The sequence below is a fragment of the Duganella hordei genome (assembly GCF_040369125.1).
Classification (GTDB): Bacteria; Pseudomonadota; Gammaproteobacteria; order Burkholderiales; family Burkholderiaceae_D; genus Rugamonas; species Rugamonas hordei.
The window spans coordinates 337,210-499,942 of sequence record NZ_BPWI01000005.1 but is presented as its reverse complement, the minus strand read 5'-3'; the positions used below and the strand labels follow the sequence as shown (position 1 = coordinate 499,942).

Below are 162,733 nucleotides of genomic sequence, written 5' to 3'. Positions count from 1 at the left end.
GGCTGGCCCTGGGGCTGCTGGCCGCGCGCCGCCTGCTGGCGCCGCCGTCGCCGTCGAGCGCGCCATGGGCCGCGCCGTCCGCCCCGCCATCGCCGCACGCCAGGTGGCGGCACTGGATGGCGGGCTGGCGGCCGACCCCGCTGCAGCGGCGCTACCTGATCAAGCACCGCGCGTTCTGGCATTTTTCATTGCCGGCCAATCTGCTCAATGCCGCCGTCGGCCAGCTGCCGCTGCTGATCATCGGCGCGCGCCACGGCGCGCTGGCCGCCGGCCTGTACGCGCTGACGCTGCGCGTGCTGGCGGCGCCGATCTCGCTGCTGGCCGCCTCGGTGCTGGAAGTGTTCAAGCGCGAATCGGTGCGCCAGTTCCAGAACGACGGCAATTGCCGCCCGGCCTACCTGCACGCGCTGCGCGTGCTGCTGCTGCTGGGCTGCCTGCCGTCGCTGGTGCTGTTGCTGGCCTCGCCGGCGCTGTTCAGCTTTGTCTTCGGCCCGGCCTGGCGCGGCGCCGGCGAACTGGCGCAGATCCTGGCGCCGCTGTATTTCCTCAACTTTATCGCCAGCCCGCTCAGCTACGTGTTCTTCGTCGCCGGCCGGCAAAAGATCGAGCTGGTCTGGCAGGTCGCCCTGTTCGCCATGACCATCGCCGCGTTTGCCGCGCCGCTGACGCTCAAGCAAAGCGTGCTGGCCTACACGGTCGGCTACTCGCTGCTGTACCTGCTGTACCTGCAGATGTCCTACCGCTACGCGCTGAACCGCGATGTCCCGGGGAGGAGGCTCCATGCGGCAGGCTGAATCGCCGGCGGCAGGCTTCCCCGCGCGGGGGCGGCAGCGCGGCCCGGCTCGCGCCCCTGCCCCGGCACGCGCGCCGGCGCGCGCCGGCCTGCTCGGTCCCGGCTATGCGGAACTGGCCTTCTTCCTGCTGTTCCCCGGCTTCTTCTTCTACCAGACGCTGCTGGGGCTGGGCCTGATACGCGCCTACCTGGGCGGCTATTTCGCCGTCATCTCGCTGCTGATGCTGCCGCCGCTGCTGCTGTCCTATCTGCGCCGGCTGCAGGTGCGGCACTACCAGCTGCCCCGCGTGGACGCCGCCTTCCTCGCCTTCCTCGCCTACTTCGCCGCCATCGTCGCCTGCAACGCCGCCGGCGCCAACCCGGTCATCACCAGCCATCACGTGCTGGCCCTGGTCTACCTGTTCAACCTGTTCGTCATCTTCATCTCGCTCGATTTCGACAGCCGCCGCTTCCGCTGGACCCAGCTCGCCAGCCTGGCCGGCATGTCCTTCATCGTGTTCGCGTACTCGGTCGACGGCGCGTTCTACCTGGCCGCGCTGGGCGCCGCCCGCGATCCGGACAGCGTCGCCACCTACCAGGGTTTCTCCCGCTCCTACCTGCTGCCGCTGGCCGTGATGCTGGCCTGCACGCCGCAGCGCAGCCTGCGCTGGGCGCTGTACGCGCTGGGCCTGCCCACGCTCTACATCAACACCGCCCGCAGCGAGTTCGGCGCGCTGCTGTTCCTGATCCCGCTGATCGAGCTGCACACGGCGCGCCACCGCCTGCTGATGCTGGCCGCCTTCATCGGCGCCGCCGCGCTGATCCAGTTCAACCTGCGGGACATCCTGGCCGTCGTGCCCAGCAACCGCACGCTGGAGCTGCTGGACCTGTCGCAGTCGAGCTCGGCCAGCATGCGCCACGAGCTGACGCTGCAGGCGCTGGCCACCATCGCCCGGCATCCTCTGCTGGGCGACTACGCCAGCTACCAGGTCGGGCTGTATGCGCACAACGTGCTGTCGGCCTGGGTCGACCTCGGCCTGCTGGGTTTTGTCGCGCTGCTGCTGCTGCTGATCTACCCGCTGTGCCAGATGGCGCTGCACGCCTATGCGCTGGGCGAGCGCGCCAACCGCCGCCCGCCGTTCGTGCTGGCCTGGAGCCTGCTGGCGATGACCCTGATGCTGCTGTGCCTGTCGCACTTCTTCAGCGACATGCAGATCGGCGCCGCGCTGGGCGCCTACGCCCGCTACCGCCGTGGAGAAGGCCATGCTTAGCATCGCCCACCTGACCTCGGCCCATCCGCGCTACGACAGCCGCATCTTCGGCAAGCAATGCCGCACCCTGGCCGAGCACGGCCACCAGGTCGCGCTGGTGGTGGCCGACGGCCACGGCAACGACTACCGCCACGGCGTGCGCATCCTCGACGCCGGCGCCACCAGCGGCCGGCTCGACCGCATGCTGTCGGGCACGCACCGCGTCTACCGCCTGGCGCTGCGGCTGCGCGCCGACATCGTCCAGCTGCACGATCCGGAACTGCTGCCGGCCGCGCTGCTGCTCAAGCTGCGCGGCCACAAGGTCATCTTCGACGCCCACGAGGACGTGCCGCTGCAGCTGCTGGGCAAGCCCTACCTGGGGCCGTCGTCGCGGCGGCTGCTGGCCGCCGCCTACGCCCGCTTCGAGCACCATGCCTGCCGCCTGCTCGACGGCGTGATCGCCGCCACGCCCACCATCCGCGACAAGTTTTCGCTGATCAACCGCAGCACGATAGACATCAACAACTTCCCGCTGTCCGACGAGTTCAGCGCCGATCCCGGCTGGGAGCACAAGCCGCTGCAGGTGTGCTACGTCGGCGGGCTGAGCGCGATCCGCGGCATCGCCGAGCTGGTGCGCGCCTGCGAGCTGCTGCGCACGCCGGTGCGGGTGCGCCTGGCCGGCAGTTTCGGCGAACCGGCGCTGGCCGCGCGGATGCGGGCCCTGCCGGGATGGGGCCGCATCGACGCGGTCGGCCTGCTCGACCGCGCCGGCGTCGGCGCCATGCTGGCCGCCTCGCGCGCCGGCCTGGTCACGTTGCACCCCACGCCCAACCACCTGGACGCGCAGCCGGTCAAGATGTTCGAGTACATGGCGGCCGGCATCCCGGTGATCGCCTCCGATTTCCCCCTGTGGCGCGGCATCGTCGAGGGCAATGGCTGCGGCGTGTGCGTCGATCCGCACGACCCGGCCGCGATCGCCGCCGCCATCGACTACCTGGCCGGCCATCCGGACGTCGCCCGCCGCATGGGCGAGAACGGCCGCGCGGCGGTGCGGACGCGCTACAACTGGGGCAGCGAATCGATCAAGCTGCTGCGCTTCTATGAATCTCTTTGACCATCTGCGCCTGATCGGCGACATCGCCCGCCTGCCGCGCGCCCGGCTGCGCTTCGACGCCGCGCTCAATCCGGCTCTGATACAACGCACCCACGCGCTGTTCACCATGCAGCATCCGCGCTACCGGCTGGTGCGGCACAAGACGCTGGGCATCGCGCTGATCGACCTGCGCGCCTACGCCAGCGGCGCCGACTACCTGCACGCGCTGCGCCATAAGGACAATGCCGGCTACCAGAGCCGGCGCGCGCGCCGGCGCGGCTACAGCGTCGAGGAAATCGACCGCAACGACTACGTCGACGACATCCACCGCATCAACACCTCGCTGGCCGAGCGCCAGGGCCGGCCGATGGATCCGGCGTACGCCGACAAGATAGAGCGCTATTTCGCCGTCGACAGCTTCCGCTACTTCGGCGTGCTCGACCGTGACCGCCGGCTTGCCGCTTATTGCGACGTCGGCATTTATGGCGACTTTGCCGCCACCGACCGCCTGCTGGGCTACAAGAACAGCAGCGGCGTCATGTATCTGCTGCTGGCGGACATCGCCTGCCGCCTGATCGACGACGGCCGCTACAACTACTTCATGTACGACACCTACCTGGGGGCCAAGCCCGGCTTGCGGGAATTTAAAAAGAAGCTGGGCTTCCAGCCCTATGTCATTCACTACTCCATCCATTGAGGGGCTTACATGTTAACCACGCTCACCCGCCATTGCCAGTTGATCCTGGACGTAGCCAGACTGCCCGTGGCCAGCCTTTGTTTCGACACCAGTCTCAATCCGGAAGACGTCAGGGAAACCCATCGCAACTTCACCCGTCCGCATCCCAGGTACAAGGTGTTTGGCCACAAGCAGCTCGGCGTCGCGCTGATCGACTTGCGCCGCCACGCCTGCCCGACCGCCTACCTGGACAGCCTGACCGGCCAGCACGGCGGCGCCGGCTACGCCAGCAAGGCCAGGCGGCGCGGCTACAGGCTGGCCGAGATCGACCGCAACGCGCACATCGACGAGATCCACGACATCAACACCAGCCTGAGCACCCGCCAGGGCCGGCCGATGGACGCCAACTACCGCGAAAAGAAGCTGCACTACGACACGCAGTGCAATTTCCGCTACTACGGCGTGTTCAACAAGTTCGGCAAGCTGATGGCCTACAGCAATGTCGGCCGCTACGGCAATTTCGCCGCCTTTTCCCAGCTGATGGGCTACCGCAACAACGACGGCGTCATGCACCTGATGGTGACCGACATCGTCGCCCTGCTGCTGCTCGAGCGGCAGGCCGGCGGCGGGCCGGACTACCTGATGTACGACACCTTCTTCGGCGCCCAGGCCGGGATGCGCCACTTCAAGACCATGCTCGGCTTCGTCCCCTACCGCGCGCGCTACAGCCTGCTATGAAGAGCGCCATCAAGACCATCGCCCGCCGCATCTACAGCGACTACCTGATGCCGTCGCGGCTGCATCACTACGAGGCGCTGCTGCGGCAGGCGCGGCGGGCCGGCTACCGGCAGACGTCGGTGCGCTCGTGGCTGGAAACGCTGCGCCAGGGGGAAGCCGGCGGCGACCGTCCGGTGCTGGTGCACCGCCACGACATCGACACCGACCTGGCCACCGCCCGCCGCATGTTCGCGCTCGAGCGCAAGCACGGCGTGCGCGCCAGCTATTACTTCCGGTTGTCGACGCTGGACTTCGAGCTGATGCGCGAGATCGAGCGCTACGGCAGCGAGGCCAGCTACCACTACGAGGAGATCGCCACCTACGCCAAGCGCGCCCACCTGAAGGCGCCGGCGACGGTGCGTGCGCGCATGGCCGACATCCGCCGCGAGTTCGAGGGCAATTTCCACCGCATCGAGCAACAGCTGGGCAGCAAGCTGCTGACGGTCGCCAGCCACGGCGATTTCGCCAACCGCCGCCTCGGCATGAGCAACTGCGAACTGCTGGACGACCCGGCGCTGCGCCGGCGCTGCGGCATCGCCGCCGAATGCTACGACGCCGCGCTGATGGACAGCTTCGACCTCTACATCAGCGACCGGCCGCACCCGCAATATTTCCATCCGATGCCCCCGCAGCAGGCGCTGGGCCGCCATCGCCGCATCTGCCTGCTGACCCACCCGGTGCAATGGCGCACCAACTGGGCCGCCAGCAGCGGCCACAACCTGCGGCGCGTGCTCGAAGCCTGGCGCTGGTGACCCGATGAACATCCTGCTCATCAACCACTACGCCGGCTCGGTGCGCCACGGCATGGAATACCGGCCCTACTACCTGGCCCGCGAATGGGTGCGCGCCGGGCACAGCGTGCGCATCGTCGCCTCGGCCACCTCGCATCTGCGCGCCCGCGCGCCGGTGCTGGGCGGGCGCGCCGTGCTGGACGAGATCATCGACGGCATCCACTACCGCTGGCATGCGACACCCGGCTACCACGGCAACGGCCTGGGCCGGGCGGCCAATATGGCGGCCTTCGTCGCCGCGCTGTACCGCGGCGCGCGGCCGCTGGCGCGGGACTTCCGGCCCGACCTGGTGATCGCCTCCAGCACCTACCCGGCCGACATCTGGCCGGCGCACCGCATCGCCGCGCTGGCCGGCGCGCGGCTGGCGTTCGAGGTGCACGACCTGTGGCCGCTGTCGCCGATGGAGCTGGGCGGCATGCCGCGCTGGCACCCGTTCATCCTGCTGATGCAGGCGGCCGAGGACTACGCCTACCGCCACGCCGACGCCGTGATCTCGATCCTGCCCAAGGTCGCCTCGCACATGGCCGCGCGCGGCATGGCGCCGCACAAGCTGCACGTGGTGCCGAACGGCGTCGCGCTGGCCGAGTGGGAGGCCAACGCCGCGCCGCTGCCGGCGCCGGCCGCCGCGCTGCTGGACGGCCTGCGCGCGCGCGGCCGGCTGGTGGTCGGCTATGCCGGCAGCCACGGCCTGGCCAACGCGCTCGGCACGCTGCTCGACGCGGCCGCGCTGCTGCGCGGACGGCCGCTGTCCTTCGTGCTGGCGGGCGCCGGCCCGGACAAGGAAGCGCTGCGGCGCCAGGCCGCGGCCGCCGGCCTGCGCGAGGTGCATTTCCTGGCGCCGCTGGCCAAGCAGCACATGCCGGCGCTGCTGGCCCGCTTCGACATCGCCTACCTCGGCTGGCGACGCCAGCCGCTGTACCGCTACGGCATCGCGCCCAACAAGCTGGGCGACTACATGATGGCGGCGCGGCCGGTGGTCCATGCGGTCGAGGCCGGCAACGACCCGGTCGCCGAGGCCGGCTGCGGCCTCAGCGTGCCGCCCGAAGATCCGGCCGCGCTGGCCGCCGCCATCGCCCGGCTGGCCGCCATGACCGGCTCGGAGCGCGCGCTGCTGGGCCGGCGTGGCGCCGAGCACGCGCGCACCCACCTCAACTATGCGCTGCTGGCCGACCGCTTCCTGTCCGCCTGCGGCGCGCACAGCGACCAAACCCGCCAGCCCTCCAGGAGACCGCCATGAAACCGTCCCATCCGCAGCAACCCGCCCCGGCCGCGCCGGCGCGCGACTTCCTGCCCTTCGCGCTGCCGGACCTGGGCCAGGAAGAGGCCGACGCCGTGCTCGATTGCCTGCGTTCCGGCTGGATCACCAGCGGCCCCGTCAGCAGGCAGTTCGAGCAGGACTTCGCCGCCTGGCTGGGCGGCGGGGTCAGCGCCATCGCCGTCAACTCCGCCACCGCCGGCCTGCACTTGGCGCTGGAGGCGCTCGGCATCGGCCCCGGCGACGAGGTCATCGTGCCCACCATGACCTTCACCGCCACCGCCGAGGTGGTGCGCTACCTGGGCGCCGAGCCGGTCTGCGTCGACGTCGACGACGCCACGCTGTGCATCAGCCCGCCCGCGATCGCCGCCGCCGTCACGCCGCGCACGCGCGCCATCATCCCGGTCCACTACGGCGGCCTGGCCTGCGACATGGATGCCATCCTGGCGCTGGCGCGGCGCCATGGCCTGCGCGTGGTCGAGGACGCCGCGCACGCCTTCCCCACCATCCACCGCGGGCGCCTGGTCGGCACGCTCGACAGCGACGCCGCCGTGTTCAGCTTCTACGCCAACAAGACCATGACCACCGGCGAGGGCGGCATGGTGGTCAGCCGCGACCCGGCGCTGTGCCGCCGCGTCAAGGTCATGCGCCTGCACGGCATCAGCGAGGATGCGTTCGACCGCTACACGTCGCCGCGCCCGGCCTGGTTCTACCAGGTGGTCGCGCCCGGTTACAAATACAACCTGACCGACATCGCCGCCGCCATCGGCCGCGAGCAGCTGCGCAAGATCGAGCGTTTCCTGCAGCGGCGCCAGGCGCTGGCGCGCGGCTACGCCGAGGGCTTGCGCGGGCTGCCGCTGCGGCTGCCGCCGGACGCCGGCCCCGGCTGCCAGCACGCCTGGCATCTGTACCCGGTGCGCCTGACGGCCGCCGCGCCGCTGGCGCGCGACCGCCTGATCGAGCTGCTGGCCGAACGCGGCATCGGCACCAGCGTGCACTACATTCCGCTGCACCGCCAGCCCTACTGGCGCGAGCGCTACGCCCTGCGTCCCGAACAGTTCCCGCAGGCCGACGCCAGCTACCAGTCGCTGCTGACGCTGCCGCTGTACACCCGCATGCGCGACGCCGACCAGAGCCGCGTGATCGCCGCGCTGAAGGAGCTGCTATGCTAGCCAAACGCCTGTTCGATATCGCCGCCGCGCTGGCCGGGCTGCTGCTGCTGGCCCCGCTGCTGCTGCTGCTGGCGGCCTGGATCAAGTGGGACACGCCCGGCCCGGTGCTGTTCCGCCAGCGCCGCGTCGGCCGCCACGGCGTGCCGTTCAACATCTATAAATTCCGTACGATGCAGGCGGCGGCCGAGGATGTGGGGCAGCTGTCGCTGGCCGACGATCCCCGCGCCACCCGCGCCGGCGCGCTGCTGCGGCGGCACAAGCTGGACGAGCTGCCGCAGCTGGTCAACGTGCTGCTGGGCCAGATGAGCCTGGTAGGACCGCGGCCCGAGGTGCCGCGCTACGTGGCCCACTACCCGCCGCAGGCGCGCGAGATCGTGTTGTCGGTCGCGCCCGGCATCACCGACTGGGCCGCGTTGCACTTCCGCGACGAGGGCGAGATCCTGCGCCGCGCCGCGGATCCGGAACAGACCTATCTGCTGCAGATCCTGCCGGCCAAGCTGGACTATTATGTGCGCTACGTCCAGCAGCGCAGCTTCCGCAGCGACCTGCGCATCCTGTTCTGCACGCTGAGGACGCTGCTGCTCGGGCGCGCGCAGGAGGCGGACGCCGCCGTCCAGCCACGCCTGCGCTGGCTGGAGCAAAGCCGGCTGGCGCCGCAGGACCGGCAGTCGCTGCTGATCGCGCTGCTGCGCGGGCTGGCGGCGCTGCAGGTGGCCGCCGCCCACCTGCGCGCGCAGGTGTTCCCGGGCCTGAGCACGCTGGAAGCGCCTTCGTGGTGGTACCAGGCGCTGGCCTTCGCCACCGGCTTCGCCCACCAGGCGGTGGTGGTGTTCTTCGTCATCAGCGGCTGGCTGGTCGGCGGCAGCCTGCTCGACCGCATCGGACAGCCGCATGCGTTGCGCGACTACGCGGTCGACCGCATGACCCGGCTGTGGATCGTGCTGCTGCCAGGCATGCTGCTGATGTTGCTGCTTGCGCTGGGCAGCGGCGCGCTGGACCCGGCCGCGCCCAGCCTGTCGGCCGCCAACCCGTGGTCGCTCACCAGCCTGCTCGGCAACCTGGCCGGGCTGCAGACCATGGCCGTGCCCTCGTTCGGCGGCAACTTCCCGCTGTGGAGCCTGGCCTTTGAAACCTGGTACTACGTGCTGTTTCCGCTGCTGGTGCTGAGCCTGCGGGGCGCGAACACCACCCGCCAGCTGGGCGCGGCCGCGCTGGCGCTGTCGATCGCGGCCTGCCTGCGCACCGACATCCTGCTGTATTTCACCGTCTGGCTGATGGGGGTGGCCGCCTCGCGCGTGCGGCTGGAGGCCAGCCGCACGCAGCGCTGGCTGTTCGCGCTGACGCTGCTGCTGGTGGCGCTGTTCTTGCGCCTGCTGGGCCAGAATGGCGACCTGGACCGGAATTCCTGGCTGCAGGATATGTTCTACAGCCTGCTGTTGCTGCTGTGCCTGTGCAGCGCCGGCCGCCGGGACGCGACGCCGGCCAGGCGCCGGCTGGCGTCGTTCAGCAACTTCATCGCCGGCTTCTCGTTCACCTTGTATGTGCTGCATGTGCCGCTGTTGCGGATGCTGTGGGACTATCGGGGCGGCGCCCTGCTGTCGCCCAACGAACCGGCCAGCATCGCGGTGTATGCCGCCATGCTGGCCGTATGCGTGCTGCTGTCCTACCTGTTCCACCTGCCGTTCGAGGCGCAGACCGCGCGGCTGCGCCGGCGCATCAAGCTGGCGCTGGCGGAGCGGGCCGGCCAGCCAATGGCCGGCCCGGCCGCGCCGGCGCCGCGCGACGCCGCCTGAGCGGCGGCGTCTCGCCGCCTTACTGGTAGGCGCCTATGCTCACCGGCGAGCGCGGCGTGCCCTCGATGTCGACCGACGGCGCGTAGGTGGTGGTGCCGGCGCCCTTGGCAGGCGAGCTGCTACGCAGGTGGAAGTCCGGCGTGCCGCTGCGGCTGTAGGCGACGAACTGCGGATCGGCGCTCACCGATGCCGCCGCCGTCAAGCCGTTGCGCAGGCTCACGTTGTAGCTGCTGTTCTGGTACACCAGGTTATTGTTGTAGGTGTTGTGGGTACCGGTCGAGCCCTGCTCGGAGATGCCGTAGGTATTGTCGTAGACGATGTTGTTGACCACGTGGGTGTAATCGTCCGGCGAGGTGCGGAAGTAGAAATCGCCGCCGCCGACAATGATGCCGGTATGGGAGTTGCTCACCGTATTGTTGGCGATGATGACGTTGTTGGCGTCATGCCACAAGTGGATGGCCGCTTCCGCTACACGGTAGACGACATTGTTGACCACGCTGCCCGAGGTGCTGAGGTAGATACCCTGCACAAACGTGCAACCCGCAGGGCCGATATCGTGCACGACATTGCCTGTCACGTCGCCCGCCACGCCGTGATAGTAGGAGTCGACGCCGATCGCCGAGCCACCGTTGCTGTTGCAGCCGCTGAGCGCGATGTGGTGCACGTGGTTGTTGCGGATGGCATCGTAGGAACCGCCGTTGTAGATGCCGTGCTTCCACGCGGTGCTGGAGCTGCCGTCGACCTCGAAGCCGTTGATGTCGACGTAGTTGCCGCGGTTGTCCCAGCCCGTGTCGCTGCTGGAACCGGCCACCGGCACGATGCGCGCGCCCCATTTCGTCGTCGAGACGAAATAGATGCGTCCGCTTGCGGTGCCGCTGACGGTGGTCGTGAAACCGCCCGGGTAGGTGCCGGCCGCGACGTGCACGGTGGTGTCCGGACGCGCCAGCGCGGCCGCGCGGGCGATCGTCTTCAGCGGCGAGCCCTGGACGCCGGAGTTGCTGTCCGAACCGGTGGTGGCCACGTACAGGTGGTTGGCGGTGGCCGGGACTGGCGATGGCGTCGGCGTCGGCGTTGGAGTCGGGGTCGGCGTTGGGGTTGGAGTCGGCGTTGGGGTTGGAGTCGGCGTCGGCGTCGGCGTCGGCGTCGGAGTTGGCGTCGGCGTGGTGCCGACATACTCATACGCGCCGATATCGCCGGCGCCGCCGGACGGACGCGCCATGCCGTCCAGATCGGTCGGCGGCAGATCGGTCGCCAGCGCCCTGTTGATCGCCGGCGACGTCGACTGCAGATGATAATTTCCACCGCCGGTGCGCACGTAATTGACGAACTGCGGCGGCGCCGCCACCGTCGCCACCGCGAAACTCTTGCTGAGCAAGAAAGCATAAGCAGTCTGCAAGTACATCAGATTATTGCTGTAGGTGTTGTGCGCGCCAAGGTTGCCCAGCTCTATCACGCCGTAGACGGTGTCGTACACGATGTTGTTGGAAACGCGGGAGTAATCGCCGGCCGTCGTGGCATGGTAGTAATCGCCGCTCCCCACCACGATACCGGTATAGGAGGCGAAGATCGTGTTATTCGTCACATTGACGCGCGATGCGTCATGCCACAGATTGACGGCCGCGTTCGACACGCCGTAGATCAGGTTGTTCTTGACGTCGCTGTCGGCGGTATTGACGTAGACCCCGTACATGGTCTTGCAGCCGCTGGCGCCGATGTCGTGCACGACATTGGCCAGCACGTCGTTGCTGGCGCCGCTGTAATAGCTGTCGGAACCGATGCCGCCGCCGGAGGCGCAGGCGCCCTGCCCGATGTGGTGCACATGGTTGCCCTGCAGCGCGGCAAACGAGCCGCCCGTGTAGAGCCCGGTGCTCCAGCGCGTGCCGGCCTGCACCGCGCTGCCGTCGACTTCGAAGCCGACGATGTCGACGTAGCTGCCGCGGTTGTCCCAGCCGAACGCCGACGACGAACTGGCCGGCGGCACGATCTTCGCGCCCCACTTGGTATCCGACACATAGCGTATCCGCGCCGTCGCCGTGCCGCTGGCGCGGGTGACGATGCCGCCCGCATAGCGGCCCGCCGAGACGTGCACCACGGTGCCGGCCGTGGCGGATTGGGCAGCTCTGGCGATCGTCAGGAATGGCGCCGCCTGCGTGCCCGGATTGCTGTCCGAGCCGGTCGTGGACACGTATAAGGCAGAGGTCGCCACAGCGTCGTTGTAGCTGACGCTGGCGGCAAGCTGAGCCGGTGGTGACACCGTGGAGGTGGCGGCCAATTCGCCGCTCCCGCCGCCGCACGCGGCAAGCAGGACGGCGCATGCGCCGTAACCCACGATGTTGACATGTCCCTGCGACAGGTAGTTGACAGAATTTTTCATCAAACGTTCCTCGTTCATGAAGTGAATGAGGTAGGTTTGATTCAAATCAAATTCTATAGTTCAATGCTTTTAGAAAAAAATTCTGACAAGATTTATTTACGGCAGGAATAGCTGCCATCAGGCATCGCAAAGGCATCGCACCTAAGCGTCATTGAACACCACGCCATGGGGCGCGATGCCGGCCCGGTTGAGGCGCTGCACCGACTCGCTGAGCTCGGCTTCGGTGGTGACGCCGGCGCGCGCCACCAGGAACACGGCGCCGGCCTGCGCGCCGATGAGCAAGGCGTCGGCGGCGGCCAGCACCGGCGGCGCCGTCATCAGCACCACGTCGTAGCGCGCGTCCAGCGCGGCCAGCAGCAGCGCCAGGCGGCGTGGCTGCAACAGCTCGGTTTGCTGTGGCGCGGCGCTGCCGGCCGGGATGAAATCGAGCCAGGGGGCGACGTTGTGGCGCACCGCCTGGTGCGGCTGCAGCGTGCCGGCCAGGCATTCGGCCAGGCCGCCGGCGCGGTCGACGCCGAACTTGTCGTGCAGGCGGCCGTCGCGCAGGTCGGCGTCGATCAGCAGCGTGCGCTTGCCGCCGGCCGCCAGCAGCAGCGCCAGGTTGACCGACACGAACGACGCGCCCACCCGCGCGGTCGGCCCCACGCAGCTGACGATGTTGTTGCGGCTGTGCGGCAACACGAACAGCAAGGTGGCGCGGAAGGCGCGCAGGCTCTCGGCGGCGGCGTCGTCGGGCGCCGCCTGCGCCAGCAACAGCGGCGCCTGCTTGCGCGCCTGGCGCCGCAGCTTGTCCTGGCTGCGGCTGTGCGGGATCGTCGCATGCACCGTGTGCGTGCCCAGCATCGCCTCGATGCGCTGCGGATCGTCGATGCCGCCGCGCACGGCCCGGCTGGCAAAGGCCAGCAGGGCCCCGGCGAACACCCCCGTCACCAGCCCCAGCAGCACGATCAGCGGCCGGTTCGGCTTCAGCGCGCGCTCCGGCGCCACCGGCATGTCGACCAGCCGCACGTTGCTGATGCGCCCGACCGCCATCACCCGCAGCTGCTGCGCCGTGTTCAACAGCGCCGTGTACAGGTCGCTGGTGACCTTGACGTCGCGCACCAGCCGCGACTGCTCCTGCTCCAGCAGCGGCAGCTTCTTGATGCGCACCTCCAGCTCGGTGAGCTCGCGGTTCGATTCGCGCAGCTGCTGGTTCAGCGCCTGCAGCACCGGATGCTCGTCGGTGTAGCGCCCCAGCAGCTCGGTGCGCTTCTGGACCAGCGCGCTGCGGCGCGCCTGCGCGGCGGTCTTGCTGTCGAGCGCGATGCGCACCTCCTGCTCCATGTTGATCGTCTCCTGGGCGCTGCGGAAGCCGTTGTAGCGGGCCTCGGCGGTCTCCAGCTGTTCGCGCAGCGCCGGCAGCTGGTGGTCGAGGAAGGCCAGCGTCTTCTCGGCCTCCTCGGTGCGGCGCGCCAGATTCTGCCGCATGTATTCGCTGCCGATCTGGCTCAGCGTCGCATACACCTGCTGCGCATCGGGCCCCTGCAGCCGCACCTCGATCACGCCGGACTGCTTGCCCTGCTCGGCGATCTGCAGCGCCCGCTGCACCTGCTCCAGCGCCGCCAGCCGCGTGGTGCGGCGCAGGATGAAGCGCACGCCGGGATTGCCGCGCAGCCGCGTCACCAGCAGCTCGACCACGCCGCCGTCACCATTCGCCCGCGCCAGCGTGCCCACCCTGCCCTCGATCAGCACCCGCCCGCCGCCGTCGCTCAAACGGTAGCGTTCGCCGCCCAGCGCGGTGACGGTGTAATCGCGGTTATACATGCCGTCGGGCACCTCGAAGCGCGCGACCTCCAGCTTTTCCGCGCCCCACGCGTAGCCGCCGTAGCCGAACAGCCCCGGCTCCGACAGCCGGCCACCGCCGCGCGCGGCGATCCATTCGCCGCCCAGCGGAAAATAACGCGGCGTGGCCTGGATGTACAGCCGCAGCGTGTCGACCGCCCGCGTCACCACCATGCGCGAGTGCAGCAACTCCATTTCCGCGATCGCCGCCTTCTTGGTCTCGAACAGCGACGACACGTCGTTGAGGATGTTCTTGGACGCGTTCGGGTTGTCCTCCTCCACGTGCAGCAGCATGTTGGCCTCGTACACCGGCCGCGCCGCCAGCGCGTACAGCAGCGCCGACAGCGTGCACAGCAGCGCCACCGACACGATCAGCCAGCGGCAACTGTACAGCACCCGGAAATACGCGCGCCACGGCAGCGCGCCCGGCTCCGGTTCCGGCGGCGGCGCCACCCGCTCGATCAGCTGGGCCGGCGCGGCCACGCCGCGCAGCGGACGCAGCAGCGAGGAAGACGAGGAGTCGTGGGGATCGTTCATGGCGCGCTCACGGACGGGTTGCGCCGACGGCCGACGACAGCTCGCCCGGGAACAGCTGGCTGATGGCGCGGTGCCAGTTGGCCAGGCCCGACGAGGCCACGTACACGACGTCGCGCGGCTGCAGCTCGAAGCGCTCGGCCAGCGCCAGCGCCTGCGCCGGCCGCGCGTCCAGCCGGTACACGCGCGGCCCCTGCGGGCTCTGCCGCACCACATAGACCTGGCCGGAATCGGCGCTCTGCGGATTGAGGCCGCCGGCCTCGCCCAGCGCCTCGTTCAGGGTCAGGCGGCCGTCGTGCATGGTCAGCGCGCGCGGCGTCAGCACCTCGCCGGCGACAAACACCTTGCTCTCGTCGCGCGGCGGCACCCGCACGATGTCGCCGTCGGCCAGCATCAGCACGGCCGGATGGCGGCCGCCGGCCAGGGTGCGCAGCAGGTCGATGCGGTGGCGCTGGCCGCCGCGCTCGACCGTGATGCGGCTCTGGTCGGCGCTCGGCAGCAGGCCGCCGGCGCGGTTCAGCGCCTCCAGCAGCGTCATCGGGATATCGTTGATGGCCTGCAGGCCCGGCGCCTTGACCTCGCCGTCGATATACACGCGCTGACTGCGGTAGGCCTGCACGCTGAGCGTGACGCGCGGATCGCGGAAGTAGCGCGCCAGCCGCGTGGCCAGCAGCGCGCGCGCCTGCTCGCGCGTCAGCCCGGCCAGCGTGATGGTGCCGGCGAACGGGAAGTTCAGCTGGCCTTGCTGGTCGACCACGAAGTTGGCGGCCGGCGGCCCCTGCACGTAGGCGTCGGCGCTCAGGTCGCGGGCGACGGCGCCGGTCAGCTCGGGATGGTCCCAGACGGTGATCGCCAGCACGTCGCCGGGGCCGATGTGGTAGGCGCCGTCGGTCGAGGTCCCCGCCGGCGCCGGCACGTCCGGCACCGGCGGCGCGCTGGCGCGCTGGCGTTCGGCGTCGAGCAGCTGCGGCGTGATCGCGATGACGGCCGCTTCGTCCGTCGCCGACGCGCTGTGCAGGTCGCCCGCGCAGCCGGACAGCACGCACAGGCAGAACAGCAGCAAAAAAAAGATACGGCACAAACCGGACAAACGGAAAGTAGACATGGCGGCCACCGTGGCTCGGAACTAGGTTCAGAGTAGATGGGCGCCCGGCAGGCGGCCTTGTTGCAGATCAAACGCGCGGCTAAGCGAGCAGGCAGGCGTCGCGCGGCGGCACAGGCTGCGTCTGCTGCTTGAGCAGCAGCTGGCGCAGCTGCTCGGCCGGCAGCGGACGGCTGAACAGATAGCCCTGCATCTCGTCGCAGCCGTTCTCGCGCAGGAAGCTGCGCTGCTGCTCGGTCTCCACGCCCTCGGCGATCACGCGCAGCTTGAGCCGGTGCGCCAGGCCGATGATGGAGCTGGCGATGGCTTCGTCGCCCTCGCTGCAGCCCAGGTCGCGCACGAAGGACTTGTCGATCTTCAGCGTGCTGATCGGGAACGACTTCAGCGCCGACAGGCTGGAGTAGCCGGTGCCGAAGTCGTCGATCGACAGCGACACGCCCATCGCCCGCACCGCCGCCATCTTGTCCACCGCCTGCTGCAGGTCGCGCATGATGACGCCCTCGGTCACCTCCAGCTCCAGCCATTCCGGCGCCAGGCCGCTCTGCGACAGCGCCAGCGCCACCCGCTCGACCAGCCGCTGCTCCTCGAACTGGCGCGGCGACACGTTGACCGAGATCCGCAGCGGCGCCAGCCCGGCGTCCTGCCACGCGCGGTTCTGGCGGCAGGCCGTCTGCAGCACCCACTCGCCCAGCGCGACGATCATGCCGCTCTCCTCGGCCAGCGGAATGAAGCGGTCCGGCCCGATGAAGCCGTGCTCCGGATGTTCCCAGCGCACCAGCGCCTCGACGCCGAACACGCGGCCGGTGCGCAGGTCCACCTTGGGCTGGTAGACCAGGCGGAACTGGTCGTCGTCCAGCGCGCCGCGCAAGCCCTCCAGCAGCACCAGCTTTTCCTCGATGCTGGCGTTCATGCCGCGGGTGTAGAACTGGCAGTTGTTCTTGCCCAGTTCCTTGGCGCGGTACATGGCGGTGTCGGCGTGCATCAGCAGCGTGCCGGCGTCGGCGCCGTCGTCCGGATAGACCGCCACGCCGATGCTGCAGCTGACCTGCACTTCCTGCCCGCCCAGCATGATCGACTCGAGCACCGCCTCGCGCACCCGCTCCAGCACCGACGCGGCGGCCGCGCCGTCGTCGGGCTCGGTCAGCACCAGCACGAACTCATCGCCGCCGAAGCGGCCGACGGTGTCGCCGGCGCGCAGGCAGCCGCTCATGCGCTCGGCCACCACCTTCAGCAATTCGTCGCCGGCGTTGTGGCCCAGGCCGTCGTTGACCAGCTTGAAGCCGTCCAGGTCGATGAACGCCACCGCCACCGCGCCGCCGCTGCGCTGCGCCTGGGCGATCGTCATGTCGAGGCGGTCGCCGATCAGGCTGCGGTTCGGCAGGCCGGTCAGCGTGTCGTGGTGGGCCAGGTGCAGCATGCGCTCCTCGGCCAGCTTGCGCTCGCTGATGTCGCGCACGATGGCGACGATGCCGCCTTCGACCGGCACCACCTGCTGGTGCAGCCAGCGCGCGCGCAGCTGCGGTATCGTGCTTTCCCATTCCTGCTCGTGCACGCCGCCGACCCGCGTCACATGCACCAGGTGGGCGAACAGGCCGGTCTCGCGCGCCTGCGGCATCAAGCCGCACAGCGTCATCTCGCACAGCCGGCTCTTGCTGAAGCCGGTCATTTTCTCGGCCCGCGAATTGGCGTCGACGAACGTGAAATCGATGATCTCGCCGCCCACGTCGCGCACCTCGCGCATGACGAAGAAGGCGTCCAGGCTGGCCGCCGACGCCGCCGCATAGGTTTCCTGCGCGCGCCGCACGCGGGCGCGGTTGCGCGCGCCCTGCCACGACCACAGCCACAGCAAGGCGGTGCTGGCCAGCAGCACCGCGCTGACCACCGCCGCCTGGATCAGCTTTTCGCGGCGCTGGCGCTCGAAGCCGGCCATCAATTCGCCCTCCGCCAGGCCGACCACCACGTTCAGCCCCACGCCGTGCAGCTCGCGCATGCCCATGTAGCGGCGCATGCCTTCAAAGCTCGCGATCACCCCGGCCGGCTTGTCCATGCGCTGGCCGAACGACAGCTTGTCGCCGATGCGCAGCGAGCGCACCACGCCGTCGCCGCCGACCAGGCCCAGCATGCCGTACTCGCCGAGCCGGCTGCGTTCGTAGCTGCTGGTGAAATAGGCCGGATCGGTTTCGACGATGACGATGCCGGCGAAATTGCCGGCATCGTCGTCGAGCCGGCGGGTGAAGTGCAGATGCCATTCGGTGTTGGCGGCGTCGCGCGTGGCCTGGCTGACGTAGGTGCCGCCGCTGTCGCGCTCCTGGTGGAACTTGAAGTACGCCTGGTCGGCCACCGAGATCGGCAGCGCCTGCGGATTGCTGGCCACCGTCATGCCGCTGCGGTCGACGATGCTGACCACGAACACCACGCCCGGCGGCAGCAGGCCCTCGCGCCCCAGCTCCGGCAGCGCGCCCAGCGCGCCCTTGCGCTCGACGGCGTACTTGAGCACGCGCAGCGTCTGGTCGATGCCGTCCAGGCTGCGCGCCACCTGCGCCTCGTAGGTGCCCAGCATGTCGCGCAGCGAATCGGCCGCCGCCTCGCGCGCGTGGATGCGCTCGACGGCGATCTCCTGGTACGCCACCACCCAGATCGCCACCAGCAGCAGCAAGGCGAACAGCGGCAGCGAGAAGTGCGTGTCCAGCCCGCGCCGCAGCCAGCGCGCGCGCAGCGTGTCGGTTTTATGGGTGGCGTCGGTAGCGGTATTCAAGGGGTCACCAGCACGGCCTTGACGCTGGCGTCCAGCGCGCTGCGGTCGATGTAGCCTATCATCGACGGATTGTCGGCCACCATCCTGCGCACGGCGGCGCTGCTGGCCAGTTCGCGCGGCGGCTGGCCGCGTCCGGTGAACACCATCTTGGTCCAGTAAGCCTTCATCAGCGCCGGCGACCTGGCCGCCACCCTGCTATAGAACTCGTCGCGCAGCGGGCTGCCCAGCGGCAGGTCGAGCGCCACCGCCTCGTCGCCGCCGGGGAAGCGCCCGGTCTGCGCCAGGAAGATGTCGACGACCTGTTCCGGGCGCAGCACCGACAACGGATTGCGCGCCGAGACGATGACCACCAGTTCGGCCGGACGCGCGGCGCCGGCCGCCGACAGCAGAAGCAGCGGCAGCAGCGACAGCGCCAGCAGCCGTCGGAGTGTCAGTGGAAGAGCGTGCATGGCAGCCCCCTCAGAACACGAAGTCCAGCGCGGCGCTGAACACGCCGACCGGGCGCCCCGAGCGGAAGCCCGGCAGCACGTTGATGAAGGTGCCGTTCGAGCCCTGCCGCGGCGTCAGGCGGTCGTACTGCAGCTTGAGCGCGTAGTTGGCGCGCCAGTCCCAGCGCGCGCCGACGGTCACGCTGCGCTGGCGCGGGATGGTCGCCAGCAGCTCGTTCAGGCCCGCGTTCAGTTGCGCGCCGGCGGCCGCCAGCGGCGGCGGCAGCTGGCCCAGACTGAGCCCGGCGCTGCCGGTCTCCGTGTTCGCGTGCGAGACGGCGTAGCCCACGTACGGCGTGATGTCGCCGTAGCGGTAGCCGGCGCTCAGGTAGGCGACGGTCTTGTCGCCGAGGTAGGAACGGGCGTTCATGCGGCCGATCTCGCCCATCAGGAACCAGGTGCCGGGATCGTAGTTGAAGCCGATGGTGACCACGTCCGCGCGCTTGGCCCGGAGGTCATAGCGCTCCGTCAGCGCCACACCCTGGGGCCCGAACAGCGCCATGCCGTCGAACAGCTCGCGCGCAATGTCCACCGACAGCTCGGTCGTCATCGCGCTGGCGCGCACCGTCAGGTTGCCGCAGGTGGTGGTGTCGGACAGGCCGATCAGCGCGCGCGCCTTCGCCTTCGCCTGCGCCGTGATGTCGATGGTGGTGCCGCCGAAAAAGACCTGGGTGACATGGTTGACGTCGCCGGTGCTCCAGCGGTAGCTGGCGTCGACGCCGTCGCTGTTGCTGATCGGGATGCTGCCGTACACCTCCACCGGCGGCCGCACCCACGGCAGCGCATAGCCGGCCTTGCGGTAGTCGCCGGCCAGGAACAGCGGCAGCGCGATGCGGCCCAGCCGCACGCTCAGGTCCGGCGTGGCCTGGTATTTGACGTTGGCCCACTCCACCGCCGGCGTGTAGCCGTTCTCCAGCGTGCGTTCGGACACCAGCTGCAGCACCGCCGACCATGAGCTGTTCAGGTTCAGGCCCAGCTGCATGCCGATGCGGCTGTCGACGTTGGCGCTCCACTCGCGGCTGCGGCCGGCGGTGCCCGGATTGAGTACGTTGGCCGTGAAGTCCGCCTGGTTGTCGTTGCTGCGGACCACGCCCAGCGTGCCGTAGCCGCCGAAGGTCCACAACGGCGCGCCGTCGGCCGCCGCTCCGGGCGCGGCATCGCCTGCCCGGGCGATACAGCAGCCCAGCATGAGGATGGCCGCCATGGCGGCGCGCGTCGGGGAAAAATCAGCGGTCATTCGTGGTCCTGTCTATCGTGTTCACACGGCGGCCCGCCAGATACTGCATGTCGAGCAGGCGCACAGGCGCCATCGCGCACCGCTGCGGCGGGCGTCCGGTCTCGACTAGGTGGGAGGGTCTTGGCTAGGTGCCGTTCCGAAGAACTGCATCGGATACAACCACTTTATACTTCCTTAAAGCAACTGTCGATGGATTAGAGCAAGATACCAAGAATTCTATCTAAAAACCACAATTCTTAATAATCAAATGACAAATCAGCTGTCATTTAATCATCGAATATATTGCACGGCTGGCTACGTTATGCGGGTATCAACGCCCGCCTGCAGGCTGGAAAACAACGTTTCCACAAAGTCCACAAACACCTTGATTTTGGCCGCGCGCTGCTGCCGCTGCGGATACAGCACCGACACGTCCGGCCCGGCCGCCTGCCATGGTTCCAGCAGCGGCACCAGCGCGCCGCTGCGCAGCGGTTCGATCAGCGACACCGACAGGTGCTGGACGATGCCGCCGCCCTGCACCGCCATCTCGATCAGCGATTCCACGTGATCCATCGCCACCGCGCCGCGCGGCGTGGTGGTGAACGGCTGGCCGTCCTGCTGGAACGCCCACGGCCGCAGCTGGCGTGCCTTCGGATAGACGAAATTCAGGCAGGGAAAATCATTGAGCTCGTCCGGATGCCCGGGACGGCCGTGGCGGGCGATGAAGTCCGGCGCGGCGCAGCAGATGTAGCGGTTCTTGTAGATACCGCGCCCGACCAGCCCCGAATCGGACAGCTCGCCGATGCGCAGCATGACGTCCACGCCCTCGTCCACCATGTCGATCAGCCGGTCGCTGGCCGTCAGGCGCACGCTCAGTTCCGGAAAGGCGGCCAGGAAGCGCGGCAGCGCCGGCGCCACGATCTGGCGCGCCAGGATGCCCGGCATGTCGACCCGCAGGCTGCCGCGCGGCGCCTGCAGGGCGTCGCTCATGCCGCTTTCCAGATCCGCCATGTCGTCGAGCAGGCGGCGCGCCTGTTCGACGCAACGCCGGCCCTCGTCGGTCAGCGACATGCTGCGGGTGGTGCGGTTCAGCAGCTTGACGCCGAAATGCGCCTCCAGCGCTCCGACCTGGTGGGTCACCGAGGACGTCGAAATCCCCAGCCTGGCGGCGGCCCGGCTAAAGCCGCCGGCATCGACCACGGCACAAAACACCTTCAACGCATCCAGCCTGTCCATCCCGCTCCCCGTGCTCCCCATGTGTGCAGCGATTCTAGCCGGATTACGGATTATTCGCGATTCGGGGATTCTGCATGCCGGCCGGCCCGCTTTTTCCGCAAGCCGTGCCGGGCCAGAATGGCTGCATCAACCAACCACCCGGAGTCCCGCCATGAAAACCATGCAAGCCGTCGTACTCAATGCCGCCGCCGCCCCGCTGACCAACCAGCAGATCGCCCGCCCCATCGCCGCCGCCGGCCAGGTGCTGGTGCGCGTGATCGCCAGCGGCGTCAATCCGCTGGACACCAAGATCGCCGCAGGCAAGGCCGATCACGCCCAGGTGCGACTGCCCGCGGTGCTGGGCATCGACATCGCCGGCATCGTCGACAGCGTCGGCGACGGCGTCGAAGGCTTTACCGCCGGAGACCGCGTCTACGGCATGACCGGCGGCATCGGCGGTGTGCAAGGCTCGCTGGCGCAGTACGCGGCGGTGGACGCCAGCCTGCTGGCCAGGGTGCCCTCGAACCTGTCGATGCGCGAAGCGGCCGCGCTGCCGCTGATCTTCGTCACCGCCTGGGAAGGCCTGGTCGACCGCGCCCGCGTCGGCGCCGGCATGAAGGTGCTGGTGCACGGCGGCGCCGGCGGCGTCGGCCACATGGCGGTGCAGCTGGCTGTGTCGCGCGGCGCCGTCGTCTACGCCACCGGCAGCGCGGAACAGCGCGGGGCGATCGAGAAAATGGGCGCCACCTTCATCGACTACCGCGGCGCCACGGTCGAGGAGTACGTCCGGCAGCACACCGATGGCGAAGGCTTCGACGTGGTCTACGACACCGTCGGCGGCGCCACGCTGGACGCCTCGTTCCGCGCCGCGCGCCAGCACCACGGCCACGTGGTCAGCTGCCTGGGCTGGGGCACGCACGCGCTGGCGCCGCTGTCGTTCCGCGCCGCCACCTACTCGGGCGTGTTCACGCTGCTGCCGCTGCTGTCCGGCAAAGGCCGCGCGCACCACGGCGAGATCATGAGGGAAGCGAGCGCGCTGGCCGCCGCCGGCAAATTGAAAGTGATGCTGGACCCGACGCCCTACACGCTGGATGCGCTCAGCGTCGGCGCCGCCCATGCCGCGCTGGCCGGGGGCACGGCGCGCGGCAAGGTGGTGGTGCAGGTGAGCCTGGATTAAGGCGTCAGCGTATCGGCCTCGCCGAACGAGGCCGGCGGCGCGAAGCGCATGCCCGGATTGGCGAACATCTTCACCGGCTTGGTCGTATCGTCCTTGATGAAGCCGAACTGGCCCGGGTCGTACTGGTAGGCGCCGGAGCGGTTGACGATGGAGATGCCGCCGCTGCTGACATGCACGTGCAGGCCGGGATCGAGTCCGGTGGAAGCATCGACGTCGCCCTTGCCGGTCAGGTATTCGAGGAAGAAGGTGGTGCCGCGTATGCCGATGGTGGCGCTCGGCGTCTTGACCGCGAACTTCTCCTTGTTGCGTTTGCCCAGGATGCCGGTCAGCGAACGCAGGCCGCCCTTGACCAGCGTGAACGCCGCGCTGTCGGCCTCCGGCCTGGCGCCGTCGAAGGAAAATGTGTCGATGACGAGCGTGGTGCCGGGCTTCATCGTCAACTCGCTGTTGTCGATGAAGCGCACCATGGCCCAGGCGCCGGCGGTGGTCACCAGCGTGTCGCCGCTCTCCACTTCCGACTGCGCCTTGAGCGGCTTGACCACGCCGGCCGCCGAGCGCGCGCTCATCGCGCCGCTCACCTGCACCACCACGCCGGCCACCTGCGCCGCAACAGCAGCTGCGGCGGCGCTCCACAGCAGCAGCGCCGCCAGCCACGCCGCCAGCCATTTATGTATCCGCATGCTCCACCGTCCAAAAATTTAATCCGGTGTTTATACCACGGATACAGCCTCTTCGTGGTCACGCCGGCGGCGCCGTAAACAGTGCTACATTGGCAGGATTCAATCCATTTGATCACTTCATGCCGGCACGCGTCCGGCCTAAAATCGATGCATTGATCATCAAACGGAATCGACTACATCATGAGAACCAGACTGCTGCCCGCATCCTTCTTCGCGCTCACGCTGGGGCTGGCCGAAACCGGCAACGCCTGGCGCTTCGCCCATAAGCTGTGGTCGCTGCCGCCGCTGGCCGGCGAGGTGCTGCAGGCGCTGGCCGTGCTGTCCTTTGCCGTTTTCATCTGCCTGTACGTCCACAAATGGGTGGCGCACCGCGCCGCCGCCGTGGCCGAGACGCGCGACCCGGTGCAATCGGCCTTCCTGGCGCTGATACCGGAATCGGTGATCCTGATCGCATTGGCGTTGCAGCCCTACTGGCCGGACGCCGCCAGGCTGGCGTTCTGGCTCGGCTCCGCCGCCAACCTGCTGTACGGCGCCTGGCGCCTGGCCGCGCACTGGAGCAGCCAGCGCGACGCCGCCCACATCGTGCCACCGCTGTTCCTGCCCTACACCGCCAGTGTGCTGGTCAACGCGCTGGCGGCCGGTGTGTTCGGCTACGTCGATTACGGCTGGATGCTGTTCGGCGTCGGCGCCATCTCGTGGATCGTGCTCGATTCGGCCATCACACACCAGCTGATGACGGGCGGCCTGGCCGACAAGAGCCGCAACTTCATGGGCATCTACAGCGCACCGCCGGTGGTGGCGCTGGTGGCTTATCAAGTGCTGGCGGGCGCCGATGCCCACAGCGCCGTCACGTTCGCGCTGGCCGGCTATGCGCTGTTCGTCTTCGCCGGAATGGCCTTCGCCTCCCGCTGGCTGGCGCGGCAGGACTTCGCCCCCGGCTACTGGGCCTATACCTTCGGCCTCGCCACGCTGGGCCAGGGCTTGATGCTGATGGCCGGCCATGGCCGCCTGCTGGAGGCCGTCGCGGCGATCGTCTTCGCCGCCACGCTGCTGCTGGTGCTGTATGTGGCGGCCCGGTCGCTGCTCCTGCTGTCGCGCGGCAGCTACTTCCCTCCCGCTCCGGCTCCAGCAACGACGGCGATGGGCGGCGCATCTTGAAGACCGTCGCGCTGCTGCTGTTCCCCGGGGTGCAGTCGCTGGATGTCTCCGGTCCGATGGACGTCTTCGCCGAAGCGAACAGCTTCCTCGCGCCGGACCAAGGCTACCGGCTGGTCACCGTCGGCACGGCGCCCTACCCGATCCGCGCCTCCAACGGCCAGCGGCTGGGCGCCGACCATGGCCTCGACGATGCCGCCACCTGCTTCGCGGATTTCGATACGGTGCTGGTGGCCGGCGGCCCCGAACTGGCGCTGCAGGCGGACAACCCACAGCTGTCGGCCTGGCTGCGCAAGATGGCGCAGGGCGTGTCGCGCTACGGTTCGATCTGCACCGGCGCCTTCCTGCTGGGCCGCGCCGGTCTGCTGGACGGCAAGCGCGTCACCACGCACTGGAGCGACGCCGCGCGGCTAGCGGCGCAATTCCCGCTGGCGCAGGTCGAGCATGACCGCATCCACGTGCGCGACGGCGCGCTGGTCACCTCGGCCGGCGTCACCGCTGGTATCGACCTGGCGTTGGCGCTGGTGGCCGAGGATCATGGTCCCGCCGTGGCGCTGGCCGCCGCCAAGCGCCTGCTGGTGCTGGCGCAGCGCCAGGGCGGACAATCGCAGTTCAGTCCCTACCTGAGCGACGCGCAGGCACCGGACGCGCTGGCGACGCTGATCCAGCGCTATGTGATGGAACACCTGGCCGAGTCGTTGTCGGTCGAGCACCTGGCCAACGTGGCAGGCATGAGCGCGCGCAATTTCGCCCGTCAGTTCGTCAGGGAGATGGCCGTCACGCCGGCGGAATTCGTGCAGCGCGCACGTATCGACGCCGCCCGCAACCTGCTGGAAGGCAGCGAACTGGCGCTGAAAACGGTCGCCTGGCGTTGCGGCTTCGGCAGCGCGGCGCGCATGCGCTTGGTGTTCTCGCAACGCTTCGGCATCACGCCGGCTCAATACCGCGACAGCTTCCGGCTATGCCATAATTGATTTCCGCGCCGTCGTCCCTATCTAGTGGTACATGACCAAGCTGCCCACCGTCGATTTGTGGCAAGATTTTCACCCCGCCGTGGCGGCATGGTTCCGCTCGGCCTTCCCCAGCGCAACGGAAGCGCAGCGGCGCGCCTGGCCGCTGATCCGTAGCGGCCGCCCGGCGCTGATCGCCGCGCCGACCGGCTCGGGCAAGACGCTGACCGCCTTCCTGGCCGCGATCGACGCGTTGGTGGCCGAAAGCGGTTCCGCTCCGCTGCCCGACGAAACCCGGGTGCTGTACGTGTCGCCGTTGAAGGCGCTGTCGAACGACATCCGCCTCAACCTGCTGGCGCCGCTGGAAGGCATCAGCCGCGAACTGGCCGCCCTCGGCCTGCCGGACCACGGCATCCGCAGCGCGGTGCGCACCGGCGATACCACGCAGACAGAACGCAACGCCATGCGCCGCCGCGCGCCGCACATCCTGGTGTCGACACCGGAATCGCTGTACGTGCTGCTGGGATCAGACAGCGGACGCGCCATGCTGTCCACCGTGCGCACGGTGATCATCGACGAAATCCACGCGGTCGCCAATAGCAAGCGTGGCAGCCACCTGGCGCTCAGCCTCGAACGGCTCGACGCGCTGTGCGCAAAGGCGCCGGTGCGGGTCGGCCTGTCGGCCACGCAAAGGCCGTTGTCGGCGGTGGCGGAATTCCTGGTCGGCGCCGGCGCCGATTGCGCGGTGGTCGATGTCGGCCACGTTCGGGCGCGCGATCTCGGCCTCGAGCTGCCGCCGGTGCCGCTGGAGGCGGTGATGCCAAACGAGGTATGGGAACGCGTCTACGACCGGCTGGCGGAACTGTCGGTGCTGCACAAGACCACGCTGGTGTTCGTCAACACGCGGCGCATGGCCGAGCGGATGGCGCGCCATCTGGGCGAACGGCTGGGCGCCGAACTGGTGGCGGCGCACCACGGCAGCCTGGCCAAGGAATACCGCCTCGATGCCGAGCAACGCCTCAAGGGTGGCGAGCTGCGGGTGCTGATCGCCACCGCGTCGCTGGAGCTGGGCATCGACATCGGCGACGTGGACCTGGTGTGCCAGATAGCGTCGCCGCGCGGCATCGCCTCGTTCCTGCAGCGGGTCGGCCGCTCCGGCCACCAGGTCGGCGGCCTGCCCAAGGGACGATTGTTCCCGACCTCGCGCGACGACCTGATCGAATGCGCCGCGCTGCTCGATTGCGTGCGTCGCGATGAACTCGACCTGCTGCACATTCCATCGGCGCCGCTGGACGTGCTGGCGCAGCAGATCGTGGCCGAGGTGGCGTGCCGCGAGTGGGGCGAAGAGGAACTGTTCGCCATGGTGCGCCGCGCCTCGCCGTATGCGCAGCTGAAGCGCGAGCAATACGACGCGGTGATCCGCATGCTGGCCGACGGCTACACGGGCCGCAACGGCGTGCGCGGCTCCTACCTGCACCGCGACACGGTGGCCGGCGCGTTGCGCGGGCGGCGCGGCGGCAAGCTGACCGCAGTCACCTCGGGCGGCACCATTCCCGACAACGCCGACTACTCGGTGGTGCTGGAACCGCAAGGCCAGATGGTCGGCACGGTGCATGAGGACTTCGCCGTCGAGAGCCTGGCCGGCGATGTTTTCCAGCTGGGGAATACGTCCTACCGCATCCAGCGCGTCGAGGCGGGCAAGGTGCGGGTCGAGGATGCGCACGGCGCGGCGCCGAACATTCCGTTCTGGCTGGGCGAGGCGCCGGGCCGCAGCGATGAATTGTCGATGGGCGTGGCGCGCCTGCGCGGCGAGATCGACCGGCTGCTGGACGGCGGCGGCGAGGCAGCCATCGAACGCGCGGTGGACTGGCTGTTCGAGCATCTCGGCTTGGCCGACGATGCCGCCCGCCAGATCGCCGAATACATGGCCCGCTCGCGCGCCGCACTGGGCGCGCTGCCGACCCGCGACACGCTGGTCATGGAGCGCTTCTTTGACGAATCGGGCGGCATGCAGCTGGTGATCCACACGCCGTACGGCAGCCGCATCAACCGCGCCTGGGGACTGGCGCTGCGCAAGCGCTTCTGCCGCAGCTTCAATTTCGAGCTGCAGGCGGCGGCCACCGAGGACGCCATCGTGCTGTCATTGTCGACCGCGCACAGCTTCCCGCTGGACGAGGTGTGGCGCTACCTGCGCTCGACCACCGCCGAGCACATACTGATACAGGCCCTGCTCGATGCGCCGCTGTTCAACGTGCGGTGGCGCTGGAACGCCACCACCGCCCTGGCGCTGCCGCGCTACGCGGGCGGACGCAAGGTGGCGCCGCAGCTGCAGCGCATGAAGAGCGACGACCTGCTGGCCTCCGTGTTCCCCGACCAGGCGGCGTGCCTGGAAAATATCGTCGGCGAGCGCGAGCTGCCCAGCCACCCGCTGGTCGACCAGACGCTGGACGATTGCCTGCACGAGGCGATGGACTGCGAGGGCTGGCTGGCACTGCTGCGCCGCATGGAAGCGGGCGAAGTGACGCTGCTGGCGCGCGACCTGCCGGCGCCGTCGCCGCTGGCGATGGAAATCCTGAACGCCCGTCCCTACGCCTTCCTTGACGACGCGCCGTTGGAAGAGCGCCGCACGCAGGCGGTCATCAACCGGCGCTGGACCGATCCGGCATCGACCGACGACCTGGGCGCGCTGGACGCGGGCGCGATCGCCAGCGTGGCGGAAGAGGCCTGGCCGAATGTGCGCAACGCCGACGAGATGCATGAGGCCTTGATGTCGCTGGCCTGCATTACGCATGCGGAAGCGTCTTCAAATGACGGCTGGACGACGTGGCTGGATGCGCTGGCCGCCGGCGGACGCGCGACGCGCATGCGCGGCGCCGGCGTCGACTTCTGGGTGCCGCTGGAGCGCCTGGCCTGCGTGCAGGCCGCGTATCCGCAGGCGCAGGCCACGCCGCCGCTGGTGCCGCCCGTCGACAACGACTGGACCGCCGATACGGCGCTGGTCGAAATCCTGCGCGCGCGCCTGAGCGGCTTCGGCCCCCAGACGGTAGCCGCCATCGCCGGCGCGCTTGGCCTGACGGCCGGCGCCGCCACCATCGCGCTGACGCAGCTGGAAAGCGAAGGTTATGTGATGCGCGGCCGCTTCACGCCCGGCGCCAAAATCGAGGAATGGTGCGAACGCCACCTGCTGGCGCGCATCCACCGCTACACGATCAAGAGCCTGCGCCGCGAAATCGAGCCGGTGGAGCGCCAGGACTTCATGCGCTTCCTGTTCGACTGGCAGCACCTGTCGCCGGACACCCAGCTGCACGGCGAAGATTCGCTGCCGCTGTTGCTGTCGCAGATGGAAGGCTACGAGGCGGCGGCCGGCGCGTGGGAAAGCGACCTGCTGGCGCTGCGGCTGCAGGATTATTCCAAATCGTGGCTCGATGACCTGTGCCGCGCGGGCAAACTGGTATGGACGCGCATCGGTGCGCCGTCCAGCGCGGCCGGCGGTCCGGTGCGCGGCACGCCGCTGGTGCTGCTGCCGCGCCGCCAGCTGGGGCTGTGGCATGCGCTGCCGGTGGTGGCCGGGGAGATCGAGGTTTCGGCGCGCGCCGCGCGGGTGCTGGAGGCGTTGCGGCGCGACGGCGCCATGTTCTTCGACGAACTGGCGAACGATGCGCGCCTGCTGCCGGTGGAGCTGGAAAACACTCTGGGCGAGTTGGTGAATACGGGCCTGGTCAACGCCGACAGCTATGCCGGCCTGCGCGCGATGCTGCTGCCGGCGAACAAGCGCGCCAGCAACGACAAGCGCCGCCACCGGGGCGCCGCGCCAACGATGGAGGAAGCCGGCCGCTGGGCGCTGGTCAGGCGCGGCGACGGCGTCACTATCCGCGAGCGCGTCAGCGAGATAGCCGCGGGTCCGGCAACAGCAGTACCAGCAGCAGCTACAGTAACTGCAGCAGCCACCGACGCCAAACCCGCTCTCGCCCGCCCGGCCACGCCCACGCGCAAGCCGCGTACCGATCCGCAGACACTGGAGCACATCGCCATGACGCTGCTGCGTCGCTACGGTGTGATGTTCTGGCGGCTGCTGGAACGCGAGGCCGCGTGGATGCCGAGCTGGCGCGAGCTGCTGCCGGTCTACCATCGCCTCGAAGCGCGCGGAGAAATTCGTGGCGGCCGCTTCATCGCCGGCCTCTCCGGCGAACAGTTCGCGCTGCCCGAGGCCATTCCACTGCTGCGCGAGATGCGCCGCCGCAAGCACGACGCCAGCCTGGTGTGCATCTCCGCCATCGATCCGCTCAACCTGTGCGGCACGCTGCTGCCCGGCGACAAGGTCCCTGCCCTGGCCGGCAACCGCCTGCTGTTCCGGGACGGCGCGCCGGTCGCCACCATGGTCGCCGGAAAATTCAATTATCTGAACGGCGACGCCGACCGCGAACTACTGCACGCCCATCTGGTGGGCCGTCCGCCAGCCGGCTGATTTGACTCCACGGTGGCGTAGCGCACATAAACTCAATCGTGCGCGGCGTAGCATCGGCTTATGAAAAGATCGCGCCCCCTTACCGTGCTGTATGTCACGCTGGCAACGCTGTTCGTGCTGCTGGCGGCGCTTGTCGTTTTCGTCCTGACGTTCAACTGGAACCGCGCCCGGCCTTACATCAACCACAAGGTATCGGAAACGATAGGCCGCGAGTTCGCCATCAACGGCGACCTCGATGTGCACTTCCAGCAGGGAGACGCTTCCGAACCGGGCTGGCGGCGCTACGTGCCGCGTCCGCGCATCAGCGCCGCCGGCGTCACCATCGCCAATCCGGATTGGACCAGCACCGGTTCGCGCCTCGCCAGCGTCGGCAACATCGTGGTGACCATCCATCCGTTGCCGTTGCTGCACAAGGAAGTGCTGATCACCGACCTGTCGCTGGACAAGCTGGCGGTGGCGGCCGAACGCCGCGCCGACGGCAACAACACCTGGACCTTCAAGGACAACGGACCGTCGCAGTGGGACGTCAACATCCAGCGGCTGGCGTTCCGCGACGGCGAGCTGCGCTACCTGGACGACGGCATCAAACTCGACCTGCGAGCAAGGGCCACCACGATGACCGGCGCACAATCGCAGAACGGCGCGCCGCAATACGGCGTGAAGTTCGACCTCGGCGGCACCTACCACGGCGCCCCGATCACCGGCGGCGGCAAGAGCGGCGCGGTGCTGGCACTGGAAGACGCGCACGGCAGCTTTCCGCTGCAGGCCAACGCCACGCTGGGCCACAACAAGATCGGCATCGAAGGCACGGTCACCGATCCCCGTTCGCCGGCGGGGCTGGACCTGAAACTGTCGCTTGCCGGCGCCAGCATGGCCGACCTGTATCCGCTGACCGGCGTACTGCTGCCGGAAACGCCGCCTTATGCCACAACGGGCCGCTTGATCGGCAAGAAATCCGGCGACATCTGGAACTGGACCTACCGCAATTTCACCGGCACGGTGGGTAGCAGCGACCTCGAAGGCACGCTGGCATACAGCCCGCGCAAGCCGCGCCCGATATTGACCGGTACCCTGACCTCGCGCCAGTTGCGGCTGGACGACCTGGGGCCGACCATCGGCGCCGAAAGCGACGCCAGCCGCGCAGCGCGCGACAAGCCCAAGTTGCAACCGAAAGACAAGGCGCTGCCGGTGGAGCAGTTCAACACCGCCAAATGGGATGCGCTGGACGCCGACGTCAAGTTCACCGGCAAGAAGCTGGTGCGCACGCACGACATTCCGCTGCAGGACATCGAAACGCGCATCCAGATGAAGAACAAGGTGCTGACGCTGACGCCGCTCAATTTCGGCATGGCCGGCGGCGACATCACCTCCGACATCAAGCTGGATGGCACCAAAAAACAGATCAACGCGCAGATCAGGATGGCGGCGCGCCATCTGAAGATCCGCGAGCTGTTCCCCAAGTTGCAGTCGATGCAGGCCAGCCTCGGCGAAGTCAACGGCGACGCCGCGCTGGTCGGCACCGGCAATTCGGTGTCCGCCATGCTGGCCACGTCCAGCGGAGAGCTGGGCACCACTGTCAGCGAAGGTTCGGTCAGCAAATTCATCCTGGAGGCGGCCGGACTGAATATCGCCAACGTGGTGTTCGTCAAGCTGTTCGGCGACCGGCAGGTGCAGTTGAATTGCCTGGCCGGCGATTTCGTGGTCGAACACGGGCTGGCGCAAGCGCGCCGCTTCGTGGTCGACACCAAGGAAGCGGTGATCGACATCAGCGGCAGCGTCGACCTGGCCAAGGAGCGGCTCGACCTGGATGTGCGGCCGAAGACCAAGGGCGCGCGCGTCATCACGCTGCGCACGCCGCTGTACGCCAAGGGCACGTTCACCAATCCGGACGTCGGCCCGCACAAGGGACCGCTGGCGCTCAAGGCCGGTGCCGCAGTGGCCTTGGCCACGGTGGTCAATCCGGCGGCGGCGATACTGCCGCTGGTGAACGTCGGCAAGGTCGAGCCGGTGGATTGCGCCGCCGTGCTGGCGCAGGCCAACACAACGCGCCACGAGAGCAGGACCGAGCCGCTCAAAAAACCTTGATACCATTGATACCAACGGCAGATATCGTGCGCCCGGCCTCTTGTGTCATCATGGACGCATGAGCGATATCCTCCGACAACCATGAACACCGCGGTCCAACCCGGTTGCGACCAGGCGATCGCGCTGGCCGCCCCGCCCTGCGCCGACAGCTCCGCCGTCGCGCATCCGCGCATGGTGCTGGCCACCACCATCCTCGCTTCCAGCCTGGCTTTCATCGACGGCTCCGTGGTCAACGTCGGCCTGCCGGCCATCGGCCGCAGCCTGGGCGCGGACGGCGCCGGCCTGTCGTGGGTGGTGAATGGCTATCTGCTGTCGCTCAGCGCCCTGCTGCTGTTGGGCGGCGCCGCCGGCGACCGCTTCGGCAAGCGCCGCGTACTGCTGCTCGGCGTGCTGTTGTTCGCGCTGGCTTCGCTGCTGTGCGCCTTCGCGCCCACGCTGCCGCTGCTGGTCAATGGCCGCATCCTGCAAGGCATAGGCGCGGCGCTGTTGATGCCCAACAGCCTGGCCGTCCTCGGCACGCATTTTGAGGGCGAGGCGCGCGGCCGGGCCATCGGCATCTGGGCCGCCGTCGGCGCGGCGGCGGGCGCGCTCGGCCCCCTGCTTGGCGGCTGGTTGATCGACGTGGTCGGCTGGCGCGCGATCTTCTTCATCAACCTGCCGCTGGCGGCGGCCGCGCTGTACCTGGGCGCGCGCTACCTGCGCGAAGAGGCGGCCATGGCGGCGCAACCCGGGGCCAGGCTGGATCTGTCCGGCGCGGCATTGGCCAGCGTCGGCCTGGCCTGTCTCACCTGGGGATTGACGGTGGCCTCCAGCGGCGCCGGCTTCAGCTGGCCGCCGCTGCTGGCGATCGCATCCGGCGCCGTTGCGCTGCTGGCCTTCCTGCGGGTCGAACAACGCGCCGGCGAGCACGCCATGCTGCCGCTGTCGCTGTTCGGCTCGCGCAGTTTCAGCGGCTTGAACCTGATGACCTTCCTGCTGTACGGCGCGCTGGGCGCCTTGCTGTTGCTGGTGCCGTTCGTGCTGATCGAAGTCGACCACTATTCGGCCAGCGGCGCCGGCGCCGCGCTGCTGCCGCTGCCGGTGGTGATCGCGCTGGCGTCGTCGACGATGGGCCGCATCGCCGGCAAGATAGGCGCGCGACTGCCGCTGACGGTCGGTCCGGTGGTGGTGGCCGCCGGATTCCTGCTGACCATGCGCATCGGCGACGGCAGCTACTGGACCACCACGCTGCCCTCCATGCTGGTGATCGCCGTCGGCATGGCGATCGCGGTGGCGCCGCTGACGACGGCCGTGCTGTCGTCGGTGGATGCGGGCCACAGCGGCGTCGCCTCCGGCTTCAACAGCGCGGTGGCGCGTGCCGGTGGCTTGTTCACCACCGCGTTGCTGGGCGTGGTGCTGGCGTCGCACGGCGACGCGCTGCTGCATTCCTTCCATATCGCCGCCCTGGCCTGCGCCGTCACCGCGCTGGCCAGCGCCGCCTGCGCCTTCATCTGGATCGCCGATCCCGCAAAGACCTAAGCAAGACATGGTGCGGCAACGCACAGCGCCGGCGGCGGGTCCGGCCTACCCTGTAGGCTGACCATACAACCATCAAGGAACCGCCATGCGCCTGCCGCTGATTGCCCCGCAAGACCTGACACCCGAACAAAAGCCGCTGTACGACAATATGCGCAAAGGGATCACCAGCAATTTCAACGACTTCATCGCCGTGCGCGAAGACGGCGCGTTGATGGGCCCCTGGAATCCATGGCTGCACGAGCCGGCCGTCGGCAAGGCCATCTGGGACCTGACGCTGGCGATGACCGCCAACGCCACCTTGGCCGACAATGTGCGCCAGATCGCCATCCTGACGGTGGGCGCCAGCTACAACGCCGCCTACGAAATCTACGCCCATATCGCCGTCGCCGAGCGCGAAGGCATGTCGGCCGCGCGCCTGGCCACGCTGGTGGCGGACCTCAAGCCGGCCGACCTGGCCCCGGACGAAAGCGTGGCCTACGACATGGCCTACGCGCTGAGCCGCGGCGGCACGCTGCCGGAGCCTTTGTACCGCCTGGCCGTCGACACCTTCGGCCAGCATGGCGCCAACGAACTGATTTACCTGGTCGGCCTGTATGCGCTGGTGTCGGTGACGCTGAACGGCTTCAACGTACCGGTGCCGGAGCGCGACTAAGTCTTATAGCCGTCCGGCGTCAGGCTGTACTTCTGCATCTTGTAGTAGAGCGTTTGCTTGGGCACGCCAAGGGCCGCACTGACCTCGCTGACGCTGCCGCCGGCCTTGCGCAATTCCTGTTCGATGACGGCGCGTTCGAAGCAGCCGACCTGCTCGGCCAGCGGCAGCGGCGCCATGCTGCGCGCCGACAGCAGCCCGTCGGCGCCGCTCGACAGGCCGAGCACGAAGCGCTCGGCGATGTTGCGCAGCTCGCGCACATTGCCCGGCCAGTCATGCGCCATCAGCGACTGCATCAGCGGTCCCGGCACCGGCGGCGCGGCGCGTTTGTAGCGCGCCGCCGCCCCCAGCAGGAAGTGCTCGAACAGCAGCGGGATGTCCTCGCGCCGTTCGCGCAGCGGCGGCAGGTTCAGCACGATCAGGTTCAGGCGGTAGTACAAATCGCTGCGGAATTTCTGCTGGTCCGACCACTCCTTCAGATCGACCTTGGCGGCGGCGATCACGCGCACGTCCACCGGCACCGGGCTGTTGGAGCCGAGCCGCTCGACGTAGCGCTCCTGCAGCACGCGCAACAGCTTGACCTGCAGCGCCATCGGCAGGCTCTCGATCTCGTCGAGGAACAGCGAGCCGCCGTCGGCATGCTCGATCTTGCCGATCTGGCGCTTGCCGGCGCCGGTGAAGGCGCCCGGCTCGTGGCCGAACACTTCGCTCTCGAAGATGGTCTCAGGGATGGCGCCGCAATTCAGGGCGACGAAATGGCGCTTGTGGCGGCGGCTGAACTGGTGCAGGCAGCGCGCCACCATTTCCTTGCCGGTGCCCGTTTCGCCGTAGATCAGCACATCGGCCGGCTCGTCGGCCAGGTCGAGGATCAGGCGGCGCAGGTCGCGCATCGGGGCCGAATCGCCCAGCAGCGTGGCCTCGATGCCGACGCCGTGCTCGATGCGGTGGCGCAGCGCGGCCACCTCCAGCATCAGCCGGCGCGTTTCCACGGCGCGCTGCACCACCTCCGCCAGCTGCTCGGACGAATACGGCTTGGCGATGAAGTCGTAGGCGCCGTCGCGCATGGCGCCGACCGCCATCGTGATGTCGCCGTGACCGGTCACCAGCACCACCGGCAGCTGGGCGTCGATGGCGCGCGCCGCCGCCATGAATTCCAGCCCGCTCATGCCGGGCAGGCGCACGTCGCTGACCACCACGCCGGCGAAACCGGGCGTGATGCGCGCCAGCGCCGGTTCGGCGGCGTGGAAGGCTTCCACCTCGAACCCGGCCAGGTCCAGCGCCTGCGCGCTGCCGGCGCGCACGGTGGCGTCGTCTTCAATCAATAATACTTTCATGCTGTCTCCTGTGCCGCGAGCGGCAATTCTATGATGAACCGGGCGCCGCCGGCGGCGGTGGTTTCCACGCGCAGCACGCCGCCCGATTCGCGCACGATCTGCTCCGAGATCGCCAATCCCAGTCCCAGGCCCTTGCCCTGCGCCTTGGTGGTGAAAAACGGTTCGAACAAATGGGCGCGGATGTCTTCCGGTATCCCCGGTCCGGTATCGGCCACCGCGATCAGCGTCCGGGTAAAGGTGGCATCGACGGTGACGGTCAGCTGGCGCGTCTCGCTGTCGGCCATGGCGTCCAGCGCGTTGTTGAACAGGTTGACCAGCACCTGCTCCAGCCGGTTGCTGTCGCATAGCGCCCGCACGTCCGGGCTCAGCATCGACATGCGGAAATTGACCCGCTCCTGCTCCACCCGCCGCTCGACCAGGAACAGCGCGGCGGTGACGGCGGCGGCCACCGGCGCCGGCGTCGGACTGGCGTCGGCCTTGCGGGCGAACTGGCGCAGCTGGCCGGTCAGCGCGCCCATGCGGCCGACCAGCTGCGAAATGGTCACCAGGTTGGACCTGGCCTCGTCCAGCCGCCCGCGCTCGATCAGCACCTGCGCGTTGTCGGACATGGTGCGCAGCGCCGTCAGCGGCTGGTTCAGCTCATGCGTGATGCCGGCCGACATCTGGCCCAGCACCGCCATCTTGCCGGCCTGTACCAGCTCGCTCTGCGCCTGCCGCAGCTTTTGCTCGGCCTGGCGGCGCACGGCGTTTTCCTCGCTGAGGTTGTGCGTCATTTTCTGCAGGCTGGAGGTGCGCTCGGCCACCATGGTTTCCAGGTGATCGTAGGCGCGCTGCAAATCCTCGCGCGCGCGCAGCCGCTGGCGACCGAGGCGGCGCCGCTGCCGCAGGTACAGCACCAGCAGCAGCACCAGCGCCTGCACCAGCAAGGCGACCACGAAGGCGTTGCGGGCGCTGGCCTGCGCCGGCCCCAGGTCGGACAGGTAGACGAAATGCCAGTTGCGCGGCGCCAGCGAACGGCCCTGGCTCAGCATGCGGGCGGACCCGGACGGCGTCGGCGGAGGCGCGGCCACGATGGCGGCGCCGCCGTCGAGCGGGCGCAGTTCGCGCATGCCCAGCGGCGTCAGCGCGTGCGAAAAATACTGGCGCGAGGTTTCCAGTTCCCGCAGCACTTCCGGCGTCAGCGGCGCCAGCGTGCGGTACTTCCATTCCGGCACCGAGCTGAGAAACACCACGCCATGCGCGTCGGCCAGCAGCACCTTGTCGGCGCCCTGCTCCCAGCCCTTTTCCAGCGACTCGATATTGACCTTGACGGTGGCCACGCCCAGCATGCGGCCGTTGTGATAAATCCCGTGGGCGAAAAAATAGCCCGGTTCGCCGCGCGTGGTGCCGACGCCGTAAAAGCCGCCGGGGGCGCGCCGCAGCGCGTCGCGCACGTAGGGCCGGAACGCGACGTTGTCGCCGACAAAGCTGTCCGCCTCGCGCCAGTTGCTGGCCGCCTGCGTCACGCCCTGCAGGTTGACGATGTAGATGGTGGTCGACTTGGACCGGCGGTTGAGCTGCTCAAGGTAGGCGTTGACCTCGGCCCGCAAGGCCTCGTCGCCGGGCTCGCGCAGCAGCGCGATCACGTCCTTGTTGAGCTCCAGCGTGCCGGGCAGGAAATCGTACTTCGACAGCAGGTTCTCCAGGCTGACCGCGTAGCCGTCGAGCCGCTGGGCGCCGGCCACGCGCAGCTTGTCGATGGCCACGTTCTCCATCCAGCGCCACGCCAGCCCTGCCAGCGCCAGGCCGCAGGCCAGCAGCACCGCCCACCGCGCCAGGCGCAGCAGCCGGCGGCCTGGCCGCGACGGCGCGGCGGTGTGCGATGCTGCCATAGTCTTCCTTGCATTCTCTGTCATCCGAAGTTGACATTAAAACACATGACGTACACCCAGGTTCATTCCGGTGGTACCGGAACCGGTGTCGATGGCGGTGCCGACCCGGAAAGCGGCGCCGTTGCGGTTGATGATGTGACCGTAGGCCGCATACAGGTCGGTGCGGCGCGACAGCGGGTGGCTGTAGCCCAGCGCCGCCTGCCGCGCGTGCTGGTTCAGCGCCGAACCATCATGATGGTCGATCAGCGAGGCGATCACTTTGTCGCCGCCCAGCGCCGCGGTGAAACCCAGCAGCGTATCGCGGCTGTCGTTGCCCAGCAGGTCGCGGTTGTGCGCGTGCGCCACGTGGCCGGTCACTTCGCCGAAGCGGTAGCGCCCCACCAGCATGGTGTTGCGGCTGTGCGCGGTGGCGCCGCTGTTGTCGCGCCGCTGGTGCGCGATCACCACGCTCAGCGGGCCGTTTTCGTAGCTGCCGCTGGCGCCGAGGTAGCGGTTGCCGGCGCTGTCGCCGGCCGTCTCGCCGAAGCCGTACTGCACGTCGGCCGCGAAGCCGCCGGTGCGCGGCGTGATGTACTCGACCGTGTTGTCGGCCCGCGAGTTATTGGCGAACAGGTTTTGCGCATTGCCCGCCATGCCGGTGACGAAGGGGTCGGCCACATTGTTGAGCGCTTTGTAGAACGGCGTGTACTGGCGGCCGATGCTCAGCGCCCCGGCCCGGCCGGTCAGGCACAGCAAGGCCTGGCGGCCGAACAGCAGGCCGCCCTGCCCGGCGGCGCCGGTATCGAGGGCGTAGCCGTTTTCCAGGATGAAGGTCAGCGTCAGGCCGTCGCCCAGGTCTTCCTTGCCCCGGAAGCCGATGCGCGAGCCGGAGGCCACGCCGCTGCTGACCTTCTCCACCGAACCGGCGCTGCCGCCCCGTTCCAGCACCAGGCCGGCGTCGGCCACGCCATACACGGTGACCGACGATTGCGCCTGCGCGCCCAGCGTAACCAGCCCCAGCGCCATGGCGCTCAAGATGTACTTTTGAATCAATTCAATCTCCTCTTTTATATTTTTATTCAAGCCGCGCGCATTTCGGCGACGGTCGATGCCTGAGGCTCCGGGTCCAGCGCGCCTTCCCACTTGGCGACGACGGCGGTGGCGACCGCGTTGCCGACCGCATTGGTGGCCGAGCGGCCCATGTCGAGGAACTGGTCGATGCCCATCAACAGCAGCAGGCCGGCTTCCGGAATATGGAACTGGTTCAGCGTGGCGGCGATCACCACCAGCGACGCGCGCGGCACGCCGGCGATGCCTTTCGAGGTCACCATCAGCAACAGCAGCATGGTGATCTGGGTGCCGAGCGAGAGCTCGATGCCGTAGGCCTGGGTGATGAACAGCACGGCGAAGGTGCAGTACATCATCGAGCCGTCCAGGTTGAAGGAATAGCCCATCGGCAGCACGAAGCTGGAGATCTTGCGCTGCACGCCGAAGCGGTCCAGCGCCAGCAGCAGCTTGGGATAGGCCGCCTCGGAACTGGCGGTGGAAAACGCCAGCAGGAAGGGTTCGCGTATCAGCCCGATCAGGCGGAACACGCGCTTGCCGAGGAACAGGAAGCCGCCCAGCACCAGCAAGGCCCACAGGCACGCCAGGCCGAGGTAGAAGCCGCCCATGAATTTGGCGAAGGTGGCCAGGATGCCGAGGCCGTTGGTGGTGATGACCGAGGCCATCGCCGCGAACACCGCCAGCGGCGCCAGGTTCATGATGGCGCCGGTAATGCGCAGCATCACTTGCGCCAGCTGGTCGATCACGGCGGTCAGCTTGGCGCCCGCCTCGCCCAGCGCGCCCAGCGCGCTGCCGAAGAAGACGGCGAACACCAGCACCTGCAGGATCTCATTGTTGGCCATCGCCTCGATCGGCGACTTCGGCACCATGTGGGCGACAAATTCCTTGAGCGTGAAGGCCGAGGTTTTAAGACCCGTGGCGGCGTCGACCGGCGGCAGCGGCAGGCCCAGATGGGCGCCCAGCTGCATCAGGTTAGACAGCAGCATGCCCAGCGTCAGCGACGCCAGCGAGGCGATCACGAACCAGCCCATGGCCTTGATGCCGACGCGGCCGGCAGCCTTGGCGTCGCCCATGTGGGCGATGCCGACCGCCAGGGTCGAGAACACCAGCAGCGAGATGATCATCTTGATCAGACGCAGGAACACGTCGGTGACGATGGAGATGTGGCTGGCGATGTCGGCGCTGAGCTTTTTGTCGGGGAAGGTTTCGTGGCAGGCGTAGCCGACCAGCACACCTAGGATCATCGCGACCAGGATGTAGAGCGTTAATGGGCGTTTCTTTTTCACTTGGCTTCTCCAGTTTCTTGTTGTCGTGGGCCCCGGCGGCTGCCGCGGGTGCGACATAGATAGCAATGGCTGTGCCAGCCGCCTGCGCACCAAAAATCCGCAGCAAGCCCTTGATTACTAAAGAAATTCTTTATGGAAATAGCAATGCGGGATCAGCCGCCATCCAGGAATCTGGATGGCCGGCGGGTCGTTTGTATGGAAAGTTGGAAAGTGCCCGGCGGAGCTTAGCAACGCTGGCCGGAGGCGGAAGCGTCGCAGGCCAGGCCGTGGTGGTGGCTCCATTCGAACCAGCCGCCGTCGTAGACGCTGATTTGCGGCCAGTCCATCAGCCAGGCATAGAAGAACGCCATCGACGCGCGCCAGCCGGTGCCGCAGTAGAAGGCGATCGGCCGGCCGGGCACGATGCCGCTGGCGGCCCATTGCGCGGCGATGGCGGCCGCCGGCTTCATGCTGCCGTCGGCCAGCTGGTAGGCGCTCATGCTGTTGACGTCGCCGTCCTCGCCGGCCCGGCCCCAGCGCGCGCCCGGAATGTCGCCCCGCGCCACGATGTAGCTGTAGCCGGAGACCTTGCCGGTGAACTCGGCCTCCGTGCGGATGCTGGCCAGCACGCCGTCTTGCCGGCGCAGCAAGGCCCGCACCTGCGCGGTGTCCACCATGTATTCGGGATGGGCCGGGAACGCGGCGCCGAAATCGGCCGCCGGGACCATGCCGCCCGGTGCGCCCGGCCCCCGTTCGCACGGATGGCCGCCGGCCAGCCACAGCGCGTAGCCGCCGTCCAGCAGGCGCACGTCGGCCACGCCCGCGTACAGCAGCAGGTGGGCGGCGCGGGCGGCGGCGAGATTGTTGCGGCCGTAGAGTATCACCGTGGTGTCGTGGCGCAGGCCGCGCGCCAGCAGCAGCGCCAGCAAGGCGTCGTCCGCCACCTTGTTCCACAGCGGCTGCTGTTCGATGTCGCAGGTGTCGAGGTAGCCGGCGCCGGGAATGTGGCCCTGCTCGAACAGCGCGGCGCCGCCGCAGCCGACTTCGATCAGCCGCCAGCCGGCCGCCGGCGCCCCGTGCACCCGCGCGCCGGACGCCAGCGCCGCCAGCCACGCGGACGTGACCAGCTGGCGCCCACGGATCAGGTCCGGGCGAAAGTCGGCGGCGGCAATATTGTCGGGATGGTCAGGGCTCATGGGCAAACGGCGGACAGGGCACGGTATTTTACGCGATGGCGCGGTGCGGTCCCGCTGTTGCTCCTCGACTACATGGATTTTATTTCCCAACAGAAATTTCTCCAAGGTCTATAATGAGCTGGTAAGCGGCCCCTTCCCAAGTCCCGAGGCGACCGCGTATCCGGCCCCTACCATCGGCCGGACATAATTGATGCGCGACACGATCGCGCGTACGGGGGAGACATCGTGGGGCCATTTCTCCGCGTGCTGCACAGCTTCAAATTCAAGGTGACCGCCACGGTCACGTTGATGGTGTTGATCGCCGCCACAGGCGTGGGCGGCGTGTCGCTGCTGATTTCCGAGGCCGAGATGCGGCCGGTGCTGGCGGCACAGGAACTGTCGCTGCTGAACAGTGCCGCCGCCTACATCGACAACGACCTGCAAAACAAGCAGAAGCTGCTCAAGTCGGCCATCGAAACGCGCCGCGGCCACGATCTGAAACTCGACGACATCCAGGAAATGCTGGAAGCGCACAACACGCTGCGCGACGAGTTCTTCAACGTCTCCGCGTTCGACATGAACGGCACCATCATCGCCAACCTGAACGACCGCCGCCGCAAGGGCTCGATCAACGCCTCGACGCGCAAGTACTTCCAGGACACCGTGCGGCTCAGGGAAGGCCTGGTCTCCGAACCGTTCCGCAGCGCCATGACCAACAAGGCGGTGGTGGTCGTCACCCAGCCGCTGGAAAATGAACAGGGCGAGATCATCGCGGTGCTGGTCGGCTCGGTCGATCTGCTGCGGCCATCGTTTTCGGGCCAGATGGACGCCCTCAGCCAGGCCGGCGGCGGCTACCTGTTCATCGTCACCGCCGACGGCGTCGTGGTGCACCATCCGAACAAGGACTTCCTGCTGCGCCAGCAACCGGGCGGCACCGAAGTGCTGATCGACGCGGTGCTGAGCTCGCCCGAGGGCTGGCAGGACGATCTGCTGGACGAAGGCGTGCCGACGCTGCTGGTGCACAAACGGCTGAGCCGCGTCGACTGGACGGTGGCGCTGGCGCGGCCGCTGCGCAGCGTGTTTGCGCCGCTGCTCAGCATCCGCCTGCGGGCGCTGGCCGCCATTTCGATGATCACGCTGTGCGCGGCGTTCTTCGGCTGGGTCATCATCAAGGGGCTGCTGCGGCCGCTCGGCACGCTGCGCCTGCATGTCGAGCGGATCGACAGCGATCCCACCGACGTGGTCGCGCTGGAGACCGACCGGCTGGACGAGTTCGGCCTGCTGAGCCGCGCCTTCCAGAACCTGACGCGGCGCCGCGAGCAGGTGGAAAAGGACTTGCAGCTGCTGGCCACCACCGACGCCCTGACCGGCGTGCACAACCGGCGCATGTTCGACGCCTTCCTGCCGACCGCGCTGGCGCGGGGCGACCGCGCCGGCCAGCCGGTGGGCCTGGCCATGCTGGACGTCGACAAGTTCAAGCTGATCAACGACACCCACGGCCATGCCGCCGGCGACGCCGTGCTGATCGAGTTCGCGCGCCGCCTGTCGGGGGCCGTGCGCGCCACCGATACCGTGGCGCGGCTGGCCGGCGATGAATTCGTCGTGGTGTTCGAGCAGCTGTCGTCGCCGTCGGAGATCAACGTGCTGGGCCAGCGCATCATCAGCGCGATGGCCCAGCCGTTCGATATCGGCGGGCTGAAGCTGTCGGTGACCGCCAGCGTCGGCATCGCCGTCACCAGCGCGCCCCACACCCAGCCGGACGAGGTGCTGAAGTCGGCCGACGAGGCGCTGTACGGCGTCAAGGCTGCCGGCCGCAACGGCTACGCCGTCAACATGGTCGGCGCCGAGCGGGTGCTGCGCGTGCGGACGGTCGGCAAGGTCGGCTGAACCCGGCCTTCGGTACTTCAGTCGTGGAAGGCGTCGACGACGCTGCGCTTGCCCAGCATGAAGGCGTCGGCCACGTGGCGCAGCGGCGCCACATCGACGTCCGGGCGCCCTGCCCGGACCAGTTCGGCGAAGCGGCGGTACAGCGACGGATATTCCGCCTCCTTGGCCAGCGGCTGCTCGACGCCGGCGATCCACAGCCGCGCGCCGCCGTCACTGAGCTTGAGCTCGCCCGCCGCCGTGCCGACGATGATGTCCCAGCTTTGCTTGCCGGTCTGGCGCCAGTCGAACTCGGCGTGCACCGGCATGCCGGCGGCATCCTGGAAGTGCAGCTGCGCGGCGATGGGCGCGTCGCGGTTTTCCGGGAATTCCAGCGTGGCCCGGTTGAGGAAGATCAGCGATGGCAGGATTTCGGTGACGATGGACAGCGCGTTGATGCCCGGATCGAACACGCCCAGGCCGCCGGCCTGCCAGATCCATTCCTGGTTCGGATGCCAGTGGCGCACGTCTTCCTTCCACACCACGTGCATGCTGGTGGGCGCATGCTGGGCCAGATAGGCCTTGGCCGGCTGGACCGCCGGCGCATAGCGCGAATGCCAGCTGGTGAACAAGGTCAGTCCCTTGGACGCCGCCAGCGCCTCGAGGTCGGCCACTTCCGACAGCGTGGCGCCGGGAGGCTTTTCCAGGAACACGTGCTTGCCGGCCGACAGCGCCGCATGCGCGGCCGCGTAGCGGTACTGCGGCGGCATGCACAGCGACACGGCGTCGATATCGGGCACGGCGGCCAGCATTTCTTCGATCGAGCGGAAGCCCGGCAGGCCCTCGACCGTATTGTTGCGGCTGGCCGAGGCAACCAGCTGGAAATCGGCATTGGCGGCGACGGCCGGCAGGTGCTGGTCGTGGACGATCTTGCCGACGCCGACGATCGCGAGCTTGATAGCTGAGGCTGACTGGATTGCTGACATCATGGTTCTTTCATAAGCTGAGGGGGTAGCATGGCCGCCATGCTACGGCGCCGCTTGCAGCTTAACCAATGATTTTTATGAAGGCAAATATACTAATTTGACATGGAAGCAAGGTGGGAGGCGAAGTTGCAGGGTTTATGGCGGCTGTCCAGCTGTTCGGCCAGGATGCCGTCCCAGGCCAGCGCGCAGGCGCCGGTCGATCCCGGCAGGCAGAAGATCAGCTTGCCGTTGGCGAAGCCGGCCAGCGTCCTGGCCTGCATGGCGGACGTGCCGACGTCGGCGTAGGACAGCTGGCGCATCAATTCGCCGAAGCCCGGCACTTCGCGGTCCAGCAGCGGCAGCACCGCTTCCGGCACCACGTTGTTGGCGGCGTAGCCGGTGCCGCCGTTCATCAGCACCACCTGCACCTCGCTGTCGGCGATGCAGTCGCTCAACACGCGGCGGATCTGGTAGAGATTGTCGGTGACGATGGCGCGCCGCAGCAGCCGGTGGCCGGCGGCCTGCAGGCGTTGCGCCAGCAGGTCGCCGGACGTGTCGTCGGCGGCGGTGCGGCTGCCGCTGACGGTGAGCACGACGCAGCGCAGGGAAATGCTGTCGGCCATGGCGCGATCTAGGTCAGCGTGGACGCCGGAGCCGCCGCCGCTTCCAGCTGCGCCAGACGGACGCGCAACTGGCGTTCCTCGGCCCAGCGCACGGTTTCGTCGCGGACCACGGCCACGATGGCCGTCACTTTGCGCGCGTCGTCGTACAGCATCGCCACCGTGAACGCGATCGACAGGGTGCGGCCATCCTTGTGCAGGGCCGGCACGCGCAGCACGTCGCTGCCGTAGCGGGTCTGGCCGGTGGCCATGGACTTGTTGTAGCCGTCCCAGTGGCGCCCCCGCTGGCGTTCCGGAATGATCAGGTCGAGCGACTTGCCCAGCGCGTCGTCGCGCGTGAAGCCGAACATGCGCACCGCGGCGTCGTTCCACACGATGATCGCGCCGGCGGCGTCGCACACCACCACCGCGTCGCCGATGGCCTCGACCAGCTGCTGGTAATCTGTTGTCTGCATGGCTGTCTCCAAAAATGAACGAGGGCGGAACCAGGTCCGCCCTTCTCTTCCTGCTAGATATCTATCATACCGCCGACGCGGCGTGCAGCGCGGCGATTTCCTTGGAACTGTAGCCCAGCGTTTCCAGCACTTCGTTGGTGTGCTCGCCCAGCAGCGGCGAACCGGTGATTTCCACCTTCAGGTCGGAGAACTTGATCGGGCTGCCCACGGTCAGGTACTTGCCGCGCTCCTTGTGGTCGACCTCGGTGATCGTGCCGCTCTCGCGCAGCGACGGATCGTTGGCCAGTTCCTTCATCGTCATCACCGGCGCGCAAGGAATGTCGAACTTGCGCAGCACGTTGACCGCCTCGAACTTGGTCTTGTCCGCCAGCCAGGCTTCGATGGTGCCGAAGATGTCGAAGATCTTGTCCTGGCGTGCCGCGGCGGTCATGTAGGCGGGATCCTCGATCCACTCCGGCTTGCCGATGGCGCGGCAGATCGGCGCCCAGGCGTGGCCCTGGATGGTGAAGTAGATGTAGGCGTTCTTGTCGGTCTCCCAGCCCTTGCACTTGAGCACCCAGCCCGGCTGGCCGCCACCGCCGGCGTTGCCGCCGCGCGGCACCACGTCGGTGAAGCTGCCGTGCGGGTACTGTGGATATTCTTCCAGGTAGCCGATGCGGTCCAGGCGCTGCTGGTCGCGCAGCTTGACGCGGCACAGGTTCAACACGCTGTCCTGCATCGACACGGCCACCTTCTGGCCCTTGCCGCCGTTGCGGTTGCGGGCGTGCAGCGCGGTCAGGATGCCGATGGCCAGGTGCATGCCGGTGTTGCTGTCGCCCAGCGCGGCGGCGCTGACGGTCGGCGGGCCGTCGTCGAAGCCGGTGGTCGAGGCGGCGCCGCCGGCGCACTGCGCCACGTTTTCATACACCTTCAAGTCTTCGTAGTGGTGGCCGTCGCTGAAGCCCTTGACCGACGCGACGATCATGCCCGGGTTCAGTTCGCGGATGTGTTCCCAGGTGAAGCCCATGCGGTCCAGCGCGCCGGGGCCGAAGTTTTCCACCAGCACGTCGGACTGCTTGATCAAGCGGGTCAGCACTTCCTTGCCTTCCGGGGTCTTGGTGTCCAGGGTCAGCGACTTCTTATTGCTGTTCAACATGGTGAAGTACAGGGCGTCGACGCCGGGAATGTCGCGCAATTGCGAGCGGGTGACGTCACCTGCGCCCGGGCGCTCGACCTTGATCACATCGGCGCCATACCAAGCCAGCAGCTGGGTGCAGGCCGGGCCGGCTTGCACGTGGGTGAAATCGATGATCTTGATGCCTTCTAACGGTTTAGTCATGATGTCTAGTCTCCTGGTGTAATTAGACTTACTTCTTGCCTGCAGTGCTGGGATTCAGGTTGGTCAGGCGGCCGCTCTCGGTGCCTGCGGTTTCGTCGATGACGGCGTTGATCAGCGTCGGCTTGCCCGATGCGATCGCTTCCGTCAGCGCCTTGGTCATTTCCTCCGGGTTGGTGACGTGGTAGCCGACGCCGCCGAAGGCCTCGATCATCTTGTCGTAGCGGGCGTTCTTGACGAACACGGTCGGCGCCACATCCTTGCCGCCGGTCGGGTTGACGTCGGTGCCGCGGTACACGCCGTTGTTGTTGAAGACGATGGTGACCACCGGCAGTTCATAGCGGCAGATGGTTTCCAGCTCCATGCCGGAGAAGCCGAACGCGCTGTCGCCCTCGATCGCCACCACCGGCTTGCCGCTGGTGACGGCGGCGCCGATCGCGTAGCCCATGCCGATGCCCATGATGCCCCAGGTGCCGGAGTCGAAACGCTTGCGCGGCTCGTACATGTCGATGATGCTGCGGGCGAAGTCCAGCGTGTTGGCGCCTTCGTTGACGACGTTGATGTCGGGCCGCGTCTTGAGCACGTCGCGGATGGCCCGCAGCGCGCTGTGGAAGTTCATCGGCGACGGATTCTGGTTCAACAGCGAAGCCATCTTGGTGAGATTTTTATCCTTGCGCTCGGCGATGGCGCCGGTCCAGGCCGCGTCAGGCTTGCCGTGGCCGCCGCTGCGGATACCGGTCAGCAGCGCCGACACGCAGGAGCCGATGTCGCCGATCAGCGGCGCGGCGATCGCCACGTTGCTGTCGATTTCGGTCGGCGAGATGTCGATCTGGATGAACTGCTTGGGCACGCCCCAGGTCTTGCCCTTGCCGTGCGCCAGCAGCCAGTTCAGGCGGGCGCCGACCAGCACCACCACGTCGGCTTCGGCCAGCACGTAGGAACGGGCGGCCGAGGCCGACTGCTCGTGGGTGTCGGGCAGCAGGCCCTTGGCCATCGACATCGGCAGGTAGGGAATGCCGGACTCTTCAACCAGCGCGCGGATGTCGGCGTCGGCCTGGGCGTAGGCGGCGCCCTTGCCCAGCAGGATCAGCGGCTTTTTCGCGCCCTTCAGCAAGGCCAGCGCGCGCTGCACCGAGTCCGGCGCAGGGATCTGGCGCGGCACCGGATCGACCACCTTGACCAGCGACTTGCGGCCGTGCTCGGCATCGATGACTTGCGCCAGCAGCTGCGCCGGCAAGTCCAGGTAGACGCCGCCGGGACGGCCCGAGACGGCGGCGCGGATCGCGCGCGCCACGCCGATGCCGATGTCCTCGGCCTTGTTGATGCGGTACGATGCCTTGGCGTACGGCTTGGCGGCGTTCAGCTGGTCCATCTCTTCGTAGTCGCCCTGCTGCAGGTCGACGATTTCACGCTCGCTCGAACCGCTGATCAGTATCATCGGGAAGCAGTTGGTGGTGGCGTTGGCCAGCGCGGTCAGGCCGTTGAGGAAGCCAGGCGCCGACACGGTCAGGCAGATGCCGGGCTTCTGCGTCATGTAGCCGGCGATGGCGGCGGCGTTGCCCGCGTGCTGCTCATGACGGAAGCCGATGAAGCGCATGCCTTCAGCCTGCGCCAGGCGCGCCAGGTCGGTGATCGGAATGCCCACCAGGCCGAAGATGGTGTCGATGTCGTTGTGTTTCAGTGCATCGATTACCAGATGAAAGCCGTCGGTCTGTTCGGATGACTGTGTGTTATTTGTCATGATGAGTGTCTCTTATATTGGTTTAATGAAGGTCCTGCCACGCGACTCCCCGGTTACACGGTCCGGGCTAGTTGTTGGGGCCATCATAGCGAGCGCACTTGTTTTCTCTCATTGACCGCGGTCAATTTTCATCGGAAGATGTCCAACATTTCAAAATAAGTATCGAACAATCTATGACGCTGTTGGCTAGCCATCCTGAACGCAACATCATCCGTGTCCAACTTCGGCAGAACCTGGTCCTGAAGGAGCTGCGCGACAGCGAGATGGCGTCGCTCGAACCCTTCCTCACCATCGTCGACTACCAGAAAGGCGACCTGCTGCTGAACCAGGGCGTGCACGAGATGGAGCAGTACTTCATCCTCGACGGCGTGCTCAAGCGCGTGGTGACCAACCAGGAAGCCAAGGAAATGATCTTGCGCTTTGCGGCCGAGCGCGACATCGAGACCAGCTACGCGGCCTGGCGCCTGAAAACGCCGACGCCGTACAGCATCGTCGGCGTGACCAAGGTGCGCGTGGCCAAGCTGCCGATGCCGCAGTGGGTGGCGTTTTTGGAAAGCCACACGCAGATCAAGCACAATTTCGAGTTCGAGGTGATGCGGCTGATGAGCGAGATCATGGGCCATACCATCACCCTGCATCTGCTCGACGCGCCCGGGCGGGTGCACCGTTTCGTGCGCAAGCACCCGGAATTGTTCGAGCGCTTGCCGAAGAAACAACTGGCGTCGTACCTGAACCTGTCGCCGGAGACGCTCAGCCGTCTGAAAAATCAAGGTAAAATCTGACACAACGCCAGTGAAAACTTGACCGCGGTCAAGTTTCCCGAAATTAGAAATATCAGGCTAAAGCGCATTTCTCATAGATATTATTCAGAAATGGCATATCTGATATAGGGGCTCGCAATTAGCGGTGGGCAGCCGGCCTGCCTATACTCGTTTCATACCCAACGCGTTGGCACCGATTTTTATCTTAAAGGAAACTACCATGACCACCATTACCAACAAACAAACCATTCCAGGCACCGCACCGGCGGCCCCGTTCAGCCTGATCGGCTTCATCGAGACCCTGCTGGCCGTGCGCCTGCGCGAGCAGCTGGACGCCGACACCAAGGGCGACAAGTCGGACGCCGCCTTCCACTGGGGCATGTAATATTCGCTAAAAAGCCGCCTGCCCGCGACACGGACAGGCGGCTTTTTTACGTTCAGGCCACCTTCAGCAGCCGCACCTGGCCGCTTTCCTCGGCCATGGTGCGCTCCAGCAGCTTGACCAGCGCGTAGACCGAATCGATATGCGGCGTCGGCGTGCCGGTCAACCTACCCAGCTCCACCACCGAGCCTACCAGCGCGTCGATCTCCGGCCCCCTGCCCGCCTCGATATCCATCAGCATCGAGGTCTTGTGCTGGCCCACCTTTTCCGCGCCGGCGATGCGTTTTTCCAGGGTCACGCGGAAGCTGATGCCCAGCTTGGCCGCGATGGCCTGCGCCTCGCGCATCATGTCGGCCGCCAGCTCGCGCGCCAGCGGGAACTGGCAGATGTCGACCAAGGTCGAGTGCGACAGCGCGCTGATCGGGTTGAAGGTCAGGTTGCCCCACAGCTTGAGCCAGATCTCGGCGCGGATGTCCTCCAGCACCGGCGCCTTGAAGCCGGCGCGCGTCAGGCACTCCGACACCATGTGCACCCGGTCGCTGTTCGAGCCGTCCAGCTCGCCCACCGGGAAGCGCTCGCCCTCGACGTGGCGCACCACGCCCGGCGCCACCAGTTCCGACGCCGGGTAGACCACGCAGCCGATCACCCGTTCCGGCGGGATCAGCGTGCTCAGGTCGCCGTCCGGATCGACGCTGCGCACATGGCGTCCCGCCAGCTCGCCGCCGTGGCGGTGGAAATACCAGTACGGGATGCCGTTCTGCATGGTCACCACGCAGGTGTCCGGGCCGAACAGCTTGTGCAGCTGTCCCGCCACCGCCGCCACCTGGTGCGCCTTCAGCGCCAGGATGACGATGTCCTGCGGCCCGGCGGCCGCATAGTCGTCGGTGGCCTTCACGTTGGTGGCGACCCGCTCCACGCCGTCATGGGCGATCAGCTTGATGCCGTTGCCGCGTATCGCCGCCAGGTTGGCGCCGCGGACCAGGAACGTCACGTCCTCCCCCGCCAGCGCCAGCATCGCTCCCACATACCCCCCTATCGCTCCCGCGCCTACTATTGCGATCTTCATGTTGCTGCTCCTTGGTTTTACTCGAAACGGTTGCTGAGCTTGCCAATGCCGTCGATCTCAACCTCGATGATGCTGCCCGGCCGCATCGAACCGACGCCGACCGAGGTGCCGCACAGCAGGATGTCGCCCGGATCCAGCGTCATGTCGCGTGAAATCCGGCTGACCAGCTGGGCCACCGAAAACACCATGTCGTTGATCGGGTAGTCCTGCCGCACTTCGCTGTTGAGGAAGGTGCGCACCACCAGCATGGCCGGGTCCAGCCCGGTGGCGATCACCGGGCCGAACGGGCAGAAGGTATCGAAGCCCTTGGCCCGCACCCACTGCGGGAAGGTCGGATCGCGCTTGATGATGTCGTTGACGGTCACATCATTGGCACAGGTATAGCCAAATACGTATTGCATCGCGTCTTCTTCGGCGACGTTGAAGCAGGTCTGGCCGATGACGATGGCCAGCTCGCCTTCGAACGCCACCTTGGCGTCGCACAGCGGCTGGCGGATCGTGCCACCGGGCGCCAGGTAGGAATTCGGGGTCTTCAGCAGGTACAGCGGCTCGGGCGGCGGTTCCAGCCCCAGCTTTTGGCCCAGCGCGTGGAAGTTGTTCCACATCGCCAGCACCTTGCCCGGCACCACGGGCGTCAGCAGCGTCACATCGTCGATGTGCAGGCAGTGCGGGGTCATGGTCGGATAGTCGAACATGTCGCCCTGGTAGACCCGGATCTTGTTGCCTTCCAGGGTACCGAAGCGCACCGTGTCAAGGTGCTGGAAACGCAGCCAGCGTTGTATCATTTTGGATTCTCCTTGGAGCGCTACGGGAGCGCGGCGACAGGCCGCGCGAGGGAGGGACGGCGGGCGGCGAGGTTCGCGGCGCGCCTTCCGGCACCGGACCGGCGTGGGCGGATGGCCCGGCCGGTCGGTGCAATGGCAGCCGGGTCAGCTTGCCTGCTTGCTGGCCAGCGGAACGCCGTCCATGTTGCGGCCGTGATAGCCGGTCGTGACCACCTTGTTCTCGTCGTCGTGGATGGCGTTGGCGTTTTCGATGAAGCGCTTGCGGGCCGGTGCCAGGATGAACTTGGCGGCGCAGGCGGCCAGTATCGTGATGCTGGCCGCGGCGATGAACACCCGGTCCCAGTTGCCGCCGGCCGACAGCACCGAGGCCAGCGGCACCAGCAGCGAAGCCGTGCCCTTGGCGGTGTACAGCGTACCGGCGTTGCCGGCGGCGAACTTGACGCCGTAGGTGTCGGCGCAGATGGCCGGGAAGATCGAGAAGATCTCGCCCCAGAACAGGAACAGCAGCGCGGCGAACACCATGAAGGCGACCGGATCGTGGCCGAACTTCATCAGCCCGAGGATCGACAGGCCCTCGCCCAGGAACACCACGAACATGGTGTTCTCGCGGCCCAGACGGTCGGAGATGAAGCCGCACAGCGGACGGGTGAAGCCGTTGCACAGGTTGTCGATCGACAGCGTCATCGTCAGCAGCGGCAGCGTGATGCCGAACAGCGTGATCGGCAGCTTGGCCAAGCCGTAGTCCTTGGCGATCGGGCCGATCTGCGCGGTGGCCATCAGGCCGCCGGCGGCGACGGCGACGAACATCGCATAGATCAGCCAGAACAGCGGCTGGCGTATCATCTTGCCGGTCGGGTAGTCGACCTTGGTGGTGACGATGCGCGGCGCCACCTGCACGCCACGCGGCGCCTTCGGCCGCACCATGAACATCGCCAGGATCAGGATCAGCACGCCCTGCAGGATGCCGAAGAACATGAACGCATGCTGGTAGCCCGAGTCCTGGATCATGTTACCGATGGGGATGACGGTGACCGCGGCGCCGGCGCCGAAGCCGGCGGCCGTCAAGCCGGCGGCCAGGCCGCGCTTGTCCGGGAACCACTTGAGCGCGTTGCCGACGCAGGTGCCGTAGACGCAGCCGGCGCCGATGCCGGCGATGACTGCCGCGATATACAGCTCGGTCAGCGTGGTGGCGCGGGAATCGATGATCCAGCCGGCCGCCGCGAACACGGCGCCGATGGCCACCACCGGACGCGGGCCGAACTTGTCGACCAGCCAGCCTTCGACCGGCACCAGCCAGGTTTCAACCAGGATAAAAATGGAAAACGATAATTGAATGGCCGACAGGCCCCAGTGGTTCTGGGCCTCCATCGGCGTGACGAACAAAGTCCATGCGTACTGCAGGTTGGCGACCAACCCCATGCAAATGATGCCGAATACCAGCTGGACCCAGCGGTTGCTGGTTTTCCTGCTGTAGGCATCATGGTCAGTCAGATGCACTTGACTTGGATGGCTCATGACTTGTCTCCTTCTGGATCGCTGTGCGAATCTCTTGGTGTTATTGAATTACGTTATACAGGCTGGCCAGCATTGCCGCCAGACATGTTCCCTTTTTACCGAATCGTGGAAGCTCAACTCTGTCGGCCCCGCCTGTTTCGCTTCAAGGCCGCCGGAGAATGAGCCGATTGTGGAAGATGCGTCCCGCGAAATCCTTGACCGCGGTTAAGAATCAGAAACTTGTATTTATTTCAAATTAGCAACTGACTTTTGATTGGCTTTGGAATGACTTCGGGCCGGACTCAAAAGCCGATGTCGCCGTGCTGGAACACCGCCCAGTTGGTCATGGCGGCGGACGGGTCGGCGCCGGCGCCGGTGCTTTTTTCCAGGCAGCGCGCCATCGTCACCTGGATCGCGTTGACCAGGAAGTCGGCGTCGTACACGCGCAGCATGTGCGGGTGGCGGCTCTCCAGGTAGCGGCGCAGGTGCGCGCGCTGGCTCTCCACGCACATCTGGCAATCGTAGTCGGCGCTGTCCCAATGCCAGCGCAGGCCCAGTTCGTAAAAGGCCGCGTTGTAGGCCTGGCGCTGCGCGTCGGCCAGGTCGGTGATATCGGCTTGCAAATAGCTCAGTGTGCTCATGTCTGCTCCTCCGTGTTTTTGAATTTGTCTGTTGACCAATGCATCGTAGGGCGTAACAATGATTAGGTATAGTTAAAGCTTTTTGGCATTTCCATTCACGATCATGTATACATAGGCAGAACCATGAAACACGCGACGCTGCGCCAGTTGAAAGTGTTTGAAGCGGTGGCGCGCCACCTGAGTTTTTCGCGCGCGGCCGCTGAACTGCACCTGACGCAGCCGGCGGTGTCGACCCAGATCAAGACGCTGGAAGGCCACGCCGGCCTGGTGCTGTTCGAACAGCTGGGCAAGAAGGTGTACCTGACGCCCGGCGGCGCCGAGCTGCTGTACCACAGCCGCGCCATCATCCAGCAGTTCCAGGAGGCCGAGGACGCGCTGACGCAGTTCCGCGGCATCGCCGGCGGCAAGCTGAACGTGGCCGTCATCAGCGCCGGCGACTATTTCTTCCCGCGCCTGATGGTGGAGTTCGCGCGGCGCCATCCGGGCGTCAAGCTCAACCTGACGGTGCACAACCGCGCCGAGCTGCTGGAGCAGCTGGTCAGCAACCAGACCGACCTGGCGGTGATGGTGCGCCCGCCGCAGCAGGCCGACGCCGCGCACGCGGCCTTCGCGCCCCACCCGTACGTGATCGTGGCGCCGCCCCAGCACCCGCTGGCGGGCCAGCGCCGCATCGCCATCGAGCGCATCGTCAGCGAGCCGTTCGTGGTGCGCGAGCGCGGATCGGATACGTGGAATTCGATGGAGGACGGCTTCGGCGCGCACCTGGAGCGGCTGAACGTGGCGATGGAGATCCGCAGCACCGAGACCATCAAGCAGGCCGTCATCGCCGGCATGGGCGTGGCCTTCCTGTCGGCGCACACCATCAGCCAGGAGCTGAAGGCCGGCAGCCTGGTGGTGCTGGAGGTCGAGGGGTTTCCGGTGATGCTGAACTGGTATGTGGTGCACCGCAAGAACAAGCGCCTGCCGCCGGTCGCGCTGGCGTTCAAGCAGTTCCTGCTCAGCGACGGCGCGGCGCTGATCGAGCAGTACCTGGCGCCGGCAGCGTGAAAGGGGAAGGCTTGGGTCTGGGCTGCCGGCATGAGCGCTTCGAAATTCAGCGTGTTTCGCCTGATGTGCGCAGACTTTGCAGGTCTTCCCCTGTGTGGCGACAAGCCGGGGCGCATTGGTGCCCGCCGATTTTTGCCAGGGCGCGGGCATGCCGCATTACTTCGGGCACCTCCAGCGGGCCTCCATGCCCCATGTGAAACCGTTTTCCACCGGCCTCCACCATACGCATCAGTTCGCGCGACACGATGGCGGGATCGTCTTCAAACGGGGGGCGGATGGCGCGGCCTTTGAACATCATGCCGCCGATCAGTATCCCTGATGCGATCAGGTCGCCAACCATCATGTCCTCGGACGCAAGCTCCACCGCGATCGATCCTGGCGTATGGCCGCCGGTATGGCGGACGATGCCCTCGACCCCGAAGTCGAGCAGGTTGACGGTCTCGCCATCCTTCATCATCAGGTCGGGAACGAAGCCCTCATAGGGTTCATGCGGGACGGGTGTCTTCAGGAACAGCTTGGCCACCCAACCCGTGGTGCAATAAGTCATCGGGGTCTTGCGGCTATAGAAGTCCGCATCGTCCCGATGCGCCAGGATCGGCGCTCCCGACAAGGCCCGGACCCGCGCCGCGCTTCCGGCATGATCGGTATGGGCATGGGTCACGACAATCAGCTTGATGTCGCGGAACGACAGGCGGTGCCGGGCCAGCGCCTTGCCGATCTTGTGTTCCGAGCCCGGGATGCCGGCGTCGATCAGGATGCAACCGGTCTCCGTGCTGATGATATGGGCATTGACCATCCCGAAAGGCAGGATCGGAACGGTGATGATATCGGTCTTGAACATGGCGATTTCCTTTAATGGGAGGGGATTCGGCGGGGTTGCGCCAGCGTGGCGAAATCGCGGATCAGCTCGGCCAGGTCGCCCGCCGCCTCGAGGGGAGACAGATGGCCGACACCGGGCAGGACGTGCAGCCTTGCCTGCGCAATGCGGGGCATCAGTTCCTCGCGAAGAACCGCGGGCGGATCGACCCGGTCATCTTCGCCCGCGATGACAAGCGTGGGCACGCGGATCGCGGTGACTTGCGCGGTGATGTCCTCCTGGCTTGTGTACTGCGGCCAAGCCGCCTTCGCCAGGGGCGAACCACTCAGGCTGTCGGCGATAACCTGCTCGCGATCCTCGGCGCTCAGCGCCCTTGCCGTCAACACGTGATCGAGCGTCATTTCGACCGCCTGGCGGCTGGAATAGGCGTGGGCCATGCGCTCCCGTGCCTCCACCGGCATGGCCATGGGCGAAGGCGGCGAAGGGGCGACCAGCACCAGGCCGGCCAAGCCCGCGGGCTGACGCGAGGCCAGCAATTGCGCCACCTTGCCGCCCATCGAGTGCCCCACCAGGACGTAGGACTTCAGGTCCAGCGCCTCGATAACGCCCAGGGCGTCGGCGGCCAGATCCTCCAAGCCGTAGCCGCTCATCGGCGCATCCGACTGCCCCCAGCCGCGATGGTCGACCGCGACGGTCCGATAGGACGAGGCCAGCGCCGCGGTCACATGCCGCCAGGTCCGCGAGGAGCCGCCCCAATAATGCAGGAACACCAGCGACAGCTCGCCCTGGCCCTGCTCTTCAACATGGATGCGAATGCCGTTCGAGGCGATATTCATCAGGATCTCCTTCTCTGTATAGGGCCCCACTGACTGTGGGAATGAGGGAAGTATAGATAGAATACCAGGAGGCGATAATCAGCTGCGTGTTATCATCAATCGATAACAATACGATTGAATTGGACGCGAAATGGATCGTTTGACCAGCATGGCGGTATTCGTCGCGGCGGCGGAGGACGGCAGCCTGAGCAGCGCGGCCCGGCGCTTCGGCCTCTCGGCGTCGATGGCCGGCAAGCATGTCTCGTCGATCGAGGCGGATCTGGGCGTCCGGTTGATGCAGCGCAGCACCCGGAAGCTTCACCTCACCGAGGTGGGCCGGGGCTATTACGCCCGCTGCAAGCGGATACTGGAGGAGTACGAGGACGCGAAGCGCGAGGCCGGAGACGCCCAGCAGTCGGTCCAGGGCACGTTGCGGGTTGCGGCCCCGATCACCTTCGGTGCCATGCACATGGGCGAGGTCGTGGCCAGTTATATGGACCAGCATCCGCGCGTCGGCGTGGAGATCATGCTCAACGACCGCTATGTCGACCTGCTGGCGGAGGGCGTCGATATGGCCATCCGCATCGGCCGCCTGGCCGATTCAGACTTGGTGGCGCGTCGCCTCGCACCGTGCCGCATGGTGATCTGCGCCGCGCCGGGCTTTCTCGATCGCCACGGCGTTCCCAGGACCATCGAAGACCTGCGCCGCGCGCCGCGACTGGCCTTCAGTGAGGCGATTTCGTCTGGAGACTGGACGCTCACCGATGCCGACGGCCGGACGCACGTGATCGACGGGCCAATCCGGATGGCCGCCAACAACACCCAGATGCTGCTTGCCGCCGCGCTGGCGGGTGGCGGCGTGACATACGGCCCGAGCTTCGTCTTCGGACAGGCCATTGCCCGAGGTGACCTTGTGGCGCTCATGCCTGACCACCAGACGGCGCAGCTGACGATCCACGCAGTCTATCCGAGCAAGCGTCACGTTTCGCTGAAGCTGCGCAGTTTCGTCGAGCACCTGATCGCCCGTTTTGGTGGAACGCCGCCTTGGGACCGGCATGGCTGCTGATCCAATGAACGGTCAGCGTTCGGAGGTCATCAGCGCGCGCACGTGGGCGGCGGTGCCGCCGGCCAGTCCTGAGACGCTGTAGCCGCCTTCGAGGATGGAGACGATGCGGCCCTGCGCGGTGTCGGCGGCGATCGCCATCAGCTCCTGCGTGATCCAGTGGAAGTCGGCGTCGACCAGCTGCAGGCCGGCCAGCGGATCGTCGCGGTGGGCGTCGAAGCCGGCCGAGATCACCAGCAGCTGCGGGGCCCAGGCGCGCAGCGCCGGCAGCATGTCGAGCCGCACGCGGTCGCGGAACATGGCCGAATCGCAGCCCGGCGGCAACGGCACGTTGAGGATGTTGTTGCGGCTGCCGGTTTCGCTGCGCAGGCCGGTGCCCGGATACAGCGGCGACTGGTGGCACGACGCGTAGAACAGTCCCGGCAGCGGCGCGAACGCCGCCTGCGTGCCGTTGCCGTGGTGGACATCGAAATCGATCACCGCCACCCGCTCCAGCTGGTAGCTGCGGCTGGCGTGGGCGGCGGCGATGGCGGCCTGGTTGAAGATGCAAAAGCCCATCGCCCGGTCCGGCTCGGCATGGTGGCCGCACGGCCGGGTCGCGCAGAACACGTTGGCCGCCTCGCCCAGCATGACGTCGTCGATGCCGGCGCAGGCCGCGCCGATGCAGCGCATGACCGCCTGCCAGGAGCCGGGCGACAGCATGGTGTCGCCGCCGTCCAGCGGCACCGTGCCCCGCAGCGGCACCGCCTCGGAGACGGCGTCGTAATAATCGGCGTCGTGTATCAGTTCGGTCTGGGCGCGGGTGCCCAGCGGCGCCTCCTGCCAGTCCAGCGCGGCGAACTCGGGCGTCTTGAGCGCCTCCAGCACCACCGCCAGCCGCCGCGGCGATTCCGGGTGGCCCTCGCCCGGCTGGTGGTCGTAGCAATCGACGTGGGTGTAGATGCGGGTGTGCGGTTTCATGGATGGTCGCCCTGGTCGGGCAGGAACAGGTTGTCCGAGCCGGTGTCGCGGATGATGTCTAGCGCCTGGCCGCCGCCGGTGATGAAATAGCCCGGCTCGTTGGCCACGCCGAGCGCGTCGCGCAGCGCGATCTGCAGGGCGATGCCGTGCGGCTTGAGCAGCCCGGCGGCGTAGCGCAGATTGTCCACCAGCGTCAGCCGCGCCAGTTCCGGCGTGACGTCCGCCGGCTGCAGCCCGGCCAGGCAGCGCAGCTGGCGCACGCCCAGCGGCCGGGCGTAGCGGATCGCCTCTTCGACGCCGTAGCGGAACTCGCCGGTGCGCGAAGGATGGCAGGCGATGCCGCGCTCGCCGCCGCCCCAGTCGCCGGCCGGCAGGCAGTAGCGCACCAGCTGCAGGCCGTGGCTGCACAGCCGGTGCGCGATCTGCTCGACCGGATACGAGTACGGGAACAGGAATTCCACGCCCTCGAAGCCGGCCTGCGCGGCCGCTTCGAACCGGTCCAGGAAACCCAGCTCGCCGAACAGGATGTTCAGGTTGGCCGCGTGACCGGGCATGGCGCGCAGCTGCCTAGATGACACGTTCTTCACGCAGCGCGGCGATCTGCTGGGCGTTGTAGCCGAGTTCACGCAAGACCTCTTCGGTGTGCTCGCCCAGCAGCGGCGAGCGGGTGACCTCGGTGGCGCTGTCGGACAGCTTGATCGGATTGCCCACCGTCAGGTACTTGCCGCGCTCCGGATGATCGACCTCGACGATGGTGCCGCTGGCGCGCAGCGACGGTTCCTCGGCGATTTCCTTCATCGACAGGATGGGGCCGCAGGGAATGTCGAACTTGTTGAGGATGTCCATCACCTCGAACTTGGTGTGCTCGCGCGTCCACTCCTCGACCGTGGCGAAGATAGCCATCAGCCGCGGCAGGCGCGCGCGCGCGGTGGCGTAGTCGGGGTCGGTGATCCAGCCTTCGCGCCCGATCACCTGGCAGATCGCCGGCCACACCGGCGCCTGGGCGATGAAGTAGATGTAGGCGTTGGGATCGGTCTCCCAGCCTTTGCACTTGAGGATCCAGCCCGGCTGGCCGCCGCCGGAGGCGTTGCCGGCGCGCGGCACCGAGTCGCCGAAGGTGCCGTTGGCGAACTGCGGATATTCCTCCATCGTGCCGGTGCGTTCCAGCCGCTGCTGGTCGCGCAGCTTGACGCGGCACAGGTTCAGCACCGCGTCCTGCATGGCGGTGTCGACCTTCTGCCCGCGGCCGCTGGCGTTGCGCTGGTACAGCGCGGTGACGATGCCGAGCGCCAGGTGCAGGCCGCTGCCGCTGTCGCCGATCTGCGCGCCGCTGACCACCGGCGGGCCGTCGTCGAAACCGGTGGTGGCCGCCGCGCCGCCGGCGCACTGGGCGACGTTCTCGTAGACCTTGCAATTCTGGTAGGGGCCGGGACCGAAGCCCTTGACCGAGGCCACGATCATGCGCGGGTTCAGTTCCTGGATGCGTTCCCAGCTGAAGCCCATGCGGTCCAGCGCGCCCGGGGCGAAGTTCTCGACCAGCACGTCGCAGTCCTTGATCAGGGTCTCCAGCACCTGCTTGCCCATGGCCTTCTTGGTGTCGAGCGTGATCGAGCGCTTGTTGTGGTTCAGCATGGTGAAATACAGGCTGTCGACGCCGGGAATGTCGCGCAGCTGGCCGCGCGTGGCGTCGCCCTCCCCGGCCCGTTCCACCTTGATCACGTCGGCGCCGAACCAGGCGAGTAATTGGGTGCAGGTCGGTCCCGACTGCACATGGGTGAAGTCCAGGACGCGCACCCCGTCTAATGCTTTGCTCATGTTACTGTCTCCAAACATTTATAATTTTTTCGTTAGTATGCGCCGCGCGGGCGCACACTTGGCTAACTTAATTTTGCTGCGGCGCGGGATGGAGCGAATACGGGAATGCGCCAGATTTGAACCCATCATAGGCAAGGCATGTGTAAATGCTCATTGACCGCGGTCAAGATTCGCCAGATGGCCGCAACGCCGTCCGTCTTGCGGAAAATTGACTGCGGTCATGGTGATTTTTCCGGGCCCGCGCCTACCATCGGCTATCCACAAAAACACAAGAGGAAGCCATGCGTGCCATTGAAATCACCCACCCGGGAGAACCCGAAGTCCTGCAACTGTGCGAGCGCCAGCGCCCGTCGCTGCTGCCGGGGCAGGTGCTGATCAAAGTCCACGCGGCCGGCATCAACCGGCCCGACCTGCTGCAGCGCGCCGGCAAATATCCGGTGCCGCCCGGCGCCTCCGATTTGCCGGGCCTGGAAGTGGCGGGCGAGATCGTCGCCGGCCATGTCGGCGACAGCGGCTTTCACATCGGCGACATGGTCTGCGCGCTGGTCCAGGGCGGCGGCTACGCGCAGTACTGCCCGGCGCAGATCGAGCTGTGCCTGCCGATCCCCAGGGGTTTGTCCCTGCTGGAGGCGGCGTCGCTGCCGGAGACCTTCTTCACCGTGTGGAGCAATGTGTTCGACCGCGCCGCGCTGGCGCCGGCCGAAACGCTGCTGGTGCAAGGCGGCACCTCGGGCATCGGCGTGACGGCGATCCAGCTGGCCAAGGCCATGGGCCACCGCGTGTTCGCCACCGCCGGCTCGGATGAAAAATGCCGCGCCTGCGTCGAGCTGGGCGCCGACCGGGCGATCAATTACCGGACCGAGGATTTCGTCGAAGTGGTCAAGGCGGCCACCGGCGGCAGGGGCGCCGACGTGATCCTGGACATGGTGGGCGGCTCCTACGTGCCGCGCGAGATCAACTGCCTGGCCGACGACGGGCGGCTGGTGTTCATCGCGCTGCTGGGCGGGTCGCGCGCCGAGGTTCCGCTCGGGCAGATCCTGCTGCGGCGATTGAGCGTGACCGGTTCCACGCTGCGTCCGCGCCCGGTGGAGTTCAAGGCCGCCATCGCCCGCCAGCTGCGCGCGCGAGCGTGGCCGCTGATCGAGGACGGCTTGATCAAGCCGGTGATCTACCGCACCTACCCGTTGGAGCAGGCCGCCGAAGCACACGCGCTGATGGAAACCAGCGCACACATCGGCAAGGTGATGCTGCAGGTGATCAAGGAGTAACCTCCACGATCATTTGCCGGCCTCCTCTCACCTTGCTCACCTTGGGATATGGCGTATTGCCTTCGAACTGGGGATCGTCTTCGTCCATGCTGCCCCGCTTCAGCGCGGCCGCCGTTGAAGGACTGGCCACCACCGCCGCTCCCGTCAGGCGTTGCAGTTCGGCGATGCCGCCGGCGTGATCCCAGTGATCATGCGAGCTCAGTATCAGTTTGACATCTCGCAGCCGGAAGCCCAGCTTGCGGATGCCGGCGGCGATCAGCGGCGCCGAATCGGGAAACCCGCCGTCGATCAGGATATGGCCCTGCGGCGACGTCACCAGCACGGAGCTGAGGCCGGCCATGCCGACGTAATAGCTGTTGCCGTAGATCTGAAATGGGTCGACCGGTTTGTTCCAGTCGTCGAAAGTGTCCGACACCAACAATCTGCTGAGCGGGCGCCGCCGCGCGCAAACGGGTGCTGGCGGCCAAGACCAGCAGCACGCCCGAGCAGATCAAACAGGCCATCATCGAAATGGACGACGTGACGCAGCAGAACACGCAGACGCCTAGTCCTCCGCGTGCGCCGTCAGCCTGAGCGGCGGCGGCGTCAGGCGCTTGATGTTGGCCTGGATCGACGCCAGCACGGCAGGGTCCAGGCCTTCGCCCTGATGCTCGGCGACGTGCGCCAGCAGCTTGTGGCGCATCAGCGGCGCCCAGAAGCGCTGCAGATGGTTGGCGATCTCGGTGCTGGCCTCCTCCTTGTCCGGATAGGACGCGAAGAAGGAGCCGATCTGGTTGGCCATGGTGACCAGGTGATGTATGTTCATAGTCGTCTCTCCTCATGCCGGCTGGGCCGTCGCGGCATCCTTGAGCGCCATCTGCTCTTCGTGGAAGCGCGCAAATTCCTGCTGCCAGTCGGACTGCTGCTGCACCGGCATCACCTGCACCGCCGTGACCTTGTATTCCGGGCAGTTGGTGGCCCAGTCCGAATTCTCGGTGGTGATCACGTTGGCGCCCGATTCCGGGAAGTGGAAGGTGGTGTAGACCACGCCCGGCTGCATGCGCTCCGTCACCAGCGCGCGCAGCACGGTCTCGCCGGCGCGGCTCTGGATGCCAACCCACTGGTCGTCCTTGATGCCCCGTTCCTCGGCGTCGTGCGGATGGATCTCCAGCCGGTCCTCGGCATGCCACTTGACGTTCTCGGTGCGGCGCGTTTGCGCGCCGACGTTGTACTGCGACAGGATGCGGCCGGTGGTCAGGATCAGCGGATACATGCGCGTGACCTTCTCGTCGGTCGGCACGTACTGCGTGATGATGAAGCGCCCCTTGCCGCGCACGAAATGGTCGATGTGCATGGTCGGCGTGCCTTCCGGCGCGGCGTCGTTGCACGGCCACTGGATGCTGCCCAGCTTTTCCAGCTTGGCGTAGCTGACGCCGCTGAAGGTCGGCGTCAGGCGCGCGATTTCGTCCATGATCTCCGACGGGTGCTTGTAGTTCATCGGATAGCCCAGGCGGTTCGACAGCTGCACCGTCACTTCCCAGTCGGCGTAGCCAGCCTTCGGCGCCATCACCTTGCGCACGCGCGAGATGCGGCGCTCGGCGTTGGTGAAGGTGCCGTCCTTTTCCAGGAACGAGGAACCCGGCAGCAGCACGTGAGCGTACTTGGCGGTCTCGTTGAGGAAGATGTCCTGCACCACGATGCACTCCATCGCCTCCATCGCCGAGATCACGTGCTGGGTGTTCGGGTCCGACTGCACGATGTCCTCGCCCTGGCAATACAGGCCCTTGAAGCTGCCGTCCAGCGCCGCTTCGAACATGTTCGGGATGCGCAGGCCGGGTTCGGCCTGCAGCTCGACGCCCCATGCGGCCTCGAACTGCATGCGCACGGTGGTGTCGGAGACGTGGCGGTAGCCCGGCAGCTCGTGCGGGAAGGAGCCGATGTCGCACGAACCCTGCACGTTGTTCTGGCCGCGCAGCGGATTGACGCCGACGCCTTCGCGGCCGACGTTACCGGTGGCCATGGCCAGGTTGGCGATGCCCATCACGGTGGTCGAACCTTGCGCATGCTCGGTCACGCCCAGGCCGTAGAAGATGGCGCCGTTGCCGCCGGTGGCGAACAGCCGAGCGGCGCCGCGCACCTGCTCGGCCGGCACGCCGGTCACCGATTCCATCGCTTCCGGCGAATTCGATTCCTGCGCCACGAAGTCGCGCCACTGGTTGAACGCGCGGTCTTCGCAGCGCTCGGCGATGAACTGCTCGGCCAGCAGGCCCTCGGTGACGATCACGTGGGCCAGCGAGCTGACCATCGCGACGTTGGTGCCGGGACGCAGCTGCAGGTGGTATTGCGAGCGGATGTGCGGCGACTTGACCAGGTCGATGCGGCGCGGATCGATGACGATCAGCTTCGCGCCCTGGCGGATGCGGCGCTTCATGCGCGAGGCGAACACCGGGTGGCCGTCGGTCGGATTGGCGCCGATCACCATGATGACGTCGGACTTGGCCACCGAGGCGAAGGTCTGCGTGCCGGCCGATTCGCCCAGCGTCTGTTTCAGGCCGTAGCCGGTCGGCGAGTGGCACACGCGGGCGCAGGTGTCGACGTTGTTGTTGCCGAACGCCGCGCGCACCAGCTTCTGTACCAGGTAGCCTTCCTCGTTGGTGCAGCGCGAGGAAACGATGCCGCCGATCGAATCCTGGCCATACTTGGCCTGGATGCGCTTGAATTCGGACGCCGCGTAGTCGAGCGCCTCGTCCCACGACACTTCCTTCCACGGGTCGGTGATCTTCGAACGTATCATCGGTTTCAGGATGCGGTCCTTGTGGGTCGCATAGCCCCAGGCGAAGCGGCCCTTGACGCAGGCGTGGCCTTCGTTGGCCTTGCCGTTTTTGGTCGGCACCATGCGCACCACCTCGCTGCCCTTCATCTCGGCATCGAGCGAGCAACCGACGCCGCAATAGGCGCAAGTGGTGGTGACCTTGTGTTCGGCCTGGCCCATCCAGATCACCGATTTTTCCTGCAGGGTGGCGGTCGGGCAGGCCTCGACGCAGGCGCCGCAGGAAACGCATTCCGATTCCATGAACGATTCGTTCTGACCTGCCGAGACGCGCGACTCGAAGCCGCGGCCGGAAATAGTCAGCGCGAACGTGCCCTGGGTTTCCTCGCAGGCGCGCACGCAGCGGTTGCAGACGATGCACTTGGACGAGTCGAAGGTGAAGTAGGGATTCGATTCATCCTTCTTCAGCTTCAGGTGGTTGGCGCCTTCGTAACCGTAGCGCACTTCGCGCAGGCCGGTCACGCCGGCCATGTCCTGCAGTTCGCAATTGCCGTTGGCCGGGCAGGTCAGGCAGTCCAGCGGGTGGTCTGAGATGTACAGCTCCATCACGCCCTTGCGCAGTTCCTGCAGCTTGGACGTCTGCGTGCGCACCACCATGCCCTCCTCCACCGGCGTGGTGCAGGAGGCCGGATAGCCGCGACGGCCCTCGATCTCGACCAGGCACAGACGGCAGGAGCCGAACGGCTCCAGGCTGTCGGTGGCGCACAGCTTGGGGATGTTGGTGCCGCTTTCGGCGGCCGCGCGCATCACCGAGGTGCCGGCGGCGACCGTCACGCGCTCACCATCGATGGTCAGCGTGACGAACTCCATGTTCGGGTTCAGCGGCGGCGGGGTGCCCAGGTCGCGGGCGATGATGGTTTCGATCATTCTAATTCTCCTAGGCGGCGCGCTGGTCGTCAGCGACCTGGCCGAAATCTTGCGGGAAGTGGTTCAGGGCCGACAGCACGGGGTACGGCGTCATGCCGCCCATCGCGCACAGCGAGCCATGCAGCATGGTGTCGCACAGTTCGCGCAGCAGGATGACCTGGCGCGGACGTTCGCCGTCGACGTTGGCGGTGATCTTGTCGATCACTTCGACGCCGCGGGTGGAGCCGATGCGGCACGGCGTGCATTTGCCGCACGATTCGACCGCGCAGAATTCCATCGCATAGCGCGCCAGCTTGCTCATGTCGGCGCTGTCGTCGTGCACCACGATGCCGCCGTGGCCCAGCACCGCCCACAGCGAGGCAAACGCCTCGTAGTCGAGCGGCGTGTCCCACTGCGATTCGGGCAGGTACGCGCCCAGCGGCCCACCGACCTGCACCGCCTTGATCGGCCGGCCGGAGGCGCTGCCGCCGCCGTATTCGTACAGTATGTCGCGCAGGGTGACGCCGAAGGCCAGTTCGATCAGACCGCCCTGCTTGATGTTACCGGCCAGCTGCACCGGCAAGGTGCCGCGCGAGCGGCCCATGCCGTAGTTCTGGTAATAGGCCGCGCCCTTGTCGAGGATCAGCGGCACGGCCGCCAGCGACAGCACGTTGTTGATCACGGTCGGCAGGCCGAACAGGCCGGACAGCGCTGGCAGCGGCGGCTTGGCGCGCACCACGCCGCGCTTGCCCTCGATGGATTCGAGCAGCGCGGTTTCCTCGCCGCAGATGTAGGCGCCGGCGCCCTTGCGCACTTCCAGGTCGAAGCCGCGCCCCGAGCCGAGGATGTTCGCGCCCAGGAAGCCGGCCTTGACGGCGCTGGCGATGGCGCGGTTCAGGTTGGCGATCGCGTGCGGGTATTCGCTGCGCACGTAGATGTAGCCTTTGTTGGCGCCCACCGCCAGGCCGGCGATGGTCATGCCTTCGATCAGCATGAAGGGATCGCCTTCCATCACGATGCGGTCGGCGAAGGTGCCGGAGTCGCCTTCGTCGGCGTTGCAGACGATGTACTTCTGGCTGCCGGCCGCTTTCAGCACGGTGTTCCACTTGATCCCGGTCGGGAAGGCGGCGCCGCCGCGGCCGCGCAGGCCGGACGCGGTCACGGCGGCGACGATGGCGGACGGCTCCATCGCCAGCGCGTTGCGCAAGCCTTTGTAGCCGTCATGCGCTTCGTAGTCGGCCAGCGACAGCGGATCGGTGACGCCGGCGCGGGCGAAGGTCAGGCGGCTTTGCTTGGCCAGGTAGGGAATCTGTTCGACCAGGCCCAGTGCCAGCGGATGGCTGCTTTGACCGAGATGGAAGCCGGCGTCGAACAGCGCGACGACATCGGCCGCGTCGACCGGGCCGTAGCCGATGCGGCCGGCCACCGTGTCGACTTCCACCAGCGGCTCCAGCCACAGCAGGCCGCGCGTGCCGTTGCGCACGATGTCGAGCTCGACGCCGCGCCGCGCCGCTTCGGCGGCGATGGCGGCCGCCACGTCGTCGGCGCCCAGCGCCAGCGCGGTCGAGTCGCCTGGAATGTAGATGCGGATGCTCATGCTGCCTCCTTGACCTTGGCCAGCAGTGCATCGAAGCGGGCCGGCGTGACGCGCGCGTGCAGGGCTTCGTTGATCATCAGCGACGGCGCGGTGGCGCACTGCCCCAGGCAGTAGACCGGCTCCAGCGCGAATTGGCCGTCATGGCTGTGCGCGTGCAGCTTGCAGCCCAGCGCCTGCTCGGCATGGGCCAGCAGCGCGTCGCCGCCCATGCTCTGGCACGCCTCGGCGCGGCAGATCTGCACCACCTGCCGCGCCGGCGGCGAAGTGCGGAAATAATGGTAGAAGGTGATCACGCCATGCACTTCGGCGCGCGACAGGTTGAACGCCGACGCGATGTCGACCACCCTGTCGGGCGGGATATAGCCGATCGCATCCTGGATCGCGTGCAAGACCGGCAGCAGCTGGTCTTGCGCGCCGCTGCTGGCCGCGAGGATGGCGTTTGCCTGGGCGACCTCGTCGGCCTGGGGTGTACGCTGCTGCATGGTGCTCTCCGTTCTTTTTAATGTTTGCCGTCCGCCGATATATGTTCTGCATAACATATATCTCGGTTAATATTCATGCATGACGCTAGGCTAGCACTGTAAAAACAACGGCGCAATATGAAGGATTTTGCATAATGTTCAAAGTCGAGATACAGCCGGACTGGATCCTGCGGCAGCCCGATGGCCGCACGGTGGCGCTGCCGGTGCTGCTTAATTTACTGGCGTCGGTGCGCAACCTGGGCAGCATCAGCCAGGCCGCGACGGCATGCGGCATTTCCTACCGCCATGCGTGGGGGCTGCTGCGCGAATTCAACGAACAATTCGGCGCCGAACTGGTGGTCAAGTCGCGCGGGCAAGGCACGGTGCTGTCGCCGCTGGCGGACAAGCTGATCTGGGCCGACAAACGCATCAGCGCGCGCCTGACGCCCCTGCTGGACAGCCTGGCGTCGGAACTGCAGCAGGAGCTGGCCAGCCTGCTGGCCGAGCGTCCGCCGACATTGCGCCTGACCGCCTCGCACGGCTTTGCGGTGGCGGCGCTGGTCAAGCAGCTGGAGCAGCAAGGGGTGATGGTCGACCTGCAATATCGCAGCAGCACCGAGGCGGTGGCGGCGCTGGCGCGCGGCGAATGCGACCTGGCCGGCTTCCACCTGCCGGTCGGCGAGCTGGAGACGGCGGCGGCGGCCAAGTATCTGCCTTGGCTCGATCCCGGGCGCCACATGCTGATCCACCTGGCCTATCGCATGCAGGGCATCTTCGCCGCGCGGGGCAATCCCAAGGATATCCGCGCGCTGGACGATCTGGCCCGTCCCGACATCCGCTTCGTCAATCGCCAGCGCGGCTCCGGCACCCGGCTGCTGCTGGAACTGCTGCTGGCCGGCAAGGGGATCACGCCGGAAGCCATCCACGGTTTCGACAGCGCCGAGTTCACGCACGCCGCCGTGGCCGCCTACGTCGCCAGCAACATGGCCGACGCCAGCTTCGGCGTGGAAACCGCCGCGCGCCGCTTCGACCTCGATTTCGTGCCGGTGATACGGGAGCGCTACTTCTTCGCCTGCGCGCGCGAGGCGCCGGCCGAACCGCTGATGGCGGCCGCGCTGGCGGTGATGGAAAGCGCGGAGTTCAAGAGCACGCTGGCCGGACTGCCCGGCTATGACGGCGCGCTGAGCGGCCAGCGGCTGGAGTTGCAGTCATTGTTCTGAGAGCAACGAATCCGCGATAAACCAAAAAAAAGCCGCTGCGCCTTGCGGCGAGCGGCGAACGGCCTGGGGAGGCCGGGAGAACTACACAGTTCAAATCCGCGTCGAGTACAGCGCGTGATGTGTCAGGATGAACAGCGTGCGACGGTCCGGACCGCCGAAGATCAGCTGCAGCGGACGCGCAGGCACGTCGATCCGCCCGCTCTGCTTGCCGTCCGCGCCATAGATGAAGACCTGGCCGTTGGCCACGTACACCTTGCCGTCCGGCCCCACCGCCACGCTTTCGCCGCCGCGATCGGCAACTTGCTTGAGGTCGGTGATCGCGCCGCCCTCGCCCACCAGGCCGCTGAACGTGAGGTTGCGCGAGCTGTTGGCGAACACCACGCGCTGGCCAGGCTGCGCGTAGACGAAGCCGTGGGTGTCGAGCGTGTCCGACCAGCGGTAACCGAGGTGGTCGAGCGAACCATGGCGGGTGACCCGGAACGCCGGCAGCACCAGGCTGCCGTCGGGCGACACGTATTCGCGCGTCTTCGCCACCGCCGCGTCACGGGCGAACATTTCGGCCAGCGTGGTGAACTCGTAGGTGTCGAGGTTCAGCTGGTCCTGGAATTCGCCGTTGGACCAGTAGTTGACCGGCAGCGCGACGCGGGTGTTGGCGTGGACAGCGCGCGGCGTGGGCTTGATGAACGAGACCGGCGCGCCCGGCACGCCAGGCTTGAGCATGTACACGCTGCCCTCCTTGCCGCTGGAGGACAGCACCATCAGGTTGTCGCTGCCGTCCACCGCCAGGTTGACCGGATCGAGCGGGAAGTCGCTCACCGTCTTCAGCCCTTCGCCCCGGGCGTAGCTGAAGATGCGCTGGAAGTGGCGGTCGATGAAGTACAGCCTGCCCTTCGAATCCACGGCGGCGCCGGCGATCGAGTAGAAGCCGTCTTCCAGCTTGTCCACTTTGGCCGCCGACGGCGCGGCGGGCGCGGTGCCCGGCTTGCCGCTGTAGTCGAGCACCGCGAACATGCGTTCGCGAACTTCGAGCCGGTTGGTCACGTCCGTGATCGCGTTTTCGTACGGGTACTTGGAGGCGCGCACGTCGGCGATGCAGCCCTGCTCGTCGCAGGTGGGGAAGCCGCTCTCGCCGTTGACGGCGAGGTTGCGGAAACGGATGTCGCTCGAATTGGTCAGCTTGACGGCGGTCGGCGCCGGCTTCATCGAACGGGTCACGCGGTAGGCGTGGTAGTTGGCCAGCAGGATGTGCTTCGAGTTGCGGATGTCGAGCGACACCGAGTCGGCGCCGTCGCGCACCTCTTCCTCGGTCTGCGGTGCGTAGAAGGACCAGTTCTCGACGCCGTCCAGCACTATCTCATTGCGGACGTGGTGTTCGGCCGAGAGCTCGTACACGCGGCCCGGCGTCTTGGTGTTGGTCACATGGAAAGCGGCCTGCGCATGGCCGGCCGGCGACCAGACGCCGGTGAAGGTGCCGCCACCGCCGTCCGTCACCCAGATGCTCGGGTACTGGCGATCCCACCAGGTCGAGGTGTCGAACCGGTCGTTCTTCTTGTACGGATCGGCCGGCGAGCCATAGCCCCACTGGATGCGGATGTCGTCCACCAGCGAGTGCTCGCCGGCGCGCCACAGCAGCGCCACCGCGCGTGGATTGACTTCGCCGGTCGCCAGGCCAAGCCCGGTCACGACGGCGTCGCCGCCGCGCGCGCTCTCGAGCAGCGCCTTGGGCGTGTCGGCGCCCTGGTACAGCGGCGAACCGTTCGGCAGCACCAGCCGGGTCAGCCCCGGATGCAGGGCGATCAGCACCGTGTCCGGCTTCAGGCGGATGGTGTCGTTGACCGCGTATAAGCCCAGCGGCAGGTAGACCACGCGGCGGCTGTCGATCGCCTTCTGGATCGCGGCCGTGTCGTCGGTGACGCTGTCGCCCTTGGCGCCGAAGCTGCGCACGCTGGCCCAGTCGCCGGTCGGCGGCAGCGCGCGCAGCACCCGGGCGGTGTCGCCGTTCGTCGCGCTGCCGGCTGGCAGCGCCGCCGTGCGGTAGTTGGTGTCGAACTGGCCGGGTTCGCCCAGGCCCGGCAGCTTCAGGCCGTGGTTGAATTCGGCGACCTGGTAGTCGCGCCCCTTCCCTTCGAGCTGCTTGCCGCTGTCGCGGAAACGCGCGAAGACCGGCACATTGCGCGCGCTGACCCGCTCGAAGCCGACCTGGGTATAGACATTGTTCTCGTTGCTGATGACGAGGGCCGCCTTGGACACGTTCTCGAAGCGCACGTCATGGCCCCACAGCCAGTCGCCGTAGCCGCGGTCGATCTCGATGCCGACCGGCGTGTTGCGGATCTCGGTGTTGGCCAGCGTCAGCCCGGCTTCGTGTTCGCGGATGGCGGCGTCGCGCTGGCCGTCGAAGGTCGAGTCCAGCAAGGTGAACTGCCAGGCCGGCGAGGTCTTCTCGGCCAGGATGCCGTAGCGGCCGCCGAAGAAGCGCAGGTTGTAGGCGATATTGCCGACCTGGTAGACGCCGGCCAGGCCCGAGCCCATGTGGAAGTCGATGTGCGACAGGTTCGAGTGCTGGGCCGTGTGCATGCGCACGCCGCTGGCGGCGGGATTGCCGTCGCCGACCTCGAAGTCGACGTTCGACAGCACCGAATAGAAGGTCGAGGAGTTGGCGTCGCGCACGGCCTTCCCCGGCTCCGTGCTGAACGGCACCGCGCTCGGCACCGGCATCGCCACCGCGCCGATATTGTAGGTGTCGGTGCCGGTGAAGATCACCATGTTGGCCACGCCCTTCTGGAAGCCCGGCGTGTTCGCGCCCAGCACCAGCACCGGCCGGGTCTTGCCGACGCCGTAGACGCGCACCGCGATCGGAATCAGGATGCTGCGGCTGACGCGGTAGCGGCCCGGCGGCAGGAACACCACGCCGCCCGCGCCCTTGTTGGCCGCGCTGTCGATCGCCTGCTGCAGGGCGTCGCTGTCGTCGGCGACGCCGTCGCCCTTGGCGTGCACCACCACGGCGCGCGGGTCGTCCGGCATGCTCTGGTAGGCGGAAATGGAAGCCGGCGCGGCCGCAGCGTGGGCAGCATGGGCAGCCAGCATCAGCGCCGATACTAGGATGGATCGGTGTGTCAAATGAGTCTCCTTGATTGTTCTAAACGAACAGTGACAACAGCAGGACGAAAACGATGCCGAAGCTGCCGACCAGCGTTTCCATCATCGTCCATGAGCGGAAGGTGTCCTTCAACGACAGGCCGAAATATTCCTTGAACATCCAGAAGGCGGAATCGTTCACGTGGCTGAACATCAGGCTGCCGGCGCCGACGGCCAGCACCATCAGGTTGGGATTGACGCCCGACGATTCCACCAGCGGCCCGACCACGCCGGCAGCGGTCACGCCGGCGACGGTGGCCGAACCGAGGCAGACGCGGATCAGCGTCGCCACCGCCCAGCCCAGCAGCAGCGGCGGCACCGGCAGGCTGGCCAGCTGGGCGCCGAGCTGGGCGCTGACGCCGGACTCGGTCATCACCTGCTTCAGGCCGCCCGCGCCGGCGATGATCAGCAGGATGGGCGCGATCTCGCGCAGCGCTTCCTGGGCCGAGCCCATCACCTGCGGCAGCGTCTGGCCACGGCCGAGACCGAGCGTGTAGATGGCCACCGCGTACGACGCCAGCATCACCACCGTGGGGTTGGAGAAGAACGCCAGCGGCTGGGTCAGTTCGGGACGCAGCAAGGTGGTCAGGGTCAGCGCCCCCAGCAACGCCACCGGCAGCAGCGCCGTGAAGAAGCTGGCGAAGGTGCCCGGCAGTTCGTGATCGGGCTTCGGTTCGGCGTTGAAAATCGCCGCCGGCTGGGCACGGATGTTCTTCAGCGTCATGGCGAAGACCGGGCCGGCGATGATCAGCGTCGGAATCGCCACCAGCAAGCCGTACAGCAGCGTCTTGCCCATGTCCGCGTGCACCGCCGCCACCAGCGCGGTGGGCGACGGGTGCGGCGGCAGGAAGCCGTGGGCGATCGACAGGCCGGCCAGCAAGGGCATGCCGAGCGCCACCGCCGGCCGGCCCGACTGGAACACCAGCGAGAAGATCAGCGGGACCATCAGCACGAAGCCGACGTTGTAGTACAGCGGCATGCCGACCACGAAGCCGGTGACGGTCATGGCGACCGGCATCCGGTGCGGGCCCAGCGTGTCGATCAGGCTGACGGCGATGCGCCGGGCGGCGCCGCTGTCGGCAATCAGCTTGCCGAACACGGCGCCCAGGCAGATGACCACCACCAGCGAACCGAGCAAATCGCCGATGCCCTTCTCGATGGCGCCGGGGATCTTCGCCAGCGGCATGCCCAGCATCAGGGCGGCGACCATGGCTGCCACCACGAACGCCAGGAGCGGTTGAACCTTGCCCCAGGCGATCATGATGGTCAGCAGGCCGACCGCCAGCAGTACGGAAAATAAACTCCACACGGCTGGCGCCCCCTTAGAAGTTCATGCGGACACCGACGCGGTAGGTACGGCCGACCGAGTCATAGACCGCAGGATTGAGGCCGAGGCTCAGATTGGTCTGCGGCACCATCACCGGCGCGCGGTCCGCCAGGTTGTCGACCTTGAAGTAGCCCGTCACCTGTTTCGAGAAGCTGTAGTTGCCGCCAAGGTCGACATAGACCGCGCCCGGCATGTGGTTGTCGAAGATGGTCGGATGCGCCGCGGTCGGCAGCGGGCAATTGGTCCGGCACTCGATGTATTCATTGTTGAATACGCCGGCGCCTATCCAGCGTTCGCTCAGGGTCAGGCCCAGCTTGCCGGCCATCAGCCCATCCCACGACTGCGACACCAGCCCCTTCCACTTCGGCGTGGGGCCGGTCATCGCGCCCGCGCCTTCGATCGGCGTCGTGCCCGGCACGCCAGGATCGGAGATCGAGTGGATCATCCGCGACGCCAGGCCGCGCAGCGTGACGGTGCCGGGCAGGCCGAAGTCGCCCATGTTCTTGCGGTAAGCCATCTCGAAGTCGACGCCGCGCGTATGCAGCGACGCGAAGTTGAAGCTCTGCGCCAGCACATAGTTGGTGCCCGCCGGCCCGTTGATCGAGACCGCCGAGCAGACCGCCTGGTTGCCGCCGTAGCACAGGTCGACCTCCTGCTGCGGATTCAGCGAGCTGATCACGTTCTGCACCTTGATGTCGTAGTAGTCGACCGAGAAGTTGAAGTTGCGCGCCCAGCTCGGCTGGCTCAGCACCAGGCCGAAGGAATTGTTGCGCGCGTCTTCGGTCTTGAGCGCCGGGTTGCCGACGTTGCGCTGCTGGATCTGGACCGACGAACCCTGGCTGTTGTTGACCGCCTGGTTGGTGACCGTCATCGCGGCGTACAGCTCCGACAGGTTGGGCGCGCGCACGTCCTTCGAGCTGACCGCGCGCAGGCGCAGGCCGTCGACCGGGGTCTGCCAGGTGGCGCCCAGCTTCCAGGCGCGGGCCTTGCCGGCCGTGCTGTATTTCTCCTCGCGGTCGGCGATGTTCAGGTTGGCCTCGCCCAGGGTGGCCGACTTCAGGAACGGGATGTTGAATTCGACATAGGCTTCCTTGACGTTGAACGCGCCCTTGCCGTTGTGGTAGTTGCCCGCGAACCAGTTGTCGCCGGTGACGGACAAGGTCGGATCGGCCGGATAGCTGGGGCTGTAAGGCGACTCGACCGCCACGCCGGCGCCGTAAGGGTCGCCGAACACCGAGTAGTCCTCGCGGCGCCATTCGGCGCCGAACGCCACCGAGATCGGGCCGGCCCAACCCTGTGCCAGCTCGCCATTGATGTTAGCGCTAACAACATTTTGCGTCGAATCCGTGTGCTGCATTGGGCCGTTGACCGGTGCGATGTAATTCCATCCCGCCATGTTGATCGGGACATTGCCGAAGATGTTGATCGGCTGGCAGCCGGCGGCGCGGGCGGTGGCGCTGCGGCAGACGATCTGGCCGGTGGCCGGGTCCTTGACCGCGTCGATGGCGAAGTTGTAGCGCGGATTGAGCGTGATGTCCTTCACCTGGATCACGGTCTTGTTCTCGCCGTGCTCGGCATACGCATCGTACGACCATTCCTTGCCGAACATCGTAAACTTGCCGTCGGCGCCGACGACCACGCGGCGCTGGGTGCGCGTCGGATGCACGTTGATGTTGGACGGGAACTCGGCGTTCGCGGTGCCGACCGACATGGCGCCGGTGGGGTAGCCGGAAGCGCAACCGGCGGCGACCGAAGCCGGCAGGTAGGCGTTGTCGCAGCGGATGGACAGGTTGCCCTGCTTGGCCGCGCCCGGATTCGGCGAGAACACGGAGGTGACCTGCGCCCAGTTGCCGGTGACGTAGATTTCATTGTCCGCATCGAGGTCCCACGACACGCGGCTGTAAGCGACTTCGCGCTTGAAGTTCATCGCCAGGTTGGTGCCGGCGCCGACGCTGCCGTCACGGTCGCCGCCGATGCAGAAGTTGCCGACGCAATCGGTGCCGTACTGGAACGCGTAGGGCGTGCCGCCGGGGCCGAACGCCGTGCCTTTCAACGGGCCGTTGGTGATCAGGCCGTATTTGGCGTACTGGATGTGCTGGGCGTTGATGATGCTCTTGAAGCGCGGCGCGCCGGCGGCCTGCATATCCTTGGTCGATTCCTGCAGGGCGGGATTGTTGTACCAGTCGCGGCCGCCCGCGCCCACCTGGCCGAAGCCTGGCGAATCGATGCCATTTTGCTTGGTGAATTCGCCGCTGACGGTCACGTGCAGGCGGTCGTCCATGAAGCCCTTGCCCCAGGCGGCCTGCAGCGTGCCGCTCTTGTCGTCGTGGTACTGGGTCTCGCCGCCGGCCACGTTGGCCTTGAAGCCGTTGAATTTCTTGTCGGTGATGAAGTTGACCACGCCGCCGATCGCATCCGAACCGTAGGACGCCGAGGCGCCGCCGGTGACCACGTCGACGCGCTTGACCAGCAGTTGCGGGAATTGGCTGACGTCGGTCACGCCGGTGACGTTGGCGCCGACCACGCGCTGGCCGTCCAGCAGGGTCAGGGTGCGCAGCGTGCCCAGGCCGCGCAGGCTCAGCGAGCTCAGGCCCTGGATGCCGCTGGAGGTGCTGAAGGTGTTCGTGGTGCGGCCGGTGCTGCCCTGCAGCGCCGGCAGTTCGATCAGCGATTCGAAAATATTCGGTTTGGCCGCCTTGTCGAGGTCGGCGGACGACAGGCTCGTGGTGGGCGTCGGCTGCGAGAAGCCGCGCGCGGCGATGCGCGAACCGGACACGACGACGGTTTTCACCTCCTCGGGTTCCGGCGCGGCCGGGGTGGCGCCTGCTGGTTTAACCGCGTCGGCCGGTACTTGCTGGGCGTGGCCGGGCATCGACAGGATGCCGCAGGCGCTAGCCACTGCAAGGTTGATCATGGTGCGCTGAAATGGTGTTTTCATGGTTATCTCCTCTTATTTTAATGAGCGGCTTCGTCCTGTGTGAGCCGGTGCGACTGTGCTTCGGAACTGCTTTTTTTTGTGTGAATTCCCTCCGTGACAATGTTAGCGTTACCAAATCATCTCACCGAATTGCATTTTTAAGGTTGCCGTTTAGCCACAGGTGGCTATTTTGATCGAGAATTACGGTGCTGTCGCTCTGCTAGCGCTAACAGTTTTAATTGAGATAGTCACCGACATCCGCTAGCGCTTGGGCTGGAGGTAGCCGTGCATGCCCAGCCAGCGCACATAGCCGTCGAACCATCCGGTGCTGGTGGTGGTCTTGGGATACATGCCGAAACCGTGGCCGCCCTGCTCGAACAGGTGGAACTCCACCGGGCGTTTGGCGCCGCGCCAGCTGTCGATCAGGCCGTAGCCGCCGTTGCCGAAAAACGGATCGTCCGCCGCCAGCGCGACAAACAACGGCGGCGCGTCCGCCGGCACGGTCACCGCCGACAGCGGACCGTAGATGTTGCCGATGAAGGCCGGCTTGGCATCCTGTCCGTACAGCGCGGTCGACATGGTCAGCATGGCGCCGGCCGAGAAGCCGAGCATGCCGACGCGGTCGGCGTCGACATGCCACTCCTTGGCGCGGGCGCGGACCAGGGCAAAGGCGGCGCGGGCGTCGGCGACCTGCGGCGCATAGGCGGTGGCTGGATCCTGCGGCGCGGGCGGCCGCTTCGCCGTTGCGGAGAACATTTCCGCCATCGAGCGTTCGAAGCCGGCCATGTCCTGCGGGGTCTGGTTCAAACGGTATTTCAGCACGAAGGCCGCCACGCCCTTCCCGGCCAGCGCCTGGGCCACCTGCCATCCTTCGTTTTCCATCGACAGCGTGCGGAAACCGCCGCCCGGCGCAACGATCACCGCGGCGCCGGTGGCCTTGGCGGCGGACGGCAGGAACGGCGTCAGCGTGGCGACCGTGACGTTGCGGGCGAACACGCTGTTGTATTGACGGTGCCAGGCTTCCGGCGCGGTCGCGCCGGGCAGTGTTCCCGTGTCCAGCGTGATCGCGGCCGGTTGCGCCGGCGTGGCGATCGGCGTCATCTTGTCGTTCTGCGCCAGCGCGGATCCGGCGCCCATGTGCATCAGCGACAGCGCAAGCGCCGCAAGGCCAAATTTCTTCATCGTGTCTCCTGGTTTTTTAGTGTCTGTGTGCCCCGGTTTCAGGGTCGTATTTTTTTAATGTTAGTCACAATGGTAGAGAGCAACAAAATGGTTGCGGTAACATTTTTGGCTGACCATCGAAATGTACTGCTTAAATTTCCGACAAGCTAATAACTTTTTTCTTGACTTCGATATCGAAACCGATATCAGACCAAGATCGCATGCCGGTTCCGATTAACCGAGTTGAGGCCTCTTTATGCTGTAGACGCCGTGCATAACTCACCATAGCTTGCTATTGCTTATTGAGTGCCTGGTTCCGCCCCAACTGCTGGCGCCGACTGTGTACCCAGAATTTGAATATCACTGTACATTGTTCTTTCAGACATTCAAAAACTGTCCAATTGTCACGATTTTAAAATGTATCAAAGTGTGATGTGCACCCTACATTACGTTACAAAAATTCAAATAAAAATTTCATTAATCGGTGCTATTCTAAAAGTGCTTTTTTAGTAATGTTTTTATTTTGATTTTTTGCACATTAATAGTTTATTCGCTTATTAATTTTGGAGAATATATGCCAGGGTTTACTGACTATTTTAATGAAAATATGTCTTCGCTCGGTGTGCCAACACCGGCGGGTCTTTACGGATCGGTGGCGACCGCATTAAGTTCGGCGGGAACGATCGCCGGCGCGATCAAGCTATTCGGTCCCGATGTGACGGTACGCGAATTGATTGGCGCAGGAACCCTTACCGAGGAATTCGCCTACGCCGGTGCGTTGCAGGCCTCGTTTTACTTGGGCGCTGTAGTGGGCAGTATTGCTGTTGCCACTGGCCGGGTGCTGGGTGGCGGGGCCAGAATTGCCGATCTGTTCAGTGCTGTGGATGCGGCACCGCTGGAGGTCATATCCGAATACTGGCCTGCCCAGTACGCCGCAGAGTATTCCGCAGCGGTCTCATACTCGGCGGAAGGCACGGGCGGTAGCAGCGGCGGAGATTTCGGTGGCGATGGCGGCTATGGCGGCGGCGACCCAGGCGGTGGCGAAGAACCAGGTGGCGGTGATCCAGGCGGAGGTGGGGGCGGAGGTGGAGGTGGATTCCCAACCCATCCGGAAGAAGATGCGGTGACGCCAAGAAGTCCAGGCATCCAAGTTTCCGAAGCCGCGCCCGACAGGTTGGTGCAATCCATGGCGAGCTTTGCCGTACCTGGTGCCGGCGCCATAGCCAGCCATCCAGCCCTGGAAACGACAAAGCCCATGCTAGCGCACGTTCATTAATCGTGAAGTGCAGATGTTTTAAAGCATCTGCAATTTCCAATTGGAAAGTTGAAAATGAGAATCTCGGAAAAAATTAAAGATGAAATTTATTTGCTGCTGGCCGGATTATTCTGCGCATTTTTGGCGGCAAAATTCTGGGGCTTTTTTCAATCAACGGGATTTGATATTATTTATATTGCGGCAATTGTCGGCCTGATCGTACAGAATACCCGTCTAAAAAAGAAAATCGAGGCCTTGCAAAAAAACCCCGTTGATAAAGCATGAAATAAGGGCGCGAGAGCATAATGGATTTGAACGATGCATATATTGCCTCCTCGGCGCGGCGTGCCGGCGGCTGCGGCCTACACGCACTGGTCATTATGGCCAACCTGCACGGCATTTCGGCGGAGCCGGATCAGCTTACGCACGAGTTCGGAACAGATGATTTCACCAGCACCACCATTCTGCTCGCAGCCAAGCGCTTGGGCTTGGCCGCGAAAGTGGTACGTCAGGATAGCGCCAGGATCTTCTTCACTCCGTTGCCGGCCATCGCCGCCGACAAACACGGTAATTATTTCATCGTCGCCAAGTTCGACGGCCCTGGCAAAACCGCTGGCAGAATCTTGATCCAGTACCCTCAGGACGTGCCCTTGATCGTCTCGCTCGCCGAGTTCCTCGACGCGTGGAATGGTGAATTCATCCTGTTCACCAGCAAAGCCAGTTTTTCCGGCGAGGCGGCGCAATTCGATTTCACTTGGTTTGTTCCGGTCATCATCAAATACCGGAAAATGCTGTTCGAAGTCCTCTGTATCTCGCTGGTACTCCAGATCATCGGATTGGTGACGCCGATGTTTTTCCAAGTCGTCATGGATAAGGTGCTAGTCAACCAGGCGATAAAAACACTGAATGTGATCTCGATCGGTTTGGTCTGCGCGACATTTTTTGACGTCGTGCTGTCCGGCATCCGCAGCTACTCCTTCTCGCATACCAGTAGCAAAATCGACGTGGAGTTGGGTGCACGCCTGTTCAGGCATCTGCTGAATTTGCCGATCGCATATTTTGAAGCGCGCCGGGTCGGGGACTCGGTTGCCCGTATCAAGGAGCTGGAAAACATCCGCTCCTTTTTGACGGGCAACGCCATGACGCTTGTGCTGGACGTCCTATTTTCGTTCATCTACTTCAGCGTCATGCTCTGGTATAGCGTTGCGCTGACCATGATCGTCCTGGCCTCGATTCCGCTGTACTTCATACTATCGGCGGTATTTACGCCGCTATTGCGTAATCGCCTCAATGAAAAGTTCAATCGCAATTCGGAAAACCAGTCTTTCCTGGTTGAAACTGTCAGCGGCATCCAGACCGTCAAGTCGATGGCGCTGGAGCCGAGGTGGCGCGACAAGTGGGAACAGCAATTGGCCAGCTACGTGGCTGCCGGCTTATCTGCGTCCAACACATCGATCCTGGCCAACAGCGGTGTGACCATTATCAGCAAGCTGGTCACTGCCAGCATCATGTGGATGGGCGCCAGTCTGGTCATCGAGGGAAAGATGACCGTCGGCGAGCTGATCGCGTTTAACATGCTATCCAACCAAATTTCCTCGCCCATTCTGCGGCTGGCGCAGTTGTGGAACGATTTCCAGCAAGTCGGCATTTCCATGAGCCGACTTGGCGATATCCTCAATTCGCGCCCCGAACTAAGCCGCGACGCGGGACAGACCTTCGAGGTCAAGGGCGCCATCGTGTTTGACGACGTGGCGTTCCGCTATCGGCCAGATGCGCGCAACGCCATCGACGGGGTCAGCTTGGCCATCGGGTGCGGCGAAGTCATCGGTGTGGTCGGCCGTTCCGGCTCCGGGAAAAGCACCCTTACCAAGCTGGTTCAACGCTTGTACGTGCCGGAACGCGGACGGGTGACCATCGACGGGCTGGACATCGCGGTCATCGACGCGGCCTCTTTGCGCAAGCAGATCGGCGTTGTACTACAGGAAAACGTGCTGTTTGCGCGCTCCATCCGCGACAACATTGCGGTCGCCTGTCCGTCCGCTCCGCTGGAAAAAATCATCGAAGTGTCGAAGCTGGCCGGCGCCCATGAATTCATCTGCGAGCTGACGGACGGCTACGACACGCTGGTCGGGGAACATGGCGTGGGGCTGTCGGGAGGTCAGCGGCAACGGATCGCGATCGCGCGGGCGCTGATTTCCGATCCGCGCATTTTGATTTTCGACGAAGCCACCAGCGCGCTGGACTATGAGTCCGAGAAAATCATCCAGAACAATATGCGCAGTATCTGCGCCGGCCGCACGGTGCTGATTATCGCGCATCGTTTATCAGCAGTACGCGACGCCACGTGCATCGTCGTCATGGATCAGGGGCGGGTGGCAGAGATCGGCGACCATAGGCAATTGCTGCGCATTCCCGACGGTATTTATGCTGGCTTGCACCGCCTGCAGGCCGGCCACGGTGACCTATCCCAGGACAGCGGTCCGGCATGGCCGGCGGCAGAGTTCCTATCGTCGGCCTTGGAGGCGGATAGCGTATGACGCTCAAATATCGCTGGATGGCCTACCGCGACTTGTGGGCGCGCTATCACGCCGTATTCCGCTTCTTCTGGCAAACTCGGCAGGCGTCGCATGCGCTGCTGGAGCACGAGGCGGAGTTTTTGCCTGCCGCACTCGCCATTCAGGAGCGGCCCGCGTCCACTACCGCCCGCCTGACTGGCCGGGTGCTGATGCTACTGACCGCGACGCTGCTGATCTGGTCAGTCTGCGGGAAAATCGACATTGTCGTTAACGTCAAGGGCAAGACCATCCCACGCGCGCACACCAAGGCGATCGCAGCGATCGAGATGGCGGCCGTGCGCGTGATCCACGTGGCCGACGGCCAGTTCGTGCATGCCGGCGACACCCTGCTCGAACTGGACGCAAGCGCGGCCGAGGCGGAACACAACAAGGCCGTTTCCGACATGGACATTGCGCGGTTGAAAATGCAGAGCGCCAAAGCCTTGCTGGACGCCATCACCACCGGTCGCAGGCCGACGCTCCCCCCCGCTGCGGCCAGCCCGCCGCCGGAGTCTTGGCTGCGCGCCGAACGGGCGCTGATCGACCAATATGAGGACTTCAAGGCCAAGAAGGAGCGCATCGATACCGACATCATGCACTTCGAGCAGTCTCTGCCGATAGTCACCCGGCGCGCGACCGACTACCAGGCGATGCGCCTGACCCACGATGTGTCCGAGCATGCATGGCTGGAAAAGGAACAAGCCAGGATCGATTTACAGGGACAACTGGACGACGCCAGAAGGCAACGCGACATGGTGGTGGCCAGCGCGCGCAAAGAGGCGCGCGACGCGATCATTGAGAGCGAGCGCATCGCCGCAGAAAGCGAGCAAGACGCCAACAGATCGGAGCAGCACGCGCGACTGCTGCGCCTGACGGCGCCGGTGGACGGGACGGTGCAGCAGTTGAGTGTGCATACGGTGGGCGGCGTGGTATCGCCGGCCCAGCCGCTGATGCTGATCGTGCCGAAGGGGAACCAGGTCGAAATCGAGGCGCTGATGGAAAGCCGGGACGCCGGCTTCGTTAAGGAAGGACAGTCGGCCTCAGTGAAGGTCAGCACCTTCGAATACACGAAATACGGCACCATTCCTGCCCACGTGCTGCAGGTTTCCCACGATTCCATCGAGGATGAAAAAAAGGGCTTGCTGTACCCGATCAAGATCGTTTTCGATCGGTCGAGCATTCTGGTCGACGGCCAGACACTGGCCCTGACGTCGGGCCTATCGACCGACGTCGAGATCAAAACGGGAAGTCGCCGCATCATCGAGTATTTCCTTTCGCCTTTGCTGCAACATCAACATGAGACACTTCGTGAACGCTGATCGATTCCCCGGTTTGCTGTGCCACTTACTGTGTCTTCTTTGCGTTGCCCTCGCCGGCTCGGCGCCGGCGGCGGATCTACGCATCGCGTCTCTCGACGGCTATGCGGTCGTCCCCGCCGGCATCGAAAGCGCCGGCCCCGCCGATGCAGCGAGTGTCGTATGCGCCAGCCAGCACTTCCGCCTGCAACAGCTGACGCTGGTCGAGGCTGTTAATTTGGCGCTCTGCAACAATCCGCAAATCCGCGGTGCTTGGGCCGCCGTCCAGGTCCAGTCCAACTCGGTGGGGGAGGCCCGCGCCGCCTACTACCCGTCGGTGTCCGCCGGCCTGACGCGGCTGAGTGATCGCACCCAGCTGGAAGGCTATTCGGAAGGATCGACCAAACTGGAGGGGACGGCGAAAAATCTCGGAGTCAACTGGCGTTTGTTTGACTTCGGGGAACGCGACGCCAACCGTCAAGCGGCGACGGCCATGCTGGGCGCGGCTATCGCGTCGCATGAAGCGGTGCAGCAAAGGATACTGGCAAATATTATTTCCAGCTATTTCGATGCGCAGACGCAAATGGCCACCGTCGAAGGCAAGCAGAAAAACACGGCGCTAGCCGCGCAGATACTGGCGTCAGCGGAACGCCGTGAGGCACGAGGCGCGGGCGACCGTTCGGATACCTTACAGGCGAAGTCGGCCTTGGCCAAGGCGTCACTGGAGCAGGTCCGGGCAGACGGCGCCTACAGGAAATCGATGGCCACACTGGTGTACGCACTGGGGATCGCCTCCAATGCGCCGGTGTCGATCATGCACGACGTGCCGGTGGCCGGTCAAGAAGCGCGACGGGAGTTGGAGGACTGGATGTCCATTGCACGGAGGCAACATCCAGCGTTGCGGGCTGCGCGTGCCGGCGTGGAGGCTGCCAAGCAAAAGCTGCGGGCGCAGGCCTCGCAGGCGCGGCCGACGCTGGATTTCTCCGGCAATTTCTACCAGAATGGCCGCCCCAACCAGGGCTTGCCACCCATCACTTCGAAGGAAACGATCGTTGCGGTTACGCTGAACATTCCGATTTTCGATGGTTTTGCCCAGCGTTACAGGGTGCGGGGCGCCATGGCCCAGGTCGAGCAGCGGGCGGCGGAACTTGAGGACGCCGAGCACCAGATTCTGTCTGAAATCGTCAAAGCCTACGCCGACGCCGGCGCGTCGCTAGAAAACCTGGGCGCGTCGCAGCAACTGCTCGAGGCCGCGCAAGCCGCGCTCGACAGCGTGCAGCTCAAGTTCGAGGGTGGAGCGGCTAATATCGTTGACGTGCTGAATGCCGAAATCGGCCTGTCGGAAGCGCGCCAGGAGCGTATCCGCTGCCTGGCGGAGTGGCGTTCAGCGCGATTGATCTTGATGGCCAACACCGGCACGCTGGTCCCGCATGAACTGGCGCCATAGCTATCGGCAAGGGCAGCCATGCCTGCCGACTGCGTTGCGCGCCCACGGCGCGCGGGGCTGGCGCGTTGCGCCAGCAGTTGGGCGATTCGGATAGCCTCGCGCCCTTTAGGGCGCTACGTCTTCGAATCCCACCGTCTCCGTCCGAACAAAAAAAATGGACTCCCGCAGGGGAGTCCATTTTTCTTTGTTCTGGCGGAGACGGTGTCCGCATATTTAGCATTCAACGATGTCCAACAATAGCTTTAAATTCCTTACAAAACAATTAGTTAGCACAACACATTGTTCAACTAGATTCTTTACTGTTTGCCAAAATCCGGCTATCATTTGATAGTCATTTTGATAGTCTAGGAGTTCGAATGCGACGCCAACAACAACGACTCACCGCATTACAAGTAAGCAAGCTTTCCAAGCCAGGACTGTACGGCGACGGCGGAGGCTTAACCTTACAAATCACATCTGGCGGCGCAAAGTCATGGCTCTTACGTTACATGATCGCCGGTAAGGCATACGGAATGGGATTAGGACCGACGCATACAGTAAGCCTGGCTGAAGCGCGCCAGAAAGCACTCTCTGCGCGAAAGCTAATAATCGACGGCATCAACCCATTGGCCGCCAAGAAGCAGGACCAGGTCGCGGCAGCACTGGCAAATGCCAAAATGATGACGTTTGACCAGTGCGCCGCCGCCTACATTCTGGCGCACAAGGCCGGTTGGAAGAACGCCAAGCACATCGATCAATGGACAAACACTTTGAACACTTATGCCAGCCCTGTGTTCGGCCATTTACCAGTGGCCGATGTAGACACTGGCCTGGTAGTGAAATGCCTCTCACCGATTTGGGAAGCTAAGACTGAAACGGCTAGCCGTCTTCGAGGACGCATCGAGTCGGTATTGGGATGGGCCACTACCAGTGGATACCGTACAGGCGAAAATCCAGCGCGATGGAAGGGCCATTTAGACAATCTACTCGCCACCATCAGCAAGACCAGTCGAACAAAGCACCACCCTTCTCTGCCCTGGCAAAATATCGGCGCATTTATGTCGGCGCTCAGAGCACGCGATGGCGCGTCCGCTCGTGCTGTCGAATTTGCGATCCTTACCGCTTGCCGATCTGGCGAGGTACGCGGCGCTCGATGGACAGAATTCGATATAGAGAACAAGGTATGGACAATACCCGCCGAGCGCATGAAAGCTAAACGCCAACATGAGGTGCCGTTAAGCGATTCAGCACTGGCCCTACTGAAATCAATCCCTATGGGCGGAGATTTTGTATTTGCTGGCACGAAAGCGCAGCAATTATCGGATATGTCGTTGACGGCAGTAATTCGGCGGATGAATAGCGGGGAACAGCCGACTTGGATTGATTCGAACGGCGAAGGTATTACCGTTCATGGTTTTCGCAGCAGTTTCCGAATGTGGGCAGCCGAGGCAACCAGTTATCCGCGTGAGGTTGCCGAACACGCGTTGGCGCATCAATTACCAGATGCCGTCGAACGCGCATATCAACGGGGTTCTCAATTTGCAAAACGTGCCGCATTGATGTCTGATTGGACGATATATTGCAATACGGCGCGGAACGCTTCAAATACCCCCTAATTCGATGCACAGTATAATAATTCCAACATCCTGAAGGACCGTTATCGCCTCATTGCGGCCACTCGCGACGTTCAACATCAAGAAGAATATAGCGTACAAATAAAGATAAAGACGGCCTTCCATTCATAGCGCTTGCTGTAATACTATGCAGATGGGGCAAATGCGTTGAGTGCGAAAAAAAATACAGTTCCGCATACGATAATCGCCAAGCTCTTAAGCGCATCCCTCGTAATATCATTTTCAGTGTAGGTGTAAATAGATAAAACGGAAAGAGGTATGAAAAACCCTGCTCCAGTAAATCCAAAAATAAAAAAAACTATAGCCCTAAGCCTTATTGATGGCGAAGAAAAATTGTAATCACGAAATGCTCGTGCCTTTTCCAAATTCTCTGTTCTTATGTAAGAGCCTGCGCAGATGAATGACAAAGTCCAGAAATCGGCTAGCGCAGTGGGTATGTGAAAATTAAAAATCTCTAACGGCCAACCAAATATAGCACAGGCAATCTTCCGATAATAGCCAATATAGGTTACGGCAACTTTTACCAAACCCACATCGAATAGCTTTTGAACTAGACTTATCAGGCTAATGATTGAAACAATCAAAGTCAAGACCTTTATAGTCTTGTTTGCCGTATCCGTTTTTCGTTTATCAAGTCCAAGCACGAGCTGCTCTCCAAGATTTGACTATTTAAATTTAAAGGAAAATTTTTTTGTTCTTAATGACAGAATACTTCTGGCCGTTTGAAAAGGTCAACGACTGGGAAATGTCACTGTGCCCTGTTTTCTAATGAAGACGTCATTCGCTACAGGCGCATCAGCAATGCCAAGCCTAGTAAACTCTTGCTCTAACTGTCCTTCGAGATGTTTGACTCTGCGTTCTATGTGCGGTCGAATCTCCGAAAGATTTGCCTCATATCCTCCAGCGGTCAAGCAAATTCGGCTTGTAGGCCAGTCAAATGTAGCAGCTAAGGGGCCATTCCCAAGCTCAGGTACTGCCCGCAGGGTCCCTGGCCGCAGCATACACAAATGCGCATTAAACGGTTCAATCTGAAAACAGGTAACCCAGGTCAAGACACCCAATGCGGCCCCGTCCCCTTTAGATACAATGAACTCAGCACGCTGGGCGATATGGTCCGCGACATTTCTTAATAAACGAAATGGCTCGCATGCTTCTTTTAGCGTAAGAACACCCGGAGCCGGTGCGCCGAACGAAATTCCCGGCATTTGCTGATAGAGCATCCGAAATCGGTCAATCGAATCAACCATTGCCCATGCATCTAAGAATGCAGCCGTGGACACGGAACGTAATTTTTCAGAATCAGGAGGATTCAACGCAAGCTCGGTGAGTACGGTGTTTAGCCGCTCATATGCGAACTCAATAATTTCAACGGCATGCCGAATCCCATCGATAAACATTGCTGTTTTCGGTTCGATAACTACTGGAATGCGCCTAAGAATCGAATTTTCGGACAGCATAAACAATACCCCCGGAAAAGTATTTTGAATAACTATCTGGCTGCTTTGGACCGAAATCAGTCTGTGCGCATTGGATTGGGCACATATCTAGTTGTCGATTAGCACCATACATTCGCATCGCCAAAATCTTTCATCCAGAATAATGCATCTGGTCCGCCTATATCTGCGTACTCGAAAACTTTTGTTCCCACTTGGCTTAGGTCGATTCGAATGCCACCAAATTCATAGACCCTCGCATATCTCGGGTTACTAATATTCCAACGGGGCTCAGAAATATCATGTGCAAATGCATTTCTAATTTGATATACGACTGACGAAAAATTATCAATCTCCGTTTGAATTGGATCAGTCAACTTCACGCCAGCTTCCTCTCTGCAGCGGTTGAGCGTAATTGCTGCCGCACCAAAAGCGACACTAAGGTTGTTTTCGAAAGCCAAGATAAGATCATCCGGCCCGTTAAATATCTTGTCAGGCAAAGCGAAGACCATTTCCCCTTCCTGAAACGTAATTGGACGATCAAGTTCATCGAGGTTGATTCGGCCTTCCAGAGCATAATTATATAACTTCCATGCAAAAGCTAGTTGACTGAATGCTGTATCGATGTACTTCATAGAGTTTAAGGTTCGAGCGTTTGGTTGTGGCCGAAATCGGCCGACGGCGTTCAGGACAACAGCTTGTTCATCTGTAAAACTTGCAAATTCCCACACAGGCCGAAGCCGCCGCTAAGCGGTCGGCCCCGCCCAAATTTAAGGAACGAAATAGGCCACAACTGTTCCTGCTCCACCTTCAAAAAGATCAATAAGTAGGACCGAAGCTTTTCTCACTTCGGCTTTTTTCTTGGGCTCCGTTAGCCAAATCAAGAAATGGTAGCCACAAGCTACGAATCACATCGTCCTTGAAAATATTACTATGCTGGAGCAACCCGCTTCTTACCTGGGAAAATTTAGGGTGATTGCAGTTGAACCCCTCACGTCCCGCATCGCCATACAGCGGGTCCTTTACCAAGGTACGCCCACCTTCAGGCATATATTTAACCCATTGATCCTCTTCTGAAATAGTATTCAGAACTCTACCGACATTTTTATCCAAGTACGAGGACCAGTCGAATTCCTTCGATAGAATAGAACCACATAAGATAATTGAATCAAATTTCGCGCTGAGATCACCTGCTTCGGACAGATATTTCGCAATAACGTATGTTCCGAATGAGTGAGCAAGGATGGAAATTGGGCCATCATAATTAGATCGAACGGTGGTTAACCAGTCTCGGAAGCCCTCAACAACTCTTGTTCTATCGCTGGCATTCGACAACAACGTTGGCATTCTCTTTCCATACACATACGGTGCTACAGCCCAACCCGAAGTGCTCAACATTAGTGATATATGAGGCACCCATTCAGCATCGCTAAGTATGCCGTGAATTGGTACGACAACCCCTTTCAGCTGTCTTAAAGACGTAATCTTGCGCCCCTGATAAATGGCCAAAGCTACATTGAAGAGTTCGTTCTTATGATGAGGAGTGTCGTGAGTTCTTACTTGGCTGTCGAATTTTATTTGAACAACACCCCGAGACGTGTTTCGGCGCGACGTAGCAAGCACTTTTATAAATGCATCGCATATCTGCGGCTGGTCTTCGGATAGGAGCTGAATATCGCATCGGACCCCATCATACTCCAATAGTTCAATGTTACGAGGAATGTCTTGCGCCAAGCGGAAGAAGATAATTATATCTATATCGTTGGGGTAGGGCTTGCCTGTCACGAAGGAGCCGCCAACTACAATTGACGTCGCCTCATTTCTATCGGCCCAATCGCATATTTCGGAGAATGCCTGTCCAAATCCGTAGCGTACTGGCGAAACGATATTAACGTCTTTTGGGTAGCTGCAGAATGCCTCAAGGAATTGTTCCTTTGTGACCTCATGGGTTCCGGGGCTGAGATTCCCGTCAGAGTCTAAGTGCAATTTAGATGAAGTCATAAGTTTAACCGATGGATACATAGTTACAGAATTTTGAATACGCCACGGGCACTTACCGGTCGCTTAATTGGGATATCTGGACTGACTGCTATTGGCTGAACGTGGCCGACGGCGTTCAGGATAGCAGCTTGCTCATCTGCAAAAGTCACGAATTCCCACACCAGACCAAAAGTGCCCTAAAGCGAACCCAGGACTTAGGATCGCAACTGGGCATGGTTTCGCTGGCCCTAGCTTGATCGTAGCTGGACCTGAGACGCCTTACCAGATCCTCTTAAAATGTTGTGACAAATAGTTTCCCGTGGGATACAATCAATGACGATTTTGGTATTCACAAAGGAAAGGGAGAACAAGTTGCATCCAGTTATTCAAAAAACTTTCGGCGGGTTGAAGCCAAGTTATTATTTTCGCCATTTATTCTTTGGCATTCTATTAATGGCCTTTTATTGTTTTATGCTTAGTAGAGGTAAGGAGCCTACTCCTCTAGGAATATATCTATTTTTCCTTGTTTCGACTTTGCTGTATCCATACTCTCGATTTGTTTATGAATCCATTGTTGGGTTTATTATGGGTGAAAATATATTCTTCGTGAATGCCATCGTTATGATGATGGCGAAAATCTTCACAATGGTAATGTGCTGGGCGGCGGCTATTATAATAGCGCCTATCGGTTTGTTATATCTATATATTCATCATAGCAAAAACGAAGCAGCCTGAATTTCGAGGTCTGAATAAAAAAGCTAGCCATCTAGACTAGCTTTTTATTGGTTATCACGCTTTAATGGGGTTAAGGGCGGCTGCATTGCGTGGCTGTTCCATTTGAAGATGCCTCCGCTCCAACTTCGATTGACTGCTATTGGCCGCTACCGGCTTAGTGCATCATCTGGGCGTAGAGTTCTGCGACCCGCTCGACCGTGATCCCCATTCTTTGTTCAATTGCAAGTGGATGGTCAGTAGATTGCAGCTCGATGAATGGTCGAATGCCGTCGTCCCGTAGATGGACGTTGGTCTTCAAGCTAATTGTATCTGGGTAAGGCTTTATCCAGGCGTTAAGCCAACCAAAAAAAGGGCCGATATGTGAACGTTTCTCCGACTCATAGCACTTTACCCATTCGAGGTAATTAGCCTGGCTGAGCGACACCCAAACACCCCAACTGAACGGCTCAACTTCACCAATGACGGGAATTTCTAAACATCCCCGAACGAAGAAAAACTCCTCGTCAATTACGCAGTCGTCAGTTCCCAGATGGCACCGATTCTCCCGCCCCTCGGTCGGTACTTCATAGTAGCTCAGCGGAGCGTGCGCACCAAAGCTAGGCATGCCTTCATGAACTTCGCCACAGGAGCTACACTTAAAAGAGAACATTATGATTCAGATTCCTCACAAAACAATGGAGCTTGAGAACATGAGCGTCGGCTAGTAGCCGAAAAGAGTCGGATAAGCCATCTTTAGACTGATTACGCCCGGTGTCGCCATACCGATTTGTGTCTTACATACTTGATGCTTGAGGGAACCATCCTCTCTAACTTATCTAAGCCATTTTCGAATTTTATTTTCGTAACCACAGAGCGTCGCTCGCCAGTTGCTAATCTCACGCTTAACTTAAGCGTACACTTCTCATCACTGACGATGGATGAGTCTGGCATTACTAGCGCAAAAAAAATCAGACCTGCAGCAGAGTTTTGCCCATCAATGTCACGAAGCGACAATGACGAATCGTATCCTTCAAAGGTAGTAAGCCAGATTGGAACAACTTTGATCGCGTCGTTGGGCATGGGTGTTCTTGGCATTGTCGGGAAGCCGATAGCGGTTATGGGGGAGGTCCACCGCTTCCACAATCCCCTCCGTCGAATTTCTAATTCAAAGGTTTGCACGCCTACTTTTGACGTAGTTGGATTCATAACTACAGCATCAAGCACAAAAGCAAACAACGTGACGTCACTATAAGTATCAAGTTCAGCATGCTGCTCGGTGAAACAATGGCTGTATGTTTCAGTTATTGAGATTGATGGCCGTAATGCCCAGGCTCGAATAGCTCTGAAAACGCCTAGAAGCCACGCCGCGAGGCCAGCTACAATCCATTTAAATAGATCAACAGTGTGCTCGTGGGCCTCTATCCAACCTATGCTCGCAGTGAAAAAATCTGTGATCGTCAAGGAAATCTGCCTTAGTTGATGATGCGTATCATACCTACTGCTTTAGCGAGGCCGACTAGCCTCTGCCAATTTATCAGTTGCCAAGTCGTGACGGTCGGCTTCTGGCCGTACCCGGCCAAATGAGTAGGATACCATCTTGCTCAAATGAAAAGCTCACAGATTTCCACATCGCCATACGCCTCCACCTTTAGCGGTAGTGGCGCCTGGAGCAATTTGGGAGTGTAAGAATATCCCAGCACCTGCTACGTTCCCAACAGGACAATCACTGGTTGCCGTAAATGCGCCGGTTACAGCGGTTACAGCGGTTACAACGGTTACAGGCATCCTAGGTACTTGGCCTTGAGAACATCTGCACCTTGAAAAATCAATGCCTATGCTTAGATTGCCTACGCCTAGGCATACGTCTAGGCACGTGTCATAGGCATGTGTTCGCCTAGGCATACGTCTAGGCACGTGTCATAGGCATGTGTTCGCCTAGGCATACGTCTAGGCACGTGTCATAGGCATGTGTTCGCCTAGGCATACGTCTAGGCACGTGACATAGGCATGTGTTCACCTAGGCTTACGTCTAGGCACGTGCCATAGACATGTGTTCGCCCAGGCATACCTAGGCACGTGCCATGGGTATGTGTTCGCCCAGGCATACGTCTAGGCACGTGCCTTAGGCATGTGTTTACCTAGGCATACGTCTGGGCACGTGCCTAAAGGCATGTCTTCAGCTAGGTATGTGTCTAGGGAAATGCCTACAGGAATGCCTAGGTGGGGACCTAGGCATTCCTGTAGGTGTATTTCCAGACCAAGCCTGCGTGGATAGCCAAGAGAACTTAAGAACACCCGCCTAACCATTGCGATCAAAGCAGCGGGCGTATCCACTGGAACTGCTGTAACCGTCGTAACCGCTGTAACCGCTGTAACCGTCGCAACCGTCGCCACCGTCTTCGCCATGCAAAACGACTACTCGCCGTTGTAGCGGAAAATGTAGACCTTAGTAGACCCTAGATCATGAACCCGTACATTTGTCGTCGGCTTCCCATCCTTGCCCGGTACGAGCATACCGGCATCAATCAATACAGTTTTGACCGTCCGCTCGTTAAAGCCGTCACAAATTTCAGAACGGAACGCCTCCCCTAAGACCCAGAATTCTCGGGAGCCATCTTCCCGGATCGAAATGAACCCGGCACGGTTATAGACGCGTTGATCGTCCGTTGCATGCATATATTCAAAACGACTCGCACCATGCTTTTCGAAAAACGCCCGCACATGCTCAAGAATGGCGCGTCCCTCGCGATTTCCATTACCGCCGAATGCTTCAAGCCAAGCGCTAAAGCACTCACGTGCACCGCGCATTGCCTCACCCTGCGGCCATCCAGTCAATCCGTAATGGGTAGCCAATTCACCCGCTACAGCCGCCAGCGCAAAGCGCCGCGTCACTCGCCCGACCTGGCTTGCTGCGTTAGGAGGAACAATATCCATAACGAATTGATCGATCGATTCGATGAGCGTGGCAGCAAGTTGCTGGCGGTTCCTGGCTACACTCTCCAACCAAGCAAGACCAACCGCACCATAATTTTTATCAGATGCAGCTTTAATCGCACCGGCAATGGCAGCGGCATTTTGATGGCCGTGGATATTTTCAAAAATCCCCTTCCCCGCACCGGCATCGGCCTCAATATCGGCAAGGCGGATTTCCTGTCCAGCGCTCGTTCGCTTGCCTGCACGTGCCATGATCGGCGAAAGCGATTCCTCACCTGCACTGAGGAAGAACAACCGCCAACGCTGTGGCGGCCGCGCCATGCCGTTACGCTGCGCCCTGACCTTACCCTGACCATTTGCAAGCATGTAGGCCGCGTCACCAGCGGCACCTGGATCAATCTGGCTGATCTCATCAAGAATAAGCAATCCGTCGTTGTGCATCACCGCCATGCCCTCTAAACCGTTCACCGTTCCACGCCATAGCCGGACGTATTGGGAGGGATTGCCCCATACCGAAGCCGCAACCCGAAGTGACGTTGACTTGCCGGAGGACGATGCTCCGCGAAAGTGGAATCCACCAGAGTCCTCGCCTGTTATATCTGCAAGTGCGCCAGCGAAGGCAACCGAAATCGCAAAGGTAAGGCGCGAATTCCCTTCAGCGAGACCTGCGACATTTTCACGCCACTCAGCGACAGAACCCGCTACCGAATATGCGGGTTCAACCGCATTTGAATTCTGGAAGACCTTCAATTCTTTGGACTCGCCTACAGCGCCAGAAGGCAAAACAAATACGCCATCGTGCCACCCCAAACGCTCAACGCAACGTGCTCGCGCCTCGACTGGTGAAACTTTGATGTAGGCGGCGAGCAAGCTCCGCTCCGATTGATTTGACGAGATTTGAAGGCCGAGGCGAGCTAGTTCGCGCCGGACGTCGGTACCATCGCCCTCCAGCATCTCAAGCGGCATGGCCCAGCGATGCAGTTTTCCGTCATCATCACGCCACTCAAGCAGACGCCCCCATTCGCCATTGCGTTCGTCTCGGGTCTTGGCAACGACTTGTAGCGGCGAGCAGACCCACTTTGCTGGACGGTCGTTACCCTCTCCATCTTTGCTGATGTAGAAAACGCCTTTGGCGTTGGTCAGGAAGTGACCTGTGCCGTAGTTGCAGGTGGTCACAGGAACGGGGGCGAACCCATGCTCAGACGCAGCAGTCAGACTATTCATCAAATCCCCCTTAGGCAGCAAGGGAGCAGGATTTGCGCGCCAATTCGAGCCGAACTACCAGGGCGCGAATCTCGTCGTCAGGCATACCAGCAATCCGCGCAGCATTGATAGCGGCAACTTCACTGGAAGGCCAACCAATCGAGCGAGGGCCAAGCTTAACAGGCTTAGGCCATAAACCTTGTTGGATGCGCAGGTAAATAGTGGAACGGGAAGAGCCGGATTCGGCCTTTACTGCTGGAAGACGTAGGATTTTATTGACCATGTTTGTGCCTCTTTAGGCGTTGTTGAACATGGACGGATTACACCTTTTCGCGCCGTCAGCGAATAGGCGCAGAGGACTGCGGGAACTAGGTCAAAATTTGGAAGGAAGGCCCGCCAGTACTGGGCTTCTAAGGGCGCGGACAATTACTTGCGCGGCCCCGTTGCGAGACCGTCAGCGCGAAGGATTGATGCCATGACTTCGGCAACGCGCTTTGATACACCCTGCTCAACAAGCCATTTGCACACGTCCTCGTTGATCGGTGCAGTAGTTGCATCGGTAGGATCGTAGTTTCGCCAAAACCGATTTGCAGCGGCAGCCAAATGGCGAAGCGAATCCGTTTCGTATGTTCCCCAAGGCCATTGTCGGCTAAGTGGGCGCACAGCTTCATCCTGCCAAGGGAATTCGGCGGGCAGCGGATATTTCAGCTCTTTCGCCCAAGCGCCAAAATCTGCCGGAACGACTTCACTTTCTTCGACGCCATCAACGCTGAATTTCGTTAGTTTGAGGATGCCACCAGACCCAAGACTAGTCTTAGCAATCGCCAGCAGCTCTTCAAACTGACCTGGCAGTCGGCTAAATACTCTATCCAGTTTCGCAACGCCGAATGCTGTGAACTGGTAGGGATCAAGATCGCATGCCAAGGCGACGGCATGCCATAGCCTGATGCTCTTGACTGGCTTCCAAGTAGACCAATCAGGACGATGCAAGGCGTAGAGATTTTGGAGAGGTTCAGGACCGGCGTCTTGCATTTATATTTCCCTAACGCATTAGAACGAGGAAACTTACGCGATGGCACATCGAAATGCAAGCTAGGATTGATTGTGCGACGGTGCGAACTGCGGAGCGGTATGAATTGCGTACCAACAAGCAAAACAAAATTTGATAGTCGGATTGATAGTTTGATCCGCAGAAAAAGAAAAAGCCCTTGAAAATCAAGGGCTTATTCAAAATACTGGCGGAGACGGTGGGATTCGAACCCACGATACAGGTATAAGCCGTATGCATCCTTAGCAGGGATGTGCCTTCGGCCACTCGGCCACGTCTCCTAGTCGATCGCTCAACTATGTCTTTTCTACCAAACTGCGCTAGAGCAGACGACCGTCATAGTATAGACCGTGACCACATTGGTCAAGGCTAGCCGACGATTTTTTTCGAAAAAATTACGCCTTCTCCAACTCGAACGCCTTGTGCAGCGCGCGCACGGCCAGTTCCATGTATTTTTCATCGATCAGCACCGAAATCTTGATCTCCGAGGTGGAGATCATCATGATGTTGATGCCCTCTTCCGACAGGGTGCGGAACATCTGCGAGGCCACGCCCACGTGCGAGCGCATGCCCACGCCGACCACCGAGATCTTCGAGACCTTGGCGTCGCCGGTGATGCTGGCGGCGCCCAGTTCGGCCTTGGTGCTGTTCAGCACGTCGATGGCGCGCTGGTAGTCGTTGCGCGACACGGTGAAGGTGAAGTCCGTTTTACCGTCGACCGACTGATTCTGTATGATCATGTCGACTTCGATGTTGGCGTCGGCCACCGGGCCGAGGATGTGGTAGGCCACGCCTGGACGGTCGGGCACGCCCAGCACGGTGATTTTGGCCTCATCGCGGTTAAACGCGATACCGGAGATGACTGCTTGTTCCATGTGTGTATCTTCCTCAAACGAAATCAGGGTGCCCGAGTTGGCTTCTTCTTCCAGGTCCAGCATAGGGTCGGTCAGCGACGACAGTACGCGGGTCGGCACGCGGTAGTTGCCGGCGAATTCCACCGAACGGGTCTGCAGCACTTTCGAGCCCAGCGACGCCAGTTCCAGCATTTCCTCGAAGGTGATCGCCTTGAGCCGGCGCGCTTCGGAAACGACGCGCGGATCGGTCGTGTACACGCCGTCTACGTCGGTGAAGATCAGGCATTCGTCGGCCTTCATCGCGGCGGCGATCGCCACGGCGGAAGTGTCCGAACCGCCGCGGCCAAGGGTCGAGATGTTGCCGCCCTCGTCCACGCCCTGGAAGCCGGTGATGATGACGATCTTGCCGTCGTCGAGGTCGCGGTTGACTTTTTCGTTGTCGATCGACTGGATACGAGCTTTGGTGAACGCGGAATCGGTTTTAATCGCGACTTGCCAGCCGGCGTAGGAGACGGCTTTCTTGCCGATCGCCAGCAGCGCCATCGACAGCAGGCCGACCGACACTTGCTCGCCGGTCGAGGCGATCATGTCCAGCTCGCGTGGGTCCGGCTGGGCCTGGATTTCCTTGGCCAGGGCGATCAGGCGATTGGTTTCGCCGGACATTGCCGAGGGGACGACGACGATGCGGTGCCCGGCGTCATGCCACTTGGCGACACGCCGCGCCACGTTCTTGATACGGTCCGTCGAACCCATCGACGTACCGCCGTATTTGTGCACGATTAAAGCCATAACAGTGAGTTTTCCGCTCAAATAAAGGTAAATGGAACCCTTAACTCTACATGCCGCACTGCAAAATAACAAGTCAAAAAGCTCATAAAGTCATACCGTATAGGCATATCTACATACAAAATTCGGCAAATCGGCCCAATTGTCTATACCGCTTGCCAACGCAGACGCATGCGCCCCGCCCCGCCGGCCAGCTGCGTGCAGTCCATGCCGATGCCGGCGGCGAACAGCAGCTGCTTCGGCGTGCTGACCACCGGCAGCCGGCCGCGTTCCCAGGCGGGAATGTCCAGCGCCTGGTAATGATACTTGAGTCCGCGTGTCGGGCGGTTGTGCGCGGGCTTGAGCCGCTCGCCGCCCTTGCGGAACTCGATCATCAACTGCTGGGCGCGCAGCCAGTCGGGATCCAGGCCGTCCTCGCCCTCGCCTGCGGGGTCGAAGTGCAGCACGCCGCCGTAGGCCGGAAACGCCATCTCGGCCTCGCCATTCCACTGGAACGAGGTGCCGGGGGATTTGTCGAACTCGTCTTCGCGCGTGCCTTCCAGGTCTGCCAGCTTCGGCGTCAGGTGCAGGCGGTCGCGGTGGCGGCGGACGTGGCAGTCCGGGTGCGTGACCAGCAGCTGGGCGTCGTAGCGGGCCTCCAGCAGCTGGACCTGCATCTCGGCCAGCCAGGCCGCGCTCGGCATGCGCAGGTTGCGGGTGCCGAACCAGTAGCGCAGCAGGTTGGCGCTGCGGTCCGTGCTGAGCGTGCGCAGCTTGCCGATGTCGAGACAGTCGCCGTCCAGGCACAGGGCCAGGTCCTGCCGGGCCAGCTCGGTCAGCAGGCGCTGGGCGGACTGGGCGTGCTGGGCGCTGCGGGCGAAGCGTTCCTGGAAGCCGGGAAAGGCGTCGGCCAGCACCGGCATCACCTTGTGGCGCAGCGCGTTGCGGGCGAAGCGCGAATCGTCGTTGGATTCGTCGTGGATGTGGCTGATGCCGTGCTCGGCAACGTAGGCGTCGAGCTGCTTGCGCGAGACCGGCAGCAGCGGGCGCGCCATCACCAGGGCCGGGTTGGCCAGCAGCTCGGGCGCGGCGTTGGCGGCATCCATGCCGGACAGGCCGGCCGTGCCGGAGCCGCGCAGCAGTTGCAGCAGCACGGTCTCAGCCTGGTCGTCGAGGTGGTGCGCGGTCAGCAGCAGCTTGACGCCGTGTTCGGCGCACAGCGCGCCCAGCGCGGCGTAGCGGGCCTTGCGGGCGGCCGCCTCGGTGCCGGACTTTTGCTTGTCCGCCAGCTGGACGCGGCGCGCTTCGAAGGTGACGCCCAGCGCGGCGCAGGCCTGCTCGCAGTGCGCCAGCCAGGCGTCGGCGTTCGGGCTGATGCCGTGGTGGATGTGGAAGGCGTACAAGGCCACGCCATGCGCTTGCGCGTAGGCATGCGCCAGGTGCAGCAGCGCCGACGAGTCGAGGCCGCCGCTGAGGGCCACGGCCATGCGCGGCGCGGTTGCGCCCGGCGACAACGCCGCGGCGACGGCCTGCTCAAAGGTCGAGGACAAGGTCGGAATCTGTTGCTTCTTCAATTGCTGCTCCAAAATGCAAACCGGGGGCAAGCGCCCCCGGTCGGTGTACACGCGCGGCGGGATTACTCCTGCGGCGTGGTTTCTTTGAACTTACCGTAGCTCATCAGCTTCTCGTGACGGGCTTCCAGCAAGTCCTTGGTCTTCATGCCGTGGAACTGGCGCAGCGAATCGGCCAGCGCGCGCTTCAGCAGCGTGGCCATCTGTTTCGGATCGCGGTGGGCGCCGCCCAGCGGCTCGGTGACGATCTTGTCGATCAGGCCCATGGCCTTCAGGCGGTGCGCGGTCAGGCCCAGCGCTTCGGCCGCGTCGGCGGCGCGCTCGGAAGTCTTCCACAGGATCGATGCGCAGCCTTCCGGCGAGATCACCGAATAGGTCGAGTATTGCAGCATCAGCACCGCGTCGCCGACGGCGATCGCCAGCGCGCCGCCGGAGCCGCCTTCGCCGATGATGGTGGCGATCAGCGGCACTTTCAGTTCCGCCATCACGTACAGGTTGTGGCCGATCGCTTCCGACTGGCCGCGCTCTTCCGCGTCGATGCCCGGGAACGCGCCCGGCGTGTCGACGAAGGTGAACACCGGAATGCCGAACTTCTCGGCCAGCTTCATCAGGCGCATGGCCTTGCGATAGCCTTCAGGCTTCGGCATGCCGAAGTTGCGCATCGCGCGTTCCTTGGTGTCGCGGCCCTTTTGGTGGCCGATCACCATGCAAGCCTGGCCGTTGAAGCGGGCCAGGCCGCCGACCACCGACAGGTCGTCCGCGTAGGTGCGGTCGCCGTGCAGTTCGTGGAAGTCGGTGAAGATTTCGTTCACATAGTCCATCGTGTATGGACGCTGCGGGTGGCGCGCGATCTGCGCGACCTGCCAGGGGGTCAGCTTGGCGTAGATGTCCTTGGTCAGCTGCTGGCTCTTCTTGGCCAGGCGGTCGATCTCCTCAGAGATGTCGACAGCCGAATCGTCCTGGACGAAACGCAGTTCTTCGATTTTGCCGTCGAGTTCAGCAATGGGTTGCTCAAAATTGAGGAAAGTCGTTTTGGTCATTGTACCTCCGTGTTTATTCTCAGCCGAGCGGACAAAATGCGGACACAAAAATGCCTCGCACAGCGATTAGAGCATCTATTCTACAGCAACCGGGTCCAGGCTACGCCATAAGTACCATGTCGCCACCGTGCGCCAGGGCTCCCAGTTGGCCGAAACCTCGCGCGCATCGCTGCGGGAGACCGGTTCGCCGGAAAAATAATTCTGGCTGATGCCCTGGATCAGGCCGGGGTCGTCGAGCGGCAGTACATTGGGACGCAACAGATTAAATATCAAAAACATCTCGGCTGTCCAGCGGCCGATGCCGCGGATCTGCACCAGTTCGGCGATGACGGCTTCGTCATCCATCTGGTCCCACTGGCTGGTGTGGACGCGCTTGTTCTTGAAGTGGTCGGCCAGGTCGAGGATGTACTCGGTCTTGCGCTTGGACAGGCCGCAGGCCGCCAGTTGCTCGGCGCCGGCCTTGATGATCTGGGCCGGCGTGCATTTCGGGCTGACCAGCAGCAGCTTCTTCCAGGCGGCGTCGGCCACCTTGGTGGTCACCTGCTGGCCGACGATGGAACGCGCCAAGGTGGTAAACGGGTCGTCATGGCCGACCAGGTGCAGGTCGCCAAATTGCGGGATCAGCTTTTTCATGATGCGGTCCCGCTTCATGAGCTCGATCTTGGCCTCTTCCCAGTACGGCGGAACGGCCGATAGCGGGCCGCCTGCGCCCTCGTTATCCTTGGCGGTGACCATTATGCGCGGCGCCAGTTCGTGGTGCCGTCAGGCTTGTCTTCGAGGATCACGCCGGCCGCCAGCAGGTCGGCGCGGATCTTGTCCGATTCGGCGAAGTTGCGCGCCTTCTTGGCTTCGATGCGCCTGGCGATCTGCTGCGCGATGGCGGCGTCGCCGGCGGCATCGGCCTCGCCGACGGCGGCCTGCAGGAATTGCTGCGGCGTGCGCCCCAGCAGGCCGATGACGTCGGCCAGGCCCTTGAGCTGGCGCGCCACGGCCGGCGCTTTCGATTTGTTCAGCTCGCTCACCAGGTCGAACAGCACGGCCAGCGCGACCGGCGTGTTGAAGTCGTCGTCCATCGCCTCGGCAAAGCGCACCGCGTGGGCTTCTTTCCAGTCCAGCGCGGCGCCGTCGCCCTCCACGCCGTCCAGTGCGGTGTACAGGCGGGTCAGCGCGACGCGGGCGTCGTCCAGGTGCATGTCCGAGTAGTTCAGCGGGCTGCGGTAGTGGGCGCGCATGATGAAGAAGCGGATCACCTCGGCATCGTATTTCTTCAGCACGTCGCGGATGGTGAAGAAGTTGCCCAGCGATTTGGACATCTTTTCGTTATCGACGCGCACGAAGCCGTTGTGCACCCAGTAGTTGACCATCGTATGGCCGAACGCGCCTTCGGACTGCGCGATCTCGTTTTCGTGGTGAGGGAACTGCAGGTCCGCGCCGCCGCCGTGGATGTCGAAGTGTTCGCCCAGCAGCGCCGAGCACATCGCGGAGCACTCGATGTGCCAGCCCGGACGGCCCTTGCCCCACTTGGAATCCCACTTCACCTCGTCCGGCTCCGATTCCTTGGACGCCTTCCACAGCACGAAGTCCAGCGGATCGCGCTTGCCGGTGTTGACGTCGACGCGCTCGCCGGCGCGCAGGTCGTCCAGCGACTTGCCCGACAGCTTGCCATAGTTGGGGAAGTTGCGCACCGCGTAGTTGACGTCGCCGTCCTCGCCCTGGTAGGCCAGTTCCTTGGACTCCAGCGTCTCGATCAGCGCCAGCATCTGCGGCACGTATTCGGTGGCGCGCGGCACCAGCGTGGCCGGCAGGATGCCCAGCGCGCCGGTGTCCTCGTCCATATACCTGGTGAAGCGGGTGGTCAGCTGCGAGATGGTCTCGCCGTTTTCCACCGCGCGCTTGATGATCTTGTCGTCGATGTCGGTGATGTTGCGGGCATATGTGACCTGGTAACCGGAGGCCATCAGCCAGCGGTACATGACGTCGAACGCCATCATCATGCGGGCGTGGCCGATGTGGCAGTAGTCGTAGATGGTCATGCCGCAGACGTACATGCGGACTTTGCCGGCTTCGATCGGTACGAATGTCTGCTTGTCACGCGCCAGCGTGTTGTAAATCTTTAAATTGCTCATCGGACTCTTGCGTGTTTTTTATAAGCGGGTGCCCCGTCCCGGGCAATACAAGAACCGGGCGCGGCATTGTTGGGGCGCACCTGGCTTAGACTCGTATCACGTGGGGTCCGGCTGACACTCGGTAGTATTTCTTTCCACCCTCTAAGGGGTAGAATGAACAAGTATAGCATTGATAAAAACAGCATAGTCCCAATCTGAACGGGGATTTTGAGAAGTCGAACTGATCAACACTTATAAACGAGGAAGCAACAATGCAACAAACCCAGCCATCGCTGTTCGCCAAACTGATGACCATGTTCGCCGGCGTCGCCCTGTCCGGCGCCGTGCTGGCCGCGGCGCCGGCCGCGCCCGCCGCCACGCCGCAAGTCGAGATCAAGACCACGATGGGCGACATCGTTGTCGAGCTGGACCACGACAAGGCGCCCAAGTCGGTCGACAATTTCCTCGCCTACGTCAAGGCCGGCTTCTACAAGGGCACCATCTTCCACCGCGTGATCGACGGCTTCATGATCCAGGGCGGCGGCTTCGACGAAAAGCTCAAGCAGAAGAAAACCAACAAGCCGGTGCCGATCGAATCGCAGAACGGCCTGACCAACAGCAAGTACTCGCTGGCGATGGCGCGCTCCGGCGATCCCAACTCGGCCACCTCGCAATTCTTCATCAACGTGGAAGACAACGACGCCCTGAACTACCCCGGCCGCGACGGCTTCGGCTACACGGTGTTCGGCAAGGTGGTCAAGGGCCAGGAAGTGGTCGACAAGATCAAGGGCGTGCTGGTCGACGACAAGGGCAGCTTCCAGAACATCCCGGTGATTCCGGTCGTGGTCAAGTCCGCGACGATTTTGAAGACGCCAGTCCAGCCAAAAATGTAAAATAGCGGCCTTGCCGCATCTTTTAACTACTCGGGATAACAATATGACCAACGTAATCATCACCACCAACATGGGCAACATGACCGTCGAACTGAACGACGAGAAGGCGCCTAAATCGGTAGCCAACTTCCTGAAATACATGGAAGCCGGCCACTACGCCAACACCATCTTCCACCGCGTGATCGACGGCTTCATGGTCCAGGGCGGCGGTTTCGAGCCAGGCATGAAACAGAAGCCAGCCGACGACACGGTGGAAAACGAAGCCAAGAACGGCCTGAAAAACGAGCCGTACACGCTGGCCATGGCCCGCACCTCGGCGCCGCACTCGGCATCGGCCCAGTTCTTCATCAACGTGAAGAACAACTCCTTCCTCGACTACCCGGGCCAGGACGGCTGGGGCTACGCCGTGTTCGGTAAAGTCATCGAAGGCACCGACGTGGTCGACGCCATCAAGAAAGTCAAAACCACCCGCAGCGGCATGTTCGCCGACGTGCCGGCGGAAGACGTGATCATCGAGAAGATCGAACTGGCTGCTTAATGGGCAATACCGGCATGCGCGCGGCCGATGTCCGCGCGCTGTTCATCTCCGATCTGCATTTGCAGCCCGCGCATCCGGCCACCAGCGCAGCGTTCTACGACTTCCTGGACCGGCATGCGCGGCACGCGCGACAGCTGTATCTGCTTGGCGACCTGTTTGAATACTGGGCCGGCGACGACGATCTCAGCGATCCGTTTCACCAGCAAGTCATTGCCGCGCTGCGCCGCGTCAGCGATGCGGGCGTATCCGTCTACTGGATCGCCGGCAACCGCGATTTCCTGGTCGGCCAGCAGTTCGCCGCGGCGGCGGGCCTGACCCTGCTGCCGGAAATCCACGTGGCCGAGATCGGCGGCCAGCGCCTGGCGCTGCTGCACGGCGACGCCCAGTGCACCGAGGACGTCAAGTACATAGAGTTCCGCGCGATGGTGCGGCAACCCGGCTGGCAGCAGCAGTTCACCGCGATGCCGCTGGCGCAGCGCAAGGCGATCATCGCCGGCATGCGCGAGAACAGCCGCAAGGACCAGGGCAGCAAATCCTACGAGATCATGGACGTGACGCCGCAGGCGATCAGCGAGGTGTACGCGCAAACCGGCACCGACGTCATGATCCACGGCCACACGCACCGCCCCGCCCTGCACACGGTCGACGGCAAGCGCCGCTACGTGCTGCCGGACTGGGAGCCGGACGCCACGCCGCCGCGCGGCGGCTGGATCGCCATCGACGGCCGCGGCGCCATCACGCGCCACGATCTTGGCGGCCACATCATAACAGCGTGACATCGTTTGCCGCGCTGCCTATAATCGGCCACATGGGCACCCACTTACACCGAGGCATAGTTGCCGCCGCAGTACTGTCAAGCGGCGCGGCTTGGGGCGCGCCCCAGGAACTGACGGTCGCCTGGCGCGACAAGCCGCCCTACCATTACGTCGAAAACGGCCAGCCCAAGGGCTTCCTGCTGAAGCGCGTGCACGAGATTTTCGACGTCGCCGGGCTGAAGGCGCGTTTCGTCAACGAACCGCAAAAGCGCATCTGGGCCAACTTCACCCACGGCGCCACCAACTACTGCTCGATCAGCTGGTACCGCCTGCCCGAACGCGAGGCGGTGGCGCAGTTCACCTCGCCGATCCACGAAGACTTGCCGCACACGGTGCTGATTTCGCCGAAAGCGGTCGACCGCGTCAAGGCGCATCCGACGCTGGCCTCGCTGCTGGCCGATCCCACGCTGTCGCTGGGCAAGGTGGATGGCGTTTCCTACGGGCCGGTGCTGGACCAGATGATCAAGGGCAGCAAGAACCAGATCATGAGCCGTACGGTGGAAACCACGCTGATGATGCGCATGCTGAGCGCCGGCCGCGCTTCCTACATGTTCGTCGACCGCGAGGACTGGGAATTTTTCCGCAACAAGGAAAAGGCGGTGCAAGCGTCGGTGCGCCACGATTTCCCGGACATGCCGCCCGGCATGCGCCGCCACATCGCCTGCAGCAAGGACGTGCCGGCGGAAACCATGGCCAAGCTGAACCAGGCCATCGCCGCGACCGGCGGCATCAACAATCCCGGCCACTCGGTCAAGCCGAAGTAAATCAGCGCCGGATCGACGCTATCGCCGCGTTCAGCCGCCGTATCAATTCCTGGTTGATGTCGCGCGTGTGGCGCGCCCAGCGCTCCATGGTGCGCTGCAGTTCCGCGTGCAGCTGGTTGGCCCGCTGCGCGTCGCCGGCGCCGGCCGCCCAGATCGCAAATTCGGCCTGGGCCGCGAAGCTGTTGTAGCGGCCCAGCGCGAATTCGAACTCCGCCTTCGCCTCGTCCTGGCGCCCCGCCGCCGCCAAAGCCTGCGCCAGCAACAGCGAGACTTGCTCGCCGCGGAAATTGGCGTCGCTGTTGCGGATGGTTTGCAGGTGCGTCACCGCCGCCGCCGCATTGCCGCTGGCCAGCGTGGCGCGCGCGGCGCCGTAGCGGATTTCCAGGTCGCCGGAGAACGGCCCCTGCAGGCAGGCCTCGTAGGTGGCGGCCGCCTCGTCGGCGTTGCCCGCCTCCAGCAGCGCGGTGGCCAGGCGCATCTGGTTTTGCGCGGTCGGCGTGTAGGCGTAGGCGTCGCGCGCCTCGCGCAGTTCGCGGCCGGGGTCGAGCGACTTGGCCGCCGCCGTCACCATCTTGCGGGCGCCGTGGTTCAGCCTGGAATCCGGCAGGTAGATCGCGAAGAAATACACGATGCTGCCCAGGCCGGGGAACATGAACAAAATCATCAGCCAATACATCTGCTGTCCGCTGCGGATCACGTGGATGGCGAAGAATATCGCCACCAGCACGTGCAATCCAATACCAAAAATCGTCATGGAGCTGCTCCAACTCGTTCATCAATGTCGCGAATTGTAGAAGCTCTTGACGTGTATCACAAGGAAAGTTGCCAATTACTCAAGCGCCAGCCGTGGCCGGCTGCTGCAGCCAGGCCGCCACGCAGCGCGCCATGCGGCCGGCGAACACGCCGCTGAACAGGCCGTACAGCGTGGTGACGCTCAGCGCGAACATCCATTGCCGCGGCGCTTCGGGATGCATGGCCGAAAACACCGCCACCATGTATTTGGTGCCGAAGATGGCCATCATCAGCACCAGCGGCGTCCAGCTGCCGCGCTGGAACAGCGTGCCGGCGGCGCGGTTGACCACGATGTCGGCGCCTTGCTGGATCTTCCACGTGATCGCCGCGCCGGCCAGCAGGCCCGCCGCCCAGACGCCCCAGACGCCGGCGCCCAGCACGCCGTGGCCGTCCAGGCCCGACAGCGACAGGCCCATCATCACCAGCGGCACGATGGACAGCCTCAGCAGCGTGATCTCGCGGTCGCGGCTGGCGAGAAAGCCGCGATAGATCAGGAAGGCCAGCAAGGCCCAAACGTACACGGGGGTGTGGGAAATAATTTGCTGAATCATCATCGGCTCCGTAGGGCTGGTTAAGGTGTGACGCCACTATGCCGCTGCCGGCCGCCGTGCGCGGCGGCATGCGACGAAATGCACGCCGGCGGCGCGAAATGCAGCCGAACGGTGCGAGTTGCGGCCACTTGTTGCGCAAAAACGTTTGCTTACAAAGTTCCGGTGGCAAGTCAGGCGGACTCGGCATAAATTACTGAAAAGCAATGCTGACATCCGATCCTGGACGGAGACCTTCCCGATGACGCAAGCACCCACAGCGGCAGCAGCCGCCCGCTTCCTGGCGCAAGCCTCCCTGGGCGCCAGCCGCGCCGGCATCGCCCAGGTGCAAGCGCAGGGCTATGCCGGCTGGATCGACGCCCAGCTGGCCGCGCCCCGCTCCGGCACCCGCTGGGACTGGCTGGTATCCAAGGGCTACAACGATCTGAGCCACCGCAACTCCCAGGCCGGCTTCGACGCCTGCGCCTGGCGCAAGCTGATCAGCGCGCCGGACACCTTGCGCCAGCGCGTGACGCTGGCGCTGTCGGAGATCTGCGTGGTTTCCATCGACGGCCTGGTCGGCGGCGGCTGGCGCAGTTTTTCGGCGGCGGCCTACCTGGACCTGCTGGAAGACCACGCCTTCGGCAACTACCGCACGCTGCTGGGCGCCATCTCGACCAGCCCGGCCATGGGCCAGTACCTGACCTTCCGCGGCAACGTCAAGCAGAACCCGGCCACCGGCGCCCTGCCCGACGAAAACTATGCGCGCGAATTGATGCAGCTGTTCACCATCGGCCTGCTGCGCCTGAACGACGACGGCACGCCGGTGCTGGTCGACGGCGCGCCCCGGGAAACCTACGGCCTGGGCGACATCACCGGACTGGCGCGCGTGTTCACCGGCTGGGATTTCGACATGGCCGGCCAGACCGCCACCGTGCCCGACTTCATGCGCCGGCCGATGATACAGATCGCCAAACGCCACGAGACCGGCGCCTCCACCTTCCTCGGCAGCACCGTGCCGGCCGGGCTGCCCGGCGCCGACGCGCTGAAGAGCGCGCTCGACATCATCTACGCCCATGCCAACGTCGCGCCCTTCATCAGCCGCCAGCTGATCCAGAAACTGGTGACCAGCAACCCGTCGCCAGCCTACGTCGGGCGCATCGCGGCCGTGTTCAACAACGACGGGCGCGGCGTCAAGGGCAATCTGGCGGCGGTGATCAAGGCGCTGCTGCTCGATCCCGAGGCGCGCGCCAGCACGTATATCGGCCCCAACTACGGCAAGCTGCGCGAACCGATGCTGCGCTTCATCGGCTGGGCGCGCGCCTACAACGCGGGCTCCAGCACCGACGCCTGGAACATCGGCAACACCAGCGACGCCTCCACCCGGCTGGGCCAGAGCCCGTTGCGCTCGCCGTCGGTGTTCAATTTCTACCGGCCCGGCTACGTGCCGCCGAACAGCGCGGTGTCGAAGGCGGGACTGGTGGCGCCGGAATTCCAGCTGACCAATGAATCGTCGGTGGTCGGCTACGTCAACTACATGCAGCGCGCGGTCAGCAAGGGCGTGGCCGACGTGCTGCCCGACTACGCCACGCTGCTGCCGCTGGCCGCCAACGGCCAGGCGCTGGTCGACGAGATCAACCTGGTGCTGGCCGGCGGGCAACTGGGCAGCGCCACGATCGGCCTGATACGCGGCGCCATCGACACCATGTCCGCCAAGACCGAGGCCGCGCTGTACAACCGCATCTACGCCGCGCTGACGATGGTGCTGGCCGCGCCCGAATATCTCATTCAACAATAGAGGCCGCCATGACCGCCGATTCCTCCCGCCGCGCCTTCCTGCAACGCGCCTCGATGCTGGCCCTCAGCGGCGTGGCGACGCCGCTGGCCGTCAACCTGGCGGCGATGGCCGAAGCCTCGGCCGCCACCGCCAGCGACTACAAGGCCATCGTCTGCGTGTTCCTGTACGGCGGCAACGACTACGCCAACACGCTGGTGCCCTACGACGCCGCCAGCTACAACGCCTACTACGGCCTGCGGCCGACCTTGGCCTACCAGCACAGCGCGCTGTCGGCCACGCTGCTCAACCCGGCGGCGGCGCCGGTCGACGTCAACGGCATGGCGCACCAGTACGCGCTGGCGCCGGAACTGGCGCCGCTGCTGCCGATCTTCAACGCCGGCAAGATGGGCGTGCTGCTGAACGTCGGCACGCTGATCCAGCCGACCAGCAAGCTGCAGTACACCACCCGGTCGGCGCCGCTGCCGTCCAAGCTGTTCTCGCACAACGACCAGCAATCGGAATGGCAGTCGTCGCTGCCGGAAGGCGCGTCGTCCGGCTGGGGCGGGCGCATGGGCGACCTGTTCCAGTCGGGCAACGGCAACGCCACCTTCACCTGCGTCAACGTGTCCGGCAATGCGGTGTTCCTGGCCGGCAAACAGGCGGTGCAGTACCAGGTGTCGCCCAACGGCTCGGTGCCGTTCAATGCGCTGCAAAAACCGCTGTTCGGCTCGGCCAGCTGCAGCAGCGCGCTGCAGACGCTGATCACCCAGCAATACGCTCATGCGATGCGTTCCGACTATGCGCAGGTGACGCAGCGCGCCATCTCGGCCAACGACGTGCTGACGGCGGCGCTGGCCGGCGGGCCGGCGATCAACACGCCCTTCCCCGATGCCAACGGCCTGGCCAGCCAGCTGAAAATGGTGGCGCGCATGATCGCCAGCGCCCCGGCGATCGGCGCCAGGCGGCAGGTGTTCTTTGTCTCGATGGGTGGGTTCGACACGCACGATGGCTTGCTCGGCGTGCATCCCGGCCTGCTGAAAAGCGTGGCCGATGCGATGGCGGCGTTCTACGCGGCCACGGTGGAGCTGGGCGTATCGAATCAGGTGACGGCGTTCACCGCGTCCGACTTCGGCCGCACGCTGAGCGGCAACAACGACGGTTCGGACCACGGCTGGGGCAGCATGCATTTCATGCTGGGCGGCGCGGTCAATGGCGGCCGCTTCTACGGGCGCGCGCCGGTGGTGGCCAGCGACGGGCCGGACGACGTCGGCCAGGGCCGCCTGCTGCCGACCACGTCGATCGAGCAATACGCCGCCACCTTGGGCGGCTGGATGGGCGTGTCGAACAGCGATCTGCTGAGCATGCTGCCCAGCCTGGTCAACTACAATGCCGGCGCGCGCAAGCTCGGCTTCGTCTAGCTGGCGGCACTACTGCGCCGGCTGCAAGTTGGCGACCAGCATGCCCGGACGGGTGCTGATGCCGGTCAGCACGAACTGCACGCCGGCATAGCGCAGGTCTTCCGGCCTGAAGGTGTGCACCGGCACATCCTTGAGCGCGTTCTCGCCCAGCAGGTTGGCCACGCTGGCAATCTGGTTCTGCTTGCCTTCATCCATGCCGTCGATGACGAAGCGGTCGACGTGCGCGTCGGTGATGTAGACCGTGTTGCGCATGCTGTCGACTTTCAGCCGGCCGGAAATGGCCATGCTGCCGCTCCACGACTGGCGCGCCAGCAGCGGCGCCACGTTGACGTCCAGGGTCAGCGCCACGCGGTCGTTCTCGGCCAGCACCGCCAGTTGCGGATGGCTCAACTCCACCTCGAACACACCCAGCATGCGGTGATGCACGGGGAATTTGCGCTCCAGGCTTTGCTGCATGCGCTCCTGCGGCAATTCCACCTGGCGCGGGCCGATCAGGCCGGCGCAGGCGGCCAGGAAACACAACAGCATCGCGGGCGCGGCCAATTTTACGTAGCGTTTAAGATCGGTCATTTGGTCTTTCTGAAGAAGGCGGGACGCCCGTATTATGAACCACACTCGCATCGGCTGCGCTGGCTGGAGTATCGGCAAGGAATGGGCGCCGAGTTTTCCTTTCGACGGCAGCCATCTGCAGCGCTACGCGCAGGTGCTGAACGCGGTGGAAATCAATTCCTCGTTCTACCGTCCGCACCAGAGCTCCACCTACCAGCGCTGGGCCGACAGCGTGCCGGACGATTTCCGCTTCTCGGTCAAGCTGCCGCGCTCGATCACGCACGACAACCGGCTGGCCGGCATCGCCGCGCCGCTGGCGCGCTTTGCCGGCGAGGCCGGCGCGCTGGGCGCCAAGCTCGGTTGCGTGCTGGTGCAGTTGCCGCCCAGCCTGAAATTCGAGCAGGCCGTGGCCGACGATTTCTTCCACCGCCTGCGCGACACCTTCAACTGCATGCTCGCCTGCGAAGCGCGCCACCACAGCTGGTTTGCCGATGACGGCAGCGCGCTGCTGCAGCGCCACGGCGTCACCCGCGTGATCGCCGACCCGCCAGCCGGCCAGCCGGGACCGCACGTGCCGACGGCGGAAGCGGCCTACGTGCGGCTGCACGGCAGCCCCCGCATCTATTATTCCGCCTACGAGGAGGCGTATCTGGACCAGGTGGCCGCCTACCTGAAAGAACGCGAAGGCTGGTGCATCTTCGACAACACCGCCTCCGGCGCCGCGCTGGGCAACGCGCTGTCGCTGATCAATAAAACAACATAAAGCAAAAACGCTTGTTTTTTTGAATCTTAGTGTTATAGTTCACTACAACACCACTTCATTAACACACATCAAGGGGTACCCATGTATGTCCACGATAGGCTGGAATGACAATGCGCCGATTTATCGGCAACTGAAGGACAAGGTCGTCGGCATGATGCTGGACGGCCTGCTGAAGCCGGGCGACGCCCTGCCCTCGGTGCGGCAGGTGGCTGCGGATTACCAACTCAACCCGATAACCGTATCGCGTGCCTACCAGGAACTGGTAGACGAAACGCTCGTAGAAAAAAGAAGGGGATTAGGCATGTACGTTACCGACGGCGCCCGCGACAAACTGCTGGCCACTGAACGCGAGCGCTTCCTGCGCGAAGAATGGCCGGCGATGCTCGAACGCATACGCCGCCTCGGCCTGGAGCTGGAAATGCTGCTCAAGCCGCTCAACCCCGGAGGTGCGGCATGAGCGCCATCATCACCGCGTCCAAGCTCAGCAAGTTATACGGCAAGCAAGCCGCGCTGAACGGCGCCAGTTTCACGGTCGAGGCAGGCCGAATTGTCGGCCTGATCGGCCCCAACGGATCGGGCAAGACCACCACCCTCAAGGCCATCCTGGGCCTGACCCAGTTCGACGGCGAGCTGACGGTGCTGGGCATGGATCCGCGCACCCAGCGCGAAGCGCTGATGAACGACGTCTGCTTCATCGCCGACGTGGCCATCCTGCCGAAATGGCTGAAGGTCAAGGACGCGATCGCCTTCGTCGAAGGCGTGCACCCCCGTTTCGACCGCAGCAAGGCGGAGAAATACCTGGCCAACACCAAGCTGAGCCCGAACATGAAGGTCAAGGCCATGTCCAAGGGCATGGTGGTGCAGCTGCACCTGGCGCTGGTGATGGCGATCGACGCCAAGCTGCTGGTGCTGGACGAGCCGACCCTGGGCCTGGACATCCTGTACCGCAAGCAGTTCTACCAGAACCTGCTGGAAGACTACTTCGACGAAAACAAGACCATCCTGATCACCACGCACCAGATCGAGGAAGTCGAGCACATCCTGACCGACCTGATGTTCATCCAGGACGGCCAGATCTCGCTGGCCGCGTCGATGGACGAAGTGGGCGAGCGCTTCACCGAAGTGATGGTCGAGCCGCAATTCATCGCCGCCGCCAACGCGCTGCAGCCGCTGAGCCAGCGCACCGTGTTCGGCAAGGCCATCATGCTGTTTGACGGCGTCGCCCGCCACCAGCTGTCCACTTTTGGCGAACTGCGCACGCCCAGCGTTGCCGACCTGTTTGTCGCGACCATGAAAGGAACCTACGCATGAAAACGATGAAATGGCTGATCAAGCGCGAGATGTGGGAGCACAAGGGCATGCTGTTCTGGGCGCCCGTGGTGGTCGCGACGCTGATCGCGGTGCTGGCGCTGGCCGCGATCTTCCTGGGTCACAACGTCAACTTCAACGACGACGGCGACGCGATCTCGATCGGCAAGGTCACGATCGAAGGCGCGATGCGCATGCGCATCGTGCAGACCATGTCGCAGGCATACATGGCCTCGGCGATGCCGGTGCTGATGATGCTGAGCTTCCTGGTGTTCTTCTACTGCCTGGGCGCGCTGCACGACGAGCGCCGCGACCGCAGCCTGCTGTTCTGGAAATCGCTGCCGGTGTCGGACTTCACGACCGTGCTGTCGAAGGTGCTGCTGGCGTTGGTGGTGGCGCCGCTGATCACGATCGGCGTCGGCACGCTGCTGTCGCTGCTGATCCTGCTGGCCGGCTGCGTGATGATGCTGGCGCACGGCACCAACCTGTTCGGCGCGGTGCTGGCGACGCCGGACTTCTACCTGACGCCGCTGCGCCTGCTCGGCCTGCTGCCGGTGTACATCCTGTGGGCGCTGCCGACGGTGGGCTGGCTGCTGATGGTATCGAGCATGGCGCGCTCCAAGGTGTTCCTGTGGGCGGTCGGCACGCCGCTGGTGACGTCGCTGCTGCTGGTGTGGGCCGAGAAGGCACTGCACTTCGGCATCAACGCGGGCTGGTTCGTCACCCACGTGGTCGACCGCATCCTGCTGGGCGTGATCCCGGGTTCGTGGCTGGTGTTCGAGGCGGACAAGATCGAGCTGAACCACGTTCCCCATGAGCTGGCGGTGCCGGAAACGATCTTCGGCGCATCGTGGTCGACGCTGGGCGGAACGAGCTTGTGGCTGGGCGTGGCGGCCGGCGTGGCAATGATCGCCGCCGCCGTCTACATGCGCCGCCGCCGCGAAGAAGGTTAAGCGCATGACGCTCAAGCACCTGATGAGCGCCGCGCTGCTGGCGGCCGCGGCGGCCTCGCCGCAGGCCGCGGCGGGCGAACCCGAAACCGCGCCGGACCAGATGGTGATCATCAACGGCACCCGCAGTCCGGAAATGCAGCCCTATCGCTACATGCTGTCCGGCCTGGACGCCTTTGACGACCAGCACGCGCTGGCGCCGGATGCGGCGCAACTGCGCTTCCGCCTGCACACCAAGGGCAAGGCGCCGGCCGGCGCCATGGACAGCCTGACGCTGCGCCTGTCCGGCAAGGAAACCGACATCGCGCTGCCGCTGGCGGAGGATCACACCTTCACCCTGCCGCGCGACCGGGCCGCGGAGGACGACAACGCCGACGTGGTGCTGAACCAGAAGAAAAGCTACTACGGCTGGATGCCGGACGTGCGCAGCGCCGGCGTGCCGGCCAACATGCGGCGGCTGGGCGATATCCGGCTGGAGTGCCGGGTGCTGATGGCGATCGCCAAGAACTACATCCCCTTCCTGATGCGTGCAACGATCAATACGCTGACGCTGACCACGGATTGGTGTTCGTTCAAGGACTTCAAGATGAGCGTGCGCAGCGATCGCGAAATCACCGGCGCCACGCTGGTCGACGGCAACCGGCGGCTGGAGCTCAAGGTCGACGACTACGGCAAATTCTACTCGGTGCCGCTGAGCGACAAATCCTACTCCAACGACGCGCTGATCGAGTTCGAGTAACACCCCGGGGGTTCGCCCCAGGGATTTATTCGAACTGCTTGCGGAATTCGGCGAACTGGGCGGTCAGCTCTTCGACTTGCTGGCGCAGTTGCTGGACTTCCTGCTCCAGCGCGGCGACGCGGCCGCCCTGCCCCGCCGAACTGACCGAGCCGCCCAGGCCGGCGGCGGTTTCTTCGCGGGCCAGGGCTTCTTCCCCGCCCAGCAGCTGGCCGTAGCGCGGCTCCTTGGTGCCGGGCGCCAGGGCCAGGCGCGACACCAGCGGCGGGTATTTGTCGATCAGGAATTGCAGCGCCAGCTCGACATCGCCCACCGACTTGAAGTCGTGCAGGCGGCCGGTGCGGGTGCGGATTTCGCCCGCCGTCTGCAGGCCGCGCAGCATCAGTATCGTCAGCACGGCCAGCTTGTCCTGCTCCAGCGACCACTTGATGCGCATGCGGTGCTCGTACTTGGTCACGCGCGCGCCCGCCTGGGTGATGCCGTTGACGTACTTGCGCTGCATCAGCCGCTGCAGCACGTCGGCCACCGTCTCTTCCGACAACGACATCACCGGATCCCGGCTCGACAGCTGATTGCAGCCGTTCACCAGCGCGTTCAGCGACAGCGGGTAGTTATCCGGCGTCAGCGCTTCCTTTTCGGCCAGCACGGCCAGCACGCGGATTTCAAACGGGTCCAGCACTTCCACGCCATCGGGCGATGATTCCATATCCGGCATCCTTATTCGACAAGCTTGTTCAGTTGGTCGGAATTCAATTTATCACATTCGGGCACGCCCTGGCATTGCAGCCCCGCCGCCTTCATCGTCGCCAGGATGCGCTCGATCTGCTCTTCCTGCTTGACGGCGTGGTTGATCAGGCCGTGCAGGGCCTTCGACAACGGGTCGTCGCCGTTGGGCGTGACGCCGTAGGCGGAGAACAGGTTGGCGGTCGCGCTGGCGCCCGCCGCCACGTCCTTTTGCACGATGTGCGCCGGATTGCCGACCGCCGTGGCGCCCGGCGGCACCGGCTTCAGCAGCACGGCGTTCGAGCCGACCTTGGCGTACTCGCCCACGGTAAAGCCGCCCAGCACCTTGGCGCCGGCGCCGACGATGACGCCGCGCGCCAGGGTCGGATGGCGCTTGGTGCCGGTGTGCAGCGAGGTGCCGCCCAGCGTCACGCCCTGGTAGATGGTGCAGTCGTCGCCCACCTCGGCCGTCTCGCCGATGACCACGCCGAAACCGTGGTCGATGAACACGCGGCGGCCGATGGTGGCGCCGGGATGGATCTCGATGCCGGTGACGATGCGGGCCAGGTAGGAGATGAACCGCCCCAGCCATTTCAAGCCGTGCGTCCAGCACCAGTGCGCCCAGCGGTGCATGACGATCGCCTGCAGGCCGGGGTAACAGGTCAGCACCTCCCAGGCGTTGCGGGCCGCGGGATCGCGTTCGATGATGCTGTTAATGTCTTGGCGCAAATGGTGGAACATGGATGATCAGGATGGCAACTGAAACGCTAATGGTAGCGTATTCGGTCGGTGGTTGCTGGAAAGCGGCTTGCTGGGAGGGAGACGGCGGCCCTCGTAACAGGCCGCCGGATATGCGTGTCGCTTAGATGTCCTTGGCGATACGCTGGCGGCGCGCTTCGTACAGACAGACGCCCGATGCGACGGACACGTTCAGGCTCTCGACCGAACCGAACATGGGAATGGACACCAGCATGTCGCAGGTCTCGCGGGTCAGGCGGCGCATGCCCTCGCCTTCCGAACCCATGACCAGCGCGGTCGGGCCGGTGAAGTCGGCTTCGTACAAACCTTTTTCGCCGTCGTCGGACGTGCCGATCAGCCAGATGTCGCGGTCCTTCAGGTCGCGCAGGGTGCGCGCCAGGTTGGTCACGGTGATGTAAGGCACCGTCTCGGCCGCGCCGCTGGCGACCTTGGCGGCGGTGGCGTTCAAGCCGACCGCGCGGTCCTTCGGCACGATCACCGCATGGGCGCCGACGCCGTCGGCCACGCGCAGGCAGGCGCCCAGGTTGTGCGGATCGGTGATGCCGTCCAGCACCAGCAGCAGCGGCGGGCCGTCGATGGCGTCAAGCAGTTCATCCAGATTGCGTGCCAGCGACAGCTGCGACGCGAAAGCGATCACGCCCTGGTGACGGCGGGTGCCGACAATCTTGTCCAGACGTGCTGAATCGACCGGCATCACGCGCACGCCGGCGGCCTTGGCGTTGGCCACCAAGTCCTTCATGCGGCGGTCGTCGCGGCCGATGTCGACGAAAATCTCTTCCACGGACGAAGCCTCATGACGCAAACGCGAGGTCACGGCGTGGAAACCAAAAATCATTTTATTCTTACTCATTTATCGCTTCTTTTTACTTTTTGAGACAGGCTTCGCCGCTCGGGGTGCTACCGGGGCAACCGCCCCGGCATTAGTCTTGCGGCCGTTGCGCGCGTTCCCGGCAGGTTTGGCTGCCGGTTTTGCCGCGGACTTCGCAGCGGCTTTGGGAGCCGCCGCGGTCGGCTGCGCTTTTGGCACGGCCGGGCCAGGCTTGATGTTGGTCTTGCGGTCCTTCGACGGCCCGTCTGCCTTCGGCGGCGGCGCGTCGACGCCGGCCAGGCGCAGGTCGATCTTGCGCGACTCCAGGTCCACGCGCACCACTTGCACATTGACGCGGTCGGTCAGCTGGAAACGCTTGCCGGTGCGCTCGCCGCGCAGTTCGTGGCGGGCGTCGTCGTACTGGAAGTAATCGGCGCCGAGGTCGGTCACGTGCACCAGGCCTTCGACGAACAGCTGGTCCAGCTGCACGAAGATGCCGAAGGTGGTCACGCCGGTGATGACGCCGGTGTATTCCTCGCCCAGCTTGTCCTGCATGAAGTAGCACTTCAGCCAGGCCTCGACATCGCGCGACGCTTCGTCCGCGCGACGTTCGTTGGCCGAGCAGTGCACGCCCAGCGCGTCCCACACGGTCAGGTCGACGGCTTTCTTTTCCTTGCCCTCGGCCTTGTCCTTGGCCTGCTGCTTGCGCGTGGCGTTGGACACGTTCGTGTTCAGCACGCTGGTGCTGGCGATCTTAGGCTCGTATTTCTTGCCCAGCAGGATGGCCTTGATGGCGCGGTGCGTCAGCAAGTCCGGATAACGGCGGATCGGGCTGGTGAAGTGGGCATACGCCTCGTACGCCAGGCCGAAGTGGCCGATGTTGTCGGGCGAGTAGACCGCCTGCTGCATCGAGCGCAGCAGCATGGTTTGCAGCAGCGACGCGTCCGGACGCTGCTTGACCTGCTTCATCAGCTCGGCGTAATCGCCGGCGGCCGGCTTGTCGCCACCGTTCAGGTTCAGGCCCACCTGCTTGAGGAAGGTGCGCACCTGCTTGAGCTTTTCAGCGGTCGGGCTGGCGTGGATGCGGTAGGTGCCGGGATGCTTGTGGCGGATCAGCAGGTCGGCCGCGCAGACGTTGGCGGTCAACATGCATTCTTCGATCAGCTTGTGCGCGTCGTTGCGGGTGCGCGGGATGATCTTTTCGATCTTGCCGGACGGGTTGCAGACGATGTAGGTCTCGGTGGTCTCGAAGTCGATCGCGCCGCGCTCGGTGCGCGCCTTCAGCAGCGCGTGGTAGACCTCGTACAGGTTCAGCAGGTGCGGCACGATGCCCGGGCGGCGCGCCGCCTCGGGCCCCTTGGTGTTGCCGAGGATGTCCGCCACTTCGGTGTAGGTCAGGCGCGCGGCCGAGTGGATCACGGCCGGGTAGAACTGGTAAGCCTTGACCTCGCCCTTGGCGGTGACGACGGCGTCGCACACCAGGGTCAAACGGTCGACGGCCGGGTTCAGCGAGCACAGGCCGTTCGACAGCTTCTCCGGCAGCATCGGAATCACGCGGCGCGGGAAGTAGACCGAGGTGCTGCGCTCCAGCGCGTCGGCGTCGAGCGCGTCGTTCGGCTTGACGTAGTGGCTGACGTCGGCGATCGCGACGATCAGGCGGTAGGCGCTGGTGCGGCCGATCTTGACCGGTTCGCAGTAGACCGCGTCGTCGAAGTCGCGCGCGTCTTCGCCGTCGATGGTCACCATCGGGATGTCGCGCAGGTCGACGCGGTCGGCCAGGTCGGCGTCGCGCACGTGGTCGGGCAGCTTGTTGGCCTGCTTGAGCGCGGCGTCCGAGAAGATGTGCGGCACGCCGAACTTGCGCACGGCGATTTCGATTTCCATGCCGGGGTCGTCCAGCGAGCCCAGTACTTCAACGATCTTGCCGACCGGCTGCTTGAAGCGCATCGGCTGCTCGGTCAGTTCGACGCTGACGATCTGGCCCGACTTGGCCTTGCCGATCGAGCCTTCGACCAGGATGTCCTGGGCGATGCGCTTGTCTTCCGGCGCGACGATCCAGGCGCCGTTCTCGTTGAGCAGGCGGCCGATGATGTGGGTGTTGGCGCGGGTGACCACTTCGACGATGGTGCCCTCCGGCCGGCCGCGGCGGTCGACGCCGACGATCTTGGCCAACACGCGGTCGCCGTGCAGCACTTTCTGCATTTCCTTCTCGGGCAGGAACAGGTCTTCGCCCGGCTCGTCCGGGATGACGAAGCCGAAGCCGTCGCGGTGGCTGCTGACGCGCCCCGCAACGAAGCCGGTTTCGGTGGCCAGCGAGAAGTGGCCATTGTCATCGGAGACGATCTGGCCGTCGCGCTGCATGGCGTTCAGGCGGCGCGACAACACGGCTTGGGCGTCGGTCGCGACCTTCAGCGACTTCGACAGTGCGCGCAGGTCAAGCGGCGCCTTAGCGCTGCGGAAGATGCCGAGAATTTCCTCCCGGCTGGGAATGGTGTGGGTAGATTGGTTCAAAAGTATTTCTGTAGTTATATTGACAGTATTCAGAGGAAATCCGGCCTGGCAAGTCCGTCAGGTGCATATATATGTCATGACGACAGCCATAGTGTACTTGGAAACGCTGCCCTTGACCAATTTGAGGGCCCCTTCGCAAATTTCACCGGGATTTTTAGAAAATGGCGTTTGACAATGCTCAGGATTGCTCTATAATCTTGGTCTCTCGCAGCAGCAACGCGAGAATTGCTAGACAGGGTTGATGTGCAGTAAGGAATGAAAGTTCATCTGGCGCGAAACTCTCCCCGTCGTTATAATAGCAGAGTTGTTTAGAAGCATCAGTGCCCACGTGGCGGAATTGGTAGACGCGCATGGTTCAGGTCCATGTGCCGCAAGGTGTGGGGGTTCGAGTCCCTCCGTGGGCACCACAAAATTCCGCAAAAAGCCTCCATCGAGTTCATACGAGATGGAGGCTTTTTTCATTCCGTCCACTTCAGCTTGAGCTGGGCGCGGATCTCGCGCAGCAGCGCCTGCTCGTCGACCGGCTTGCTGAGGAAGGCATTGGCGCCGACCTCGAGCGAACGCTCCTCCTCTTCCATCGTCGAACTGGCCGAAATCATCAGCACCGGCGTGTGGGCCGTGCGCGCGTCCGCCCGCAGTCGGCGCATGGTTTCGATGCCGTCCATGTCCGGCATCATCATGTCCAGCAGCACCAGGTCGGGCACGCCTTGCTCCATCTGGCGCAAGGCGCTGACGCCGTTGTCGGCCTCCAGCATGCGGAAGTCCAGCGCGCCCAGCAGGTCGCGCATCAAGGCGCGGTTGGTCGCCACGTCGTCCACCACCAGGATGGTCTTGCGCGGCCCGGTGTAGCCGGTGGCGACGTGGCCGCCGCCTGCGCCGGCGCTCGGCGCATCGACCACCTGCAGCGGCACATCGAACCAGAAACGGCTGCCATGGCCGGGCTGGCTTTCCACCTTCAATTCGCCGCCCATCAGCTGCACCAGCTGACGACTGATCGCCAGCCCCAGGCCCGTGCCGCCGGCGCGGCGCGACGCATCGCCGACCTGCTCGAACGGACGGAAAATCGCTTCGATATGGTCGTTGCCGATGCCGATGCCGTCGTCGCGCACTTCGAAGCGCAAGTAGGCCAGGTCCTTGGCCGCGCCGGCCTTGGGCGGCAGCGGCAGCACCCGCAGGCGCACCGCGCCGCGGTCGGTGAACTTGACGGCGTTGCCCAGCAAGTTCAACAACACCTGGCGCAGGCGCGTCTCGTCGACGCTGACCGCGACCGGCAGGCCGGCCACCAGCTCCAGTTCGAAGTGCAGGTGTTTTTGCTCGGCCCGCACGCGCATGATGTCGGCTACCACGGACAGCAGATCGCCCAGCGCCACCGCCTTCGGATGGAAGTCCATCTTGCCCGCCTCGACGCGCGACAAATCCAGCACGTCGTTAATCAGCGCCAGCAAATGCTGGCCGCCCTGCTGTATCGTGCTGATGCCGGTCTGCTGCGCCGCGCCCAGGGTTTTGTCGCGCTTGAGGATTTGGGTGTAGCCGAGAATGGCGTTGAGCGGCGTGCGCAACTCGTGGCTCATGGATGCGAGGAAGGCGCTCTTGGCGCGGTTGGCCACCTCGGCGCGCTCCATGGCGGCGCGCAGGTCGTCGTTGGCGCGCTGCAGCTCGGCGTTGACGGCGGCCAGCTGGCCCGGGCTCGGGATGCGCAGCGCCACCGGGATCAGCCGCACCAGCACGATGGCGGTGACCAGCGAGGCGACGGCGGTGATCGCCTTCAGTATCACCGACAGCCAGTAGTCGGGATGCCAGATCACCCAGATATCGGCCAGGTGCGTGCCGCCGCAGGCCAGGATGAAGACGCCGAAGGCGATGAACATCCAGTCGAACGGCATGTCGCGCCGCTTGCGGATGAAATAGAGCAGCGTGATGGGGATGGTCAGGTAAGCCAGCGCGATGATCGCGTCCGAGATGACGCTCATCCACAGGATGGAAGGTATCCACAAGAAGCAGTGGCCGTGCGGCATGAATCCCTGGCTACTGAACCAGTTGTTCAATATGTCCATTGCCTATCTCCGGTTGTATCAGGTGACGGGGCCAACATGAAGAGCTTACGAAAGCGTGAGCAAAGATGCAAACCACAAAAGATACAGTGTGCAATGCCTGGAGAGCAAGATTTTCTTTCTCTTCGTCCTTGACGGAGCCCTGCGTCTACCGTATAGTTCTGGCCTCTGATGCAGAACACGCAGCAGAGAGTAGCAAGCAGTTCAGTGCCCACGTGGCGGAATTGGTAGACGCGCATGGTTCAGGTCCATGTGCCGCAAGGTGTGGGGGTTCGAGTCCCTCCGTGGGCACCACTCTACCGGATACGCAGAAAAGCCTCCATTAGCGGAAACGCGATGGGGGCTTTTTTCATTGTGGTTGCTTGCGCAAAAATGAAATAATTTCACAAAAGCACGAAAACACTATTGACGACCACACGGTCGTCCTTTAAGATTCGGGCCTCTGTTGCAGAACACGCGGCAGAAAGCAGCAAAGCAGTAACAGTGCCCACGTGGCGGAATTGGTAGACGCGCATGGTTCAGGTCCATGTGCCGCAAGGTGTGGGGGTTCGAGTCCCTCCGTGGGCACCACAGAATTCCGCAAGAAAGCCTCCATCGAGTTCATACGAGATGGAGGCTTTTTTCATTTACAGCGCCGCTTTGACGGCGTCCGCCAGCGAGATGGTTGGACGGCCGATCAGCTTGCCCAGCGTGCCGCTGTCATCGTACAGCGCGCCCCTGGCGGCCTGCGCATCCGAATCGGCGATCAGCTCGGCCAGCGGCGCCGGCAATCCGACGCCGAGCAGCATGTCGCGGTAATCCTGCTGCGGCAGGTTGTGGAACGGGATGTCCTTGCCCGACTGGCGCGACAGTTCCGCCGCCAGATCGCCCAAGGTGAACGCGGTATCGCCCGCCAGTTCATAGACCTGCTCGACCGCCTGCGTGGACGCCAGCACGGCGGCGGCCGCGTCGGCATAGTCGGCCCGCGCCGCCGCCGAGATCCTGCCCTCGCCCGCGCCGCCGGCCAGCGCGCCGTGCGCCAGCGCCGCGCCCAAGCCGCCGGTGTAGTTCTCCACGTACCAGCCATTGCGCAGCAGGCTGTAGTTCAGGCCCGAGGCGCGCACCACCGCCTCCGTTTGCCGGTGTTCTTCGGCCAGGCCCAGCGCCGACGTGTCGGCATGCAGCACGCTGGTGTAGGCCAGCAGGCCGGCCTTGGCGCGCACCGCCGCGGCTATCACGTTGCGGTGCTGCGCCACGCGCTGGCCCAGTTCGCTCGACGAGATCAGCAACACCTTGCCGGCGCCGGCGAAGGCCGCGTCCAGCGACGCCGGATCGCTGTAGTCGGCGCGGCGCACCTGCACGCCCAGCGCGGCCAGGTCGGCCGCCTTGGCGACGTCGCGCACGGCGGCGACGATCTGCGCGGCAGGAACGGTTTTCAACAGGCTGGCAATCACCAGGCGGCCCAGTTGGCCGGTAGCACCCGTAACGATAATCATGATGTAGTCCTCTTGGTTGGCTGCCGCGGGGAGGTTTCCGCGCGGTTGAAACCATCATAAACGCTGTACTTACGAATTGTAAGTACGTACAATTTGGTAAGTATCCCCCATCTACCCTCGCCCCAACGGAAACCGCCATGAGCCAGCCTAAAACCAGCAAATCCCTGCGCAACACCCTCGCCGCCAGCGTCAGCGCCCAGCGCGGCCAGCTGATGGCGGCGGACTGCCCGTCGCGTCTGGTCCTGGGCCACATCACCAGCCGTTGGGGCGTGCTGGTGCTGGTGGTGCTGCTGGACGGCACGCACCGCTTCAGCCAGTTGCGGCGGGCGGTCGGCGGCGTCAGCGAGAAAATGCTGGCGCAGACGCTGGAGGCGCTGGCCGTCGACGGCCTGGTGCTGCGCGTGGCGCATCAGGTGGTGCCGCCGCACGTCGAGTACAGCCTGACGCCACTGGGGCGCGAGGCGGCCGAGCGGCTCGAGGTGCTGGTCGACTGGATCGAGGACAATTTCCCCCTGATCAAGCAGGCGCAGGAGGCAAATGCGCGGCAGGCGGCATGATCGGCCACGATCGGGCAGAAACGGCCGAATCGCGGCATAATCGCTTGACCGGGCATCGCCATCCTGTGAAACTGGTCCCTATTCGCCTATGGAATGCCCATCCCAGCCCATGATGCAGCCTTCACCCTCGGATCAGCCTCAACTCGTGCTCATCGTCACCAACTCGGCCTATGACCTGGCGACGCTCAGGCCCATGCTGAGCGGCCACGGTTTGCGGGCGGAGGTGGTCGGCCGCGGCGACGAAGCGCTGGCGCTGGCCGCGCAAGGCGGTGTCGCGCTGGCCTTGCTCGATGCGGCGCTGGCCGGCAGCGCCCGGCTGGAACTGTGCCAGCGCCTCAAGCAGATCTGCGGCGACGGGCTGCCGGTGTTCCTGCTGTCCGGCATGCCCGACAGCGAGGAACGCGAGCAAGCCGCCGAAGCCGGCGCGGCCGCCTACCTGCCGCTGTCCTTCCCGGCCGACGACATGGCCGAAAAAATCCTGCTGCAACTGGGCCGGGTCAAGCCGGCGCCGCTCAAGCGCAACGCGCCGACCATGGCCACGCTGGAGGTCAACTACCACAACATGCTGGCCGGCTCGCCCGACGCCGTCGTGCTGATGCAGCGTGGCACCAACCTGATCCTGGACGTCAACCGCAGCACCCGCACGCTGTTCGGCATGACCGAGACCGAGCTGGTGCAAACCGACCTGCTGTCGCTGTGCCCGCCGTTGCAGCCGGACGGACAGTCTTCCGCCACGGTGCTTGACGCCGTGGTCGAGCAGGTGATGGCCGGCGCGGTGCAGGTGTTCGAACTGACGATGCGCCACAGCTCGGGCAGGCAGCTGGCGTGCGAGCTGCGCATGGTGCCGCTGAACACGCCCGACTTCCGCCTGATGCACGTGCGCATCGTCGATGTCAGCAGCCGCAAGCTGGCCGAGGAACTACGCGACGGCAAGAACGCGTTGCTGGAAATGATCGCCCGCGGCGCGCCGCTGAACGAGACGCTGGAGAAGCTGATGCTGCTGGTGGAATCGCAGGCGCCACCGGTGCTGTGCAGCGTGATGCTGCTGGCGGACGACGGCACGACCATGCTGTCCGCCGCCGGACCCAGCCTGCCGCCGGACTATCTGCAGGCCATCCACGGCGCGCAGATCGGCCCCACGGTCGGCTCCTGCGGCACCGCGATCTTCCGCAAGGAAACCGTGGTGGTCAGCGACATCATGAACGATCCCCTGTGGGCGCCGTACAAGGAGCTGGCCGCGCAATACGGCCTGCGCGCCTGCTGGTCCACGCCCATCCTGCTCGACAAGAGCACGGTGCTGGGCAGCTTCGCCATGTACTACCGCGAAACGCGCAGCCCGACCGACGAGGACCGCAGCCTGATCAAGGCCGCCACGCACATGGCCGGCATCGCCATCGCCAGCACCCGGCGCGAGGCCGAGCTGCGCCGCCATCGCGAGCACCTGGAAGAGCTGGTGCAGGCGCGCACCGCCGAACTGCAACGCACCAAGGACGAGGCCGAGCATGCCAACGAGGAGCTGACCACGGCGCTGTCCAACCTCAGTATGACGCAGGAGGAACTGGTGCGGCGCGACAAGCTGGCGGCGCTGGGCGCGCTGGTGGCGGGCGTGGCGCACGAGCTGAACACGCCGATCGGCAACAGCCTGACGATGGCCAGCAGCATGAGCGAGCGCACCGCCGAACTGCGGCACGACCTGGAGGGCGGCTTGCGGCGCTCGGTGCTGGCGGCCTACCTGGATCAGGCGGCGGCGGCCGACGAGGTGGTGCTGCGCAACCTCAACCGCGCCGCCGCGCTGGTGGCCGGTTTCAAGCGCATCGCGGTCGACAGCGCCAGCTCGCAGCGCAGCCGCTTCGTGCTGGGCGACCTGGTGGCGAAACTGCTGCAAGCCATGCAGGGCGAGGTCAGGCAGCATGGACTGGAACTGGTGGAGGATATCGAGCACTGGCTGGAACTGGACAGCTATCCCGGCCCGCTGGAGCAGGCGCTGGGCAACCTGATCGAAAACAGCATCGTGCACGGCTTCAACGGGCTGACGCAGGGCGCCATCACGGTGCGCGCCCAGGACGCCGGCAACGGCGAGATCGCCATCACCGTCAGCGACAACGGCGCCGGCATTCCCGCCGCCCACCTGCCGCGCATCTACGACCCCTTCTTCACCACCCGGCTCGGCTCGGGCGGCTCGGGGCTGGGCTTGTACGTCACGCACAACATCGTCACCGGCGTGCTCGGCGGGCGCATCGAAGTCGCCAGCACGCCGGTGCTGGGCACCAGCTTTACCATGCGCCTGCCCAAGGTCGCCCCGCTCTGAAGGCCGGTCAAATATTTTCCTATACGCAATTGTTGCAGTCGTATAATGAACGCTACCAGACCGGCAGCCAGCCGGCATAGCGGAGACCAGCCTTGCATTCACGATCTGCCCCATCGCAGAAGTCGGAAGTGGCGGCCTTGCGTTGCGAGTATCGCGATGCCAGGACCGAGAAGGCGTTCCTGCGCCATCACCTGGCCATGACCCAGGCGCAGCTGCGCGTGACTTTCCTGTTTTGTTCGTTGTTCTATCTGAGTTTTGCCGTCACCGACGTGATCTGGGTCGGCTACGGCGGCCGCACGCTGCTGCTGGTCGGCGCGCGCCTGATGGTGGCGGCCACCGCGCTCGGCAGCCTGATGCTGCTGCGGCGCTATCCGCGTTCGATCTACATCACGAGGATGGTGGCCAGCCTGGTGGAAACGGCCGGCGCCGCCGGCTTTTTGCTGATCGCCGCGTTGCGGCCGAACGAGTTTTCGCTGCACTCGATTTCGATGTCCATCGTCATTACCGTGATCTACATCTACATCCCGAACCGGCTGCTGTACGCCGGCGCGATCGCGCTGCCGGCCACCGCCGGCTTCGTCGCCCTGGCCGCGCTGCTGGGCAATCTGCGCACGGCCGAACTGGCGACGATGGCGGCGCTGCTGACCATGGCCAACCTGTTCGGCTACGTCGCCGCGCGGCGCTACCAGATGCTGCTGCGCGACGAATACAGCGCGCAGACGGTGCTGAAAAACCTGTCGGTGCGCGATCCGCTGACGGGCTGCTACAACCGCCGCCACCTGCACAACCAGCTGCTGGAAACGGAAATCTCGCGGGCCCAGCGCTACCGGCTGAGCCTGACCGTCATCATGTGCGACCTGGATCACTTCAAGGCCGTCAACGACACCTACGGCCACCACGGCGGCGACGCGGTGCTGCAGCGCTTCGCCACGCTGCTGCAATCGATGACGCGCGACAGCGTCGACAGCGTGGTGCGCTACGGCGGCGAAGAGTTCCTGCTGATCCTGCCGGAAACCGACCTGGCCGGCGGCGAGCTGCTGGCCGAGCGCCTGCGCCAGGCGCTGGCCGCCGCGCCGGTCGAGCACGACGGACGCCGGATCGCCGTCACGGCCAGCTTCGGCGTGGCCAGCGTGGACTTCGCCAGCGCCACCCACACCGCTCACCTCAACATGATCGCAGCCGCCGACGATTTGCTGTACGCTGCAAAAAACGGCGGCCGCAACCGCGTCTGCGTGCGACAACTTGCCTGAATCATGAGAAAAATCAAACACTCCGCGATGTGCGCCCTGCTGCTGGGCCTGTCTTGTGCCAACCTGAGCGCAGGCCCCGCGCCCTGGTACAAGTGGCGCAGCAAGATAGACGGCTACCTCAGCTGTTCGCAAACGCCGCTGGGGCCGGGCTGGGAAAAGGACTCCGGGCCCTACAAAGATAGCCGTTGCGAAAAGCTGGTTATTGCTAAATAATGGGGCTGCAACAACAGGGGGAACCCCGGGGCATCATCAGCTACATCCCATCGTCATCATGAGGAGACTGTATGTTTACAAATCCCGAACAATTTGCCAACGCCACCAAAGCACTGTTTGAGTTTCAGCTTGAAACCTTTAATGCCCTGACCAACAAAGCCGTGCAAGGGGTCGAGCAAGTCGTCGCCCTGAACATGGCCACCGCCAAATCCAGCCTTGAAGACGGCCTCGCCGCCGGCAAGGAAATCAGCCAGACCGCCGATCCGAAAGCCGCCATGAGCCTGGCCGCCGCCAAAGTGCAGCCCGGCATGGCCGGCGCCGCGGCCTACAACCAGCAGCTGGGCGTGATCATCGCCGAGATCCGCGAAGAATTCACCCGTGCCGCCGACGCCCACATGACCGAAGCCAAAAGCACGCTGAGCGCGCTGATCTACGACGTGACCAAGAACGTGCGTCCCGGCTCGGAAAACGCGGTGGAGATCGTCAAGAAAGCGATCGACAACGCCTTCACCGGCTACGAACAAGTGACCAAGGCCACCAAGCAGGCGGTGGAAGCGGTGGAAACCCAGATCGCCAAGGCCAGCGCGCTGGTCGAGCAAACCACGCCCAAGGCCGCCAAGGCCGCGAAAAAATAAGCGCAGCAAGCTCCCCCATCAGCCAGGCCTGCGCGCCTGGCTTTTTTATTTTGCTGGGCAAGCAAGGCGGAACACGATACACTGTACATAAACACAGTTAATCGCCCGCAACTCCCCCGCAATGATCAAAGTTCTTGAAAATCCGTTGTATTACCTGGATAACTTCCAGCGAGTACTGACGTGGATAGGCGACCGCTACGACGATCTGCTGACCGCCGAGGAACGCGATTTCATCACCTCCTTCCCCACGCTGCCGCAAGCCTCGCGCGCGCTGTTCGTGCGCATGGTCATGCGCAAAGGCACGGTGTTCCGCGCCAGCAAACTGGTGTACGCGGAAATCGGCAGCACGCACGAGGCCGCCCGTCCGCTGGCGGCGCTCGGCCTGATCGAGGAAGATCCGCTGGTCGATCTGGACCAGCTGTTCGACCTGCTGCAAAAGCCGGAGATCGGCAAGATCTTCCAGCTGGCGCCGCACGTCAAGCACCTGCGCAAGGCCGAGCAGCTGGAAGCGCTGCGCGAACACTTCGACGGCCAGCACCGCTTCTCCGGCTGGTACCAGGGCTCGGGCGACCACGCCTACCGCAACCTGGCGCAGGAACTGTGCGACCGCCTGCGCCTTATCTTCTTCGGCAACTACCACCAGGACTGGACCGAGTTCGTGCTGTCCGACCTCGGCATCTACCAGTACGAGAAAGTGGAGTTCTCGCCGGCCGCGCGCGGCTTCCGCAACCGCCGCGACATCGACGATTTCCTGGCATTGCACCGCTGCCACGAACGCTTCATCGAAGGCGACGATCCGGCCGCCGTCATTGCCGCGCTGCCGCCCTGCCCGGACGACAACGAATGGCTGCGCAGCCGCCGCGACAAGCTGACCTTCCAGATCGCCCAGCATCTGGAAAAGCTGGCCGACTGGAAGGCCGCGCACGCGCTGTACGCCGGCTGCAACTATCCCGGCGCCCGCGCCCGCGCGGTGCGCGTGCTGGAAAAGGACGAGCAGCCGCGCGCCGCCTTCGAGCTGCTGCAGACGGCGCTGGAGCAACCGGAAAGCCCGGCCGAACAACAGCAGCTGCTGCGCATGGCGCCGCGCCTGGCGCGCAAGCTGGGCCACGCCAAGCCGCCGCCGGCGACTGCCGCGCAGGCGCTGCGCATCGACCTCAGCCTGCCGCCGCCGGCTGAACCGAACTACGTTGAATTCGTCGTGCGCGACCACCTGACGCGCGCCGACGCGCCGGTCTACTACGTGGAAAACTCGCTGATCAATTCGCTGTTCGGCCTGCTGTGCTGGGACGCCGTGTTCTGCCCCATCCCCGGCGCGTTCTTCCACCCCTACCATCGCGGTCCGGCCGACCTGCACAGCGCCGACTTCCAGCGCCGCCGCGCGCAGCAGTTCGCGGCGGCGCTGGCGCAGCTGGACGGCGAACAGTACCGGGCCACCATCCTGGCCAACTACGCCGCCAAGGCAGGTATCCAGTCGCCCTTCCTGTACTGGGACGCGATCGACGAGGAATTGCTGGTCCTGGCGCTGGACTGCATCCCGGCGCTGCACCTGCGGCGCGCCTTCGAGCGCATCCTGGAGGACATCAAGGCCAACCGCAGCGGCTTCCCGGACCTGATCCAGTTCTGGCCGGCCGAGCGCCGCTACAACATGATCGAAGTGAAAGGTCCCGGCGACCGCCTGCAGGACAACCAGCTGCGCTGGATCGCCTATTGCGCCGCGCACGAGATGCCGGTGTCGGTCTGTTATCTGCAGTGGGCGGCATGACGCAGTCCGCCCGCTACACCGTCGCCGTGCGCGCGCTGTGCGAGTTCACCGCCAAGACCGGCGACCTCGACCTGCGCTTCACGCCGTCGCCCACCGCGCAGGAAGGCATCGCCGGCCACGCGGTCGTGGCCTCGCGCCGCGACGACGATTACCAGACCGAGATCGCGTTGAGCGGAGAATGCGGCCCGCTGCGGGTGCGCGGCCGCGCCGACGGCTACGACCTCCGCGCCAACCGGCTGGAGGAAATCAAGACCTATCGCGGCGACCTGAAGAAGATGCCGGACAACCAGCGCGCGCTGCACTGGGCACAGCTGAAGGTCTACGGCCACCTGCTGTGCCAGGACCAGGGCCTGCGGAAGGTCAACCTGGCGCTGGTCTACTTCGATATCGGCAGCCAGAAGGAAACCCTGCTGCACGAAGAGCACACGGCGGCCGGCCTGCGGGCCTTTTTCGAACATCAGTGCGGCCTGTTCCTCGACTGGGCACAACAGGAGATGGCGCACCGCGCCGAACGCGACCTGCAGCTGAAGGCGATGCGCTTCCCCCATGCCGATTTCCGCCCCGGCCAGCGCCAGCTGGCGGAGGCCATGTACAAGGCCAGCAACCGCGGCGTATGCCTGCTGGCGCAAGCGCCCACCGGCATCGGCAAGACCGTCGGCAGCCTGTTCCCGATGCTCAAGGCCAGCGCCGAACACGGCGTCGACAAGGTGTTTTTCCTGGCCGCGAAAACCTCCGGCCGCCAGATGGCGCTGGACGCGGTCGGCGTGATCCGCAGCGGCGCGCCGCTGCTGCCCTTGCGCACGCTGGAGATGGCGTCCAAGGCCAGCGCCTGCGTCAACCCGGACAAGGCCTGCCACGGCGAGTCCTGCCCGCTGGCCAAGGGCTTCTACGACCGCCTGCCGGCCGCGCGCCAGGCCGCGCTGGACATCATGCGGCCGCCGGCCGAAGGCAACGGCCCCTCCCTCGCGCTGGACCGCGACACGCTGCGCGCCGTGGCGCTGGCGCACGAGGTGTGCCCGTACTACCTGAGCAGCGAACTGGCGCGCTGGTGCGACATCGTCATCGGCGACTACAACTATTACTTCGACATCAGCGCCATGCTGCACAGCCTGACCTTGCTCAACGACTGGAAGGTCAACGTGCTGGTGGACGAGGCGCACAACATGGTCTCGCGCGCGCGCAAGATGTATTCGGCCGACATGGAGCACGCCGGCCTGCGCCTGCTGCGCAAGGCGGTGCCGGAGGAATTGAAAAAGCCGCTGGACCGCGTGCACCGCCAGTGGAACCAGCTGGAAAAAGACCAGTCCGCCGACTACCAGTCCTACGCCACGCTGCCGGAAAAATTCATGGGCGCGCTGCAGACGGCGGCCACCGCCATCTCCGACTACATGGCCGACCATCCGGCCTACGTCGACGCCGACCTGCAGAACTTTTACTTCAACGCGCTGCTGTTCGCGCGGCTGGCGGAAACCTTCGGCGAGCACGCGCTGTTCGACATCGAAAAATCCGAAGGCGCGCGTGCCAGCCACAGCAATTCGGTGCTGTGCATCCGCAACATCGTGCCCGCGCCGTACCTGAAGCCGCGCTTTGAAAGCACCCATGCCACGGCGCTGTTCTCGGCCACGCTCAGTCCCTGGAACTACTTCGGCGACATGCTCGGCATGCCGGACACCACGGCCTGGGTCGACGTCGAATCGCCCTTCGTGGCGGAGCAGCTGTCGGTGCAGGTGGCCGCGCACATCTCGACGCGCTACCAGCACCGCCAGCAGTCGCTGCGGCCGATCGCCGAGCTGATGGGCGCGCAGTACCAGCGCCAGCCGGGCAACTACCTGGCTTTCTTCAGCAGCTTCGACTACATGGAAAAGGCCGCCAACCAGTTCGCCGAGCATCATCCGCAGGTGCCGGTGTGGCGCCAGTCGCGCCGCATGGATGAGGCCGAACGCGCGCAATTCCTGTCCCGCTTCACGCTCGACAGCGAGGGCATAGGCTTCGCCGTGCTGGGCGGCTCCTTCGGCGAAGGCGTCGATTTGCCGGGCGCGCGGCTCATCGGCGCCTTTGTCGCCACGCTGGGGCTGCCGCAGATCAACCCGGTCAACGAGCAGATCCGCCAGCGCATGGACGCCATCTTCGGCGCCGGCTACGACTACACCTACACCTTCCCCGGCATGCAGAAGGTGGTGCAGGCGGCCGGCCGCGTGATCCGCACCCAGTCCGACCGCGGCACCGTCTACCTGATCGACGACCGCTTCGGCCGGCCCGAAATCCAGCAGCTGATGCCGGCCTGGTGGCGCATTGAATCGAACGGCGCCAGACGATAGCAATATGCAATGGAGTGCCGGCGGCATGTCTGGTATATTGAAATCGACCAGCTTCAAAGCGCCCCACCTTCGCGCGACCCGACTGTTTATCACCTCACCTCAGCGCCGTGAGCTCTTAGTTTGTAAGGATGCTCCTATGCGCCCCCGAGAAAATGCTCGCCTCGCGGCAGCGATTCAACATGCCATAGTTATCGATGCCGTCGAAGGCGCCGCCCATGCATGGGCTTATCTGTCGACCCATGCCGTCTCCCAAGCCACCATATTGCGGGTACTGTCCGGCGACGGCGCGCGCCGCGCCTCCGACGTCAAGGTGGCCCACCAGGCCCAGGCAGACGGCCAGAAATAGCCGTCGTCCTACTGCAGGACATCGCGGATCTTCTGGTAGCCGCTGCGGCTGACCGGGATCCTGCTGCCGTCCTTGAGGATGGCCACGTGGCTGTCCTTGGTGGCCTGCTCGATGCGGTCGACGCAGGCGATGTTGACGACGTAGGAACGGTGGATGCGCAGGAACTGGCCGGCGTCTAGCTGCCCCTCCAGCTCCGTCAGGCGCTGGTTCTTCAGATAGGATTTCCCCTCCGAGCGGATCTGCACGTAGTCGTCCTGCGCTTCGATGACCTCGATTTTCTCGCTGTTGATGACGTGGACCTTGGCGCCGTCGCGTATCAGCACGCGGCCCAGCGGCTTGTTGCGGCCGGCCGCCTCGCGCACCATGTTCTCCACCGCAGCATCGCCCGTCCCCTTGCCCAGATTGGCGCGCGCATGCGCCAGCGCCTGGTCGAAGCGCTGCTGGCTGAACGGCTTGAGCAGATAGTCGAGCGCGTGGAACTCGAACGCCTTGATCGCATACTGGTCGAACGCGGTGGCGAAGATGTAGCGGGTCTTGCCGCCCGCCAGTTCGGCCACTTCGAAGCCGTCCAGCTTGGGCATCTGGATGTCGAGGAACACCAGGTCCGGCGCCAGCTCGGTGATCGCCTTGACGGCCTCGAAGCCGTTGGCGCATTCCGCCACCACCTCCACGTCGGGATGCTCGGCCAGGTATTCGCGCACCACGCCGCGCGCCAGCATTTCATCGTCCACGATAATGACACGCATGCTCTATTCTCCGTCTTCGCTTGTTTGCGCGGGCATTGCGATCTCCACGCCAAAGCTGTTTTCCTTGCGGCCCCAATGGATGCTGGCCTCGTGTTTATAAGCGCCGGACAAACGCTGGCGCACGTTGGTCAGGCCGATGCCATGGCCGCTGGCTGGCGCCGACGGCATGTCCTCGTCCACCGGGTTGTCGACGCGGATATGCAGCACCGATCCGGCGCGCCGCGCGCTGACGCGGATGGTGCCGCCGTCCGTCATATTGCAGATGCCGTGCTTGACGGCGTTCTCCACCAGCGGCTGGATGATCATCGGCGGCACCAGGCAGGCGGCGGCCTCGTCCTCCACCGCCTCTTCCACCTGCAGCCGGGCGCCGAAGCGCACCTGCTCGATGGCGAGGAAGTGCCGTATCAGCACCACCTCCTCGCCCAGCGTGACTTTTTTATGCGCCTCCATGCCCAGGCTCTGGCGGAAGAAGCTGGCCAGTTCCAGCGTCATGCGGCGGGCTGCCTTCGGGTCCTGCGAGGTCAGCGCACTGATGGAATTGAGGCTGTTGAACAGGAAGTGCGGATCGATCTGCGTGCGCAGCATGCGCAGCTCGGCCTCCTGCGCCATCAGCAGCGATTCAAGCTCGCGCTGCTCGGCGCTCTTGGCGCGCAGGAATTCGATCACCAGGTAGTGCACCGCCGCCGCAAAGCCGTACAGCAGTATGCCCAGGCCGACGATCAGCGCCGACAGGTGCGGGCTGAGTTCTATGCCGGCCCATGCCGTTCCCAGCGTCAGGCAGGCGCCGTTCCACACGCGCCCAACCACCAGCCACAGGAAACCCGACACCACAGCCGCCACCGTCAGCACCAGCGCGATCGCGCCGGGCCGGCGGCTGCCGAGCGGATAGGCGCGGCACAGATAGTAGGCCGAGTAGCCGGCGGCGAAGGCGTACACCAGGTTCATCGGAATCGCGAACAGCATCGCGTTGCCGGCCGGCGCATCGCTGGCCAGCGAAATCACGCCGCCCAGCGCGATGCCCAGGAACAGCCACACCGTCAGGTAGATGACGGTGCCGCGCCGGCTGGAGGAAATCTCCTGCATGCCTAGTTACGCACTTCCAGGCCGCCCATGATGGCGTAGCCGCGCACGATCAGGCGCTTGTCCGGCGTGGTCGGCGGCACCGTCTTTTCCTCGAAGCCGCCCATGATGGGTGTGCCCTGCAGGACCACGGTCCAGTCGATAGGCACCTTGATGGTGACGCCGCCGAACATCGAGAACACGTTCAGCACCGCCTCGCCATTGATCGAGCTTTGGCGCAGATCGAGTTCACAGCCGCCCATCAGCGCGGTGATCTCGCCGCCGCGGAAATCCGGCGTCGTGATGCGGCGCTTGAAACCGCCCATGACGGCCGTGATGTTGATGACGCTGTCGTCGCTGGTTTTTTCCAGCGGGCTGTTGAACTGCTCCAGCAGCGAACGCCCGTTGGTGGACTTGAACACCACCGACAGGCCGGCGGCGATCAGCAGCAAGGGCCACAGCGAGCGCCAGCCGATGGAAATCAGCCCGGTCTCGTTCAGCAGGATCACGCTGCCGACCAGTATCAGCGCGCCGCCGACGATGGCGCCGGCGGTGGTGCGGGTCTGCACCACTTTCAGCACGCCGAAGAAGATCAGCGCGGTCGGCCACAGGTGCAGCGTGAAGTCGATATCCAGCCAGCCCAGGTTATCGAGCAGGAACACCATGCCGACAGCGACCACGAACAGGCCGACGATCATCTGCGACGCGGGAGTTTTTTGGCGTTTCGAGCTCATTTCGGCTCCTTGGTCGAAGGGAAGATATTGTCCAGCAAAGGCCGCAGCAGCATGCCCAGGCCACAGGCCACCACCAGCGCCGGCCAGGTTTCGCCGAAGCCCAGGCCCCAGATGTGGTTGAACGACACATACCACCAGCCGGCGAAGAAAATCTCCCAAAGGCCGTTGAGGAAGTAGCGCGGCGTGGTCGGCGGGATGATCTTGGTGATGCCGCTGATGACCAGCAGCCATGGCCACCAGCGCCAGAAGCTCAGCGGGTTGAAGTCGATTTCGATGATGCCGGCGCGGTCCAGCAGCAGCACGCAGCCGGCGGCGATCAGCGCCGTGCCCCAGACTATCTGTTGGCGCCAGCGGTATGCGGTGTAAATACTCATGTCAGTCCCCCAAGTCGGTATGGATAGAACAATACCGGGGAACGGCTGGCGGGGAAATGGCTATTCGGCGAACGGCGGAAAAGGACCGGTGAATGGCGAAAAAAACTCACGCCGGGGGTGCGTGAGTCGTGTCGGCGAGGCTCAGCTCAGGAGCGGCCGCCGTTGCTGACCTTCTGTTCGAACATCATCATGCCCCAGCCGAGCTGGCGCCGGATTTCTTCCGGCGTAGGCGGCGGCTTGACTTCATGCGACCGGCGTTCCAGGTAGGCGCGCACCAGATATTTTGATGGATGAGTAGTCTGCGACATGATGGCCTCCCAGTAGCGGCAACATCGTTGTTGGTGCCGGTACTTGAGGCTACCGGCTTACCTGCTGCCGAGCGCCTCTTGTATATCTTGTATGAGGCACTCCAAGCATGCAAGGCCAGTGTAGCGCCGCGGACGAGCGCTCTCTGTACGGAGCCGCACACTCCCGCTGATCAGAGTTTTTGCTGCAGGAATTCGAGAAAACAGCTGATCCGTTGCGCCAGCTGGGTGTTGCGGTAGTAGACCGCGTGGATCTGCTGGCAATAGCCGGTGTAGCTCGGTTCCAGCACCTTGACCAGCCGGCCCGCCTCGATGTCGGCGCGGGTCATGAAGTCCGCCAGGCAGACGATGCCCTGCCCCGTCAGCGCCAGCTGGCGCAGCGTCTCGCCGCTGGACGCGGAAATCGACGGCGTGATCGGCAGGCTGTTGCCGCTGCCGTGGCGCAGCGGCCAGTTGTTGCCCTGCTCGTATTGGGCAAAGCCGATCAGCGAATGGCGCGCCAGGTCTTCCGGCGTGTCCGGCGTGCCGTGGCGGCGCAAATACTCGGGACTGGCCAGCACGTACAGCGGGCTGGAACTGAGCGCGCGCGCATGCAAGGTCGAATCGGTCAGCGCGCCGATGCGGATGGCGATGTCGGTGCGGTGCTCGATCAGGTCGGCGATCTGGTCGTTGCTGCTCAACTCCAGCCGGATCTCCGGATACATCGCGCGGAACTCGGCCATGTGCGGCACCACGCAATGCAGCATGAACGGCGAGGCCGCGTCCACGCACAGGCGGCCGGCCGGCTTCTGGCGGCGGATGCGGATGGTCTCTTCGGCTTCTTCCATGGCGCCGAGGATGGCGCGCGCGCGCTCGAGGAACAGATGTCCCTCTTCGGTCAGCTCCATGCGGCGCGTGGTGCGCGTCAACAGCGAGGTGGCCAGCTTTTCCTCCAGCCGCGACAAGGCGCGGCTGACGCCGGAGGTGGTCTGGCCCAGGTGGACCGACGCGGCGCTCAGCGTGCCGCTGTCGATCACCGTGATGAAGGTTTTCAGATCGTCTGAATTAATATCCACTGCTGCTCCGTTGTTACGCCACGTACAGCAGCACCGCGCCGAAATGGCAGGCGCTGCCGCCTAGTACAAACAAGTGCCAGACACCGTGGCCATAACGCCACTTGTGGTCGGTGACAAAAAAGGCGATGCCCACGGTGTACACCACGCCGCCGGCGGCCAGCCAGCCGAAACCAGCCCAGCCCAGCGCATCGATCAGCGGACTGGCGCCGATCACGGCCACCCAGCCCATCGCCACGTAGATCAGCAACGACAGCACCCGCGCGCCCTTGGCAAACCATATCTCCTGCAGGATGCCGATCAGCGCCAGGCCCCATACCACGCCGAACAGCGACCAGCCCCACGGCCCGCGCAGGCTCACCAGCGTGAACGGCGTGTAGCTGCCGGCGATCAGCAGGTAGATGGCGCAGTAGTCCATCTGCCGCAGCACGTCCTTGGCGCGGCCGCGCAGACTGTGATACAGCGTCGACGTCAGGTACAGCCCAAACAAGGTGACGGCGTAAATGCTGAAGCTGACCACTTTCCAGGGATCGCCCGTGCGGGCGGCCAGCACGATCAGCAGCGTGCCGCCGATCGCGGCCAGGGCGGCGCCCACCGTGTGCGTGATGCTGTTGAAGCGCTCTCCGTAATACATATGTGTTTCCAATGCCGAGGTGGCGGCGGCGGAATAGCCACGGCCCCGAGCATTGTATAGCGCATCGCATAACGGTGCCGCGCACCGGTACATAAATGGCAATTAGCAAAAACTTAATCGTAACATATAAAGAATTAATTAAATGCAATGTTACAAATTTTACGTTTCCGGCTTGACTCTGTGCGACACATGTCGCACAATCTCCCCATTGGTCGCAGAAAGGTAAACATGTCCCCTATTCCATCCGTCAGCGAATTGACGATACTCAAGGCGCTGTGGAAACAGCAGCCGCTGAGCGCGCGCGAGGTTCACGAAGCCGTCGCCGGCGAGCTCGAATGGTCGTTCTCTTCCACCCGCAAGACGCTGGACCGCATGCTGGAAAAGCAGATGGTCGGCCAGCACACGGCGCACGGCGTGAACGTGTACAGCGCGCTGCTGGAAAAAGTCGGCACGCTGGCGGCCTTTGCGCATGATTTCGGCCGCCGCGTGATGGAGATCGACGCACCGCTGCCGGTGACCATGTTCACCGGCAGCAAGCTGGTCGACCAGCAGGAGCTGGCGCAGCTGGAGCAGATGCTGCAGCAGTGGCCATCGGACGAGGCCGGCAAGCCATGATGCCGGCCTATGTGGCGATGTTCAAATGGCTGGCGGCCAGCGCCGCTTGCGTGGCGACGGGATTGCTGGCGTGGGCGCTGCTGACGGCCGCGCTGCGCCGCTGGCCCGCCCTGCTGCCGCGCCGCGCGCTGTGGCTGGCCGCGCAAGGCGTGACCGCCGGCGCCGCGCTGCTGGCCTTCGTGCCGCACGCCGCGCAGCTTGGCATTGCGCCTACCGTCACCTTGAGCGAGCCGGCGGCCGTGGCCCGCCAGCCGTCAATCCGTACCGTCACGCCGGGCGGCACACCGCTGTCCGCCGCCTCGCCGTCATCTACCTCACCGTCATCCGCTTCCGCCGGCGAGCGAAGCGACGACACCGGCGACACCAACGACATCAAACCGCCGCCGCCAGCGCTCATCCTGGCGGCGCTTTGGTCCTTGATCTACGCATGCGGCCTGGCCCGTGCGCTGGCCCGGCTGCTGCATGCCCGCCGCCTGTGGCGCCAGTTGCTGGCAAGCGCCGAGCGGCTGTCTTCGCAGGACTTGCTGGCCCACGGCGCCTTCAGCGCAAGCCAGCTGGCCGATATCGCCCGCCACCGCCTGGCGGTGATGGAAACCGGCGCCGCCATCTCCCCCATGCTGGTCGGCGTGCGCCGCCCGCTGTTGCTGCTGCCGCGCCATCTGCGCGATTTCAGCGCCGAGCAGCAGCACATGATCATCGCCCACGAACTGCATCACTGGCGGGCGCGCGATCCCCTGTGCCTCGGCATATCGACCGTGCTGCAAACCGTATTCTGGTTCAACCCAGCGCTGCGTTGGATGCACGCCAGGATGGAGTGGGCGCTGGAGCTGACCTGCGACCAGCAGGTGCTGGCCGGACGTCCGCAGCAGCAACGCAAGCAGTACGCACAAGCCCTGCTGCTGCAGTGGAAGACGCAAACCGCAACCTTGCCGGCGGCAGGCGTGGCATTTGGCGGCATTGACGGCGCCACCGCCGCCGCGCGCATCCGGCACATGCAGCAGAGCGCATTGCCGGCGCTGAGCCGCGCCGCCGTCTGCGGCGTATCCGTATCGTTGGCTGCGCTGCTGGCGGCCGGCGTCATGCTGCAGCCTGTGCTGGCGGTCACCTCCCCCCAGCCGGCAGCCATCGTCGTCCAGACGGCACCGTTTGCGGACAGCGGCGAAACCGCGTGGCGCTACCCGCTCGACAAGATGCACGTCAGCGGCTTCTTCGGCGTAACGCGCACCGTATCGGTCAGGCCGCACACGGGCATCGACATCGCCGCGCCGGTCAACACGCCGGTCCACGCGTCGGCGGCGGGCGTGGTGATCGCAGCCGGACCGCTGGCCGAAAACGATGGGCGTTATGGCACAACCGTCATCATCGACCACGGCACGCAACGTTCGCTGTACGCGCACTTGAGCAGCGTGGCCGTCAAAGCCGGCACCCGTGTCGAAGCGGGCCAGTTGATCGGCGCGGTCGGCGAAAGCGGCTTCGCCACCGGTCCGCATCTGCACTTCGAAATCCGCCAGGGCGAACAGGCCATCGACCCCGCCACCAGGCTCGCCAACCTGGATGCCCACGCCACCAAACGCGCGCTGAAAATCCGCCGACAACAACTAGGTTCCTGAACTATGCAGATTCATCATCTTGCCGGCAGTGCGCTGCTGGCGGTGGGCGCTTGCGCCTACGCTTCCGACAACGACGCACCGGAACCGCCACAGGTCAAGGTCACCGCCGCCCGCGCCGACCAGCGCCAGCGCGAGACCACCACCAACATCACAGTCAACCACGACGACATCATCCGCCAGGGCGACCAGACGCTGGCCGACGTGCTGAAACGCCTGCCAGGCATCAGCATCTCCGGCGTGCCCGGCCAGGGCGGCGCGATCAGCATGCGCGGCCTGGGCAACGGCTATACGCAGATCATGCTGAACGGCGAGCCTGTCGCAGCGGGCTTTTCGCTCGATTCGGTGGCGCCCGAGATGATCGAGCGTATTGAGATCATGCGCAGCACCACGGCGGAATTCAGCAACGCCGCGGTGGCCGGCGCGATCAACATCATCCTCAAGAAAACCGTCAAGCGCGGCCAGCGATCGCTGAGCGCCAGCGTCGCCAGGCAGGCCGGCGCCACCACGCCGGCGCTGTCCGCCACCTTGTCGGACCAGGATGGCGGCTATTCGTACAGCGTCGCCGCCACGTTGACGCGCAAGCGCAACGCTGCGTCGTCGACCGACTGGGAGGAACAGCGCAACACGGCCGGCGAAACCATCCTGCTGCGTCGCACGCCGCAAACCGAATCCGGCCTCACCGATGCGCTGACCATCGCGCCGCGCCTGAACTGGACGTTGGACGGCGGCGATACGCTGACCTGGCTGGGCTTCGCCAACCTGCGCCGGGTCGGAATCCAGCGCCGTGCCGATGAAACGGCGTTGATTGGTGAGCACAGCGAATACCCGCACAACGTCTCCGACTTCGCCGCCAACTTCAGCATGCTGCGCAACGACTTGAACTGGATGCACCTGCTGGCCAGCGGCGCCAGGCTGGAAACGAAGCTGGGCCTGAGCAGCAACCGCCGCAGCGGCACCTTCGACTTCATCGGCCAGGACAGCGACCTGCAGCCGGCCGGACGCCATCATGTCGACTCCGGGCCTTCCGAAACCAGCATCACCGCCAGCGGCACGTATCGCCACCCGGTCGGCGAACGGCACGCGATCGCGCTGGGCTGGGACGCCAGCCATGCGGCCCGCAGCGAGGACCGCAGCGAAACCCTGTTCGGTCCGGACGGCGTGCAAACCGGCGCCAACAACGCCGACTACCGCGCCACCGTCAATCGCATCGCCTTGTTCGCGCAGGACGAATGGCAGGTCACGGAGCGCTACTCGCTCTATCTGGGCCTGCGCCATGAACGGCTGGACACCGCCAGCCGCGCCACCGCCGCCAATGCGCCGGATGCGCTCAGTTCGCGCTCGCAGGTCTGGAGCCCGTCGCTGCAATCGCGCTACCAGCTGCCGAACAAGGACCTGCTGCGGCTGGCCATCAGCCGTACCTACAAGGCACCGCCGTTGTCCAAGCTGGTCCCGCGCCGCTACACCAACGACAACAACAATAACCAGACCAATCCCGATGAACAGGGCAATCCCTACCTGCGGCCGGAACTGGCGTGGGGGCTGGATGCGGCATATGAACACTATCTGGGCGAAGGTGCGCTGGTCAGCATCAGCACCTATGTGCGGCGCATTCGCGACGTGACGCTGACGCGCCTGTTCCAGCAGGACGGAGAGTGGGTCGAGTCGCCGTTCAACCAGGGCAACGCCAGCGTGCACGGGCTGGAGCTGGAGGCAAAACTCCCGCTGTCGCCCGCGCTGGACCTGCGCGCCAATCTCTCCCGCAACTGGTCCAGCGTGGACAGCGTGCAGGGGCCGAACAACCGCCTGGAGAACCAGGTACCGTTCACGGCCAACCTTGGCGCCGACTATCGCCTGCCCGGCGCGGCGCTCACCGTCGGCGGAAGCTTGAACTACCAGGCGGGCGGCCCGGTACGGCAATCGCCGTTGCTGGAAATCGGCGGCAGCCCGAAACGGGAGCTGGACCTGTACGCGCTGTGGAAGATGAATGCGAAGACGCAGCTGCGCTTCTCGGCCAGCAACCTGCTGCGCCAGCAAGCCAGCGAGTTCCACGACTATCGCTACGCCGACGGCCGCCGCTACCGCGTCACGCAGACGCCAAGCTATGCCACACTACGCATCCTGATGGAGCATCAATTTTGAACGAATCAATGAGAAACAAACATATCGACGCCCTGCGCGGCGTCGCCATATTGTGCGTGCTGGTGCTGCACTTTACGCTGGCCTACGGCTTGAAAAACAGCCCGCTGGGCGACCTGCTGCCAGCCTGGCTGCTGCGCGCGGCTTACCAGGGCAACTTCGGCGTGACGATGTTCTTCACCGTTTCCGGTTACCTGATCACATCGACGTCGCTGCGGCGCTGGGGCGACCTGGCGAACATCGATATCCGTACATTCTATTTATACCGTTTCGCGCGCATCATGCCCTGCCTGCTGCTGGCGTTGGCGATCATCGTGCCGCTTGGGCTGATGGAGGTGCCGTTCTTTTCCAATTCGGACGGCGGCGTGCACCGGCCGGCCAGCTACTTCGTCGTCGCGGCGGGATCGGTGCTGACGTTCTGGCATAACCAGCTGATGCAAACGGCCGGCTACTTCAACTACTGCCTGAACGTGTACTGGTCGCTGTCGGTGGAAGAGGTGTTTTACCTGCTGCTGCCGGTATTGTGCCTGTTGTTGCGCAGGCAGTGGCTGATCGTGCTGCTGTGCTGTGCCGCCATCGTGGCGGGACCGATCTACCGCAGCCAGCATACCGACAACGAAATCTTCTTCATGTATGGCTATCTGGCCTGCTTCGACGCCATCGCCTTCGGCTGCCTGACCGCACTGCTGGCGCACGGTACGCGACCCAATGCCCGGCAAGGCACGGCGCTGCGCTGGATCGGCGGCATCGCGCTGGCGGCGCTGTATTTGCGGGGTATCGAGGGACACGAGGTATGGGGCTTCACGCAGGTGGCGATGGCCAGCGCTGCTTTCCTGTTCGGAAGCGCGGCGCAGCCTGGCAGCGCCACCGTCTCGCGCGCTCCGCGCATCGCCCCGCTGCGCTGGTTCGGCCAGCACAGCTACGAGATCTACCTGTTCCATATCATCGTGCTGGCGGCGATGCGCAACGTGGCGACCAAGGCCAGCCTGAGCTACGCCGCCAGGCTGCCGTGGCTGCTGCTGTTCCTCGGCCTGACGGCGCTGGTAGCCGCCCTCGTCGCCCGCTACGTCTCCGAACCCGCCAACGCGGCACTGCGCCGCCAACAGCGACGGCAGCCATATTTGCAAGGCTAGATCCCTTGCTGTGGTATGGTTTCGCTATGACGCAAGCACAAATTCAATCTTCGCAACAATCGTATAAACCGTATAAACGCTGCATGGTGCTGGGTGGAGGCGGGTTTCGGTTCGGCATCTACATCGGCATGTATGCCGCGCTGCGGCAGGCCGGGCGCGCGCCCGATGTGCTGCTGGCCAGCTGCGGCGGTGCGATCGCCGCCACCATCATCCACAACCTGCCGGATCCGGAGCAGCAACGGGCCTGGCTGTCTTCGCCGGAGATGTACAGCTTCTGGTGCAGCCTGAAATCGACCCGGCGCGCGGCGCTGATCGGCAGCCTGGCGCGCGCCGCCAAGCGCAAGTTGTCGACGGCGCGGGCGCCGGTGATTCCGGACCTGTTCAGCGACTACCTGTTCGAGATTCCAGCGCAACTGCCCTTCCCGCCCGCCACCGGCACACCGGAGGTGGACGTCGCCATCATCGGCGGCAAGCTGCTGTTCGACGAATCGGAAGTGGGCCAGCCGCGCGGCCAGCGCAAACTGTATGCGGAAACCGTGTTTTGCGGCGAACGCGCCGCCGCCCAGCTGCGGGACATGGATGCGCCGCTCAGCGACGCCCGCTGGGGCGACCACGCCGTCGCGCGCGAGCTGCTGGTCGACGGCACCGTGCCGATCACCGTCGCCGCCCGCATCTCCATCGCCGACATGATCTACTTCCGCTGCGCGCAATACCAGGGTCAGGAATATATCGGCGGCGTGCTGGACCTGTTCCCGGTCGAAATCGCCCGCCGTCTCGGCACGGAAGTCGTCATGGAATTCAAGGAAGCGTTCGACCAGGTATTCTCGATTCCCGCCTGGCGCACCGTGCTGGGCGTGGACGGCAACGCGCGCCTGCGCTACGCCAACACGCACCTGGCCGACATGCGCATCGATTCGTCGGACGTGTCGGTGGTGCTGGAGAAGCAGCAGCTGCAGCAAAAGCTGGACTGGCGCCGCAACCGCATCGAACTGGCCATGCCGCCGAGCTACGAGACCTTTGTGCAGCACATGACCGACCAGTGGCAATTCGGGTATGACCGCGCAAGCGAGGCGCTGGGCCGGCCGGCGCGCCAGCATCCGCCGGTCCGCCGCGCCCACCGCCACAGCAAGCCGCTGCGCAGCATAGAACCTTAACTTAACGCTAGTCCGACGCCAGCACCTGGTGCAGCGACTGCACCGCCGCCGAACCTTCGCCGACAGCGGCGGCCACGCGCTTGACCGAACCGCTGCGCACGTCGCCGACGGCAAAGATGCGCGGCCGGCTGGTCTCCAGGAAGTGCGGACTGCGCTCCAGCGGCCACGAGGACGATCCCGATACCTGCGGCCCGGTCAGCACGAAGTTCTTGTCGTCGAGGTCGACGCAATCGCCCAGCCACGCGGTGCTCGGCTCGGCGCCGAGGAACAGGAACAGGTGGCGCGCCGGCGCGGTCTTGACCTCGCCGCCGGCAGGTTGCCAGCTGATGCGCTCCAGCCGGTCCTCGCCCTGCAGCTCGACGATCTGCTTGCGGGTATGCAGCGTGATGTTAGGCGCCGCCTCGATGCGCTGGATCAGGTAGCGCGACATGCTGGCGGCCAGGCCGTCGGCGCGCACCACGATGTGCACGTGCTTGGCGTGGCCGGCCAGGAACACCGCCGCCTGTCCGGCCGAATTGCCGCCGCCGACGATCACCACTTCCTCGTTGGCGCAGAACGTCGCTTCCATGAAGGACGCGCTGTAATAGACGCCGCGCCCCTCGAAGCGCTCCAGCCCCGGCAGGTCCGGCTTGCGGTAGCGGGCACCGGTGGCGATGACGATCGATCGCGCGCGCAAACGCTCGCCGCTGTCGATGGCGATTTCGAAATCCGGGCCTTCGCAATTGACGGAGCTGACCTTGACCGGCACCGCCACCTCGGCGCCGAACTTGCGCGCCTGCGACAGCCCGCGACCGGCCAGCGCCTGGCCGGACACGCCGGTCGGGAAGCCGAAATAGTTTTCGATCTTGGAGCTGGAACCGGCCTGGCCGCCCGGCGCCTTGGCGTCCAGCACGGCCACGCTCAAGCCTTCGGAAGCCGCGTACACGGCCGCCGCCAGGCCCGCCGGGCCGGCGCCGACCACCACCAGGTCGAAGCTGCGGCCGTCGATGTTGTCGGAGCTGAGGCCGATGCTGTCGGCCACCTGGCGCAGCGTCGGCTGGCGCAGCACGTCGCCGGAGGGCGTGACCACGGCCGGGATATCGGCTTCGGTGACGCCGAAGCGCTCCATCAGCGCCGCCGTTTCGTCGTGCAGTTCGACGTCGAAGTAGGCGGCCGGCTGGCCGTTGCGGGTCAGGAAGTGGCGCAGGATCAGCGTCGCCTGCGAATGGCGCGCGCCGAACACCACCACGCCGCCGGTCTGGTCCTGCATGTAGGCGACGCGGCGCAGGATGTAGGCGCGCATGATGGTCTCGCTCAGCGCCGCTTCCGAGATCACCAGCGTGCGCAGGGCTTCCTCGGGGATGACGATCAGTTCGCTGTCGCTCTTCACGCGGCCGGTGGCGACGGCGGCGCGGCCCGCCAGCGTGCCGATCTCGCCGGTGAACATGCCGGGACCGTGGTTGCCGATGACGGTCGAGCCGAGCGCCGAGCCGCGCTCGATTTCGATCGCGCCGGAGATGATGACGTACATCGAGATGTGGCGGTCGCCCTGGCGGAACAGGATGTCGCCGGCGCGGAAGCTGCGGCGTTCGCCGTAGCGGCTGAGCAGCTCGAATTCGCTTTCGCTCAGCGTGGGGAATATCTGGTGGCGGCGGTTGCCGATGTCCGATGATGCGAGATGAGGGCTGGCGCTATTGCCGCTCCCTGGGTTCTGTTCCATGCCGTGTCCTCGTTCAATATGCGGCAATGATAGCGCTTATTCAGCGACAGAGTTGCTGCCACTGCTGCTCGAATTCGGCCGGCGAAACGTCTTGCGCCAGCAAGGTCAGGTCGCGCGCGACCGAGATGTAGCGCTGGTAGCCGATGTAACCGCCAAACGCGTCCTTGGCGTTGACTTCGCCGCATGGGGCGCCGCCCTTGCCGATGAACTGGTTGCGGAACTGCGCCGACGCCGGCTCCCGCACCTTTTCCTTCACATATTTCTCGCCCAGGCTGGTCAGTGTGGCCGCTTCCTCGCGCTGTTTTTCCGCCGCGCTCTTGCCGCAGGCACTCAGGCCCACGGCCAGCAAGGAAGCCAGCACTAACGCCGCGCCCTTGCGCATGGTGTTAGCCAAATCCATAATGTTTTCTCTTTTGTAATTATCTGTAAGCAATTATCTACTATCTTAACAATTTCTGCATAGTCATTAACGCGGCATGGGCTTGCATTGTTGACAGACCACGTATTTGTTATTATCCCAAGCTTTACAGCCTGATCAGGAGATCACATGTCCCACCCGATACCCGCACGGTTCTTCAAGGCGCTGCTGTGCTGCGCATTACTGCTTGGCAGCTATGCCGGGGCGGCAGACAAAGTGGCCGCCCCGCTCGCCCATGTGACCATCCTGGCCACCGGCGGCACCATCGCCGGCAGTGGCGCCACCAGCACCACCACGGTCGGCTACACGGCCGCCACCGTCGGCGTGGACCGCCTGATCGCCGCCGTGCCGGAGCTGGCCAAGGTGGCCCAGGTCAAGGGCGAGCAGGTGTTCCAGATCGCCAGCGAAAACATGAGCAACGAACACTGGCTGACCTTGGCCAAGCGCGTCAACGTGCTGCTGGCCCAGTCCGACGTGGACGGCATCGTCATCACCCACGGCACCGACACGCTGGAAGAAACCGCCTACTTCCTCGACCTGGTGGTCAAGAGCAAAAAGCCGGTGGTGCTGGTCGGCGCGATGCGCCCGGGCACCGCGCTGTCGGCCGACGGCCCGATCAACCTGTACAACGCGGTACTGCTGGCGGCCAGCCAGGAAGCCGTCGGCAAGGGCGTGCTGGTGGCGATGAACGACCAGATCCACGGCGCCCGCGACGTGACCAAAACCAACACCTCGACGCCGGACAGCTTCAAGACGCCGGAATTGGGCATGCTGGGTTACATCCAGGGCAACAAGCCTTACTTCTACCACGCGTCGACCCGCAAGCACACGGTCGACACCGAGTTCGACGTCTCCAAACTGGACGCACTGCCGCAGGTTGATATTTTCTACGGCTACGCCAATGTTAATCCAGTTGCGCTGAATGCGCTGGTGGCCGCGGGCGCCAAGGGTATCATCCACGCCGGCGTGGGCGACGGCAGCCTGGCCGCCAAGGTGACGCCGTCGCTGACGGCCGCCCGCAAGCAAGGCGTAGTGATCGTGCGTTCCAGCCGCGTCGGCCAGGGCATCGTGGCCCGCAACGGCGAAGCCAACGACGACGAGCTGGACTTCGTGGTCTCCGATACGCTGAACCCGCAGAAAGCGCGCATCCTGCTGATGCTGGCCTTGACCAAGACCAGCGACAGCAAGGAAATCCAGCGCATGTTCTATACCTACTGAACGAGGTGGGGAGTTTGAATGCGCCGGAACCGGCGCATGATGAGATATTAGTTTGTTAGTTTGTCACTCCGGGGCCACCTGGCCCCGGGGATCCCAGCGCCTCACCGTCTTCGCGTCGAGGCCGAACAGGTCCAACACCCTTCCCAGCGTATGGTCGACCATCTCGTCGATGCTCTGCGGCCGCGCGTAAAACGCCGGCACCGGCGGATAAATGATGGCGCCCATCTCGGTCACCGCCGTCATGCTGCGCAAATGGCCCAGGTGCAGCGGCGTCTCGCGCAGCATCAGCACCAGCCGCTTGCGCTCCTTGAGCATGACATCGGCGGAGCGCGACAGCAGCGTGCTGGTCATGCCGGTGGTGATCTCCGACATGGTCTTGATCGAGCACGGCGCCACGATCATCCCCGAAACCTGGAACGAACCGCTGGCGATGCTGGCCCCGATGTCGCTGTTGGAGTGGACCACGTCGGCCAAGGCGCGCACCTCGGTCACGCTCAGGTCGCTCTCGTGGGCCAGCGTGACCTGGGCCGACTTGCTCATCACCAGATGCGATTCCACATCAAGCTGGCGCAGCAGCTGCAGCAGGCGGATGCCGTAAACGACGCCGGAGGCACCGCTGATGCCGACGATAAAACGGGGACGGGATGATGGTTGCATGATGGTAGATGTCTGGTAGTTGCAGCGCTGGAGAGCCGATGGTAACAGAGCCAAACAGCCGTGAACGGCGCGGTCAAATTAATTAGTTTTTCTAATTAAGTGATCAGATATTGTTGCTTCAGTTATGTGCCGTAGTGCTTTAGATTGCGATGGTCGACACCTGTCGACACCGATCATGACATACGGAGACAACATTGAGTTCCCATCCCGATTTCAACGCCGCGGAGCAGGCGAGCGCCCTTCCCGACCTGGAGCGTTTCGAACTGCGCCGGTTTGCCGCCGCGCTAGGCGAGGCCGAATTTGAACGCCACGCCGGCCCGGTCGAGCTGGCCGACGTCGCGCGCCTGCTGGAAGGCAACCCGAAAGCGGTCATCTTCGACCGGCCCTCCGGCGCCGGCGACGCCGCCCCGTTCGCGCTGTGCGGCAACCTGGCCGGCAGCCGCAGCCGCCTGGCGGCGGCTTTCGACACCACCTCCGAAAACCTGCTGCAGGAGGTGCTCAAGCGCCTGCGCCGGAAGGCCAGCATCCACCAGGTTACGCGCGAGGCGGCGCCGGTGCAGCAGGTGGTGCTGACCGGCGACGACTGCGACTTCACCAGGCTGCCGGTGCACCTGCAGCACGGCCTGGACGGCGCCCCCTACATCTCCTCGTCGATCGACTTCGTCATCGACAAGAACACCGGCTGGACCAACGTCGGCGTTCGCCGCCTGATGCTGCGCGGCCGCCGCACCGCCGGCATCGATCTGATCGCGCCGTCCGACCTGCGCGCGATCTACCTCGAGCACGCCAACCGCGGCGAACGGCTGCCGATCGCCTTCGCGGTGGGCACCCACCCGATCGACCACGTGGCCGCCACCATGCGCCTGCCGACCGATGAACTGGAACTGCTGGCGTCGCTGCGCGGCGCGCCGCTGGGCGTGGTCAAGTGCGTCACCAACGACCTGATGGTGCCGGCCGACGCACAGTTCATCCTCGAAGGCTACCTCGACGAAAACGGCCACGTCGAGCCGGAAGGTCCGTACGGCGAGTTCCTCGGCTACTACGGCGGCGTCAAGCGCAATCCGCTGTTCCACCTGACGGCGATCACGCACCGCCGCGACCCGGTGTTCCAGACCTCGACCATCAGCGGCCGCGACATGGCCTATACCGACACCGCCCAGCTGTGCGCGTTGCGCACCGAGGTGACCGTCTGGCGCGCGCTGGAAGTGGCCGTGCGCGAAGTGAAGGCGGTGTACGCCAGCGCGGCCAACGGCGGCATGTTCAACGTCCGCGTCTCGCTGCAGCAGCGCGTGCCGGGCGAGGCGCGCAACGCCATCGCGGCTGTATTCGCCTGCCTGGCCAACGTCAAGCACGTGTTCGTGGTCGATCCCGACATCGACATCTTCTCCGACGACCAGATGGACTGGGCGCTGGCCACCCGCTTCCAGGCCGACCGCGACCTGGTGCTGCAGGACCGCATGCGCGCCATGCCGCTCGATCCGTCGCTGGCCGGTTCCCACCACACGGCAAAGGCCGGCTTCGACCTGACGCTGCCATTCCTGCGTCCGGGCATGAACCGTTCGATCGAGCACCGCGTGCCGGCCGCGCCGGTCTTCGACGGCGCGCGCTTCGAGTCGCTGCAGGCGGCGCTGGAACATGGACCAAAGCTGTTCGCCGAACTGATGGCAGCCGTCGGCAGCCGCGACGGCCGCGAAGTGGTCCGCTGGCTGGAAGACACCGGCGCCACACGCGCCATCACGCGCGACGACGAAGGCCGCTACCTGTTCGCCTGAGCGACGCCGTCCCCGTAAAAGCAATGAGCCGCCATCCCCAAACCGGGGATGGCGGCTCATTTTTTTGACGTGCTTTAAAACCGTGTAGACAGCGCGGTGGCGGCAAGATGGCCAGCCAGCACGCTGGCCGATGCCGGCGCCATGCCGGGGGCCAGCGACAGGAACTGCTTGACGGCGCGCAGTGTCACGGCGCCGTTGCCGAGCATCGTCTGGACCAGCATATCGGCCGCGGCATCGAGTCCGGCGGCCGGCATCACGCTGGCCACCAATCCGGCCTCGAGCGCCTGCGCGGCGCTCAGCGGCATGCGGCTGTAGACCATATGCGCCAGCGTCTTGACCGGCACCCGGTCGGCCAGCGCCGCCATCACCAGCGTTGGGGGAATATCGCGCTCCATCTCGGGAATCTGGAACACGGCGTCGTCGGCGCACAGCACCAGGTCGGCCACGCAGGCCAGCGCGCAACCGGCACCTATCGCGCGGCCCCGCACCACCGTCAGCACCGGCACGGGCGCCGCCTTGATCGCGTCGTACAGCGCCAGCGGCGGCAGCGCCACCACCTGGCGCACGGTCTCCGCCGATGGCTTGGTGCCGAGCGTGGGGATAGGCGAATCGCGGCCGGTGCAGAAATCGGCGCCGTCGGCGTCGATGCGCACCAGCTTGACGCCGGGGTCGAGCGCCGCCAGCGCGGCGACGATCAATTCGCCCATGCGGGCCGTCAGCGCGTTGCCCTTGTCGGCGCGTTCCAGGCGTATCGCCAGCACGTCGCCGTCGCGAATGATTTTTACCTGTTCTTTATCCATTTTCCTGTTCCCGCTGTATGTAATTCCAGATCACCGCCGGTGTGGCGGGCATGTCAAGTTCCTGGGAGGCGCCCTCGCCCAGCGCGTCGGCCAGGGCGTTGTAGATGACGGCGGTGGCCGGCGTGATGCCGCTCTCGCCGCCCCCCTTCACGCGCAGCGGGTTGCCAGCGGTCGGATCCTCGGAGAATTCAAGCGTCATGCGCGGCACCCGGCCGGCGCGCGGCACGCCATAGTCCATATAGGAACCCGACAGCACCTGGCCGCTGTCGGGATCGACGTAAAAGCCTTCCGACAGCGCCTGGCCTATGCCCTGCGCCAGCCCGCCGTGCACCTGGCCCTCGACGATCATCGGATTGATCGGCTGGCCGACGTCGTCCACCGAGATGTAGTGCAACAGCTCGACTTCGCCGGTGTCGGGGTCGACCTCCAGTTCCATCGCCGCCGACCCGGTCGGATGCGCGGCCATGCGGCCGTTGAATTCGGCCTCGGCTTCGAGCGGCGGCAGGCCCGCCTTGGCCAGCCGGCGCGCCAGCTCGAACAGGCCGGCCGCGTGCCCGTCGGCGCGGAACGAGCCGTCGGCGAACGACACCGTGGCCGCATCGACCTTCAGCAGTCCGGCCAGCGCGGCCTTGCCCTGCTCGACGATCTTGGCCGCGCCATGCACCAGCAGCGTGCCGCCCAGCCGCATGCTGCGGTCCGAGTGGGTGCCGCCGCCGACGCTGACAAAGGCGGTGTCGCCGGTGCGCAGGCGCACCGAGTCGACCGGCACGCCCAGCTGCGCCACCACCACCTGCGCGAAGGTCGTCGCGTGGCCCTGGCCCTGGGTCTGTGTGCCGGACACCAGGTCGATCACGCCCTGCGGCAGCACGCGCATCTCGATCCGCTCGCGCGGCGCGCCCACCGGCGCCTCGATGTAGTTGACCAGACCGATGCCGCGCAGCTTGCCGCGCGCGGCGGAAGCGGCGCGGCGCGCCGCGAAGCCGTCCCAGTCGGCCAGTTCCAGCACACGTTCCATGTTGCCGGCGAAGTCGCCGCTGTCGTAGTGCAGACCCATCGGGCTCAGGTAAGGCATGGCGTCGCGCCGCACGATGTTGCGGCGGCGGATCTCGACCCGGTCGATGCCCAGCGCGTGCGCGCCGAGATCGAGCAGGCGCTCCATCATGTGGTTGGCCTCCGGCCGCCCGGCGCCGCGATAAGGCGCGGTCGGCGCGGTATTGCTCAGCACCGCGCTGATGTGCACCGCCGCCACCGGCACGTGGTACACCGTGGTCATGACGCGGGTACCGTTCGACATCGGCACGTACGACACCGTATGGGCGCCGACGTTGCCTATCCATTCATTGTCGATGGCCAGGATATGGCCGTCGGCGTCGAACGCGATTGCCGCGCGCAGCATCGCGTCGCGGCCCTGGTAGTCGGACAGAAAGGCCTCGCTGCGGTCGCCGGTCCACTTGACCGGACGCCCCACCTCGCGCGCCGCCCACACCACCGCCAGCTGCTCGACATAGAGCGAGCTGCGCGGACCGAAGCCGCCGCCCACGTCCGGGCACACCACGCGCACCTTGTCGGCCGGCACGCGCAGCGCGGCCACCAGGCCCATTTTCTGGCGCACCGCGCCCTGGCTGCCCGAGATCAGCGTATAGCTGCCGGCCTCGGGATCGTAGACGCCGATCGCCGCGCGCGGCTCCATCTGGCAGTTGACGACGCGGCTGTTGTGGAATTCGCGCCGCAGCACGTAATGGGCGCCGGCGAAGATGGCGCGCGCCTTGTCGCGGTCGCCCAGCTGCGTCTGGAAGCACAGGTTGCCGGGCGCATCGTCGTAGAGCTGGGGAGCGCCGGCGGCCATGGCGGCATCGGCAAGCACCACGGCATCGAGCACGTCGTAATCGACGTCCACCAGTTCGGCGGCGTCGCGCGCCTGCGCTGCGCTGGCGGCGATCACCATCACCACCGCCTCGCCCACGTGGCGCACCTTGTCGACCGGCAGCGGCAGGTGCAGGCGGCTGTAGACGGAGCCGGTCAGCGACTCCCTGAACGCCGGCGCCGTGTGGTCGATGGCGTCGAGCGGCATCGGCACGTGCTGGATGCCCTGGAAACCGGCGGCCAGGTAGTCGTCGCCGGTCAGCACCGCCAGCACGCCGGGCGCGGCGCGCGCGGCGCTGGTGTCGATCGCATGGATGCGCGCGTGCGCGTGCGGCGAGCGCAGGAAGGCGGCATACACCTGGCCATCGACGCTGATGTCGTCGGTGTACTGGCCGTTGCCGGTCACCAGGCGCCGGTCTTCCAGGCGTGGCAGGGACTGGCCGATCATGGCTGTGCCTCCAGTTCGGGATACAGCGCGCGGGCCGCATGGCGCACCGACGCGATGATGTTCACATAGCCGGTGCAACGGCAGATATTGCCCTCCAGCGCAGTATGAATGGCCTCGTCGTCCAGCGACGCCGGCTTCTCGCGCAGGAAATAGTCGATCGCCATGATCATGCCCGGCGTGCAAAAACCGCACTGCAGACCGTGGCACTGCACGAAGGCTTCCTGCACCGCGTGCAGGCGGCCGTCCCGCTCCATGCCCTCGACGGTGCGCACGCTGCCGCCGCTGGCCTGGGCCGCCAGCACCGTGCACGACTTGACGGCGGCGCCGTCAAGGTTGACCGTGCAGGCGCCGCACTGCGTCGTGTCGCAGCCGACATGGGTGCCGGTCATGCCCAGCTCCCGCCGCAAAAACTCCACCAGCAGCGTGCGGTCCTCGACCTCGCGCTCGACCTGTTGACCGTTGACCTGTAATTTCACTTGTACCACGTCTCACCTGCCTGTTCTTGATAACTGTCCGTGGCTCAGCCGCGCTGCCACCATTTTTTGGGCGCGCCCTCGGCGGCGGGGGCGTCGTCGACGGCTTCGGCCGGCGGCGCCAGCTGCTCGCTGAAGCGCTTGAAGAATTCGTCCGCCATGCGGTTGGCCACCGAGGCCACCAGGCGCGATCCCACCTGGGCCAGCTTGCCGCCCACGTCGGCCGTGGCGTCGTAGGTCAGCACGGTGGCGCCAGCCTCCGGCGCATCGGCCAGCGTGACCACGGCCTGCATCTTGCCGAAGCCGGCCACGCCGCCCTCGCCCTTGCCGGCGATGCGGTAGCCTTCGTTGGCGCGCCGCTCGGACAGCGTCAGGCTGCCCTTGAAGCGCGCCTTGACCGGGCCGACCGCGGCCTGCACCACGGCCTCGTATTCATCCTCGCTGCGCGCGCTGAACGATTCGCAGCCGGGCACGCAGGCTTGCAGCACGGCCGGGTCGTTGAGTGCGGCCCACACGGTTTCACGTGAGGCTGCGATGGTTTGGGTTCCGCTGAATTCCATGTTGTCTCCTTGTTCGGCCGCCTCTAGCGGACGGCCAGTGCCGCGACTGCGCGGCGGGTGAATACTTCGACCAGGTTGGCGCGGTAGCGCGCCGGGGTGCGCTCGTCGTCAAGCAGCAGGTCGGGATCGATGTGCAGGCCGTCCAGCGCGGCCACGTCGCAGCCGGCGCCCAGCGCCTGCTCGGCCTCGCGCCAGCGGAACACCGACGGCGCGGCGCCGGTGACGGCCAGCCGCACGTGCTCGCCGAAGTCCGCCACGAACACGCCGGCCAGCGCGTAGCCGGACGCCGGGTGGCGGTATTTCCGGTAGGCGGCGCGCTGCGGCAGCGGATACTCGATCGCCACCACCAGCTCGCCCGGCGCCAGCGCGGTCTCGAACATATCGACGAAAAAGTCATCGGCCGGCAACCGACGCGCGCTGGTCACCACGGTCGCGCCCAGCCCCAGCACCGCCGCAGGGAAGTCCGCCGCCGGATCGTTGTTGGCGACCGAACCGCCCATGGTGCCGCGGTTGCGCACCTGCGGATCGGCGATCAGGCCGGCCAGGCAGGCGAGCGCCGGTATCGCCTGCCGCACCACGGCGCTGTCGGCCACCTCGGCATGGCGGGTTGCGGCGCCGATGCGCAGCACGCCGCCTTCCAGCGCGATGCCCCTGAGTTCCTCCAGTCGGGTCAGGTCGACCAGGTGCGACGGTGCGGCCAGGCGCTGCTTGAGCGTCGGCACCAGCGTCATCCCGCCCGACAGCGGCTTGGCGTCGGGGTGTTCTTCCAGCAAAGCCAGCGCCTGCGCCAGCGAGTCCGGACGGACGTAATTAAGTGCGTACACGTTGTTCTCCAGTGGCCGCGCGTCGCCGCCGGCCGGCCCGTTCAGGGCTGTTGCAAATAGTTGTCGAGCGCCGCGGCCAGCGCCAGCGGCGTCTCGTGCATCGGATAGTGGCCGCAGCCCTCCAATACTTCGAGCTCGGCGTTCGGATACCAGGCCAGCCAGCTGCGTTCCATCAGCTCGCGTGTCAGGGTCGGGTCGTTGGCGCCGATGAATACCTTGACCGGCGTCGGGTTGCCCTGCACGCGGTCGGAAAAGTCCACCATGCCCCAGTCGCGCAGGTAGCCTTCAAACGCCTGCGGCAGGCTTTGCTCCGCCGAGTCCCGCGCCAACCGGCACAGCCATGCAAACGGCAGCCGCTTGCCGGTCGAGAAGTCGAGGATGAACTGGCGTTGCGCCAGATCGGTGGCGGCCTTGCCGAACATCGCCAGGCGCTGCTCGTCCATCCGCGAGCCGCAGGCCGGCACCGCGGCGATGGCTGCCATGCGCTCGATGCGTCCGGGACGCGCGGCCAGCAGCACGCGCTGGATCGCCACCCCGCCCATCGAGTGGCCGACCAGCGCGAAGCGCCCCCAGCCCAGGCTGTCGGCCAGCGCCAGCACGTCGGCCGCCGCCTCGTCGAAATTGAACTCGCCATCAAGCCCGCGCGAGCGGCCATAGCCGCGGTAGTCGGCGAACACCCAGGTGGCGCGCTCGGGATCGAGTCCGGCCAGGAAGCCGGTCCAGTCCTCGGCCCAGCCGAAGGCGCCGCCCAACACCATCACCTTGCGCGAGCCTTGCCCGAACTGCATGTGGCCCAGCATCAGCGGCTCCCGCCGGACAGGTCGCGCGCAGGCTCGATGCGGCCGCGGCACTCGCCAAAGCCGATCGTCACCGCGCCCTTGCGGGCGGCGCGGGCGCGCAGCACGATCTCGTCGCCGTCTTCGAGCGCGGTGCGGAATTCCTCCGGCCCGACTTTCAGCGGATCGGCGCCGGCGTTGGTCAGTTCGGTGATGCAGGCGCGCGCGCCGTCGTCGGCGCCGGAGATCGTGCCGCTGCCGATCAAATCACCCGGGCGCAGGTTGCAGCCATTGCTGGTGTGATGCGCCACCATCTGGCCGAAGGTCCAGTACAGGTTGCGCAGGTGGGTCCTGGTGATGCGCAGCGGACCTTCGCCGGCGGCGCGCCGTGCGGGGGTCGACAGCCAGGCTTCCAGGCCGATGTCGATGCCGCCTTGGGACTGGTCGCGCGGATCGGACAGGTGCGGCAGCGGGTCGGGATCGCCGGACCCGCGCGGCGGCGCTGGCATGCGGAACGGCACCAGCGCTTCCTGGGTAACGATCCACGGCGAGATCGAGGACAGGAAGCTCTTGCCGAGGAAAGGCCCGAGCACCTGCTCCCACCACTGGATGCTCTTGGCCGACCAGTCGTTGAGCAGGCAGTAGCCGAAGATATGTCCGTTCGCCTCGCCCACCGGGATCGGCTGGCCGAGCTGGTTGCCCTGGCCGACGAACGCGGCCAGCTCCAGCTCGAAGTCCAGCATCGGCGCCGGACCGTATTCCACGGCGCCGGCGGCGTTCTTGTACTGGCCGTGCGGACGCACCACCGGTTCGCCGCTGACGCGGATCGACGAGGCGCGGCCGTGGTAGGCGATCGGCAGCGATTTGAAGGCCGGCGGCAGCGGATCCTTCAAGCCCTTGTAGCGGCCATGGCGTTCGGTGTGATGCAGCGAGGTGAGGAAGTCGCTGTAGTCGCCGATCTCGCACGGCAGCGCCATCGATACCTTGGACATCGGCACCAGGATGCGCTCGCGCTGCGCCAGCACCTGTTCGAGTTGCGGACTGTCGCTGCGCAGCAGGTCAGACAGCGCGGCGCGCAAGGCCGACGCGTGGCGCGGGCCGAGCGCCATCAGCCCATTGAGACTGCCGCCGGCGCAGGCGCGCGCCGCTTCGGCGGCGTCGCCGTCCAGCAGCTTCAGTGCGAGCAGCGCGGCGAGGTCGACGATCTGGTCGCCGATGGCGACGCCGGCGCGGCGCGCGGCACCATCGTCGAAGACGCCGAACGGCAGGTTCTGGATCGGGAACTCGGCGTCCGCGAGATTGGCGCTATCGACCCAGGCGCGGCGCGCCGGATCGTGGGTGGCGTTCAGTTGGATCATCAATGCACCTCTCGAGCCGGACGCGCCTCTTTTTCAGCGCTCCAGTTGTCGATCGCGCCGCGCGCCTGCCGGCGGAAGCCTTCGTGCATCTGCGGCGTGCCGACCGGCGTGGTGAACTCGAGCCGGAAACCGTTCGGATCGAAGAAGTAGATCGACTTGACGAAATGGTGATCGACCGGGCCGATCACCTCGACACCGGCTGCCTGCAGGCGCGCCTTCATCGTCTCGAGATCTTCCACGCTGTCGACGCGCAACGCGATGTGGTTGACCCAAGCGGGCGTATTGGCCGAAGGCTCGGCGCTGACGTTGTCGCCGAGGTCGAAGAAGGCGATGTTCGAACCGTCGGTCATCTCGAAGAACAGGTGCACGTAGGGGCAGTACTCGCCGGTGCTGGGCACGTGGTCGAGGCGGATCACGTGCACCAGCGGCAGGCCGAGCAAGTCCTCGTAAAAGGAGCGGGTTTCTTCGGCATCGCGGCAGCGCCAGGCGAAGTGGTGCAGTCCGCGCACGGCGGGCGTATTGGTCATGATGATCTCCTTGTTGTTTGGGCTTACAGGGGAACGGCGTCGACGTCGTACTGGAACAGCCATTCGTAGCGTTCCTTGACGCGCTCCTCGCTCCATTCCCTGGTGACATAGGCGGCGGCGCCTTCGGCATGCGCCAGCGCCGGGTTGTGGAAGCGTTCGGCGTTGGCGGCCGAGCCGCGCACGATGCGCGCGGTGCGTTCGTGGCGCGCGGCCTCGTAGCGGCGCAGTGCGTCCGTCAGGTCGCCGCCGTACTGCGCCAGCGCGCGCGCCAGGATGTAGCCGTCTTCGAGCGCCATGCCGGCGCCCTGGGCCAGGAACGGCAAGGTCGGATGGCAGGCGTCGCCAAGCAGGGTGACGCTGCCCTTGGACCACTGCGGCATCGGCTCGCGCACCATCAGCGCCCACTTGTACGGCACGTCGATGGCGCGGATCATGGCTTGCACGTCCTCGTGCCAGCCGGCGAAGTCGGCCAGGCATTCTTCGTGGGTGCCGCGCTCGGACCAGGATTCGACTTCCCAGCCACCGCCTTCGACCGCGCCGACGAAGTTGACCAGCTCACCGCCGCGCAGCGGATACTGGATCACGTGCGCGCCGGGACCGACCCAGTTGGAGCCGTACGGTTCACGCATATGGGCCGGCAGGTCGGCTGCGCGGATCACGCCGCGCCAGGCCATGATGCCGGAGAAGCGCGGCGCATCCGGCCCGAACAGGGCTTCGCGGGTGCGCGAGTGGACGCCGTCGGCGCCGATCACCAGGTCGGCGGTCCAGCTGTCGCCGTTGGCGCCGTGCACGGTGACGCGGCCGTCGTCGTGCTGCTCGTGGCGCTCGACCTTCACGCCGAGGCGGATGGCGTTCGGATTGCGCTGGCGCACGCCGTCGGCCAGCACCGTGTGCAGGTCGGCGCGGTGCAGCGTGAAGTAGGGATAGCCAAAGCGCTCGCGCGAAATGGCGCCAAGGTCGAACAGGGGCCAGGACTGGCCGGTATTCCACAGGCGCACGCGCTTGCCGGCAGGCTCCGAGGCGATTTTTTCAAGCGCCGGCCCCAGGCCCAGGCGGTACAAGACGCCGGTGGCGTTCGAGCTCAGTTGCACGCCGGCGCCGATTTCCTTCAGTTGCGCGGCCTGTTCCAGCACGGTGACGTCGAAGCCCCGGTCGAGCAATGCGCTGGCGGCGGTCAGGCCGCCGAGACCGGCCCCGATGATGATGATTTTCATATGCTGTCTCGCTAATTTTTTATACTGTTTATGAAGGGGCGGACAGGCCCCGTCGCTGAACCAATATAAAGAATCCACATGGAGAGCGGAAGCAAAAAGAATCTATCGTTTAATCGAAAAGCCTAAACAATGAAGACGGCGAACAGCGCCATATGGCGTCAGGCCGCGGCCTTGCCGCGTCCGCGGCCCTTCTTGACGACGCCGGCCTTGGCGCTGTAATCCAGCGCCACCTGTTCGAACACGGCCGACAAATGGCCCAGCGTTTCATTGCTGCCGCGCCCCGCCCGCGTGATGCAGTAGAACGGCAGTTCGATGGACGGAACGATCGGGTACAGGCGCACCCGGAAGCGCTGGCAGGCGGCGGCCGAGATCGACGGCACCACGGCCACGCCGAAGCCGGCTTCGGCCATCGCTATCGCCGTTTCCAGATGGCCGACCTGGGTGCGCTTGCCGGTGGTGACGGCGGCCGCGCTGAGGTTTTCCTCGACCATGCGCTGGATCGGCGTCTCGTCCGAAAAACAGATCAGCGGCACGCCCTGCAGCGCGCGCCAGGTGTCCGCTTCGGCGCTGAAATCCGGCCAGTCGGTTTCCTGCATGCCGATGGCGAGCATCAGCCGGGTCGGAAAAATCGGCATGCGCTCGACGCCGGATTCCTTGCGGAAGAACGGACCGTAGGCGGCGTCCAGCGCGCCATCCTCGACCATGCGCAGCAACTCGACCGGTGTGTTGTCGACGACGTCGACCCGCACCAGCGGGTACAGGCTGGCGAAGCGGCTCAACACTGTCGGCATCAGGCTCACGGCGATATGCGGCATGACGCCCACGCGCAGCAGGCGCTGTTCCTCGCGGCCGATCTTGCGCAGCTCCAGCGCGGCGTTTTCGATGGTGGCGACGATGTGGGTGGCGGTGGGCAGGAACATCCGCCCGGCTTCGGTCAGCGCCACCGAGCGCGTGGTGCGGTCGAGCAGGCGGCAGTGCAGCTGGGTCTCGAGTTCGCGGATGATGGCCGACAGCGCCGCCTGCGACAGGTGCAGCCGCTGCGCGGTCTTGGTGAAGCTGGAGGCCTGGGCCACCCCGATGAAGACCTTGAGCTGCCTGAGCGAGAGATTCATGAGTAGTCCGATGAAGCGGGCGCTGCCGCAGATTGCGAAGATCCTATTCTAGCAGCAGCGGCAGCAGCGGCAGCAGCGGATGACAGCGGGTACCGTCCCTCAATCGCAGAGGTTGGCGGCCAGCCACGGGAAGCGCCGCAGGCGTTCGCTCTCGAAGCCGGCGATGCGTTCGCGCTGCTGCAGCGCCAGGCCGATTTCATCGAGGCCGTTGAGCAGGCAGTGGCGCGTGAACGGCGCGATGTCGAAGCCGGCCGTGAAGCCGTGCGCACCGATGACGCGCTGCCGTTCCAGGTCGACGCGCAGGCGGCACCCCACGGCGCTTTCGGCGGCGGCGAACAGCTGTTCCATCGAGGCGGTGTCCAGCTCGACCGGCAGCACGCCGTTCTTGCCGCAGTTCTGGCGGAAGATGTCGGCGAAGCTGTGCGCGATGATCACCTCGAAGCCATATTCCAGCAGCGCCCACGGCGCATGCTCGCGCGAGCTGCCGCAGCCGAAATTGCGTCCGGCCAGCAGGATGCGCGCGCCCTGATAGCGCGGCTGGTTCAGCACGAAGTCCGGATTGAGCGGACGGCGCGCATGGTCCTGGCCCGGTTCGCCGGCGTCCAGGTAGCGCCAGCTGTCGAACAGGTTGGGGCCGAAGCCGGTGCGCGCCACCGATTTCATGAACTGCTTGGGCAGGATGGCGTCGGTGTCGACGTTATCGCGCCGCAATGGCGCGGCCAGTCCTTCCACGATCGTGACCGGCTTCATTGCGCGCCCTCCCCGGCCAAGCTGCGGACATCGGCCAGGCGGCCGGCCAGCGCGGCGGCGGCCGCCATGGCGGGGCTGAGCAAATGACTGCGCCCGCCGGCTCCCTGGCGTCCTTCGAAATTGCGGTTCGAGGTCGAGGCGCAGCGTTCGCCCGGCGCCAGCCGGTCGTCGTTCATGGCCAGGCACATCGAGCAGCCCGGCTCGCGCCACTCGAATCCGGCGTCCTTGAAGATGCGGTCCAGGCCTTCGCGCTCGGCCTGCTCGCGGACCAGGCCGGAGCCCGGCACCACCAGCGCCAGCGCGATGTTGTCCGCGATCCGCCCGCCGCTGGCGGCGAGTACGGCTGCGGCGGCGCGCAAATCTTCGATGCGGCCGTTGGTGCAGGAACCGATGAAGACCTTGTCGATGCGGATATCCCGCATCGGCGTGCCCGGCGCCAGGTCCATGTAGGCAAGCGCGTGTTCCAGCGCCTGGCGGCGCGCCGGGTCGTCCTCGCGCGCCGGATCGGGAACGGCGCCGCCGATCGGCGCCACCATCTCGGGCGACGTGCCCCATGTCACCTGCGGCGCGATCGCGGCGGCGTCGATCTCGAGCGCGCGGTCGAAGCAGGCATCGTGGTCGGACGCCAGCGTGCGCCAGTGCGCGGCCGCGGCGTCCCACTGCGCCGCCTTGGGCGCGAACGGACGGCCGCGCAGGTAGTCCAGCGTGGTCTGGTCGACCGCCACCAGGCCCGAACGCGCGCCGGCCTCGATCGCCAGGTTGCACAAGGTCATGCGCGCCTCCATCGACAGCGCGCGCACCGTGGCGCCGGCAAACTCGATCGTATGCCCGGCGGCGCCGCCGCTGCCGATGCGGCCGATCAGATACAGCGCCAGATCCTTGGCGCTGCAGCCCGGCGCCAGCTCGCCTTCGATACGCACCAGCATGTTGCGGCTCTTGCGCGTGGCCAGCGTCTGCGTGGCCAGCACGTGCTCCACTTCGGAGGTGCCGATGCCGAACGCCAGCGCGGCCAGCGCGCCATGCGTGCTGGTATGCGAATCGCCGCACACCACCATCATGCCGGGCAAGGTCATGCCCTGCTCGGGCGCGACCACGTGGACGATGCCCTGGCGCCGGTCCTGCATGCGGAACTGGGCGATGCCGTGGCTGCCGCAGTTGCGCTCCAGCGTTTCCACCTGCAGACGCGAGAGCGGATCGGCGATGCCGTTGGCGCGGCCGGTGGTGGGCACATTGTGGTCGCACACGCCGAACGTGGCGCCCGCGCGCCAGACCGGGCGCCCGCTCGCGGCCAGGCCGGCAAACGCCTGCGGGCTGGTCACCTCGTAGACCAGGTGGCGGTCGACGTAGAGCAAGGCCGCGCCGTCGTCGTCGATGCTGACCAGGTGCTCGTCCCAGAGCTTGTCGTAGAGGGTGCGCGGCAGGACTGGCATGGTCATCAGGGTGCGATTTCTTCCAGCGACTTCTGGCGCGTCTCGGTCATGCCCCTGGCGGCGACGATGCCGAGCACGCAGACGCCGGCGAACATCAGGAACACCACGGCGACGCCGTTGGAGCCCAGCACCACGCCGACGATGGCCGGGCTGGCGGCCGAGGCGGCGCGGAACCAGGACGTCGCCAGCGAGGTGCCGATGGCCCGCATGCGGGTCGGGTAGATTTCCGGCGTGTACAGGAACAGCATGATGGTGACGGTGCCAATGACGGCGTACGCGGTCGAGCCCAGCAACATGACGGTGTAGGCCGAATGCGCGCCGCTCAGGTACAGCGCGACCAGCAGCACGGCGGCCACGCCGAACGCGCACATCGCCCACCGGCGGCGGCCGACGCGGTCGACCAGGAAGGCGCAGACCAGCACGAAGATGACGCTGAGCACATTCGACATCGAGGCCAGCCGCAGCGACTCGCCCAGCGGCAGGTGGTAGACCGTCTTGTACAGGCTGGGCAGCCAGTTGTTCAGGCCGTTGGCGACGAAATACGCGATGCCCCACAAAGCCCATACCACCAGCGTGCGCTTGCGATAGAACGACGAGAACAGTTCGCGCATGCCCGCCTTGCGCGGCGCCGCCAGGGCGGCCGCCGGACGCGGCTTGGGCACGATGCGCTGGTCGGTGCTGGCCTCCAGGCCTTCGATGATCTTTTCCGCTTCGTCGTAGCGGCCCTTGCCGATCAGCCAGCGCGGCGATTCGGGCAGGAACCAGATGAAGCCGACGATCAGCAGGCCCGGGATGCCGCCCACCAGGAACATCGACTGCCAACCCACGTTGGGCACCATCAGCGCGCCAGCCTGCGCCGCGGCCAGCAGGCCGATCGGGAAGATCAGTTCGTACAGCATGAAGAAGCGGCCGCGGTTGTGCGCCTGCGACAGCTCGTTGATATAGACCGCGGCGACCGGATTGCCGCCGCCCACCCCGATGCCCTGGATGAAGCGGCACACCATCAGCGCGCCGAAGTTGCCCGTCAGCGCGCAAGCCAGACTCATCACCGACATCAGCAGGATGGTCCAGAACTCGCTCTTGACGCGGCCGACGCGCTCGGCCAGCCAGCCGAAGAACAGCGCGCCGATCAACTGGCCCAGATAACCGGTCGCGATCAGCACGCCGATGTCGGCGGGCTTGAGGTGCCACATGCCGATCAGCACCGGCAGCACATACGCCAGCGACAAAGCGTCAAAGGCGTCGAAAAACGTTGCGCTGCCCATTACCACCCGGGCCTTGATATGCCAGCGCGAAATCGGCACGCTCTCCATGCGGGTCAGCAAGCTGGCGCCGCGATCGGCATGCTGGTCCGGCACGCCGGCGGCAGGCTGGTAGTCGATAATGCTTTGAGACATGTAACACCTTTCTGGTTATTGCTGTTTCTGCTCAGAACTGCACTTGTACACCGGTGCGCAGCAGCGCCTGCGATTGGCCGCTCGACGGCGTATAGCCGAAGGCGCCTGCCACCGCCCCTTTGCCGCTGGCGCGGACATACGAAGCACCAGCATAGACCTGGGTGAACAAGGTGTACAGGCTCAAGTGCTGGCTGACGAACAGGTTCAACTGGTTGTACTTCATGTCCATGAAGGTCGAGTGGGCGGCCGAGACGCCGAGGAAGCGCCGCTTCTGGCCCCCGCTGAGGTCGACGTTCACGCCGGCCTGCAGGTTGCGCTGCTCCTCCTCGCCGCGATTGTTTTCAAACGACACCTGGGTAAAGGTCGCGTGCGGGATGAAGATGCCGATCTGGTAAGAGCCGCCGAGGACAATGGTGCTGTAGCGGTCGGCGTTGAACACGCTGTTGCTCAGGTTCTGGCCCAGCACGCTGGTGACGCCGAACACGCTTTTCAGGTCGGCCGTGCGGTTGTGGAACATCGAATACGAACCGGCCAGGCGCGACTGGCTGCCGCTGTAGCGGAAGCCGGCCGAATACTGGCGGCTGCGCGAGAAATTGCTCGGATCCTCGCCAAAGCCGTTCATCACGCCGACCTGCAGGCCGTCGACGACCGGCGTTTCATAGCGCACCGCGTTGTCGATGCCGTACACATTGGCCAGGTTATCCAGGTTGCCTGGCGAATAAGCCCAGGAGATGCCGGGAATACTGTTGTTCAGCGGTCCCACATAGTCGTAGGCGAAGTCGGGCATGCGGCCCAGCGTGAGCGTGCCCAGCGTATTGCTGGTCAGGCCGACCGTGGCGTAGCGGTTGAACAGCTTGGTTGGATTGGCCTGCGTGCCGGCGTCGGAATTGAAGCCGGTTTCGAGCTTGAAGAAGGCGCTCAGGCCGCCGCCGAGATCTTCGGTGCCGCGGAAGCCGATGCGGTCGGGCGAACGCTTGCCCGCGTTGACAGCCCACAGGTGCGCCCCGTGGGCGTTGCTGACATAGTCGAGGCCGTCGTCGATGCTGCCGTACATGACGACGCTGGTCTGGTTGGTGGTTTGGGCGTAGGCGCCGGCGCAAGCAAGGGCGCCAAGCGCGCATACCAGGATCTGGGATTTGATGATAAGTCTCCGTTTTGATTTATAAACAACGGCACATAATGCGCAGCATTGTCGCGAACCGTTTCCTTCTTCCGTCTTGAGTGCGGAGTCGCTCCAATATAGGGGAAAAATTAAATTGGAATAAGCAAAAAGATTCTATCGATAAATCGGTTTTCCCGAACAATTACCTCGCTCGCCGCCACGACGTCAGATAGTGCGGAAATCGATTGCGGCCATGGCACATCATGCGGCATCATATCCGCCGAGAAATAATTGACGCGATTTGAGACATCAATTTTTTCTATCAATTAATAGAATTTTTCGATTAATGCCTTGCGGCTAGGAGACGGACATGAAGTGGTTTGCCAAGTTCAATATCGGGAAAAGGCTGGGAGCGGGGTTCGCCCTGATGCTGGCGCTGATGCTTTTCACCACCGTGCTCAGCATCTGGCGCATGAATGACATCGCCGCCGCGTCTGAGGCGATGTCGGCCCCGCTGGCCAAGGAGCGCCTGATCGCCGAGTGGAATACCCAGATCTTTGGCGCGGTGCGCCGCACCGGCGCCATCGTCAAGAGCAGCGATCCCGGCGTGGCGGCCTACTTCAAGGACGAGACCGATACCGCGTCGCAACGCTCCGCCGCCCTGTCCAGGCAGATCGAACCCTTGTTGACGACGCCGGAGGAAGCCGCGCTGCTGGTGAAAATCAACGCCCAGCGCAAGCTCTACCGCGAGGCGACCAGCACGGCGATGAAAGCCAAGGCGCAGGGCGACCACGAACTGGCCGACAGCGCGCTGGAAAAATTATTTACCCCGGCCGCGAAAGGCTACCAAGACCTGCTGGAACAACTGCTGGCGCAACAGCACAAGCAAATGGATGCGCAAAGCCGGTCTATCCAGGATATCCGCGCCTATAGCGTCAAGCTGATCGCGCTGCTGGCCGTCGCCGCCCTGCTGATCGGCGCCTGCTGCTCATGGCTGCTGACGGCCGGCATCGTCGGGCCGCTGCGCGCCGCCGTCGGCATGGCCGAAACGGTGGCTGGGGGCGACCTCAGCCGCACCATCGACATCCACGGCAACGACGAGACGGCCGCCCTGATGCGCGCCCTGCGCCACATGAACGACAGCCTGGTGGGCATCGTCAGCGAGGTGCGCGGCGGCACCGACACCATCGCCACGGCGTCGAAGGAAATCAGCGCCGGCAACCTGGACCTGTCCGGACGCACCGAACAGCAGGCCAGCGCGCTGGAGGAAACCGCGGCGTCGATGGAGGAACTGACCACCACCGTGCGCCAGAACGCCGACAACGCGCGCCAGGCCAGCCAGCTGGCGATCACCGCCTCCGACGTGGCCGTGCGCGGCGGCGCGGTGGTGGGCGAAGTGGTGGCCACCATGGGCGCGATCAATGAATCGGCCAACAAGATCGTCGACATCATCAGCGTCATCGACGGCATCGCGTTCCAGACCAACATCCTGGCATTGAACGCCGCAGTGGAAGCGGCGCGCGCCGGCGAACAGGGACGCGGCTTCGCGGTGGTGGCATCCGAAGTGCGCACGCTGGCCCAGCGGTCGGCGGCGGCCGCCAAGGAAATCAAGACCCTGATCGGCGAC

Annotated in this window: 140 protein-coding genes and 4 tRNA genes (1 of these 144 cut by a window edge); 60 read left to right on the top strand and 84 right to left on the bottom strand. The window is 64.9% G+C overall.

Translation table 11 applies throughout. The features are described from left to right. The 9 genes from ABWW33_RS15365 to ABWW33_RS15325 all read left to right on the top strand — a co-directional run. Positions 1 to 794 (top strand): oligosaccharide flippase family protein (locus ABWW33_RS15365; protein WP_353402621.1); only part of this gene is annotated, 794 nt, incomplete at its 5' end. Beyond that, positions 781 to 2,043: a hypothetical protein gene (locus tag ABWW33_RS15360; protein WP_353402619.1), complete on the top strand. Its 1,263-nt coding sequence runs from the start codon at positions 781 to 783 to the stop codon at positions 2,041 to 2,043. The genes ABWW33_RS15365 and ABWW33_RS15360, both read left to right, overlap by 14 nt. Next, positions 2,036 to 3,136: a glycosyltransferase gene (locus tag ABWW33_RS15355; RefSeq protein WP_353402617.1), complete on the top strand. Its 1,101-nt coding sequence runs from the start codon at positions 2,036 to 2,038 to the stop codon at positions 3,134 to 3,136. Before ABWW33_RS15360 ends, ABWW33_RS15355 begins: the two co-directional genes overlap by 8 nt. Next, positions 3,123 to 3,812 carry a GNAT family N-acetyltransferase gene (locus tag ABWW33_RS15350; RefSeq protein ID WP_353402615.1) on the top strand — a complete coding sequence of 230 codons (690 nt, stop codon included), beginning with the start codon at positions 3,123 to 3,125 and terminating at the stop codon, positions 3,810 to 3,812. Before ABWW33_RS15355 ends, ABWW33_RS15350 begins: the two co-directional genes overlap by 14 nt. A 9-nt stretch (positions 3,813 to 3,821) precedes the next feature. Further along, positions 3,822 to 4,529: a hypothetical protein gene (locus ABWW33_RS15345; protein ID WP_176654025.1), complete on the top strand. Its 708-nt coding sequence runs from the start codon at positions 3,822 to 3,824 to the stop codon at positions 4,527 to 4,529. Next, positions 4,526 to 5,320 carry a polysaccharide deacetylase family protein gene (locus ABWW33_RS15340; RefSeq protein ID WP_218087908.1) on the top strand — a complete coding sequence of 265 codons (795 nt, stop codon included), beginning with the start codon at positions 4,526 to 4,528 and terminating at the stop codon, positions 5,318 to 5,320. Before ABWW33_RS15345 ends, ABWW33_RS15340 begins: the two co-directional genes overlap by 4 nt. A gap of 4 nt (positions 5,321 to 5,324) precedes the next feature. After that, positions 5,325 to 6,596: a glycosyltransferase family 4 protein gene (locus tag ABWW33_RS15335; protein ID WP_353402613.1), complete on the top strand. Its 1,272-nt coding sequence runs from the start codon at positions 5,325 to 5,327 to the stop codon at positions 6,594 to 6,596. After that, a complete protein-coding gene (locus ABWW33_RS15330; protein ID WP_353402612.1) occupies positions 6,593 to 7,786 on the top strand; it encodes a DegT/DnrJ/EryC1/StrS family aminotransferase in 1,194 nt (397 codons plus the stop codon). Before ABWW33_RS15335 ends, ABWW33_RS15330 begins: the two co-directional genes overlap by 4 nt. Then, a complete protein-coding gene (locus ABWW33_RS15325) occupies positions 7,780 to 9,579 on the top strand; it encodes a sugar transferase (protein WP_353402611.1) in 1,800 nt (599 codons plus the stop codon). The genes ABWW33_RS15330 and ABWW33_RS15325 overlap by 7 nt, the downstream gene beginning before the upstream one ends. A 19-nt stretch (positions 9,580 to 9,598) precedes the next feature. On the opposite strand, the gene ABWW33_RS15320 is transcribed toward ABWW33_RS15325, so the two are convergent. The 7 genes from ABWW33_RS15320 to ABWW33_RS15290 all read right to left on the bottom strand — a co-directional run bounded on the left by ABWW33_RS15320 (position 9,599) and on the right by ABWW33_RS15290 (position 21,105). Next, positions 9,599 to 11,953 (bottom strand): choice-of-anchor Q domain-containing protein, encoded by a 2,355-nt coding sequence (locus ABWW33_RS15320; RefSeq protein ID WP_353402610.1) that lies wholly within the window; start codon positions 11,951 to 11,953, stop codon positions 9,599 to 9,601. A gap of 141 nt (positions 11,954 to 12,094) precedes the next feature. After that, a complete protein-coding gene (locus tag ABWW33_RS15315; protein ID WP_353402608.1) occupies positions 12,095 to 14,311 on the bottom strand; it encodes a GNVR domain-containing protein in 2,217 nt (738 codons plus the stop codon). 7 nt (positions 14,312 to 14,318) lie between these two features. After that, positions 14,319 to 15,413, bottom strand: a complete 1,095-nt coding sequence (locus tag ABWW33_RS15310) for a polysaccharide biosynthesis/export family protein (RefSeq protein WP_353402607.1) — start codon at positions 15,411 to 15,413, stop codon at positions 14,319 to 14,321. Positions 15,414 to 15,492: 79 nt separating this feature from the next. Next, complete coding sequence (locus tag ABWW33_RS15305; RefSeq protein WP_353402605.1) at positions 15,493 to 18,165, bottom strand: bifunctional diguanylate cyclase/phosphodiesterase; 2,673 nt, start codon at positions 18,163 to 18,165, stop codon at positions 15,493 to 15,495. Further along, on the bottom strand, positions 18,162 to 18,614 hold the full coding sequence (locus tag ABWW33_RS15300) for a type 2 periplasmic-binding domain-containing protein (protein WP_176654017.1): 453 nt from the start codon (positions 18,612 to 18,614) through the stop codon (positions 18,162 to 18,164). The genes ABWW33_RS15305 and ABWW33_RS15300 overlap by 4 nt, the downstream gene beginning before the upstream one ends. 10 nt (positions 18,615 to 18,624) lie before the next feature. After that, entirely contained in the window at positions 18,625 to 19,890 is a 1,266-nt protein-coding gene (locus tag ABWW33_RS15295) for a porin (RefSeq protein ID WP_353402603.1), read from the bottom strand. 294 nt (positions 19,891 to 20,184) lie between these two features. Then, positions 20,185 to 21,105 carry a LysR family transcriptional regulator gene (locus tag ABWW33_RS15290; RefSeq protein ID WP_353402601.1) on the bottom strand — a complete coding sequence of 307 codons (921 nt, stop codon included), beginning with the start codon at positions 21,103 to 21,105 and terminating at the stop codon, positions 20,185 to 20,187. A 151-nt stretch (positions 21,106 to 21,256) separates the two neighbouring features. Here ABWW33_RS15290 and ABWW33_RS15285 point away from each other — a divergent pair, with 151 nt between their 5' ends. After that, positions 21,257 to 22,261, top strand: a complete 1,005-nt coding sequence (locus tag ABWW33_RS15285; protein ID WP_353402599.1) for a zinc-dependent alcohol dehydrogenase family protein — start codon at positions 21,257 to 21,259, stop codon at positions 22,259 to 22,261. On the opposite strand, the gene ABWW33_RS15280 is transcribed toward ABWW33_RS15285, so the two are convergent. Then, on the bottom strand, positions 22,258 to 22,941 hold the full coding sequence (locus ABWW33_RS15280; RefSeq protein ID WP_353402597.1) for a FecR family protein: 684 nt from the start codon (positions 22,939 to 22,941) through the stop codon (positions 22,258 to 22,260). The two genes, ABWW33_RS15285 and ABWW33_RS15280, sit on opposite strands and share 4 nt — an antisense overlap. 180 nt (positions 22,942 to 23,121) lie before the next feature. Here ABWW33_RS15280 and ABWW33_RS15275 point away from each other — a divergent pair, with 180 nt between their 5' ends. The 6 genes from ABWW33_RS15275 (at position 23,122) to ABWW33_RS15250 (ending at position 33,766) form a co-directional block, all read left to right on the top strand. After that, the gene (locus ABWW33_RS15275; RefSeq protein WP_353402595.1) at positions 23,122 to 24,099 is read left to right on the top strand and encodes an SLAC1 family transporter; all 978 of its coding nucleotides are present in this window, start codon (positions 23,122 to 23,124) and stop codon (positions 24,097 to 24,099) included. Next, entirely contained in the window at positions 24,096 to 25,070 is a 975-nt protein-coding gene (locus ABWW33_RS15270; protein WP_353402593.1) for a GlxA family transcriptional regulator, read from the top strand. The genes ABWW33_RS15275 and ABWW33_RS15270 overlap by 4 nt, the downstream gene beginning before the upstream one ends. A 31-nt stretch (positions 25,071 to 25,101) precedes the next feature. Further along, positions 25,102 to 29,511: a DEAD/DEAH box helicase gene (locus ABWW33_RS15265; RefSeq protein ID WP_353402591.1), complete on the top strand. Its 4,410-nt coding sequence runs from the start codon at positions 25,102 to 25,104 to the stop codon at positions 29,509 to 29,511. A gap of 60 nt (positions 29,512 to 29,571) precedes the next feature. Next, positions 29,572 to 31,596, top strand: a complete 2,025-nt coding sequence (locus ABWW33_RS15260) for an AsmA family protein (RefSeq protein ID WP_353402589.1) — start codon at positions 29,572 to 29,574, stop codon at positions 31,594 to 31,596. 81 nt (positions 31,597 to 31,677) lie between these two features. Further along, positions 31,678 to 33,114, top strand: a complete 1,437-nt coding sequence (locus tag ABWW33_RS15255) for an MFS transporter (protein ID WP_353402587.1) — start codon at positions 31,678 to 31,680, stop codon at positions 33,112 to 33,114. An 85-nt stretch (positions 33,115 to 33,199) separates the two neighbouring features. Next, positions 33,200 to 33,766 (top strand): carboxymuconolactone decarboxylase family protein, encoded by a 567-nt coding sequence (locus ABWW33_RS15250; protein ID WP_353402585.1) that lies wholly within the window; start codon positions 33,200 to 33,202, stop codon positions 33,764 to 33,766. Here ABWW33_RS15250 and ABWW33_RS15245 read toward each other — a convergent pair. The 5 genes from ABWW33_RS15245 to ABWW33_RS15225 all read right to left on the bottom strand — a co-directional run bounded on the left by ABWW33_RS15245 (position 33,763) and on the right by ABWW33_RS15225 (position 40,473). Continuing rightward, positions 33,763 to 35,097 carry a sigma-54-dependent transcriptional regulator gene (locus tag ABWW33_RS15245; protein ID WP_353402583.1) on the bottom strand — a complete coding sequence of 445 codons (1,335 nt, stop codon included), beginning with the start codon at positions 35,095 to 35,097 and terminating at the stop codon, positions 33,763 to 33,765. The genes ABWW33_RS15250 and ABWW33_RS15245 overlap by 4 nt on opposite strands. Next, complete coding sequence (locus ABWW33_RS15240) at positions 35,094 to 36,968, bottom strand: sensor histidine kinase (protein WP_353402581.1); 1,875 nt, start codon at positions 36,966 to 36,968, stop codon at positions 35,094 to 35,096. The genes ABWW33_RS15245 and ABWW33_RS15240 overlap by 4 nt, the downstream gene beginning before the upstream one ends. A 36-nt stretch (positions 36,969 to 37,004) precedes the next feature. After that, the gene (locus ABWW33_RS15235; RefSeq protein WP_510182391.1) at positions 37,005 to 37,997 is read right to left on the bottom strand and encodes a porin; all 993 of its coding nucleotides are present in this window, start codon (positions 37,995 to 37,997) and stop codon (positions 37,005 to 37,007) included. A gap of 29 nt (positions 37,998 to 38,026) precedes the next feature. Beyond that, positions 38,027 to 39,298, bottom strand: a complete 1,272-nt coding sequence (locus ABWW33_RS15230) for a dicarboxylate/amino acid:cation symporter (RefSeq protein WP_353402577.1) — start codon at positions 39,296 to 39,298, stop codon at positions 38,027 to 38,029. A gap of 224 nt (positions 39,299 to 39,522) precedes the next feature. Next, the gene (locus tag ABWW33_RS15225; RefSeq protein WP_353402576.1) at positions 39,523 to 40,473 is read right to left on the bottom strand and encodes a sulfurtransferase; all 951 of its coding nucleotides are present in this window, start codon (positions 40,471 to 40,473) and stop codon (positions 39,523 to 39,525) included. A gap of 225 nt (positions 40,474 to 40,698) precedes the next feature. Here ABWW33_RS15225 and ABWW33_RS15220 point away from each other — a divergent pair, with 225 nt between their 5' ends. Next, positions 40,699 to 42,339 (top strand): diguanylate cyclase domain-containing protein, encoded by a 1,641-nt coding sequence (locus tag ABWW33_RS15220; protein WP_353402574.1) that lies wholly within the window; start codon positions 40,699 to 40,701, stop codon positions 42,337 to 42,339. 17 nt (positions 42,340 to 42,356) lie between these two features. Here ABWW33_RS15220 and ABWW33_RS15215 read toward each other — a convergent pair whose 3' ends face one another. From ABWW33_RS15215 to oxc, 5 genes are all read right to left on the bottom strand, one after another. Beyond that, a complete protein-coding gene (locus ABWW33_RS15215) occupies positions 42,357 to 43,304 on the bottom strand; it encodes a Gfo/Idh/MocA family protein (RefSeq protein ID WP_353402572.1) in 948 nt (315 codons plus the stop codon). A gap of 89 nt (positions 43,305 to 43,393) precedes the next feature. Continuing rightward, on the bottom strand, positions 43,394 to 43,903 hold the full coding sequence (gene moaB / locus ABWW33_RS15210) for a molybdenum cofactor biosynthesis protein B (protein WP_353402570.1): 510 nt from the start codon (positions 43,901 to 43,903) through the stop codon (positions 43,394 to 43,396). An 8-nt stretch (positions 43,904 to 43,911) separates the two neighbouring features. Beyond that, positions 43,912 to 44,355, bottom strand: a complete 444-nt coding sequence (locus tag ABWW33_RS15205; protein WP_353402568.1) for a PAS domain-containing protein — start codon at positions 44,353 to 44,355, stop codon at positions 43,912 to 43,914. A 64-nt stretch (positions 44,356 to 44,419) separates the two neighbouring features. Further along, entirely contained in the window at positions 44,420 to 45,673 is a 1,254-nt protein-coding gene (gene frc, locus ABWW33_RS15200) for a formyl-CoA transferase (protein WP_176654000.1), read from the bottom strand. A gap of 28 nt (positions 45,674 to 45,701) precedes the next feature. Continuing rightward, the gene (oxc, locus tag ABWW33_RS15195; RefSeq protein WP_353402566.1) at positions 45,702 to 47,411 is read right to left on the bottom strand and encodes an oxalyl-CoA decarboxylase; all 1,710 of its coding nucleotides are present in this window, start codon (positions 47,409 to 47,411) and stop codon (positions 45,702 to 45,704) included. 173 nt (positions 47,412 to 47,584) lie between these two features. On the opposite strand from oxc, the gene ABWW33_RS15190 reads away from it, so the two are divergent. Together ABWW33_RS15190 and ABWW33_RS15185 are read left to right on the top strand one after the other, a co-directional pair. Next, positions 47,585 to 48,193 carry a Crp/Fnr family transcriptional regulator gene (locus ABWW33_RS15190; protein WP_176653998.1) on the top strand — a complete coding sequence of 203 codons (609 nt, stop codon included), beginning with the start codon at positions 47,585 to 47,587 and terminating at the stop codon, positions 48,191 to 48,193. A 199-nt stretch (positions 48,194 to 48,392) separates the two neighbouring features. After that, entirely contained in the window at positions 48,393 to 48,557 is a 165-nt protein-coding gene (locus ABWW33_RS15185; protein WP_176653997.1) for a hypothetical protein, read from the top strand. A 52-nt stretch (positions 48,558 to 48,609) separates the two neighbouring features. Here the strand turns inward: ABWW33_RS15185 and ABWW33_RS15180 are convergent, their stop codons facing one another. The 4 genes from ABWW33_RS15180 to ABWW33_RS15165 form a co-directional block, all read right to left on the bottom strand. After that, positions 48,610 to 49,620 (bottom strand): 2-dehydropantoate 2-reductase, encoded by a 1,011-nt coding sequence (locus tag ABWW33_RS15180; RefSeq protein ID WP_353402563.1) that lies wholly within the window; start codon positions 49,618 to 49,620, stop codon positions 48,610 to 48,612. Between the two features lie 17 nt (positions 49,621 to 49,637). Then, positions 49,638 to 50,405: a fumarylacetoacetate hydrolase family protein gene (locus ABWW33_RS15175; protein ID WP_353402562.1), complete on the bottom strand. Its 768-nt coding sequence runs from the start codon at positions 50,403 to 50,405 to the stop codon at positions 49,638 to 49,640. A 144-nt stretch (positions 50,406 to 50,549) separates the two neighbouring features. Next, complete coding sequence (gene oxlT / locus ABWW33_RS15170; RefSeq protein ID WP_176653994.1) at positions 50,550 to 51,920, bottom strand: oxalate/formate MFS antiporter; 1,371 nt, start codon at positions 51,918 to 51,920, stop codon at positions 50,550 to 50,552. 281 nt (positions 51,921 to 52,201) lie between these two features. After that, positions 52,202 to 52,540 (bottom strand): HAD family hydrolase, encoded by a 339-nt coding sequence (locus tag ABWW33_RS15165; RefSeq protein WP_176653993.1) that lies wholly within the window; start codon positions 52,538 to 52,540, stop codon positions 52,202 to 52,204. Positions 52,541 to 52,663: 123 nt separating this feature from the next. Between ABWW33_RS15165 and ABWW33_RS15160 the strand changes: the two genes are divergently transcribed. Further along, positions 52,664 to 53,587: a LysR family transcriptional regulator gene (locus tag ABWW33_RS15160; RefSeq protein ID WP_353402559.1), complete on the top strand. Its 924-nt coding sequence runs from the start codon at positions 52,664 to 52,666 to the stop codon at positions 53,585 to 53,587. 46 nt (positions 53,588 to 53,633) lie between these two features. Here the strand turns inward: ABWW33_RS15160 and ABWW33_RS15155 are convergent, their stop codons facing one another. Both ABWW33_RS15155 and ABWW33_RS15150 read right to left on the bottom strand, forming a co-directional pair. Further along, positions 53,634 to 54,428, bottom strand: a complete 795-nt coding sequence (locus tag ABWW33_RS15155; RefSeq protein ID WP_353402558.1) for an MBL fold metallo-hydrolase — start codon at positions 54,426 to 54,428, stop codon at positions 53,634 to 53,636. Positions 54,429 to 54,439: 11 nt separating this feature from the next. After that, complete coding sequence (locus ABWW33_RS15150; RefSeq protein ID WP_353402556.1) at positions 54,440 to 55,240, bottom strand: alpha/beta fold hydrolase; 801 nt, start codon at positions 55,238 to 55,240, stop codon at positions 54,440 to 54,442. Between the two features lie 130 nt (positions 55,241 to 55,370). Here ABWW33_RS15150 and ABWW33_RS15145 point away from each other — a divergent pair, with 130 nt between their 5' ends. Next, positions 55,371 to 56,285 carry a LysR family transcriptional regulator gene (locus ABWW33_RS15145; protein ID WP_353402554.1) on the top strand — a complete coding sequence of 305 codons (915 nt, stop codon included), beginning with the start codon at positions 55,371 to 55,373 and terminating at the stop codon, positions 56,283 to 56,285. Between the two features lie 12 nt (positions 56,286 to 56,297). Here ABWW33_RS15145 and ABWW33_RS15140 read toward each other — a convergent pair whose 3' ends face one another. From ABWW33_RS15140 to frc (ABWW33_RS15130), 3 genes are read right to left on the bottom strand one after another with little or no spacing between them, the layout of a single operon-like run. Further along, positions 56,298 to 57,242: a histone deacetylase family protein gene (locus tag ABWW33_RS15140; RefSeq protein WP_353402552.1), complete on the bottom strand. Its 945-nt coding sequence runs from the start codon at positions 57,240 to 57,242 to the stop codon at positions 56,298 to 56,300. Next, positions 57,239 to 57,820: a TIM barrel protein gene (locus ABWW33_RS15135; protein WP_353402550.1), complete on the bottom strand. Its 582-nt coding sequence runs from the start codon at positions 57,818 to 57,820 to the stop codon at positions 57,239 to 57,241. Before ABWW33_RS15135 ends, ABWW33_RS15140 begins: the two co-directional genes overlap by 4 nt. Then, positions 57,810 to 59,057, bottom strand: coding sequence for a formyl-CoA transferase (frc, locus tag ABWW33_RS15130; protein ID WP_176653990.1), 1,248 nt, complete (start codon positions 59,055 to 59,057; stop codon positions 57,810 to 57,812). The genes ABWW33_RS15135 and frc (ABWW33_RS15130) overlap by 11 nt, the downstream gene beginning before the upstream one ends. A gap of 281 nt (positions 59,058 to 59,338) precedes the next feature. Between frc (ABWW33_RS15130) and ABWW33_RS15125 the strand changes: the two genes are divergently transcribed. Beyond that, positions 59,339 to 60,325 (top strand): NAD(P)H-quinone oxidoreductase, encoded by a 987-nt coding sequence (locus ABWW33_RS15125; protein WP_176653989.1) that lies wholly within the window; start codon positions 59,339 to 59,341, stop codon positions 60,323 to 60,325. On the opposite strand, the gene ABWW33_RS15120 is transcribed toward ABWW33_RS15125, so the two are convergent. The 5 genes from ABWW33_RS15120 to ABWW33_RS15100 all read right to left on the bottom strand — a co-directional run bounded on the left by ABWW33_RS15120 (position 60,315) and on the right by ABWW33_RS15100 (position 66,059). After that, a complete protein-coding gene (locus tag ABWW33_RS15120) occupies positions 60,315 to 60,740 on the bottom strand; it encodes an MBL fold metallo-hydrolase (protein ID WP_353402548.1) in 426 nt (141 codons plus the stop codon). The genes ABWW33_RS15125 and ABWW33_RS15120 overlap by 11 nt on opposite strands. Before the next feature lie 129 nt (positions 60,741 to 60,869). Next, on the bottom strand, positions 60,870 to 61,130 hold the full coding sequence (locus ABWW33_RS15115; RefSeq protein WP_353402547.1) for a formate dehydrogenase subunit delta: 261 nt from the start codon (positions 61,128 to 61,130) through the stop codon (positions 60,870 to 60,872). A 12-nt stretch (positions 61,131 to 61,142) separates the two neighbouring features. After that, positions 61,143 to 63,944: a formate dehydrogenase subunit alpha gene (gene fdhF, locus ABWW33_RS15110; RefSeq protein WP_353402648.1), complete on the bottom strand. Its 2,802-nt coding sequence runs from the start codon at positions 63,942 to 63,944 to the stop codon at positions 61,143 to 61,145. A gap of 67 nt (positions 63,945 to 64,011) precedes the next feature. Next, on the bottom strand, positions 64,012 to 65,577 hold the full coding sequence (locus ABWW33_RS15105) for a formate dehydrogenase beta subunit (protein WP_353402545.1): 1,566 nt from the start codon (positions 65,575 to 65,577) through the stop codon (positions 64,012 to 64,014). After that, positions 65,574 to 66,059 carry a formate dehydrogenase subunit gamma gene (locus ABWW33_RS15100; protein ID WP_176653984.1) on the bottom strand — a complete coding sequence of 162 codons (486 nt, stop codon included), beginning with the start codon at positions 66,057 to 66,059 and terminating at the stop codon, positions 65,574 to 65,576. Before ABWW33_RS15100 ends, ABWW33_RS15105 begins: the two co-directional genes overlap by 4 nt. Before the next feature lie 134 nt (positions 66,060 to 66,193). Here ABWW33_RS15100 and ABWW33_RS15095 point away from each other — a divergent pair, with 134 nt between their 5' ends. After that, positions 66,194 to 67,258 carry a substrate-binding domain-containing protein gene (locus ABWW33_RS15095; RefSeq protein ID WP_176653983.1) on the top strand — a complete coding sequence of 355 codons (1,065 nt, stop codon included), beginning with the start codon at positions 66,194 to 66,196 and terminating at the stop codon, positions 67,256 to 67,258. Between the two features lie 90 nt (positions 67,259 to 67,348). Here ABWW33_RS15095 and ABWW33_RS15090 read toward each other — a convergent pair whose 3' ends face one another. From ABWW33_RS15090 to ABWW33_RS15075, 4 genes are all read right to left on the bottom strand, one after another. Continuing rightward, positions 67,349 to 70,375, bottom strand: coding sequence for a glycosyl hydrolase family 28-related protein (locus tag ABWW33_RS15090; protein WP_353402543.1), 3,027 nt, complete (start codon positions 70,373 to 70,375; stop codon positions 67,349 to 67,351). Between the two features lie 19 nt (positions 70,376 to 70,394). Continuing rightward, a complete protein-coding gene (locus ABWW33_RS15085) occupies positions 70,395 to 71,702 on the bottom strand; it encodes a GntT/GntP/DsdX family permease (protein ID WP_176653982.1) in 1,308 nt (435 codons plus the stop codon). Between the two features lie 13 nt (positions 71,703 to 71,715). Next, positions 71,716 to 74,658: a TonB-dependent receptor domain-containing protein gene (locus ABWW33_RS15080; protein ID WP_353402541.1), complete on the bottom strand. Its 2,943-nt coding sequence runs from the start codon at positions 74,656 to 74,658 to the stop codon at positions 71,716 to 71,718. 240 nt (positions 74,659 to 74,898) lie between these two features. After that, entirely contained in the window at positions 74,899 to 75,819 is a 921-nt protein-coding gene (locus ABWW33_RS15075) for an alpha/beta hydrolase (RefSeq protein WP_353402539.1), read from the bottom strand. Between the two features lie 553 nt (positions 75,820 to 76,372). Here ABWW33_RS15075 and ABWW33_RS15070 point away from each other — a divergent pair. From ABWW33_RS15070 to ABWW33_RS15045, 6 genes are all read left to right on the top strand, one after another. Beyond that, on the top strand, positions 76,373 to 77,074 hold the full coding sequence (locus ABWW33_RS15070) for a hypothetical protein (protein WP_353402537.1): 702 nt from the start codon (positions 76,373 to 76,375) through the stop codon (positions 77,072 to 77,074). A gap of 54 nt (positions 77,075 to 77,128) precedes the next feature. Continuing rightward, positions 77,129 to 77,338 carry a hypothetical protein gene (locus tag ABWW33_RS15065; RefSeq protein ID WP_353402535.1) on the top strand — a complete coding sequence of 70 codons (210 nt, stop codon included), beginning with the start codon at positions 77,129 to 77,131 and terminating at the stop codon, positions 77,336 to 77,338. A 20-nt stretch (positions 77,339 to 77,358) separates the two neighbouring features. Then, positions 77,359 to 79,590 carry a type I secretion system permease/ATPase gene (locus ABWW33_RS15060; protein WP_353402533.1) on the top strand — a complete coding sequence of 744 codons (2,232 nt, stop codon included), beginning with the start codon at positions 77,359 to 77,361 and terminating at the stop codon, positions 79,588 to 79,590. Continuing rightward, positions 79,587 to 80,927 (top strand): HlyD family type I secretion periplasmic adaptor subunit, encoded by a 1,341-nt coding sequence (locus ABWW33_RS15055; protein ID WP_353402532.1) that lies wholly within the window; start codon positions 79,587 to 79,589, stop codon positions 80,925 to 80,927. Before ABWW33_RS15060 ends, ABWW33_RS15055 begins: the two co-directional genes overlap by 4 nt. After that, entirely contained in the window at positions 80,917 to 82,350 is a 1,434-nt protein-coding gene (locus tag ABWW33_RS15050) for a TolC family protein (protein ID WP_353402530.1), read from the top strand. Before ABWW33_RS15055 ends, ABWW33_RS15050 begins: the two co-directional genes overlap by 11 nt. 356 nt (positions 82,351 to 82,706) lie before the next feature. Further along, on the top strand, positions 82,707 to 83,945 hold the full coding sequence (locus ABWW33_RS15045; protein WP_353402528.1) for a tyrosine-type recombinase/integrase: 1,239 nt from the start codon (positions 82,707 to 82,709) through the stop codon (positions 83,943 to 83,945). A 143-nt stretch (positions 83,946 to 84,088) separates the two neighbouring features. Here the strand turns inward: ABWW33_RS15045 and ABWW33_RS15040 are convergent, their stop codons facing one another. The 4 genes from ABWW33_RS15040 to ABWW33_RS15025 all read right to left on the bottom strand — a co-directional run bounded on the left by ABWW33_RS15040 (position 84,089) and on the right by ABWW33_RS15025 (position 87,397). After that, entirely contained in the window at positions 84,089 to 84,607 is a 519-nt protein-coding gene (locus tag ABWW33_RS15040) for a hypothetical protein (protein WP_353402526.1), read from the bottom strand. An 87-nt stretch (positions 84,608 to 84,694) separates the two neighbouring features. Further along, on the bottom strand, positions 84,695 to 85,420 hold the full coding sequence (locus tag ABWW33_RS15035; RefSeq protein WP_353402524.1) for a hypothetical protein: 726 nt from the start codon (positions 85,418 to 85,420) through the stop codon (positions 84,695 to 84,697). Positions 85,421 to 85,518: 98 nt separating this feature from the next. Then, a complete protein-coding gene (locus ABWW33_RS15030) occupies positions 85,519 to 86,031 on the bottom strand; it encodes a hypothetical protein (protein ID WP_353402522.1) in 513 nt (170 codons plus the stop codon). A gap of 184 nt (positions 86,032 to 86,215) precedes the next feature. Next, positions 86,216 to 87,397: a DUF6932 family protein gene (locus ABWW33_RS15025; RefSeq protein WP_353402521.1), complete on the bottom strand. Its 1,182-nt coding sequence runs from the start codon at positions 87,395 to 87,397 to the stop codon at positions 86,216 to 86,218. 312 nt (positions 87,398 to 87,709) lie between these two features. On the opposite strand from ABWW33_RS15025, the gene ABWW33_RS15020 reads away from it, so the two are divergent. Continuing rightward, positions 87,710 to 88,111, top strand: coding sequence for a hypothetical protein (locus ABWW33_RS15020; protein ID WP_353402519.1), 402 nt, complete (start codon positions 87,710 to 87,712; stop codon positions 88,109 to 88,111). A gap of 154 nt (positions 88,112 to 88,265) precedes the next feature. Here ABWW33_RS15020 and ABWW33_RS15015 read toward each other — a convergent pair whose 3' ends face one another. The 11 genes from ABWW33_RS15015 to cysS all read right to left on the bottom strand — a co-directional run bounded on the left by ABWW33_RS15015 (position 88,266) and on the right by cysS (position 99,631). Continuing rightward, positions 88,266 to 88,760, bottom strand: coding sequence for a DUF2199 domain-containing protein (locus ABWW33_RS15015; protein WP_353402517.1), 495 nt, complete (start codon positions 88,758 to 88,760; stop codon positions 88,266 to 88,268). A gap of 92 nt (positions 88,761 to 88,852) precedes the next feature. Beyond that, a complete protein-coding gene (locus ABWW33_RS15010; protein WP_353402515.1) occupies positions 88,853 to 89,551 on the bottom strand; it encodes a hypothetical protein in 699 nt (232 codons plus the stop codon). 954 nt (positions 89,552 to 90,505) lie between these two features. Further along, positions 90,506 to 92,248, bottom strand: coding sequence for a DUF927 domain-containing protein (locus ABWW33_RS15005; RefSeq protein ID WP_353402513.1), 1,743 nt, complete (start codon positions 92,246 to 92,248; stop codon positions 90,506 to 90,508). A 10-nt stretch (positions 92,249 to 92,258) separates the two neighbouring features. Continuing rightward, entirely contained in the window at positions 92,259 to 92,510 is a 252-nt protein-coding gene (locus ABWW33_RS15000) for a helix-turn-helix transcriptional regulator (RefSeq protein WP_353402511.1), read from the bottom strand. A gap of 143 nt (positions 92,511 to 92,653) precedes the next feature. Then, complete coding sequence (locus ABWW33_RS14995) at positions 92,654 to 93,259, bottom strand: hypothetical protein (protein ID WP_353402510.1); 606 nt, start codon at positions 93,257 to 93,259, stop codon at positions 92,654 to 92,656. 204 nt (positions 93,260 to 93,463) lie between these two features. Next, positions 93,464 to 93,556 (bottom strand) — tRNA-Ser (locus ABWW33_RS14990). A gap of 114 nt (positions 93,557 to 93,670) precedes the next feature. Then, positions 93,671 to 94,918 carry an aspartate kinase gene (locus ABWW33_RS14985; protein WP_353402509.1) on the bottom strand — a complete coding sequence of 416 codons (1,248 nt, stop codon included), beginning with the start codon at positions 94,916 to 94,918 and terminating at the stop codon, positions 93,671 to 93,673. A gap of 143 nt (positions 94,919 to 95,061) precedes the next feature. Then, complete coding sequence (gene tilS, locus ABWW33_RS14980; RefSeq protein WP_353402508.1) at positions 95,062 to 96,468, bottom strand: tRNA lysidine(34) synthetase TilS; 1,407 nt, start codon at positions 96,466 to 96,468, stop codon at positions 95,062 to 95,064. A 62-nt stretch (positions 96,469 to 96,530) separates the two neighbouring features. Beyond that, positions 96,531 to 97,505: an acetyl-CoA carboxylase carboxyltransferase subunit alpha gene (locus tag ABWW33_RS14975; protein WP_176653975.1), complete on the bottom strand. Its 975-nt coding sequence runs from the start codon at positions 97,503 to 97,505 to the stop codon at positions 96,531 to 96,533. A 75-nt stretch (positions 97,506 to 97,580) separates the two neighbouring features. Beyond that, positions 97,581 to 98,240 carry a DNA-3-methyladenine glycosylase family protein gene (locus tag ABWW33_RS14970; RefSeq protein ID WP_176653974.1) on the bottom strand — a complete coding sequence of 220 codons (660 nt, stop codon included), beginning with the start codon at positions 98,238 to 98,240 and terminating at the stop codon, positions 97,581 to 97,583. Next, on the bottom strand, positions 98,240 to 99,631 hold the full coding sequence (gene cysS, locus ABWW33_RS14965) for a cysteine--tRNA ligase (protein ID WP_353402506.1): 1,392 nt from the start codon (positions 99,629 to 99,631) through the stop codon (positions 98,240 to 98,242). The genes ABWW33_RS14970 and cysS overlap by 1 nt, the downstream gene beginning before the upstream one ends. 251 nt (positions 99,632 to 99,882) lie before the next feature. Between cysS and ABWW33_RS14960 the strand changes: the two genes are divergently transcribed. Genes ABWW33_RS14960 through ABWW33_RS14945 form a run of 4 tightly spaced genes read left to right on the top strand, consistent with a single transcriptional unit; the run spans position 99,883 to position 102,620 of the window. Beyond that, positions 99,883 to 100,503: a peptidylprolyl isomerase gene (locus tag ABWW33_RS14960; protein ID WP_353402504.1), complete on the top strand. Its 621-nt coding sequence runs from the start codon at positions 99,883 to 99,885 to the stop codon at positions 100,501 to 100,503. A gap of 43 nt (positions 100,504 to 100,546) precedes the next feature. After that, positions 100,547 to 101,041: a peptidylprolyl isomerase gene (locus ABWW33_RS14955; protein ID WP_176653971.1), complete on the top strand. Its 495-nt coding sequence runs from the start codon at positions 100,547 to 100,549 to the stop codon at positions 101,039 to 101,041. Then, the gene (locus tag ABWW33_RS14950; protein ID WP_353402502.1) at positions 101,041 to 101,817 is read left to right on the top strand and encodes a UDP-2,3-diacylglucosamine diphosphatase; all 777 of its coding nucleotides are present in this window, start codon (positions 101,041 to 101,043) and stop codon (positions 101,815 to 101,817) included. Before ABWW33_RS14955 ends, ABWW33_RS14950 begins: the two co-directional genes overlap by 1 nt. Positions 101,818 to 101,849: 32 nt before the next feature. After that, positions 101,850 to 102,620, top strand: a complete 771-nt coding sequence (locus ABWW33_RS14945; protein ID WP_176653969.1) for a substrate-binding periplasmic protein — start codon at positions 101,850 to 101,852, stop codon at positions 102,618 to 102,620. 1 nt (position 102,621) lies between these two features. On the opposite strand, the gene ABWW33_RS14940 is transcribed toward ABWW33_RS14945, so the two are convergent. Then, the gene (locus ABWW33_RS14940; protein WP_353402500.1) at positions 102,622 to 103,374 is read right to left on the bottom strand and encodes a tetratricopeptide repeat protein; all 753 of its coding nucleotides are present in this window, start codon (positions 103,372 to 103,374) and stop codon (positions 102,622 to 102,624) included. A 79-nt stretch (positions 103,375 to 103,453) separates the two neighbouring features. Continuing rightward, complete coding sequence (locus tag ABWW33_RS14935) at positions 103,454 to 103,966, bottom strand: DUF6622 family protein (protein ID WP_353402499.1); 513 nt, start codon at positions 103,964 to 103,966, stop codon at positions 103,454 to 103,456. A gap of 235 nt (positions 103,967 to 104,201) precedes the next feature. Here ABWW33_RS14935 and ABWW33_RS14930 point away from each other — a divergent pair, with 235 nt between their 5' ends. Both ABWW33_RS14930 and ABWW33_RS14925 read left to right on the top strand, forming a co-directional pair. Further along, a complete protein-coding gene (locus tag ABWW33_RS14930; protein WP_353402498.1) occupies positions 104,202 to 105,737 on the top strand; it encodes a DUF1800 domain-containing protein in 1,536 nt (511 codons plus the stop codon). A gap of 8 nt (positions 105,738 to 105,745) precedes the next feature. After that, complete coding sequence (locus ABWW33_RS14925) at positions 105,746 to 107,134, top strand: DUF1501 domain-containing protein (protein WP_353402496.1); 1,389 nt, start codon at positions 105,746 to 105,748, stop codon at positions 107,132 to 107,134. 9 nt (positions 107,135 to 107,143) lie between these two features. Here the strand turns inward: ABWW33_RS14925 and ABWW33_RS14920 are convergent, their stop codons facing one another. Next, positions 107,144 to 107,704, bottom strand: a complete 561-nt coding sequence (locus ABWW33_RS14920) for a DUF1439 domain-containing protein (RefSeq protein WP_353402494.1) — start codon at positions 107,702 to 107,704, stop codon at positions 107,144 to 107,146. Between the two features lie 34 nt (positions 107,705 to 107,738). On the opposite strand from ABWW33_RS14920, the gene ABWW33_RS14915 reads away from it, so the two are divergent. The 5 genes from ABWW33_RS14915 to ABWW33_RS14895 all read left to right on the top strand — a co-directional run bounded on the left by ABWW33_RS14915 (position 107,739) and on the right by ABWW33_RS14895 (position 111,443). Next, the gene (locus ABWW33_RS14915; RefSeq protein WP_353402492.1) at positions 107,739 to 108,446 is read left to right on the top strand and encodes a DUF72 domain-containing protein; all 708 of its coding nucleotides are present in this window, start codon (positions 107,739 to 107,741) and stop codon (positions 108,444 to 108,446) included. Positions 108,447 to 108,531: 85 nt separating this feature from the next. After that, positions 108,532 to 108,903, top strand: a complete 372-nt coding sequence (locus ABWW33_RS14910; RefSeq protein ID WP_176653963.1) for a GntR family transcriptional regulator — start codon at positions 108,532 to 108,534, stop codon at positions 108,901 to 108,903. Further along, complete coding sequence (locus ABWW33_RS14905) at positions 108,900 to 109,757, top strand: ABC transporter ATP-binding protein (RefSeq protein ID WP_176653962.1); 858 nt, start codon at positions 108,900 to 108,902, stop codon at positions 109,755 to 109,757. Before ABWW33_RS14910 ends, ABWW33_RS14905 begins: the two co-directional genes overlap by 4 nt. After that, positions 109,754 to 110,707, top strand: coding sequence for a hypothetical protein (locus tag ABWW33_RS14900; protein WP_353402489.1), 954 nt, complete (start codon positions 109,754 to 109,756; stop codon positions 110,705 to 110,707). Before ABWW33_RS14905 ends, ABWW33_RS14900 begins: the two co-directional genes overlap by 4 nt. A gap of 4 nt (positions 110,708 to 110,711) precedes the next feature. Continuing rightward, the gene (locus tag ABWW33_RS14895) at positions 110,712 to 111,443 is read left to right on the top strand and encodes a hypothetical protein (RefSeq protein ID WP_353402488.1); all 732 of its coding nucleotides are present in this window, start codon (positions 110,712 to 110,714) and stop codon (positions 111,441 to 111,443) included. Positions 111,444 to 111,468: 25 nt separating this feature from the next. Here ABWW33_RS14895 and ABWW33_RS14890 read toward each other — a convergent pair whose 3' ends face one another. The 4 genes from ABWW33_RS14890 to rnr all read right to left on the bottom strand — a co-directional run bounded on the left by ABWW33_RS14890 (position 111,469) and on the right by rnr (position 116,241). After that, positions 111,469 to 112,146: a YceH family protein gene (locus ABWW33_RS14890; RefSeq protein WP_353402486.1), complete on the bottom strand. Its 678-nt coding sequence runs from the start codon at positions 112,144 to 112,146 to the stop codon at positions 111,469 to 111,471. A gap of 11 nt (positions 112,147 to 112,157) precedes the next feature. After that, positions 112,158 to 112,904, bottom strand: coding sequence for a serine O-acetyltransferase (gene cysE / locus ABWW33_RS14885; RefSeq protein ID WP_353402484.1), 747 nt, complete (start codon positions 112,902 to 112,904; stop codon positions 112,158 to 112,160). Positions 112,905 to 113,025: 121 nt separating this feature from the next. After that, positions 113,026 to 113,772, bottom strand: coding sequence for a 23S rRNA (guanosine(2251)-2'-O)-methyltransferase RlmB (gene rlmB, locus ABWW33_RS14880; protein WP_353402482.1), 747 nt, complete (start codon positions 113,770 to 113,772; stop codon positions 113,026 to 113,028). After that, positions 113,773 to 116,241 (bottom strand): ribonuclease R, encoded by a 2,469-nt coding sequence (rnr, locus tag ABWW33_RS14875; RefSeq protein ID WP_353402480.1) that lies wholly within the window; start codon positions 116,239 to 116,241, stop codon positions 113,773 to 113,775. It abuts the gene before it with no gap. A 322-nt stretch (positions 116,242 to 116,563) separates the two neighbouring features. Between rnr and ABWW33_RS14870 the strand changes: the two genes are divergently transcribed. Beyond that, positions 116,564 to 116,648: transfer RNA gene (locus ABWW33_RS14870), tRNA-Leu, on the top strand. Positions 116,649 to 116,699: 51 nt separating this feature from the next. Here ABWW33_RS14870 and ABWW33_RS14865 read toward each other — a convergent pair. Beyond that, the gene (locus ABWW33_RS14865; protein WP_353402479.1) at positions 116,700 to 118,295 is read right to left on the bottom strand and encodes an ATP-binding protein; all 1,596 of its coding nucleotides are present in this window, start codon (positions 118,293 to 118,295) and stop codon (positions 116,700 to 116,702) included. A 206-nt stretch (positions 118,296 to 118,501) separates the two neighbouring features. Here ABWW33_RS14865 and ABWW33_RS14860 point away from each other — a divergent pair. Together ABWW33_RS14860 and ABWW33_RS14855 are read left to right on the top strand one after the other, a co-directional pair. Next, positions 118,502 to 118,586: transfer RNA gene (locus ABWW33_RS14860), tRNA-Leu, on the top strand. Positions 118,587 to 118,777: 191 nt separating this feature from the next. Beyond that, positions 118,778 to 118,862, top strand: a tRNA-Leu gene (locus ABWW33_RS14855). Positions 118,863 to 118,918: 56 nt separating this feature from the next. Here ABWW33_RS14855 and ABWW33_RS14850 read toward each other — a convergent pair. After that, positions 118,919 to 119,767, bottom strand: coding sequence for an NmrA family NAD(P)-binding protein (locus tag ABWW33_RS14850; RefSeq protein ID WP_353402477.1), 849 nt, complete (start codon positions 119,765 to 119,767; stop codon positions 118,919 to 118,921). Between the two features lie 137 nt (positions 119,768 to 119,904). Between ABWW33_RS14850 and ABWW33_RS14845 the strand changes: the two genes are divergently transcribed. The 8 genes from ABWW33_RS14845 to ABWW33_RS14810 all read left to right on the top strand — a co-directional run bounded on the left by ABWW33_RS14845 (position 119,905) and on the right by ABWW33_RS14810 (position 129,156). Continuing rightward, positions 119,905 to 120,324, top strand: coding sequence for a winged helix-turn-helix transcriptional regulator (locus ABWW33_RS14845; protein WP_353402475.1), 420 nt, complete (start codon positions 119,905 to 119,907; stop codon positions 120,322 to 120,324). A 109-nt stretch (positions 120,325 to 120,433) separates the two neighbouring features. Continuing rightward, positions 120,434 to 122,632, top strand: coding sequence for an ATP-binding protein (locus ABWW33_RS14840; RefSeq protein WP_353402473.1), 2,199 nt, complete (start codon positions 120,434 to 120,436; stop codon positions 122,630 to 122,632). Between the two features lie 92 nt (positions 122,633 to 122,724). After that, positions 122,725 to 123,882, top strand: coding sequence for a GGDEF domain-containing protein (locus ABWW33_RS14835; RefSeq protein WP_353402471.1), 1,158 nt, complete (start codon positions 122,725 to 122,727; stop codon positions 123,880 to 123,882). A 3-nt stretch (positions 123,883 to 123,885) separates the two neighbouring features. Continuing rightward, complete coding sequence (locus ABWW33_RS14830; RefSeq protein ID WP_176653953.1) at positions 123,886 to 124,095, top strand: hypothetical protein; 210 nt, start codon at positions 123,886 to 123,888, stop codon at positions 124,093 to 124,095. A 71-nt stretch (positions 124,096 to 124,166) separates the two neighbouring features. Then, positions 124,167 to 124,730: a phasin family protein gene (locus ABWW33_RS14825; protein WP_176653952.1), complete on the top strand. Its 564-nt coding sequence runs from the start codon at positions 124,167 to 124,169 to the stop codon at positions 124,728 to 124,730. Positions 124,731 to 124,851: 121 nt separating this feature from the next. After that, complete coding sequence (locus tag ABWW33_RS14820) at positions 124,852 to 126,492, top strand: VRR-NUC domain-containing protein (protein WP_176653951.1); 1,641 nt, start codon at positions 124,852 to 124,854, stop codon at positions 126,490 to 126,492. Beyond that, positions 126,489 to 128,810 (top strand): helicase C-terminal domain-containing protein, encoded by a 2,322-nt coding sequence (locus ABWW33_RS14815; protein WP_353402468.1) that lies wholly within the window; start codon positions 126,489 to 126,491, stop codon positions 128,808 to 128,810. The genes ABWW33_RS14820 and ABWW33_RS14815 overlap by 4 nt, the downstream gene beginning before the upstream one ends. A gap of 136 nt (positions 128,811 to 128,946) precedes the next feature. Then, positions 128,947 to 129,156, top strand: a complete 210-nt coding sequence (locus ABWW33_RS14810; protein ID WP_176653949.1) for a hypothetical protein — start codon at positions 128,947 to 128,949, stop codon at positions 129,154 to 129,156. Positions 129,157 to 129,164: 8 nt separating this feature from the next. Here ABWW33_RS14810 and ABWW33_RS14805 read toward each other — a convergent pair whose 3' ends face one another. The 7 genes from ABWW33_RS14805 to trhA form a co-directional block, all read right to left on the bottom strand. Then, positions 129,165 to 129,902 carry a LytR/AlgR family response regulator transcription factor gene (locus ABWW33_RS14805; protein WP_353402466.1) on the bottom strand — a complete coding sequence of 246 codons (738 nt, stop codon included), beginning with the start codon at positions 129,900 to 129,902 and terminating at the stop codon, positions 129,165 to 129,167. A 3-nt stretch (positions 129,903 to 129,905) separates the two neighbouring features. Then, positions 129,906 to 130,985, bottom strand: coding sequence for a sensor histidine kinase (locus ABWW33_RS14800; protein WP_353402464.1), 1,080 nt, complete (start codon positions 130,983 to 130,985; stop codon positions 129,906 to 129,908). A 2-nt stretch (positions 130,986 to 130,987) separates the two neighbouring features. Then, a complete protein-coding gene (locus tag ABWW33_RS14795) occupies positions 130,988 to 131,695 on the bottom strand; it encodes a LiaF transmembrane domain-containing protein (RefSeq protein WP_176653946.1) in 708 nt (235 codons plus the stop codon). Beyond that, positions 131,692 to 132,069 (bottom strand): LiaF transmembrane domain-containing protein, encoded by a 378-nt coding sequence (locus tag ABWW33_RS14790; protein WP_353402462.1) that lies wholly within the window; start codon positions 132,067 to 132,069, stop codon positions 131,692 to 131,694. The genes ABWW33_RS14795 and ABWW33_RS14790 overlap by 4 nt, the downstream gene beginning before the upstream one ends. Before the next feature lie 146 nt (positions 132,070 to 132,215). Further along, the gene (locus tag ABWW33_RS14785; protein ID WP_176653944.1) at positions 132,216 to 132,377 is read right to left on the bottom strand and encodes a hypothetical protein; all 162 of its coding nucleotides are present in this window, start codon (positions 132,375 to 132,377) and stop codon (positions 132,216 to 132,218) included. 170 nt (positions 132,378 to 132,547) lie between these two features. Then, positions 132,548 to 133,429, bottom strand: coding sequence for a LysR substrate-binding domain-containing protein (locus ABWW33_RS14780; RefSeq protein ID WP_176653943.1), 882 nt, complete (start codon positions 133,427 to 133,429; stop codon positions 132,548 to 132,550). A 13-nt stretch (positions 133,430 to 133,442) separates the two neighbouring features. Then, on the bottom strand, positions 133,443 to 134,060 hold the full coding sequence (gene trhA, locus ABWW33_RS14775; RefSeq protein WP_176653942.1) for a PAQR family membrane homeostasis protein TrhA: 618 nt from the start codon (positions 134,058 to 134,060) through the stop codon (positions 133,443 to 133,445). Positions 134,061 to 134,288: 228 nt separating this feature from the next. Here trhA and ABWW33_RS14770 point away from each other — a divergent pair, with 228 nt between their 5' ends. The 5 genes from ABWW33_RS14770 to ABWW33_RS14750 all read left to right on the top strand — a co-directional run bounded on the left by ABWW33_RS14770 (position 134,289) and on the right by ABWW33_RS14750 (position 140,708). Continuing rightward, positions 134,289 to 134,675, top strand: coding sequence for a BlaI/MecI/CopY family transcriptional regulator (locus ABWW33_RS14770; protein ID WP_176653941.1), 387 nt, complete (start codon positions 134,289 to 134,291; stop codon positions 134,673 to 134,675). Then, a complete protein-coding gene (locus tag ABWW33_RS14765; RefSeq protein ID WP_353402459.1) occupies positions 134,672 to 136,285 on the top strand; it encodes a peptidoglycan DD-metalloendopeptidase family protein in 1,614 nt (537 codons plus the stop codon). Before ABWW33_RS14770 ends, ABWW33_RS14765 begins: the two co-directional genes overlap by 4 nt. A gap of 3 nt (positions 136,286 to 136,288) precedes the next feature. Then, entirely contained in the window at positions 136,289 to 138,424 is a 2,136-nt protein-coding gene (locus ABWW33_RS14760) for a TonB-dependent receptor plug domain-containing protein (RefSeq protein ID WP_353402457.1), read from the top strand. A gap of 8 nt (positions 138,425 to 138,432) precedes the next feature. Then, entirely contained in the window at positions 138,433 to 139,554 is a 1,122-nt protein-coding gene (locus ABWW33_RS14755; RefSeq protein ID WP_176653938.1) for an acyltransferase family protein, read from the top strand. 83 nt (positions 139,555 to 139,637) lie between these two features. Continuing rightward, positions 139,638 to 140,708: a patatin-like phospholipase family protein gene (locus tag ABWW33_RS14750; protein ID WP_176653937.1), complete on the top strand. Its 1,071-nt coding sequence runs from the start codon at positions 139,638 to 139,640 to the stop codon at positions 140,706 to 140,708. A 7-nt stretch (positions 140,709 to 140,715) separates the two neighbouring features. Here the strand turns inward: ABWW33_RS14750 and ABWW33_RS14745 are convergent, their stop codons facing one another. Further along, positions 140,716 to 142,407 (bottom strand): FAD-dependent oxidoreductase, encoded by a 1,692-nt coding sequence (locus tag ABWW33_RS14745; RefSeq protein ID WP_353402455.1) that lies wholly within the window; start codon positions 142,405 to 142,407, stop codon positions 140,716 to 140,718. A gap of 40 nt (positions 142,408 to 142,447) precedes the next feature. Continuing rightward, complete coding sequence (locus ABWW33_RS14740) at positions 142,448 to 142,807, bottom strand: hypothetical protein (protein ID WP_176653935.1); 360 nt, start codon at positions 142,805 to 142,807, stop codon at positions 142,448 to 142,450. A 147-nt stretch (positions 142,808 to 142,954) separates the two neighbouring features. Here ABWW33_RS14740 and ABWW33_RS14735 point away from each other — a divergent pair, with 147 nt between their 5' ends. Beyond that, the gene (locus tag ABWW33_RS14735; RefSeq protein WP_176653934.1) at positions 142,955 to 144,043 is read left to right on the top strand and encodes a type II asparaginase; all 1,089 of its coding nucleotides are present in this window, start codon (positions 142,955 to 142,957) and stop codon (positions 144,041 to 144,043) included. 63 nt (positions 144,044 to 144,106) lie between these two features. Here ABWW33_RS14735 and ABWW33_RS14730 read toward each other — a convergent pair whose 3' ends face one another. Beyond that, on the bottom strand, positions 144,107 to 144,700 hold the full coding sequence (locus ABWW33_RS14730; protein ID WP_176653933.1) for a UbiX family flavin prenyltransferase: 594 nt from the start codon (positions 144,698 to 144,700) through the stop codon (positions 144,107 to 144,109). Between the two features lie 194 nt (positions 144,701 to 144,894). Here ABWW33_RS14730 and ABWW33_RS14725 point away from each other — a divergent pair, with 194 nt between their 5' ends. Continuing rightward, positions 144,895 to 146,472 carry a UbiD family decarboxylase gene (locus tag ABWW33_RS14725; protein WP_176653932.1) on the top strand — a complete coding sequence of 526 codons (1,578 nt, stop codon included), beginning with the start codon at positions 144,895 to 144,897 and terminating at the stop codon, positions 146,470 to 146,472. A gap of 74 nt (positions 146,473 to 146,546) precedes the next feature. Here ABWW33_RS14725 and ABWW33_RS14720 read toward each other — a convergent pair whose 3' ends face one another. From ABWW33_RS14720 to ABWW33_RS14655, 14 genes are all read right to left on the bottom strand, one after another. Further along, positions 146,547 to 147,272: an enoyl-CoA hydratase/isomerase family protein gene (locus ABWW33_RS14720; protein WP_353402452.1), complete on the bottom strand. Its 726-nt coding sequence runs from the start codon at positions 147,270 to 147,272 to the stop codon at positions 146,547 to 146,549. Beyond that, complete coding sequence (locus tag ABWW33_RS14715) at positions 147,265 to 149,583, bottom strand: xanthine dehydrogenase family protein molybdopterin-binding subunit (RefSeq protein ID WP_353402450.1); 2,319 nt, start codon at positions 149,581 to 149,583, stop codon at positions 147,265 to 147,267. Before ABWW33_RS14715 ends, ABWW33_RS14720 begins: the two co-directional genes overlap by 8 nt. Continuing rightward, a complete protein-coding gene (locus ABWW33_RS14710; RefSeq protein WP_353402448.1) occupies positions 149,580 to 150,068 on the bottom strand; it encodes a (2Fe-2S)-binding protein in 489 nt (162 codons plus the stop codon). Before ABWW33_RS14710 ends, ABWW33_RS14715 begins: the two co-directional genes overlap by 4 nt. A 35-nt stretch (positions 150,069 to 150,103) precedes the next feature. Next, a complete protein-coding gene (locus ABWW33_RS14705; RefSeq protein WP_176653928.1) occupies positions 150,104 to 150,616 on the bottom strand; it encodes an SRPBCC family protein in 513 nt (170 codons plus the stop codon). 23 nt (positions 150,617 to 150,639) lie between these two features. Beyond that, on the bottom strand, positions 150,640 to 151,440 hold the full coding sequence (locus tag ABWW33_RS14700; RefSeq protein ID WP_176653927.1) for an FAD binding domain-containing protein: 801 nt from the start codon (positions 151,438 to 151,440) through the stop codon (positions 150,640 to 150,642). Positions 151,441 to 151,481: 41 nt separating this feature from the next. Next, positions 151,482 to 152,240: an alpha/beta fold hydrolase gene (locus ABWW33_RS14695; protein ID WP_353402446.1), complete on the bottom strand. Its 759-nt coding sequence runs from the start codon at positions 152,238 to 152,240 to the stop codon at positions 151,482 to 151,484. Continuing rightward, positions 152,240 to 153,574 (bottom strand): fumarylacetoacetase, encoded by a 1,335-nt coding sequence (fahA, locus tag ABWW33_RS14690; RefSeq protein ID WP_353402445.1) that lies wholly within the window; start codon positions 153,572 to 153,574, stop codon positions 152,240 to 152,242. The genes ABWW33_RS14695 and fahA overlap by 1 nt, the downstream gene beginning before the upstream one ends. Beyond that, positions 153,574 to 154,101, bottom strand: a complete 528-nt coding sequence (locus ABWW33_RS14685) for a VOC family protein (protein WP_353402443.1) — start codon at positions 154,099 to 154,101, stop codon at positions 153,574 to 153,576. The genes fahA and ABWW33_RS14685 overlap by 1 nt, the downstream gene beginning before the upstream one ends. Before the next feature lie 23 nt (positions 154,102 to 154,124). Further along, positions 154,125 to 155,315 (bottom strand): FAD-dependent monooxygenase, encoded by a 1,191-nt coding sequence (locus ABWW33_RS14680; protein ID WP_353402441.1) that lies wholly within the window; start codon positions 155,313 to 155,315, stop codon positions 154,125 to 154,127. 158 nt (positions 155,316 to 155,473) lie between these two features. After that, positions 155,474 to 156,427: a LysR family transcriptional regulator gene (locus tag ABWW33_RS14675; RefSeq protein WP_353402439.1), complete on the bottom strand. Its 954-nt coding sequence runs from the start codon at positions 156,425 to 156,427 to the stop codon at positions 155,474 to 155,476. A gap of 99 nt (positions 156,428 to 156,526) precedes the next feature. After that, on the bottom strand, positions 156,527 to 157,177 hold the full coding sequence (leuD, locus tag ABWW33_RS14670; protein ID WP_353402437.1) for a 3-isopropylmalate dehydratase small subunit: 651 nt from the start codon (positions 157,175 to 157,177) through the stop codon (positions 156,527 to 156,529). Next, a complete protein-coding gene (gene leuC / locus ABWW33_RS14665; protein WP_353402646.1) occupies positions 157,174 to 158,598 on the bottom strand; it encodes a 3-isopropylmalate dehydratase large subunit in 1,425 nt (474 codons plus the stop codon). The genes leuD and leuC overlap by 4 nt, the downstream gene beginning before the upstream one ends. 14 nt (positions 158,599 to 158,612) lie before the next feature. Next, the gene (locus ABWW33_RS14660; RefSeq protein WP_353402435.1) at positions 158,613 to 160,004 is read right to left on the bottom strand and encodes an MFS transporter; all 1,392 of its coding nucleotides are present in this window, start codon (positions 160,002 to 160,004) and stop codon (positions 158,613 to 158,615) included. Between the two features lie 31 nt (positions 160,005 to 160,035). Then, entirely contained in the window at positions 160,036 to 161,130 is a 1,095-nt protein-coding gene (locus ABWW33_RS14655) for a porin (protein WP_218087925.1), read from the bottom strand. Between the two features lie 346 nt (positions 161,131 to 161,476). On the opposite strand from ABWW33_RS14655, the gene ABWW33_RS14650 reads away from it, so the two are divergent. Beyond that, positions 161,477 to 162,733, top strand: partial view of a methyl-accepting chemotaxis protein gene (locus ABWW33_RS14650; protein ID WP_353402434.1) — the 5' portion only. Its footprint extends 390 nt past the window's final position; the window shows 1,257 of its 1,647 coding nt (coding positions 1–1,257); the start codon lies at positions 161,477 to 161,479; its stop codon lies off the right edge, out of view.

Bases quoted from the DNA above. Each gene is read 5' to 3' on its own strand.
- ABWW33_RS15360 (WP_353402619.1), top strand. From the start codon at position 781: ATGCGGCAGGCTGAATCGCCGGCGGCAGGCTTCCCCGCGCGGGGGCGG.
- ABWW33_RS15355 (WP_353402617.1), top strand. From the start codon at position 2,036: ATGCTTAGCATCGCCCACCTGACCTCGGCCCATCCGCGCTACGACAGC.
- ABWW33_RS15350 (WP_353402615.1), top strand. From the start codon at position 3,123: ATGAATCTCTTTGACCATCTGCGCCTGATCGGCGACATCGCCCGCCTG.
- ABWW33_RS15345 (WP_176654025.1), top strand. From the start codon at position 3,822: ATGTTAACCACGCTCACCCGCCATTGCCAGTTGATCCTGGACGTAGCC.
- ABWW33_RS15340 (WP_218087908.1), top strand. From the start codon at position 4,526: ATGAAGAGCGCCATCAAGACCATCGCCCGCCGCATCTACAGCGACTAC.
- ABWW33_RS15335 (WP_353402613.1), top strand. From the start codon at position 5,325: ATGAACATCCTGCTCATCAACCACTACGCCGGCTCGGTGCGCCACGGC.
- ABWW33_RS15330 (WP_353402612.1), top strand. From the start codon at position 6,593: ATGAAACCGTCCCATCCGCAGCAACCCGCCCCGGCCGCGCCGGCGCGC.
- ABWW33_RS15325 (WP_353402611.1), top strand. From the start codon at position 7,780: ATGCTAGCCAAACGCCTGTTCGATATCGCCGCCGCGCTGGCCGGGCTG.
- ABWW33_RS15320 (WP_353402610.1), bottom strand. From the start codon at position 11,953: ATGAAAAATTCTGTCAACTACCTGTCGCAGGGACATGTCAACATCGTG.
- ABWW33_RS15315 (WP_353402608.1), bottom strand. From the start codon at position 14,311: ATGAACGATCCCCACGACTCCTCGTCTTCCTCGCTGCTGCGTCCGCTG.
- ABWW33_RS15310 (WP_353402607.1), bottom strand. From the start codon at position 15,413: ATGTCTACTTTCCGTTTGTCCGGTTTGTGCCGTATCTTTTTTTTGCTG.
- ABWW33_RS15300 (WP_176654017.1), bottom strand. From the start codon at position 18,614: ATGCACGCTCTTCCACTGACACTCCGACGGCTGCTGGCGCTGTCGCTG.
- ABWW33_RS15295 (WP_353402603.1), bottom strand. From the start codon at position 19,890: ATGACCGCTGATTTTTCCCCGACGCGCGCCGCCATGGCGGCCATCCTC.
- ABWW33_RS15290 (WP_353402601.1), bottom strand. From the start codon at position 21,105: ATGGACAGGCTGGATGCGTTGAAGGTGTTTTGTGCCGTGGTCGATGCC.
- ABWW33_RS15285 (WP_353402599.1), top strand. From the start codon at position 21,257: ATGAAAACCATGCAAGCCGTCGTACTCAATGCCGCCGCCGCCCCGCTG.
- ABWW33_RS15280 (WP_353402597.1), bottom strand. From the start codon at position 22,941: ATGCGGATACATAAATGGCTGGCGGCGTGGCTGGCGGCGCTGCTGCTG.
- ABWW33_RS15275 (WP_353402595.1), top strand. From the start codon at position 23,122: ATGAGAACCAGACTGCTGCCCGCATCCTTCTTCGCGCTCACGCTGGGG.
- ABWW33_RS15265 (WP_353402591.1), top strand. From the start codon at position 25,102: ATGACCAAGCTGCCCACCGTCGATTTGTGGCAAGATTTTCACCCCGCC.
- ABWW33_RS15260 (WP_353402589.1), top strand. From the start codon at position 29,572: ATGAAAAGATCGCGCCCCCTTACCGTGCTGTATGTCACGCTGGCAACG.
- ABWW33_RS15255 (WP_353402587.1), top strand. From the start codon at position 31,678: ATGAACACCGCGGTCCAACCCGGTTGCGACCAGGCGATCGCGCTGGCC.
- ABWW33_RS15250 (WP_353402585.1), top strand. From the start codon at position 33,200: ATGCGCCTGCCGCTGATTGCCCCGCAAGACCTGACACCCGAACAAAAG.
- ABWW33_RS15245 (WP_353402583.1), bottom strand. From the start codon at position 35,097: ATGAAAGTATTATTGATTGAAGACGACGCCACCGTGCGCGCCGGCAGC.
- ABWW33_RS15240 (WP_353402581.1), bottom strand. From the start codon at position 36,968: ATGGCAGCATCGCACACCGCCGCGCCGTCGCGGCCAGGCCGCCGGCTG.
- ABWW33_RS15225 (WP_353402576.1), bottom strand. From the start codon at position 40,473: ATGAGCCCTGACCATCCCGACAATATTGCCGCCGCCGACTTTCGCCCG.
- ABWW33_RS15215 (WP_353402572.1), bottom strand. From the start codon at position 43,304: ATGATGTCAGCAATCCAGTCAGCCTCAGCTATCAAGCTCGCGATCGTC.
- moaB (WP_353402570.1), bottom strand. From the start codon at position 43,903: ATGGCCGACAGCATTTCCCTGCGCTGCGTCGTGCTCACCGTCAGCGGC.
- ABWW33_RS15205 (WP_353402568.1), bottom strand. From the start codon at position 44,355: ATGCAGACAACAGATTACCAGCAGCTGGTCGAGGCCATCGGCGACGCG.
- frc (WP_176654000.1), bottom strand. From the start codon at position 45,673: ATGACTAAACCGTTAGAAGGCATCAAGATCATCGATTTCACCCACGTG.
- oxc (WP_353402566.1), bottom strand. From the start codon at position 47,411: ATGACAAATAACACACAGTCATCCGAACAGACCGACGGCTTTCATCTG.
- ABWW33_RS15190 (WP_176653998.1), top strand. From the start codon at position 47,585: ATGACGCTGTTGGCTAGCCATCCTGAACGCAACATCATCCGTGTCCAA.
- ABWW33_RS15185 (WP_176653997.1), top strand. From the start codon at position 48,393: ATGACCACCATTACCAACAAACAAACCATTCCAGGCACCGCACCGGCG.
- ABWW33_RS15180 (WP_353402563.1), bottom strand. From the start codon at position 49,620: ATGAAGATCGCAATAGTAGGCGCGGGAGCGATAGGGGGGTATGTGGGA.
- ABWW33_RS15175 (WP_353402562.1), bottom strand. From the start codon at position 50,405: ATGATACAACGCTGGCTGCGTTTCCAGCACCTTGACACGGTGCGCTTC.
- oxlT (WP_176653994.1), bottom strand. From the start codon at position 51,920: ATGAGCCATCCAAGTCAAGTGCATCTGACTGACCATGATGCCTACAGC.
- ABWW33_RS15165 (WP_176653993.1), bottom strand. From the start codon at position 52,540: ATGAGCACACTGAGCTATTTGCAAGCCGATATCACCGACCTGGCCGAC.
- ABWW33_RS15160 (WP_353402559.1), top strand. From the start codon at position 52,664: ATGAAACACGCGACGCTGCGCCAGTTGAAAGTGTTTGAAGCGGTGGCG.
- ABWW33_RS15155 (WP_353402558.1), bottom strand. From the start codon at position 54,428: ATGTTCAAGACCGATATCATCACCGTTCCGATCCTGCCTTTCGGGATG.
- ABWW33_RS15150 (WP_353402556.1), bottom strand. From the start codon at position 55,240: ATGAATATCGCCTCGAACGGCATTCGCATCCATGTTGAAGAGCAGGGC.
- ABWW33_RS15145 (WP_353402554.1), top strand. From the start codon at position 55,371: ATGGATCGTTTGACCAGCATGGCGGTATTCGTCGCGGCGGCGGAGGAC.
- ABWW33_RS15140 (WP_353402552.1), bottom strand. From the start codon at position 57,242: ATGAAACCGCACACCCGCATCTACACCCACGTCGATTGCTACGACCAC.
- frc (WP_176653990.1), bottom strand. From the start codon at position 59,057: ATGAGCAAAGCATTAGACGGGGTGCGCGTCCTGGACTTCACCCATGTG.
- ABWW33_RS15125 (WP_176653989.1), top strand. From the start codon at position 59,339: ATGCGTGCCATTGAAATCACCCACCCGGGAGAACCCGAAGTCCTGCAA.
- ABWW33_RS15115 (WP_353402547.1), bottom strand. From the start codon at position 61,130: ATGAACATACATCACCTGGTCACCATGGCCAACCAGATCGGCTCCTTC.
- fdhF (WP_353402648.1), bottom strand. From the start codon at position 63,944: ATGGAGTTCGTCACGCTGACCATCGATGGTGAGCGCGTGACGGTCGCC.
- ABWW33_RS15105 (WP_353402545.1), bottom strand. From the start codon at position 65,577: ATGAGCATCCGCATCTACATTCCAGGCGACTCGACCGCGCTGGCGCTG.
- ABWW33_RS15100 (WP_176653984.1), bottom strand. From the start codon at position 66,059: ATGCAGCAGCGTACACCCCAGGCCGACGAGGTCGCCCAGGCAAACGCC.
- ABWW33_RS15095 (WP_176653983.1), top strand. From the start codon at position 66,194: ATGTTCAAAGTCGAGATACAGCCGGACTGGATCCTGCGGCAGCCCGAT.
- ABWW33_RS15080 (WP_353402541.1), bottom strand. From the start codon at position 74,658: ATGAAAACACCATTTCAGCGCACCATGATCAACCTTGCAGTGGCTAGC.
- ABWW33_RS15075 (WP_353402539.1), bottom strand. From the start codon at position 75,819: ATGAAGAAATTTGGCCTTGCGGCGCTTGCGCTGTCGCTGATGCACATG.
- ABWW33_RS15070 (WP_353402537.1), top strand. From the start codon at position 76,373: ATGCCAGGGTTTACTGACTATTTTAATGAAAATATGTCTTCGCTCGGT.
- ABWW33_RS15065 (WP_353402535.1), top strand. From the start codon at position 77,129: ATGAGAATCTCGGAAAAAATTAAAGATGAAATTTATTTGCTGCTGGCC.
- ABWW33_RS15060 (WP_353402533.1), top strand. From the start codon at position 77,359: ATGGATTTGAACGATGCATATATTGCCTCCTCGGCGCGGCGTGCCGGC.
- ABWW33_RS15055 (WP_353402532.1), top strand. From the start codon at position 79,587: ATGACGCTCAAATATCGCTGGATGGCCTACCGCGACTTGTGGGCGCGC.
- ABWW33_RS15045 (WP_353402528.1), top strand. From the start codon at position 82,707: ATGCGACGCCAACAACAACGACTCACCGCATTACAAGTAAGCAAGCTT.
- ABWW33_RS15035 (WP_353402524.1), bottom strand. From the start codon at position 85,420: ATGCTGTCCGAAAATTCGATTCTTAGGCGCATTCCAGTAGTTATCGAA.
- ABWW33_RS15030 (WP_353402522.1), bottom strand. From the start codon at position 86,031: ATGAAGTACATCGATACAGCATTCAGTCAACTAGCTTTTGCATGGAAG.
- ABWW33_RS15025 (WP_353402521.1), bottom strand. From the start codon at position 87,397: ATGACTTCATCTAAATTGCACTTAGACTCTGACGGGAATCTCAGCCCC.
- ABWW33_RS15020 (WP_353402519.1), top strand. From the start codon at position 87,710: ATGACGATTTTGGTATTCACAAAGGAAAGGGAGAACAAGTTGCATCCA.
- ABWW33_RS15015 (WP_353402517.1), bottom strand. From the start codon at position 88,760: ATGTTCTCTTTTAAGTGTAGCTCCTGTGGCGAAGTTCATGAAGGCATG.
- ABWW33_RS15005 (WP_353402513.1), bottom strand. From the start codon at position 92,248: ATGAATAGTCTGACTGCTGCGTCTGAGCATGGGTTCGCCCCCGTTCCT.
- ABWW33_RS15000 (WP_353402511.1), bottom strand. From the start codon at position 92,510: ATGGTCAATAAAATCCTACGTCTTCCAGCAGTAAAGGCCGAATCCGGC.
- ABWW33_RS14995 (WP_353402510.1), bottom strand. From the start codon at position 93,259: ATGCAAGACGCCGGTCCTGAACCTCTCCAAAATCTCTACGCCTTGCAT.
- ABWW33_RS14985 (WP_353402509.1), bottom strand. From the start codon at position 94,918: ATGGCTTTAATCGTGCACAAATACGGCGGTACGTCGATGGGTTCGACG.
- ABWW33_RS14975 (WP_176653975.1), bottom strand. From the start codon at position 97,505: ATGACCAAAACGACTTTCCTCAATTTTGAGCAACCCATTGCTGAACTC.
- ABWW33_RS14970 (WP_176653974.1), bottom strand. From the start codon at position 98,240: ATGGTCACCGCCAAGGATAACGAGGGCGCAGGCGGCCCGCTATCGGCC.
- cysS (WP_353402506.1), bottom strand. From the start codon at position 99,631: ATGAGCAATTTAAAGATTTACAACACGCTGGCGCGTGACAAGCAGACA.
- ABWW33_RS14960 (WP_353402504.1), top strand. From the start codon at position 99,883: ATGCAACAAACCCAGCCATCGCTGTTCGCCAAACTGATGACCATGTTC.
- ABWW33_RS14955 (WP_176653971.1), top strand. From the start codon at position 100,547: ATGACCAACGTAATCATCACCACCAACATGGGCAACATGACCGTCGAA.
- ABWW33_RS14950 (WP_353402502.1), top strand. From the start codon at position 101,041: ATGGGCAATACCGGCATGCGCGCGGCCGATGTCCGCGCGCTGTTCATC.
- ABWW33_RS14945 (WP_176653969.1), top strand. From the start codon at position 101,850: ATGGGCACCCACTTACACCGAGGCATAGTTGCCGCCGCAGTACTGTCA.
- ABWW33_RS14940 (WP_353402500.1), bottom strand. From the start codon at position 103,374: ATGACGATTTTTGGTATTGGATTGCACGTGCTGGTGGCGATATTCTTC.
- ABWW33_RS14935 (WP_353402499.1), bottom strand. From the start codon at position 103,966: ATGATGATTCAGCAAATTATTTCCCACACCCCCGTGTACGTTTGGGCC.
- ABWW33_RS14930 (WP_353402498.1), top strand. From the start codon at position 104,202: ATGACGCAAGCACCCACAGCGGCAGCAGCCGCCCGCTTCCTGGCGCAA.
- ABWW33_RS14925 (WP_353402496.1), top strand. From the start codon at position 105,746: ATGACCGCCGATTCCTCCCGCCGCGCCTTCCTGCAACGCGCCTCGATG.
- ABWW33_RS14920 (WP_353402494.1), bottom strand. From the start codon at position 107,704: ATGACCGATCTTAAACGCTACGTAAAATTGGCCGCGCCCGCGATGCTG.
- ABWW33_RS14915 (WP_353402492.1), top strand. From the start codon at position 107,739: ATGAACCACACTCGCATCGGCTGCGCTGGCTGGAGTATCGGCAAGGAA.
- ABWW33_RS14910 (WP_176653963.1), top strand. From the start codon at position 108,532: ATGTCCACGATAGGCTGGAATGACAATGCGCCGATTTATCGGCAACTG.
- ABWW33_RS14905 (WP_176653962.1), top strand. From the start codon at position 108,900: ATGAGCGCCATCATCACCGCGTCCAAGCTCAGCAAGTTATACGGCAAG.
- ABWW33_RS14900 (WP_353402489.1), top strand. From the start codon at position 109,754: ATGAAAACGATGAAATGGCTGATCAAGCGCGAGATGTGGGAGCACAAG.
- ABWW33_RS14895 (WP_353402488.1), top strand. From the start codon at position 110,712: ATGACGCTCAAGCACCTGATGAGCGCCGCGCTGCTGGCGGCCGCGGCG.
- ABWW33_RS14890 (WP_353402486.1), bottom strand. From the start codon at position 112,146: ATGGAATCATCGCCCGATGGCGTGGAAGTGCTGGACCCGTTTGAAATC.
- cysE (WP_353402484.1), bottom strand. From the start codon at position 112,904: ATGTTCCACCATTTGCGCCAAGACATTAACAGCATCATCGAACGCGAT.
- rlmB (WP_353402482.1), bottom strand. From the start codon at position 113,772: ATGAGTAAGAATAAAATGATTTTTGGTTTCCACGCCGTGACCTCGCGT.
- ABWW33_RS14865 (WP_353402479.1), bottom strand. From the start codon at position 118,295: ATGGACATATTGAACAACTGGTTCAGTAGCCAGGGATTCATGCCGCAC.
- ABWW33_RS14850 (WP_353402477.1), bottom strand. From the start codon at position 119,767: ATGATTATCGTTACGGGTGCTACCGGCCAACTGGGCCGCCTGGTGATT.
- ABWW33_RS14845 (WP_353402475.1), top strand. From the start codon at position 119,905: ATGAGCCAGCCTAAAACCAGCAAATCCCTGCGCAACACCCTCGCCGCC.
- ABWW33_RS14840 (WP_353402473.1), top strand. From the start codon at position 120,434: ATGATGCAGCCTTCACCCTCGGATCAGCCTCAACTCGTGCTCATCGTC.
- ABWW33_RS14830 (WP_176653953.1), top strand. From the start codon at position 123,886: ATGAGAAAAATCAAACACTCCGCGATGTGCGCCCTGCTGCTGGGCCTG.
- ABWW33_RS14825 (WP_176653952.1), top strand. From the start codon at position 124,167: ATGTTTACAAATCCCGAACAATTTGCCAACGCCACCAAAGCACTGTTT.
- ABWW33_RS14820 (WP_176653951.1), top strand. From the start codon at position 124,852: ATGATCAAAGTTCTTGAAAATCCGTTGTATTACCTGGATAACTTCCAG.
- ABWW33_RS14815 (WP_353402468.1), top strand. From the start codon at position 126,489: ATGACGCAGTCCGCCCGCTACACCGTCGCCGTGCGCGCGCTGTGCGAG.
- ABWW33_RS14810 (WP_176653949.1), top strand. From the start codon at position 128,947: ATGCGCCCCCGAGAAAATGCTCGCCTCGCGGCAGCGATTCAACATGCC.
- ABWW33_RS14805 (WP_353402466.1), bottom strand. From the start codon at position 129,902: ATGCGTGTCATTATCGTGGACGATGAAATGCTGGCGCGCGGCGTGGTG.
- ABWW33_RS14800 (WP_353402464.1), bottom strand. From the start codon at position 130,985: ATGCAGGAGATTTCCTCCAGCCGGCGCGGCACCGTCATCTACCTGACG.
- ABWW33_RS14795 (WP_176653946.1), bottom strand. From the start codon at position 131,695: ATGAGCTCGAAACGCCAAAAAACTCCCGCGTCGCAGATGATCGTCGGC.
- ABWW33_RS14790 (WP_353402462.1), bottom strand. From the start codon at position 132,069: ATGAGTATTTACACCGCATACCGCTGGCGCCAACAGATAGTCTGGGGC.
- ABWW33_RS14785 (WP_176653944.1), bottom strand. From the start codon at position 132,377: ATGTCGCAGACTACTCATCCATCAAAATATCTGGTGCGCGCCTACCTG.
- trhA (WP_176653942.1), bottom strand. From the start codon at position 134,060: ATGTATTACGGAGAGCGCTTCAACAGCATCACGCACACGGTGGGCGCC.
- ABWW33_RS14770 (WP_176653941.1), top strand. From the start codon at position 134,289: ATGTCCCCTATTCCATCCGTCAGCGAATTGACGATACTCAAGGCGCTG.
- ABWW33_RS14765 (WP_353402459.1), top strand. From the start codon at position 134,672: ATGATGCCGGCCTATGTGGCGATGTTCAAATGGCTGGCGGCCAGCGCC.
- ABWW33_RS14760 (WP_353402457.1), top strand. From the start codon at position 136,289: ATGCAGATTCATCATCTTGCCGGCAGTGCGCTGCTGGCGGTGGGCGCT.
- ABWW33_RS14755 (WP_176653938.1), top strand. From the start codon at position 138,433: ATGAGAAACAAACATATCGACGCCCTGCGCGGCGTCGCCATATTGTGC.
- ABWW33_RS14750 (WP_176653937.1), top strand. From the start codon at position 139,638: ATGGTGCTGGGTGGAGGCGGGTTTCGGTTCGGCATCTACATCGGCATG.
- ABWW33_RS14745 (WP_353402455.1), bottom strand. From the start codon at position 142,407: ATGGAACAGAACCCAGGGAGCGGCAATAGCGCCAGCCCTCATCTCGCA.
- ABWW33_RS14740 (WP_176653935.1), bottom strand. From the start codon at position 142,807: ATGGATTTGGCTAACACCATGCGCAAGGGCGCGGCGTTAGTGCTGGCT.
- ABWW33_RS14735 (WP_176653934.1), top strand. From the start codon at position 142,955: ATGTCCCACCCGATACCCGCACGGTTCTTCAAGGCGCTGCTGTGCTGC.
- ABWW33_RS14730 (WP_176653933.1), bottom strand. From the start codon at position 144,700: ATGCAACCATCATCCCGTCCCCGTTTTATCGTCGGCATCAGCGGTGCC.
- ABWW33_RS14720 (WP_353402452.1), bottom strand. From the start codon at position 147,272: ATGGATAAAGAACAGGTAAAAATCATTCGCGACGGCGACGTGCTGGCG.
- ABWW33_RS14715 (WP_353402450.1), bottom strand. From the start codon at position 149,583: ATGATCGGCCAGTCCCTGCCACGCCTGGAAGACCGGCGCCTGGTGACC.
- ABWW33_RS14705 (WP_176653928.1), bottom strand. From the start codon at position 150,616: ATGGAATTCAGCGGAACCCAAACCATCGCAGCCTCACGTGAAACCGTG.
- ABWW33_RS14695 (WP_353402446.1), bottom strand. From the start codon at position 152,240: ATGCTGGGCCACATGCAGTTCGGGCAAGGCTCGCGCAAGGTGATGGTG.
- fahA (WP_353402445.1), bottom strand. From the start codon at position 153,574: ATGATCCAACTGAACGCCACCCACGATCCGGCGCGCCGCGCCTGGGTC.
- ABWW33_RS14685 (WP_353402443.1), bottom strand. From the start codon at position 154,101: ATGACCAATACGCCCGCCGTGCGCGGACTGCACCACTTCGCCTGGCGC.
- ABWW33_RS14680 (WP_353402441.1), bottom strand. From the start codon at position 155,315: ATGAAAATCATCATCATCGGGGCCGGTCTCGGCGGCCTGACCGCCGCC.
- ABWW33_RS14675 (WP_353402439.1), bottom strand. From the start codon at position 156,427: ATGAATCTCTCGCTCAGGCAGCTCAAGGTCTTCATCGGGGTGGCCCAG.
- leuD (WP_353402437.1), bottom strand. From the start codon at position 157,177: ATGAAGCCGGTCACGATCGTGGAAGGACTGGCCGCGCCATTGCGGCGC.
- ABWW33_RS14660 (WP_353402435.1), bottom strand. From the start codon at position 160,004: ATGTCTCAAAGCATTATCGACTACCAGCCTGCCGCCGGCGTGCCGGAC.